The 223,911-nt window shown below is 65.8% G+C and carries 212 protein-coding genes and 7 pseudogenes (2 of these 219 cut by a window edge); 108 read left to right on the top strand and 111 right to left on the bottom strand.

All coding sequences use genetic code 11. From position 1 onward, the window contains the following. The 14 genes from KHO27_RS09405 to KHO27_RS09340 form a co-directional block, all read right to left on the bottom strand. A protein-coding gene (locus KHO27_RS09405) for a tRNA-dependent cyclodipeptide synthase (protein ID WP_102682019.1) crosses the window boundary here: on the bottom strand, nucleotides 1-710 show its 5' portion. 40 nt of this gene lie to the left of the window's left edge; 710 of the gene's 750 nt are visible here — the first part of the coding sequence; its start codon is at nucleotides 708-710; its stop codon lies off the left edge, out of view. A 5-nt stretch (nucleotides 711-715) separates the two neighbouring features. Next, the gene (locus KHO27_RS09400) at nucleotides 716-1,492 is read right to left on the bottom strand and encodes a 2OG-Fe(II) oxygenase (protein ID WP_046857791.1); all 777 of its coding nucleotides are present in this window, start codon (nucleotides 1,490-1,492) and stop codon (nucleotides 716-718) included. A 234-nt stretch (nucleotides 1,493-1,726) separates the two neighbouring features. Beyond that, a complete protein-coding gene (locus tag KHO27_RS09395) occupies nucleotides 1,727-2,677 on the bottom strand; it encodes an aliphatic sulfonate ABC transporter substrate-binding protein (RefSeq protein WP_214501661.1) in 951 nt (316 codons plus the stop codon). Further along, nucleotides 2,677-5,127, bottom strand: a complete 2,451-nt coding sequence (locus tag KHO27_RS09390; protein WP_110703372.1) for a TonB-dependent receptor plug domain-containing protein — start codon at nucleotides 5,125-5,127, stop codon at nucleotides 2,677-2,679. Before KHO27_RS09390 ends, KHO27_RS09395 begins: the two co-directional genes overlap by 1 nt. A 56-nt stretch (nucleotides 5,128-5,183) precedes the next feature. Then, entirely contained in the window at nucleotides 5,184-5,678 is a 495-nt protein-coding gene (locus KHO27_RS09385) for a RidA family protein (RefSeq protein WP_110703370.1), read from the bottom strand. A 75-nt stretch (nucleotides 5,679-5,753) separates the two neighbouring features. Next, nucleotides 5,754-7,328: a flavin monoamine oxidase family protein gene (locus KHO27_RS09380; protein WP_110703367.1), complete on the bottom strand. Its 1,575-nt coding sequence runs from the start codon at nucleotides 7,326-7,328 to the stop codon at nucleotides 5,754-5,756. A gap of 185 nt (nucleotides 7,329-7,513) precedes the next feature. After that, complete coding sequence (locus KHO27_RS09375; protein WP_111532864.1) at nucleotides 7,514-8,740, bottom strand: dipeptidase; 1,227 nt, start codon at nucleotides 8,738-8,740, stop codon at nucleotides 7,514-7,516. Between the two features lie 45 nt (nucleotides 8,741-8,785). Next, a complete protein-coding gene (locus tag KHO27_RS09370; protein ID WP_214501660.1) occupies nucleotides 8,786-9,742 on the bottom strand; it encodes an ABC transporter substrate-binding protein in 957 nt (318 codons plus the stop codon). Nucleotides 9,743-9,757: 15 nt separating this feature from the next. Continuing rightward, a complete protein-coding gene (locus tag KHO27_RS09365) occupies nucleotides 9,758-10,576 on the bottom strand; it encodes a class II aldolase/adducin family protein (protein WP_110703361.1) in 819 nt (272 codons plus the stop codon). Next, entirely contained in the window at nucleotides 10,573-11,517 is a 945-nt protein-coding gene (locus tag KHO27_RS09360; RefSeq protein WP_214501659.1) for an NAD(P)-dependent oxidoreductase, read from the bottom strand. The genes KHO27_RS09365 and KHO27_RS09360 overlap by 4 nt, the downstream gene beginning before the upstream one ends. Beyond that, nucleotides 11,514-12,704, bottom strand: a complete 1,191-nt coding sequence (locus tag KHO27_RS09355) for an acyl-CoA dehydrogenase family protein (protein WP_110703355.1) — start codon at nucleotides 12,702-12,704, stop codon at nucleotides 11,514-11,516. The genes KHO27_RS09360 and KHO27_RS09355 overlap by 4 nt, the downstream gene beginning before the upstream one ends. After that, nucleotides 12,701-13,462, bottom strand: coding sequence for an ABC transporter ATP-binding protein (locus KHO27_RS09350; RefSeq protein ID WP_110703351.1), 762 nt, complete (start codon nucleotides 13,460-13,462; stop codon nucleotides 12,701-12,703). Before KHO27_RS09350 ends, KHO27_RS09355 begins: the two co-directional genes overlap by 4 nt. Before the next feature lie 2 nt (nucleotides 13,463-13,464). Further along, on the bottom strand, nucleotides 13,465-14,289 hold the full coding sequence (locus KHO27_RS09345; protein ID WP_110703348.1) for an ABC transporter permease: 825 nt from the start codon (nucleotides 14,287-14,289) through the stop codon (nucleotides 13,465-13,467). Between the two features lie 235 nt (nucleotides 14,290-14,524). Beyond that, nucleotides 14,525-15,421, bottom strand: a complete 897-nt coding sequence (locus KHO27_RS09340; RefSeq protein WP_102682030.1) for a LysR family transcriptional regulator — start codon at nucleotides 15,419-15,421, stop codon at nucleotides 14,525-14,527. 110 nt (nucleotides 15,422-15,531) lie between these two features. Here KHO27_RS09340 and KHO27_RS09335 point away from each other — a divergent pair, with 110 nt between their 5' ends. Together KHO27_RS09335 and KHO27_RS09330 are read left to right on the top strand one after the other, a co-directional pair. Next, nucleotides 15,532-16,134 (top strand): cysteine dioxygenase family protein, encoded by a 603-nt coding sequence (locus tag KHO27_RS09335; protein WP_110703345.1) that lies wholly within the window; start codon nucleotides 15,532-15,534, stop codon nucleotides 16,132-16,134. Then, the gene (locus KHO27_RS09330; protein ID WP_214501658.1) at nucleotides 16,131-17,714 is read left to right on the top strand and encodes a rhodanese-related sulfurtransferase; all 1,584 of its coding nucleotides are present in this window, start codon (nucleotides 16,131-16,133) and stop codon (nucleotides 17,712-17,714) included. The genes KHO27_RS09335 and KHO27_RS09330 overlap by 4 nt, the downstream gene beginning before the upstream one ends. Nucleotides 17,715-17,762: 48 nt before the next feature. Here KHO27_RS09330 and paaX read toward each other — a convergent pair whose 3' ends face one another. Then, nucleotides 17,763-18,686, bottom strand: coding sequence for a phenylacetic acid degradation operon negative regulatory protein PaaX (paaX, locus tag KHO27_RS09325; RefSeq protein WP_111532870.1), 924 nt, complete (start codon nucleotides 18,684-18,686; stop codon nucleotides 17,763-17,765). Between the two features lie 59 nt (nucleotides 18,687-18,745). Continuing rightward, the gene (paaY, locus tag KHO27_RS09320) at nucleotides 18,746-19,345 is read right to left on the bottom strand and encodes a phenylacetic acid degradation protein PaaY (RefSeq protein ID WP_110703336.1); all 600 of its coding nucleotides are present in this window, start codon (nucleotides 19,343-19,345) and stop codon (nucleotides 18,746-18,748) included. A 340-nt stretch (nucleotides 19,346-19,685) separates the two neighbouring features. Here paaY and paaF point away from each other — a divergent pair, with 340 nt between their 5' ends. The 16 genes and pseudogenes from paaF (at nucleotide 19,686) to KHO27_RS09240 (ending at nucleotide 35,606) form a co-directional block, all read left to right on the top strand. Next, the gene (gene paaF, locus KHO27_RS09315) at nucleotides 19,686-20,459 is read left to right on the top strand and encodes a 2,3-dehydroadipyl-CoA hydratase PaaF (RefSeq protein ID WP_110703333.1); all 774 of its coding nucleotides are present in this window, start codon (nucleotides 19,686-19,688) and stop codon (nucleotides 20,457-20,459) included. Nucleotides 20,460-20,490: 31 nt separating this feature from the next. Beyond that, complete coding sequence (paaG, locus tag KHO27_RS09310) at nucleotides 20,491-21,285, top strand: 2-(1,2-epoxy-1,2-dihydrophenyl)acetyl-CoA isomerase PaaG (RefSeq protein ID WP_102682036.1); 795 nt, start codon at nucleotides 20,491-20,493, stop codon at nucleotides 21,283-21,285. Nucleotides 21,286-21,287: 2 nt separating this feature from the next. Next, the gene (paaH, locus tag KHO27_RS09305) at nucleotides 21,288-22,805 is read left to right on the top strand and encodes a 3-hydroxyacyl-CoA dehydrogenase PaaH (RefSeq protein WP_214501657.1); all 1,518 of its coding nucleotides are present in this window, start codon (nucleotides 21,288-21,290) and stop codon (nucleotides 22,803-22,805) included. Then, nucleotides 22,798-23,247 (top strand): hydroxyphenylacetyl-CoA thioesterase PaaI, encoded by a 450-nt coding sequence (paaI, locus tag KHO27_RS09300; protein ID WP_110703327.1) that lies wholly within the window; start codon nucleotides 22,798-22,800, stop codon nucleotides 23,245-23,247. Before paaH ends, paaI begins: the two co-directional genes overlap by 8 nt. Beyond that, nucleotides 23,240-24,460 carry a 3-oxoadipyl-CoA thiolase gene (gene pcaF, locus KHO27_RS09295; RefSeq protein ID WP_111532872.1) on the top strand — a complete coding sequence of 407 codons (1,221 nt, stop codon included), beginning with the start codon at nucleotides 23,240-23,242 and terminating at the stop codon, nucleotides 24,458-24,460. The genes paaI and pcaF overlap by 8 nt, the downstream gene beginning before the upstream one ends. A 94-nt stretch (nucleotides 24,461-24,554) precedes the next feature. Continuing rightward, nucleotides 24,555-25,874 (top strand): phenylacetate--CoA ligase PaaK, encoded by a 1,320-nt coding sequence (paaK, locus tag KHO27_RS09290; protein ID WP_111532890.1) that lies wholly within the window; start codon nucleotides 24,555-24,557, stop codon nucleotides 25,872-25,874. Between the two features lie 215 nt (nucleotides 25,875-26,089). Further along, nucleotides 26,090-27,079, top strand: a complete 990-nt coding sequence (gene paaA / locus KHO27_RS09285) for a 1,2-phenylacetyl-CoA epoxidase subunit PaaA (protein WP_214501656.1) — start codon at nucleotides 26,090-26,092, stop codon at nucleotides 27,077-27,079. Between the two features lie 26 nt (nucleotides 27,080-27,105). Beyond that, on the top strand, nucleotides 27,106-27,387 hold the full coding sequence (gene paaB, locus KHO27_RS09280; protein WP_023631078.1) for a 1,2-phenylacetyl-CoA epoxidase subunit PaaB: 282 nt from the start codon (nucleotides 27,106-27,108) through the stop codon (nucleotides 27,385-27,387). Between the two features lie 8 nt (nucleotides 27,388-27,395). Further along, a complete protein-coding gene (gene paaC, locus KHO27_RS09275; RefSeq protein ID WP_110703318.1) occupies nucleotides 27,396-28,154 on the top strand; it encodes a 1,2-phenylacetyl-CoA epoxidase subunit PaaC in 759 nt (252 codons plus the stop codon). Then, entirely contained in the window at nucleotides 28,141-28,665 is a 525-nt protein-coding gene (gene paaD / locus KHO27_RS09270; protein ID WP_110703315.1) for a 1,2-phenylacetyl-CoA epoxidase subunit PaaD, read from the top strand. The genes paaC and paaD overlap by 14 nt, the downstream gene beginning before the upstream one ends. 15 nt (nucleotides 28,666-28,680) lie before the next feature. Then, complete coding sequence (paaE, locus tag KHO27_RS09265) at nucleotides 28,681-29,757, top strand: 1,2-phenylacetyl-CoA epoxidase subunit PaaE (RefSeq protein WP_111532873.1); 1,077 nt, start codon at nucleotides 28,681-28,683, stop codon at nucleotides 29,755-29,757. Nucleotides 29,758-29,884: 127 nt separating this feature from the next. Then, nucleotides 29,885-30,193, top strand: a complete 309-nt coding sequence (locus tag KHO27_RS09260) for a DUF485 domain-containing protein (protein ID WP_110703309.1) — start codon at nucleotides 29,885-29,887, stop codon at nucleotides 30,191-30,193. Beyond that, nucleotides 30,184-31,752, top strand: a pseudogene (locus KHO27_RS09255) (cation acetate symporter); the annotation flags it as partial. The gene KHO27_RS09260 and the pseudogene KHO27_RS09255, both read left to right, overlap by 10 nt. Nucleotides 31,753-31,787: 35 nt before the next feature. Further along, nucleotides 31,788-33,020 (top strand): OprD family porin, encoded by a 1,233-nt coding sequence (locus KHO27_RS09250; RefSeq protein WP_110703306.1) that lies wholly within the window; start codon nucleotides 31,788-31,790, stop codon nucleotides 33,018-33,020. A 24-nt stretch (nucleotides 33,021-33,044) separates the two neighbouring features. Next, the gene (gene paaZ / locus KHO27_RS09245) at nucleotides 33,045-35,093 is read left to right on the top strand and encodes a phenylacetic acid degradation bifunctional protein PaaZ (protein ID WP_214501655.1); all 2,049 of its coding nucleotides are present in this window, start codon (nucleotides 33,045-33,047) and stop codon (nucleotides 35,091-35,093) included. Between the two features lie 201 nt (nucleotides 35,094-35,294). Continuing rightward, on the top strand, nucleotides 35,295-35,606 hold the full coding sequence (locus KHO27_RS09240) for a hypothetical protein (RefSeq protein ID WP_102682048.1): 312 nt from the start codon (nucleotides 35,295-35,297) through the stop codon (nucleotides 35,604-35,606). A gap of 17 nt (nucleotides 35,607-35,623) precedes the next feature. Here KHO27_RS09240 and KHO27_RS09235 read toward each other — a convergent pair whose 3' ends face one another. After that, complete coding sequence (locus KHO27_RS09235) at nucleotides 35,624-37,243, bottom strand: ATP-binding response regulator (protein ID WP_214501654.1); 1,620 nt, start codon at nucleotides 37,241-37,243, stop codon at nucleotides 35,624-35,626. 106 nt (nucleotides 37,244-37,349) lie between these two features. On the opposite strand from KHO27_RS09235, the gene KHO27_RS09230 reads away from it, so the two are divergent. Beyond that, nucleotides 37,350-37,964, top strand: a complete 615-nt coding sequence (locus tag KHO27_RS09230) for a LuxR C-terminal-related transcriptional regulator (RefSeq protein ID WP_110703297.1) — start codon at nucleotides 37,350-37,352, stop codon at nucleotides 37,962-37,964. A 147-nt stretch (nucleotides 37,965-38,111) separates the two neighbouring features. Continuing rightward, nucleotides 38,112-38,279, top strand: coding sequence for a hypothetical protein (locus tag KHO27_RS09225; RefSeq protein WP_156177584.1), 168 nt, complete (start codon nucleotides 38,112-38,114; stop codon nucleotides 38,277-38,279). A 79-nt stretch (nucleotides 38,280-38,358) separates the two neighbouring features. On the opposite strand, the pseudogene KHO27_RS09220 reads toward KHO27_RS09225, so the two are convergent. Continuing rightward, nucleotides 38,359-38,577 (bottom strand): annotated as a pseudogene (locus KHO27_RS09220) (DUF6555 family protein); the annotation flags it as partial. A gap of 102 nt (nucleotides 38,578-38,679) precedes the next feature. Continuing rightward, complete coding sequence (locus KHO27_RS09215; RefSeq protein ID WP_111532876.1) at nucleotides 38,680-38,889, bottom strand: con-10 family general stress protein; 210 nt, start codon at nucleotides 38,887-38,889, stop codon at nucleotides 38,680-38,682. Nucleotides 38,890-39,213: 324 nt separating this feature from the next. Here KHO27_RS09215 and KHO27_RS09210 point away from each other — a divergent pair, with 324 nt between their 5' ends. Beyond that, on the top strand, nucleotides 39,214-43,344 hold the full coding sequence (locus KHO27_RS09210; protein WP_214501653.1) for a CheR family methyltransferase: 4,131 nt from the start codon (nucleotides 39,214-39,216) through the stop codon (nucleotides 43,342-43,344). A 46-nt stretch (nucleotides 43,345-43,390) separates the two neighbouring features. Here KHO27_RS09210 and KHO27_RS09205 read toward each other — a convergent pair whose 3' ends face one another. Genes KHO27_RS09205 through KHO27_RS26320 form a run of 3 tightly spaced genes read right to left on the bottom strand, consistent with a single transcriptional unit; the run spans nucleotide 43,391 to nucleotide 44,500 of the window. Further along, nucleotides 43,391-43,942, bottom strand: a complete 552-nt coding sequence (locus tag KHO27_RS09205) for an ATP-dependent Clp protease proteolytic subunit (RefSeq protein WP_110703288.1) — start codon at nucleotides 43,940-43,942, stop codon at nucleotides 43,391-43,393. 14 nt (nucleotides 43,943-43,956) lie between these two features. Beyond that, on the bottom strand, nucleotides 43,957-44,352 hold the full coding sequence (locus tag KHO27_RS09200) for a low affinity iron permease family protein (RefSeq protein WP_102682053.1): 396 nt from the start codon (nucleotides 44,350-44,352) through the stop codon (nucleotides 43,957-43,959). Nucleotides 44,353-44,365: 13 nt separating this feature from the next. Then, complete coding sequence (locus KHO27_RS26320; RefSeq protein ID WP_256591440.1) at nucleotides 44,366-44,500, bottom strand: hypothetical protein; 135 nt, start codon at nucleotides 44,498-44,500, stop codon at nucleotides 44,366-44,368. A gap of 157 nt (nucleotides 44,501-44,657) precedes the next feature. Here KHO27_RS26320 and KHO27_RS09195 point away from each other — a divergent pair, with 157 nt between their 5' ends. From KHO27_RS09195 to KHO27_RS09175, 5 genes are read left to right on the top strand one after another with little or no spacing between them, the layout of a single operon-like run. After that, nucleotides 44,658-45,575, top strand: a complete 918-nt coding sequence (locus KHO27_RS09195; RefSeq protein ID WP_110703285.1) for a DUF72 domain-containing protein — start codon at nucleotides 44,658-44,660, stop codon at nucleotides 45,573-45,575. Next, nucleotides 45,572-46,345 carry an endonuclease/exonuclease/phosphatase family protein gene (locus KHO27_RS09190; protein ID WP_110703282.1) on the top strand — a complete coding sequence of 258 codons (774 nt, stop codon included), beginning with the start codon at nucleotides 45,572-45,574 and terminating at the stop codon, nucleotides 46,343-46,345. The genes KHO27_RS09195 and KHO27_RS09190 overlap by 4 nt, the downstream gene beginning before the upstream one ends. Next, complete coding sequence (gene clsB, locus KHO27_RS09185; protein WP_214501652.1) at nucleotides 46,342-47,544, top strand: cardiolipin synthase ClsB; 1,203 nt, start codon at nucleotides 46,342-46,344, stop codon at nucleotides 47,542-47,544. Before KHO27_RS09190 ends, clsB begins: the two co-directional genes overlap by 4 nt. Continuing rightward, nucleotides 47,544-48,503 (top strand): lysylphosphatidylglycerol synthase domain-containing protein, encoded by a 960-nt coding sequence (locus KHO27_RS09180; RefSeq protein ID WP_110703277.1) that lies wholly within the window; start codon nucleotides 47,544-47,546, stop codon nucleotides 48,501-48,503. The genes clsB and KHO27_RS09180 overlap by 1 nt, the downstream gene beginning before the upstream one ends. 27 nt (nucleotides 48,504-48,530) lie before the next feature. Beyond that, complete coding sequence (locus tag KHO27_RS09175; RefSeq protein WP_102682058.1) at nucleotides 48,531-48,959, top strand: hypothetical protein; 429 nt, start codon at nucleotides 48,531-48,533, stop codon at nucleotides 48,957-48,959. A 316-nt stretch (nucleotides 48,960-49,275) separates the two neighbouring features. On the opposite strand, the gene KHO27_RS09170 is transcribed toward KHO27_RS09175, so the two are convergent. From KHO27_RS09170 to KHO27_RS09160, 3 genes are all read right to left on the bottom strand, one after another. Further along, nucleotides 49,276-50,577 (bottom strand): IS4-like element ISPpu8 family transposase, encoded by a 1,302-nt coding sequence (locus KHO27_RS09170; RefSeq protein ID WP_214500505.1) that lies wholly within the window; start codon nucleotides 50,575-50,577, stop codon nucleotides 49,276-49,278. A gap of 698 nt (nucleotides 50,578-51,275) precedes the next feature. Then, entirely contained in the window at nucleotides 51,276-51,506 is a 231-nt protein-coding gene (locus tag KHO27_RS09165) for a metallothionein (protein WP_081941252.1), read from the bottom strand. After that, entirely contained in the window at nucleotides 51,506-51,967 is a 462-nt protein-coding gene (locus KHO27_RS09160; protein ID WP_110704305.1) for a phosphotransferase system, HPr-related protein, read from the bottom strand. Before KHO27_RS09160 ends, KHO27_RS09165 begins: the two co-directional genes overlap by 1 nt. A gap of 157 nt (nucleotides 51,968-52,124) precedes the next feature. Between KHO27_RS09160 and ligD the strand changes: the two genes are divergently transcribed. The 5 genes from ligD to KHO27_RS09135 are packed head-to-tail and all read left to right on the top strand — an operon-like array spanning nucleotide 52,125 to nucleotide 57,677. Then, nucleotides 52,125-54,596, top strand: a complete 2,472-nt coding sequence (gene ligD, locus KHO27_RS09155; RefSeq protein ID WP_214501651.1) for a DNA ligase D — start codon at nucleotides 52,125-52,127, stop codon at nucleotides 54,594-54,596. A gap of 19 nt (nucleotides 54,597-54,615) precedes the next feature. After that, nucleotides 54,616-55,656, top strand: a complete 1,041-nt coding sequence (locus KHO27_RS09150; RefSeq protein ID WP_110704300.1) for an acyl-CoA dehydrogenase family protein — start codon at nucleotides 54,616-54,618, stop codon at nucleotides 55,654-55,656. Beyond that, nucleotides 55,653-56,408: a PIG-L deacetylase family protein gene (locus KHO27_RS09145; protein WP_110704299.1), complete on the top strand. Its 756-nt coding sequence runs from the start codon at nucleotides 55,653-55,655 to the stop codon at nucleotides 56,406-56,408. Before KHO27_RS09150 ends, KHO27_RS09145 begins: the two co-directional genes overlap by 4 nt. Before the next feature lie 10 nt (nucleotides 56,409-56,418). Then, on the top strand, nucleotides 56,419-57,018 hold the full coding sequence (locus KHO27_RS09140; protein ID WP_110704297.1) for a class I SAM-dependent methyltransferase: 600 nt from the start codon (nucleotides 56,419-56,421) through the stop codon (nucleotides 57,016-57,018). Further along, a complete protein-coding gene (locus KHO27_RS09135) occupies nucleotides 57,015-57,677 on the top strand; it encodes a glycosyltransferase (protein ID WP_038706113.1) in 663 nt (220 codons plus the stop codon). The genes KHO27_RS09140 and KHO27_RS09135 overlap by 4 nt, the downstream gene beginning before the upstream one ends. Nucleotides 57,678-57,690: 13 nt before the next feature. Here the strand turns inward: KHO27_RS09135 and ku are convergent, their stop codons facing one another. The 8 genes and pseudogenes from ku to KHO27_RS26540 form a co-directional block, all read right to left on the bottom strand. Beyond that, on the bottom strand, nucleotides 57,691-58,527 hold the full coding sequence (ku, locus tag KHO27_RS09130) for a non-homologous end joining protein Ku (RefSeq protein ID WP_214501650.1): 837 nt from the start codon (nucleotides 58,525-58,527) through the stop codon (nucleotides 57,691-57,693). 9 nt (nucleotides 58,528-58,536) lie between these two features. After that, nucleotides 58,537-58,674 (bottom strand): PSPA7_2676 family Cys-rich small protein, encoded by a 138-nt coding sequence (locus tag KHO27_RS09125; protein WP_173862482.1) that lies wholly within the window; start codon nucleotides 58,672-58,674, stop codon nucleotides 58,537-58,539. Nucleotides 58,675-58,755: 81 nt separating this feature from the next. Next, nucleotides 58,756-59,661, bottom strand: coding sequence for an SDR family oxidoreductase (locus KHO27_RS09120; protein ID WP_111532327.1), 906 nt, complete (start codon nucleotides 59,659-59,661; stop codon nucleotides 58,756-58,758). Nucleotides 59,662-59,804: 143 nt separating this feature from the next. Next, complete coding sequence (locus KHO27_RS09115) at nucleotides 59,805-60,929, bottom strand: carboxylate-amine ligase (protein WP_111532328.1); 1,125 nt, start codon at nucleotides 60,927-60,929, stop codon at nucleotides 59,805-59,807. A gap of 4 nt (nucleotides 60,930-60,933) precedes the next feature. Further along, the gene (locus tag KHO27_RS09110; protein WP_110704289.1) at nucleotides 60,934-61,890 is read right to left on the bottom strand and encodes a methyltransferase; all 957 of its coding nucleotides are present in this window, start codon (nucleotides 61,888-61,890) and stop codon (nucleotides 60,934-60,936) included. Then, the gene (locus KHO27_RS09105) at nucleotides 61,890-63,224 is read right to left on the bottom strand and encodes an iron-containing redox enzyme family protein (RefSeq protein WP_214501649.1); all 1,335 of its coding nucleotides are present in this window, start codon (nucleotides 63,222-63,224) and stop codon (nucleotides 61,890-61,892) included. The genes KHO27_RS09110 and KHO27_RS09105 overlap by 1 nt, the downstream gene beginning before the upstream one ends. Before the next feature lie 15 nt (nucleotides 63,225-63,239). Next, entirely contained in the window at nucleotides 63,240-63,419 is a 180-nt protein-coding gene (locus KHO27_RS09100) for a hypothetical protein (protein ID WP_110704285.1), read from the bottom strand. A gap of 59 nt (nucleotides 63,420-63,478) precedes the next feature. Beyond that, nucleotides 63,479-63,601: pseudogene (locus KHO27_RS26540) on the bottom strand (con-10 family general stress protein); the annotation flags it as partial. 339 nt (nucleotides 63,602-63,940) lie between these two features. Between KHO27_RS26540 and KHO27_RS09090 the strand changes: the two are divergent. Next, nucleotides 63,941-65,149 (top strand): multidrug effflux MFS transporter, encoded by a 1,209-nt coding sequence (locus tag KHO27_RS09090; RefSeq protein ID WP_214501648.1) that lies wholly within the window; start codon nucleotides 63,941-63,943, stop codon nucleotides 65,147-65,149. A gap of 5 nt (nucleotides 65,150-65,154) precedes the next feature. After that, a complete protein-coding gene (locus tag KHO27_RS09085) occupies nucleotides 65,155-65,751 on the top strand; it encodes a TetR/AcrR family transcriptional regulator (RefSeq protein WP_214501647.1) in 597 nt (198 codons plus the stop codon). A gap of 119 nt (nucleotides 65,752-65,870) precedes the next feature. On the opposite strand, the gene hpaR is transcribed toward KHO27_RS09085, so the two are convergent. Beyond that, the gene (gene hpaR, locus KHO27_RS09080) at nucleotides 65,871-66,293 is read right to left on the bottom strand and encodes a homoprotocatechuate degradation operon regulator HpaR (protein WP_023632900.1); all 423 of its coding nucleotides are present in this window, start codon (nucleotides 66,291-66,293) and stop codon (nucleotides 65,871-65,873) included. A 169-nt stretch (nucleotides 66,294-66,462) separates the two neighbouring features. Then, nucleotides 66,463-67,365, bottom strand: a complete 903-nt coding sequence (gene hpaA / locus KHO27_RS09075; protein ID WP_102685341.1) for a 4-hydroxyphenylacetate catabolism regulatory protein HpaA — start codon at nucleotides 67,363-67,365, stop codon at nucleotides 66,463-66,465. A 163-nt stretch (nucleotides 67,366-67,528) separates the two neighbouring features. On the opposite strand from hpaA, the gene KHO27_RS09070 reads away from it, so the two are divergent. The 8 genes from KHO27_RS09070 (at nucleotide 67,529) to KHO27_RS09035 (ending at nucleotide 74,639) form a co-directional block, all read left to right on the top strand. Beyond that, on the top strand, nucleotides 67,529-68,203 hold the full coding sequence (locus tag KHO27_RS09070; RefSeq protein ID WP_111532331.1) for a fumarylacetoacetate hydrolase family protein: 675 nt from the start codon (nucleotides 67,529-67,531) through the stop codon (nucleotides 68,201-68,203). After that, on the top strand, nucleotides 68,200-68,979 hold the full coding sequence (locus KHO27_RS09065; protein ID WP_110704279.1) for a fumarylacetoacetate hydrolase family protein: 780 nt from the start codon (nucleotides 68,200-68,202) through the stop codon (nucleotides 68,977-68,979). The genes KHO27_RS09070 and KHO27_RS09065 overlap by 4 nt, the downstream gene beginning before the upstream one ends. Continuing rightward, a complete protein-coding gene (hpaE, locus tag KHO27_RS09060; protein ID WP_111532333.1) occupies nucleotides 68,976-70,436 on the top strand; it encodes a 5-carboxymethyl-2-hydroxymuconate semialdehyde dehydrogenase in 1,461 nt (486 codons plus the stop codon). Before KHO27_RS09065 ends, hpaE begins: the two co-directional genes overlap by 4 nt. 141 nt (nucleotides 70,437-70,577) lie before the next feature. Next, nucleotides 70,578-71,501 (top strand): 3,4-dihydroxyphenylacetate 2,3-dioxygenase, encoded by a 924-nt coding sequence (gene hpaD / locus KHO27_RS09055; protein ID WP_110704275.1) that lies wholly within the window; start codon nucleotides 70,578-70,580, stop codon nucleotides 71,499-71,501. Between the two features lie 11 nt (nucleotides 71,502-71,512). Beyond that, nucleotides 71,513-71,923: a 5-carboxymethyl-2-hydroxymuconate Delta-isomerase gene (locus tag KHO27_RS09050; RefSeq protein ID WP_102685125.1), complete on the top strand. Its 411-nt coding sequence runs from the start codon at nucleotides 71,513-71,515 to the stop codon at nucleotides 71,921-71,923. A 7-nt stretch (nucleotides 71,924-71,930) separates the two neighbouring features. Beyond that, nucleotides 71,931-72,734 (top strand): 2-oxo-hept-4-ene-1,7-dioate hydratase, encoded by an 804-nt coding sequence (gene hpaH, locus KHO27_RS09045; protein WP_214501646.1) that lies wholly within the window; start codon nucleotides 71,931-71,933, stop codon nucleotides 72,732-72,734. A gap of 9 nt (nucleotides 72,735-72,743) precedes the next feature. Beyond that, complete coding sequence (gene hpaI / locus KHO27_RS09040; RefSeq protein WP_110704271.1) at nucleotides 72,744-73,544, top strand: 4-hydroxy-2-oxoheptanedioate aldolase; 801 nt, start codon at nucleotides 72,744-72,746, stop codon at nucleotides 73,542-73,544. Nucleotides 73,545-73,679: 135 nt separating this feature from the next. Then, complete coding sequence (locus tag KHO27_RS09035; RefSeq protein WP_110704269.1) at nucleotides 73,680-74,639, top strand: ribonuclease Z; 960 nt, start codon at nucleotides 73,680-73,682, stop codon at nucleotides 74,637-74,639. Between the two features lie 152 nt (nucleotides 74,640-74,791). Here the strand turns inward: KHO27_RS09035 and KHO27_RS09030 are convergent, their stop codons facing one another. From KHO27_RS09030 to KHO27_RS09020, 3 genes are read right to left on the bottom strand one after another with little or no spacing between them, the layout of a single operon-like run. Continuing rightward, the gene (locus KHO27_RS09030) at nucleotides 74,792-76,360 is read right to left on the bottom strand and encodes a sensor domain-containing diguanylate cyclase (RefSeq protein ID WP_110704267.1); all 1,569 of its coding nucleotides are present in this window, start codon (nucleotides 76,358-76,360) and stop codon (nucleotides 74,792-74,794) included. A 43-nt stretch (nucleotides 76,361-76,403) separates the two neighbouring features. After that, nucleotides 76,404-77,198, bottom strand: a complete 795-nt coding sequence (gene xth / locus KHO27_RS09025) for an exodeoxyribonuclease III (protein ID WP_110704265.1) — start codon at nucleotides 77,196-77,198, stop codon at nucleotides 76,404-76,406. Further along, nucleotides 77,195-77,437, bottom strand: coding sequence for a hypothetical protein (locus KHO27_RS09020; protein WP_102685119.1), 243 nt, complete (start codon nucleotides 77,435-77,437; stop codon nucleotides 77,195-77,197). Before KHO27_RS09020 ends, xth begins: the two co-directional genes overlap by 4 nt. Before the next feature lie 144 nt (nucleotides 77,438-77,581). Between KHO27_RS09020 and KHO27_RS09015 the strand changes: the two genes are divergently transcribed. After that, nucleotides 77,582-78,082 (top strand): DUF4142 domain-containing protein, encoded by a 501-nt coding sequence (locus KHO27_RS09015; RefSeq protein WP_023631357.1) that lies wholly within the window; start codon nucleotides 77,582-77,584, stop codon nucleotides 78,080-78,082. A gap of 28 nt (nucleotides 78,083-78,110) precedes the next feature. Next, a complete protein-coding gene (locus KHO27_RS09010; RefSeq protein ID WP_102685118.1) occupies nucleotides 78,111-78,362 on the top strand; it encodes a hypothetical protein in 252 nt (83 codons plus the stop codon). 48 nt (nucleotides 78,363-78,410) lie between these two features. Here the strand turns inward: KHO27_RS09010 and KHO27_RS09005 are convergent, their stop codons facing one another. Continuing rightward, entirely contained in the window at nucleotides 78,411-79,289 is an 879-nt protein-coding gene (locus KHO27_RS09005) for a LysR family transcriptional regulator (RefSeq protein ID WP_102685117.1), read from the bottom strand. A 104-nt stretch (nucleotides 79,290-79,393) separates the two neighbouring features. Between KHO27_RS09005 and KHO27_RS09000 the strand changes: the two genes are divergently transcribed. Next, nucleotides 79,394-80,368: a polysaccharide deacetylase family protein gene (locus KHO27_RS09000; RefSeq protein ID WP_214501645.1), complete on the top strand. Its 975-nt coding sequence runs from the start codon at nucleotides 79,394-79,396 to the stop codon at nucleotides 80,366-80,368. 118 nt (nucleotides 80,369-80,486) lie between these two features. On the opposite strand, the gene KHO27_RS08995 is transcribed toward KHO27_RS09000, so the two are convergent. Then, a complete protein-coding gene (locus KHO27_RS08995) occupies nucleotides 80,487-81,041 on the bottom strand; it encodes an ester cyclase (RefSeq protein ID WP_110704254.1) in 555 nt (184 codons plus the stop codon). A gap of 129 nt (nucleotides 81,042-81,170) precedes the next feature. Between KHO27_RS08995 and KHO27_RS08990 the strand changes: the two genes are divergently transcribed. After that, nucleotides 81,171-81,554 (top strand): winged helix-turn-helix transcriptional regulator, encoded by a 384-nt coding sequence (locus tag KHO27_RS08990; RefSeq protein ID WP_110704252.1) that lies wholly within the window; start codon nucleotides 81,171-81,173, stop codon nucleotides 81,552-81,554. Nucleotide 81,555: 1 nt separating this feature from the next. Here the strand turns inward: KHO27_RS08990 and KHO27_RS08985 are convergent, their stop codons facing one another. The 22 genes from KHO27_RS08985 to KHO27_RS08880 all read right to left on the bottom strand — a co-directional run bounded on the left by KHO27_RS08985 (nucleotide 81,556) and on the right by KHO27_RS08880 (nucleotide 99,432). After that, nucleotides 81,556-81,738: a DUF6021 family protein gene (locus KHO27_RS08985; RefSeq protein WP_110704250.1), complete on the bottom strand. Its 183-nt coding sequence runs from the start codon at nucleotides 81,736-81,738 to the stop codon at nucleotides 81,556-81,558. A gap of 108 nt (nucleotides 81,739-81,846) precedes the next feature. After that, nucleotides 81,847-83,181 carry a hypothetical protein gene (locus KHO27_RS08980; RefSeq protein ID WP_214501644.1) on the bottom strand — a complete coding sequence of 445 codons (1,335 nt, stop codon included), beginning with the start codon at nucleotides 83,179-83,181 and terminating at the stop codon, nucleotides 81,847-81,849. Nucleotides 83,182-83,373: 192 nt separating this feature from the next. Further along, nucleotides 83,374-84,225, bottom strand: a complete 852-nt coding sequence (locus tag KHO27_RS08975; protein ID WP_110704246.1) for a CsgG/HfaB family protein — start codon at nucleotides 84,223-84,225, stop codon at nucleotides 83,374-83,376. Between the two features lie 32 nt (nucleotides 84,226-84,257). Beyond that, on the bottom strand, nucleotides 84,258-84,677 hold the full coding sequence (locus KHO27_RS08970) for a curli assembly protein CsgF (protein WP_110704244.1): 420 nt from the start codon (nucleotides 84,675-84,677) through the stop codon (nucleotides 84,258-84,260). Continuing rightward, on the bottom strand, nucleotides 84,674-85,069 hold the full coding sequence (csgE, locus tag KHO27_RS08965) for a curli production assembly/transport protein CsgE (protein ID WP_102685112.1): 396 nt from the start codon (nucleotides 85,067-85,069) through the stop codon (nucleotides 84,674-84,676). The genes KHO27_RS08970 and csgE overlap by 4 nt, the downstream gene beginning before the upstream one ends. Next, nucleotides 85,066-85,587, bottom strand: coding sequence for a type II secretion system GspH family protein (locus KHO27_RS08960; RefSeq protein ID WP_214501643.1), 522 nt, complete (start codon nucleotides 85,585-85,587; stop codon nucleotides 85,066-85,068). The genes csgE and KHO27_RS08960 overlap by 4 nt, the downstream gene beginning before the upstream one ends. Beyond that, entirely contained in the window at nucleotides 85,562-85,936 is a 375-nt protein-coding gene (locus KHO27_RS08955) for a type II secretion system protein (RefSeq protein WP_102685110.1), read from the bottom strand. The genes KHO27_RS08960 and KHO27_RS08955 overlap by 26 nt, the downstream gene beginning before the upstream one ends. 5 nt (nucleotides 85,937-85,941) lie before the next feature. Continuing rightward, on the bottom strand, nucleotides 85,942-86,415 hold the full coding sequence (locus KHO27_RS08950) for a type II secretion system protein (protein WP_110704240.1): 474 nt from the start codon (nucleotides 86,413-86,415) through the stop codon (nucleotides 85,942-85,944). Further along, complete coding sequence (locus tag KHO27_RS08945; RefSeq protein WP_046855690.1) at nucleotides 86,412-88,289, bottom strand: secretin GspD/PilQ domain-containing protein; 1,878 nt, start codon at nucleotides 88,287-88,289, stop codon at nucleotides 86,412-86,414. Before KHO27_RS08945 ends, KHO27_RS08950 begins: the two co-directional genes overlap by 4 nt. Then, nucleotides 88,286-88,789 carry a hypothetical protein gene (locus KHO27_RS08940; protein ID WP_102685108.1) on the bottom strand — a complete coding sequence of 168 codons (504 nt, stop codon included), beginning with the start codon at nucleotides 88,787-88,789 and terminating at the stop codon, nucleotides 88,286-88,288. Before KHO27_RS08940 ends, KHO27_RS08945 begins: the two co-directional genes overlap by 4 nt. Then, nucleotides 88,789-89,340, bottom strand: coding sequence for a GspMb/PilO family protein (locus KHO27_RS08935; protein WP_046855692.1), 552 nt, complete (start codon nucleotides 89,338-89,340; stop codon nucleotides 88,789-88,791). The genes KHO27_RS08940 and KHO27_RS08935 overlap by 1 nt, the downstream gene beginning before the upstream one ends. Further along, nucleotides 89,327-89,869, bottom strand: coding sequence for a pilus assembly protein (locus KHO27_RS08930; protein WP_110704238.1), 543 nt, complete (start codon nucleotides 89,867-89,869; stop codon nucleotides 89,327-89,329). Before KHO27_RS08930 ends, KHO27_RS08935 begins: the two co-directional genes overlap by 14 nt. 1 nt (nucleotide 89,870) lies before the next feature. Then, entirely contained in the window at nucleotides 89,871-90,653 is a 783-nt protein-coding gene (locus KHO27_RS08925; protein ID WP_214501642.1) for a hypothetical protein, read from the bottom strand. Next, nucleotides 90,634-92,322, bottom strand: coding sequence for a GspE/PulE family protein (locus tag KHO27_RS08920; RefSeq protein WP_214501641.1), 1,689 nt, complete (start codon nucleotides 92,320-92,322; stop codon nucleotides 90,634-90,636). The genes KHO27_RS08925 and KHO27_RS08920 overlap by 20 nt, the downstream gene beginning before the upstream one ends. Nucleotides 92,323-92,376: 54 nt before the next feature. After that, nucleotides 92,377-92,910, bottom strand: a complete 534-nt coding sequence (locus tag KHO27_RS08915; RefSeq protein WP_214501640.1) for a response regulator — start codon at nucleotides 92,908-92,910, stop codon at nucleotides 92,377-92,379. A 238-nt stretch (nucleotides 92,911-93,148) separates the two neighbouring features. Further along, the gene (locus KHO27_RS08910) at nucleotides 93,149-93,790 is read right to left on the bottom strand and encodes a SurA N-terminal domain-containing protein (protein WP_214501639.1); all 642 of its coding nucleotides are present in this window, start codon (nucleotides 93,788-93,790) and stop codon (nucleotides 93,149-93,151) included. Nucleotides 93,791-93,809: 19 nt separating this feature from the next. Next, the gene (locus tag KHO27_RS08905; protein ID WP_434729428.1) at nucleotides 93,810-95,291 is read right to left on the bottom strand and encodes a cytochrome c/ABC transporter substrate-binding protein; all 1,482 of its coding nucleotides are present in this window, start codon (nucleotides 95,289-95,291) and stop codon (nucleotides 93,810-93,812) included. A gap of 34 nt (nucleotides 95,292-95,325) precedes the next feature. Continuing rightward, entirely contained in the window at nucleotides 95,326-95,982 is a 657-nt protein-coding gene (locus KHO27_RS08900) for an SCO family protein (protein ID WP_110704228.1), read from the bottom strand. Beyond that, complete coding sequence (locus KHO27_RS08895) at nucleotides 95,979-96,632, bottom strand: SCO family protein (RefSeq protein ID WP_111532340.1); 654 nt, start codon at nucleotides 96,630-96,632, stop codon at nucleotides 95,979-95,981. The genes KHO27_RS08900 and KHO27_RS08895 overlap by 4 nt, the downstream gene beginning before the upstream one ends. Next, nucleotides 96,629-98,608 carry a cytochrome D1 domain-containing protein gene (locus KHO27_RS08890; protein ID WP_111532459.1) on the bottom strand — a complete coding sequence of 660 codons (1,980 nt, stop codon included), beginning with the start codon at nucleotides 98,606-98,608 and terminating at the stop codon, nucleotides 96,629-96,631. Before KHO27_RS08890 ends, KHO27_RS08895 begins: the two co-directional genes overlap by 4 nt. 193 nt (nucleotides 98,609-98,801) lie before the next feature. Continuing rightward, nucleotides 98,802-99,071 carry a DUF3077 domain-containing protein gene (locus KHO27_RS08885; protein WP_214501637.1) on the bottom strand — a complete coding sequence of 90 codons (270 nt, stop codon included), beginning with the start codon at nucleotides 99,069-99,071 and terminating at the stop codon, nucleotides 98,802-98,804. A gap of 127 nt (nucleotides 99,072-99,198) precedes the next feature. After that, nucleotides 99,199-99,432, bottom strand: coding sequence for a hypothetical protein (locus KHO27_RS08880; RefSeq protein WP_214501636.1), 234 nt, complete (start codon nucleotides 99,430-99,432; stop codon nucleotides 99,199-99,201). Nucleotides 99,433-99,953: 521 nt separating this feature from the next. Here KHO27_RS08880 and KHO27_RS08875 point away from each other — a divergent pair. Beyond that, nucleotides 99,954-100,187, top strand: a pseudogene (locus KHO27_RS08875) (MurR/RpiR family transcriptional regulator); the annotation flags it as partial. A 127-nt stretch (nucleotides 100,188-100,314) separates the two neighbouring features. Here KHO27_RS08875 and katB read toward each other — a convergent pair. The 3 genes from katB to KHO27_RS08860 form a co-directional block, all read right to left on the bottom strand. After that, nucleotides 100,315-101,856, bottom strand: a complete 1,542-nt coding sequence (gene katB, locus KHO27_RS08870) for a catalase KatB (protein WP_214501635.1) — start codon at nucleotides 101,854-101,856, stop codon at nucleotides 100,315-100,317. Between the two features lie 164 nt (nucleotides 101,857-102,020). Next, nucleotides 102,021-102,434: an alternative ribosome rescue aminoacyl-tRNA hydrolase ArfB gene (gene arfB, locus KHO27_RS08865; RefSeq protein WP_110699183.1), complete on the bottom strand. Its 414-nt coding sequence runs from the start codon at nucleotides 102,432-102,434 to the stop codon at nucleotides 102,021-102,023. 46 nt (nucleotides 102,435-102,480) lie between these two features. Beyond that, on the bottom strand, nucleotides 102,481-103,707 hold the full coding sequence (locus KHO27_RS08860) for an NADH:flavin oxidoreductase/NADH oxidase family protein (protein ID WP_111532342.1): 1,227 nt from the start codon (nucleotides 103,705-103,707) through the stop codon (nucleotides 102,481-102,483). A gap of 197 nt (nucleotides 103,708-103,904) precedes the next feature. On the opposite strand from KHO27_RS08860, the gene KHO27_RS08855 reads away from it, so the two are divergent. Beyond that, nucleotides 103,905-104,855: an acetoacetate decarboxylase (ADC) gene (locus KHO27_RS08855; protein ID WP_371926830.1), complete on the top strand. Its 951-nt coding sequence runs from the start codon at nucleotides 103,905-103,907 to the stop codon at nucleotides 104,853-104,855. Between the two features lie 32 nt (nucleotides 104,856-104,887). Here the strand turns inward: KHO27_RS08855 and KHO27_RS08850 are convergent, their stop codons facing one another. Continuing rightward, entirely contained in the window at nucleotides 104,888-105,325 is a 438-nt protein-coding gene (locus KHO27_RS08850; protein ID WP_110699187.1) for a MerR family transcriptional regulator, read from the bottom strand. Between the two features lie 122 nt (nucleotides 105,326-105,447). On the opposite strand from KHO27_RS08850, the gene KHO27_RS08845 reads away from it, so the two are divergent. Then, a complete protein-coding gene (locus KHO27_RS08845) occupies nucleotides 105,448-106,278 on the top strand; it encodes an alpha/beta fold hydrolase (RefSeq protein WP_110699189.1) in 831 nt (276 codons plus the stop codon). Between the two features lie 16 nt (nucleotides 106,279-106,294). Here KHO27_RS08845 and KHO27_RS08840 read toward each other — a convergent pair whose 3' ends face one another. Continuing rightward, nucleotides 106,295-106,444, bottom strand: a complete 150-nt coding sequence (locus KHO27_RS08840; RefSeq protein ID WP_178082014.1) for a hypothetical protein — start codon at nucleotides 106,442-106,444, stop codon at nucleotides 106,295-106,297. Nucleotides 106,445-106,453: 9 nt separating this feature from the next. After that, a complete protein-coding gene (locus tag KHO27_RS08835) occupies nucleotides 106,454-106,687 on the bottom strand; it encodes a PLD nuclease N-terminal domain-containing protein (RefSeq protein ID WP_214501634.1) in 234 nt (77 codons plus the stop codon). A gap of 186 nt (nucleotides 106,688-106,873) precedes the next feature. Here KHO27_RS08835 and KHO27_RS08830 point away from each other — a divergent pair, with 186 nt between their 5' ends. Beyond that, nucleotides 106,874-107,377 carry a CinA family protein gene (locus KHO27_RS08830; protein ID WP_214501633.1) on the top strand — a complete coding sequence of 168 codons (504 nt, stop codon included), beginning with the start codon at nucleotides 106,874-106,876 and terminating at the stop codon, nucleotides 107,375-107,377. After that, nucleotides 107,378-107,671, top strand: a pseudogene (locus KHO27_RS08825) (DUF421 domain-containing protein); the annotation flags it as partial. A 24-nt stretch (nucleotides 107,672-107,695) separates the two neighbouring features. Here the strand turns inward: KHO27_RS08825 and KHO27_RS08820 are convergent. After that, a complete protein-coding gene (locus KHO27_RS08820) occupies nucleotides 107,696-108,160 on the bottom strand; it encodes a PA2171 family ribosome-binding persister protein (protein WP_110699193.1) in 465 nt (154 codons plus the stop codon). Between the two features lie 173 nt (nucleotides 108,161-108,333). Here KHO27_RS08820 and KHO27_RS08815 point away from each other — a divergent pair, with 173 nt between their 5' ends. The 7 genes from KHO27_RS08815 to KHO27_RS08785 all read left to right on the top strand — a co-directional run bounded on the left by KHO27_RS08815 (nucleotide 108,334) and on the right by KHO27_RS08785 (nucleotide 117,888). Beyond that, on the top strand, nucleotides 108,334-109,344 hold the full coding sequence (locus KHO27_RS08815; protein WP_214501632.1) for a ligase-associated DNA damage response exonuclease: 1,011 nt from the start codon (nucleotides 108,334-108,336) through the stop codon (nucleotides 109,342-109,344). After that, nucleotides 109,344-110,999: an ATP-dependent DNA ligase gene (locus KHO27_RS08810; protein WP_214501631.1), complete on the top strand. Its 1,656-nt coding sequence runs from the start codon at nucleotides 109,344-109,346 to the stop codon at nucleotides 110,997-110,999. Before KHO27_RS08815 ends, KHO27_RS08810 begins: the two co-directional genes overlap by 1 nt. Then, nucleotides 110,999-113,593: a ligase-associated DNA damage response DEXH box helicase gene (locus tag KHO27_RS08805; RefSeq protein WP_214501630.1), complete on the top strand. Its 2,595-nt coding sequence runs from the start codon at nucleotides 110,999-111,001 to the stop codon at nucleotides 113,591-113,593. Before KHO27_RS08810 ends, KHO27_RS08805 begins: the two co-directional genes overlap by 1 nt. A 4-nt stretch (nucleotides 113,594-113,597) precedes the next feature. Then, nucleotides 113,598-114,278: a ligase-associated DNA damage response endonuclease PdeM gene (pdeM, locus tag KHO27_RS08800; protein WP_214501629.1), complete on the top strand. Its 681-nt coding sequence runs from the start codon at nucleotides 113,598-113,600 to the stop codon at nucleotides 114,276-114,278. 364 nt (nucleotides 114,279-114,642) lie between these two features. Continuing rightward, entirely contained in the window at nucleotides 114,643-115,800 is a 1,158-nt protein-coding gene (cprA, locus tag KHO27_RS08795; protein ID WP_214501628.1) for a cationic peptide resistance protein CprA, read from the top strand. Between the two features lie 392 nt (nucleotides 115,801-116,192). After that, on the top strand, nucleotides 116,193-117,491 hold the full coding sequence (locus KHO27_RS08790) for an NAD(P)/FAD-dependent oxidoreductase (protein ID WP_214501627.1): 1,299 nt from the start codon (nucleotides 116,193-116,195) through the stop codon (nucleotides 117,489-117,491). A 31-nt stretch (nucleotides 117,492-117,522) separates the two neighbouring features. Beyond that, a complete protein-coding gene (locus KHO27_RS08785; protein WP_214501626.1) occupies nucleotides 117,523-117,888 on the top strand; it encodes a cupin domain-containing protein in 366 nt (121 codons plus the stop codon). Nucleotides 117,889-117,973: 85 nt separating this feature from the next. On the opposite strand, the gene feaR is transcribed toward KHO27_RS08785, so the two are convergent. From feaR to KHO27_RS08760, 5 genes and pseudogenes are all read right to left on the bottom strand, one after another. Continuing rightward, on the bottom strand, nucleotides 117,974-118,939 hold the full coding sequence (gene feaR / locus KHO27_RS08780; RefSeq protein ID WP_214501625.1) for a transcriptional regulator FeaR: 966 nt from the start codon (nucleotides 118,937-118,939) through the stop codon (nucleotides 117,974-117,976). Nucleotides 118,940-119,112: 173 nt separating this feature from the next. Continuing rightward, a complete protein-coding gene (locus tag KHO27_RS08775; RefSeq protein ID WP_214501624.1) occupies nucleotides 119,113-119,676 on the bottom strand; it encodes a DUF3156 family protein in 564 nt (187 codons plus the stop codon). Then, nucleotides 119,657-121,156, bottom strand: a complete 1,500-nt coding sequence (locus KHO27_RS08770; RefSeq protein WP_214501623.1) for an APC family permease — start codon at nucleotides 121,154-121,156, stop codon at nucleotides 119,657-119,659. Before KHO27_RS08770 ends, KHO27_RS08775 begins: the two co-directional genes overlap by 20 nt. A gap of 254 nt (nucleotides 121,157-121,410) precedes the next feature. Next, nucleotides 121,411-121,920: pseudogene (locus tag KHO27_RS08765) on the bottom strand (flavin reductase family protein); the annotation flags it as partial. Between the two features lie 74 nt (nucleotides 121,921-121,994). Then, nucleotides 121,995-123,164 (bottom strand): p-hydroxyphenylacetate 3-hydroxylase oxygenase component, encoded by a 1,170-nt coding sequence (locus KHO27_RS08760; RefSeq protein WP_214501622.1) that lies wholly within the window; start codon nucleotides 123,162-123,164, stop codon nucleotides 121,995-121,997. Between the two features lie 283 nt (nucleotides 123,165-123,447). Here KHO27_RS08760 and KHO27_RS08755 point away from each other — a divergent pair, with 283 nt between their 5' ends. The 5 genes and pseudogenes from KHO27_RS08755 (at nucleotide 123,448) to KHO27_RS08735 (ending at nucleotide 128,321) form a co-directional block, all read left to right on the top strand. Then, complete coding sequence (locus tag KHO27_RS08755; protein ID WP_214501621.1) at nucleotides 123,448-124,935, top strand: aldehyde dehydrogenase family protein; 1,488 nt, start codon at nucleotides 123,448-123,450, stop codon at nucleotides 124,933-124,935. A gap of 128 nt (nucleotides 124,936-125,063) precedes the next feature. Beyond that, the gene (locus KHO27_RS08750; protein WP_214501620.1) at nucleotides 125,064-125,882 is read left to right on the top strand and encodes a molybdenum cofactor biosynthesis F family protein; all 819 of its coding nucleotides are present in this window, start codon (nucleotides 125,064-125,066) and stop codon (nucleotides 125,880-125,882) included. Continuing rightward, nucleotides 125,879-126,337 carry an SDR family oxidoreductase gene (locus tag KHO27_RS08745; protein WP_250888431.1) on the top strand — a complete coding sequence of 153 codons (459 nt, stop codon included), beginning with the start codon at nucleotides 125,879-125,881 and terminating at the stop codon, nucleotides 126,335-126,337. The genes KHO27_RS08750 and KHO27_RS08745 overlap by 4 nt, the downstream gene beginning before the upstream one ends. Then, nucleotides 126,298-126,866: pseudogene (locus KHO27_RS08740) on the top strand (SDR family oxidoreductase); the annotation flags it as partial. The gene KHO27_RS08745 and the pseudogene KHO27_RS08740, both read left to right, overlap by 40 nt. 168 nt (nucleotides 126,867-127,034) lie before the next feature. Next, complete coding sequence (locus KHO27_RS08735; RefSeq protein WP_250888456.1) at nucleotides 127,035-128,321, top strand: alginate export family protein; 1,287 nt, start codon at nucleotides 127,035-127,037, stop codon at nucleotides 128,319-128,321. A 78-nt stretch (nucleotides 128,322-128,399) separates the two neighbouring features. On the opposite strand, the gene KHO27_RS08730 is transcribed toward KHO27_RS08735, so the two are convergent. Continuing rightward, entirely contained in the window at nucleotides 128,400-129,278 is an 879-nt protein-coding gene (locus tag KHO27_RS08730) for a Dyp-type peroxidase (RefSeq protein WP_046855724.1), read from the bottom strand. Nucleotides 129,279-129,450: 172 nt separating this feature from the next. Here KHO27_RS08730 and KHO27_RS08725 point away from each other — a divergent pair, with 172 nt between their 5' ends. Continuing rightward, a complete protein-coding gene (locus KHO27_RS08725) occupies nucleotides 129,451-130,341 on the top strand; it encodes a bile acid:sodium symporter family protein (protein ID WP_110699219.1) in 891 nt (296 codons plus the stop codon). Nucleotides 130,342-130,457: 116 nt separating this feature from the next. On the opposite strand, the gene gntR is transcribed toward KHO27_RS08725, so the two are convergent. Beyond that, nucleotides 130,458-131,477 (bottom strand): HTH-type transcriptional regulator GntR, encoded by a 1,020-nt coding sequence (gene gntR / locus KHO27_RS08720; RefSeq protein WP_214501618.1) that lies wholly within the window; start codon nucleotides 131,475-131,477, stop codon nucleotides 130,458-130,460. A gap of 207 nt (nucleotides 131,478-131,684) precedes the next feature. On the opposite strand from gntR, the gene KHO27_RS08715 reads away from it, so the two are divergent. From KHO27_RS08715 to KHO27_RS08705, 3 genes are all read left to right on the top strand, one after another. Next, the gene (locus KHO27_RS08715; RefSeq protein ID WP_102685267.1) at nucleotides 131,685-132,224 is read left to right on the top strand and encodes a gluconokinase; all 540 of its coding nucleotides are present in this window, start codon (nucleotides 131,685-131,687) and stop codon (nucleotides 132,222-132,224) included. Nucleotides 132,225-132,338: 114 nt separating this feature from the next. Continuing rightward, nucleotides 132,339-133,691 carry a GntP family permease gene (locus tag KHO27_RS08710; protein WP_038706074.1) on the top strand — a complete coding sequence of 451 codons (1,353 nt, stop codon included), beginning with the start codon at nucleotides 132,339-132,341 and terminating at the stop codon, nucleotides 133,689-133,691. Between the two features lie 108 nt (nucleotides 133,692-133,799). Then, a complete protein-coding gene (locus KHO27_RS08705) occupies nucleotides 133,800-134,099 on the top strand; it encodes a hypothetical protein (RefSeq protein WP_110699221.1) in 300 nt (99 codons plus the stop codon). A gap of 139 nt (nucleotides 134,100-134,238) precedes the next feature. On the opposite strand, the gene KHO27_RS08700 is transcribed toward KHO27_RS08705, so the two are convergent. From KHO27_RS08700 to KHO27_RS08685, 4 genes are all read right to left on the bottom strand, one after another. Beyond that, the gene (locus KHO27_RS08700; RefSeq protein WP_214501617.1) at nucleotides 134,239-135,666 is read right to left on the bottom strand and encodes a sigma-54-dependent transcriptional regulator; all 1,428 of its coding nucleotides are present in this window, start codon (nucleotides 135,664-135,666) and stop codon (nucleotides 134,239-134,241) included. After that, nucleotides 135,635-137,128, bottom strand: coding sequence for a sensor histidine kinase (locus tag KHO27_RS08695; protein WP_110699225.1), 1,494 nt, complete (start codon nucleotides 137,126-137,128; stop codon nucleotides 135,635-135,637). Before KHO27_RS08695 ends, KHO27_RS08700 begins: the two co-directional genes overlap by 32 nt. A 293-nt stretch (nucleotides 137,129-137,421) precedes the next feature. Next, nucleotides 137,422-138,867: an ATP-binding protein gene (locus KHO27_RS08690; protein ID WP_110699227.1), complete on the bottom strand. Its 1,446-nt coding sequence runs from the start codon at nucleotides 138,865-138,867 to the stop codon at nucleotides 137,422-137,424. A 150-nt stretch (nucleotides 138,868-139,017) separates the two neighbouring features. Continuing rightward, nucleotides 139,018-139,617, bottom strand: a complete 600-nt coding sequence (locus KHO27_RS08685) for a lytic transglycosylase domain-containing protein (protein ID WP_110699229.1) — start codon at nucleotides 139,615-139,617, stop codon at nucleotides 139,018-139,020. 186 nt (nucleotides 139,618-139,803) lie between these two features. On the opposite strand from KHO27_RS08685, the gene gspG reads away from it, so the two are divergent. Continuing rightward, entirely contained in the window at nucleotides 139,804-140,229 is a 426-nt protein-coding gene (gspG, locus tag KHO27_RS08680; RefSeq protein ID WP_038706070.1) for a type II secretion system major pseudopilin GspG, read from the top strand. Nucleotides 140,230-140,240: 11 nt separating this feature from the next. Continuing rightward, the gene (locus KHO27_RS08675; protein WP_110699231.1) at nucleotides 140,241-141,419 is read left to right on the top strand and encodes a type II secretion system F family protein; all 1,179 of its coding nucleotides are present in this window, start codon (nucleotides 140,241-140,243) and stop codon (nucleotides 141,417-141,419) included. Nucleotides 141,420-141,442: 23 nt separating this feature from the next. Here KHO27_RS08675 and KHO27_RS08670 read toward each other — a convergent pair whose 3' ends face one another. Next, a complete protein-coding gene (locus KHO27_RS08670) occupies nucleotides 141,443-142,357 on the bottom strand; it encodes a site-specific integrase (RefSeq protein ID WP_110699233.1) in 915 nt (304 codons plus the stop codon). Nucleotides 142,358-142,570: 213 nt separating this feature from the next. Between KHO27_RS08670 and KHO27_RS08665 the strand changes: the two genes are divergently transcribed. Together KHO27_RS08665 and KHO27_RS08660 are read left to right on the top strand one after the other, a co-directional pair. Continuing rightward, nucleotides 142,571-143,752, top strand: coding sequence for an NnrS family protein (locus KHO27_RS08665; protein WP_214501616.1), 1,182 nt, complete (start codon nucleotides 142,571-142,573; stop codon nucleotides 143,750-143,752). A gap of 69 nt (nucleotides 143,753-143,821) precedes the next feature. Beyond that, nucleotides 143,822-144,478: a DUF1345 domain-containing protein gene (locus KHO27_RS08660; RefSeq protein ID WP_102683921.1), complete on the top strand. Its 657-nt coding sequence runs from the start codon at nucleotides 143,822-143,824 to the stop codon at nucleotides 144,476-144,478. Here the strand turns inward: KHO27_RS08660 and KHO27_RS08655 are convergent. Continuing rightward, nucleotides 144,395-145,624, bottom strand: coding sequence for a pyridoxal phosphate-dependent aminotransferase (locus KHO27_RS08655; protein ID WP_214501615.1), 1,230 nt, complete (start codon nucleotides 145,622-145,624; stop codon nucleotides 144,395-144,397). The two genes, KHO27_RS08660 and KHO27_RS08655, sit on opposite strands and share 84 nt — an antisense overlap. A 291-nt stretch (nucleotides 145,625-145,915) precedes the next feature. Here KHO27_RS08655 and KHO27_RS08650 point away from each other — a divergent pair, with 291 nt between their 5' ends. Further along, nucleotides 145,916-146,179 (top strand): DUF1652 domain-containing protein, encoded by a 264-nt coding sequence (locus KHO27_RS08650; protein WP_110699237.1) that lies wholly within the window; start codon nucleotides 145,916-145,918, stop codon nucleotides 146,177-146,179. On the opposite strand, the gene KHO27_RS08645 is transcribed toward KHO27_RS08650, so the two are convergent. After that, on the bottom strand, nucleotides 146,176-148,263 hold the full coding sequence (locus tag KHO27_RS08645) for a putative bifunctional diguanylate cyclase/phosphodiesterase (RefSeq protein WP_110699239.1): 2,088 nt from the start codon (nucleotides 148,261-148,263) through the stop codon (nucleotides 146,176-146,178). The two genes, KHO27_RS08650 and KHO27_RS08645, sit on opposite strands and share 4 nt — an antisense overlap. A 320-nt stretch (nucleotides 148,264-148,583) precedes the next feature. Here KHO27_RS08645 and KHO27_RS08640 point away from each other — a divergent pair, with 320 nt between their 5' ends. After that, on the top strand, nucleotides 148,584-148,865 hold the full coding sequence (locus KHO27_RS08640; RefSeq protein WP_046855739.1) for a hypothetical protein: 282 nt from the start codon (nucleotides 148,584-148,586) through the stop codon (nucleotides 148,863-148,865). Between the two features lies 1 nt (nucleotide 148,866). Here KHO27_RS08640 and KHO27_RS08635 read toward each other — a convergent pair whose 3' ends face one another. From KHO27_RS08635 to KHO27_RS08595, 9 genes are all read right to left on the bottom strand, one after another. After that, nucleotides 148,867-149,547 (bottom strand): alpha/beta hydrolase, encoded by a 681-nt coding sequence (locus tag KHO27_RS08635; protein WP_110699241.1) that lies wholly within the window; start codon nucleotides 149,545-149,547, stop codon nucleotides 148,867-148,869. Between the two features lie 116 nt (nucleotides 149,548-149,663). Next, nucleotides 149,664-150,473, bottom strand: a complete 810-nt coding sequence (locus KHO27_RS08630; protein ID WP_110699243.1) for a substrate-binding periplasmic protein — start codon at nucleotides 150,471-150,473, stop codon at nucleotides 149,664-149,666. A gap of 136 nt (nucleotides 150,474-150,609) precedes the next feature. After that, nucleotides 150,610-152,094: an efflux transporter outer membrane subunit gene (locus KHO27_RS08625; RefSeq protein WP_110699245.1), complete on the bottom strand. Its 1,485-nt coding sequence runs from the start codon at nucleotides 152,092-152,094 to the stop codon at nucleotides 150,610-150,612. Next, on the bottom strand, nucleotides 152,091-155,201 hold the full coding sequence (locus tag KHO27_RS08620; RefSeq protein WP_214501614.1) for a multidrug efflux RND transporter permease subunit: 3,111 nt from the start codon (nucleotides 155,199-155,201) through the stop codon (nucleotides 152,091-152,093). The genes KHO27_RS08625 and KHO27_RS08620 overlap by 4 nt, the downstream gene beginning before the upstream one ends. Beyond that, a complete protein-coding gene (locus tag KHO27_RS08615) occupies nucleotides 155,198-158,296 on the bottom strand; it encodes an MdtB/MuxB family multidrug efflux RND transporter permease subunit (protein ID WP_214501613.1) in 3,099 nt (1,032 codons plus the stop codon). Before KHO27_RS08615 ends, KHO27_RS08620 begins: the two co-directional genes overlap by 4 nt. After that, entirely contained in the window at nucleotides 158,293-159,573 is a 1,281-nt protein-coding gene (locus tag KHO27_RS08610; RefSeq protein ID WP_110699251.1) for an MdtA/MuxA family multidrug efflux RND transporter periplasmic adaptor subunit, read from the bottom strand. Before KHO27_RS08610 ends, KHO27_RS08615 begins: the two co-directional genes overlap by 4 nt. A 202-nt stretch (nucleotides 159,574-159,775) precedes the next feature. Next, entirely contained in the window at nucleotides 159,776-160,276 is a 501-nt protein-coding gene (gene tpx, locus KHO27_RS08605; RefSeq protein WP_028692156.1) for a thiol peroxidase, read from the bottom strand. Between the two features lie 165 nt (nucleotides 160,277-160,441). Further along, nucleotides 160,442-161,722, bottom strand: a complete 1,281-nt coding sequence (locus KHO27_RS08600) for a serine/threonine transporter (RefSeq protein ID WP_110699253.1) — start codon at nucleotides 161,720-161,722, stop codon at nucleotides 160,442-160,444. A gap of 304 nt (nucleotides 161,723-162,026) precedes the next feature. Continuing rightward, the gene (locus tag KHO27_RS08595; RefSeq protein WP_110699255.1) at nucleotides 162,027-163,223 is read right to left on the bottom strand and encodes an amino acid aminotransferase; all 1,197 of its coding nucleotides are present in this window, start codon (nucleotides 163,221-163,223) and stop codon (nucleotides 162,027-162,029) included. 231 nt (nucleotides 163,224-163,454) lie between these two features. On the opposite strand from KHO27_RS08595, the gene KHO27_RS08590 reads away from it, so the two are divergent. Beyond that, nucleotides 163,455-164,510: a tetratricopeptide repeat protein gene (locus KHO27_RS08590; RefSeq protein ID WP_214501612.1), complete on the top strand. Its 1,056-nt coding sequence runs from the start codon at nucleotides 163,455-163,457 to the stop codon at nucleotides 164,508-164,510. 9 nt (nucleotides 164,511-164,519) lie between these two features. Here the strand turns inward: KHO27_RS08590 and KHO27_RS08585 are convergent, their stop codons facing one another. Together KHO27_RS08585 and KHO27_RS08580 are read right to left on the bottom strand one after the other, a co-directional pair. Next, on the bottom strand, nucleotides 164,520-166,499 hold the full coding sequence (locus KHO27_RS08585) for an ATP-binding protein (RefSeq protein ID WP_110699259.1): 1,980 nt from the start codon (nucleotides 166,497-166,499) through the stop codon (nucleotides 164,520-164,522). 73 nt (nucleotides 166,500-166,572) lie between these two features. After that, nucleotides 166,573-167,022 carry a nucleoside deaminase gene (locus tag KHO27_RS08580; RefSeq protein WP_110699261.1) on the bottom strand — a complete coding sequence of 150 codons (450 nt, stop codon included), beginning with the start codon at nucleotides 167,020-167,022 and terminating at the stop codon, nucleotides 166,573-166,575. 145 nt (nucleotides 167,023-167,167) lie between these two features. On the opposite strand from KHO27_RS08580, the gene KHO27_RS08575 reads away from it, so the two are divergent. Beyond that, nucleotides 167,168-167,857 carry a type 1 glutamine amidotransferase domain-containing protein gene (locus KHO27_RS08575; RefSeq protein WP_110699263.1) on the top strand — a complete coding sequence of 230 codons (690 nt, stop codon included), beginning with the start codon at nucleotides 167,168-167,170 and terminating at the stop codon, nucleotides 167,855-167,857. Between the two features lie 90 nt (nucleotides 167,858-167,947). Here the strand turns inward: KHO27_RS08575 and hppD are convergent, their stop codons facing one another. Then, on the bottom strand, nucleotides 167,948-169,024 hold the full coding sequence (hppD, locus tag KHO27_RS08570; RefSeq protein WP_214501611.1) for a 4-hydroxyphenylpyruvate dioxygenase: 1,077 nt from the start codon (nucleotides 169,022-169,024) through the stop codon (nucleotides 167,948-167,950). 312 nt (nucleotides 169,025-169,336) lie between these two features. Between hppD and KHO27_RS08565 the strand changes: the two genes are divergently transcribed. Continuing rightward, the gene (locus KHO27_RS08565) at nucleotides 169,337-170,923 is read left to right on the top strand and encodes an EAL domain-containing protein (protein ID WP_110699267.1); all 1,587 of its coding nucleotides are present in this window, start codon (nucleotides 169,337-169,339) and stop codon (nucleotides 170,921-170,923) included. 34 nt (nucleotides 170,924-170,957) lie between these two features. Then, nucleotides 170,958-171,845, top strand: a complete 888-nt coding sequence (gene rarD, locus KHO27_RS08560; protein ID WP_110699269.1) for an EamA family transporter RarD — start codon at nucleotides 170,958-170,960, stop codon at nucleotides 171,843-171,845. Here rarD and KHO27_RS08555 read toward each other — a convergent pair. Both KHO27_RS08555 and KHO27_RS08550 read right to left on the bottom strand, forming a co-directional pair. Continuing rightward, nucleotides 171,808-173,379 carry a TerC family protein gene (locus KHO27_RS08555; protein WP_110699271.1) on the bottom strand — a complete coding sequence of 524 codons (1,572 nt, stop codon included), beginning with the start codon at nucleotides 173,377-173,379 and terminating at the stop codon, nucleotides 171,808-171,810. The two genes, rarD and KHO27_RS08555, sit on opposite strands and share 38 nt — an antisense overlap. Nucleotides 173,380-173,587: 208 nt before the next feature. Then, a complete protein-coding gene (locus KHO27_RS08550; protein WP_110699273.1) occupies nucleotides 173,588-174,349 on the bottom strand; it encodes a methyltransferase domain-containing protein in 762 nt (253 codons plus the stop codon). 125 nt (nucleotides 174,350-174,474) lie between these two features. Between KHO27_RS08550 and KHO27_RS08545 the strand changes: the two genes are divergently transcribed. The 3 genes from KHO27_RS08545 to KHO27_RS08535 all read left to right on the top strand — a co-directional run bounded on the left by KHO27_RS08545 (nucleotide 174,475) and on the right by KHO27_RS08535 (nucleotide 177,146). Further along, the gene (locus tag KHO27_RS08545; protein WP_110699275.1) at nucleotides 174,475-175,140 is read left to right on the top strand and encodes a class I SAM-dependent methyltransferase; all 666 of its coding nucleotides are present in this window, start codon (nucleotides 174,475-174,477) and stop codon (nucleotides 175,138-175,140) included. Nucleotides 175,141-175,437: 297 nt separating this feature from the next. Further along, nucleotides 175,438-176,742 (top strand): MFS transporter, encoded by a 1,305-nt coding sequence (locus KHO27_RS08540; RefSeq protein ID WP_110699277.1) that lies wholly within the window; start codon nucleotides 175,438-175,440, stop codon nucleotides 176,740-176,742. Between the two features lie 92 nt (nucleotides 176,743-176,834). Then, the gene (locus tag KHO27_RS08535) at nucleotides 176,835-177,146 is read left to right on the top strand and encodes a hypothetical protein (RefSeq protein ID WP_214501610.1); all 312 of its coding nucleotides are present in this window, start codon (nucleotides 176,835-176,837) and stop codon (nucleotides 177,144-177,146) included. Nucleotides 177,147-177,165: 19 nt separating this feature from the next. Here KHO27_RS08535 and KHO27_RS08530 read toward each other — a convergent pair whose 3' ends face one another. Further along, on the bottom strand, nucleotides 177,166-178,098 hold the full coding sequence (locus KHO27_RS08530) for a LysR family transcriptional regulator (RefSeq protein WP_046855759.1): 933 nt from the start codon (nucleotides 178,096-178,098) through the stop codon (nucleotides 177,166-177,168). 116 nt (nucleotides 178,099-178,214) lie between these two features. Between KHO27_RS08530 and KHO27_RS08525 the strand changes: the two genes are divergently transcribed. Then, complete coding sequence (locus KHO27_RS08525; RefSeq protein ID WP_046855760.1) at nucleotides 178,215-178,460, top strand: DUF2790 domain-containing protein; 246 nt, start codon at nucleotides 178,215-178,217, stop codon at nucleotides 178,458-178,460. Nucleotides 178,461-178,560: 100 nt separating this feature from the next. Beyond that, nucleotides 178,561-179,856, top strand: a complete 1,296-nt coding sequence (locus KHO27_RS08520) for an MFS transporter (RefSeq protein WP_214501609.1) — start codon at nucleotides 178,561-178,563, stop codon at nucleotides 179,854-179,856. Between the two features lie 6 nt (nucleotides 179,857-179,862). Here the strand turns inward: KHO27_RS08520 and KHO27_RS08515 are convergent, their stop codons facing one another. After that, nucleotides 179,863-180,558: a tRNA (adenine(22)-N(1))-methyltransferase gene (locus tag KHO27_RS08515; protein ID WP_284731302.1), complete on the bottom strand. Its 696-nt coding sequence runs from the start codon at nucleotides 180,556-180,558 to the stop codon at nucleotides 179,863-179,865. A gap of 168 nt (nucleotides 180,559-180,726) precedes the next feature. Between KHO27_RS08515 and KHO27_RS08510 the strand changes: the two genes are divergently transcribed. Then, nucleotides 180,727-181,107, top strand: coding sequence for a RidA family protein (locus tag KHO27_RS08510; RefSeq protein ID WP_046855763.1), 381 nt, complete (start codon nucleotides 180,727-180,729; stop codon nucleotides 181,105-181,107). Nucleotides 181,108-181,158: 51 nt separating this feature from the next. On the opposite strand, the gene KHO27_RS08505 is transcribed toward KHO27_RS08510, so the two are convergent. After that, complete coding sequence (locus KHO27_RS08505) at nucleotides 181,159-181,995, bottom strand: RHS repeat-associated core domain-containing protein (RefSeq protein ID WP_214501608.1); 837 nt, start codon at nucleotides 181,993-181,995, stop codon at nucleotides 181,159-181,161. A 181-nt stretch (nucleotides 181,996-182,176) separates the two neighbouring features. On the opposite strand from KHO27_RS08505, the gene KHO27_RS08500 reads away from it, so the two are divergent. Together KHO27_RS08500 and KHO27_RS08495 are read left to right on the top strand one after the other, a co-directional pair. Beyond that, the gene (locus KHO27_RS08500; protein ID WP_214501607.1) at nucleotides 182,177-184,177 is read left to right on the top strand and encodes a peptidase U32 family protein; all 2,001 of its coding nucleotides are present in this window, start codon (nucleotides 182,177-182,179) and stop codon (nucleotides 184,175-184,177) included. 83 nt (nucleotides 184,178-184,260) lie between these two features. Further along, nucleotides 184,261-185,151 carry a universal stress protein gene (locus KHO27_RS08495; protein WP_214501606.1) on the top strand — a complete coding sequence of 297 codons (891 nt, stop codon included), beginning with the start codon at nucleotides 184,261-184,263 and terminating at the stop codon, nucleotides 185,149-185,151. 73 nt (nucleotides 185,152-185,224) lie between these two features. Here the strand turns inward: KHO27_RS08495 and KHO27_RS08490 are convergent, their stop codons facing one another. From KHO27_RS08490 to ptrR, 3 genes are all read right to left on the bottom strand, one after another. Next, a complete protein-coding gene (locus KHO27_RS08490; protein WP_110699289.1) occupies nucleotides 185,225-185,746 on the bottom strand; it encodes an acyloxyacyl hydrolase in 522 nt (173 codons plus the stop codon). Nucleotides 185,747-186,036: 290 nt separating this feature from the next. Beyond that, complete coding sequence (locus tag KHO27_RS08485) at nucleotides 186,037-186,480, bottom strand: carboxypeptidase regulatory-like domain-containing protein (protein ID WP_198754581.1); 444 nt, start codon at nucleotides 186,478-186,480, stop codon at nucleotides 186,037-186,039. Nucleotides 186,481-186,579: 99 nt separating this feature from the next. Further along, nucleotides 186,580-187,455 carry a putrescine utilization regulator PtrR gene (gene ptrR, locus KHO27_RS08480; protein WP_111532461.1) on the bottom strand — a complete coding sequence of 292 codons (876 nt, stop codon included), beginning with the start codon at nucleotides 187,453-187,455 and terminating at the stop codon, nucleotides 186,580-186,582. Between the two features lie 105 nt (nucleotides 187,456-187,560). On the opposite strand from ptrR, the gene KHO27_RS08475 reads away from it, so the two are divergent. Both KHO27_RS08475 and panB read left to right on the top strand, forming a co-directional pair. Continuing rightward, nucleotides 187,561-188,946, top strand: a complete 1,386-nt coding sequence (locus tag KHO27_RS08475; protein ID WP_214501605.1) for an aldehyde dehydrogenase family protein — start codon at nucleotides 187,561-187,563, stop codon at nucleotides 188,944-188,946. 167 nt (nucleotides 188,947-189,113) lie between these two features. After that, the gene (panB, locus tag KHO27_RS08470) at nucleotides 189,114-189,929 is read left to right on the top strand and encodes a 3-methyl-2-oxobutanoate hydroxymethyltransferase (RefSeq protein ID WP_110699296.1); all 816 of its coding nucleotides are present in this window, start codon (nucleotides 189,114-189,116) and stop codon (nucleotides 189,927-189,929) included. Here the strand turns inward: panB and KHO27_RS08465 are convergent. Together KHO27_RS08465 and KHO27_RS08460 are read right to left on the bottom strand one after the other, a co-directional pair. Beyond that, nucleotides 189,917-191,320 carry an aminotransferase-like domain-containing protein gene (locus KHO27_RS08465; RefSeq protein WP_110699298.1) on the bottom strand — a complete coding sequence of 468 codons (1,404 nt, stop codon included), beginning with the start codon at nucleotides 191,318-191,320 and terminating at the stop codon, nucleotides 189,917-189,919. The genes panB and KHO27_RS08465 overlap by 13 nt on opposite strands. 348 nt (nucleotides 191,321-191,668) lie before the next feature. Next, nucleotides 191,669-192,568, bottom strand: a complete 900-nt coding sequence (locus KHO27_RS08460) for a helix-turn-helix domain-containing protein (RefSeq protein WP_110699300.1) — start codon at nucleotides 192,566-192,568, stop codon at nucleotides 191,669-191,671. Nucleotides 192,569-192,732: 164 nt separating this feature from the next. Between KHO27_RS08460 and KHO27_RS08455 the strand changes: the two genes are divergently transcribed. From KHO27_RS08455 to KHO27_RS08445, 3 genes are all read left to right on the top strand, one after another. After that, entirely contained in the window at nucleotides 192,733-194,091 is a 1,359-nt protein-coding gene (locus tag KHO27_RS08455) for a glutamine synthetase family protein (protein ID WP_214501604.1), read from the top strand. A 128-nt stretch (nucleotides 194,092-194,219) separates the two neighbouring features. Then, complete coding sequence (locus KHO27_RS08450) at nucleotides 194,220-195,308, top strand: polyamine ABC transporter substrate-binding protein (protein WP_023631637.1); 1,089 nt, start codon at nucleotides 194,220-194,222, stop codon at nucleotides 195,306-195,308. A 13-nt stretch (nucleotides 195,309-195,321) separates the two neighbouring features. Then, the gene (locus KHO27_RS08445; protein WP_110699303.1) at nucleotides 195,322-196,617 is read left to right on the top strand and encodes an NAD(P)/FAD-dependent oxidoreductase; all 1,296 of its coding nucleotides are present in this window, start codon (nucleotides 195,322-195,324) and stop codon (nucleotides 196,615-196,617) included. Nucleotides 196,618-196,627: 10 nt separating this feature from the next. Here the strand turns inward: KHO27_RS08445 and KHO27_RS08440 are convergent, their stop codons facing one another. Both KHO27_RS08440 and KHO27_RS08435 read right to left on the bottom strand, forming a co-directional pair. After that, a complete protein-coding gene (locus KHO27_RS08440; protein WP_046855774.1) occupies nucleotides 196,628-196,933 on the bottom strand; it encodes a helix-turn-helix domain-containing protein in 306 nt (101 codons plus the stop codon). Next, nucleotides 196,914-197,297, bottom strand: coding sequence for a type II toxin-antitoxin system RelE/ParE family toxin (locus KHO27_RS08435; RefSeq protein ID WP_178082016.1), 384 nt, complete (start codon nucleotides 197,295-197,297; stop codon nucleotides 196,914-196,916). Before KHO27_RS08435 ends, KHO27_RS08440 begins: the two co-directional genes overlap by 20 nt. Nucleotides 197,298-197,475: 178 nt before the next feature. On the opposite strand from KHO27_RS08435, the gene KHO27_RS08430 reads away from it, so the two are divergent. From KHO27_RS08430 to KHO27_RS08420, 3 genes are all read left to right on the top strand, one after another. Then, nucleotides 197,476-198,153 carry a DUF3313 domain-containing protein gene (locus KHO27_RS08430; RefSeq protein WP_110699305.1) on the top strand — a complete coding sequence of 226 codons (678 nt, stop codon included), beginning with the start codon at nucleotides 197,476-197,478 and terminating at the stop codon, nucleotides 198,151-198,153. 263 nt (nucleotides 198,154-198,416) lie between these two features. Continuing rightward, a complete protein-coding gene (locus KHO27_RS08425; RefSeq protein WP_214501603.1) occupies nucleotides 198,417-199,010 on the top strand; it encodes a DUF1842 domain-containing protein in 594 nt (197 codons plus the stop codon). 19 nt (nucleotides 199,011-199,029) lie between these two features. Further along, nucleotides 199,030-199,485, top strand: coding sequence for a DUF1842 domain-containing protein (locus tag KHO27_RS08420; protein ID WP_214501602.1), 456 nt, complete (start codon nucleotides 199,030-199,032; stop codon nucleotides 199,483-199,485). A gap of 70 nt (nucleotides 199,486-199,555) precedes the next feature. Here KHO27_RS08420 and KHO27_RS08415 read toward each other — a convergent pair whose 3' ends face one another. Together KHO27_RS08415 and KHO27_RS08410 are read right to left on the bottom strand one after the other, a co-directional pair. Then, nucleotides 199,556-200,863: a serine/threonine transporter gene (locus KHO27_RS08415; RefSeq protein ID WP_110699309.1), complete on the bottom strand. Its 1,308-nt coding sequence runs from the start codon at nucleotides 200,861-200,863 to the stop codon at nucleotides 199,556-199,558. 90 nt (nucleotides 200,864-200,953) lie between these two features. Further along, on the bottom strand, nucleotides 200,954-202,330 hold the full coding sequence (locus KHO27_RS08410) for an L-serine ammonia-lyase (RefSeq protein WP_111532365.1): 1,377 nt from the start codon (nucleotides 202,328-202,330) through the stop codon (nucleotides 200,954-200,956). 146 nt (nucleotides 202,331-202,476) lie between these two features. Here KHO27_RS08410 and KHO27_RS08405 point away from each other — a divergent pair, with 146 nt between their 5' ends. Beyond that, nucleotides 202,477-203,424, top strand: a complete 948-nt coding sequence (locus tag KHO27_RS08405) for a LysR substrate-binding domain-containing protein (RefSeq protein WP_110699313.1) — start codon at nucleotides 202,477-202,479, stop codon at nucleotides 203,422-203,424. Here the strand turns inward: KHO27_RS08405 and KHO27_RS08400 are convergent. Further along, complete coding sequence (locus tag KHO27_RS08400; protein WP_214501601.1) at nucleotides 203,413-204,075, bottom strand: RHS repeat-associated core domain-containing protein; 663 nt, start codon at nucleotides 204,073-204,075, stop codon at nucleotides 203,413-203,415. The genes KHO27_RS08405 and KHO27_RS08400 overlap by 12 nt on opposite strands. 214 nt (nucleotides 204,076-204,289) lie before the next feature. On the opposite strand from KHO27_RS08400, the gene KHO27_RS08395 reads away from it, so the two are divergent. Continuing rightward, complete coding sequence (locus KHO27_RS08395; protein WP_250888429.1) at nucleotides 204,290-206,524, top strand: TonB-dependent receptor; 2,235 nt, start codon at nucleotides 204,290-204,292, stop codon at nucleotides 206,522-206,524. A gap of 2 nt (nucleotides 206,525-206,526) precedes the next feature. On the opposite strand, the gene KHO27_RS08390 is transcribed toward KHO27_RS08395, so the two are convergent. Continuing rightward, the gene (locus tag KHO27_RS08390; protein WP_214501600.1) at nucleotides 206,527-208,236 is read right to left on the bottom strand and encodes a sulfatase-like hydrolase/transferase; all 1,710 of its coding nucleotides are present in this window, start codon (nucleotides 208,234-208,236) and stop codon (nucleotides 206,527-206,529) included. Between the two features lie 384 nt (nucleotides 208,237-208,620). On the opposite strand from KHO27_RS08390, the gene KHO27_RS08385 reads away from it, so the two are divergent. The 14 genes in view from KHO27_RS08385 to KHO27_RS08320 are tightly spaced (at most 34 nt apart) and all read left to right on the top strand, a layout consistent with a single transcriptional unit that may run on beyond the window. Beyond that, nucleotides 208,621-209,970: a UDP-glucose dehydrogenase family protein gene (locus KHO27_RS08385; protein WP_214501599.1), complete on the top strand. Its 1,350-nt coding sequence runs from the start codon at nucleotides 208,621-208,623 to the stop codon at nucleotides 209,968-209,970. Beyond that, complete coding sequence (locus KHO27_RS08380; RefSeq protein ID WP_110699324.1) at nucleotides 209,967-211,031, top strand: NAD-dependent epimerase; 1,065 nt, start codon at nucleotides 209,967-209,969, stop codon at nucleotides 211,029-211,031. The genes KHO27_RS08385 and KHO27_RS08380 overlap by 4 nt, the downstream gene beginning before the upstream one ends. Next, nucleotides 211,028-211,774, top strand: coding sequence for a sugar transferase (locus KHO27_RS08375; protein ID WP_214501598.1), 747 nt, complete (start codon nucleotides 211,028-211,030; stop codon nucleotides 211,772-211,774). The genes KHO27_RS08380 and KHO27_RS08375 overlap by 4 nt, the downstream gene beginning before the upstream one ends. Before the next feature lies 1 nt (nucleotide 211,775). After that, on the top strand, nucleotides 211,776-212,423 hold the full coding sequence (locus tag KHO27_RS08370; protein WP_102682284.1) for a CpsD/CapB family tyrosine-protein kinase: 648 nt from the start codon (nucleotides 211,776-211,778) through the stop codon (nucleotides 212,421-212,423). 22 nt (nucleotides 212,424-212,445) lie between these two features. Then, nucleotides 212,446-213,465 (top strand): polysaccharide biosynthesis/export family protein, encoded by a 1,020-nt coding sequence (locus tag KHO27_RS08365; protein WP_102682285.1) that lies wholly within the window; start codon nucleotides 212,446-212,448, stop codon nucleotides 213,463-213,465. Nucleotides 213,466-213,479: 14 nt separating this feature from the next. After that, entirely contained in the window at nucleotides 213,480-215,054 is a 1,575-nt protein-coding gene (locus tag KHO27_RS08360; RefSeq protein WP_110699326.1) for a GumC family protein, read from the top strand. After that, nucleotides 215,051-216,157 carry a glycosyltransferase family 4 protein gene (locus KHO27_RS08355; RefSeq protein ID WP_250888428.1) on the top strand — a complete coding sequence of 369 codons (1,107 nt, stop codon included), beginning with the start codon at nucleotides 215,051-215,053 and terminating at the stop codon, nucleotides 216,155-216,157. The genes KHO27_RS08360 and KHO27_RS08355 overlap by 4 nt, the downstream gene beginning before the upstream one ends. Beyond that, the gene (locus KHO27_RS08350; protein WP_110699328.1) at nucleotides 216,154-217,524 is read left to right on the top strand and encodes an O-antigen ligase family protein; all 1,371 of its coding nucleotides are present in this window, start codon (nucleotides 216,154-216,156) and stop codon (nucleotides 217,522-217,524) included. The genes KHO27_RS08355 and KHO27_RS08350 overlap by 4 nt, the downstream gene beginning before the upstream one ends. Then, on the top strand, nucleotides 217,521-218,486 hold the full coding sequence (locus tag KHO27_RS08345) for a glycosyltransferase family 2 protein (protein WP_110699330.1): 966 nt from the start codon (nucleotides 217,521-217,523) through the stop codon (nucleotides 218,484-218,486). Before KHO27_RS08350 ends, KHO27_RS08345 begins: the two co-directional genes overlap by 4 nt. After that, the gene (locus tag KHO27_RS08340; protein ID WP_214501597.1) at nucleotides 218,479-219,615 is read left to right on the top strand and encodes a glycosyltransferase; all 1,137 of its coding nucleotides are present in this window, start codon (nucleotides 218,479-218,481) and stop codon (nucleotides 219,613-219,615) included. Before KHO27_RS08345 ends, KHO27_RS08340 begins: the two co-directional genes overlap by 8 nt. 9 nt (nucleotides 219,616-219,624) lie before the next feature. Then, a complete protein-coding gene (locus KHO27_RS08335; RefSeq protein ID WP_111532370.1) occupies nucleotides 219,625-220,632 on the top strand; it encodes a polysaccharide deacetylase family protein in 1,008 nt (335 codons plus the stop codon). After that, nucleotides 220,632-221,936, top strand: coding sequence for an oligosaccharide flippase family protein (locus KHO27_RS08330; RefSeq protein WP_214501596.1), 1,305 nt, complete (start codon nucleotides 220,632-220,634; stop codon nucleotides 221,934-221,936). Before KHO27_RS08335 ends, KHO27_RS08330 begins: the two co-directional genes overlap by 1 nt. Next, complete coding sequence (locus tag KHO27_RS08325; protein WP_214501595.1) at nucleotides 221,933-223,843, top strand: hypothetical protein; 1,911 nt, start codon at nucleotides 221,933-221,935, stop codon at nucleotides 223,841-223,843. The genes KHO27_RS08330 and KHO27_RS08325 overlap by 4 nt, the downstream gene beginning before the upstream one ends. A 34-nt stretch (nucleotides 223,844-223,877) precedes the next feature. Continuing rightward, nucleotides 223,878-223,911, top strand: partial view of a GNAT family N-acetyltransferase gene (locus tag KHO27_RS08320; RefSeq protein ID WP_110699338.1) — the 5' portion only. Its footprint extends 656 nt past the window's final position; the window shows 34 of its 690 coding nt (coding positions 1-34); its start codon is at nucleotides 223,878-223,880; its stop codon lies off the right edge, out of view.

Below are 223,911 nucleotides of genomic sequence, written 5' to 3'. Positions count from 1 at the left end.
ACCCCTGGCAGGGTGAAGGGAATCGGAATGCCGCGTTTCTTGAACTTCAGCGGCAGCCAGTGCACGCGATCTGGCGCGTGAGGCTCGACCAGCAGGCGCCGGGCGGTCGCCATGGCGTCGGTCATCTGCTGCGGGTAGATCACGTAGTCGAACCCCTGCTCGGCCCACTGCGGCAGGATGATCGGCACTTCCTCGAGGATGTACTCGCGGCACTGGGCGGCGGCGCGCTCCAGGTCCGCCTCGGGGTCACGCAAGCGCAGACGCTCGATGAACACGCCGATGGTCGCTTCGATGGCGCCGCGCAGGTCCTCGCTTTCACGATAAAGCTGGTTCACCTGCTGGCGCAGCTCGGCGTAACGGTCCGAGGCCAGCTCCTGGTTCCAGCGGCTGATGCTTACCGGCGCCTCCAATCCGGCCAGGTACTTGCGGTTGCGCGCCAGCCACGCGTCACCATCGCGAATCGACGCCGACAGCGCCTCGCCCGGCGACTTGCCATGCTTGTTGTGGCGCTGCAAGGTGTCGGCCACCACCACCTTCACCTGGCTGAAGCCGGATTTGTTGATCAGGTGCACGGTGGAGCTGAGTTTCTGCTCCTCGTGGTATTCCTGGCCCACGCTGACTGCCAGCACGCAGCGCTTGCCGGTGAAGTCCAGCGCTTCGCCGCCCTTGTTGAAATAGGCTTTGAGGTTGATCGCTTCCACATTGCTCATGTTGCTTAGCTCCAGTAGGCCAAAGGCTGGTCGTCGCCGAAATAACCGATGAATACGCCGAGGGTGACCCGGGTGCTGGTGGCCGAGGGACGCACCGCGTGGATCAACCGCGGGTTGAGAAAAATCAGGTCACCCGCCTCGGGCTTGACCACCAGGTCCGGTGGCGGCAGCAGGTGGCGCTCGATACCGTAGGCGCGCTGGCCACGCAGGCGTTCGTACTCGGCCTCGTCGGGGTGCAGGTTCCAGATCTCCAGCTCGCCGCCGTCCTCGGGGATCTGCAGGTAGATGTTGGTCGACAGCTGGGTGAGCAGCCGCGGCTGGTGGTCGGCCGGGGCATTGCGGGCCAGGTCGTCGGTATGCGGCGTGAGGTCGACGTTGTTGCCCTGGAAGCGGGCGATGCCGACGAAGCACTTGCGCCCGTTCACATCCAGCAGCCGCGCCCCTTTGGGCCAGACCTCGTCGAGCAGCAGGCGCAAATGGTCGATGGGCGATGCCAGCGGGCCGAAGGCGCTGCGGATCTTGCGAATATTGGCGATGGCCTGGCCGTGGTACTCGGCGCGACTGGCCTCGTCCCTGATCTCGATGTAGGCCTTGCCCAGGCGCACGAACTCGGTCTGCTCGCTGAAGGCACCACGCAGCTCGTGATGACTCAGGCGCTCCAGGGCCAGGGCCACGGTATCGGCGGGTGCGAAGCCTTTGATCAGGATGCCCAGTGTGCGGGCGTGAATCACATCGTCTAACTGTGCGGCGGTCAATTCCTCGACCGTGGTAATCGTCAGCATGAACACTCCCTCGCCTATTCCTGAACGGTTTGACTGCACCTGTGATTGGCGGCTAACCGGCGACTTCCGATGGTCGCCAGGCCATCTTCAACAAGCGGCAAGCACTTGTGAAATATCGTTTTTCTCTAGCCTCAAAACTTTTTTCAAAATATTACTGAACAACTTCAGCCATTATCAGCAATGCGCATGAACATTATAAAAATTACAACTTAAGTTACGCGCAGCGGACAACTTTCACTGAACTTCCGGTGCTTCATTGAACTGCTCGTCCACCTGTTGTTTGGCAACGAAGCCCGGGGTGATCACTCCCTCGTCCTGGTACAGCCGGGCGGTGTCGGCCAAGTCCCTGACCAGCGCGTCGTCCACCGCGACCCTGCGTGGCTGTGAAAAGCGGTTCGAGCGTAGGTGCACCTCCAGCGGCAGCCCGCTCTGGCGGGCCTGGATCGCCGAAAACTGCTCGACATGGGCGTTGGCCCAGTCCCAGGCGCGGCCAACCCGGCGCAGGAAATCCCGCAGTTGCGCCGGCTTGTCGCGGATCGCCGCAGGGTTGGCCACCAGCAGCATGTTGCCGGCGAACAAGCCTTCGCCGCTGACCAGCACCCGCGTGCCGCCTTCGAGCTGGACCATGCTGGTGTACGGGTCCCAGGTGGCCCAGGCGTCGGCGCCGCCGTTGGCCAGCAGGCTGCGCGACTCGCCTGGTTGGAGAAACACGAACGTGGCGTCGCGGCCGCTGTGGCCAGTGGCGCGCAACGCTGCCAGCGCCAGGTAGTGGCCGATGGAGCCACGGGTGGTGGTGATGCGCCGGCCCACCAGCGATGTCGCGTCGCTCAGCGGCGACGCTTCGGGCACGACGATCGCCACCGCCGTGGGCGTCACCTGCAGGCGCACCGCCCCGACGGTCTTGAGCCCGGCGCCGGCCGCAGTGGCGAACACGAACGGCGCGGTGCCCAGGGTGCCGATATCCACCGCGCCGGCCGCCAGGGCCTCGGCGGTGGGTGCGGCGGCGCCGAAGGCGGCGAACTCCAGGGGGTACGGTACATCGTCGAGCTCGCCGGCGGCCTGCAGCAGCACCTGCAGCGAGTTCTTCTGGCTGGAGACGCGCAGTGTTTCGTCTGCGTGAACGCCCCCCAGCACCAGGCACAGCAACCCCGTCAGCATGTGACGCCCACTGAATAAATGACTCATCAGAACGCCAGGCTCACGCGGCCGTAGTAGTAACCCCCACCCAGTCCATAGGGCGAGAACATCCCGTACTCGTAGGTCCCGGCCCAGGGCACGATGCCGATCTTGTCCGGGTACTTGTCGAACAGATTGTTGGCCCCCAGCGCCACCGTGATGTTCTGGGTGAGGTCGTAGGCCACGTCGATGTCGGTGATCCACTTGGCGCTGTAGGTGCGGTCGTTGGCCGGGATGTTCGAGCCTTCGGTGTACTCGCCGTAGCGGGTCAGGGTCAGGTTCACCGTCCAGTCGTCGACCTTGTAGTTGCTGTTGAGGATCCACTTGTCCTTGGGCGTGGCCTTGGTCAGGTCGATCTGCTGTTGGCGGTCGAACAGCACGTACCCTGCGCCGAGGCTCGACAGGCTCGCCGGGGTGTCGGCCAGGTCACGGATGATGGTCTTGTTGCGGTTGTAGGCCAGGCTCCAGCGCACGGTGCCGTACTCGGCGAGCGGCTGGCGGTACTCGGCCACCAGGTCGACGCCTTTGGTGCGGGTGTCCGCGGCGTTGGCGAAGTACTGCCCGGACAAGTCAGGCGACAGGCCGTTGGCCACCAGGATTTGCGACACCGCGGGCCCGGTGAGCACGCCGGTCTGCAGGATGCGGTCGTCGATGTCGATCAGGTAGAAGTCGGCAGTCAGGCGCAGGCGCTCGGTGGGCTCGGCGGTGAAGCCCAGGCTGTAGTTGCGCGACTTCTCCGGTTCCAGGGTCTGGGCGCCGAGGGCGATGGCCTCTGGCGAGCCGGGGCGCATCTGCTTGGTGCGTGCGGTACTGGTGCTGCCGCCGGCGCCAAAGATCGTCACCGAGCTGGTCGAAGAGAACACGTTCTGCGCCAGCGACGGCGCACGGAAACCATTGCTCACCGCCGCGCGCACCGCATAACCCGGGGCGAACTCGTAGCGGGTGGTGAACTTGCCGCTGACGGTCTCGCCGACCTCCTGGTTGTAGCGCTCGTAGCGCAGGGCGAAGGCGCTGTACCACTGCGGGGTGAGGTTGAGGCCAAAGTCGACGTAGGCCGCACCGCTATGGCGGATCATCTGCCCGGCATCCTCCGGCGTGGTGCCGTTGACCGAGAACAGGCCTGGGTCCGGACGCCGTCCGGCCAACGGGCCGCTTGGGATGACGTAGTCGCCATAGTTGTAGGAATTGGGTTCGCCCTCGGTGAGTTGATACTTCTCCCAGCGGTACTCGACGCCGAACGAGGTTTCCAGCGGGCTGCTCCAGCCAATGTCCAGGGCCCGACTGAAGTCCAGGTTGGTGGTCCACTGGTCGAAGATCTCGTCGGTCAGGTGAAAGCGGCGCTGGCTCAGCAACGGGTCGTTGGACAGGTTGAGGTTGTTGTCGGTGTACAGCTTGGCCTTGTCGCGGCCATAGGTGGTCGACAGGTCCCAATCCCACTCGGCGGCCAGGCCCTTGAGACCGGCGAGCAACTGGTAGTCGGTCTCCTCCACTTCGCGGGTGGCCTGGCCGCCCTTCGGATAAGGCGGGTTGGCCAGCCAGTTGGTGGCGGTGATGTCGGTGGGCGCGCGGTGGCCGAGGACCTTCTTGCCGTCGCGGTAGCTGAGGGTGGAGAACGAGTACAGCTTCAGTTCCTCGCCCAGGGGCAGTTCCAGGTTGTAGGCGCCGCTGTAGGTGCGGTCGCGGCCCAGGCCGTATTCCTCGCCCCAGCCGTGGCGTTCGCTCAGGCGCGGGTCGGGCTGGCCGTTGGCCAGGGTGGTGAAGTTGCCACGCACGGCGCCGGCGCGGTCGTAGGGTTCCTGTACCTTGGCGTCGAACGACAGGTTGAGAAAACCACCGTCGCCCAGGTCGAAGCCGGCGTTGGCCGCCTCATGGCCGCTGGTGCCGTCCCCGGCATAGTACTGGCCGACGGAGCTGTCGGAGGTAATGCCCTCGGCGTCCTGCTTGAGGATGATGTTGATCACCCCGGCGATGGCGTCGGAGCCGTACTGCGCCGCCGCGCCGTCGCGCAGCACCTCGATGCGCTCGATCGCCGCGGTGGGAATCAGGTCCAGGTCCACCGGTACCGCAGCCGTGCCGACCCGCGCGTTGTTGTTGATCATCGCCGTATTGTGCCGGCGCTTGCCGTTGACCAGGATCAGCACCTGGTCGCCGCCCAGGCCGCGCATGCTGATGCCGCGTACCAGGAAGGCGGTGCCGCCACCGTTGATGGTCGGCGCGTTGAACGAGGGCAGCAGGCGCGTGAGCATGTCCTTGAGGCCGTTCTGGCCGCTGGTGCGCAGTTGTTCGCCGGAGATCACATCCACCGGCACCGGGCTGTCGGTCACGGTACGCTGCTGGCTGCCGCGCACGCCGGTCACCACCACGGTAGACAGCGCCGGGTCTTCGGCGGCGATAGCCTCGCCGGCCAGGCTCAGGGCCAGGGCGGTGGCCACAGGGGAAAGCTTGAAGGTCTTGGGCATCTGCGGATATTCCTTGTGGCGGCCATGACCCGGCCGCCGCTCTCGGGTTCGGGGGCTCAACGGGCCTTGGCGGCGACCGCCTCGACTTCGATCAGGGCGCCGGGCAATACCAGCCCGGCCACCTGCACCGTGGTGCGGGTCGGTTTCAACGGCTGGCGCTCACTGCCGAAGAACTGGCGAAAGCCGCGCTGCAGGCCGTCGAAATCCATGCGCCCCTGCAATTGCGGGTCGCCGACCAGGTACACCCGTAACTGCACCACATCGCCCAGGCCGAGGCCGCGCGGCGCCAGGGCGGCTTCGACCTTGCGCAGCACCGCCACGGTCTGCGCCTCGGTGTCGCCATTGGCGCGCAGCTCATCCTTGGGCGCCTTGGGGTCGGCCGGGTCGGGCAGGATCCCCGAGACGAAGGTCAGCGCCGTGCCCGGCGGCAGGGTCGCCGACTGCAGGATCGGCGAGTTGGGATAGGTCGAGGGGACGCGCTCGATATCGGCGGCCTGGCTGGCCGCCGCGAACAGGACCCCCAACCCCAGAAGGGCGTGCTTGAAAGGCATGGCGAAGCTCCACTGATGTGTAGGCGCCAGCCTCGGAGGTCCGCTACCTGGCAGATGGTTTTCGGTGTGTATTGCTCAGGCGATCTGCCGGCCCTGCGCGGTCCCCTGAGCACGCTCGCACAGGTTGCGCACCACCCGCCGGGCAGCGCCGGCGGCGGTCTCCTGCCAGATGCCGATGCCGCTGTGGGCCAGCGCGTCGCTGGTCAGGTGCACCCGCCCCTGGGCTTGGTTGAGCAGATCGTAGTCGGCGTCGGCCAGCGGGTGGCTGATCCACGGCCCGAGGCTGTGGGGTATGCGCCCCCAGTCCACCACCAACGGCTTGCGCAGTTCGTGGCCGTGACCGGGGTGCAGCAGCTCCACGGCCTGGCGCGACAGGGCGATCTGCTCGGCGACCGACTTGTCGGCGAACTGGCGGGCAGTCTCGCCGTTGTTGTAGGCGGCGACGAGAATGCCCTCGGCCTGGTTGAAGCCACCGCTGGGGTACCACAGGCCGGAAGACGCCTGATTGATGAACGACAGGCCGCCGTAGATCTGGTAGTCGGTCTCCCAGAACCGGCGGGACTGCCAGGCCACCTTGTTGGCATGGCCGAATTGCACGGCGGCGATCGCCTGGCGCACCTGGGCGCTGAAGTTGCTGTCGAGCTTCGCCAGCAACGGAAGCGGCAAGGCGATCACCGCATAGTCGCTGGTGATGCGCTGTGGCTTACCCTGCTGCTGGTAACCGATCTCCACCCGATCCTCGAAATTGCGGATCGAGCCCACCTCGGCCCCCAGGCGCAGAACATCCTGCAGGTGGCGCTGGAAGGCCAGGGGAATACGGTCCATGCCGCCCACCGGCTGGAACATGGTCGGCGAGAACTCCGGGTACTCATCGATCATCAGTGCCGTGCCCAGGGCCGGGTTGAGCAAGGTGCGCAGGGGCAGCGGGTCGTTGCGCAGGGCTTGCTGGTCGCCGGCCCCGGGCCAGACCTTGTAGCCCGAGCGCGCCGAGCCCAGGTACTCGAGTTTCTCCGACAGGTCGCCCCAGGTGCGCAGGAAGCCCAGCAGGTTGCGCCGGTCGTCCAGGCTCAGTTCCTGGTCCAGGGCCTGGCGGTCGACGGCCTTGGCCAGCAGTTCGGCCAGGTGCCCACGGCTGTCGTTGACCGCCTGGCGGATCTGCATCGGCGGCTGGTCGAGGTCGGGACGCACCAGGGCGTTGCGGCTGGTGTTGACCAGCACCTCAAGCGCCACTCCCAGCTCGCGGCAATAGCCGAGCATCAACTTGTGGTGGCTGGGCAGTCGGCCGGGGCCGGCGTTGAGGTAGAAACCCTCGTCGAACGCGACGGTCTGCACGCTGCCATCGGTGAACGCGACTCGATCCCCCCGGCGCACGGTCCAGTTGCGCCCACCTACCCGTTCGCGGGCTTCCAGCAGGGTGACGGCGAAACCGGCCTTGCGCAGCTCGTAGGCCGCCACCAGGCCGCCGATGCCAGCGCCGACCACGGTGACAGTGGCGCCCTGCCCTACACGGGCCAGTGGCAACGCGGCGTAGTTCTCCTGGCTGGCCCGTGCCGACCCCGACGTGCCAAACAGGCCCAGTGCCGCCGTGGCAGCCTGCAGGCCACCGACCACACCGATACGGGCAATGAGCTGTCGTCTGGTCAATGGCATCGCGGGCACTCTCCCTGGTCCACGGTTATCGCTTTCAGTTATGGCTTGATGTTATCAAGCTACGAAAACGCTCTATGTGGAGCCATCCTAGAGAGCGGGATGGGTTAAGAGAAATACATTTTGAGCATATGCAAATATTAAAATGTGTAATGTCTCAAGCTTTGCATTCTGCACAAAACGCATAATTATTTTGAAACACCTGAGCTCGCGGCAGCAGCGGCCTGCGCCTCTTCCATCACTCGCAACAGGTTCCCTCCCCAGATATCCGCGAGGTCCTGCTCGCTGTACCCCGCTGCCAGCAACCGCGCGGTGATCTCCGGCAAATCGCTGACATCGCGCAGCCCTGCCACCCCGCCGCCGCCATCCCAATCCGCGCCGATGCCGACATGCCGTGGCCCGACTACGTCAAGGATGTGCAGCAGATGCGCCATGAAGTCGTCCAGGCTGGTTGCCGGCAACGGATACCGGGCCTCGACCTCGCGTATGCGCCGGGCCAGGTCCGCTACCTGCGCAGGCGGCAGGCTGGCCGCCAGGCGGAACTCCCGGTACAGCGGTGCCAGGGCCTTGTCCCGGGCGGGATTCGGCGCACGCGGCACCAGGTCGCTGGCGTAGGTGTTGACCTGCACCACCCCGCCCCCAGCAGCAAGCTGGCGCAAACGTGCGTCATCGAGATTGCGCGGATGCGGGCCGATGGCCCGGGCGCCGGAATGCGAGGCGATCACCGGGGCACGGGACAACGCCAACACCTGATCGAACACCGCATCGGAGGTATGGGACACATCGATCAGGATCCCCAGGCGGTTGGCTGCCTGCACCAACTCGCGGCCGGCCGGGCTCAGCCCATGCCAATGCGGCAAGGCAGTGGCCGAATCGGCGAAATCGTTATTCTGCGCATGCACCAGGCCCAGCATGCGCAAGCCCAGGCGGTGGTAGGTGGCCAGCCGGCCGGGGTCGGCCGCCAGCGGTTCGGCGTTTTCCATGCTGATCAGCACCACCCGCCGCCCTGAGGCAACGATCGCCGGCACCTCCTGCGCCCGCGTGGCCAGGGCGAACGCGTCCGGCCGGACGGCGACCATGTCGCGGATGCGGGTGATGACCGCCAAGCCATGTTCGCTGGCCAGGGTGCGTCCCTCGGGCGTGAGCGGACCCTGGGGGGTGAAGATGGCGAAGAATCCGCCGTCCAGGCCACCGTCGCGCATGCGCGGCAGGTCGACCTGGGACAGATCGTCGGCATAGCGGTGGCGCTGCCCGATGTCCCAGCCAGGCCGGGCCAGTTGCATGGGCGTGTCCAGGTGGCTGTCGAGCACGATCAGGCGCTCATGCAGGGCGCGGGTCGAGGGCGCGACATCGGCCAGCGCGGTGCTGCAGGCCAGTGCCAGCGGCAACCAGGCGTATCGAGTTGAGCTAGGCATGGAAGTCCTTTTCACCAGGCACGGCCCTGCGGGAGGCCGCATGAATCACTCTGTCCAGCTGAAACTGCGATCCCACAACGGCGCCACGTCCAGGCGCTGGGGCAGTACGCCGGCGGCGTGGAAGGTGTCGGCCACGTCCTGCTGCGACCGCACCGCGGCATCGTCCACCGCCTGCAGCACCCGCGGCCCGCTCTGGGCCTTGTACTGGGCAATGAACACTTCCCGGGGGATGCCCAGCACCTGCTCGCATCGCGCCGCCCACGCCTCGGGGTGGTGCTGCACCCATTGCCAGCTGCGGTACTCGCGGCGTACATAGTCCTCGATCGCCGCGCGCTTGAGCGGATCCTCGATTGCCCGCCGGTTGGCGGCGATCACGTAGTTGCCCGACAGGTAGCCCTGCCCGGTGCGCAGCACCCGCGCACCGCTGCGCAGCTCGGCCAGCTGGATGAAGTAGCCAAAGGTCACCCAGACATCCAGGTTGCCGTTCTGGAACGCGGCGAAGCCATCCTGGGGCGTCAGCGCCAGGGGCTGGATGTCCGCCAGGGTCAGGCCCTGGTCCTTGAGGGCGCGCAGCAGCAAGTAGTGCGACGATGTGGAGCGGATGTAACCGACCCGCTTGCCCGGCAGCTCGGTCAGCGATTGCATCGTCGACCCCCTGGGCACGATGAAGGCCTGGTTGTTGACATCACCGGTCAGCACGGCGATGAGCCTGACCGGCGCCTGGTTGCGGATACCGAAGATCGGCGGGATCTCGCTCATCGGCGCCAGGTCCAGGGTACCGCTGACCAGCGCCTCGAAACCGAGGTTGCCGCCATTGAACTCGGCGTATTTCACGCCATACGGTGGGCGCTCGATGCCGGCCTGTTCGAAGAAGGTCGGCGCGGCGCCCTTGTAGGTGGCCACGCCCAGGGTCAGCCCTTGCCAGTCGCGGGCAAAGACACCGGGCAGCGCGCAGGCGAGCCCGCCCAGGGCGCTGTACTGCAGAAAACGACGGCGATTCATGGCGCCTCCTTGCACTCAGTCGAGAAAGTCAGGTTCGTCGCGCAGCAGGCGGTCCCAATACGGCTGGAAGCTGAACCAGCCGCCGAACTCGGTACCGACCTGGCGCGCAGTGTGCCCGGCCACCGCCGCCGGGATCGGCCGGGGCGTGCCGGCGGCCTCGGCCAATAGTTGCGCGTGGGCGGCGTTGTCCAGGGCGATGAAGCGCCACACCGCCGCTTCCACTGTGCGCCCGACAGTCAGCAGCCCATGGTTCTGCAAGATCAGCGCGACCTTGTCCGGCCCCAGTGTGGCGGCGATGCGCGCGCCCTCGCTGGCCTCCAGCACCACCCCGGTGAAGTTGTCGAACAGCGCGTGCTTGCCATGAAAGGCGCAGGCGTCCTGGGTCAGCGGGTCGAGCAGGCGTCCCAGGCTCGACCAGGCCTTGCCGTACAACGAATGGGCATGGGCGGCGGCCACCACGTCCGGGCGCGCCTCGTGCAGCGCGGCGTGGATGGCAAAGGCGGCGAGGTTCAACGCGCCCTGCCCTTCGACGATCTCGCCCCGAGGATTCACCAACAGCAGGTCGCTGACGCGGATATGGCCGAAGTACACGCCCACCGGATTGACCCAGAAGTGATCGGGGAACTGGGGGTCGCGCACGGTGATATGGCCGGCGCCGCCCATGTCGAAACCATGCCGGGCGAACAGGCGGAACGAGCCGGCCAGGCGCTGCTTGCGCAGCAGGCGCTCGGCCTCGTGGGTCGGTTGCTGGGGCGGGTCCTGCCAGCGATGCACGGTGTGGCCGTCGCGGGGCAATGAATAGGCGGTGGGTAGGCGGCTCAGCCTGGCGCTCATGTGGTCTCTCCTTGGGCCAGCAGGTTCTCCAGCGGTCGTCCGCTGCGCAAATGTTCGAGGTTGCGCGCCAGCAGCGCGGCGAGGTTGCGGTACACCTGCGGCGTGTTGGCCGAGGTATGGGGGCTCAGCCGGACCTTGGGATGGCCGTACAGCCGGTGCCCGGCCGGCAACGGCTCGGGCTCGGTGACATCGAGGCTGGCCAGGGCCACCTGGCCGCTGTCCAGGGCATCGAGCAAGGCGTCCTGGTCCACCAGGCTGCCCCGGGCGATATTGATCAGGTGCAGACCGGGCTTGGCGTGGGCGAGGCTACGCCGATCGACGACATGCCGGGTCGACGGGTCGGCCGGTGCCGCCAGTACCAGGTGATCGGCGCGGGCGAACAGTTCCTCGACGCTGGCGGCGCCCCGTACGCCGGCCACCTCGAACGGCCTGGCCGAACGCCGCAGGGCGATCACCTCGATGTCCAGGGCCAGGGCCTTGCGCGCCAGCGCCTGGCCGATCCGCCCGAAACCGTAGATCGCCAAGGTGCTGCCGGCCAACGAGGCCAGCGGACGTGGCTGCCATTGCCCGGGCTCGTCGATCCACAGCTGCGGCAGTTGCTTGGCGGCGGCGAACATCGCCGCCAGGGCGAACTCGGCCAGGCTGTCCGCCGTCACCCCACGAGCACTGGCCACAGGCACCGGCTCGAGCAACCAACCGGGAAAGTAGTCGATGCCGGAGCTGACCAGTTGCACGAAACCGAGCCCGAACGGCCAGCCCGAGGGCGGCGCAACGGCATCACGCAGGCCAGGGTCGGGCGCGGCCAGCAGGACCCGAACATCGTCCGGCAGCCCATGGGGTACGCCCCTGGGCAGCACCAGGATTTCCACGCCTGGCACGGCGGCGGCCAGCAACGCGTTGAACCGCGCGTCCAGCTGACTGGCGATGCGCACGCCGCTCATGCCTGGCCGCCACGGCTGGGTAAGGCAAACGCCGCGCGGCCGGCGGCGCCGAGCACCGCGTCGTTCTGCGGGGTGTGGATACGGCTGCACAGCACATCGCGGTAATGCCGCTCTAGCGGGTTGCCCCGGGCCAGCGCCGGGTTGCCGATCGCTTCGACGGCCAATTCGACCGCGCTGATGGCCTGGGTGGTGACCAGGTACTTGACCTGGGTGGCCTCGCTCGCCGGGATGCGCCCTTCGGCGGCGGCGTCGAGCAGGACTCGGTTGGACAGCAGCAAGGCGTCGATGCGCCCCACCAGTTCCTGGAAACGCGGCAGGCTCGACAGCGGCGCGCCGAGATTGGCCGGAGTGCGCCCGGCCAGCCAGCCCACCAGCCAGTCGCGGGCGGCACGGGCGACGCCGTCGTAGATACTCGACAGCAACACGGCCAGCCACAGCACGCCGTTGTGATCGAGTTCGGACGGGCGTGGCTGGCGCGCCGGGAGGATATCCACGGCGTGCTCGGCGGGCACCAGTACATCGTCGAAGATCACGTCGTGGCTGCAGGTGGCACGCATGCCCAGGTGGTCCCAGGTTTCCTCGATGCGGATGCCCGGTGTGTCGCGATGCACCAGCCAGGTGCCGACCCGCGGCTCTTCCTCGTCGCTGCGCGCCCATACTGCCAGCCAGGTCAGGCCGGGGATGCCGGTGGAGTAGATCTTGCGCCCGCTGATCCGCCAGCCCTCGGCCACCCGCCGGGCGACGGTGCCCGGCAGGCCGCCCCGGGCCGGGGTGCCCAGTTCCGGCTCCACGCGCAGGGCGTTGACCAGCGCGCCGTCCGCCACCGCCTCGCGGGCCAGGCGCAGGCGCAGGTGTTCAGGCCAGGCCTGGTTCTGTTGCAGGCGCGCGTGCTGCAGGTACTGCATCACCAGCACCAGGGCGGTGGACGGCTCGCCCCGGGCCACGGCGGCGATCACCCGCCGGGCCTGGGCCAGCGTCGCTTCGCTGCCACCCAGGCGGCGCGGCACGGTCAGGGCCAGCAGGCCATGTTCATGCAGGCGCCGCAGGTTGGCGTGGGGGAAGCTGCCTTGGCGATCGTGCTCGGCGGCGCTGGCGGCGAATTCGTCGCTCAGGTGGGCCAGCAAGTCGGCGAAGGCCGGCGAATCGAGGTCGGCCGCCTTGGCGGCGGTATGCAGGTCGAGGCTCATCGTTGGGCGGTCCGTGCGAGGGTATGGGCATGGCTGGGCGCAGGCGCTTCGACGCCGAGCAGGGCCAGCAGGTGTTGGCGCAGCGCCTGGAAGCCACGGCTGGCCACCTCGCGGTGGCGCGGCAGGCGAATCGGGATCTGCTCGGCGATGCGCCCGGCGTCCAGCACCACGACCCGGTCGGCCAGCAGCAAGGCTTCGTCGACGTCGTGAGTGACCAGCAGCACCGATGGCTGATGGGTGCGCCACAGTTCGAGGATCAACTGGTGCATGCGCATGCGCGTCAAGGCGTCCAGCGCGGCAAACGGCTCGTCGAGCAGCAGCAATTGCGGCTCGCGCACCAGTGCCCGGGCCAGGGCCACGCGCTGGGCCTCGCCACCGGACAGGGTGCCCGGCCAGGCCTCGGTGCGGTGCGCCAGGCCTACTTCACGCAGCGCCGCCAGGGCACGCGCTTTTGGCTCGGCGCCCCTCAGGCCCAGGAGGACATTGCGCCAGGCCCGCTTCCAGGGCATCAGCCGCGGCTCCTGGAACACCGCCGCATGCACGCCGGGCACCTCCAGCGTGCCCGCCTCCACCCGGTCCAGGCCGGCCAGCGCTCGCAGCAAGGTGGTCTTGCCCGAGCCGCTGCGGCCGAGCAAGGCGACGAACTCGCCGGGCGCCAGGTCCAGGTCCAGGCCATCGAGCACCGTGTGGCCCTGGAACCTGCGCGTGAGCCCGCGCACCCGCACCGGCGGGCGCAGGCGTTGCAGTGCGACTTCCATGATCAGTTCCTTATGAAGGTGGGGCGCCAGGCCAGGGCCAGGCGTTCGAGCAAGCGCACGAGGGCATCGATGGACAGTCCGAGCACGCTGTAGACGATCAGGCAGATGACGATGACGTCGGTGCGCAGGAAATCGCGGGCGTCGTTGACCAGATAGCCCAGCCCGGCGCTGGCGTTGATCTGCTCGACCACCACCAGGCCCAGCCAGCTGATGCCGAAGGCGTAGCGCAGGCCGACAAAAAACGCCGGCAGCGCGCCGGGCAGGATCACGTGCCAGACCAGCCCCAGGCGCCCCAGGCCGAACAGCTGCCCGGCCTCCACCAGCTTGGGGTCGACGCCACGGATGCCGGAGAACAGGGTGAGGTACACCGGGAAGGTGGTGCCCAGGGCAATCAGGGCGATCTTGGGCGTTTCGCCCACGCCGAACCAGAGGATGAACAGCGGCACGATGGCCAGGAACGGCAAGGTGCGCAGCATCTGCACCGGCGAGTCGATGGCGAGTTCGCCACGCCGCGAAAGGCCTGCGAGCAGCGCCAGCAGCGTGCCCACGCTGACCCCGATGGCCAGGCCGCTCAGGGCACGCTTGAGGGATACCCACAAATGCCCGGCCAGCTCGCCGCTGACGATCATCTGCCAGAGGGTGTCGCCGATGGCGCTGGGCGCGGCGATGATTCGCGGCGGCAACAGGCCGCTGCGCGAGGCAAGTTCCCACGCCAGCAGCAACAGCAACGGGCTGATCAGCCGCAGGCCAAGGTTACGCCAACCCTGCCAGCGCAACAGGGTCAGCAGGGCCGTGGCGGGGACAAGTGTGTTGCTTTGCCGGGACATTCCATCTCCTCGCTCAAGGCCGATCCATTGATTGCTGGCCGCAGCGGGAGTGTCGATCAAGCCCGCCGGTGCCTGGCTTGATCCTTATGCTATCGATCTTAAAAAGTGCCGTGAAATTCGATCTGCTTCTAACCTAATATACAAATAATGCATTCAACAATTGCCAACATATGCAAAATATTAAATTTGCATAGGTGCTTCGGGGCTGCAACGCAGCCCCATTTCAGCCCGGCGCCTACGGTTGATTCGCCACCCGCTGCGCCACGGTCTCGCCAAACAACGCCACCGGCGCCTGCAGGTTGCCGAGAAAACGCGGATGGATCAGCCACAAGTCGATCACCGGCTTGAAATCACTCACCTGCACGATGTCCAGGCGCTCGCGGTGGCGGCTGTTGTCCAGCAACGGCCGTGGCACCAGGCCAAAGCCCAGGCCATTGGCGATCAAGCCCAGTTGCAACTCGGTACCGAAGGTTTCCAGGTTGATCCGCAGAGACAGCCCTTCGTCGTTCAACGCCCGCTGCAGACCGGCACGGAAACCACAGCCGTCGGGGTTGAGCACCCAGCCACGCTGGTAGCAGTCGGCAAGCTTGCAACTGCGCTTGCCCACCTCGCCGCGGGCAGCCACCACCACCAGGTCCATGCGCGCCAACGACCGACCGACGATGCCCTCGGGGAACACCTTGCCGGCCGGGAACAGCGCCGCCACCGCGTCCAGCTCGCCGTTCTCCATCTTGCCCAGCAGGTGGCTGCCCCAACCGGTGGCGACCTGGGTCTGCAGGTCGGGATACAGCGCCTTGAGCTGGCTGAGGGCGTCGAGCAACACCACGTCGCCGATGGTCTGCGGCACCCCCAGGCGCAAGGCGCCGCTGGGCAAGGCGTCGCTGAGCACCAGTTCGCGCAGCGCGTCCATCTCGCGCAGCACCGCCCGGCACTGCTCGTAGACGCGCATGCCCATGGGCGTGGGTTTCAATGGTTTGGTGTTGCGGTCCAGCAGGCTGACGCCGAGGGCTTCCTCGAAGTTCTGCACCCGACGGGTGATGGCCGGCTGGGTCAGGCGCAGCGATTCGGCCGCCTGGCTGATGGACTGGCTGCGGATGACGGCCACGAATGCATCGATATCATCTATCTTCATTCTTAATTCGCATAATAAATATGTGGAAAAATACGCAAAAAGAATAATACCTTTTTCCTCGCCACGGTAGCGCCCGGCGCTGCCTAACCTGACGGACATCGAGGGAACCCATGTCTCAAACGCCCAACCTTGGACGGCTACGCAGCTTCATCGGCGAGCTGGCCGACCTTCTCGCCCAGGCGCCGGACGAGCCGCGCCTGCTCGACCACGGCGCGCGGCTGCTGCGCGACCTGGTCAGTGTCGACGACTGGCTGCCGGACGACTACGCCCGGCCCAGCCCGGAGCGCTACCAGCAATACCTGCTGCACGCCGACTCCGGCCAGCGGTTCTCCATCGTCAGTTTCGTCTGGGGGCCGGGGCAGGAAACACCCGTACACGACCACCGCACCTGGGGGCTGATCGGCATGCTGCGCGGCAGCGAAATCAGCCAGGGCTATGCCCTGGCGCACGGAGCCCTGCAGGCGGAGGGCCCGGCCGAGCGGCTCGCGCCCGGCGAGGTGATCGCGGTGTCGCCGCGTATCGGCGACCTGCACCAGGTGCGCAATGCCCATGCCGACCGTACTTCCATCAGCATCCATGTCTACGGCGCCAACATCGGCGCCGTGCGGCGTGCGGTGTACAGCGCCGAGGGCGAAGAGAAGCCCTTCATTTCCGGCTATTCCAACAGCCACCTGCCCAACCTCTGGGATCTGTCGAAAGAGAACCGCGCATGAGCCAGGCCACCCGTCGTACTTTCCACGCTATCCGCGCCGCCCTCCTCGCCGGCCAGGAACTGGCCTTGCTCGATGTCCGCGAGGAAGACCCGTTCGCCCAGGCCCACCCGCTGTTCGCCGCCAATGTGCCGCTGTCGCGCCTGGAGCTGGAGATCTACGCCCGAGTGCCACGGCGCGACACGCCTATCACTGTCTACGACGACGGCGAAGGGCTGGCGTCGACCGCCGCCCAGCGCCTGCTCGCCCTGGGCTACACCGACGTGGCGCTGCTCGACGGCGGCCTGGCCGGTTGGCGAGAAGCAGGTGGCGAGTTGTTCCGCGACGTCAACGTGCCGAGCAAGGCCTTCGGCGAGCTGGTGGAGGCCGAGCGCCATACGCCGTCGCTGGCGGCCGAAGAGGTCAAGGCGCTGCTCGACGCCAACGCCGATGTGGTGGTGCTGGATGCCCGCCGCTTCGACGAGTACCAGACCATGAGCATCCCCGGCGGCATCAGCGTGCCCGGCGCCGAACTGGTGCTGCGCGTGGCGGAGCTGGCCCCCGATCCGAATACGCGGGTGATCGTCAATTGCGCCGGGCGCACCCGCAGCATCATCGGCACCCAGGCGCTGGTCAATGCCGGCGTCCCCAACCCGGTGGCGGCCCTGCGCAACGGCACCATCGGCTGGACTCTCGCTGGGCAAACCCTGGAGCAAGGCCAATCGCGCCGTTTCCGCGCAGTGACCGCCACCACCCGCGACAGCGCCGCGCAACGCGCCCGCCAGGTGGCCGACCGCGCCGGTGTGGCACGCATCGATCTGGCAGGCCTGCGCCAATGGCAGGCCGAAGCGCAGCGCACCACCTATCTGTTCGATGTTCGTACGCCCGAGGAGTTTGCCGTGGGCCACCTGCCCGGCGCCCGCTCCACGCCCGGTGGCCAACTGGTGCAGGAGACCGACCATGTCGCCAGCGTGCGCGGCGCGCGCCTGGTGCTGGTGGACGACGACGGCGTGCGCGCCAACATGAGCGCGTCGTGGCTGGCGCAGATGGGCTGGGCGGTGGCGGTGCTCGATGAGTTGTCCTCGGTCGACTTCAAGGAACCCGGTGCCTGGGTCGCGCCCGTGCCGGCGCCCCCCCAGGCCGAGACCATCAGCCCCGCCCTTCTCGCCGACTGGCTGTCAGAACCGGGTACCCAGGTGTTGGACTTCACCACCAGCGCCAACCATGTCAGGCAGCATATTCCTGGTGCGGTGTGGGCGCTGCGCAGTCAGCTGAAGAACGTGCTGGCGTCATTATCCGGAGCACGACACTTCGTCCTGACCTGCGGCTCGAGCCAACTGGCGCGCTATGCCGCGCCGGAGGTGGCGGCCCTGAGCGGCAAGCCGGTGTTCGTGCTCGAGGGCGGCAACAGCGCCTGGAGCGCCGCCGGGTTGCCGACCGAACAAGGCGAGCAGCGCCTGGGCGCGCCGCGCATCGATCGTTATCGGCGGCCCTACGAGGGTACGGATAACCCGCGCGAAGCGATGCAGGGGTATCTGGATTGGGAGTTCGGATTGGTGGATCAGCTGGGGCGTGACGCAACCCATGGGTTCTTTGTCATCTGACAATCTGCACGCCCTCTTCGCACAAGAGGGCTTGCCCGCTCCTTTCACTCAGCCAAGTCCGCCGAAACGTCGATAGTAACTCTCGTTGGCATCCGGCAACGGCCCATCCGCCGTTTCCAGCGCGCTGGCCAGATACTCCTCCGCCCTGCCCTGCACCAGCCGGTACAAGTTGCGGCACAGCTGCCGCGCCGCGCGCCCTTCCCAATCCCCCGGCAACAGCTCGTCCGGCAACTGCGGATCACGCAGCAGCAGGCGGCGGTATTCGTGGATCAGCAGCGTGCGCGCCAGGAAGCAGTCCTGCGGGCTTGGCGCGTCCAGGTCCTTCATCGCCTGCCATAACGGGCGGAACAGGCGGATGAACTCGCTGTAGTGCTGGCCCAGTTCCTCGATGTTCCAACTTTCCCGCACCTGGGCGCGCAGGGCCTTGGAGGCCAGCACTTCCTGGGCGTGGGTTTCGAAGACGATGCAGTCGTCCTCGGCATCCTGCTCGCGCAGGGTGGCGGCCAGGTCGGCACGGTCGGTGCGCGGGCAGCCCAGCAGGTTCACGCCCATGACGCCGAAGCCTTGCCACTCGAGCTCTTCACGCACGGCCTTGCGTTTGGTGGCGTCGAGCTGGGCCAGGAGCACCAGGGTCCAGGCGCCGTTCCAGGCCGGCAGGCTGGCGCTGTAGACGCGCTTGAAGGCTTTTTCGAAGCGCCGCCGGCCGGTGCCGGTGAGGCTGTAGTAGCTACGCCGGCCGACCTTTTCGGCGGTCAGCCAGCCTTCCTTGGTCAGGCGGAATATCGAGGTGCGGATCAGCCGCTCGTTGATGCCCATCGGCTCCAGCAGGTTGATCAGGCTGCCCAGCCAGACCGTGCCGCCATGGGGTTCGATGGCATCGCCGTAGAGGGTGATGATCAGGGAGCTGGCGCGGATCGGCGTCTGCTCCTGGAAACGGGTAATCAGGTGATTCAGGGGGGCAAGGCTGCTCATGGGGGAACGAGGCGCGGCTAAAGCCTCGACTATACCTGCCTGCCGCGACCGCGCAAGGCTCATGCACCGCCCTCGGCCTTGGGCCTGAAGCCGGAGTCGCCCATGCGCGGGCGGTCCTGCTCCGGCGCGGTCAATGGCGGGCATTCCACCAGCGCGCTCAGGCAACGCCGGGCGAGGCGGTGGTACTCGGCGGTACCGCGCTGCTTCCAGGCCAGTTCCTGGTCGCTGAGCGGGCGCTTGGCCACGGCCGGCGCGCCGACCACCAGGTGTTGCTGCGGGCATTCGAAGCCGGCCTTGACGAAGGCCGTGGCGGCGACGATGCAGCGCGGGGCGATATGCGCGGCGTCCATGACCACCGCGTTCATGCCGACCAGGGCATCCTCGCCGATCCGGCAGCCATGCAGCACGGCGCCATGGCCGATATGGCCGTTGCGCTCGACCACCGTGTCGCCGCCGGGAAAACCGTGCATCACGCAGGTGTCCTGCAGGTTGGCGCCCTCCTCCAGGATGATTCGCCCGAAATCGCCGCGCAGCGAGGCCAAGGGGCCGATGTAGCAGTTTGCGCCGACCAGCACGTCGCCGATCAGCACGGCGCTTGGGTGTACGTAGGCGCTGGGGTGGACCACGGGGGTGAGGCCGTCGAGGCGGTAGCAGGGCATGGGTCTGGCTCTCGATATGATTCAGAAGACTTATCGATCCTGTATCAGATCAAATCACTTAGTCAATGCCTTGCTGGTGTATCGCTTTCTTCACCAAGCTTCAGACCTGTGCAGACTTCATCGTGGGGAAATCCCGCTCCCACCGAGTGATAGTAAGAGCGAGGCTGCGTGGGAGCGGGCTTGCCCCGCGATAGCGCCGTCGCCTCAAATACAGATACGCAATTACAATTTCTATGTTGATTTTATGTATCGCATTGAACATATACTTGCCCCAGCACCACGAACAACTCCAAGAAAAGCCGGCCCAAGCCGGCGCCGAACGTGCAGCCCGAGGTATCCCATGCCAAGCAACCTCATCGTGCAGGCCCCGGCGGACGGTGTCCGTCTGATCACCCTGCACCGCCCGCAAGCCCTGAACGCCCTGAACACAGCGCTGCTGGAAGAGCTGGCCGCAGAACTGCATGCCGCCGACCAGGACCCGCAGATCCGTGCCGTGGTCATTACCGGCAGCCGCAAGGCCTTCGCCGCCGGCGCCGATATCAACGAAATGGCCCAGCGCGACCTGGTCGGCATCCTCGAAGACCCGCGGGTGGCCCACTGGCAACGCATCACCGGCTTCGCCAAACCTCTGATCGCCGCCGTCAACGGCTTCGCCCTCGGCGGCGGCTGCGAACTGGTGATGTGCGCCGATATCGTCATCGCCGGCAGCGACGCCCGTTTCGGCCAGCCGGAAATCAACCTCGGCATCCTTCCCGGGGCTGGCGGCACCCAGCGCCTGCTGCGCGCCGTGGGCAAGCCGCTGGCCATGCAGATGGTCCTGGGCGGTGAGGCCATCGGCGCCCGCCATGCCCTGCAGGCCGGCCTGGTCAGTGAAGTCACCGAGCCCGAACTCGCCGTCGAGCGCGCCCTGCAGGTGGCCGTCGCCATCGCCGCCAAGGCGCCGCTGGCGGTGCGCCTGGCCAAGGAGGCGCTGCTCAAGGCCCAGGACATGGACCTGGCGAGCGGCCTGCGCTTCGAGCGCCACGCCTTCACCCTGCTGGCCGGCACCGCCGACCGCAACGAAGGCATCCGCGCCTTCCAGGAAAAACGCCCGGCCCGATTCCAAGGGCTGTAAGCCTTCCACCGACTGACGGAGCGAGCCAGTCATGTCTTTCCAGCACATCCTGTTTTCCATCGGCGACGACGGCGTTGCCCTCCTCTCGCTCAACCGGCCCGAGCAGCTCAACAGCTTCAACACCGCGATGCACCTGGAGGTGCGCGAGGCCTTGAAGCAGGTACGCCACAGCGACCACGCCCGCGTGCTGCTGCTGACCGGCGAAGGCCGTGGCTTCTGCGCAGGCCAGGACCTGGCCGACCGCAATGTCGCGCCCGGCGCCGAGCTGCCTGACCTCGGCCAATCCATCGAACAGTTCTACAACCCGCTGGTGCGCAGCTTGCGCGACCTGCCGCTGCCGGTGATCTGCGCGGTCAACGGCGTGGCCGCCGGTGCCGGGGCCAACCTGCCACTGGCCTGCGACCTGGTGCTGGCGGCACGCTCGGCGAGCTTCATCCAGGCGTTCTGCAAGATTGGCCTGGTGCCGGATTCCGGCGGCACCTGGTTGCTGCCCAGACTGGTCGGCATGGCCCGGGCCAAGGCGCTGGCCCTGCTGGGCGAGCGCCTGAGCGCCGAGCAGGCCGAGCAATGGGGGCTGATCCACCGGGTGGTGGACGATGCCGCGCTGCGCGACGAAGCACTCGGCCTGGCCCGTCACCTGGCAGCCCAGCCCACCTACGGCCTGGCCTTGATCAAGCGTGCCCTCAACCAGAGTTTCGACAACCGCTTCGATGAACAGCTGGAACTGGAGCGCGACCTCCAGCGCCTGGCCGGGCGCAGCGAGGATTACCGCGAGGGCGTCAGCGCCTTCATGAACAAACGCACGCCTGTGTTCAAGGGGCGCTGACCATGGCCGCACTCGACAACGACGCCCTGGTGGCAGTGATCGGTGCAGGCGCCATGGGTGCCGGCATCGCCCAGGTGGCGGCCCAGGCCGGTCATCCCGTGCGCCTCTACGATACGCGCCCCGGCGCAGCCGAGCAGGCGATCGAAGGCATCGATCGCCTGCTCGGCCGGCAGGTGGAAAAAGGCAAGCTTGCGCCTGACAGCCGCAGCGCGATCCGCGACCGACTGCAACCGGTGGACAGCCTCGACGCCCTGGCCAAGGCCCATCTGGTGATCGAAGCCATCGTCGAACAACTGCCAGTCAAACAGGACCTGCTGCGTCGGCTTGAAGCCCTGTGCGCCACGGACTGCATCCTGGCCAGCAACACTTCTTCGCTGTCGATCACCAGCCTCGCCGCCGGGCTCAAGCACCCGGAGCGGGTCATTGGCATGCACTTCTTCAACCCGGCGCCCTTGATGGCGCTGGTGGAGATCGTCTCCGGGCTGGCCACTGCGCCGAGCCTGGCGGCCACGCTTTACGACACCGCCCGGGCCTGGGGCAAGCAAACGGTGCATGCCCGTTCGACGCCGGGCTTTATCGTCAACCGCGTGGCCCGACCCTTCTATGCCGAAAGCCTGCGCCTGCTGCAGGAGGGCGCCGCCGACTGCGCCACCCTCGATGCCGTGCTGCGCGACGCCGGGGGGTTTCGCATGGGCGCCTTTGAACTGACCGACCTGATCGGTCATGACGTCAACTACGCGGTGACCTGCTCGGTGTTCGAAGCCTTCTATGGCGATTTCCGCTTCCAGCCGTCGCTGGTGCAGAAAGAGCTGGTCGACGCCGGGCGCCTCGGGCGCAAGAGCGGCCAGGGCTTTTATAGCTACGCCGAGGGTGCCGAACGGCTACAGCCCGCGACATTGAGCAGCCAGACGCCTGTAGAGCGCTGCACGGTTGAAGGCGACCTGGGTGCCCTGCAGCCCCTGGTCGAGCGCTTGCGCGCCAACGGTGTCGGCGTCACCGAGCGCGCCGGCGCCGGCCTGCTCCGCGTGGGAGATGCCACCCTGGCGCTGTCCGATGGCCGCCTGGCCAGCCAGCGCGCCCGCGAGGACGGCTTGCGCAACCTGGTGCTGCTGGACCTGGCCCTGGACTACGCCAGCGCCACGCGCCTGGCCATCAGCCACAGTGCCGAATGCAGCGCCGAGGCCCTGGACCAGGCCGTCGCCCTGCTTGCCCGGGCTGGCCTGAGCGCCTGCCCGGTCGCCGACCTGCCCGGCCTGGTGGTGCTGCGCACCGTGGCCATGCTCGCCAACGAAGCCGCCGACGCCGTACTGCAAGGAGTAGGCACTCCCGGTGACATCGACCTGGCCATGCGCGCCGGGGTCAACTACCCGCGCGGGCCGCTGGCCTGGGCCGACGACCTGGGCATCGGCTACACCCTGAACGTGCTCGACAACCTGCAACGCAGCTACGGCGAGGAACGTTACCGACCGTCCCTGTTGCTGCGCCGCACCCACGCCGAAGGAGGTCGCCTGCATGGCTGATCAGTCCGCACACACTTTGGCCCGCGCCTGCGCCGAGGCCATGTTCGGCCGTGACGCCGCCAGCCAGGGCCTGGGCATCGAGCTGCTCGAAGCCGGCCCCGGCAGCGCCCGCCTGGGCATGACCGTGCGAGCCGACATGATCCAGGGCCACGGCACCTGCCATGGCGGCTACCTGTTCGCCCTGGCCGATTCGGCCTTCGCCTTCGCCTGCAACAGCTACGATGAAGCAGCCGTGGCCCTGGGTTGCAGCATCGACTATGTGGCCCCCGCGCGGCTCGGCGACCGCCTGCAGGCCAGCGCCAGCGAACAAAGCCGCAAAGGCCGCACCGGCAACTACGACGTGCGCATCGAGAACCAGCAGGGCGAACTGATCGCCCTGTTCCACGGCAAATCCTACAAAGTGCGCGGCACCGTGCTGTCGCCGGAGACTTCAAATGACTGACGCCAGCCTGCCCCACGCGCTGATCATCGATGCCGTGCGCACCCCCATCGGCCGCTACGGCGGCGCCCTGTCGAGCGTGCGCCCCGACGACCTTGCCGCGGTGCCGATCAAGGCGCTGATGGCGCGCCACCCCGGGCTAGACTGGGCGGCGCTGGACGATGTGATCCTCGGTTGCGCCAACCAGGCCGGCGAAGACAACCGCAACGTCGCGCGCATGGCCGGCCTGCTGGCCGGGCTGCCGATCGAGGTGCCCGGCACCACGATCAACCGCCTGTGCGGCTCGGGCCTGGACGCCATCGGCAACGCTGCCCGCGCCCTGCGCTGCGGCGAAGCCGGGCTGATGCTGGCCGGCGGCGTCGAGTCGATGTCGCGCGCACCCTTCGTCATGGGCAAGTCGGAACAGCCCTTTGGCCGCAACGCGCAGCTGTTCGACACCACCATCGGCTGGCGCTTCGTCAACCCGTCGATGCAGGCGCAATACGGCATCGATTCGATGCCCGAAACCGCTGAGAACGTCGCCGAGCGCTTCGACATCTCCCGCGAAGACCAGGATGCCTTCGCCCTGCGCAGCCAGCTCAAGGCCGCCGCCGCCCAGGCCAATGGCCGCCTGGCCCAGGAGATCGTCACGGTGGAGATCCCGCAGCGCAAAGGCCCGCCCAAACGCGTCGAGCACGATGAACATCCACGAGGCGACACCACCCTGGAACAACTGGCGCGCCTGGGCACGCCGTTCCGTGAGGGCGGCAGCGTCACCGCCGGCAATGCCTCGGGCGTCAATGACGGCGCCTGCGCCCTGCTGCTGGCCAGCCCACGGGCCGCGCAACGCCACGGCCTCAAGGCCCGTGGCCGGGTGCTTGGCCTGGCGGTGGCGGGCGTCGAGCCACGCCTCATGGGTATCGGCCCGGTGCCGGCGACTCACAAGGTACTGGAGCTGACCGGCCTGGCGCTGGCCGACATGGACGTGATCGAGCTCAACGAAGCCTTTGCCGCCCAGGGCCTGGCCGTGCTGCGCGAGCTGGGCCTGGCCGACGACGATCCGCGGGTCAATCCCAACGGCGGCGCCATCGCCCTGGGCCACCCGCTGGGCATGAGCGGCGCACGCCTGGTCACCACCGCCCTGCACCAGCTGGAGCTGACCGGCGGCCGTTACGCCCTGTGCACCATGTGCATCGGCGTCGGCCAGGGCATCGCCCTGGTGATCGAACGCCTCTGATCAGCCGCCAGAGACGCCAAGCGACGCGGGCAGTATGCTGCCTGCCATGACACTCAGGGCCCCGGCCCACGACAAGAACAACTCGAGTGAAACCATGAATCTCTACCACGATGCCGACCGCGCCCTGCTCGACCCGATGGAAACCGCCAGCCTCGACGCACTGCGCCAGCACCAGCTGGAGCGCCTGCGCTGGAGCCTGAACCACGCCTACGCCAAGGTGCCGCTGTACCGCCAGCGCTTCGACGCCTGCGGCGCCCATCCCGACGACCTGAAATCGCTGGAGGACCTTGCCCGCTTCCCCTTCACCGGCAAGAACGACCTGCGCGACAACTACCCCTATGGCATGTTCGCCGTGCCCCAGGATCAGGTGGTGCGCCTGCACGCCTCCAGCGGCACCACCGGCAAGCCGACGGTAGTCGGCTACACCCAGAACGACATCGACACCTGGGCCAACGTGGTGGCGCGCTCGATTCGCGCCGCCGGCGGGCGCCGCGGCGACAAGGTGCATGTCTCCTACGGCTACGGCCTGTTCACCGGCGGCCTGGGCGCGCACTACGGCGCCGAGCGCCTGGGCTGCACGGTGATCCCCATGTCCGGCGGCCAGACCGAGAAACAGGTGCAGCTGATCCGCGACTTCCAGCCGGACATCATCATGGTTACCCCCTCGTACATGCTCAACCTCGCCGACGAGATCGAGCGCCAGGGCATCGACCCGCACGACCTCAAGCTGCGCCTGGGCATCTTCGGCGCCGAACCCTGGACCGATGAACTGCGCCGCGCCATCGAGCAGCGCCTGGGCATCGACGCCCTGGACATCTACGGGCTGTCGGAAATCATGGGCCCGGGCGTGGCCATGGAGTGCATCGAGACCAAGGATGGCCCGACCATCTGGGAAGACCATTTCTACCCCGAGATCATCGACCCGGTCACAGGCCAGGTGCTGCCGGACGGCCAGCTCGGCGAGCTGGTGTTCACCTCGCTGAGCAAGGAGGCGTTGCCGATGGTGCGCTACCGTACCCGCGACCTCACCCGCCTGCTGCCGGGCACGGCGCGGCCGATGCGGCGCATCGGCAAGATCACCGGGCGCAGCGACGACATGCTGATCATCCGCGGGGTCAATGTGTTTCCGACGCAGATCGAGGAACAAGTACTCAAGATCAAACAGCTTTCAGAGATGTATGAGATTCACCTGTATCGCAATGGCAATCTCGACAGCGTCGAGGTGCATGTTGAACTGCGCAGCGACAGCCAGTACCTCGACGAGGGCCAGCGCAAGCAGGTGGTGGGTGAACTGGCGAAGCAGATCAAGACCTACATCGGCATCAGCACGCAGATCCAGCTGCAGCCGTGCGGCACGCTGAAACGCTCGGAAGGCAAGGCCTGTCACGTGTATGACAAGCGGCTGGCCAGCTGACCGATAGCGCTTCCTGGAAAGCCCCGGCCAAGTTCCGGGGCTTTTTTTCGCCTGGCCGAACGTTATCGCGGGGCAAGCCCGCTGCCACGCCCGGCCAACTCATGCGAAAGCGATACACAAATCTTATTTGATACATCAAATACTGTTTGATGTTGTGTTTTGTATCGCTTATAAATAACCCACGCCCCAAGCAGCCCATCAGCGGGAGCCCGACCATGTACGCACAGCTCGTAGAAACCGGCGTCAAACGCCTGAAGACCCTCGAAGAGATGTCGCCCGAAGAGCGCGCCTTCCAGGAGAAGATCGACGCCGAGATCAAGATCGAAGCCAAGAACTGGATGCCCGAGGCCTACCGCCAGACGCTCATCCGCCAGATTTCCCAGCACGCCCATTCCGAGATCGTCGGCATGCTCCCGGAAGGCAACTGGGTCACTCGCGCCCCCTCGCTCAAGCGCAAGCTGCAGTTGATGGCCAAGATCCAGGACGAGGCCGGCCACGGCCTGTACCTGTACAGCGCCATGGAAACCCTTGGCGCCGACCGCGACGAAGAGATCGCCAAGCTGCACAGCGGCAAGGCCAAGTACTCGAGCATCTTCAACTACCCGACCCTGAGCTGGGCCGACATGGGCGCGGTGGGCTGGCTGGTGGACGGCGCGGCGATCGTCAACCAGGTGGTGCTGCAGCGCACCTCCTACGGCCCCTACTCCCGCGCCATGATCCGTATCTGCAAGGAAGAAAGCTTCCACCAGCGCCAGGGTTACGAACTGCTGCTGACCATGATGCGCCACGGCACCCAGGCGCAGAAGGACATGGTCCAGGACGCCATCGACCGCCTGTGGTGGCCAGCGCTGATGATGTTCGGCCCCAGCGACGAACATTCGCCCAACAGCGCCCAGTCCATGGCCTGGAAGATCAAGCGCCAGAGCAACGACGAACTGCGCCAGCGCTTCATCGACCAGACCGTGCCACAGCTGGAACTGCTCGGCTGCACCGCTCCCGACCCTGAGCTCAAGTGGAACGCCGAGCGTGGCCATTACGACTTCGGCCAGATCCAGTGGGAGGAGTTCTACGAGGTGCTCAAAGGCAACGGCCCGTGCAACCAGGAGCGCGTCGCCACCCGCCGCAAGGCCATCGAAGACGGCGCCTGGGTACGCGAGGCCGCGGTGGCCTATGCGCGCAAGCAACACAACAAGAACGCCGCCTGAAGCGGCCATCGATGCGGAGATCGAGCATGTCTGACTGGACCCTCTACGAAGTATTCGTGCGCAGCAAGCACGGCCTGAACCACAAGCACGTCGGCAGCGTGCACGCCGCCGACGCCGCCATGGCCATCGAGAACGCCCGCGAGCTGTACACCCGCCGCAGCGAAGGCGTGAGCCTGTGGGTGGTGCCCTCGGCGCTGATCACCGCCTCTTCGCCCGACGAGAAGGACCCGCTGTTCGCCCCGGCGGACGACAAGGTCTACCGCCATGCCAGCTTCTACGAGCTGCCCGCCGAAGTCGGACACATGTGAGGCCCGCCATGCACAAGCAAGCACTCATCCAATACCTGCTGCTGCTCGGCGACAGCGCCCTGGTCCAGGGCCAGCGCCTGTGCGAGTGGTGCGGCAAGGCGCCGGCGCTGGAAGAAGAACTGGCGCTGATGAACGTCGGCCTCGACCTGGTGGGCCAGGCGCGCAACTGGCTGGACTACGCCGCCGAACTGCTGGACGACGGCCGCGACGCCGATGCCCTGGCGTTCCGTCGCGACGAGCGCGCCTACCGCAACCTGCTGCTGGTCGAGCAACCCAACGGCGACTACGCCGTGACCCTGCTCAAGCAGTGCCTGTACGACGCCTGGCACCACGCCACGCTTGAAGCGCTCAGCGCCTCGCGCGATGAACGTATCGCCGGCATCGCCGCCAAGGCCCTGAAAGAAGTCACCTATCACCTGCGCCGCTCCGGCGAGTGGGTGCAGCGCCTGGGGGGGGGCACGGAAGAAAGCCGTCGGCGCATGCTCGAAGCCATCCCGACACTGTGGCGCTTCACGGTCGAACTGAGCGTGGCCAACGACGGTGAAGTCCAGCTGGCCAAAGCCGGTATCGGCGCCGACCCGGCGCAGATCGCCCAGCATTGGCTGAACACCGTCACGGCCATCTTCGCCTCGGTAGATCTGCCCCTGCCCAAGGCCGCCAGCCACTTCTACCTGGACGGGCGCAAGGGCCTGCACACCGAACACCTCGGCCTGCTGCTGGCTGAAATGCAGTTTCTGCCGCGAGCCTACCCCGATGCGACCTGGTGAGCTGATCGCCGGCGACCGCGGCGCCAGGGACTTGCGCGACGGCGACCTGAGCCGGGCCTGGGCGGTGCTGGCCGAGGTGATGGACCCGGAAGTACCGGTGGTCAGCGTGGTCGACCTGGGTGTCGTGCGCGACCTCGACTGGCGCGCCGGCCACCTGCACCTGGTGGTCACCCCGACCTACTCCGGCTGCCCGGCCACCGAGGTGATCGAGAGTGACATTCGCCAGGCCCTGGAACAGGCCGGCTTCGCGGAGCCTGCGCTGGAGCGTCGTCTCACCCCGGCGTGGAGCACCGACTGGATCAGTGCGCAAGGCCGTGAGCGGCTGCGCGCCTACGGTATCGCCCCACCCGAGGGCCGCGCCAACCTGCGTGGGGCGGCACCCAGCGTGTGTTGCCCGCAGTGCGGCAGCGCCGATACCGAACTGCTCAGCCAGTTCGGTTCCACCGCCTGCAAGGCCCTCTACCGCTGCCGCGCCTGCCTGGAACCGTTCGACTATTTCAAATGCCTTTGAGCCGTGGAGAACGCCATGAGCCCGTTTCACAGCCTGACCATCAAGCAAGTACGCCAGGAAACCCGCGACGCCGTGTCCATTGCCTTTGACGTGCCCGCACACTTGCAAGAAGATTTCCGCTTCACCCAGGGCCAGTACCTGGTCATGCGTACCCAGCTCGATGACGAGGAAGTGCGCCGTTCCTATTCGATCTGCAGCGCGGTGCAGGATGGCGAGCTGCGCGTGGCGGTCAAGCGCGTGCCCGGCGGACGCTTCTCGGCCTTTGCCAACGAAGTGCTCAAGGCCGGCCAGCAACTGGAAGTGATGCCGCCGTCGGGCAACTTCTTCGTACCGTTGGATCCGACGCGCCAGGGCAACTACCTGGGCGTGGCCGCCGGCAGCGGCATCACTCCGATCCTGTCGCTGGTCGCCACCACGCTGGCCACTGAACCAGACAGCCGCTTCACCTTGCTGTACGGCAACCGCGCCAGCAACAGCGCGTTGTTCCGCGACCGCCTCGAGGACCTGAAGAACCTGTACCTCGACCGCCTCAACCTGATCTTCGTGTTCAGCCGCGAGCAACAGGACGTCGACCTTTACAACGGCCGCATCGACGCCGACAAGTGCGGCCAGCTGTTCTCCCGCTGGCTCGACGTGAGCTCACTCGATGCCGCCTTCATCTGCGGCCCCCAGGCCATGACCGAAACCGTGCGCGACAGCCTGCAGGCCAACGGCATGGACAAGGCGCGCATCCACTATGAACTGTTCGCCGCCGCCGGCAGCGAAGCCCGCCGCGAGGCCCGTGAAGCGGCCCGCGAGCTGGATTCGGCGGTCAGCCAGGTGACCGTGATCAGCGATGGCCGCGCCCTGGCCTTCGACCTGCCGCGCAACACCCGCAGCGTGCTCGAGGCCGGCAACGCCATCGGCGCCGATCTGCCGTACTCGTGCAAGGCCGGGGTGTGCTCGACCTGCAAGTGCAAGGTGATCGAGGGCGAGGTGGAGATGGACAGCAACCATGCCCTGGAAGACTACGAAGTGGCCGCCGGATATGTGCTGTCGTGCCAGACCTACCCGCTGAGCGACAAGGTGGTGCTCGACTTCGATCAGCTTTGAACCCCATCGCGGGGCAAGCCCGCTCCCACGGAGGTGAAACCCGTGGGAGCGGGCTTGCCCCGCGATCTCCCCAAGCAACGCCCGCGTGACCTGAAAAACAATTACAACAGCCAGAGAGAACGCTCCCATGACACCCGAACACCTCGAAACCATCAGCAACCACCCCGCCTTCATGCAACTGATCAAGCGTAAACGCCGCCTCAACGGCTCACTGACCCTGACCATGCTCGCCGCCTACTACGGCTTCGTCCTGCTGGTGGCCTTCGCCCCAGGCGTGCTCGGCCAGTCCCTCAGCGGCGGGGTAACCAGCGTCGGCATGCTGGTGGGAGTGCTCATGGTGCTGCTGTCCTTCGCCCTCACCGGCATCTACATGCACCGCGCCAACCGCGTCATCGACCCGCTCAACGAAGTGGTCAAGCAGGAGTGCGCGCGATGAACTGGACCGCCATCTCGATGTTCCTGGTGTTCGTCTGCTTCACCTTGCTGGTGACTCGCTGGGCCGCCCTGCGCACCCGCTCGGCCAGCGACTTCTATACCGCCGGCGGCGGCCTCACCGGCATGCAGAACGGCCTGGCGATCGCCGGCGACATGATCAGCGCCGCGTCCTTCCTGGGCATCTCGGCGATGATGTTCATGAACGGCTACGACGGCCTGCTGTATGCCCTGGGCGTGCTGGCCGGCTGGCCGATCATCCTGTTCCTGATCGCGGAACGCCTGCGCAACCTGGGCAAGTACACCTTCGCCGACGTCGTCTCCTACCGCCTGGCCCAGGCTCCGGTGCGCCTGACCTCGGCCTTCGGCACCCTGGCCGTGGCGCTGATGTACCTGGTGGCGCAGATGGTCGGCGCCGGCAAGCTGATCGAGCTGCTGTTCGGCATCAGCTACCTGTACGCGGTGATGCTGGTGGGTGCGCTGATGGTGCTGTACGTCACCTTCGGCGGCATGCTCGCCACCACCTGGGTGCAGATCATCAAGGCGGTGATGCTGCTCTGCGGCACGACCTTCATGGCATTCATGGTGCTCAGGCATTTCGGCTTCAGCACCGAGGCGATGTTCGCCAGCGCCGTGGCCGTGCACGCCAAGGGCCAGGCGATCATGGCGCCGGGCGCGCTGCTGTCCAACCCGGTGGACGCCATTTCCCTGGGCCTGGGCATGATGTTCGGCACTGCCGGCCTGCCGCATATCCTCATGCGCTTCTTCACCGTCAGCGACGCCAAGGAAGCGCGCAAGAGCGTGTTCTACGCCACCGGTTTCATCGGCTACTTCTATTTGCTGCTGATCGTCATCGGCTTCGGCGCCATCGTCATGGTCGGCACCGAGCCGTCCTACCGCGACGCCACGGGGGCGATCATCGGCGGCGGTAACATGGTCGCGGTGCACCTGGCCCAGGCGGTGGGCGGCAACCTGTTCCTCGGTTTCATCTCGGCGGTGGCCTTCGCCACCATCCTCGCCGTGGTCGCGGGCCTGGCGCTGTCCGGCGCCTCGGCGGTGTCCCACGACCTGTATGCCTGCGTGGTGCGCAAGGGCCAGGCCAGCGAGCAGGAAGAGATGCGCGTGTCGCGCCTGGCCACCCTGGGGATCGGCCTGTTCGCGGTGCTGCTGGGGCTGCTGTTCGAGTCGCAGAACATCGCCTTCCTCTCCGGCCTGGTGTTGGCGGTGGCCGCCTCGGTCAACTTCCCGGTGCTGCTGCTCTCGATGTTCTGGAAGGGCCTGACCACCCGTGGCGCCGTGGGCGGCAGCCTGGCCGGGCTGGTCTCGGCGATCGTGCTGGTGGTGCTGGGGCCGGCGGTGTGGGTCAACGTGCTGCACAACGAACGGGCGCTGTTCCCCTACAGCAACCCGGCGCTGTTCTCCATGTCGCTGGCCTTCCTCGCGGCCTGGGCCTTCTCGGTTACCGACGGTTCGGAACAAGCGCGCGAAGAGCGTGGGCGCTACCTGGCCCAGTTCATCCGCTCCATGACCGGTATCGGCGCCGCCGGTGCCAGCAAGCACTGACCTCAAGAACAATAACAATGTCGGGTACAACAACAATGAACCGCACGCACCTCAAGTCAGCCGCCTGGCTGGCCACCCTCGCCCTGCCCTTGCCGGCCATGGCGGACTTTATCGCTGACAGTCACGCCCGCCTCGAACTGCGCAACCACTACCTCAACCGCGACTTCCGCCAGGGCAACGCCCCGCAGAGCAAGGCCGAGGAATGGGGCCAGGGCTTCACCGCCCGCTTCGAATCGGGTTTCACCGAAGGGCCGGTTGGTGTCGGGGTGGACGCCATGGGCCAGCTGGGCATCAAGCTCGACTCCAGCCGCGACCGACGCAACACCGGCCTGCTGCCCTACGGGCCGAACAGCCTGGAGCCGGTGGATGACTACAGCGAGCTGGGCCTGACCGCCAAGCTGCGCGTGTCCAGGAGCACCCTGCGCCTGGGCACCCTGCAGCCGATCCTGCCGGTGGTGGTGTACAACGACACCCGCCTGCTGGCCTCGACCTTCCAGGGCGGCCTGCTGACCAGCCAGGAGCTGGACGGCCTGACCTTCAACGGCGGCCGCCTGACCAAGGCCAACCTGCGCGACTCGTCCGGGCGCGATGATATCGGCTACGGCGCCGCCAGCAGCGACCACTTCGACTTCGGCGGCGGCAGCTACGCCATCACCCCGCAGGCCAGCGTCAGCTACTACTACGCCAAGCTCGAGGACATCTACCGCCAGCAATATGTGGGTTTTGTGCATACCCAACCCTTGGCCGAGGGCGTCAGCCTGCGCAGCGACCTGCGCTACTTCGACAGCCGCGGCGACGGCGCCGAGCGCGCGGGCAAGATCGACAACCGCAACTTCAACGCCATGTTCACCCTGGGCGTGAAGGCCCACAAGTTCACCGCCACCTGGCAGCAGATGTCCGGCGACAGCGCCTTCCCGTTCCTCAACGGCGGCGACCCGTACACCGTCAACCTGGTCACCTACAACACCTTCACCCGGGCCGGGCTCGACTCCTGGCAGCTGCGCTACGACTACGACTTCGTGGCCATGGGCATCCCCGGGCTGAGCTTCATGACCCGCTACACCGACGGCCGCCACGCCGAAACCGCCACGCTCAGCAATGGCCGCGAGCGCGAACGCGACACCGACATCACCTACGTGATCCAGAGCGGCCCGTTCAAGGACGTCAGCCTGCGCTGGCGCAACGTCACCTTCCGTTCCGGCAATGGCCTGACCAATGCCGTGGACGAAAACCGCCTGATCATCGGCTACACCCTGGCGCTCTGGTAAGCGCGCCCTTCAAAGGAGAACAGCATGTCCGCCGCCCCTACCCTGCAAAGCTTCATCGCCGGCCGCTGGATCGGCCAGCACGGCGCCCAGGCCCTGCGTAGCGCCCTCGACGGTCACGTCCTGGCCTACAGCCACGAGGAACGCCCGGACTTCGCCGAGGCCGTGGACTTTGCCCGCGCCCAGGGCCTGAAGCAGCTACTGACCATGGATTTCCAGCAGCGCGCCGCCCGCCTCAAGGCCCTGGCGCTGTACCTGGCCGAGCGCAAGGAGCAGCTCTACGCCCTGTCCCATCACAGCGGCGCCACCCGCACCGACAGCTGGATCGACATCGAAGGCGGCAACGCCACGCTGTTCGCCTATTCGAGCATGGGCCGCCGCGAGCTGCCGTCGGGCAACCTGGTGCATGAAGGTCCGGCGATCCCCCTGGGCAAGCAAGGCCATTTCGCCGGCAGCCATATCCTGGTGCCGCGTGCGGGCGTGGCCGTGCATATCAACGCCTTCAACTTCCCGATCTGGGGGATGCTGGAGAAATTCGCCCCGACCTTCCTGGCCGGCATGCCGTGCATCGTCAAGCCTGCCACGTCCACCAGCTACCTGACCGAGGCCGTGGTACGCCTGATGAACGAGTCGGGCCTGCTGCCGGCCGGCAGCCTGCAACTGGTGATCGGCAGCACCGGTGACCTGCTCGAGCGCCTGCAGGGGCAGGACGTGGTGACTTTCACCGGCTCCGCCGACACCGCAGCCAAGCTGCGCGTCACCCCGAACCTGATCCGCAACTCGGTGCCCTTCACCGCCGAGGCCGACTCGCTGAACTGCGCCATCCTTGGCCCGGACGTGAGCCCTGACAGCGAGGAGTTCGAGCTGTACATCAAGGAAGTGGCGCGGGAAATGACCACCAAGGCCGGGCAGAAATGCACGGCGATCCGCCGCGCCATCGTCCCGGCCAGGCACATCGACGCGGTGGCCACTCGTCTGCGCGAACGCCTGCGCAAGGTGGTGGTCGGCGATCCTTCGGTGGAAGGCGTGCGCATGGGGGCGCTGGCCTCCCACGACCAGCAGCGTGATGTCACCGAGCGCGTGCGCCAGTTGCTGGCCACCTGCGAGCAGTTGCTGGGCGCCAGTGACGGTTTCACCCCGGTCGGCGATGGCGTGGCCGAGGGGGCGTTCTTCGCCCCGACCCTGCTGCTGGCCCGTGACCCGCATGCCGAGGGAGGTGCCCATGATATCGAGGCGTTCGGCCCGGTCAGCACGCTGATGGCCTACGACGACCTCGACGAAGCCTTGGCCCTGGCCGCCCGCGGCAAGGGAAGCCTGGTGGCGAGCCTGGTCACCGCCGACCGCGGCGTGGCGGCCAGGGCCATCCCGGTGGCGGCGGCCTGGCACGGGCGGCTGCTGGTACTCGACAGCGAGGCGGCCAAGGAGTCCACCGGGCATGGTTCGCCATTGCCGCAGCTCAAGCACGGCGGCCCCGGCCGTGCCGGCGGCGGCGAGGAACTGGGCGGCCTGCGCGCGGTGAAGCACTACCTGCAACGCGCCGCGGTGCAAGGTTCGCCGAGCATGCTGATGGCAGTGACCGGCGAGTACGTGCGCGGCGCCGAGGTGATCGAAACCGAAGTACACCCGTTCCGCCGCCATTTCGACGACCTGCGCATCGGCGAGTCGCTGCTGACCCACCGGCGCACAGTGACCGAGTCCGACCTGGTCAACTTCGGCTGCCTGTCGGGCGATCACTTCTACATGCACTTCGACGAGATCGCCGCCAAACAGTCGCAGTTCGGTAAGCGCATCGCCCACGGCTACTTCGTGCTGTCGGCGGCCGCCGGGTTGTTCGTCAGCCCCGGCGAAGGGCCGGTGCTGGCCAACTACGGGCTGGACACGCTGCGCTTCATCACCCCGGTGGGCATCGGCGACACCATCCAGGCGCGCCTGACCTGCAAGCGCAAGATCGACCAGGGCAAGACCAGCCCTCAGGGGCAGGCGCAAGGCGTGGTGGCCTGGGATGTGGAAGTGACCAACCAGTTGGGTGAGCTGGTGGCCAGTTATGACATTCTGACCTTGGTGCTCAAGCGCTGACTGCGAGTGGGCGGCGAGATGCCTGCATGCAGTCAGATGGCAGGCATCCCGCAACCCAATCAAGGCAAAATGCCACCTCGCACATCCGCCCTACATCGCGCAACGTTTCCCTGGCGCTATAGTCGGTCCAGCGTCCCGCCGCCAGCCCCCTTCCTGGCGGCGCGGGCGCCGTACCGAGAACAATGCCAAGGAAGCAACGCGATGATCCTCAAGTCCTTCCCCTTCAAGTCCCTCGTCCTGCTCAGCGCCCTTGCCGCCGTGGCCGGCTGCCAGACCGCCAGTCCCAGTGCCGACACCCTCAAGCAACGCACCGAGGTCACCCTGGGCGTGCCCGTGAGCAAGGTCAGCAACCTGCGCAGCGACTCCAACACCACCTACTTCACCGCCAGCACCAGCAAGGGCCAGTACGACTGCCAGGTGCCCAGCGGCGGCCTGGTGGCCGTGGCCGGCATGGGTATCTACACGCCATCCCCCACCTGCTGGAAAGAAGGCCAGGCGCCGGTCTTCCAGTGAGGGTCGACGGCGCCGGCCTAGGCGACCGGCGCCGCCACGCTCTCACGCAAACCGCGCAGCGCCGCACGCAGCTCCGCCGGGCGCACCGGCTTGGCCAGTACCGCGATACCTCGTGCCTGCAGGGCGCCCTGCAGCTTGTCGATATCATGGCCGGTCATGATCAGCGCCGGCACTTCGGCGCCGCGTTGCGCGCGCAACTGGTCGATGCAGTCGATGCCGGTGGCCTGCGGGCCCAGGTCGTAGTCGGCAACGATCACATCACAGTCACTGGCCAGGCCAAAGGGCGAGCTCTCGGCCTGTACCTCGCAACCCCAGCGTTGCAGCAGGGCACTGGTGGCCTGCAGGACGTTGTGGTCATCCTCCACCAGGCACACCCGCAAACCGGTGAGCATGCCGGCCTGCACCGCCTGGTCGGCAACGACCCGTGGCACTTGTACCGGCACCTTGGGCAACCCTTGCAAGGTCAGCGTGGTGCCATGCCCCTGGCGCGAGCGCAGGCTGACAGTCAAACCCATCAGTTGCCCCAGGCGCTTGACGATGGCCAGCCCCAGGCCGACGCCCTCGACGTCCTTGTCACGTGCCTCGCGCACCCGGTAGAACTCCTCGAACACGTGGCCCTGGTGCTCTTCGGCAATGCCCCGGCCCTGGTCGCAGACGACGATGGCCAGACCCTCGCCGCGTGGCCGCACGCCGATCAGCAACGGGCGCCCGGCGGCATACTTGAAGCTGTTGGACAGCACGTTCTGCACCATGGTCGCGAGCATCCCCGGGTCGGCGCGTGTCCAGTGGCGGCTGGGCACCTGGCGCATCTCGACCCCGGCCCAGCGCGCCGCCTCGCTGTTCTGGCGCAGCAACTCGCGCAGGAAGCCGTCCACGGCGAAGGTTTCCCACTTGGGCTGCACCCGGCCGTTGTCCAGGGTGTACAGGTCGAGGATCGAACGGAACAACTGCGAAACGTTGAGCAGCGAGCGATCAATGCTGTCCACCAGGCGCCGCTCCTCCTCGCCCAGCCGCGCTTCGCGCAGGCAGGCGGTGAACAGGCCGATGGAGTGGATCGGCTGGCGCAGGTCGTGACTGGCCTGGGCCAGGAAGCGCGATTTCTCGCGGGTCGCCGCCTCGGCCAGGGCCGTGGCCTTGCGCGTGCGCTCCAGCAGCAGGTGGGCATAGAACGGAATCAGGGTGCTGGTGGTCAGCAGCATCGGCAGCAGGAACGGCTGTTCCTGCCAATAGGGGGTCAGTTGCCACACCACAACCAGCGCGGCCAGGGCCAGCACGGTGGCGATGGCCAGGTAGCGCGAGCCGAAGCGCATGCCGTTGCCCAGGTTGATCCAGACCATCACTGCATACAGCGGCAGTGCGGTTTCACCGCCAACCACCAGGCCGAAACTGGTGCCGGTGTAATCGCCCAGCATGCCGAAGATGCGCCGCGCCGGGTAGTGTCCCGGCCAACGCTTGATCGCCTGGCGCATGCCGATCGACACCACCACGAACCCCGCGTAGTAGAGCAGCACCGGCAGGTAGGTGGCGGGCGAGCGGCCCGGCAGGAAACCCAGCAACGCCACGTAGGTGATCGCACAAGAGGCGACGATGATGCGCAGGTTGGCCTGGTCCAGCTCGTTGTTCTTCTCGAACTTCATGGGTAACGTCCTTGTGCGCCAGTCGGCATTTGCGGCACGCTGCGTGGGAAAAAACCGCAGGTGACTGCTAAATTAGCATGTGTCGGCTGACAGGGAGTTCCACGACGTGAGTTGCCGCATCATCGTGGCGGATGACCATCCGCTGTTCAGGGAGGCCATGGTCAACACCGTACGGCGCATCCTGCCCGAGGCGCGCCTGGAGGAAGCTGGCAGCCTCGCTGACGTGCTCAGGCTGGCCGCCATGGGCGAGACGCCCGACACCCTGATCCTCGACCTGCGCTTCCCCGGCCTCACCTGCATCGGCCGCCTCGCCGAACTGCGCCGCCAATTGCAGCGTACCACGCTGATCGTTGTATCGATGGTCGACGACCCGCAGGTGATCTGCGAAGTCATGGCCGCCGGCGTCGATGGCTTCATCGGCAAGAGCGTCAGCCCCGAAGCCATCGGCGCGGCCATCCTCGCCATTCGCGACGGCGAAGTGGTGGTGGACTACGCGCCCAGCGGGTTGCTGCCGCAACTGGATGCCCCCAGCGAGGTGGAACAGCTCACCCACCGCCAGCAGGACGTACTGCGCCTGATCGCCCAGGGCAAGACCAACAAGGAGATCGCCCGGGCACTGGACATATCGCCATTCACCGTGCGCATCCATGTGTCGTCGCTGCTCAAGACCCTCAATGTGCCGACCCGCACGGCCGCCGCGGTGAAGTATTCCGGAAACTGAGCGACCGCTGGTCGGCGCACCGTTAAATGCAATCGACCCTTCAAGCGCTTTGCAACCTCCCAATCCATGAGGGTGGCGATGTTCACTCCTGTGTTCGGCCTGCCCGAGCGTGGGCCGTTTTTTTCACGCTGAGGAGAGGATGACGACATGAGCACGAAACACTGGATGGGCGGTGGCGATGTGCAGAGCGACTGGCCGGAACTCGAGCCAGACCGCCGCAACGATCAGGCCGACGACCCGGATGCCGACCCGAACCTGACCGAGGAAGAGAACCGCCCCGGGGTACCGGCCAGCGATCCGGAGTCAGGCGCCTGAGTGTGCATGGCAGTGAAGGAGCGGGTCAGGCCCGCTCTTTCACTGAAGTCTATTGCCTGCCCAGGTCCACGCCGGTTCACACCCGCCAGCGCACATCGGTTATCCCATGCCGTTCGGCCATGGGCCGACTGACTTTCTTGATGCGCTCGCGTCCGAACTTCGGAATGATCCCCAAACCCGCGTCGCAACTCGCCCAATGCCAGGCCTCGGCATTGTCCATGTGTTCCTGGCGGATGATGAAACGCCGTGGCTGACCGTGCAGCAGGTATTCGATGGTAAACAGCTGGGGACTTGGCATTGACGCAGGCCCTCCTCTTCTCCATGGATGACTTTCTGACAGATCACGTCGTTCCATGAAAATTCAAAAAATTCCCACAACAGCAAGGGAGGGCCCGCAAGGTCACGAACCGCTGGTGCTCCCGTGGCTGTTGCGGCCACCCTTGCGGCCGGCCTCGGAGGCGCGGGCGCGGTCATTGGCGAAGTTGCCGCCAGAGTTGCGGCCACCCTTCTGGCCCGCCCGCGAGGCCCTTTCACGATCGTTGGCGAAGTTGCCGGGATTGGTCTGCTGGGTGCCGCCGCGTTGTCCGGTCTGATCCTGGTCACGAGCCATGACGTTTCTCCTTTACGCTGGGTTGGACGTGCCGCGCGAAGATGCCGTGCACTTAATTACGAACAGGAGCGCAGGCCAACGGCTCATTTGTTGTACCGGGGTTCTGACCGACGGCACTTATCCGCCTGGCCTAGGGTCACAGCTCTGACTACTGACGGTGGACGAAAGAGACGCCCCCATGCCCCTTGCTTGCCGACCGCTTACCCCCGTATACCGGCCCTTGCTCGGCGCCAACCGCTCGTCGCCGGGATGAACAGCAGCCTATAATCTGCGCCCAGTGCCCGACCAAGCGGGCCATTTCCAGGTCCGTACAAGGCTGATGCCATGAAGTCCTCCAGCAAAACGTCCCTCGCCTCGCCGCACAATCCGGCACTCAGCCCGAGCCACCTGGATTTCCCCGTGGTCGGCATCGGCGCCTCGGCCGGCGGCCTGGAAGCAATTCGCACCTTCTTCCGCCACACGCCGCAGGACTGCGACATGGCGTTCGTGGTGGTGCTGCACCTGTCGCCGGACCACCAGAGCCAGGCCGACCGGATCATCCAGGCGGTGACCGGCATGCCTGTGCGCCAGGTCAGCGAACCGGTACCGATCGAGCGCAACCATGTGTATGTGATTTCGCCGGCCAATCGCCTGTCGACCAACGACGGTTACCTGCGCGTCAGCCCGGCCAAGCGCAGCCGTGGCGACCATGTAGCCATCGACCTGTTCTTCCGCGACCTGGCCGATGTGCACAAGGACCATGCGTTCTGCGTGGTGCTGTCGGGCACCGGCAGCGACGGCGCGGTGGGGCTGTCGCGGATCAAGGAACAGGGCGGCGTGACCCTGGTACAAGCCCCCGAGGACGCCGAATACCCCGAGATGCCCCGGGCGGCGCTGGCCACCGGCATGGTCGACCTGGTGCTGCCGGTGGCCGAGATGCCCGCCCGCCTGGTCGAGCTGTGGCGCACCGCCCGCCAGGTGAAGTTGCCGCGCATCGACGACGACAGCCTGCCGCCCGCGCTGGGCGAGCGCGAAGGCGACCCGGCAGCGTGCGACCCGTTGCTCGACGAAATCCTGTTGTCGCTGCAGGACAACACCGGCCACGACTTCAGCCATTACAAGCGCGCCACCGTGCTGCGCCGCCTGGAGCGGCGCCTGCACGTCACCGGCCAGACCGACCTGGCCGGCTACCGCGACTACCTGCAATGCCACCCGGACGAATCACGGGCGTTGCTGGCCGACATGCTCATCGGCGTGACCAATTTCTTCCGCGACCGCGAGGCCTTCGAGGCCCTGCAGCGCCATGTGATGCCCGGCCTGGTAAACCGCGAAGGCAACGAAGAGCCGGCCCGCGAGGTACGCGTGTGGTCCGCTGGCTGCTCGACCGGCGAGGAGGCCTACAGCCTGGCCATGCTGGTGAGCGAACAGCTGGCGATCGAACGACGCAGCGCCCAGGTACAGATCTTCGCCACCGACCTTGACGACCGCGCCATCGGTATCGGTCGCGGCGGGCAGTATCCGGACGCCATCGCCACCGATGTGTCGCCGGCCCGGCTGCGCCAGTTCTTCCTCAAGGAGGACCAGCATTACCGGGTGCGCAAGGAAATCCGCGAAAAAGTCCTGTTCGCCCGTCACAACCTGCTGTCCGACCCGCCGTTCTCGCAACTGGACCTGATCGTCTGCCGCAACCTGCTGATCTACCTCGACCGGGATGTGCAGCGCGACATCCTGCGCCTGTTCCACTTCGCGCTGCGCCCGGGCGGCTATCTGTTCCTAGGCAGCTCCGAGTCCGCCGACCTGGCGGCCGACCTGTTCGTTGCCGTGGACAAGCGAAACCGTATCTTCCGTGCCCGTGAAGTGGCGGCCGCGCGGCATTCGGCGCGCCTGCAAGCCCCCGAACCTGCGCTCGCCCCGGCGCCGGCCCGGGCACGCGCCGCCCGCAAGCTGTCCTATGCCGAAATCCATCACCGCGCCCTCGCCCGCTGCACGCCGCCGAGCCTGGTGGTCGATACCGAGGGCAATATCCTGCACATGAGCGAGGGCGTGGGGCGCTATCTGCGCCATGCCGGCGGCGAGCTCAGCCACAACCTGCTCAACCTGGTCCTCACGCCGCTGCGTCCGGCCCTGCGCAGCACCTTGCTGCAGGCCCAGGGCAGCGGCCAGGCTGTAACGTCGCGCACAGTTGCCCTCGACCTCGACGAGCATACCGAAGGGGTACGCATCCTGGTCCAGCCGCACCAGGACGAACCCAGTGGCAGCGAGTGCCTGCTGGTGGTCTTCCAGAGCGGCGAAGCCGACAACGCGATCACCCGGGCACCTGCCGTCGAACAGACCGAAGGGATGCTGTTGGGCAACCTGGAGCGCGAACTGCACCGCACGCGCCTGCAGTTGCAGGAAACCATCGAGCAGTCGGAGTTTTCCAGCCAGGAGCTGACCGCCTCCAACGAAGAGATGCAGGCGATCAACGAGGAGCTGCGCTCGGCCAGCGAAGAGCTGGAAACCAGCAAGGAAGAGCTGCAGTCGATCAACGAAGAACTGCTGACGGTCAACTACGAACTCAAGACCAAGGTCGAGGAAACCGACAAGGTCAACGACTACCTGAGCAACCTCATCGCGTCCACCGACATCGCCACGGTGTTCGTCGACCGTAACCTGTGCATCCGCTGGTTCACTCCACGCGCCACCGATATCTTCAGCATGCTGCCGGTGGACACCGGGCGCTCGCTGCTCGACATCACCCACCGCCTCGATTATCCGGGCCTGGCCGACGACGCCCGGGCCGTGGTCGAGCGCGAGACCACCATCGAGCGCGAAGTGGTCGGCCACAACCAGCACTGGTACCTGGCCCGCCTGCTGCCGTATCGGGCCAGCGAGCGCAACGTCGACGGCACCGTGCTGACCTTCATCGACATCAGCCAGAGCCGCGCCGCCGAGGAACGCCTGCGTCAGGGCGAGGAGCGCATGCGCCTGGTCGCCGAGAGCACCCACGACTTCGCCATCATCCTCCTCGACGAGCAAGGCCTGATCACCGACTGGAACACCGGCGCCGCGCTGATCTTCGGCTATGGCAAGGACGAAGTGCTCGGTCACCATTACCAGCTGATCTTCACCGAGCAGGACCGGGCGAGCGGCGTGCCCGAGCGCGAGCTGCGCAGCGCCCGCCTGCACGGTCGCGGCCAGGACGAGCGCTGGCATGTGCGCAAGGACGGCAGTCGCTTCTATTGCAGCGGCGAAGTGTCACGGCTCAAGGGCAGCAGCCTGCGCGGCTACGTCAAGATTGCCCGCGACCTCACCGGGCACAAGCGCCTGCACGACGAGCAAAGCAAGCAGCTGGCCGAATCGCAGAACACCAGCCACATGAAGGACGAGTTCTTCGCGGTCATGTCCCATGAGCTCAAGCACCCGCTCAACCTGATCCAGCTGAATGCCGAAATCCTCCGTCGCTCCCCGTCGGTGAAGAGCAACGGTGTCGCCAGCAAGGCGGTCGGCACCATCTGCGACGCGGTCTCCAGCCAGGCGCGGATCATCGATGACCTGCTCGATGTGGCGCGTATCCGCACCGGCAAGCTCAAGCTCAAGACCCAGGTGCTCGACCTGTGCGCGGTGCTGCAGGCCATCCAGGCCGTGCTGGCCAACGAGCAGCACGCCTGCGAGGTGCGCCTGGCGCTGCCCGCCGACGGCGCCCCGGTGTATGTCGAGGCCGACAGCACCCGGCTCGAGCAGATCGTCTGGAACCTGCTCAACAATGCGCTGAAATTCAGCCCTGCCGGCAGCGAGATCCGCCTGGCGCTGGCCCGCCACGGCAACCAGGCGCGCCTGGAGGTGATCGACCAGGGTATCGGCCTGACCGACGAAAGCCTGGAAAGCGTCTTTGACCTGTTTTCCCAAGCCGCGCCACAGGCCTCCGGCAACCACCGCGACGGGCTCGGTATCGGCCTGTCGCTGGTGCGCCAGCTGGTGGAAGCGCATGGCGGCACGGTCAGCGCGACGTCCGCCGGCCTGGGTTGCGGCGCCACCTTTACGGTGTGCCTGCCGTTGTCCGACCCCGGGCAGCAGGCCCTGCCGGATACCAGCGACGACAACATCGAGGGCCGCTTGAACGGCGTCAGAGTTTTGCTGGTGGACGACTCGGTGGAAATCCTCGAGGTGATGCAGCAACTGCTGGAGATGGAAAGCGCCGAAGTCGAAGCCTACAGCGACCCACAGGCCGCACTCGAGGCGGCCGCCCATGGCCGCTATGACATCATCCTGTCCGATATCGGCATGCCGGTCATGAACGGCCACGCCCTGATCAAGGCGCTGCGGGGCCTGGAGCACCTGCGCTACACCCCGGCCATCGCCCTGACCGGCTACGGGGCCAGCGCCGACCAGTACCGCTCGCGCCAGTCGGGCTTCGACCGGCACCTGAACAAGCCGGTGGGCTACGACGAGCTGATCGAGGCGATCGAGGGTCTGAGCGGCTCGCTACCCTACTGACGCGCCACCCGCCCCGGCCTGCCTGTGACCGGGGCGCCGTCGCGCCTCAGGCATGGACGCTCCACTGTACGGCAGCGGCCTCGATCGGCAGTTCGTCCACGGCCTGGATCATCCCGCTGTCGAGCGCTTCCTGGGGCCCCAGTATTCGCGGATAGGCCATCAGGTAGCGCGTCACATCGAGCCGCTCGCTCGCACCCTCGGTGCGCTCGGCGACAATCTGTGCATACAGGCGCAGGTCATAGTCCAGGCTCATCGCGTACTCGGCCATCCGTGCATGGTCCACCGAGCCATGCAGGGTCCAGTGGAACGGGTGGAACAGGAACTTGCTGTAGGCGCAGGCGGTACGGTGGCTGCCGGCCAGGAATAGGATGTTGCCCATCGATTCGACCGTGCCCAGGTTGTGGGTGTGCACCGGCACTGGCAGTGAGCGCAGGAAGTTGTACAGGGTGAAACCGTAGCTGCATTCGCCGCCCATGGTGGCGATGTTGATCTGCAGCACCTCTGCGCCCTGCTGCAACGCTTTGGAACAGGTGTTGATGAGGTTGCCGCAGGTGGCGGAATTGATCGGGCCGGTGTAGTGGATGATGTGTCTGGCCATGCCGTCCTCCAGGGTCAGTCAGGGGTGTCCTTGGCCGGTGCATCGTTGCCCGGCGCCGCTTGGTCGTGCTCGCCCAGTTGCTGGTACTGCTTGCGCAGCGCATGCAGTTCGGCCGGCCCCATGTCCTCGAGGTCGAGCAGGGCCTTGTGTGCCCGCTGGGTGGTGCGCAGCAGTTCGTCGACCTTGATGTGCAGTTCGTCGTTGTCGCGGTTCTGGGTGTTCTGGATCAGGAACACCATGAGGAAGGTGATGATGGTGGTCGAGGTGTTGATCACCAGTTGCCAAGTGTCGTTGAAATCGAACAGCGGTCCGCTCACGCCCCAAAGGATGATCAGCAGCAATGCCACGGCAAAAGTCAGTGGACGTCCGCTGCGGTTGGCCAGCCATTGGGCGAAACGATCGAATTTCATGGCTAGCGCTCCTTCAGGCCGGCTGCCGGGTTTCTCCGGGCAGGCCCTCGATGTCAGGGTCGTCAGGGAGAACCTCGGGTTCTTCGTCGTCTGCCTCGGTCGGTGCTGGCGGCGCCTGCACTTCCCCCGGTTCTGTCTCGCTGTTCATCGGCGTTGCCTCCATTGGCTGCTTCCCTTTGTGGTGGAGGGCCGCATGGTAGGCAAAGTTCCGGGTTTTGCGTCACTGGCCACTCGTCATTCCTGGTGAACCCTGACGCCGCGATGCCGGTCGCTAGTCAAGAGTGCACGAACGAAAGGGAGCCCTCGTGAGCGAGATCCGCATTGGTATTTCCGGTTGGCGCTATGGCCCATGGCGCAAGGACTTCTACCCCAAGGGTCTGCGCCAGGACGATGAGCTGGCATTCGCCTCTCGGGCGGTGAACAGCATCGAGATCAATGGCTCGTTCTACGCGTTGCAGACCCCCGAGCGCTACCGCCAGTGGCGCGATGAAACACCGGAAGGCTTCGTCTTCTCGGTCAAGGCGCCGCGCTACATCACCCATGTGCGACGACTGCGCGACATCGACGAGCCGCTGGCCAACTTCTTTGCCTCGGGGCCATTGCTGCTGGGCGACAAGCTGGGGCCGTTCCTCTGGCAGTTTCCCCCAAGCATGAAGTTCGACGCCGAGCGCTTCAGCGCTTTCCTCGCCCTGCTACCGCGCGACCGCAAGGCCGCGCGCGCCTGTGCCCGGCAGGCCGCCGAGCGCCTGCAGGACAACGGCGGTAGCGCCATCCGCGGCAATGCGCGCTTGCGCCATGCCGTGGAAATCCGCCACCCGAGCTTCCTCTGCGACACCTTCATCAACCTGCTGCGCAAGCACAAGGTCGCGCTGGTGGTCGCCGACAGCGCCGGCAAATGGCCCTGTGTCGAGGAAGTCACGGCCGATTTCGTCTACCTGCGCCTGCACGGCGATGTCGAGCTCTACAGCAGCGGCTACACCGCCAGCGCCCTGCGCCGCTGGCGCCTGCGCATCCAGGCCTGGGCCGCGGGCGGCCAGCCGGAGGATGCCCAGCGCGTCATCCGTCGCGCCCCGGTCAAGCGAGCCTCCCGGGACGTGTATTGCTACTTCGACAACGATCAGAAGGTGCATGCCCCCTACGATGCGCGTCGCCTGCTGGGCAAGCTTGGCCTGGACGGCGAACTGGTGACCGAGCCCGGCGTCGAGCCGCAGGAGTCACTATGAACGGCACCCTGCCCGCCCCCGACCGCATCATCGACAAGGTCACGGCCGTGCACCGCCTGACGGTGCTGACCCTCAACGTGCACAAGGGTTTCACCCTGTTCAACCGCCGCTTCATCCTGCCGGAGCTGCGCGAGGCGGTACGCGCCACCGGCGCCGACCTGGTGTTCCTGCAGGAAGTGCATGGCAGCCACCAACGGCATGCCGAGCGCCATCCGGCCTGGCCGCAGACCCCGCAGTACGAATTTCTTGCCGACAGCATGTGGCCGCAGTTCGCCTACGGACGTAATGCGGTCTACCCCCATGGCGACCATGGCAACGCGCTGCTGTCCAAGTTCCCGATCCGCGCTTATGACAACCTTGACGTGTCGATTCACGGCAATGAAGAGCGCGGCTTGTTGCACTGCCAGCTTGAAGTGCCCGGTCATGAGCAGGTGCACGCGATCTGTGTGCACCTGGGCCTGCGCGAGGACCACCGCCAGCGTCAGGTCGACCTGCTGCTGACCTTGCTCGAGCGCCTGCCACCGGACGACCCGGTCATTGTCGCCGGTGACTTCAACGACTGGCGGCTGAAGGCCGATGCGCGGCTGTCGGTGTCGCTGGTCGAAGCCTTCGGCAGGCCGGCGCGCAGCTTTCCCGCGCGCCTGCCGCTGCTGCGCCTGGACCGCATCTACCTGCGCAATGCCCAGGCGTGCGAGGCACGGGTGTTGTCCAGGTACCCGTGGTCCCACCTTTCCGACCATGCCCCGCTGGTAGCGCAGGTGACGCTATGAAGCAGGCCTGGAGCGATGGCAACCACGTCGAACTGCTGATCAATGGCGAGCAGTACTACCCGCGCGTATTCGAGGCGATGGCCCAGGCACGGCAGGAAATCCTCCTGGAAACGTTCATCATCTACGACGACAAGGTCGGCCAGCCGCTGCGCCTGGCGCTTATCGACGCGGCGCGGCGTGGCGTGCGGGTGGAGGTGGCGGTTGACGGCTACGGCACCGCCGACCTGCCTGACGGGTTCATTGCCTCGATGACCGAGGCCGGGGTGCGCTTCCATGCATTCGACCCGCAACCGCGCCTGGCCGGCATGCGCACCAACCTGTTCCGGCGTCTGCACCGCAAGATCCTGGTGATCGACGGCCAGCGCGCGTTCATTGGCGGTATCAACTACAGTGCCGATCATCTCGGCGACTTCGGCCCGCAGGCCAAGCAGGACTACGCCGTGGAAGTCACAGGCCCGGTAGTGGCCCAGGTGCACGCCTCCAGCTGCCGGATGCTCGCCCCCGTGCTGGGTGACCCAAGCGCGGTCGTGCCGGGCGGTGACGTCGCAGGTTCGGCCAGCGCCGTACTGGTGGAACGCGACAACCGCCGCCATCGCACCGACATCGAGGCGTGCTACCTGCAAGTCTTCCGTGAAGCTCGGCAACGCATCGTCGTCGCCAACGCCTATTTCTTCCCCGGCTACCGCTTGCTGCGCGAGCTGCGCAACGCTGCCCGGCGCGGCGTTGCGGTGACCCTGATCCTCCAGGGCCAACCGGACATGCGTTGGGTACGCGCGCTGTCGCGCCTGCTATACAACTACCTGCTGCGCGACAATGTGCAGATCCATGAGTACTGCCAGCGTCCGTTGCACGGCAAGGTGGCGCTGGTGGACGACGAATGGTCCACCGTGGGTTCGAGCAATCTCGACCCGCTGAGCCTGTCGTTCAACCTCGAAGCCAACCTGATGATCCGCGACCGCGCCTTCAACGATGGCCTGTACCGGCACCTGAGCGAACTGACCGCCGCGCACTGCAAGCGCGTGACCCTGGAGCGCATGGTGCGTGGCTATTGGTGGCGCGCGCCGTTGATCTTCCTGGGCTTCCACATCACCCGCTACTTCCCGCGCATCGCCGGCTGGTTCCCCGCGCACCGGCAGCGCCTGCAGTCGCTGCAGGCGGACAACGAAGCGCCGGCGGACTTCAACGGGGGCAAGACCTGATGGCCAAGCCACGCTGGCAGACCTGGGGCATGCGCCTGCTCACCCTGCTGTTCCTGGTGCTGATCCCGGTGCTGCTGTTCACCCTGGCACGCAACCTGGACTGGAACGAGGTGCGCCAGTCGCTGCTGGCCTACCGGCCCTCGACCCTGGCCCTGGGGCTGTTGCTGGCCCTGTGCAGCTACCTGGTGTTCGCCAGCTACGACCTGCTCGCCCGCGCCTACACCGACCACCGCTTGCCGGCCCGCCAGGTGCTGCCGGTGGCGTTCGTCTGCTATGCGTTCAACCTCAACTTCACCACCTGGGTTGGCGGCGTGGCCCTGCGCTACCGCCTGTACAGCCGGCTGGGCCTGGACACCGCGACGATCACCCGCATCCTCACCCTGGGACTGTTGACCAACTGGATGGGCTATCTGCTGCTAGCCGGCACGGTGTTCGCCCTGGGCCTGGTGAAGTTGCCGGCAAGCTGGGCAGTGGGGGCCGGCGGCTTGCGCCTGATCGGTGTGCTGATGGTGGCGGTCGCGGCGAGCTATCTGCTCGCCTGTGCTTTTGCCAAGCGACGCACATGGCATCTGCGCGGACATGAAGTGACCCTGCCGAGCCTGCGCCTGGCATTGTGCCAAGTGGCGCTGGGCGCGAGCAACTGGGCGTTGATGGCGGCGCTGATCCACCTGTTGCTGCCGCCGGAGCTGTTCTATCCGTCGGTACTGGGGGTGTTGCTGATCAGTTGCGTGGCGGGGGTGGTGGCGCATATTCCTGCCGGGCTGGGGGTGCTGGAGGCGGTGTTCCTTGCCCTGCTGCACGGACAATTGGGCCAGGGCACGCTGGTGGCCGCACTGCTGGGGTATCGGACGCTGTACTACCTGATCCCGCTGTTGCTGGCGGTGATCACCTACCTGATTCTGGAGAAGCGCGCCAAGGCCCTGCGCCGACAGGCCGGGCCAGCCCTGGACAAGCGCTGAGGGCCCCACGGGCCCGGGAGGTTCGTCATGCGGTTCATTGTGTGTGTGGCATTGTTGGGCTGCCTGCTCAGCGGGCAGGTGCTGGCCGAGGGTTGCGACGTGGTCACCCGCTCGTCCAGCGAGGCGGTCAAGCCGGTACAGCAGCATACCTGCTACAGCTACGGCAACATGCCTGCCGAAGCGATTGCCTGGTCGTGCAGCAACGAGAGCAAGGAGATGCTCAACAGCCAGAAACGCAAGGTCGAGCGTTGCGCCGATGGCAGCGTGGGCAGCTGCATCGCCCCGCTGACCCAGGAAACCCTGGCCAATCCTGATGCCGCAGGGCGCGGCGAGCCCTCGACCCGGCCGGCCGTGCCCAAGGATGCGCGGATTATCACCTACTACTACGACACCCCAAGCCTGGGGCAGGCGCGCAGTGATTGCGAACGCAGCAATGGGATCTGGCAGACCCATTGACGCGAACGCGTGGGCCGTTGCCGTTGCCGATCAGAAGTCTACCCCGAAGCCCACTAGCGACAGCTGCGCCAGTGCAGGCGCCGCCCGTAACTTCGCGACTTCAGGAGGCCGAACGCAGGTCTTGCGGAGGGAGGTGACGGGCATGGATGCCCGTCAAGCGCTGCGCCCCAGGATGGGGCGTTCAGCGCGGTCCTCCCGGGAGCAAGGCCGGAGTGAGGGGACCCGGAGCGAAGCGGAGGGCCGGATGAATGGAGCGCACGGTTTTTGGTTCCTTTTTGCCACGACAAAAAGGAACTCGCCGTAAAGGCCATCCCTTTCAAGGTCTTTTGGTTTTGGCGGCCTTGATGACCCGATCCGTCGAAACATGAGCATGTACAGCGGTCCCTTGCACCCAGGCCTTCGCTTTGGGCACCTTGGGGCCTCGTGGGCTTTTCGCAACCTGTCTGGGCTGGATGTTTCTGGCCAGCTCCAGCAGGCGCTGAGCCAGGTTTTCCATCGGAACAACGGGCATGTACTCGGATGGCAGGGCAATCTGCATGCCTTCGTAACCCCCTCTGATCTGCACCGCCAAGTGATAGATCGAGGCTTCCCAATTCTCGGGCAAGGCATCGCGGTGAGCCTGTTCAACACTTCGCTTGAGCAAGGCCAGAACGTTGTATGCCAGCACGGCAGTGGTGAATCCAAGCAAGGCGGCTCGCGGACTGCCGAGGGTTTCAATTTCACTTTCCAGAATTGCTTCCAACCGCTGGAACATCCCTTCAATGCTCCAGCGGCGCCGATAGAAGTCTGCGATCTGTTGCGCACTGATGCTCTCGGGCAGGTTGCTCCAGAACATCAAGCTGTTATCACCTGAGTCGTTTGGTGAATGAAGCGTTAACTCGACACGTCGCCAGCGGTGCCCGCCTTTTACTTCGATGGATTGCTCGCGCACAGTGCCTGTGGCGACGGGCATCGGTGCTTGCCACTCACCTTCCTGGATCAAGCGTGGATGCTTGGCCTGCTGGCGAATGACAAATGATGTATTCACCTGTTCGCACGCCTCCATTACAGGCAGCGTGCAGTAGAGACGGTCAGCGATCCAAACCTGATTGGTCTTTGCTTCAGCCAGCAACGGCAAAACACAAACTCGTTCGCTTGCGTAGGCGTCCTCGCACGGCTGGAGGTCAATTACCTGATCCAGGTCGGGGTCGTAAACCACCACCGAAAACCCGGGGCGAGCCGCTCCGCGCTCTTGGCGCAGCGCGCCAAGACGCTTTTCGGTAGAGGCCAAGTGGCTGCCATCGACCACCCGAACTTGCCAATCAGGAAGCATGGCTGAGCAGCCCAACTCATGGATTGTCGGCGCCAAGCGCTGCGCGCAGCCTGTCACCAGAGCACGCAACAGGGCAGGTTCGGTTCGACTGATCTTGTCGTACAGAGCTGCCAGGCTGACGGGAAGGTCGTCCAGTTGTCTTGCCGCAGCATGCAGCGATGGCTTCAAGCCCAATGAAACAAGCGACATCAACTTGATAATGGTCGAGAACAGCAGCTCGCGAGAATACTGCCGTTGGCGGTGCTCCTCGAAAACCTGATCGACCCACTCCGGCGCAATGGCCTGCTCCAAGGCAAGTTTGGCCATTACGCTGGCGGGTGCTTTTTTCTCGAATCGCGCTAGTACATCAGCCCACATCGCTCGGGTCTTCCTGACTGGATTTCAGCGAATTCTACCGAAGACCTTGAAAGGGATGGCCGTAAAGGCGAAAAGGTGACTGTGCGTCGACATCGCAAATGAATGCACTTACAACTATAAAAACCGATACCGACTGACTTTGACTTTGACTTTGACTTTGACTTTGACTTTGACTTTGACTTTGAGATTAAACAATGTGTGTTTTGAAAGTTATATGCGCATTCATTTTCGACGGTGACGCATAATCACCTTTCCGCCCTTACGGCGGGTCCCTTTTTGAAGGATCAAAAAGGGACCAAAAAATCCTCGCTCCATTCATCCGGCCCCTACGCTTCGCTCCGGGGTCCCCTCACTCCGGCCTTGCTCCCGGGAGGACCGCGCTGAACGCCCCATCCTGGGGCGCAGCGCTTGACGGGCATCCATGCCCGTCACCTCCCTCCGCAAGACCTCCGTTCGGCCTCCTGAAGTCGCAATTTGTGTTGCCTGAACTATCGCGCACTTAGAAGCAAGAGCAAGAGCAAGAGCAAGAGCAAGAGCAAGAGCAAGAGCAAGAATTGAAGGCTTTAGTGTGGTGAAGGTATGTAATTGTAGTGGCCAGCAGCCCTATCGTCGAATTAATTAATGACAGGGCTGCTGTATATTGAATATCAAGGTGAAATAGGATCGCTCGCCGGAAAAGTCTCATCCAACGCGTTATCGACATTACTCTCTTTCGGCTGACTCACCTCCCCACATTTGCAATCCCCCATGCGACAAGGCTCACCATTACGGTGCCCCGTCGCACACGCTTCGCAGCAGTACGCCTTGCCATCCTGGACCACGGCATTGGCATCCACGGTGCAGGAACAGTGGTTGCAGGAACAACGTTGCTCGTTCATCAGCGTTCTCTCCGCTCGTCTTCAGGGGTGAGCTCGTCGGTCCATGGCTCGCCGTCCAACGGCGCCGAGCGGGCCAGTTCGGCCTCGTCCAGGCCGATGCCGCCACCGATCTCGTGCGCCTCGACATGACGCAGGGTCTGATCCGCCGGGCCGCCTGCCGTACCCGGCTCATGCGGATCGCGCGCACCGGTCTCGTCCAGCAGCGTGTCAGGGCTCAGGTCGTCGAGGGTGACATTGTCCTCGTGCAGGCTGTCACTCAGCGCCTCGCCACCGGTCATGCCACTTTCGGCAACGCGTCTGGGTGGATACTCCTCTTCCACCTCCCGCGCCGGTCGTTCGTCGCCAATCCGGCCCTGGCGCTCATCGCGGCGCTCGCTGAAATCCAGTTCATGGACACTGCCCATGCGGTCTTGCGTGTCGTCGATCTCGACTGCCGGTTTAGGGTCTCTGGGAATGGGCATGATCGCTCTCCGATTTGTGGGCTCATTCGGTCGACTCCCCCTGCCAGTCAATGATTCAGAGTTTCTGCAGGCAGCACCTGCCCACGCTTTTTTTGAACTCCGCCCAGCCCCCTCGCCTCCCAACCTAGAGACCCCGCGAACCGTTTCGGAGCCCGCCATGGCCAAGCCCCTGCTGGAGTACCAGCGCAAGCGCGACTTCAACGCCACGCCCGAGCCTGCCGGCAAGCGCGGCCGCACGGGCAAGGCCCATGCCTTGCAGTTCTGCATCCAGAAACACGACGCCAGCCACCTGCACTACGACTTTCGCCTGGAACTCGATGGCACCCTGAAAAGCTGGGCCATTCCCAAGGGCCCCTCGCTCGACCCCAAGGTCCGCCGCCTGGCGGTGCATGTGGAGGATCACCCGCTGGACTACGCCGACTTCGAAGGCAATATCCCCGAAGGCCACTACGGCGCCGGTGACGTGATCGTCTGGGATCGCGGTATCTGGGAGCCCGAGGGCGATCCACGCCAGGCCTACGCCAAGGGCAAGCTGCGCTTTCGTCTGCAGGGCGAGAAACTGTCGGGCGTCTGGAACCTGTTCCGCACCCACCTGGCCGGCAAGAAGGAGCAGTGGATGCTGGTCAAGTCCCACGATGGCCAGGCCCGCAGCGAAACCGACTACAGCATTGTCGAAGCCTTGCCGGACAGTGTGCTGAGCGACCGTACACTGCTGCCGCGCCAGCCGGCGAAAACAGCCACTGCCAACAAACGCAAGGCCAAGGCCAACCCCGTCGCCCTGCCGGACAAGCTCCAGCCGCAACTCGCCACCCTGGTCGATTCGCCGCCCAGCGGTGACTGGCACTACGAAGTCAAGTTCGACGGCTACCGCATCCTCGCCCGCATCGAAGGCGAGGATGTGCGCCTGTTCACCCGCAATGGCCACGACTGGAGTGCGAAGATGCCGCGTCAGGTCGAGGCCTTGAAAGCGCTAGGGCTTGATTCGGCCTGGCTCGATGGCGAGATGGTGGTGGTCGACGAACAGGGTGTGGCCGACTTCCAGGCTTTGCAGAACGCCTTCGACACCGAGCACGACGAACGCATCACCTATTACCTGTTCGACCTGCCGTACCTGGGTGGCGAGGACCTTCGCCCGCTACCCCTGCAGGCGCGACGTGCCACCCTGGCCCGACTGCTGGAAAGCACGCCGTCGGACCTCCTCAAGTTCTCCGCCGACTTCACCGAGCCTGTCGACTCGCTGCTCGACAGCGCCTGCCGCCTCAAGCTCGAAGGCCTGATCGGCAAGCGCGCCGACAGCCCCTACGTGGGCCGGCGCAGCGGTGATTGGGTCAAGCTCAAGTGCAAGCAGCGCCAGGAGTTCGTGATCGTCGGCTACACCGACCCCAAAGGCAGCCGCAACGCCTTCGGTGCCCTGCTGCTAGCCCTGCACGACACCGACAGCGGCCAGCTGCGCTATGCCGGCAAGGTCGGCACCGGATTCAGCGCCACCACGCTGGACAGCCTGCATGCGCGCCTCAAACCCCTGGAAGTCGACAAGCCGGCCTTGCCCAAGCCGCCCCGCGGCGCCGACACCCGTGGCGTGCACTGGCTCAAGCCGCAACTGCTGGCCGAAGTCGCCTACGCCCAGATGACCCGCGAAGGCATCGTGCGCCACTCGGTGTTCCACGGCCTGCGCGACGACAAACCCGCCACCGCCATCGACCTGGAGCGAGCCATGCCCGCCAAGCGCGCCGCGCAGCCACCCGCCGAGCCCCACGGCAGCCTGCGCCTGACCCACCCCGACCGCGTGGTCGACGCCAGCACCGGCACCACCAAGCGCCAGGTCGCCGAGTACTACGCCCAGGTCGCCGACTGGCTGCTGCCGCAGCTCAAGGACCGTCCCGTGGCGCTGGTGCGCGCACCGGACGGACTGGGTGGCGAACTGTTCTTCCAGAAGAATGCCGGCCAGCTGCACATCCCGGCTGTGCGCAGCTACAGCAAGGCGCAGGCCGGCCAGGCGGCGATGGTGCTCAACCGCGCCGACAGCCTGTTGGGCGCGGTGCAGATGAACATGCTCGAACTGCACACCTGGAATGCCACCGACAAGGATTTCGACAAGCCCGATCGCTTCGTCCTCGACCTCGACCCCGATCCGGCACTGCCCTGGAAAGCCATGCTCGAAGCGACCCAACTGACCCTCACCCTGCTCGATGAGCTGGGCCTGAAGGTGTTCCTCAAGACCAGTGGCGGCAAGGGCATGCACCTGGTGGTGCCGCTGACCCGCCGCGCCGGTTGGGACGAGGTGAAGGACTTCAGCCATGCCCTCGTCGAGCATATGGCGGGCCTGTTCCCGGATCGGCTCAGCGCCGTCTCCGGGCCCCGTAACCGGGTCGGGCGGATCTTCATCGACTACCTGCGCAACGGCAAGGGCGCCACCACGGTCGCGGCGTATTCGCTGCGTGCCCGCGAGGGGCTGCCGGTGTCGGTGCCGATCTGGCGCGAAGAGCTGACCCAGCTCAAAGGCGCCAACCAGTGGCACGTCGGCAATCTGCAGGCGCGGCTGGCCGAGGTGGACGACCCTTGGGCGGACATGGCCAAGACCCGGCAGTCCATCACCGTGCGCATGCGCAAACAGCTGGGCATCGACTGAGGCCAAGGGGAACGTATTCATGAGCATCATCCAGGACTTCGACCTGACCAACCTCGACCGCCTGCTGCGCCGCTTCGGCGCCCGACCGCAGGCCATCGACCTCGACACCTTGCTGCCGGAGCTGCTGCAGGCCATGCAGGCCGACCACCTCGACCTGTTGCCCCTGCCCGGCCAGGGCCAGACCCTCAAGCGCTGGCAGACGCTCGCGCGGGTAGCCGGTTGCGACCTGACCCTGGCCAAGCTCTATGAAGGCCATACCGATGCCTTGGCGATCCTGGCCGAATGCGGTGCCGCCCACCACGCCCAGGACGGGATCTGGGGCGTGTGGGCCGCAGAGCCGCCGGATGCCCGTGCCCGTATCGTCGAGCGGCACGACGGGCAGGTACGTCTGCAAGGGCGCAAGGCCTGGTGCTCGGGCGCGCTGCAGATCGACCGGGCACTGATAACTGCATGGGAGAATGACCAGCCGCAGCTGGTGGCCATCGAGTTGTCGCACCCCAGCCAGCGCATCCAGGCCGACCAGTGGCAGGCGGTGGGCATGGCCACCACCACCAGCGTCAGCATCGAATTCGACGACACGCCCGGGCTGGCCGTCGGCCTGCCCGGCCAGTACCTGGCACGTCCTGGTTTCTGGCATGGCGGCGCCGGCATCGCCGCGTGCTGGTACGGCGCGGCCGAGGCACTGGCCGACTACCTGCGCGAGCATTGCCGCATGCCTCGGCCCGATCCGCACGCCGATGCCCATCTGGGAGCGGTGGATGCTGCCTTGTACGGCGCCCGCGCCGCGCTTCGCGAATGCGCCGCCTGGATCGACCAGCAGCCCCATGCCGACGCCAGCTTCGAAGTGCGCCGCGCCCGCGCCCAGGTCGAACAGGCGGTCGAGCAGGTGATCCGCCATGTCGGCAGGGCGCTGGGTGCCACGCCCTTCTGTCGCAGCAGTCATTTCGCCCGGCTCAGCGCCGACCTGCCGGTCTACCTGCGCCAGAGCCATGCCGAACGCGACCTGGCCGAACTGGGCAGGCAAGTGACCGGCATGCCGGCGGGAGCCTGGCAGCTATGAGCGAGAACCGTATCCAGTCGGCTGCCGGCACCCCTTGGCGCGACTGGCAGCAATCCGCGCACCTGGCCCGCGCCAAGTGGCTCAAGCCCGAACAGGTCTGTCCGTCCGGCCGGCGCCTGGTGTTGCTGGCCCCCCACCCGGACGATGAAATCCTCATGGCCGGCGGACTGCTGGCCGGTTTCCACGGGCGCGAGCAGGACCTAGTGCTGATTTCCGCCACCAACGGCGAAGGCAGCCATCCCCATTCCGCCCACTGGACCGAGCACCGTCTGCGCCACCAGCGCCCCCAGGAAAGCCGGCACGCCCTGCAACAGCTTGATCTGGACCTCAACCGCCTGGACTGGCGGCGCCTGAACCTCAAGGACGGCGCCCTGCCCCGCGATGAAGCTTTCCTGGCCAACTACCTGGAGCAACTGCTCGAACCGGACGACCTGCTGCTGACCACCTGGCGCGGTGACGGCCACTGCGACCACGAGGCGGCCGGCCGCGCTGCTGCCCAGGCGGCCCAGGCACGCCGGGTACAACTGGCCGAGGTCCCGGTGTGGGCGTGGCATTGGGCCACGCCCGATGACCCGCGCCTGCCCTGGCCCCAGGCCCATCGGGTACAGCTCGACGACACCCGCCTGGCGCGCAAACGCCAGGCCTTGGCCGCCCACGCCAGCCAGTTGCAGCCAGACGGGGAGCATCCTCCGGTGCTGCCCGTCACCCTGCAGACCTGCCTGTTGCAGCCTTTCGAACTGGTCTTCCTGTAATGGAGTCGCCATGAGCCTCGACGCGCAGTATTTCGCCGACCTGTATGCCGGCAACGACGATCCCTGGGCCTTTCGCACCCGCTGGTACGAACGTCGCAAGCGCGACCTGGCGATGGCCAGCCTGCCCAGCCAGTGGTACGGCCGGGTGTTCGAGCCGGCCTGCGCCAACGGCGAGCTGAGCGTGCTGCTGGCCGAGCGCTGCGCCAGCCTGCTGTGCCAGGACATCGACGCCACTGCCGTCAGGCTGGCCCGGCAACGCCTGGCAGGGGTCGATCATGCCCGCGTCGAACAGGGGCACCTGCCGGGCGATTGGCCGGGCGGGCAGTTCGACCTGGTCGTGCTCAGCGAGATCGGCTACTACCTCGACCCCACCGACTGGTTGCAGGTGATTGAACAGTCCGTGGCCTGCCTGGCTGGCGACGGCGGATTGCTGGCCTGCCACTGGCGCCATCCGATTGCCGGCTGCCCCCAGGACGGCGGCCAAGTGCACGCCCTGCTGGCCAGGCACCTGCCGCTGTATCCGCAGTTGCGCCATGAGGAGGCGGACTTCCTGCTCGAGTACTGGTCGTGCCAGCCCCGGGTGGTCGACCTGGACGAGACTTGCCCATGATCGCGGTGATCATTCCCGCCCATAACGAGGCCCGGCGCCTCGGACACTGCCTGAAGGCCGTGCGGGTGGCAGCTGCGCGGGCCGAAGCCGCGGGCCTGGAGGTCGAGGTGCTGGTGGTGCTCGATCGCTGTACCGATGCCAGCGCGCGCATCGCCAGGCGCCATGGCGTGCACACGCTGGCGCTGGAGGCCGGCAATGTCGGCATTGCCCGGCGCCTGGGGGCGGCGTGGATGATCGAGCGCGGCGCCCAGTGGCTGGCATTCACCGATGCCGACAGCCGCGTGCCTGGCCACTGGCTGCTGTCGCAGCTGCAATGGCATGCCGACGCGGTGTGCGGCACAGTGCATATCGAGCGCTGGCAACCCTGGCAGGGTGCCGCCTTGCGCCAGCTTTACCACAGCCGCTACCAGGCAACGGAAGGCCACCGGCATATACACGGTGCCAACCTTGGGGTGTGCGCCAAGGCCTATGCCAAGGTCGGCGGTTTCCAGCCGCTGCCGGCCCACGAGGATGTGCAACTGGTACTGGCACTGGAAGCCATCGGCGCGCAGATTGTCTGGACCGCCAGGCACAGCGTGGCGACCAGCAGCCGTCGGGACAGCCGGGCGCGGCAGGGATTCGGCGATTACCTCAGCGGATTGGAAGGCCAGATCCCGTAGACCGGCGCTCGGATCACGATGCCTTGCGTGGGCGCTTGGCCGCAGGCTTCTTCGCCTTGCTCTTGCCACCCAGGCTGCGCTTGAGCAGCTCGGTAAGGTCGATGATGTCCGCGCCCTTCTCCGCCCTGGCGCCCTCGCCTTTCTCCACTGTCTCGATCTTGCCCTTGCTGGCCTTCTCCTCCACCAGGTCGAGGATGGTCTGGCGGAACGCGTCGTGGTAGTCATCGGGCTTCCACGGCCCGCTCATGTCCTCGACCAGGCGTTTGGCCATGTCCAGCTCGCGCTTGTCGACCTTGCTGTCGGTCACGCTCTTGTCCAGTTCCAGTGTCTCCAGGCCCCGCACTTCCTCCGGCCAGCGCAAGGTGATCATCACCAGCGCCTCGTCGAGCGGGCGCAGCAGCGCCAAGTGCTGGCGGGTGTGCAGCACCACCGTGGCCAGGGCCACCTTGCCGGTGCTGGCCAGAGTCTCGCGCAGCAACGCGTAGACCTTGCCGCCCCGGCGGTCCGGGCTCAGGTAATACGGCGTGTCGACCTGTTGCAGGGGGATTTCCCCGGCTTCGACGAACGAGAAGATATCGATGGTCTGGGTCGCCTCTGGCCGGGCCTTGCGGATTTCCTCCTCGCTGATCACCACGTAGCGGCCCTTCTCGTACTCCACGCCCTTGACGATGTTTTCCTTGTCGATTTCCTTGCCGGTGACCTTGTTCACCCGCTTGTAGCCAACTGGCTCCATGCTGCGCTTGTCCAGCCAGTCGAAATCCACCCGCTCGCTGCGCACCGCGGTGTTGAGGGACACCGGGATGTGCACCAGACCGAAACTGATCGCGCCTTTCCAGATCGCCCTGGCCATGGTTGGCTCCTAAGTGTTCGGGGTCAGGCCGGGCTGGCTGTAACGCAGCGCACCGCAGCGTTCGCAGCAGTGGCATTGCAGCCCGGCGACTTCATGGAACAACAGGCTGCGCCATTGGCAGCCACGCAGCAGGCAGACGAGTTTCATCAGCCACCTCCTTGGCCCACATCGACGGGGCGCTTACAAGGACTGACTGCGCGGCGCGCGGAAGGTTTATTCGGCTTTGCCCTACGGCAGCGGATTGCCCCCGGTGACGCCGAAAATCTCGCCGGTGATGTAGCTCGATTCCTGGCTGGCCAGCAGCACGTACAACGGCGCGCACTCGGCGGGCTGGCCCGGGCGTTTCATCGGCGTGTGCCCGCCGAAGTCGGGGATCTTCTCCGGTGGCTGCCCGCCACTGGGCTGCAGCACGGTCCAGATCGGCCCGGGGGCCACCGCGTTGACCCGGATGCCGCGCTCGATCACCTGCTTGGCCAGGGCCTTGGTGAAGGCGACGATGGCGGCCTTGGTGGTGGCATAGTCGAGCAACGTGGCCGATGGTTGGTAGGACTGTATCGACGCGGTGTTGATGATGGTCGCCCCGGCCGGCATCAGCGGCACGGCGGCCTGACACAGCCAGAACAGCGCGTAGACGTTGGTCTTCAGCGTATGGTCGAACTGCTCGTGGGTGATCTGCCCGATATCCTTGCGTGCTTCCTGCTTGCCGGCGACATTCACCAGGATGTCGAGACCGCCGAGCCGTTCGTGGGCCTGGTCGACCAGCTGGCCGCAGAAGCGCGGATCCTTCAGGTCGCCGGGCAACGCCACGGCCTTGCGCCCCTCGGCCTCGATAAGCTGCACCACTTCGCGGGCGTCGCGCTCCTCGGTCGGCAAATAATTGAGGGCGATGTCGGCGCCCTCCCGGGCGAAAGCAATGGCCACGGCCCGGCCGATACCCGAATCGGCGCCGGTGATCAGGGCGCGCCGGCCGGCCAGACGGCCGAAGCCCTTGTAGGTGGTTTCGCCGTGGTCGGGCTTGGGTTGCATGTGCGCATCCAGGCCTGGGGCCGGTTGATGCTGGGCGGGGAATGGCGGATGCGGATATTGGGTCAGGGGGTTCTGCAGGGTGAACTGGTCCTGGGGCTTGCGGGGCATCGGCTGGACTCCTTCGGGTAATGGCTGGGTAAGGTCTGGCGCGGGGCAAGCCCGCATACAGGTGCTGTTCGTCACGTGGAAGCGGTCTGGCACCGTACGAGGACCACACAAGTTTCGAGGCAACCGGCTGATGGATGGTTTGCTCAAGCTGGGCCCGGCGCCGACAGATGGTCGTCCATCACCTGCCTGAGCACGTTGCGCATTGCCAAACGCTCATCCAGGCCTTGCTCGCGGGCCAACCCATAGGCCTGGCGCTGGCGATCGGCACTGCTGCCGTCGCGCAGAATGCGCCGGGCGTGCAGGAAAGAACGCTCGGCATCGGCAGTGTCGGCCGGGCATTGCGTCTGTAACTGCGTCAGCCAGACTTCGGCATTCACCGGCTGCTGGTCATGAACACCAATGAAGGTGGCAAGACGGCCATGACGCATGGCGCGCCAGTAGTTCTCCTGGGTGATCCAGCGCATTTCACGGCTGGCGGCGCCAGCGTGCCGCCGCAGCGCATGCTCGACGAGATGGCGAAACAGGCCGGCGATGGCCAAGGCTTCCTCCAGCCGCGGACAGCCGTCGCAGATGCGCAATTCGACGGTCGGAAAACGCCGCGAAGGTCTGATCGCCCACCAGAAGTCGCCGTCCTCGGCCAACGTGCCGCTGCGTTGCAACAGCGCGCGATAACGCTCGTAGGCGCTCCAGTCCGGCAGCGGTTCCGGCAGGCCCATGTGCGGCCACTCTCCGCACACCACGCGGCGGTAGCTCATGTAGCCGGTGTCCTGGCCGCACCAGTAGGGAGATGAGGTGCTGAGCGACAACAGCAAGGGCAGCCAGCACAGGACCCGGTTGATCACCTGCATGCGATCCAGGCCCGGTGGCACCCCGACATGCACGTGCAGGCCGTTCAACAGGCTGCGCCGGGCCACCAGCCGGTAGTCGTCGAACAACTGCCGAAAGTGCGGCGTTGCGCGTGGATGCTGGCGCAGCCAGTGGGCGCTGGGGTGGCTTGCCGCACAGTACAGACCAGCCCCCTCGGCGGCCAGCGCCTGGCTCAGGCGCTGGCGTTGCTCGGTAAAGAAGGTGCGGGCCTGGTGCAGCGTCTCGAACACCGGCGAGGCCAGCTCGATCTGGCTGCGGAACATCTCTTCGGCGAAACACGGCCCCAGCACCTCACGGCACAGACGGATCAGTGCCGTCGACGGCGAGGACAGCACCCGGCCACTGTCCAGCGCCACCAGCAGGTACTCCTCCTCGATGCCGAACGTGCAGGGCCGCCCCATGCGTTCATCCGCCGCGACGGGTGACGGTCAGGGCCACGGCGGCAATGCGCTCGACCTGTTCATAGCCGGGCTCGAGCAACTGCTCGCCGAACACGTCCGGATCCAGCTCCCGGTAGTGCCAGCTCAAGTCAGGGCCGGCCAGGCGCAGGCGGACCGCTTCGAGCAACGCATCGCGCCCTTCGACGATCGCCACCCCGGTGTACAGCAGCAATGTGCCGCCCGGTGTCAGGCGCTCACAGGCCTGTTCGACGATACGCAGCGACAGGTCGGCGCCGAGCGCCCCGCCGCCGTGGCGGTAGACGCGCTGGCTGGCATCGAGCATATAGGGCGGGTTGGCGACGATCAGGTCGAAGGTGCCGGTGATGCCCGTGAGCAGGTCGCTGGGCTCGACCGACACATTGGCCAGCCCGGCCAGGGCGGCGTTGACGGCGGTGTAGCGCAGCGCCAGCGGATTGATGTCCAGCGCGCTGACCTGCGCATGGCGTGCGGCCCGGGCAATCAGCAAAGCGCCGATGCCGCTGCCGCAGCCGATATCGACGGCGTGCTGCACGCGCCGGGGGCTGCGCCGCAGGTGATCCTCGATCAACTGGGCGAAGCGGTAGCTGTCCGGCCCGAAGAACACCGCGTCGCTGCTCTCCGTCGGCCAGGCCGAATGCACCAGCAACAGGTCATCCAGGCTCGACCAGCGCACTCGGCTGCGCCACAGCTCGCCGTGCGCCTCCAGCACGCCGGCCGTGCCCAGTTGTTCCAGCTCGTCGGCACTGATCAGCGAAGCCGGGAACGGCCGGCTCCAGCCGAATACATCTCGCAGCGTGCACGCGCGCTGGGCCTGAGGTCGGGCATTGACCCGCGCCTGGGTCGCCGGGGTGACGCAGGTGAAACGGTAGCCGTCGGCATGCAGCCTGCGGCCCAGTTGCAACAAAGCCTCGTCGGCACGGATTTGCTTCTGGTCAAGTTGCATCACCGCGGCCCTCCCTGGAACAGCCCGGTGGCAGCGATGTAGTCGCGTGTGGCACGCAGGCCCGTGGGTTCTGCGTGCCGGTTACCGGCCATGGCCTCGATCAGCGTGGCGATCTCCGAGGCTTGGGCCCGGCCGGGCGCCTCCGCCTGCAGGGCCAACGCCTGCTCCCACTGCCCGGGCGGCACACGGCGAGGCCCGGCCCCTTGCCAGCTACCGGCGATCCAGTCATGCCACAGCTGTTTCTCGTAGGCGCTGAACACGCCGAACATTGCCGCGCCGGGGCCGTCGATCAGTGACCAGAAGCGGCTCTGCATCGGGTCGCTGTCACGCTTGATCCAGCCCTGGGCTTGCAGGGCCTCCAGGAACCCGGCCATCGCCCCCGGCTCGGCAAGCCACTGGTTGATGGTCCGCCCTTGCAGGCGGCAGCGATCGGAATGCATGAACTGGCCGAACACGCGCTTGCGCTCCAGCGCGGCGAGCAGTTCGCCCTGCAGGTCGAAGCTGGCGATCAGCGAAGGTGTGTCGAGGCCCAGGTCGTTGAGCCGGTAGCCGTGCCTGACACGCGCATAGAAATCTTCATCGCCCGCTGGCGCCAACATCCGCAGGCTCTCCAGCGAACGCCGGGCATGGCCGCTGGCGGCGTTGTCGATGGTCACGTGCAACTGGAAGTAGTGGGCGTCGATACCCAACTCGGCCAGCTCATGGGTGGTGACCAGCAGGTGCAGCGGTGGCTGCTCATATCCCAGGTTGTAGCCGATCACCTCGGGCAGGAAGCGCTCGCAGTGCTGGCCGAGGGCCAATTGCACGGTGCCTTGCATGAATCGCGAAGGCTCAAGTGGCAGCCCTTGCAAGCACCCCAGGCGGCTGAGCAGACGCTGGTAGATCAGCACATGGTTGCAGCGTGGGTCGCCGTCGCCCAGTTCTTCGAGAAAAGTGCGGATCAATCCGTGGTAACGAGGGTCGCGCCAGTGCCGCAGGGTACCGTGCAGCCAGGCGCCGTCGACCGCCTTGGTCGGCGCGACCTGCTGCAGGAACCACAAGGCTTGGGCGCGGGTGGCGAAATAGCGCCGGGGCGCTCCTTCACGCCGCTGCCGCAGGTAATGCGCATGGTCGTGGGCGACCTGGGCGGCATGGTGTTCGGCCCATTGGGGCAACAGGTGCGGCTCCTCCGGCAGGTCGTCTTCCCTGGTACGAACACGGCGCAGTTGTGTTTCCAGCCAGTCCTCGGCGGTGGCATCGCGTCCCGCCAGCAACGCCTGGTAGCGATGCGCTACCTCATCAGTCATGTCGTGCCTGGCTTGCGAACGCACGCCGTCACGGATCATCGCCACCATGCCGGTCACCTCGCGTTATGGATTCTGGGGCTTGGTTTCGGGGGACGGGTTGCTGGTCGGGGAATCGGGTTGCTGCATCTGCAGCGAGGGCTTGCTCGGGTCGGCGTCTTTCGCCGGATGGTCATTGTCGCGGTCGAAGCAGCCAGCCAGCAGGCCCAGGCTACCCAACAGGCAAATCAGAGGTGCGATACGCATGGGAACCTCCTGGTGGGGTGTGCGCGGTGCCAGGCGAACCCGGCACCGCGTGCCCTCACTTACGAGCGGCCGCCCTTGTGGCCGGACTCGCTCTGGCGATTGCCGCCGCCGGAGCTCTGCCCGCCCTTGCGACCGGCTTCGGACGCTTTTTCGCGGTCATTGGCGAAATTGCCTGGGTTCTTCGTTCCACCCTGGCTGCCGGTCTTGTTGGCGTCCTGCTTGTTGGTGTCCTGGCGACCGGTCATGTTGCTGTCTTTGTTGGCCATGGTTGCAAAAACCTCGTGTGGCTAAGGGTTGCACGGCGAGGTGCCGTACATGGATTGGGAGTACGGCGATAAAGAGGGATTCGGATTATTCCGAGCGGATCGGACCGGTGGCGCTAAACAAGCGGCGACGGTGTATTTGGGGCGCAAGCGGATCCCCGGTGGGCAGACATTGCGTTGACCCCCGGCAGATATCTGGCATACTTCGCCAACCTACCGGTCGGTAGGTTACTATTTTGCTTGCACGGACTTTCGCTCATGCCCGCTTCACATTTCCGCTTCGCCGCCTCCCTCGCCCTGATCGGCGCTCTTGGCCCGTCTGCCATCGACATGTACCTGGCCAGCCTGCCGGAGATGGCCCGCGACTTCGCCACCGGCTATACCCAGGTTCAGCTGACGCTGACCGTGTTCCTGCTGGCCATGGGCGCCGGGCAACTGCTGTTCGGGCCACTGGTGGATGCCTTGGGGCGGCGTCGCCCGCTGCTCGCCGGCCTGCTGGTGTTCTGCATCGCCTCCCTGGCCGCGGCGGCCGCGCCGTCGCTGGACGCGCTGCTGGTGGCGCGCCTGGTGCAGGGCCTGGCCAGCGCGCTGACGTTGGTGGTGATCATGAGCATGGTCCGCGACAGCGCCGATGGCGCACGGGCGGCACAGATCTTCGCCCTGCTGATGACCATCGAGGGTCTGGCGCCGATCCTCGCCCCGGCCCTGGGCGGAGTGATCGACGCGGCCTATGGCTGGCGGGCAATCATGCTGGTGCTGGCCGGCCTCGGCCTGCTGACCCTGGTCAATTCGGCCATGACGCTCGATGAAACCCTGCCGCCGGCGCATCGGGTGCGCCTGGCACCGGCGACGGTATGGCGTACCTACGTCCGCATCGCCGCCGACGGCGCTTTCCTGCGCCCGGCCCTGGCCCTGTCGGCGGTGTTCTTCTTCCTGTTCGCCTACATCGCCGGCTCGGCCTATGTGTACCAGCAGCACTTCGGCCTCTCCAGCACGCACTTCGGCCTGCTGTTCGGCGGCTGCGGCGTTGCCATCCTGCTCGGCGCGGCGCTGTCCGGCTATTGCGTCAGCCGGCACGGCGTGGCCCAGGTGGCCGGGTGGGGGGCGCTGTGCATGGGGGCCGGCGCAGCACTGGCGGTGATTGCCGGCCTGTCTGGCGCAGGCCTGCCGCTGCTGCTGGCGGGCGTGGTGCTGGCGCTGTTCGGCCTGGGGGTTTGCGAGGCCACCTTGATGGCCCTGGCGATGTCATCGCAGCAGCGCGATGTCGGCTCGACGGCGGCCCTGCTCGGCGCGCTGCAACTGGTGATCTCGTCCAGCGCCACGCCCCTGGCCGGGCACCTGGCCACCCTGGGCCCGCTGGCCTGGGCCTGGTTACTGGCGGCGGCGGCCGTGGTCATCGTCGGTTTGACCCGCGCCGCCGTGGCAAAGACAATCAGCGCCTCGTCCTGCAGCGTCAACCCGGAGTGACCGCCTTGAAAGCCCTGACCCCATCCGCCGCGCGTATCTGCGAGCATGCCGTGGAGCATTTCGCCGAGCACGGCTACGACGGCTCGTCGCTGAACGAGATCGCCGCCCTGGCAGGCATGCGCAAAGCCTCGCTGTACGCCCACTTCGCCAACAAGGACGCGTTATTCGTGTGCGCCTTCGAACGGGCCCTGGCCGACGAAACCGCCTACGTCGAGGCGGGCTTCGGCCATGAAGCGGCAGGCCGCGAGGCGCCGGGGCACTGGCATCCGCTGCACCTGGCCGAGCGCTACGCGGCGTCGGCCAACCTGCGCTTCGTGCTGCGCAGTGCATTCCTGCCGCCGGCACCGGTCCGCTCGATCGTCACCAGCGGCTTCGAGGCGTACCTGGAGCGGATCCGCCTGGGCTTCTGCCAGGCCCTGCTCGACCGGCATGCCTGGGCCCGCAGTGATGGCAACAAGCTGGAGCTGTATGGCGATGCCTACCTGGGGATCATCGACAGCCTGCATGTGGAGCTGCTGTACGCGCCCCCGGCGGTTTATGCGCGGCGGGCAGCGTCGTTGCTGAAAATTCTCGATGATTCGCTGCAATTGGCTGGACAGTAAACCATGGGGTTGCTGTGCAACCCCTCGCCGGCAAGCCGGCTCCCACAATGTCCGCGCCAACTGCCAACCCTGTGGGAGCCGGCTTGCCGGCGATGGGCCGCACAGCGGCCCCCTTGATTTCAGGGCCTGACCTTCTTCAGCTCGTTCAACAACCCCATCAACTGCTCCAGCTTGTCCGCGCCGAACTGGCGCTGGATTTCTTGGTAGTTGCGCTCCATCTCCTCGCTCATCGCCAGGAACGCCTGCTGCCCGCGCACGGTCAGGCTGATGAAGATGCGCCGCTGGTCTTCCGGCGACTTGCGCCGCGCCACCAGGCCGTCGCGCTCCAGGCGCTTGAGCACGCCGCTCATGCTCGGCTTGAGGATGCAGGCCTGGTCGGCCAGCTGGTGGCTTTCCAGCTCGCCCTGCTGGCGCAGGATACGGATCACCCGCCATTGCTGCTCGGTCAGGTCGTGGGCATTCAGGGCCGGGCGGAAGAACGCCATGGTCGCTTCGCGGGCCTGCAGCAGGGTCAAGGTCAGGGAGGGTCTTGGTTGGGTCATCAGGATCAAGGGCTGTTTTATTAAGATATTAATAAAGTGAAATACATTTTCACCCGGGCTGTCCAGCCCTGTGAAAAGTACCAGCGTTCCTGGCAATCACCCATTCCCGCGATGCCTTCCCCGTAGCACGATCTGCCGACAGCCCACCGCCCGGACCCGTCGCCGCATGTCAACGCAACCCCGCCTGGCGCTGGCGGTACTCACCCGGCGTCATCTGCGCATGGCGCTGGAAGAAGCGGCTGAAGTACGCCGGGTCCTTGAACCCCAGGCGGTAGCAGATCTCGTTGGCCGAGCCGCCGGTGTACAGCAGCAAGCGCCGCGCCTCCTGCATCAGCCGCTCGAACACCAGGCGCTTGGACGGCAGGTCGGCCATGCGCCGGCATACGTCGTTCAGGCGCGCCTCGGTCACGCCCAGGGCCGCCGCGTAGGCCGGCAGGGTCCAGTGGTCGAGGTAGTGGCGCTCGATCAGTTCGTTGAAACGGTGGAACAGCTGCAGGTCCTCGTGCCGCGCGGGCGTGGCCTCCAGCGAATTGGCGCACAGGCGCAACAGGCTGATCATCACCAGGCGGGCCAGGTCCTGCACGGCGGTGCCCTGCCCGGCCTGGCCATGGCCCAGTTCGCCGCCCAGCAGGTCGAACAGCTGCTCCAGGCGCTGCACCTCCTCGGCCGCCGCCCCCCGCAGATGACCGAGCGCGACACATGCCGGCTGCAGGCGTGGGCCAAGCGCAAGCCCAGGCTCGGCCTGCAGCAGTTGCCAGACCAGTTGCTGGCGCACGGTCAGCACATGGCCGTCGGCATCGGGCTCGGTGACGAAAGCATGGGGAATGGTGGGTGGGGTGAGGAAGAACATCGGACCGGACTCGTGGTAACGCTGCTCGTCCAGGTACACCCGCACGCTGCCGGTCTTCACGTAGTGCACCTGGAAGAAACGGTCGTGCCGGTGCACCGGCATGTTGCGGCCGAAGAATCCGGCCAGGTTGCCCAGCCGGTCGTAATGCACCTCGCTGTCGCTGTAGCGCTGGTCGTAGACCTGACCGATGTTGATGTTGGGGATCGGCTGTCGTTCTTTCATTGTTGTTCTCGCAGCGGTGAAACGCGCCGGGGGGAAATCATCCTAGCACCACCGACCAGCGGCGAATGCCTTGACGATCGTTAACATATTAAATATAACGTTAACACATTAACAAAAACACCAAGAAGCGTCCCGTCCGCTTCGCCCACCGCAGGAGAAATGCATGAGCCGTGCCTTGCACGAGGTCGCCAGCGGCAGCCTGTTCGGCGTCGCCCTTAACTACCAGGGCCTGCTGCAACAGCATCTGGCGTCCTTCCACGAAGCGCCGTACCAGCAACCGCCGGTCAAGCCGGTGCTGTTCATCAAGACGCCCAACACCCGCAACGGTCACGCCCAGCCAGTGACCTACCCCTCGGCAGTCGAACGCCTGCAAGCGGGCCCTGCACTGGGCGTGGTCATCGGCAAGGACGCCAGTCGCGTCAGCCTGGACAACGCCCTGGACCACGTGGCGGGCTACACCATCGTCAACGAGTTCAGCCTGCCCGAAGACAGTTACTACCGCCCGGCGGTCAAGGCCAAATGCCGCGACGGTTTCTGCCCGCTCGGCCCGCAACTGGTGCCGCCCACGCAGGTCGGCAACCCCGACGCGCTGGGCATTCGCCTGTGGGTCAACGGTGAGCTGCGCCAGCAGAACAACACCGCCAACTGCGTGCGCGGCGTGGCCCGGCTGATCGCCGAGATCAGCGAGTTCATGACCCTGCATGCCGGCGACGTGCTGATCACCGGCACCCCGGAAGGCCGTGTCGATGTGCTGCCCGGCGACCAGGTGACGGTCGAGATCGACGGCCTCGGCCAGCTGACCAACCCCATCGTCGCCGAACAAGGACTCGTCCCATGAAGCACGCCCGTATCCAGTTCGACGGCCAGGTCCACGCGGTCACCGTCGAAAACGACCAGCGACTGCGCCTGGCCGATGGCCGTGTGGTCGACGCCGACCAGGTCACCTGGCTGCCGCCGGCCAGCGGTAGCATGTTCGCCCTGGGCCTGAACTACGCCGACCATGCCGCCGAGCTGGCCTTCACCCCGCCCACCGAACCGCTGGCCTTCGTCAAGTCGCCCGGCACCTACACCGGGCACAACCAGGTCAGCTGGCGCCCGGACAACGTCAAGTACATGCACTACGAGTGCGAACTGGTGGCGGTGATCGGCAAGCCGGCGCGCAACGTCAAGCGTGAGGATGCCCTCGACTACCTGGCCGGCTACACGGTGTGCAACGACTACGCCATCCGCGACTACCTGGAGAACTACTACCGCCCCAACCTGCGGGTGAAGAACCGTGACGCCACCACCCCGGTAGGCCCGTGGATCGTCGACGCCGCCGATGTGCCGGATCCGTCGAACCTGACCCTGCGCACCTGGATCAACGGCGAGCTGAAACAGCAAGGCACCACGGCCGACATGATCTTCGACATCCCCTACCTGATCGAATACTTCTCCAGCTTCATGACCCTGCAACCCGGCGACATGATCGCCACCGGCACCCCGGAAGGCCTGGCCGACGTGGTCCCGGGCGACGAGGTGGTGGTGGAAGTGGAAGGCGTCGGCCGCCTGGTCAACCGGATCGTCAGCGAAGCCGAGTTCTTCGCCCGCAACGCACAAGAGGCAACAGCATGATCAAGCACTGGATCGATGGCCGCGAAGTCGAGAGCCGCGACACCTTCGTCAACTACAACCCGGCCACCGGCGAGGCCATCGGCGAAGTCGCCAGCGGCGGCGCCGAGGAAGTCGCCCTGGCCGTGGCCGCGGCCAAGCAAGCCTTCCCGAAATGGGCCAATACACCGGCCAAGGAGCGCGCGCGCCTGATGCGCCGCCTGGGTGAGCTGATCGAGCAGAACGTGCCGCAGCTGGCCGAACTGGAAACCCTGGACACCGGCCTGCCGATCCACCAGACGCGCAACGTGCTGATCCCCCGCGCCTCGCACAATTTCGACTTCTTCGCCGAGGTGTGCACACGTATGGACGGCCACAGCTACCCGGTGGACGACCAGATGCTCAACTACACGCTCTACCAGCCGGTTGGAGTGTGCGCGCTGGTGTCGCCCTGGAACGTGCCGTTCATGACCTCCACCTGGAAGACCGCGCCGTGCCTGGCGCTGGGCAATACCGCGGTGCTGAAGATGAGCGAACTGTCGCCGCTGACCGCCAATGAGCTGGGGCGCCTGGCGGTCGAGGCCGGCATCCCCAATGGCGTGCTCAACGTCATCCAGGGCTACGGCGCCACCGCCGGCGATGCCCTGGTGCGTCACCCGGACGTGCGCGCCATCTCCTTCACCGGCGGCACCGCCACCGGCCGGAAGATCATGCAGACGGCCGGCCTGAAAAAGTACTCGATGGAACTGGGCGGCAAATCGCCGGTACTGATCTTCGAGGACGCCGACCTCGAGCGTGCGCTGGACGCTGCCTTGTTCACCATTTTCTCGCTCAACGGCGAGCGCTGCACCGCCGGCAGCCGCATCTTCATCCAGGAGAGCGTGTACCCGCAGTTCGTCGCCGAGTTCGCCGCCCGTGCCAAGCGCCTCATCGTCGGTGACCCGACCGACCCGAAGACCCAGGTCGGCTCGATGATCACCCAGCAGCACTACGACAAGGTCACCGGCTACATCCGCATCGGCCTGGAAGAAGGCGCGCGCCTGCTGGCCGGTGGCCTGGAACGCCCGGCCGGATTGCCGGCGCACCTGGCCAAGGGGCAGTTCATCCAGCCGACGGTGTTCGCCGATGTGAACAACAAGATGCGCATCGCCCAGGAAGAGATCTTCGGCCCGGTGGTGTGCCTGATCCCGTTCAAGGACGAGGCCGAGGCGCTGCAACTGGCCAACGACACCGAGTACGGCCTGGCCTCGTACATCTGGACCCAGGACATCGGCAAGGCCCACCGCCTGGCCCGTGGCATCGAGGCCGGGATGGTGTTCATCAACAGCCAGAACGTGCGCGACCTGCGCCAGCCGTTCGGCGGTGTCAAGGGCTCGGGCACCGGCCGCGAAGGCGGGCAATACAGCTTCGAGGTCTTCGCCGAGATCAAGAACGTGTGTATATCCATGGGTAGCCATCACATTCCGCGCTGGGGGGTGTAACGCGGGGCTGCTGAGCAGCCCATCGCCGGCAAGCCGGCTCCCACAGGGATCACCGCACACTGTAGGAGCCGGCTTGCCGGCGAAACGAGGGCGAAGCCCTCGCCATGGATACATAACAACAACTCGTTACCGGAGACTCCCATGGGCACACTCGCTCTCGCCGCCAAGATCACCCACGTGCCGTCGATGTACCTGTCCGAACTGCCCGGCCCGCGCCAGGGCTTTCGCCAGGCGGCCATCGACGGCCACCTCGAGATCGGCCGGCGCTGCCGCGAACTGGGCGTCGACACCCTCGTCGTGTTCGACACCCACTGGCTGGTCAACGCCAACTACCACATCAACTGCGCCGCGCACTTCGAAGGCCTGTACACCAGCAACGAACTGCCGCACTTCATCGCCAACATGAACTACGGCTTCCCCGGCAACCCCGAGCTGGGACGCATCCTCGCCGACGAGTGCAATCGCCTGGGCGTGGAAACCATGGCCCACGACGCCACCACGCTGGCGCCTGAGTACGGCACCCTGGTGCCGATGCGCTACATGAACACCGACCAGTACTTCAAGGTGATCTCGGTCTCGGCGCTGTGCACCTCGCACTACCTCAACGACAGCGCGCGCCTGGGCTGGGCCATGCGCAAGGCGGTCGAGGAACACTACGACGGCACCGTGGCCTTCCTGGCCAGCGGCTCGCTGTCGCACCGTTTCGCCCAGAACGGCCAGGCCCCGGACTTTGCCACCAAGGTCTGGAGCCCGTTCCTGGAAACCCTCGACCACCGCGTGGTGCGCCTGTGGCAGGACGGCGACTGGGCCGATTTCTGCGCAATGCTGCCCGAGTACGCGGTCAAGGGCCACGGCGAAGGCTTCATGCACGACACCGCCATGTTGCTCGGCGCGCTCGGCTGGTCGAAATACGACGGCAAGGCCGAGGTGGTGACGCCGTACTTCGGTTCCTCCGGCACCGGCCAGATCAACGCGATCTTCCCGGTCACCCCGCAGGATGGCTGCGCGATCCCTGCCGCCCAGGCCTCGAACCGGGCCGGCGTCACCTCCACAAGCCGCCTGTAAGGAGCATCACCATGCCCCATCTGGTCCTGCTCTACAGCCCGGATATCGAAGCCGACGCCGATATGCCAGGCCTATGCCGCGCGCTGGCCGACTGCATGCTCGCCCAGCGCGACGAACACCATCGCCAGGTGTTCCCCACCGGCGGCACCCGTGTGCTGGCCTACCCCGCCGCCCATGCGGCAATCGCCGATGGCCGCGGTGCCTACGGTTTCGTCTACGCCAACCTGCGCATGGGCGCTGGCCGCAGCGCCGCGGTGCACCAGCAGGTCGGTGACGCGCTGCTGGCGGTGTTGCGCCGGCACCTGGACGCGCTGCTGGAACGTCGCCCGGTCGGCGTGACCCTGCAGATCGACGAAAGCCAGGCCCAGGTTTACGACGCCAAGCACAGCAGCCTGCACCCTCTGTTCACCCGCCAGCCCTGAGGTCTCCATGCTCGACGCCCGCATCATCCAGCAAGCCGCCGCCCGCCTCGACCAGGCCGAACGCACCCGCGAACAGGTCGGCCAGTTTTCCCTGGAACATCCCTCGATCGGCATCGAGGACGCCTACGCCATCCAGCGTGCCTGGGTGGCGCAGAAGATCAAGGATGGCCGCAAGCTGGTCGGCCACAAGATCGGCCTCACCTCCCGGGCCATGCAGGTCTCCTCGAACATCACCGAGCCAGACTACGGCGCGCTGCTCGACGACATGCTGTGCGAGGAAGGCAGCGACATTCCCTTCGAGCGTTTCATCGTGCCCCGGGTCGAGGTGGAACTGGCGTTCATCCTCGGCAAGCCGCTCAAGGGGCCGAACGTGACCCTGTTCGAGGTGCTCGACGCCACCGAGTGGGTGATCCCGGCGCTGGAGATCATCGATGCGCGCATCCAGCAGGTCGACCCGCTCAGCGGCGCCACCCGCAAGGTCTTCGACACCATCTCCGACAACGCCGCCAACGCTGGCGTGGTGATGGGCGGGCGCGCCGTGCGCCCGGGCGATATCGACCTGCGCAAGGTCCCGGCGGTGCTGTACCGCAACGGCGTGATCGAGGAATCCGGCGTGTCGGCGGCGGTGCTCAACCACCCCGCCAAGGGCGTGGCCTGGCTGGCCAACAAGCTGGCGGCACATGACGTGAGCCTGGAAGCCGGCCAGCTCATTCTCGGCGGCTCGTTCACCCGCCCGGTGGCCGCCCGTCCCGGCGACACCTTTCACGTCGACTACGACCAGCTTGGCTCGATCGCCTGCCGTTTCGTCTGAGGAGCGCCCATGGACATGCCCATCAACACCTTCAAGCAACGCCTGCGCGACGGCCAGGCTCAGATCGGCCTGTGGCTCGGCCTGGCCGATCCATATTGCGCGGAGCTGGCGGCCAACGCCGGCTTCGACTGGCTGCTGCTCGACGGCGAGCATGCGCCCAACGACCTGCGCAGCCTGCTCGGCCAGTTGCAGGCGGTGGCGCCCTACCCGGCCCAGCCCATCGTGCGCCCGGTGATCGGCGATACCGCGCTGATCAAGCAGTTGCTCGATATCGGCGTGCAGACCCTGCTGGTGCCCATGGTCGAAAGCGCAGAGCAGGCACGTCAGCTGGTGCGGGCAATGCGCTACCCGCCCCACGGCGTGCGCGGTGTCGGCAGCGCGCTGGCGCGGGCGTCGCGCTGGAACAGCATCCCCGGCTACCTGGACCAGGCCGACGAGCAGATGTGCCTGCTGCTGCAGGTGGAAAACCGCGAAGGGCTGGCCAACCTCGACGCGATCTGTGCCGTCGAAGGTGTCGACGGCGTGTTCATCGGCCCCGCCGACCTCAGCGCCGCCATGGGCCAGCGGGGCAATCCGGGGCATCCTGAGGTCCAGGCGGCCATCGAGGATGCCATCGTGCGCATCGCGCGGGCCGGCAAGGCGGCAGGTATTCTCAGCGCCGACGCGACGCTGGCCCGACGTTACATCGAACTGGGCGCGGCGTTCGTCGCGGTGGGGGTCGACACCACGGTGCTGATGCGCGGCTTGCAGGGGCTGGCGGGCACGTTCAAGGCAGGGGCCGCCGCCATCGCCCAGGGCGGTGTCTACTAGCCTGGCCTTGTAGCGCGTAAGCTCGATGTTGGGGCGATCCGGTGAAGCACTGCTGGCCCGCCCGGCAGCACCATGCTAGCCTCCGCGCGCCCCGCCCTGCGGGGTCGCGACAACGTCGAATCAAGGAGTCAGGCAATGGACCTGCAGTTTCTGGGCACCTCCTCCGGGGTGCCCACCAAGGCCCGCAACGTCAGCGCGACCGCGGTCATCGAGGCCACCGGCAGCGGTTGGTTCCTGGTCGATTGCGGCGAAGGCACCCAGCATCAGCTGCTGCACAGCCCGCTGTCGGTGCGCGACCTGCGCGCCATCTTCATCACCCATGTACACGGCGACCATTGCTTCGGCCTGCCGGGGCTGCTGGCCAGCGCCGGCATGTCAGGGCGCAAGGAGCCACTGGTGCTGGTCCTGCCGGTCGACCTGCACCCCTGGGTCCGGCAGAGCCTGGAGGTCAGCGACACCTACCTGCCCTTCGAGTTGCAGATGCAGGCGCTGGAGACCTTTGGTGGCTTGAGCCACGGTAACATCCAGGTCGGCGTGGTCGAGCTGTCGCACCGGGTACCCTCCTACGGCTTCGTGTTCGAGGAGCGCGACCCGCAACCGCACCTGGACACCGAGCGCCTGCGCGCCGACGGCATCCCCGCCGGGCCGCTGTGGGGGCAGATCGCCCGTGGCCGAACGGTCGAGCACGAAGGTCGCCAGATCGACCCGCAGGCCTACCTGCAACCGACGCGCCCGGCGCAACGCATCATCGTCTGTGGTGACAACGACCGCCCCGAATTGTTGAGCGAACTGGCCGCCAACGTTGACGTCCTGGTCCACGAAGCCACCTTCACCCAACCGTTGGTCGAACGCACCCAGGCCAGCTTCGGCCACAGCACCGCCGCTGCGGTGGCGCGCTTCGGCGAGATGGTGGGGGTGAAGAACCTGGTGCTGACGCACTTCAGCGCCCGCTACCAGTCGGGCGGTGGGCGCGGCGGTTCCATCGAGGAGGTACGCGATGAGGCGCTGGCGCACTTCAAGGGGCACCTGACCCTGGCCCGGGACCTGGCGCGTTACCGGGTTGACCGTGACGGGGTGCTGGTCGAGGTGGAATAGCGCCGGCCGGGGACCTATCGTGGGAGCGGGCTTGCCCCGCGATGAGGCCTTACCAGGCACCTTCATTGCCTGATCGGACGCTATCGCGGGGCAAGCCCGCTCCCACGACAGACCGCGCAACGCTGGTGATACTTGGGCCGTATCCTTGGATTTCAATGCGCCGGATGCTGCTCCACACTGGCCGCCAGGCAGTAGCGATCACGCCCCTGCCGCTTGGCCTGGTAGAGCGCCGCGTCGGCCGCCGCCATCAGGTTTTCCGGGGTCACCGTCGCCAACGTCGGCGCACCCACCGCAATTCCGGCGCTGGCCGTGACATGGCCGAACGGACTGCCACCGTGCTCGATGGCCTGCCGGCGCAGCAACTGCAGGATCTCCTGCACGATCTGGCTGGCCCCCGCGGCATCGGTATCGGGCAGCAGCAAGGTAAACTCTTCGCCACCATAACGCACCGCCAGGTCGCCCGGGCGTTTCAGCGCCTGGCGCAACAGCTCGCCGAAGCGGCGCAGGCACTGGTCGCCGGCCGGATGCCCGTAGCGGTCGTTGTAGGACTTGAAGCAGTCCAGGTCGAGCATCACCAGGGCCAGGGCATAGCCCTGTCGCCGCGCCCGGCGTATCTCCGGTTCCAGCACCGCATCCAGCCGCCTGCGGTTGCCCAGCCCGGTCAAGCTGTCGGTCAAGGCCAGCGCCTTTAGGGTCTGGTGGGCCTGGTGCAGGGCACGCTCGATGGCGATGCGCTCGCGCAACTGGCGCAGGACGATCCAGCCGAACCCAGCCAGGCCGATCAATACCAGGACCAGCACCGCCACCGACTTGAGCATGTCGTGGCGCCACGGCGCGATGATCGACTCGCGCGACAAGCCCGCCTCCACCACCAGGGGGTAACTGCCCAGTGAACGGAAGGCATACAGGCGTGGCGTGCCGTCTACCACCGCCACCGCCTCGGCCACCCCCTCGCTGGCATAGGGCAGGTAAAGACGGAAGATCTCGCTGCTGGCCAGGCTGCGGCCGATCACCTGCTCGACGAACGGCCGACGCACGAGGATGGTGCCGTCGCGCTTGGCCAGCACCAGGGCGCCGCGCTCGTCGATCTTGAAGTCGCCGTAGTAGCGCACGAACCAGTCGACTTTGATCGTCCCCAGCAACACCCCGGCAAAGCTGCCGTCGGCATTGTCCAGGCGCCGCGAGATGGGGATGATCAGGTCGCCCGTGGAGCGGCTGCGCACCACCGTGCCGATACGCACCTGGCGGTCGGGATGGGTGCGGTGATAGATGAAATAATCTCGGTCGGCATTGTTGGCACCCGCTGGCACGTCATCCTTGTCGGTGACGATCCAGCCGCCGTCGGGGCCATAGACGAACAGGCCATGCAGTTGCGGCATGATCTGCGCCTGCTGCTTGAGCAACGCGTGCAGGCGCGGGCGGTCGACATGGGCGAAGCCATCGCCCTCCAGGCGCTCGGCCAAGGCCGCGGTGATCGCGTCCACCTGGCGGATGGCATCCTCGGCATGCTGGGCGGTGGCCCGGGCCAGGTTGCTGACCGCGTTTTCGGCATTGGTGAACACCTGCCGGTAGTCGCGCCAGATCCGCCAGCCTTCGACCAGCACGAAAACCAGCATCACCACCGCCATGAAACTGAGCATCAGGCGGAACAGCGACACGGCGCGCCCCTCGCCCGTCACCGGGAAGAGGCCGTCCTCGGTCTGTTTCCTGACTGCGCGCATTGAAGTCCCTTGTCATCGACCCTTGGCCGCCAATGACTATAGTTCAGCGCCGCTTGCGTGTGCCGAGGCTGATCCACACCGGCGCGTGGTCGCTGGCGTGCGCCTCGTTGCGCACCCAGGCGTCGACCCCGGCGTCCTTCAGGTAAGGCGCCAGGGCCGGGTTGAGCAGCAGGTGGTCGATGCGCAGCCCGGCGTTGCGCGGCCAGTGGTTACGGAAATAGTCCCAGAAGGTGTAGACCCGCTCGTGCGGGTACAACTGCCGCAACGCATCGCTCCAGCCCTGCTCCAGCAAACGCTGGTAGCATGCGCGTGACTCGGGCTGCAGCAGCGCGTCCTTGAGCCACGATTTCGGGTTGTAGATGTCCTGGTCGGTGGGCACCACGTTGAAGTCCCCCGCCAGCAACACAGGGTGATCGGCGCCGCGCAGCGTGTCGGCATGGGCGATCAGGCATTCGAACCAGCGCAACTTGTACGCAAACTTCGGGCCCGGTTGCGGGTTGCCGTTGGGCAGGTACAGGCAGGCCACCTGCACGCCGTGCACCGCCGCCTCGATATAACGGCTCTGGCCGTCATCCTCCATGCCCGGCAAGCCGCGGCGCACCTCCAGGGGCTGGCTGCCGCGGGCGAGGATGGCGACCCCGTTCCATGACGCCTGGCCGAAGTGCAGGCAGCCGTAGCCGGCAGCCTCGATGGCCTCACCGGGAAACTGCGCGTCGCTGGCCTTGAGTTCCTGCAGGCAGACGATGTCGGGCTGCTCACGCGCCAGCCAGGCCAGCAGGTTGTCGAGCCGGCTGCGGATGCCGTTGACATTGAACGTGGCTATCTTCAGCGCTTTCATGCGTCGGGGTCGTCCACGCGGGCCTGCACCGCGTCTTGCAGTGCCCCCAGGTGGGCCTGGTCGGCCAGCTCCTTGAGCTTGAGCCAGTCGTCCCAGTCGATCGCGCCATCATCGCGCAGCGCCTCGGCCGTGCGCAGCAATTCATGGTGATAGGCGTCGGGCGATTCGCGCCGATAGCTGGCATCGTCGTACTGGGCGTACCAGGCCTCGAGTTCGGGAATGCTGCGTTCGATGCTCATGATCGGGTTCCTCTGCACCTTTGAAGGTGTGAGCCTTGCTTGTCATCATCGGTTCAAAGCGCGCAGAAAAATTAAACCTTTGCCCGCCGCCGGCCCTCAACCGTACGCGACACTGACGTCGCGCCAACGGATAAGGAGTCACAGATGAGCAATCTGTTCCTCAAGCGGGTCGGGTTTTCCATGGTGCTGGGCATGGCGTCGCTACAGGCCATGGCCGCCTCGTCGGACGACTTCGTCGACGCCGCCACCGAGGCCGGCATCGCCGAGGTGGTGACCGGCAAGCTGGCGCTGGACAAGAGCAAGGACCCGCAAATCAAGACCTTCGCCCAGCAGATGGTCACCGATCACACCCAGGCCAACCAGAAGCTCGGCGACATCGCCCGCAAACTCGACATCAGCGTGCCCGATGAAGCGGCACTGACCGACAAGGTCAAGAAGATGATCCTGGAGTGGCGTGACGAGTCGTTCGACCGCTCCTATGTCAACAACCAGGTCGAGGCCCACGAGAAAGCCGTGGAACTGTTCAGGAAGGAGGCCGCCTCGTCCGACAAGGCCGAGCTCAAGGCTTTCGCCGGCGAGACCCTGCCCAAGCTCGAAGAGCACTTGAAGCATGCCAAGGAACTACAGGCCAAGCACGGCCAGTAACCCGCCCCACTGAAAAAGCGAGGCTCCCATGAGCAATGATGCACTGCGTTCGGAAGTCCTGACCCGCCTGTTGCACGCCCACCCACAAGGGCTGGGCAAGGAAGTGCTGGACAACTACCGCGGCGAGAAAGCCGTGGCCGGCATGCTCAAGACCCTGCAGGAGCAAGGCTTGATCCATGATGGCAGCGTGAATGTCGAATCCGGACACGCGCTCAGCGTCAACTACCCGATCAAGCTGTCGTCCGCCGGTGTCGAGGCCGCCAGGCAAGCCGAAGGCTGATGCTGGTCCGCCCTGTGGCAATGGTTCGGCCAACTGCCACAGGGCGGGCTAGCGCAGGCCTTCGATGATTGCCTCCATCAACGCCCGCACCCGCCGTGGCTGCACCCGCGTCGGCGCGTAGACGATCTGCAGCGCCACCTGCCCGGCGCTGAAGTCCTCCAGCACTTCGACCAATCGGCCATTGTCGAGGTCGTCGCGCACATCGCGAAGCGATTTCAGGCACAGCCCGTGCCCATCCAGCGCCCAGCGGCGCACCTGCTCGCCGCTGTTGGCAACCCGCCGGCCGCGCACGCCGACCGGGTAAGCCGCGCCGTCCAGGCGAAATGGCCAGACCCGTTCGGCGTGGATACCGAAACGCATGACGATGCAATCGTGGTGGGCCAGGTCGTCCGGGTGCAGTGGCGTGCCGTGGCGATGCAAGTAGTCGGGCGCGGCGCACACCACCCGGCGGTTGTCGCCCAGGGGCCGTGCGCGCAGGGAACTGTCGGCCAGGGTGCCGTAGCGGATGGCGAAGTCGATGCCCTGCCCCACCAGGTCGACGTAGCCATCGGTCAGGTCCAGGTCGATCGAGACTTGCGGATGCTCGGCCAGGAAACGGTCGAGCAGCGGCACGATGCAGTGCTGGCCAAGGTCCACCGGCGCGCTCAGGCGCACCAACCCGGAGATCTTCTGCTGGCCGTCTCTGAGACGGCTTTCCAGCTCGTCGGCCTCGGCCAGCAGGCGCCGTGCGCCCTCGGCGAGTTGCCGGCCGGCGTCGGTGAGGCTCAGCGAACGGGTGCTGCGGGTCAGCAGCGCCACCCCGTAGTGTGCCTCCAGCGCCGCCAGGCGCTCGGACACCGTGGCCGGTGACAACCCGCGCTCGCGGCCTGCCGCCGACAGGCTGCCTTTTTCGATGATGGTCAGGAACAACGCCAGGTTATCCAGCATGCTTTTCGATTTTTCCGAAATATGATTTTGACTTTCGCCTGATTATTGGTGATTTCCTCGCTAATTACACTGCCCGGCATCGACACCCGTACAGGAGCAACCCGATGACCAGCAGAAGAGATTTCATGAAAGGCACCCTCGCCGGCGGCATCGCCGTGGCGGCGGGCGCGGTACTGGCGAAAGAGCCAGGCGGCAGCACCGGGGCGCCGCCCGATAGCGCCGAGGGCAAGGGGTTCTGGCCCAATGGCGCGCAACTGGTGATTTCCGTGTCGTTGCAATTCGAGTCCGGTGGCCAGCCGGAACACGCCGAAAGCCCCTTCCCGCCCCTGGATTCGCGCTACCCCGACACCATCGCCCCCAGCTGGTACCGCTATGGCCCGCTGGAAGGCGTGCCGCGCCTGCTCGCGCTGTTCGACCGGCATGGCATCAAGGTCACTTCGCACATGGTCGGCAAGGCTGTGGAGGCTTACCCGGAGCTGGCGGCCGAGGTGGTCAGGCGCGGCCACGAAGCCGCCGGCCACGGCCTGCACTGGGCACCGCAGTACAGCCTGACGCCGGCAGAGGAGCGTCGCCAGTACGAGCTGGCCAGCACCATCATCGAGCGCGTCACCGGCCAACGCCCGGTAGGTTTCAACGCGTTCTGGATGCGTCACTCCCGCGAAACGTTGAACATCCTCCAGGACCTCGGCTTTCTCTACCACATCGACGACCTGGCCCGCGACGAACCCTCGATCATCCCGGTGCGCGGCAAGCCTTTCGCGGTAGTGCCCTACACCCTGCGCAACAACGACATCGGTCGTATTGCCGGGTCCACGGCGATGACCGGCGCCGCGCTGTTGCAGGAGCTCAAGGACGAGTTCGACGTGCTTTATGCCGAAGGCCGCCAACGACGCCGGCTGATGTCACTGTCGGCGCATGACCGCATCGGCGGCACACCTACCGTGGTGCGCGCGCTGGACCAGTTCTTCACCTATGCCCGCGGCCATGCCGGCGTGGCGTTCATGCGCAAGGACGAGATTGCCCGTTGGGCCTTGGCCCAGGCCGATACGCCGGTCAATCCGCCACGTGTGTTCGACTGACTGACCGGGGGCGCTTCGCGCCCTTTCGCCGGCAAGCCGGCTCCCACACCGACCGCGCAAATGTCACGCCGTGCACTGTACCTGTGGGAGCGGTCTTGCCGGCGATGGGGCCAGTTGTTCAACGCTCAACCAACCCCGCCTGCCGCATGAACGCAAGGTTGTCCTCGAGATGCCAGTCCTCGGCGATCCGGCCCTCGGCGACACGGTAGATATCCATGGCAATAAAATCGATGGCCTGGCCCTGCCCCTGGTGGTTGCCCAGCTTGCCGCTGAAGTGTCCGGTGAAACGCAGCGCCGCGGTGACCCGGTCACCTGCAACGATCATCTGCAGCACCTCGCAGCGCAGGTCCGGCACCGCTGCGCGGAATGCCCTGGAAGCGCTCAATGGCCCTTCCACGCCCTGTGGCCGTCCCGGTGGCAGGGTGTTGTCGCGAAAGTCGCTGGCCAGCGCGGCGCGGGCCATGGCCTCGTCGCCGGTGTTCCAGAAGGTGTCGTAGCGGCGGGCGGCGAGGATCTGCTGCTCCAACTGGGCCTTGGGCAGGCTCCGGTCCACGACCAGGGTGGCCGGAGTCACCAGCTCGCCGGCATTGCCCGGATTGGCCGCCGCGCTCAGCAGCAACAGGGTGATCCAGCGGCCAGCACGCAGCGCCGAAGCCTTGGGTTCGGTGTTCATCTCAGTTTCCTTCAGTGCGTTCAACGGGTGGGTATGGCGCGGCCGCGAACCATGGATAAAAGCCTAACCAGTCCCGCCCAGTCGCTCAAGAAGGCACTTTTCACTCACCTGATTACCTTGGAGTAACCCATGGCCCATTACCGCGAATGCCCCGCCTACGACGTATTCGCCCCGAATTGCCCGGCCCGCCTGGTGCTCGATCGCCTCGCCGACAAATGGGTGCTGTTGCTCATCGACCGCCTCAGCGCCGGCGAGCGGGTGCGTTTCAACCAGTTGCACAGGGATATCGTCGGCGTCTCGCAGAAGGTGCTGTCGCAAACCCTGAAGCGGCTCGAACGCGACGGCCTGGTGGAGCGCCAGGTGTATCCGACCGTGCCGCCCACCGTCGAATACGCCCTCACCGAGCTGGGCGCGACACTGGGCGGCACGGTGGAGCGGCTGGCGCAGTGGGCGGAGTCGAACATGCCGGCGATCATTCAGGCCCGGCAGCAATACGACGCCCGCCCTGGCTGACTCAACCGTCCTTCTCGATGTCCCTGGGTGGCTTCGCCGGGCCTTGCGGGTCTACCTGCGGGTCATCGAGGTCGGGCGAGTCAGGATCGAATCCCAGGTCGTCGGGGTCGTTGGCGTGCTCCGAGGAGTGCGGTCCCTGGTCGGTCGGTACGTTGTTGCGGCGAGGATGGCGTGGGTCTGACATGGTGGTTTCTCCGTCGTGTATGCAACAGAGAAACCACCAGCAACATAAAGTTTGATCCAGATGCTTGAGAGCGATTGCCCGATGACGATGTCAGCCGGGACAACGCGCTTATTTCTCCGGCAACTTGCGCACCACCAGGTTATCGAGCAGCAACAGGCTGCCTGGCTCTTCGGTATCGACGCTGAGCGTGATCACCTCCGGCCCGTCGATGATCAACTCCTGAGTCCCGTAATGCATCTCGCCCGGACCGTGTTCGGAAAGCTCGACGTACTCTTCGCCAATCGCCGTCTGCACCCCACACCAGCTATTGCAGCCCCAGGAGAAACTCACCAGACGACGCCCAGCGCCGGTCAGGACAAACTGGGTGGTGGTGTCCACTTCCAGGTGCTTGCCGCTGATCTGCCCCTTGCTGGCCTCGTGCGGTTCTTTGCTGATACCGCGGTTGTGTCGCTCTAGCGAGAACGTCACACCGTTGGAGCTGACCTCGGCAGATTGGCCCACGGCAAGGTTTTCAAAGTCGATCGAAGGCGTGGGAGTCGGATGGCCTACTGCCTGGTCCTGCGGCTCATAATCGAACGCCACGCTACCCGCCTTGTCCGCAGGAAACGCCACCCGTACCACAGGTATCAGCTGCTGGTACATCTGTGCGTAGCGGATCTGGTCGAACTGCGCCTTGGCCAATGCGTCTTGCTGGCCTTCGACATAGAAGAACGAATGCAACGGCAGCTCGCCGCCCTGGTCCCTGCGCCACACCGGCAACAGCACCTCGTTGTTCACGCGCCAGAGCGCCTCGGGCATGCCGGCGCGCGCCTGGATGGCGGTCTGGAATGACTTTGCCGCCGCGCCACGCGCATCGCGCAGATCCCATCCGCAGACCCGGAAGTTGCCCGCCTGGGGGTACTTTTCCAGCCACTGCCGGGCAGTGTCGACACCCAGGGTCTGGCAGGTGTCGGTGGTCTGCTCGTAACCCCTGATAGGGCCGCATCCCTGCAATGTTGGACGCTGGTTGGTGTTGGCATTGATGGGAAAGGTGCACCGCACGTTCAAAGCCGCGATCTTGCCTGGTGGAGCGGCCTGGGGCGGATAGAGGATGAATCCGTTCCGATTACCGAAGGGGCTGCCAAAGTTGTTGTCCCGCCGAATCCACGAGAACGCGACACTGCCGCTGTTGATCTGGCTGTCAGTCGGCTCCCAGGGCAGGAAGCCGACGCTGCTGGAGGTGGTACGTAGGGCAATGCCGCTGCACAGATAGCCGGGCTTTTGCGCGCCACCGCAGTCATCGGTGACGCTGTCGTACCAGCGCCGCAGCTCGACGACTGCCTGCTCGCCCCGGCTGTCGAGCGCCGCCGAGGCGGCACTGGGCGATAGAGGGGGGCTCGTCGGGCCGGGCACTGCCATACAGCCGGCAATGAGGGGTAGCAACAGACAAAGCAATTTTCTCATGGCACACCTCGGTTGCTTCTCCAATGGATGAATCCTGCGTGCAGAGGATTTATCCATTGGAGGAGAAACCGCGCCACTGGCAAAAATGGCAGGTCAACTACAGCGTGTACGCTTGGCCTGAGGCCCATTGCGAGAGGTTCTGCCCTGCTCTGAGCGGCAACCAAGAATGTTGCATCTGATGATTTGATGCCCTCACTGCTGCTGATACTGACTCAGGTATTTGTCCAGCACCGCCTTGTCCCCCGCCCCGTCCCCGGCCACCTGCCACAGCCGCCGCTCGATGCCCTGGGCCAGCAGGTGGCCCACCGCGGCTTCGATGGCCGACAACACGCACAGCTGCGCCGGCTCGTTGGTGGTGTAGCCGACCTCGGCTTCGAGCAGCTTCTTGAACTCGATGAACTTGAACACCCCGGCGTTCTGCCCGACCGAGTAGATGGTCTTGCTGGTCATCACGTTGGCCAGTACCTGCCCGGTGCGCACGTCCACCGCCCGCAGGTTGACCGTGACCTGGTCGACCCGGTACTCGCGGGACAGGCCGATGCCCAGGTAGCGGGCGCCCTCGCCGCCGCTGCGCACGTTGGTGTCGTAGGCGATGATGCCGCCCTCGAGCATCAGGTTGGCCGCCTGCAACGGCGGCAGTTCGCCCTGGATGTTCTCGGCGACGTCAGGCTTCTTCTGCGAGGCACGGATGATCTTGCGCTCGGTCAGCAGGTTCTGCAGGCCCTCGCGCTCGAGCACCACGAACCAGCCACTGGCGTTGAGGGCGTCCATCAGCATGCTCGCCGCCCCCTGGGTGACACTGGTGGAGAACGAGCTGGCCGGAGTCGGCTTGTACTGCCCGGTCTGGTCGCGGAAGCCGTATACCACCGCCATCAGCCGGCCACGGGGCCGGGGCATGTTGACCAGGTCGTAGTAGGTCGAGGCCCGCGGTGTCAGCGTCGGAGTCTCAGGGTCTTGTTCGGCGGGCATCGGCTCGCGCAGGCCGCAACCTTGCAGGCTAGCCAGGGCGGTGAGGATCAGCAGTGTGCTCAGCAGGCGTTTCATGGCGTTCTCTCCCCAGTAAAGACCCGTCCCTCTCAGGGGTTCAGGCCGCTGACCTCGATGATCGAGACTTCCCCGGTGGCCCGGTCGGTGACCTTGATGCTCAGCGCCCCGGAATCGTCGATCACGTCGATCAGGAAGGCGTCGGTGGACATGCTGCCGGTGTTGCCGTTGCTGATGTTGTCCAGCAACTGCCCGAGCAGGCGCGACTCGAGCTGGTTGCTGAAGCGTTCCAGGGCCGAGGTGCCGGCGAATGCCGAGCTGCGGTCCTTGAGGTCGGGATCGTCGTAGTCGTTCTGCGCCTGGGCGTTGTTCAACAGCCAGGCGCCATTGATCGGATTGCCGCCGAAGGACGGGTTGACCGGGGTGTACACCAGCTCGGTGGCCAGGGCCGGGCCACCGAGGCCGGCGGCCAGCAGGCAGGCGGCGATGCGTCGTGCTAGGTGGTTGCTCATAGCTCGTCCCTCTCCAGATCGGTTGTGTCCTGCAGCAGCCGTTGCAATTTGCGCTGGATGATCTGCTGCCTGACCAGGTCGGCGGCCGCGATGGCCTCGTCGTTCAATTGCGTGGTGTTGGGCGGCAGGAAGCGCCTGTACAGCACCTCGCGTTCGTACTCCACCGTCACCAGGCTGCCCCAGCGGGCATCCGGGCGTTCGCGCACCACCAGGTTGAAATCCAGCCGGCTGGTGGCGCGCAGCCGGTCGCTGAAGGCGTGATAGAAGTCGTGGCCGATGTGCGAGATGGTGTTGTCGACGATGAAACCCATCATCTCGTCCTCGGCCCCGGCCTGCGCCTGGCCATGCAACAGGGCCAGGCACAGGCAGACCCGCGCGGCCAGGCGTTTCATGGCGCCTTTCCCAGGCCGGCATGTGGACGGGCGCCTGCGGCGCTTTCGGCGAAGGCCTGCTCGGCGACGAACTGCCAGTCGCTGTAGTGCTCCAGCCCCTCGAAGGCACTCCACTGGGCGTCGAAACCGCTGCGCTTGAGCGGCGCGGCGTCGGAGCGGCTGTACACCCCGGTGATGCGGCCATCGACCGCGCGCAACAGGCCCCATTCTTCGCCGCCACCGACAGGGTCCGGGTAGAGCCGACGCAGGTGGCGCTGCGGCGACGGGAAACGGTTGTCTTCCACCAGCTCCCCAAGGTCCTGCGGATACTGGGCCAGGCCCGGCGAGGCGCGGTAGTAGCTGCGCAGGGCCTGGGCGTACTGGCCGCCCACCCACAGCAGCTGGCGCTCGTGCTCGCGCTGCTGGCTGGTGGCCCACAGGGTGCCGGTGGCCGCCAGGGCCATGCTGCTGACGGCGATCAGCAGCAGCACGCCCAGGTAGGTGAAGCCGGCTTCACCATTCGGCATAGAGGCTGCCATCGCGCGCCCTCCCGGTTGCTCCGCTCTTGATGTCGGCCACCGCGCCGGAAACGCCCTCGGGCGGCGGCACCAGCTGCCAGGCATCGCGCCGTTCGGTGATCGGATCGACCGGGGTGTTGCGCAGGTAGCGCTGCTCCACCAACTGGTCGATCGAATCGGGGTAGTGCCCGGTGTCGCCGTAGTAGTGATCCAGGGCCTCGCGCAGCACCGCCAGGCTCTGGCGCAAGGTGGCCTCGCGGGAGGCCTCCAGGCTGTTGAAGTAGCGCGGCATGGCGATGGTCATCAGGGTGGCGATGATCGCCATCACCACCAGCAGCTCGATGAGGGTGAAGCCTCTGCTCGCTTTCATCGCCGTCACCATTGCCCGTAGGGCACGTTGTTCAGGCCCTTGCCGCTGGCCTTGGAATACACGTCGAACACATCCTCGCCCTCACGCGGGCTGTCGGCCGCGCTGTCGTAGGCGCGCAGGCCCCAGCCACCCAGGTCGTCATCCTTGGCGGCGCGCAGCGGGTCGTGGGGGATGCGACGCAGGAAGTAGAACTTCGCACCCTTGGCACTGCGCACATCGCGCACGCCGTCCACCAGCACCTGCAGGTTCGGCGGATAACCGCTGGCGTTCAGGCGCTTCTCGATATAGCCGGCGTCGAAGGCGCGCTTGTAGGCGTCGATGGCGTCGCGGATCTGGTACAGCGCCTCGCGCAACTGCTGCTCCTTGCCCCGGCGTACCACCGTCTCGGTCAGGGGCGCGGCCATGCTGGCGAGCAAGCCGAGCAGCGCCAGGGTCAGCACCACTTCGATCAGGCTGAAACCCTGCTGGCGGCGTGTCATGGCCGTGGCCTCGCGGCGGCAGGCACCACGGCCATCTGCCCCTCTACCAGCGGCGCCGCGGCCGGCTCGTCAGCCGGGGCGTCGGCGGGCAGTGCGCTGGCCGGCGCCGGTTGCGCCAGTTGGCGCACCTGCAGGGCCGATTCTGTGCCAGTGGCGAACTCCATGTCAGACGGGCTCTGGTACGGCAGGTTGCGCACGATGCGCGGGGTGATCGCCAGCACCAGTTCGGACTTGCTCATGTCGTCCTTGTTGCTGCCGAACAGCCGGCCCAGGCCGGGAATATCGCCCAGCCCCGGGATCTTGTTGCCGCTGGCGTTGTGATCGTTGCGCACCAGGCCGGCCAGTACCTGGGTCTCGCCATCGTGCAGGCGCAGGCTGGTCTGGGCGTTGCGGGTATCGACCTGGACCGGAATGGTGCCCTGGCGCGTGGCCTCCAGGGGCGTGGCGTTGCTCACTTCCAGGGCCACCTTGATCGCCACCTCGTTGTTCAGGTGCACGGTGGGCTGCACTTCGAGCTTGAGGCCGACATCCAGGTAGGTGACGCTTTCGGTGATCACCGGGCCTTGGGTCGAGGGCACCGAGGTGGCGCTGATGATCGGCACCCGCTGACCGATGTGGATGCGCGCCTGTTCGCGGTTGCTGACCCGGATCACGGGGCTTGCCAGGGTGTTGATGTCCTTGTCCTGGGCATTGATCTTGGCCTGCGGCGCCGGCGAGATGCTGATGCGGCTGGAGTCGATGCCGCGCAGCTGGTCGAGCACGCTCACCGACTTGCCGTCGCTGGTCAGCACGCCGAAGGTGTTGGGCCATTGCAGGCCGAGGTCGAGGATGCGCGAAGTGGCCACTTCCATCACCTCCACTTCCAGCACCACCTCGGGGTTGGACTGGTCCTGGGACTGCAGCAGCTTCTCGGCCATGCGCACGGCGTCGGGGGTGTCGCGCATGGTCAGGGTGTTGAGGCGCTCGTCGACGAACACGTCGCGGGTCTTGAGCATGGTCTTGACCATGTTCAGCGCGGTGTTGGCGTCGATGCTGGTCAGGTAGAAGGTGCGCATGACCAGTTCCTGGTAGTCCTTGGTCTTCTGCGGCGAGTCCGGGTAGAGCAGCAAGGTGTTGTCGTTGACGATCTTCTGGCGCAGCTGGTTCTGCTCCAGCAGCAGGGCCACGGCATCCTCGATGCGCACCTCGCGCACGAAGATGGTGGCCTTCATGTCCGGGCGCAGGTCCTTGTCGAAGATGAAGTTGATCCCGGCGACCTGGGCCAGCACCTCGAAGATGGTCTTCAGGTCGGCATCGCGAAACTCCAGGGTGACCGGGCGCTCCAGCTTGCTGCGCAGTTGCGGGTAAGGCGTGGCGGTACGGGCCTGGACGTTCTCGATGTCGCTGCGCAGCATCTGGCCCTTCTGGTTCTGCGGGTCGAGGCGCAGCACCTCGCGCATGTAGCGCTCGGCGCCGAACAGATCACCCTGGCGCAACGCCGCCTGGCCAAGGGCGACACGGTCGTCGAGGGTGCGGATCAGCTCCAGCTGACGGATGCCCTCCTGGGCGCGGCGGTTGTTGGCCTCGATGGTCAGCACCCGACCGTAGCCCATGCGCGCGCCGGCGAAGTCGTGGCGCACGCGGTCGCTGTCGGCCTGGGTCAACAGTGCCTCGACCGCGGCCTGGCGGCCGTGGGCCAGGGCGATGTTCAGCTCGGTGTCGCGCGGATCTTCGCGCAGGGCTTCTTCCAGGCGAGCGATGCCGGCCTCGTACTGGCCTTCCTTGATCAGTTCCTGGCTGTCCTTGCGCGCGGCGCTCGAGCCGCATCCGGCGATGGCCACGCACAGGGCCAGGAGCACGAACGGCGCAGGCTTGCACAACTTCGACGGTTTCATGGTGCGCTCCCGACAGACAGGGTCTGTGGCTGATGCAGTGGCAGGTAGACCAGGCTCAGCTCGGTGGCCGAGACGCGGTCCAGACGGTAGGTGTCGTCGATCACATCGCCCTGGCGCACGACGTAGAGCTTTTCGCCGCTCTGCAGGAAGATCTGCAGGTCGTCGCGCTCCCCCATGCGACCGATGAACCGAAACGGCAGCGTCGGGGCGGTAGGTGCGGCAGGTTCCGGGGTGGTGACCACGGGTTGTTCGGTGACGGTGGCCAGGGCCTGGGGTGGGGTCCATTGCTGGCTGGGGAACAGGTCGCGTGAAGGGCTTTTGGCTTCATCGCGGGGCAAGCCCGCTGCCACGTTCGTGGGTGTCGCTTGGGGGCGGGTTTGCTCCGCGACAGGGCCTGCCAGCTCATCCTCCACCACGCCGAACCAGCGCCCCGGCGCCCAGGCCAGCGCCGCGCTCAACCCCAGGAACCCGGCCCACATCACCGCACGCTGAGTGTTCATCACGACCTCGACAGGTAAAGGGTCATGCGCACACGGCCGGTCAGTTCCCGGTCACCGATCCGCTTGCGTTGCAGTTCCAGGTCTTCCAGCACCAGCGTCGGCAACTGGCCGAGCAGCGCCTTGAGGAAGCCACGGATCTGCGGGTAGCTGCCGCGCACCGGCAGGACGATCTGGTAGCGCGCCAGTTGGGTCTTCGGGTCCACGCCCAGGGCGTACTCGCCCCGGGCCAGGCTGATGCGCTCGGCACTGGCCAGGTGGTACAGGCGCTCGATCAGCTCGCTGGCCTGGGGCTGGCCGGGCAACTGCTGGCGCAGGTCGTCCAGCGCCTGCTGCTCGGGCTTGGCCTGCACCTTGAGCTCGCCACGCGCCAGGCGCTGCACCTGGGCACTGGCATCGGCCTCGCTGGCACGCAGTTCGCGCACTGCCTGCCACTGGGGCAGCACCCCGGCCAGGGCGACCGCCAGGGCCAAGCCGCCGACCAGCACCGCAGCCAGCCCTGCCCGGCCCAGGCGCCGCAGCGCTTCATGGACGATCAGGCTACGGACGCGCATGGCCGGTCTCCCAGGTGGCGGTGAGGTTGAAGCGCACCGGATGCTCGACCTGCCCGGCCACCACCTCGTGGTTGAGCAGCGACACGTCCGACAGCTCGGCGCTGCGCTCCAGGCGCTGGTGGTACTGCAGCATGGCCTCGAGGTTGCGCGCCTCGGCACTGATGCGTACCTGGCCCTTGCGGGCATCGGGGGTCAGGCTGAGCAGCGCCACGTCTTCCTGCGGCATCGCCTCGAGCATGGCGAACAGCTGCTGCCATGGCCGCTGCAACTGCTGCGAGACGCTGCGCATCTGCGCCAGGCGCTCGGCCTGCTCGCGGATCACCGCGCTGCTCTGCCCCGCGGCGGTGGCCGGGCGTCGGCCAAGCTTGAGTTCGAGTTGGTGCACGCGGCCTTCCAGGTGCACCTGCTCGCTCACCAGTTGCTGCTGGGCCAGCACCAGCACGGCCAGCACGGCGCCGCCCAGGGCCAGCAACGACCAGGCCAGGGGGCTGCTGTGGCGGGGTTGGAATTCCAGGTCGAGGCGGCGCATGTCAGGCCACCGCCCGCCACATGGCGCACAACGGATCGGCTTCGGCGCTGGCGGCGCACAGCTGCACCGCGGCCAGTTGCGAGGCTGCCGTGCGCCCCGGTGCGTGCAGGTACACCCGAGGCAACTGCTCGCCATACAGTTCGCAGGTACGCTCGATCAGCGCCTGCAGGGCCTGGTCGTTGTCGGCGCAGCCCTGGGCCAGCACCTGCTGCCAGGCACCGCCTGAAGCCAGCAGCAGCACGCTGCGGCGCGGCTCGGCCAGCACGAAGAGGAAGTCGCCTTGGGCCAGTTGCGCCGAGCAGCGGTTGTAGGCGGCCATCAGGTACGGCTGCACCGAGCGCAGGCTCAGGCGGCTTTCCCGCCCCAGTGCCTGCAGGCCCTGGAGCAGCGCCTCGGGCAGCGCCGTGGCGATGCGCGCGGCGCCGGCCGGCTCCGGCGAAAGAACGATGCGCCAGTCGTCCAGAGGCTGCCCGTAAAGGTTCTCGAAGCAGGCCCGGGCATAGGCCTCGAATTCGCGCGGGGTACCGATGGCATCGCTCCAGGGCACCAGGCAGAAGCGGCTGTAGCGGGCCGAGAGCAGCACGCGCAACTGCGCGCCGCGTGCCGGATGCTCACCCAGCAGCCCGGCCAGGGCCTGGAGTGCCGGGGCCCAGGTCGGCTGGGCGGCGTCGCAGGCAAACGCGCGGCTGCCCAGCCATTGATGCTGCCGGCCGTGCCATTGGCCCAGGCCGACACCCTCGGCGCCCAGCACCGCGCAATACCGATCAGGCGATAAATGTGACACGGTTGATCTCCTCGAGTGTGGTACGGCCATCGCGGACCAGGTCCACGGCCGAAGCGCGCAGCAGGCGCAGGCCGCGTTGGCAGGCCAGCTGCTTGATCTGCGAGAGCGGGCGACGTTCGACGATCATCTGCCGCAGGTCGTCGTCCAGGTGCAACAGTTCGGCAATCGCGCTGCGCCCGCGGTAGCCGCTGCCACGGCACTGGCCGCAGCCCTGGGCGCGCACGAAGCGCCAGCCGGCCACCGCATCACGGGTCAGGCCCGAGGCGGCCAGCAAGTCGTCGTCCGGGTCGCAGGCCTGCGCGCAGTGCGGGCAGGCCAGGCGCACCAGGCGCTGGGCCAGCACGGCATTGAGCGCCGAGACGAAGCTGTAGGGGTCGACCTGCATCTGGCTGAAGCGGCCGATCACGTCGAACACGTTGTTGGCGTGGATGGTGGTGAACACCAGGTGCCCGGTCAGCGCCGACTGCACGGCAATCTGCGCGGTGTCCGGGTCGCGGATCTCGCCGACCAGGATCTTGTCCGGGTCGTGGCGCAGGATCGAGCGCAGGCCGCGGGCGAAGGTCAGGCCCTTCTTCTCGTTGACCGGGATCTGCAGCACGCCGGGCAGCTGGTACTCGACCGGATCCTCGATGGTGATGATCTTGTCCATGCCATGGTTGATCTCGCTGAGCATGGCGTAGAGGGTGGTGGTCTTGCCGCTGCCGGTGGGGCCGGTGACCAGGATCATGCCGTAGGGCTCGGCGGCCAGCCGGCGCAGGGCCTGCAAGGTCTGCGCCTCGAACCCCAGGGCCTGCAGCTGCACGCCGCTGACCTGGTCGGACAGGTCCTGCTTGTCCAGCACCCGCAGCACCGCGTCCTCGCCGAAGATGCTGGGCATGATCGAGACGCGGAAATCGATCTGCCGCTCGCCGATGGCCACCTTGAAGCGACCGTCCTGGGGCACGCGCTTCTCGCCGATGTCCAGCTCGGCCATTACCTTGATCCGCGAGATCACCTGCTCGGCGAAGGCGCTGCCGCTGGCCTTGCCGGCACCGTTGAGCACGCCGTCGATGCGGTACTTGATGGTCAGGCCCTGGCCGGTCATCCCTAGGTGGATGTCGCTGGCGTGCAGCTTGAGCGCGTCGTACAGGGTGGAGTTGACCAGCTTGACCACGCGGCTCTGGTCTTCGCTGATGCTGGTCAGCGACAGGCGCTGCAGCGGGTCGGCCTCGCTGCCGGGTTCAGCCTCGTGGCCGAGGGCCTCGACAGCGTGGAAGCTTTCCTCGTGGCGGGCCAGGAACGCGGCAAGGTCGGCGGCGTGGGCCAGGTACAGCGGCGCGCCCTGCAGGCAGTCGTCGATCCAGGCCAGGCGGGCGCTGTCGAAGGGGTCGGCGAACACACCGACCCGCTCGCCCTCGTGTTCGACCAGGGCGAATTCGTGTTTCAGGCACTGCGCCAGGCTGACCCGGTCGAAGGCCGGAGCGCAGGCGAACAGGGCCTCGGTGGCGAGCACCGGGTAATGCAGGGTGATGGCCAGGCGCTGGGTGAAGGTGGCCGGGGTGTCGCTGGACAGGTGTTCCAGGCAGGCCAGAAGACGCTCTTGGCCGGCTTGCTGGCGGGCCTGGGCCAGGAGTTCGCGGGGGTAGCCCCGCGATGGGTCCAGTGGGTCTTTATCGAATGCCTGGGACATGGCCTGCGACTCCGCTCAGGGGCGGCGCCGCGGGCCTGGAGGCCTTGGGCGCCGCTATTCCCCGGTGAGCAGTTGTTCGTCGTCAGGTTTGGCAGGCTTGTCGCCATTGCGTCGGCGGTCGGCCAGGACCCAGCTGCCATCGTACAACTGCAAGGGGAACGACTCGTTCCTGTTCTGGCGTCGTTCGACGTACCCTTCGGCCGGCTGGTCGGTGCTTCTGCGCTGGCGCTCGATGCCCATCAGGTCGAAGACGGCGCGGGCCAGTTCCATCAGCGGGAACGGCTTGAACAGGACATGGGTCACGCCCAGTTCGGCGGCCCGCTCACGGACCTCGGCGGTCGGGTGGGCGGTGATCAGCACGAAATGGCATTGCCTGTTCCTGCGCACGGTCTCCAGGACCTGAAACCCCTCCATGTCGGGCAAGCGGTAATCCAGCACGATCACGTCCGGTGCCTGTCTCTCGGCCTCTTCGATACCCGTGGTACCGTCGTGGGCGAGATGGACCTCCAGGCCTTGCGCCTGCAGATAGGCTTGCAGGTTCTTCGCAAGGGTCTGTTCGTCATCGACTACCAATACTCTGTTCACCAAGGTCCACTCCCATGAACTGCCCGGTCTCCCGGTCTGCGAAGTGCGGCCTTGTAGAGGCTTGAGCATGCTTCGTGCCAGGCATCAAAATTCACTGCTTACCGCTTTCAAGTCGCTGATATCGTTGAAGCTTGTCGGTCACCCCAGACCTTTGCGGCTGGCCGTTCCCCATATCCGGGGAAGATGATGGCATATTGCCCTGAAGGGTTTCCCCAACTATGGGGAAAGCCCTGCAGGCCCCTCAGTCGACGCGCTCCACTGTAGCGGAATCACGCAAACGTTGGCGTACGGCTTGCCGGGCCTGGGCCTGGAGTTGCGCGACGAGCGCGTCCCCGGCCAGGCGCAGGCCGTGTTCTGGTAGGACAGAAGTATTATCACTTTGGTTCTGCATTCCTTGCAGTCTTTGCCAGTTGGCCTGATGGAAGGCCGCAACTTCGGCGCTGCTGGGTTCTTCGATCGCGCTCAGCCGGGCGAAAACCTGCTGGGCGGCCATCTCATGTCGAGTGTAGTCAGCGAAGCCTGCCCGATCGAAGCCGGCTTGCGCCAGGCGCTGCTCGAACACCGCGGGGCTGCCGAAGGCCGCCTCAACCTCGCTGACCCGCGCCGTCACCTGCGCATCGCTGATGTCTATGCCCTGGCGCTGGGCCTCCTGCCAGAGCAGTTCCTTGTCGATCAGTTCATCCAGGGCCTGCGCGCGCAGGCGCTGGTAAAGATTGGGGTTGCGGATGCTCGCCACCGCCCGCCCCTGGGCCTGGAGGTATTCGCTGAAGTAGCGCTCTAGGCGCAACACCCCGATCTCCACGCCATTGACCCGCGCCGCCGGGGTGTCGGCGTGGCTGGCCAGGGCGAGCAGCGACAACAGGCACGCAATCAGGGTGCGCATGGTGATCTTCTCCTGAATCTCAAGGGCTATCCGGCATCGCTCGGTACGGTGCCACTTCAATGAAACCAGGGCCCGGCAGGCTTACCTCCACCACATGGGCACCTGTCATGCCCTGGCGGCGTCCGGGGCCGAAACCCAGCAAAGGCGTGAGGCCGGTATCGATGTCATGCAACTGCTCCAGGGCGACCAGCAACTGCTCACGGCTGGCGTCGCGCCCGATCTGCTTCAAGGCTTCGACCAACAACTGCCAGGCGCACAGGGTAGTGACCTGCAACGATGCCTGGCGCGGCTCCAGCCCCTGGCGCAACTGCACCCCGGCAAGGGTCGCCCGGCCTTGCGCGGTCCAGTCGCCGGGTACGAAGGGATAGGCCAGCAGCACGCGCTGCGACCAGGACGGCGCCAACCCCGGCACGGCACCAGCCACCTGGCCCGACGCGGCGAACAGGTAAGGGTTGCGCCCGCTTGCTTGCAGGCTCGACGCCAGCGCGGTGAACGCCTGGGCGTGGCCGAGGAAGAGGATACCCTCGCCGTCCGGGGCCTGGCCCATGAACGCAAGGGGCGGCGCGGTAGCGACCCCCAGTTGAAGCAAACGCTGCTGCAGCACCTGCGCCGCACCGGCCTGCTCTGCGCCGGCATACACCACCCGCAAGGCAGCGGGCGCCAGGCCAAGGGCATCACGGGCATGCAGCGCCACGCTGAGCAATTGCGCGGGCACGCCCGGCAAGGGATCGAACACCTGCGCACTGCCACCGCTACGCGGCGTGGCACCGATCAGGGGCAGGCCGGCCTGCTCCAGCTGGCGGCTGTCGAGCAGTGGTGCGAGGGGCGCGACCAGGGCGAACACCCGTTCTCGTTGCGTCAGCGTGTCCAGTGCCTGTGCGGTGCTGGCCGGGTCCTGCCCGGGGTCCAGCGCGACCAGTTGCAGGCGTCGCCCATGGATGCCTCCCTGTTGGTTCAACTGCGCGACACCATCCTCCAGCACTGCCCGCACTGTCCGCCCGGCCTCGGACAGCGGGCCCTGCTCGGGCAGCAAGGTGCCCAGGCGCAAGGTGCCCTCCTCCACGCCGGGGTCACGGTCTTCACCCAGGCGCTTGAGGTAGGCGGTGAGATTGCGTTGGTCGGCCAGGCTCAGGTCGAAGCGTGGCATCGCCGGGTCGAGGCGATTGCCGGCGGGGTCGGTGCCGCTGCGGATGACCCGCGCCAGGCTGGCATCGGTGTAGGCCGGGTAGCGCCGGTTGTTGGCCTCGCGATTGCCGGAGCCAAGGGCCAGGCGTTGCCAGTCCAGGCTCGGCGGGCGCACTCCGCCTTCGCTGCGGCCGCGCCCGTCGTTGCCATGGCAACCAGCACAGGGCAGCACGCTGGCCGGCACGCGCATGCCCCCGGGGCCGACCCGGGCCAGCAACTGGGCGTCGCTGCTGGAGACGCCTTCGCGGTAGAGGCGTTTGCCGGCGAGCTCCTGCTCGCTCAGTTGCACTGCCCCGCACAGGCACCACCACAACATGAGCAGGACCCACTTGGCAGCGGCGGCCATGATGTCAGCGCCCCGCCAACGGCTGTGCCAGCAGTTGCATGCGCTGGGCGATCGCTGCAGGCGGCGCGTCCGGGCGGATCTTACTCCAGCGCTTGCCTGCCACGTCACCGGCAATCAACTGCGTCGAGTGCTGCTCGGGGCTGGGCAGGAACTGGCCCAACCGCCCCAGCACCAGGTCGACGCTGGCCTTGTCGCCGGTCAGGAACAGCCAGTTCGGACCATCCACCCCCTGCTTCTGCGCAAACGCCTTGAGTACCTCTGGCGTGTCGTTCAGAGGATCGCTGCTCAGCGACACGAACGTCACCTGCGCCGCCAGTGCCGGGCCCATGGCCTCGCGCACCTCGCGCAATTTGCGGGTGATCAGCGGGCAGGCATCGTTGCAGTGGGTGAAGATCACGTTGAGCATCACCACCTTGTCCTTGAGCACATCGCTGTAGAAACGCAGCTCGCGGCCGTCCTGGTCCTTGAGCACGGTGTCGGTGAACCAGGTCTGCGCATCGCGGGTGCCACCGCCGCTGGTCATGGTCTGCGGCGCCGGTTGTGGCGTCGGCGCGTGGCCCTCGTGGGCGAACGCCACCGAGGCGAGGATCCACAGGCAGGCGCCGAGCACCAGCCAGTCAAGGCTGCGCATGCTGGCATGGCGGGAGGTGTGGGCGCTCATGGCTGTACCTCCTGGCCGGCGATGGCGGTGCTCTTGGCGTGCACGCGACGCGCGCTCAGGCGGTTGACCTCGCCGATCAGCACATTGGGGTCGGTGAAGCCGTAGTAGCGCGTCCAGTGCCCGCTGCGCCCATCACCCACCAGGATCAACGGCGGGTGCTCGCTGAGGTTGGCGCTGAAGCTGCCCAGCCCCTTGAGCGTTTCGCTGATGGCATAGGGTGAACCGGTCAGCCAGCTCCACCCCGGCCCGTGCTGGAATGCCCGGGCGTAACCGGCCAGGCGCCTGGAATCGTCACGCTGTGGATCGACGCTGATCGATACCAGTCGAATCTCCTCACCCACCCGCCCACCCAACTGCTGCTGGACCTTGCTCATGATCGACGACACCACCGGGCACACCGTGGTGCAGCTGGTGTAGATGAACCCCATGACCACCAGGTGATCGCCCACCAGGTCCTTCTCCAGGCGCACCGGCATGCCGTCCTGGTCGAGCAGCGCCACATCGGCGAAGCGCACGCTGGCTTTCTCCTGGTGAGCGGCCGGCGGTTGCTCGGGCGTGCCGCCGTGATCGTGGCCGGCGTGGGCCAGCGCCAGGTTGCTGGCCAGCAGCAGGCTCAGGCCCAGCAGTTTTCCACCATGCAGACGATTCATCGCACACTCCTGGGTTCCCCTTGGGAAGCGGTGGGCGCCTCGGCGGCCGGCAGGACGCGCAGGCTAGTGTAGTTTTCTTCGGTGAAGGCACGCCCGAGGCTCGGCGACTGTACGTGCAGGTACCAGGCGCCGGCCTCGGCCAGCTCCAGCGGCGCCTGGTAGAGCCCCTCGCCCACTTCGACCAGTGCCACGTTGCGTGGCAGCGACGAAGGCGCCAGGAAGTAGCGCAAGCTCAGGTCGCCAAGCCCCAGGCGCGGCTTGCCGTCCTCGCCGACAATGCGCACCCGGGCCTGGTACGGGGTGTGCTGCAGCAGCGGCTGGTCGGTGCCGATGAACTCGGCGTGGGCACGCTTGGGCACGCCCGACTGCGGCAACGCCGCGACCTCGGTGCTGAAGCAGTGGATGATCTGCGGCTGGTTGAGCAGGAACGCCACGTCGAAGGTGCCGGCGGCCGGCAGCTTGACCGTCGAGCCGTACACGCCGGGCGCCAGCTCGCGCAGACTACGGTCGATGACCCGCGCGGCGCGGGCCTGGTGGCCGCGGTTGTTGTAGCCCGACATCGGCGCGTTCATGCCCTCGGCGTAGAAGTAGGTGGTGTTGTCCACCGGGTTGACCACGAACACCGCATTGTCGTCGCGGGAAATGCTCACCCCCTGGGCCAACGGCAGGTCGCCGGCCTGGCGCGGCGCCGCCGGGCCGGCCTCGAAGCCCTGGACGATCGGTTCGCGCCCCTGCCCGAGGCTTGCCAGGTTGATCATGCTCACCTTCGGCGAAGCCAGCCCACGCACGTAGGCGTAGGCCTTGGTGAAGGTCAGCTGGTACGGCTCGGCGGCCACCGGTATCCGATGGAGCAACTGGTCGGTACTGGCATCGATCACCAGCGCCTGGTTCTCCAGGGTGTTGAGCACCACGCCATAACGACCATCCTGGCTGAAGCGCATCGGCCCCAGGCCCTGCTCGGCCTTGACCGTGTGGCGCAGGGTGTGGCTGCGGGCGTCGATCACCCGCACCGTGCCCTCCTGGCCATCGACCACGTACACTGCCTGCGACAATGGCGAGTAAGCCACCGACAACGGATGCGGGCCGACTTCGAGGGTCTTCACCAGGCGCATCTGGGCGGTGTCGATGACGCTCAGGGTGCCGCCGTCGCGGTTGCTGACGAAGGCAAAGCGCGAATCGGCGCTGAAGGCGATCTCGTGGTGGCCGGAGCCGGTGACGAACGACTTGAGCTTGGCCCGGCTGGGCACGTCGATCACCGTCACCCCGCCCTTGGCCGGGTCATGGCTGTTGTTGCCCACCCACAGCAGGCGCTGGTCGGGTTGCAGCGCCACCCGCAGCGGCTGCTCGCCGGCCTCCAGGGTGGCCACGCGGGTGAAGGTCTCGGTGTCGATCAACGCCACCTGGTTGCGTTCGGGCATGGACACGAACACCTGCTTGTCATCGCCGGTGGCCACCCAGTCCATGGGCCGCCCCGGAAGGTCGATGCGCGCCAGCGTGCTGGTGACCCCGCCCACCGACACGGTCGGGTCGATCACCGTCAGGCTGGCGTCCTTGTTCAACACCAGCAGGAAGTAGCTGTTCAGATCGAGCAAAGGACGAGCGCCGATGCTGCTTTTGAGAAACAACGCCACGCGCGCCTTGCAACTGCTGTCGCGGTCGCCAACCGGTGCCGACTGCGCGGGGTCGAGCCAGGCGCCGGGGGCCATGCCCGACAGCGGCTGGCCGCTGGTCTGGTCGCTGACCTTGAAGCGGATATTGGCAAAGTCGCCCTCACGCAGCTCACCGCCGCTGAGAGGGCGCGCCTCGAACTCAACGGTGACGCCATCGCGGCTGAGCGTGTGCAGGGCCTGGGGATCGGCGGCCTCCTGCAGCAGTTCGCGGGGGTCGCACCAGAGCTTTTCGTAGGCCACGCCGAGGCCGATCAGCGCGGTGCCCAGCAGCAAGCCCAGGTATGCAGGGCGCAGCTTGCGGTTCATGCCGGCACGCATGGGGTAGCGCCTTCGAGGGGAATGGTCATGCTGCACCTCCACAGGACTCACGGGTTCTGTGGAGGGTGGAAGCAAGCGTTATGCCATCAATAAAATTGTTTTGAATCAGAGTGTTGGTGAAACAAGTGGAAGGTATTGGGGAGGCTGCCCCAAACACGGGGGCGCTTTGCGCCCGCCGCTTTCAGTCCTGATGCGCCAAACCCAGTTCGGCATCGTCCATCAACGCCTTGGCCAAGGCGCTGAGATAATGAGCGGCCCAGACCATGCGCGGGTCGCTCTCCATCACCCCGACCAGGGTGAGGTGACGTACGCAGTCCATCAGTTCCGATGACTGTTCGCGGGCGTGCTGGCACGGAATGCCGGGCTCAATGCAGAACAGGGGCTGGGTGTTGTTTTCGCCTTGGTAGAAGCGGGTCTTGCCGGCGGTGGTATGGGGGGCTTCTGGCGACATGGGGATCTTCTTGAAAAGGGCTTTGCTGGGGGCGGCCCTATCGCGGGGCAAGCCCGCTTGAGTTCCAGCTGAGTTCAAAGCGTGGGAGCAGGCTTGCCCCGCGATGGGCCGGCCCGGCAACTCACACTCAGCGCAGGGTTGGCGGCTGCGTGGTCATCTGTAACTGCGCCAATGCCGAATCCAGCAGCGTGCGCACTACCTCCATCTCATACAGCGCGGCCAGTACCAGCATCGAACCGGGAGACCGGGAGATGAGTGCGACGGATTGTTGGGCGACGGCCAGGGCACAGAGCACGTGTTCGGTGGTCTGGACCAGTGTGTCTTCAAGGAAGGTGGGTGGGTCGGGGACGATCTTGAGCATAAACAGTTCCTGATGTGGGCAACCATTAACGCTGCTGTCAAACAGATGGTGGCAGCTGTACGTAGGTTGACAGACCGGAGGAACTGAAAAGACCGGCGCACGCGAGCGTGCCCTACGCACAGCCACCCTTGTAGGGAAAACCATGTGCTTTCAGTTCATCGCAGCCTGTCAAAGCTGCGTCGCTGATGTGCAGCGACCCGGCGAGACTAGATGCCCTTGGAATGAAAAAAAAGCGGGCGGAGTATGTTTGGGAAATGGCCTGCAAGGAAGCGGTTAAGTCTGATGTTTCAGGGTGGCAACGACCGCGTCAGGGCAGCCAGGTGTAGACGACAGTCTCGAGAGCGCTGCGAGGGTTACGGCGAACACCTGGTGACCACTACACGTTCACTGGCTCCGGACAATCAGATTACGTACCACGTAGTATGTAATTATTCCTGGTTCACCACTGACGAATACATACGCAGGACCCAAGCCCCACCAACACTCATCCGCCGCACACACACCATTCACCGATCAGCCGCGCAGACGCCGACTCACCCGCCTCGCCGCTGGCGCCCATGGCCCACCATGTGTTGTACGCGCCCGCCGATCATCCGGTGCTGACCAGCTCCAACATCGCCGTGCTGGCATTGATCGAAGGGTTGGTGGCCGGGGTCATGGCGCGCAACAAGGAGGCAGTGAAACTGGCCACGGAGCTGACCGAAAGCGTGATGTCGTATCTGCATGTGCCGGGTGACAAGCTCACCAGAAAATAAGACGCGCCGGACAACATGGTCGTCGTGCGGGAACGGATTTACCGGTGGTCGCGGCGATCCGGCTGCCCCGATGAATCCGTTCCCGCAGGTTCATGTCATGTCAATGGATCTGGGCAGCAGTGGCCGCTCAGTCCTGCAGCTTCGCCGCCAACTGCCGGACCCGCTCGAGGTCGGCCTTGGCCACCTTGGCCAGGCCGGTGCCGTAGTCCGCATCCGCCTTGTAGAAGAACGACAGCATGATGTAGCGGCTCTCCTCATCTGCGGTCGCCAGGGCCTGGCCGAGGCTGTTGATCAGGTCGGTCTGGTCCTTCTTGCCGTAGGAGCGGAACAGCTCGCCCGCCTGCTTGAAGTTCTGCTCGCGCTGAATCCTCGCCTGCTGGGTGCTGCCGCTCAGCGGGGTCTGCACATAACGGGCGTCGGCCTGCTCATCACGCAGCTGGCGACGGCTCGGCTGGTAGTTCACGCCGCTGTCGGTGTGCCCGGCGTTCATCGCGCCATCCTGGTTGACGGTGTTGACCTCGGCACGCGGGCGGTTCACCGGCAGGCTCAGGCCATTGGCGCCAACCCGGTACATCTGGGTATCGGCGTAGGCGAACAACCGTCCCTGGAGCAGGCGGTCCTCGGACGGTTCGATACCCGGTACCAGGTTCGACGGCGCCATGGCCACCTGCTCGGTCTCCTGGAAGAAGTTGTCGACGTTACGGTCGAGCACCATCTGGCCAATCTTGCGCTCCGGCACGTCGGGCCAGATCTTGGTCGCGTCCAGCGGGTCGAAGTCGAACTTGGCCAACTCCTCGGGCTTGAGCACCTGGATGTACAGGTCCCATTTCGGCAGCTTGCCCTGGTTGATCGCGCTGACCAGATCGTGGGTCATGTGGCTGTAGTCGCGGCCCTGGACCTGGGCGACCTGTTTCGGGTCGAGGTTCTTCTGCCCTTGCAGGCTCTTCCAGTGGAACTTCACGTAGTGCACCTGGCCCTTGGCGTTGACCAGCTTGTAGGCGTGCACGCTGTTGCCGTCCATCTCACGGTAACTGGCCGGCGTGCCTTCGTTGGAGTACAGCAGGGTCAGGGTGCGGGTAGCTTCCGGTACATGGGAGAAGAAATCGAAGCGACGCGAGTCGTCATCGAGGTTGCTCCGTGGGTCGGGCTTGAAGGCGTGAACCATGTCCGGGAACTTGATCGCGTCGCGGATGAAGAAGGTCGGGAAGTTGTTGCCGACCAGATCCCAGTTGCCGTCGGCGGTGTAGAACTTGGTGGCGAAGCCGCGCGGGTCACGCAGGGTTTCCGGCGAGTGATTGCCGTGCACCACCGAGGAGAAGCGCACGAACACCGGGGTCTTCTCGCCGGGGCGGAACACCTTGGCCATGCTCAGGTCGCTGATGTCGGCACTGGCGGTGAACTGGCCATGGGCGCCGGTGCCACGTGCGTGCACCACGCGCTCGGGGATGCGTTCACGGTCGAAACGCTGCAGCTTCTGCAGCAGTTGCACGTCCTGTAGCAGCACCGAGCCGTTGGGGCCGGCAGTCTGCGAGTTCTGGTTGTCGCCCACCGGCGCGCCGTTATCACGGGTCAGGGTCGCGGCCTGCACGGACAGTGACAGCAGACTGGCGGCGAGACTGCTCACCACCAGCAGGCGACCGGGTTGGAACAGCTTGAGCAAAGGGATCATGGGGTACTCCTAAAGGTTCTTTCAGGCGTCTTGATGCGCCTCGAAAAGGGTAAGTAGCCCGTGACCGATCCCTAAATTGATCCTGCTCATCAGTGCAATTGGTAATTTCAATCCTGTTTTTTATTCATGAATGCTACAGGCAGGCATAGGTGGCCTGGCCAAGCTCAGAAGTCCACCTTGCCGCGCCCCGCCTTGATCGTGCCGCGCTTGGACTTCGAGTCGAGGCGGCGGGTCTTTGAACCGAGGGTTGGCTTGGTCGGCCGGCGCTTCTTCTCGACCTTGCCGGCGCCGATGATCAGTTCGGCCAGACGCTCCAGGGCGTCGATGCGGTTCTGTTCCTGGGTGCGGAACTGCTGGGCCTTGATGATCAGCACGCCGTCAGCAGTGATGCGGCTGTCACGCAATGCCAGCAGTCGCTCCTTGTAGAAGGCGGGCAGCGACGAGGCCGCGATGTCGAAGCGCAGGTGCACGGCGCTGGAGACCTTGTTGACGTTCTGGCCGCCGGCGCCCTGCGCGCGAATATAGCTCAGCTCGATCTCGGCATCCGGTACCTGCACGTTGTTGGAGATGGTCAGCATGGTGTGCCTCTTGTGATAGCCCGGCCATTATCACATCTCCTTGGCTTCACTGCCGCGCCATGTGCCGCCGATATTGCCTGGCCCGGGCGGCGTCGCTCCATTGCTGGCGCAGCAGCGCCCACCAGGGCGCCACCTGCGGATCGGGCGCCTTGGCTTCGCTCAGCCTGCGCAACTGGAACTTGACCATCGCCATATTGCCCAGCGAGGCCAACGCCTTGTTCTTCCAGGTGATCGGGCGCAGTTCCGGCACCGCCTCCTCCCCCGCTTGCCAGTCACGGGGCAAGGCCGGCGCGATGGCCAGCGCGGTACCGATACCGACCATCTCGACCCCGCTGTGCACCACCTGCTCGGCGACCGGTCGGCGGCGGATGCCGCCGGTGACCATCACCGGCATCTTCGCCACCGTGCGGATGTCCCGGGCGAAGTCGAGGAAGTACGCCTCCCGCGCCAGCGTGCGGCCATCCCTGGCCTGGCCCTGCATCGCCGGGGCTTCGTAGCTGCCACCGGACAACTCCACCAGGTCGACCGCCAGCTCATTGAGCAGGGCCACCACCTGCCGCGCATCGTCTGCGCTGAAGCCGCCGCGCTGGAAGTCCGCCGAGTTGAGCTTGACGGCCACGGCGAAGCCGGGGGACACCACTGCACGCACCGCCTTGACCACCTCGAGCAGCAGTCGCGCGCGATTTTCCAAGGCGCCGCCCCACTGGTCGGTACGCTGGTTGCTCAGGGGCGAAAGGAACTGGCTGAGCAGGTAGCCATGGGCCGCGTGGATTTCCACCCCACTGAAACCCGCCTGCTCCCCCAGCCGCGCGGTGTTGGCAAAACGGCGGATCACATCTTCGATTACTTCGTGGGTCATCGCCCGCGGGGTGGAAAAATGCCTGGACATGCTGCCCAGGTCCAGCGCCACCGCCGACGGGCCCCAGGTTTCCTGGCCCAGGCTCGCAGGCATCTGCCGGCCGGGGTGGTTGATCTGCAACCAGAACTGCGCACCCTTCGAGCGGCCGATGGCGGCCCACTGGCGAAAACGCGCCAGGTGCCGGTCATCCTCCAGCACCACGCCGCCGGGGCCGGTCATGGCGCGTTTGTCGACCATGACGTTGCCGCTGATGAGCAGGCCGGCGCCACCCTGCGCCCAAGCCTTGTACAAGCGCATCAGTCGGTCGGAGGGCGCATGGTTGGCGTCGGCCATGTTTTCTTCCATGGCGGCCTTGGCAATGCGGTTGGGGATGACCGCGCCATTGGGCAGGGTCAGGGGGGAGAACACGTCCATCGGCAATACCTCAACAAGTAGGTGCCGCAGACGTTAGCTTTAAAGTCAACTTTAAGGTCAAGCCCTGAACCGGCAAAAATTTCGCCATTGACTCTCAAGTTGGGTTGAACGTTAGGGTGATCACGCAGCCCCGACATCATCTACCCTGGAGATACAGCACCGTGAAACTCGGAACCGCCACCGCCCTGGCCGGCGCCCTGCTGATACCCGTCACCCACGCCGCCAATGGCCTCCCTGAGCACGCCACCACAACGCAGATCGACATCGCCGGGCACCCGGTACCCGTGCTCAAGGGCGGGCTGTACGACCGTTACCGCTCCAACCCGCCGCTGCCAGTGATCCAGGCCGAGGCGCCGGACATTGACCTGAGCTGGTTCAAGGGCCTGGAGAAGACTCGGGTCGACATGGGTTTCGAGTCGTACTCGCCAAACTTCTACTACCGCAACAGCCGTGTCACCGCCGTCTACACCGCCGATCTCGAACGCCTGCGGGCGTTGATACCCGCCGCGGTGCTGGAACAGGTGCAGCCCCTGCAGGTATGGCCTGGGCGCGGCCTGGTGGCGTTCACCGCCTACACCTACGACTATTGCGACAACGACAGCTACAACGAGGTGGCCGTGTCGATCATTACCAACAGGCCCGGCAAGGCGAACCTCGGGCCCTTCTCTCTGGTCGGGCAGTCGATGGCCAAGGATTTCTGGGGCTATGTGCTCAAGCTGCCGGTCAACACCGAGCTTGCACGGGTGCGCGGCGTGGTGGGCTACAACCTGCCCAAGTGGCTGACCGGGATCGACCGGCGCGAGGACGCCCAGGCGGTAACCTACACCATCGGCGATGCGCGAAGCGGCGAGGTGGACGTGGTGTTCAGGGCCAGGAAGCTCGACGGGTTGTCCCACGAGCCAGACCTTGTGACCAACAGTTTCACCAACCTCGACCACCAGAGCCGGTTGGCCTACGGCTACGCCACCTCGCGGCAGGTCAGCCATGCATCCAGCATGAAGGCTGATTCAGTGGAACTGGTGCTGGGTGATGGCGAACTGTCGCGCTATATCCGTGATCTGCAGCTGGGGCGGATGGTCAAGTACGAGTATGTGCCCGAGTTCCAGAGCGCGCTGTATGCGCCCAAGCCATTGGCGGCGCTTGACTGAAACGATGCAGGCCCCCTGTGGCAGCGGCGCTGCTACAGGTCCGCGACCCGCGCGTGTTCCTGGGCCATTTCCTCACGCAGCCGCTCCAGCACCCGCTGCGAATTGTCCACGCACTGCATGCCTTCGGGCTTGCTCTCGATTCCTTCGATCACCAGCAACAACTGCGCCTTGTTGCGTGCCAGGCGCGCCTGCAGGCGTTCGATTTCCTCGACCTTGCGCCTGAGCCCACCGAGCAGTTCATCGTGCTGCCAGCCCTTGGCCTTGGCCGGCAGCAACTGGCGGATCTCCTCCAGCGAGAACCCGGCAGCCTGGGCGTTGGTGATCATCTCCAGCACCCATACGGCATCGGCGTCGTAGTCGCGATAGCCATTGGCCTTGCGCTCGACCGAGCTGATCAGCCCACTGGCCTCGTAGAAGCGGATACGCGACGGGGCCAGGCCCGTGAGCTTGGCCAGCTCTCCTATTCTCATGCAGCACCTTTGCAATTGCATTGACCTTGAAGTGCACTTTAATCCTAGAGTTGTCCGGTGGCCAGTGAACGCTCACTTGCCCGCCTTCACTAGCTCCTCACCCAAGAATCAGGAGACGCGAAATGGCATACGTCACAACCCCGGAAGGACTCGAGATCTTCTACAAGGACTGGGGCCCGCGGGACGCCCAGGTGATCTTCTTCCATCACGGCTGGCCGCTCAGCGCCGACGACTGGGACGCGCAACTGCTGTTCTTCGTCGCCGAAGGCTACCGCGTGGTCGCCCATGACCGCCGTGGCCATGGCCGTTCGAGCCAGGTCTGGGACGGCCACGACATGGACCACTACGCCGACGACGTGGCGGCGGTGGTCAAGCACCTGGGTGTCGAGGGGGCGATTCATGTCGGGCACTCCACCGGCGGTGGCGAGGTGATCCACTACATGGCCCGCCATCCCGAGGACAAGGTGCCCAAGGCCGCCATTATCGCCGCCGTGCCGCCGCTGATGGTGCAGACCGCCAGCAACCCCGGTGGCCTGCCCAAGTCGGTGTTCGACGACCTTCAGGCCCAGCTCAAGGCCAACCGCGCGCAGTTCTACCACGATATCCCGGCGGGGCCGTTCTACGGCTACAACCGTCCCGGCGCCAAGGCGGACCAGGGCGTGATCCTCAACTGGTGGCGCCAGGGCATGATGGGCGGCGCCCAGGCGCACTACGACGGCATCGTCGCGTTCTCCCAGACTGATTTCACCGAGTCCCTTAAAAAGGTGACGGTGCCGGTGCTGGTCATGCATGGCGACGACGACCAGATCGTGCCTTACGACAATTCGGGGCCACTGTCGGCCAAGTTGCTGCCCAAGGGCACCCTGAAGACCTACAAGGGCTACCCCCATGGCATGCCCACCACCCACGCCGATGTGATCAACCAGGACCTGCTCACCTTCTTCCGTAGCTGACAGGCCGGGCCGGCGCTCAGCCCTGGCGCCGGCCCTTGCCGCGCGCGGCCTTCTGCGCCGTCGAGTCATGCCGGGTGCCGGTGGAGCCGTCTGGCCGATGGGCGTCGTTGTCGCGCTCGGCTTCGCCCGCAGGTACGCGCGGGCGACGATCATCCTGCTGTTTCATGCGTTTCTCCTAGCCTTTGCTGTGTTCGGGTGAAGTCGGTCCCGTGCCACGCTTGATGCCTCGCGGCCCGGCGACACCCCAGATGGCCAGCCCGACCACGGGGAACACCACCAGCAGCAGCGACCACAAGACCTTCACGCCATCGGACTTGTCGCTGCGAAACACGCTGACGATCGCCCACAGGTCGACCAGCAAGATGATCGCCAACACGGCGATCCAGAAGTACGTCACGGGGTCACTCATGACCTACCCTCCTCTTCCAGGCGCCTGTCCGAGATGGACACGACAACCTTGAACAGAGGAAGCCCCGGACGTCGGCAAAGTTCAGCGCGGATCCTGTGCACGGGATGAACGGGCGCCGCGCAGTGGCGCTGAACCAAACCACAGGCGCGAGCGTCCATCGCTCAACAGACCCGTGAGTTGACTACGATGCGACAGGACCCGGTGCGCGCCGCCCTCGACTACCTCAAGCAGCATCACCTGTTGCTGACCACCGCTGAGTCCTGCACCGCCGGTGCCATGGTCGCGTTGCTGGCCGAGGAGCCCGGCACCGGCGAGGTGCTGGAGAGCGGCTACGTGGTCTACTCTCCCGAGGCCAAGCAGCGGCTGCTCGGGGTCGATCCGCAGACCATCGAACGATTCGGCTTGACCAGCGAGGCAGTGGCCTGGGAAATGGCTCGCGGCGCCCTGCGCGATAGCCAGGCCAGTGTCGCCATCGCCACCACCGGAGTCGCCGGCCCCTCCCCCGAAGCCGGCGTACCCCCGGGCACTCTGTGTTTCGCCTGGGCCTTCGCCGGCGAACCGCTGGCGGTGTTCACCTGCACCCAGCGCTTCTTTGGCGAACGCCCCGAGGTGATGCGCCAGGCCGCGCTGTTCGGCCTTGCCCGGCTGGCCCATTACCACCAACGCTGGCTGCGCGGCGAGCGCGCCTGAGATGACTTTTCGTTTACCAACGCCATGCTGGTAATCGCCACGCTCATCGTGCTCGACGTCGGTCTGTCACTGGCCAAGCTCAACTCGCGGCGCCTGGCCAGGCTGCTCGACGGTCACGCGACCCTGGTTGTCGAGCATGGTCGCTTCCTCCATGGCCGCATGCGTCGGGCGCGCCTGCCCGAAGACGACATCCTCGAATCGGCCAGGGACAGCCAAGGCATCGAACGGGTCGAGCAGATCAATTTTGCCATCGTCGAGCGCAACGGCAAGGTCTCGATCATCCGTCAGGAGTGAACCCTGCCGCCGGCTGACGCCGCTTCAGGCCGCGGATTGCGCGGCCCCGAGCAGCTTCTTCTGCGCCTGCATGGCTTGCCCCATGTCTTCCAGCGCCTGTTTACCGAGCAATTTCCTCGCGGTCGGGAACAGCTCGCCCTCCTCTTCCTCGATATGGTGCTCGAGCAATTCCTTCATCACCTTGACCCGCCCTGCGAACTCGACGGTGTCGGTGGCGGTACCCAGCAGGTCGGGCAGGACCAGCGAATCGACCGTGCGGTGCTCCTCCTTGGCCTCGTGGTACATCTTTGCCTCCTCTCGGCCCCCGGCCTGCTTGATGGCCGGATAGAGGATGCGCTCTTCGAGCTCGGTGTGGATCTTCAGCTCCTGCTCGATACGCGCCAGCAACTCGCCACGTTTCTTTACCGCGCGCTCGGTGGTGGCCGCCAGCTCGTCGAGCAGCTTCTTCACGTGCTTGTGGTCTTGCTCCAGCAATTCGATGGCATTCATGGCAGACCTCGTCGGTTATCGAGAATGGGCATTGCCTCCGGTTGAGCCACGCCCGCCCGAGGTGTTCGACAGAGACGATGAACGGTGGCAGCACGTGCATTGCCTGCAACGAACTATGAACCTGATGCGCCTGCCGACGCTCTGAGCTGTTAACCCCCAGGCCAAGGTGAGCCATGGAGCTGATCGTCGCGCGCCCCGAAGGGCTGTATTGCCCACCCGGTGATTTCTACATCGACCCCTGGCGGCCGGTCGATCGGGCAGTGATCACCCACGCTCACGGTGACCATGCCCGGCGCGGCAATCGCCACTACCTCGCCGCGGCGCCCGGCGCCGGGATACTGCGCGCGCGGCTGGGCGAGGACATCGACCTGCAGACCCTGCCCTATGGCACGCCGCTTGCGCACCACGGCGTGACCCTGAGCTTTCACCCCGCCGGCCATGTGCTCGGCTCGGCCCAGGTGCGCCTGGCATACCGCGGCGAGGTGTGGGTCGCCTCTGGCGACTACAAGGTCGAGCCAGACGGCACCTGCGAAGCCTTCGAACCGGTGCACTGCCACACCTTCATCAGCGAATCGACCTTCGGCCTGCCAATCTACCGTTGGCAAGCCCAGGCCTGCATTTTCGCCGACATCGACGCATGGTGGCGCGCCAATGCCGCCGCCGGGCGTCCGAGCGTGCTGTTCGCCTACGCCTTCGGCAAGGCCCAGCGGATTCTCCACGGCATCGATGCCAACATTGGCCCGGTGCTGGTGCACGGCGCGGTGGAGCCGCTGAACCAGGTCTACCGCGCCGCCGGTGTGCGCCTGCCGGAAACTCTGCCCGCCACGGCGACCAGCAAGGGCGACCCATTGCTGCGCCAGGCGCTGATCCTCGCCCCGCCCTCGGCGGGGGGCAGCACCTGGATGCGCCGCTTCGGCGACTACAGCGATGCCTTTGCCAGCGGCTGGATGCTGCTGCGCGGGGCGCGCCGTCGGCGCGGCGTCGACCGGGGCTTCGTGCTCTCCGACCACGCCGACTGGCCTGGCCTGCTCTGGGCCATCGAGCAGAGCGGCGCCGAGCGGGTGATGGTCACTCACGGCCAGGTCAACGTGCTGGTTCGCTACCTGACCGAGCGCGGCCTGGATGCCCGAGCCTTCCAGACCGAGTACGGCGAGGAAGACGACAGCCTGGAGCCGACTACCTGATGAGAGCCTTCGCCGAACTCTACGCCCGGCTCGACGCCACTACCTCGAGCAATGCCAAGCTCGCCGCGCTGCAAGACTACCTGGCTGCCGCGCCACCTGCCGATGCCGCGTGGGCGGTGTACTTCCTCGCTGGCGGGCGCCCCCGCCAGGTGGTGCCGACCCGTGTGCTGCGCGACCTGGCGATTCGCCTGTGCGGCCTGCCCGAGTGGTTGTTCGAGGAGAGCTACCAGGCCGTCGGCGACTTCGCCGAAACCCTTTCGCTGTTGCTGCCAGAGTCCACCCAGGTCGCGGATGAAAGTTTGCAGTGGTGGCTGGAGCAACTGCTGCCGCTGCGCGGCCTGCCCCCCGAGGAACTCGCGCCGCGCTTGCAGGCGCTGTGGGCGCGGCTCGACCGGCAAAGCCTGATGGTCAGTCTCAAGCTGCTCACCGGTGGCTTTCGCGTCGGCGTCTCGAAACTGCTGGTGACCCGCGCCCTGGCCGCGTTGGCCGGGGTCGACGCCAAGCGTGTCGCGCAGCGCATGGTCGGCTACACCGACCTTGCGCACCAGCCGACGCCCCAGCGCTACCTGGCGTTGATCGCCCAGGAGTCCGCCGAGGAACATGCCCAGCGCGGTGGCCAGCCCTACCCGTTCTTCTTGGCGCACCCGCTACAGGAGCCGCTCGAGCGTTTCGACGCGGTGCTCGGCCCGCCCCAGGAGTGGCTGGTGGAATGGAAGTGGGACGGCATCCGCGCCCAACTGGTGAAACGCGATGGGTGTGCCTGGCTGTGGTCGCGGGGCGAGGAGCTGATCACCGAGCGCTTCCCCGAGCTCGCCCGCCTGGCCGCCGCCCTGCCAGACGGCACCGTGCTCGATGGTGAGCTGGTGATCTGGAAGGCGCCATCCGACAGCGGCGAACAGACATTCGGCGTCCAGCCGTTCGCCCTGCTGCAACAACGCATCGGGCGCAAGACCTTGGGCAAGAGGCTGCTGGACGAGTTGCCGGCGGCGCTGCTGGCCTACGACCTGCTGGAGTGGCAAGGCGAAGACTGGCGCAGCCGCAGCCAGGACCAGCGTCGGGAACAGCTCGAGGCGCTGGTCGATAGCATCGGCGATGCCCGCCTGCGCCTGTCGCCGCGCGTGACCGGCGACGACTGGCAGGCGCTCGCCCGCCAGCGCGAGGCCTCGCGCCAGCTGGGTGTCGAGGGCATGATGCTCAAGCGCCGCGACTCGCTGTACGGCGTGGGTCGTACCCGTGACCTGGGCCTGTGGTGGAAATGGAAGATCGACCCGTTCAGCATCGATGCGGTGCTGATCTATGCCCAGCGCGGCCATGGCCGGCGCGCCAGCCTGTACAGCGACTACACCTTCGCGGTATGGGACGACAGCGCGCCGGGCGAACGGGTGCTGGTGCCCTTCGCCAAGGCCTACTCCGGCCTCACCGACGAAGAGATGCGCAAGGTCGACGCCATCGTGCGCAGGACCACGGTGGACAAGTTCGGCCCGGTACGCAGCGTCACGCCGACCCTGGTATTCGAACTGGGCTTCGAAGGCATCGCCCTGTCCAAGCGCCACAAGAGCGGCATCGCGGTGCGTTTCCCACGCATGTTGCGCTGGCGCACCGACAAGACCATCGAACAGGCTGACACGCTGGCCACCTTGCAGGGGCTGCTGTGATGGTCAAGCGCCGCCAGCCTTCCAGCCGCTGGTTCGCCGAGCGCGGCTGGAAGCCGTTCAGCTTCCAGAAGGCCGTCTGGCAAGCCGTGGCCGACGGCGAGTCGGGGCTGCTGCACGCCGCCACCGGCGCCGGCAAGACCTATGCGGTGTGGTTCGCCGCGCTGGATCGTTTCGCCGGGCAGTGTACCTCCCTGCCCTCGTCAGCAGGTCGCGGCAAGCCTGCCATGGCGCCGCTGACCGTGCTGTGGATCACCCCCATGCGTGCCCTGGCCACCGATACGGCCAGGGCGCTGCAGGCCCCCCTGGATGACCTGGGGATCGCCTGGAGCATCGGCCTGCGCACCGGTGACACCGGCAGCGCCGAACGCGCCCGCCAGGCACGGCGCCTGCCCAGCGCCCTGGTCACCACACCGGAAAGCCTGACCCTGTTGTTGACCCAGGCCAATGCACGCGAGGCGTTCGCCGGCCTGCGCATGCTGGTGGTGGACGAATGGCACGAGTTGCTCGGCAACAAACGGGGCGTGCAGTTGCAACTGGCCCTCGCCCGCCTGCGCTGCTGGCAGCCGTCGCTTATGGTCTGGGCGCTTTCGGCCACGCTGGGCAACCTGGAGCATGCCCGGCAAGTGCTGATGCCGGCGGGCCGCCTGGTGCAGGGGCATGACGCCAAGGACCTGCGCATCGACACCTTGCTGCCGGCCGCCATCGAACGCTTCCCTTGGGCCGGACACCTGGGCCTGCGCATGCTCGGGCAAGTCGTCGACCAACTGGAGGGCAGCGCCACCACGCTGGTGTTCACCAACACCCGCTCGCAGGCGGAGACCTGGTACCAGGCACTGCTGCAGGCGCGGCCCGACTGGGCCGGGCTGCTGGCACTGCACCATGGCTCGCTGTCACGTGAGGTGCGCGACTGGGTGGAGCTGACCTTGAAGAAAGGCCAGCTGAAGGCGGTGGTGTGCACCTCAAGCCTGGACCTTGGCGTGGACTTCCTGCCCGTGGAGCGCGTGCTGCAGGTCGGTTCGGCCAAGGGGGTGGCACGCCTGATGCAGCGCGCCGGGCGCTCCGGCCACGCCCCGGGCCGGCCCTCGCGTGCCACGCTGGTACCGACTCACAGCCTGGAGCTGCTGGAGGCGGCGGCGGCACGCAGGGCGGTGGCCCAGGGCAAGGTCGAGGCGCGCCAGGCCCCCGAGCGGCCACTGGATGTGCTGGTCCAGCACTTGGTGAGCATGGCCCTCGGCGATGGCTTTGAGGCCCAGGACATGCTCGCCGAAGTGCGCAGCGCCTGGTCGTACCGCGACCTGAGCGACACGCAATGGGCATGGGCCCTGGCGTTCATCCGCCACGGCGGTCTCTCGCTCACGGCCTACCCCGATTTCCGCCGCGCCGAGCCGGACGCCGAAGGCCGCTGGCGGGTGCCCGACGCACGCCTGGCACGCCGTCACCGCATGAGCATCGGCACCCTGGTCAGCGATGCCAGCCTGACCGTGAAGTTCTGGGCCCGCGGCGGCAGCGGATCGCTGGGCAGCGTCGAGGAAGGCTTCATCGCCCGCCTACGCCCAGGCGACCACTTCCTGTTCGCGGGCCGCACGCTTGAGCTGGTGGAAGTGCGCGACATGACCGTCTACGTGCGCCGCGCCAGCGACCGCAAGGCCGCCATCCCGCGCTGGAACGGCGGGCGCATGCCGCTCTCGGGCGAACTGGCCGAGGCGATGCTGGCCGAACTGGACGCGGCGGACCAGGGTGTCTTCCAAGGCCCGGAAATGCGCCTGCTGCGCCCGTTGCTGGAGGTGCAGAAAGCCTGGTCGGCGCTGCCTGGCAAAAACGTCCTGCTGGCCGAGACCCTGAAGTCCCGCGAGGGCTGGCACCTGTTTCTCTATCCCTTCGCCGGGCGCTCGGTGCACCTGGGCCTGGCCAGCCTGCTGGCTTGGCGCCTGGCCCGGGATACACCGCTGAGTTTCTCCATCGCGGTCAACGACTACGGCCTGGAGCTGCTATGCGCCAGCGCCATCGACTATGCCGGCGCCCTGACCCCGGCGCTGTTCGACAGCCATGACTTGCTACCCGAGGTGCTTGCCAGCCTCAATGCCGGCGAACTGGCGCGCCGGCGCTTTCGCGAGATCGCCCGGATCGCCGGGCTGGTGTTCACGGGCTACCCCGGTGCACCGAAGAGCGCGCGCCAGTTGCAGGCCTCCAGCGGGCTGTACTTCGATGTGTTCAGGCAGCACGACCCGGACAACCTGCTGCTGACCCAGGCCCGCCAGGAGGTGCTGAGCCAGGAACTGGATGTGCAACGCCTGCGCCAGACCCTGCAGCGCTTGCAGCCTCTGCCGCTGCAACTGCGGACCATCAGGCGCGCCACACCGTTCGCCTTTCCGCTGATGGTCGAGCGCTTTCGCGAGAGCCTCAGCTCGGAAAAACTCGCCGACCGGATCCGGCGCATGGTCAGCGACCTGGAGCAGGCCGCAGGTGCCGGGGCACAGGAGCCTGCGGCGTTGACCACGCTGATGGTCGAGGATGACACGTGTGAACCTGGCCGCGCGCGCAAGGCCAGGCGCAGCAAGGACGGCCGGCCACGCCCGGCCAGGCAGCGGTCCTGAGGCCATGGCCAGCACCCATCTTTCGCACATCACCGTACAGGTGGCCGGCACCGAACTCTGTCTGATGGCGGAAAAAGCCCTGTGGTGGCCAGAGCGGCGGACCCTGCTGATCGCCGACCTGCATCTGGGCAAGGCAGCCGGCTACCGGGCACTGGGCCAGCCAGTGCCCAGTGGCACCACCGCCTGCAACCTGCAACGCCTGGATGCCCTGCTGCAGCGCTTTGCCTGCCAGCACCTGGTATTTCTCGGCGATTTCCTGCACAGCGCCAAAGGCAGAACCCCGCAAACCCTGGCAGCGCTTGCCGAGTGGCGCGCCCGCCATTCGGCGCTGCCTATCACCCTGGTGCGCGGCAACCATGACCGACAGGCCGGTGATCCACCGGCCGGGCTGGGCATCGAGGTGGTGGCCGAGCCGCTGCCGCTCGGCCCGTTCGCCCTGCACCACGAGCCCTGCGCGCACCCACAGCGGCATGTACTGGCGGGCCATGTGCATCCGGCGTACCGCCTGCGCGGCCGTGGCCGCCAACAAGTGCGCCTGCCCTGCTTCCTGGTCGGCGAGCACCTGACCTTGTTGCCGTCGTTCGGCAGCTTCACCGGCGCGATGACGCTGCAGCCGGGAACGGGTCAGCGGGTCTATGTCATCGGTGATGGAGGGATCTGGGAAGTGCCCGAACAATTGAAGTGATAAAAAAATTAACCGTGTGCAATTTAAATATATTTACACATTCGATACAGCTGCTTACACCTGCTCATAGCCCATTAAAATTGTTTCACCAAAAACCTGCATAACTGCGCCAACAGTTAATTGAAATAACCATCGCCCCGCCAGACAATGGCTCGCCGCCCTGCTCTTCGCCGCTATCTGCCTGCGCGGTGCAGGGCCATGATTCCCAAACGACGCGCTTACCGAGGTGATATCGGCTCGCGCCATGTTTATCAAAAACCCAATAGCTCCGGACTTGAATTAGTCGCACGAGCAAACTTTTCACGTAACTTTCCCACCCATTCCAAAGAATGAAGCACTGGCAAATTACTTGCCGAGGAAACCTATGAACACCCCCGCCATTCATACGCCCACCCTCCCGTGTCCAGCCCAGGAGCGTATTCTGCTGACCGGTGCCACAGGTTTTCTCGGTGGCGCCGTCGCCGCCCAGATGATCGCCGAAGGGCATGCCGAGGCCCTGTGCTTCCTCGTTCGCGCCGAGAACCCGGCGCAGGGCCTGCAACGCCTGCGCCACAACCTGCGCCAGCACGGTGTCGACGACAGCCAGAGCCAGGCCCTGAGCGAAGCGCAGATCCTCTGCGGCGACTTCCTCGACACCGCCTGGCTGGCTCGCGAGACCCCGCGCCTGATGCAGGTCGACCGGGTGATCAACTGCGCCGCCGTGGCCTCGTTCTCGAAGAACCCCAATATCTGGCCGGTAAACGTCGAGGGCACCTACGCCTTTGCCCAGGTGCTGAGCCGCTCAAGCCGTCTCAAGCGTTTCCTCCACGTCGGCACCGCCATGTGCTGCGGCCCACAGCGCGAGTCACCGATCAGCGAATCGTGGGAGTTTCCCGAGGCCGCGCAGCAACTGGTGGACTACACCGCCTCGAAGGCGGAGATCGAACGGCGCATGCGTGAAGAGCTGCCCAGCCTGCCGCTGGTGGTGGCGCGGCCATCCATCGTGGTCGGCCACCGCAGCCTCGGCTGCCAGGCCTCGGGCAGCATCTTCTGGGTGTTCCGCATGGGCTTCGCCCTGGAAAGCTTCACCTGCGGCCTGGACGAGCAGATCGACGTGATCCCGGTGGACTACTGCGCCGAAGCGCTGATCGGCCTGGCGCTCAAGCCCCGCCTGGGTCATGACCTCTACCATATCTCCGCCGGCCATCATTCGGCCTGCACCTTCGCCGAGATCGACCAGGCCTTCGCCTTGGCCAATGGCGCGGAGCCGGTGGGCGAGCGCTATCGCAAGGTCGAGGCGGACGACCTCAAATCGCTCGCCAGCCATTTCGAAACCCGCATCGGCCCGGCCAACCCACGGCTGGTGCTGCGTGCACTGCGCCTGTACAGCGGCTTTGCCGACCTGAACTACCTGTTCGACAACAGCCGCCTGCTGGAAGAAGGCATTGCCATGCCGCCACGCTTTACCGACTACCTGGACGTTTGTGTCAGGTCGTCCAGCGGTGTGAGCATCGCCACGCAGATGCAGTGGGATTTCAAGTAATAAGCGTCACAGGGGCTGCTACGCAGCCTATCGCCGGCAAGCCGGTTCCCACAGGGACCGCGCAATTAGTAAGGCCTGCGCTGTATCTGTGGGAGCCGGCTTACCGGCGATGGGCCGCAAAGCGGCCCCTATCGCTAAACTGACTGGCGTTAGCCACAGAGGTTGATTTACTTAACATATTCATGAGGCGCATGATCACCACTTCTCCCGTGGAGGTCATGCTGCCGCCGTATGCCTACGGTGTTGGACGCGATGGACAACTTGGCAGCCTGAAGCAAAACCCTGGCAGTCCCAGGCAAGACACCTACCTGTCGTTAGGTGCTCAATACCTGTAACCGCCAGCGCTTGTGCAAGCCCTGCTTTCCAACAATTCCAACTGTCCAGGCTGCGCCATGATCAACATCGAAACGCCGACGTACTACACCGCCACCAAGAAGTACAACCTCAGCTTCCCCACCCTGGAAAGCGACATCGAAGCCGATGTCGTAGTGATCGGCGGCGGCTTCTCGGGCATCAACACCGCCCTGGAACTGGCCGAGCAAGGTATCACCAATGTCGTCGTGCTCGAGGCCCGCTACCTGGGCTTCGGCGGCACCGGACGCAACGGCGGGCAGATCATGGCCGGCATCGGCCACGACCTGGAGAAGATCAAGAGCAGCGTGGGCGACAAAGGCCTGCGCGAGATCTTCGAGATCAGCGAGCTGGGCGCCGGCATCATCAAGGCGCGCATCGCCCGCTACCAGATCGACGCCGACTTCTGCCACGGCTACGGCTACATGGGCTTCAACGCCCGCCAGGAAAAGACCCTGCGCGCCTGGGAGAAGGACTTCAAGGCCATCAACGGCAGGGACGAGATCCGCTTCCTCGGCGGTTCGGAGGTCAGGCAGATCATCGGCTCCGATGCCTACAGCAGCGCCTTGCTGCACGTGGGCGGGGGCCACGTGCACTCACTAAACCTACTGCTTGGCGAGGCCCAGGCCCTGGTCGGCCATGGTGCTCGGATCTTCGAGCACAGCCCGGCCCTGGAAGTGCACTACGGCGAGCGCATCACCGTGCGCACCGGGCGCGGCTCGGTCAAGGCCAGCAAGCTGCTGTGGGCCTGCGACAGCTTCCTCAACAAGCTCGAACCCGAACTGCATGCGCGCACCGTCAACACCTATGCCTTCCAGTTGATGACCGAGCCACTATCGGACGAGCTCATCCAGCGCATCAGCCCGATCCGCGGCGCCTACAGCGATATCCGCCCGGTGATCGACTACTACCGCGTCACTCGCGAGAACCGCCTGCTGTTCGGTGCCGCCACGCCGTTCGTGGAGCATATTCCCAAGGACCTCAAGGCCTGGAACCGCAACCTGATGCTGAAGATCTTCCCCTACCTCAAGGACGTGCGCATCGACCTGGCCTGGGGCGGACCGATGGCCACCAGCGCCAACTTGTTCCCGCAGATCGGCACACTGAGCAACCGCCCCAACGCCTTCTACGTGCAGGGCTACTCGGGATTCGGCGTCACCCCTAGCCACATCATCTGCAAGATCCTCGCCGAAGGCATGAGCGAAGGCTCGGCCCGCTACGACCTGATCAGTTCGGTCAAGCATGCGCGCATCCTCGGCAAGGACCATATCCGCCCGCTGCTGCTGACCGCCGGCAAGACCGTGCATCAGCTGTCGGGCTTCTTCAACGGCCGCCGTTGATTCTTTTTGAACAAAAACCAGGAGAACCACCATGACCCTCACCGCCGTCCGCCAGGGTGTGCAGCTGTCCGAACTCGACGCCTGGGGCACCGTTGCCGACCTCGGCTCGACCATCCTCGAAGGCGAGGTCAAGTGCTACGGCAAGATGACCCACGGCGCCCCGACCGACCCGGTCAGCAGCGCCTACTTCGGCACCACCCAGGGCAAGTTCCGCATGGTCTATCCGTTCAGCGAGCAGTCGGTGATCGTGACCGGCGAGATTCAGCTGACCGATGAATCCACCGGGCAGGTGACGCGCTACAAAGCGGGTGATGCCTGGTTCGTGACCAAGGGCACGCCGGTGCTGTGGGAGGTGCTGAGTGAGACCTTTGTGAAGCATTACCTTGCGCTAGCCTGATTACATCCTCGCGACCGCTTCGCCGGCAAGCCGGCTTCCACAGAGGACGCATAGCCCTGTGGAAGCCGGCTTGCCGGCGATGCTTTTAGCGCCCTGCCGTCAACGCCATGGCCCTGAAATCCTTCGGCGACTGCTCGAACTGCTTCTTGAACGCCCGGCTGAAATGCGCCGAGTCGGTGAAGCCCCACTTGTAGGCGATCGAGGTAATCGACTCGCGCTTGAGGAACGGGTTGGACAGATCATCGGCGCTGCGCTTGAGCCGCGAGCGCTGGATGTAGCGGCACACGCTGTCACCCTCCTCCTCGAACAACCGGTACAGGTGGCGTACCGAAATGCTCAGGCGCTCGGCCAGGTTTGCCGGGGTCAACCCCGGCTGGCCCAGCGACTCGTCGATGACCTTCTGCACATAGCCCCGCAGGCTGACGCCACCGAGCCCGGCCAGCGAGCCGGGGTTGTCATCAGCGTGCTCGAAGCCCGGCTCCAGCAGAGCGATGAACGCCGCCTGCAGCGCCTCGCCCTGGGTTGCCCCGGCCTCGTCGCCTTCACGGCACAGCTGGTCCATCAGCAGATGCAGCATGCGCCCGCAGGCGTTGGTCGAGGAGATCTTGCCGAAGGTCGCGCCCTGCCTCTTGAGATGCTTGCGCACCTGCTCGCGGGACAGTGACAGCGAGACATGCTCGATCAGGCCGAACGGGGTGATCTCGCACGGCCCCACCGAGTCCATCAACAGCAGCTCGCCTGGCGACAGCTGGATGCTCGCGCCACCCTGGGTGATCTGCGAGTAGCCCATGCGCTGGCTGACCAGGAAGCAGTGCTGGTCATCGTCGCGGTCGGGGTTGTCGCCCAGGCGGCGGATATTGCCGGCATTGGTGCGCAGGTTGGCAAGGGCCAGGCCGGCGCGATTGAAGGTGGCGATCTCGCCGATGAACAGCGAGCGATTGAAAGCAAGTTCGGTCTGGAACCGGCCGCAGACTTTCTGCATGGCTGAGGTCCAGCGCTCCAGCCCGTCATGGGCCGGGCTTGCGCTGTGCACTGGAGCGGGCTGGGGCATGGCGACCTCCACAGCAACGGTTGTTGTTATGGAGGCAATTGTTAACATGTTATCAATAAAGGCACAACCGTCATCTCTTGTAGGAGCGGTTTCAGCCGCGATGCAGATATCGCGGTGCCCGGCACCCGCTTTGCGGGTGATCGCGGCTAAAGCCGCTCAGAGATGAGTTGTAGTCAGAGGTCGCGCAGGGCGCACGCCAGCGCGTCGAACGCCAGCCAGAGATGGTGGCGCTGTTCGGTTGAGAGGGGGATGTAGCGACGCAAGGCCGGCATCCGGTTGACCACTTCGCTGGCGCCCATGTGCTCCAGGATCACCTGCCACTGGCCGTCGCGGCATTCGATGGCCAGGCGCTGGAAGTCCAGGGGCATCAGGCTGGCCTGCAGCGTTGCGAGGCGCGCCTCGAGCGCCTCGAACAATAGCGGGTCGCCGCCCCGCAGGCGGCAGCCCAGTCCGCTGCGCCGCAGCATACCGGTGTGGTGCAGTTCGGCGCGAAGCGTGCCCTGGCCACTGGCTGGCACGCGCAGGATGAACTCGCACATGACCAGATGCATCAACAGGTGGCTTTCGGTGCGCTCACGCACCTCGATACGCGGACCATCCTTGCGGTAGGCGAAGGATGCCGCGGCTGGCAAATCCGCCAATCCGAGATTGCGCCCCAGACGCGCCAGGGTAGCCCCGGGCCGATACCCGGCCGGAGCACGTGGCCCGCTCAGGCGCTCAAGCCAGCTTGCCGGCATGGCGCACCTGCTCGCTATGAGGTTGACCAGGCTCGGCGGCGAACTCCTTCTCCAGCACATCCTCGACCCTGGCCGGCCGGAACGGGTTGACCTTCTGCACGCACAACGTCCAGAACAGCGCGTAGACGGCGGTGGCGCCAAGCATCACGGCGAACGGCACATAGACATCGGCCGGGTTCATGCCCGGCGGGGTGATGAACCACATGCCCAGCAGGATGCCGATGCTGGAGACGATCTGCGGCAGCGGGAACAGCGGCGAGCGATAGGCCCGCGGCAGGTCCGGGCGACGGATGCGCAGGATCACCACCGACAGGGTCACCAGCAGGTACGCGGTACTCCAGGCGCATACCGCCGCCAGCACCAGGTGCAGGATGTTGTCGGTGTTGCCGCCCAGGTACCAGGCATGCAGGCACGGGATCAGCGCCACCACCAGGATGCACAGCAGCGGGGTCTTGAAGCGCGGGTGCAGGTAGGTGAACACCTTGGGCAATGCCCCATCCACGGCCATGCCGTAGAGAATCCGCGGCACCCCGGCCATCAGCGTGTTGATGGTGGCGGCGCCGGCGAAGAGGAAGCCGATGCCCAGCCACACCGGGCCGATATCGCCCATCACCTGCTCGGCGAAACGCGGGATGGCCATGGGGGTGTCCAGCAGGTGCACGCCGCTTGCTGCATCGAGCACCACGTTTTCCACCTGGCGCTTCATCGCCGCGCCGTAGATGAACATGCAACTGGCCACGCCGAACAACCCCAGCGCCATGGCCTTGGGCATTACCCAGGCCGACCGGCGCAGCTCCGGGGCCAAGGGAGTGACGAATTCGCAACCGACGAACATGAACATGGCCATGCCCACCAGCGACAGGATGGTCATCAGGTCGGTGCCGACCAGCGACACGCCGAACGGCCCTTCCAGCTCGACGGCGGGCGCTGCGATCAGGCCGAGCACGCCGAACACCATCAGCGTGGTCCACATGCCGAAGGTCAGCACCACCTCGGCGCGGCCGAAGGCGCTTACGCCAAAGGCGTTGAGCACGCCGAACACCAGCACGAAGCCCACCCCCAGCAGCCAGGAACCACCGGCCGATTCGGCCAGGGTATTGAGGTGTTCGAAGTTCACCAGGGCCATGACCCCGGAAAGGATGGTCTCGGCGGTGCCAGCGAACACATGCACGATCAGGTACGCCGACAGGGTACCGGTGATGGCGAAAAATCGGCCCAGGCCGCAGTTGATGTAGTCGTAGACGGAGCCGGTGGTGGGCAGGATCGCCGCCGCCTCGGCGAAGGTGGTCGATTGCGCCAGCATCATCACTGCGGCGATCAGCATGGCCACGGCGAAGGCGCTGCCGCCGATACCGAAGCCCATGGTCGCGGTGAGGATCACCGGGCTGGCCATGATCAGGCCGATGGTGCTGGCAAGCGCGGTGGGGAAGCCGACGCTGCCGCGGTTCAGGTGCTCGGTGAGCTTATTATTGGTTGTCATGGGTGGGCCCTGGGTGGACGAGAGAAAGATGACCGCTTACCCGGCGCGCCGCAAGTGCTGGCATGCACCGGGACTTCCCCACCACTTTGCGGCCTCCACCCAGGCAGGTCTTGCCACTGCCTGCCGCCGACCTTGATCCGTGTTGCCAGGTGCCAGACGATAGCCTTGCAGCGCTCTTGAGATAGAGCGCCGCGCGGGCGGCGCTCGATCTCACAGGCACTGCAACACTGGCGTCGAACACCTCGACGCAGTTACCCCTGCGCGCATCGATCCATCAGCTCATGCGGCAGGACCCTGGAATAGGCGCCTTGGTGATAGAGCAGCGGCGCCCCCCCGAGGTCGTCGAAGGCTAGCACCCGGCCAATGAGAATCCAGTGATCACCGCCGTCGATCTGCTGGAACTTCTCGCAGCGAAAACGCGCCGCGCAGCCTGGCAGCAAGGGCGCGCCGCCTTCGCCGGTCTCGTGCTCAATACCGGCGAAGCGGTCTTCGCTGGGGCGGGCGAAGGTGTTGGACAGGTCGATCTGGTCGGCCGCCAGCACATTGACGGCGAAGTGCCTGGCAGCCTCGAACACCGCATGGCTGCTGGAGCGCTTGTCGATGCTCCAGAGCACCAGCGGCGGTTCGAGGGATACCGAGTTGAAGCTGTTGGCGGTGACCCCGACCTTGCGCCCCGCAGGGTCGGTGGCAGTGATCACGGTAACGCCGGTGGCGAAGTTGCCCAGGGCGCGGCGGAAGGCGCGGCTATCGAAGGGAATGGACATGCAAGGCTCCATCATTGTTATTGGTCTGGCTGGGGCGCTCTCACATTGCTCCAGCCATGTTCATCGGTTGAAGCTCAGGTCATCGCCGGATCCGGCTCCAGCCCCATCAGCTCGCGCCCCAGGATCTGCGCGCAGACGTCATAGTCGGTATAGGCGTGCGCCCCGGTCATGTGCGCATCGCGGAACAGCCGCTGCAGCTCGTTGCCGTCAAACCAGGCGCCACCGCCGGCCGCCTCCATCAGCCGATCCACGGCCTGGATGCACAGCTTGACCGCATAGCCCTGGTTGGTACGCCAGTAGGCCAGCTCCGTGCGCGTCGGGTACTGGCGGCGGGCGCTGTATTCGGCGATCTGCTCCCAGCTCTTTTCCAGCAGCGCGCGCGCCGCAGCGACCTGATGGGTGGACTCGGCCAGGCGCATCAGCGCCGGGGTGGCCGCGCCGACGGCGGCGCCGGTGTAGGCGCGCACGCGGTTGCGGGTCTTGTCCTTGAACGCCTCGAGCATGCGTTCGGCGATGCCCAGGCTGACCGTGGAGAAGCCGCTGGCAAAATACGGCCGGTACGGGTTGAAGTAGATCGCGCTGTCCGGATACAGCCCGAAGCCCGCCGAGTGGCCCTCCATCATGTCCCGGGCCTTCTGGATGCGATGTTCGGGCACGAAGGCGCGCTCGACGATCAGCGTGCGGCTGCCACTGGCGCGCATGCCGGCGGCGAACCAGTCGTCGCGGATCTGGTAGTCGCTGCGCGGCAGCACGGCGAAGCAGTAGTCCTGGCCACCTTCGGGGTTGGTCCGGCGAAAGCCCATGATCGCCCACTCGGCATGATCGCAGCCGCTGCTCCAGCCCATCTCGCCACTGAACAGCACGCCGCCCTCGACCTCTTCGGTACGCCCGAACGGGGCGATGCTGCTACTGGCGGTGGCGTCCGGATCGTGGCCCCAGATCTCGTCCTGCAGGCGTGCCGGGAACATCGCCAACTGGTGGCTGTGGGTGCACAGCAGGCTCATCGCCCAGGCAGTGCTGGCACAGGCGCCGGCCAGCGCGGCGATGCATTCGGCGAACTGCGGCAGGCTGATCTCCAGGCCGCCGTAATGCCTGGGCAGGAAAGCCTTGTGCAGGCCGATGGCCTTGAGCGCGGCGATGTTCTCGGCGGGCACGCTGCGCTTTTGCTCGGCCTGGTCGGCGCGGGCGGCGATGGCCGGCAACAGGGGTTTGAGGTCTTCAAGCAGGGAATTTGGCTTTTTCATGGTCTGGCTCATTGTTATTGGACCCTGGCGAGCGCTGCCTGAAATGCGCGACTCGCTGATGAATGCCGGGTCAGTATGGGAGCCGTGGCCGAGGCCGAAAATGCAACTTCCGCACCTCGGATTGCACTTTTCATGGGGTTGGCAGGCTGAGTCATGGTGGCTGGCATGGGCAGACAAGAACGCCCGTTTGCCGCGCTTTAACCTGAGCAAATCGGGCCGCTGCGGCCCATCGCGGGGCAGTCCACTGCCACGAAGTCCTCGGCAACCCACCCGGAGTCCTGCCATGAGCGATATCCCCCTCCTCCCCAGCGTGAGCGCCTTCCTCGCCCGTGACCACGGCCTGTACATCCACGGCAAAACGGTCGCCAGCCAATCCAGCGCCCGCATCACCGTGTACAACCCGGCCAACGGCGAAGCCATCGCCCAGGTCGCCGACGCCAACCCGGCCGATATCGAGCGCGCCGTCGCATCGTCCCGCCAGGGATTTGCCAGCTGGTCGCGCACCCGCCCCGCCGCCCGCGCCGCGGTGCTGTTGCGCCTGGCCGACCTGCTGGAGGCCAACCGCGAGGAGCTGGCCCAGCTGGAAACCCTGCAATCGGGCAAGCTGATCGGCATCGCCCGCGCCTTCGAGGTGGAGCAGGCCGCGCACTTCCTGCGCTATTACGCCGGCTGGGCCACCAAGATCACCGGCCAGACCATCACCCCGTCGCTGCCCTCCTTCGCCGGGGAGCGCTACAGCGCCTTTACCCTGCGCGAGCCGGTGGGCGTGGTGGTGGGCATCGTGCCATGGAACTTCGCCACCATGATCGCCCTGTGGAAGCTGGCCTCGGCCCTGACCACCGGCTGCAGCATCGTGCTCAAGCCCAGCGAGTTCACCCCGCTGACCCTGCTGCGCATCGCCGAACTGGCCAGCGAGGCCGGCCTGCCACCGGGAGCCCTCAACGTGCTGACCGGTGGTGGCCTGGTGGGCAAGGCGCTGGTCGAACATCCCGGCACCGACAAGGTGTCGTTCACCGGCTCCGTGCCCACCGGCATCGCCGTCGGCCAGGCGGCCATGGGCGCCCGGCTGACCCGGGCGACCCTGGAACTGGGCGGCAAGAACGCCGTGGCGTTCCTGCCCGATGTCGCCGTCGACAAGGCGGTGGACGGCATCATCGAGGCCGGTTTCCTGCATTCCGGGCAGATCTGCGCCGCCGGCGAGCGCTTCTACGTGCATCGCTCACGCCTTGACCCGTTGCTCGACGCGCTGTCCCAGCGCCTGGGCCAACTGAAGATAGGCTCGCCCCTGGACGAAGCCACCCAGTTCGGCCCTGTAGCCAACAAGCCGCACCAGCAGAAGCTCGGCGAGCTGTTCGCCACCGCCCGCTCCGAGGGTAACCGCATCGTCCATGGCGGCCGCCTCGGCGAAGGCCCGGGATGCTTCGTCGAGCCCACTGTCATTCTCGCCAACAGCGCGGGCGACACTCTGCTCAACCAGGAAACCTTCGGCCCGGTGGCGACCTTTCTGCCCTATGACCACGAGGACGAACTGATCCACCTGATGAACGCCTCGCCCTACGGCCTGAGCGCGAGCCTGTGGACCAACGACCTGGGCAAGGCCATGCGCCTGATCCCGGAAATCCAGGCCGGCACCCTGTGGGTCAACATGCACACCCTGCTCGACCCGGCGGTGCCGTTCGGCGGCATCAAGGCCTCGGGTATCGGCCGCGAGTTCGGCTCGGCCTTCATCGACGACTTCACCGAACTGAAGTCGGTGATGATCCGCTACTGACCATGACCAGCGCCAACCACGACCTGGGCCACTACTGCCTATAGGCCTTCAGTCAGCAGGTGCCGGCGTCGCTGGCGGCGTTCTACCGCGTAAATGCCGGGCAGCATCCCAACACAGGAGTCAACGACATGCCGAAGCAAACCGACTGGATCACCGTGGGCGCCCTTGCCGAAGGCTTCGCACCTGAGGCCTTCATCCTGCCGCAACTGGCCGATCTGTCCGGGCGCTCGCTCACCCTGCACTTCGCCAATGGCTGGATCATCGAGCACCGCTTCGATAGCGAGCGCCTGCACTGGCACGCGGCGGACGGCCACAGCAGCGGCAGCGCCGACTACCGAGCCACTTCGGTGCGCCCCGGTATCTACCTGGTCGACTTCATCAAGCACGAGGCCGGCCAGGCCTGGTCGGTGTCACTGGTGCTCGACACCTTTGCGCAGGCCTTCACCGCCGTGCTCGGCCGCCTGCCCGACCAGGCCCGCACCCAGCGCGGCCTGTACGCCCTGGCCCTGGCCGGCGAAGCACTGACCGGCGTCGAAGCCAGCTTCCTGCACGGCAGCCTCGACCACCCCTGGCAGGCCGGTGCCTGCCCCCACGCGCCGACCACCGAACTGGTGGGCCTGCGCAACCACTACCGCTACAGCCCCACCGAGGAATACGAGCACGTCTACCTGAATGCCGACTACTACAGCTGGCAATGCCTGAAGGGTGTCGAGCAAGGCCTGTGCGACACCGACCGGGCGTACTACTACAAGATCGCCGAGCAGCTGTACCTGTTCGTCTGGTGCGAGAAGATCGTGCCCACCCTGGGCCTGGTGATGATCGACCTGACGCGGCACCGCAGCGACGGCAAGATCTTCGGCTACCAGGGCGGCGGCTTCGATGCGCTGGCCAACTTCCCGGTGTCATCCCATTGCCGAGTGCTCAACCGCACGGAGCATGCGCAGTGAACCGCAGCGTGCTGGTCACCGGGGCCGGCAGCGGCATCGGAGAAGCCTGCGCCCTGCGCCTGGCCCGCCAGGGCTGGCAGGTGGCACTGGTGGGCCGCCGCCGTGAGGCGCTGGAGCGCGTCGCGCGGCAGTGCGATGGCCTGGTGCTGGCCGGCGATGCCGCGGACAGTGCCAACTGGACGGGGTTCATCGAGCAGGTACGCGCGCGCTTCGACGGCCTCGACGCGGTTATTGCCTGCGCCGGCGGCCACGGCCTGGGCGCCTCCGAGCAGACCAGCGACAGCGCCTGGCGCGAGGCTCTGCGCAGCAACCTCGACAGCGCCTTCCACACCGCCCGGGCGTGCCTGCCGTTGCTGCGCGAGCGGCGTGGCAGCCTGGTGCTGCGGTCCTGGGTCACGAAATGCGGGAGGAAACGCTGGACCTGGCCGACCCCGTTGCGATCGACACCTTGCTAGCCAAGCTGGAACGCCTGGATGTTCTGGTGCACAACGCCGCGTACTTCCCGCTTACCACGTTCGCCGAGATCGACCCGGCGCTGCTGCAACGGACCCTGGCGGTGAACCTGGGGGCGTTGTTCTGGCTCACCCAAGGCGCCTTGCCGCTGTTCCGCCGCCAAGGTGGCGGCTGCGTGCTGGCCACCTCCTCGGTGACCGGCCCGCGGGTGGCCTATCCGGGCCTGAGCCATTACGCCGCGTCCAAGGCCGGGGTCAACGGCTTCATCCGCAACGCCGCACTGGAACTGGCGCAGTTCAATGCAACGGCGTGGAACCGGGGATGGTGCGCACCCCGGCCATGGGCAACCTCGGCGATACCGGGCTGAACGCCCGGATCGCCGCCGGCGTGCCCTTGGGACGACTGGGAGAACCCACCGATATCGCTGCCGCGATGCTGTTCCTGGCCTCCGACGCCGCCCGCTACATCACCGGCCAGACCCTTGTGGTCGACGGCGGTGCCACCCTGCCGGAGACCGCCGCGAGCCTGTGATGGCGGCGACATGCAAGAGCGCTGGCAGCCACGGGCAAGACCACCGCCAGCGTTCCACGCGCTAATAGCCCGTCGCCTTCCGACACTGCCTCCACAACAACGCGGCACTCAAGACCGCACACAAAAAACGAGGATCGATCCATGCGTCTCACTCCACGTCGCACCGCAATGGCCACGGCACTGACCCTGCTGGTCCATGGCCAGGCCAGCCCGGCCTACGAGCTGTACGCTGACGACGACAGCCACCTGAACGCCGATCTGCTCGCGGTCTGGGGCATGTTCAACAGCCGCCACAACTACGACGGCACCCCCGGTGGCTCGACCTGGCGCGAAGGTTTCATCAAGTACGGCCTCAGCGGCGACCAGGGCCTGGCCGGCAACGGCAGCCTGTATGGCGCCCTCAACTGGGTCAGCTCAGGCGCCTGGGGCGACGGCGACGCCGGCGGCAACCAGGACGGCTCCGAACGCACCACCAAGATCGAGGACGCCTACCTGGGCTGGCGCTCGGGCGACCTGTTCCCGTTGCTGGGCAAGGATGGCGTGGACCTGTCCGGCGGCCGCCAGGTGATCCGCCTGGGCAGCGGCTTCCTGATCAACGACGACGGTCCCAACCTCGGCAAGGGCCCGGCCGACGGCCAGCTCAACCGTGGCGGCGGCTTCTATCTGGGCGCGCGCCACGCCTTCGACCGCACTGCGGTGCTGCGCCTGGGCGGCCAGGAGGGGCTGCATGGCAGGGTGCTGTGGCTCAAGTCCGACAACCGCGCCCAGGCCGAAACCGAGCTGGCGGCCGGCACCCTGGACTACACCCACGACCTGGGTACCCTGGGCCTGACCTATATCCACGGCATCAACGTGGCCGACCAGTGGGCCAGCGAGTTCCAGAAGGCCCGCGAAGGCATGGATGTATACAGCGTGCGGGGCGAAGGCAGTGCGGGCCTGGCAAACACTCGGCTGGCCTTCGAATATGCCTGGCAGGACAAGCGCGGGGGGAATGAGACGGCCTGGTACGGCGAAGCGGCCTACACCTTCGCCGACACCCCTTGGGCGCCGCAGCTGACCTACCGCTACACCCGCTACTCCGCAGGCTGGGACCTGCTGTTCACAGGGCTTTCCAGCGGCTATGGCACCTGGATCCAGGGCGAGGTCGCCGGCAACTACGCCGGGCCATTCAACACCAACAGCGGCATCCACCATGTCGGCCTGAAGGCCACGCCACGGGACAATCTGACCCTCGGCGCGCTGTTCTTCGACTTCGACACGGTGCGTAGCCGCGACACCTTGAACCTCGATGCGCAGGAGCTGGACCTGTATGTGGAATGGGCGGTCAACGAGCACCTGATCGTCACCCCGCTGCTGGGGTTGTTCAAGCCGCGCAAGGATGAAAGCAATGGCGGCAACCAGGTGGGCAGCGGGACCAACGTCTACAGCCAACTGACGGTGGCGGTGCCGTTCTGAGTCATCGCGGGGCAAGCCCACGCCGACGGGCATCAGGCCCGAGGCGTGGAAGCAGGCTTGCCCCGCGATGAGGGCCTGTCAGCCCAGCAACAGGCGCAGGTCTGCGCCCTGCTCACCCAGCGGCGGGCACCAGTAATAGCCGCCGCTCAGCGGCCGGCTGAAGCGGTACAGGCCATCGACCACGCCATCCTCCAGCCCGCTCATGCGCCGCAGCTGCACCTCGAAGGCGTCCAGCGAGAAGCCCAGGGCGACGAACGCCAGGCCCGCGCCACGTTCATCGGTCCAGGCCACCGAGCGCCGCACCACGAACGCCTCGGGCGCGAAGCTCTCCTGGGCGGTGCGCTTGACGTGGGCGGATTCGGGCGCGTCGTCGAGCTCTTCGTTGTCGCTCAGGCGGCGACCGATGATGTTGTCCTGCTCGGCCTGGGGCAGCGACTTGAAGTAACCCAGGTCGTGCTTCCACAGCTGGAAGGCGGCGAAGCTCGAACCCGACAGGCCGGGGATGTCGCCCGGCACGATGGCGGCGGCAACGGCGTCTGCGTCCACTGGGTTCTCGGTACCATCTTCGTAGCCGGTCAGGTCATGGCCGCCGCGGTGCAGGAAGCCGTCGACGCTGTCGACCAGGCGCAGGGCCGGCGCCAGCGCCTGCTGCAAGGCCTGGGCGCGCAGGAACAGCTCGCCGCGCTCGGCACCGCGCAGCCACAGCCACAGGGCGTGCTGGGTCGCCGGGTTCTCCACCACCGCGTCCAGTTGCGGGAAACTGCGCAAGCCCGGCACCTCACGGCCCAGGGCCTTGGCCAGCGGAGCGCCGACGGCCAGGATCAGGCTGTGGCCATCGACCTGCGGCAACAGCTGGTCCAGTGCGGCGGGCAGCGCCTCCAGGGAATCGAGGGCAAAGAACAGGTGACGGGCGTGGGCCGGCACCGGGGTGGCAAGCAGACCTTGCTGGAACGGCATGACGGGCTAATCCTCGGCAAAAGCGCGAATGCTACTGCCACAGGCCCGGCATCGCAACGCGACATGGCGTCACCAGGCCAGTAACAAACGGTTACCAAGATCGTCCAGACACGATAGCTATCATTGCGCACCCACCTATACTCCTCGGGATCCTTCGCCCGAGAGACCGCCGATGACCGCCTCCCCCTTGCTCACCGCCCTCCTGCCGCTGGCCCTGGGCATCATCATGCTCGGCCTGGGCCTGTCGCTGACCCTCGCCGACTTCGCCCGGGTGGTGAAGTACCCCAAGCCGGTGGTGATCGGCCTGGCCTGCCAGATCCTGCTGCTGCCGCTGGTGTGCTTCCTGATCGCCAACGGCCTTGGCCTCGAGTCGGCGCTGGCGGTGGGCCTGATGCTGCTGGCAGCCTCGCCCGGCGGCACCACGGCCAACCTGTTCAGCCACCTGGCCCACGGCGATGTGGCGCTGAACATCACCCTCACTGCGGTCAACTCGCTGATCGCCATCCTCACCATGCCGCTGCTGGTGAACCTGTCGCTGATGTGGTTCATGGCATCGGACCAGGCCATCCCCCTGCAATTCGCCAAGGTCATGCAGGTGTTCGCCATCGTCCTGCTGCCGGTGGCCCTGGGCATGCTGATCCGTCACTGGGCGCCGCGCTTCGCCGCGCGCATGCAGAAGCCGATGAAGATCGTCGCGGCGCTGTTCCTGGCCTTCACCATCGTCCTGGCCCTGGCCAAGGACTGGCAGACCGTGGTCGAGTACGCGCCGATCGTCGGTGGCGCCGCGTTGCTGTTCAACCTGCTCAGCCTTGGCGTGGGTTACTGGGTGCCACGCCTGTTGAACATCCCGAAACGCCAGGCGATCGCCATCGGCATGGAGATCGGCATCCACAACGGCACTCTGGCCATCGCGCTGGCCCTGAGCCCGTCGCTGCTGAACAACGCGACCATGGCGGTGCCGGCGGCGATCTACAGCCTGATCATGTTCTTCACCGCGGCTGGGTTCGGCTGGTGGGTCAGCCGCGGGCAAGCACTGGAGAACGTGGCAGAGCAGCCATCGTGAGATAGACGAATCCCAGGGACATGGCCAGAGCCTTGATCGTTATTGTTCAAGCCGGGTCAGGTCCATGGGTGGGGATATCCGCATCCGTCTTGTGCAGGCAGAGCGCCTGTGGCCGTTCAGGAACTCTCCCGCACCATCAGCTCGAAGCCCAGGTCCTGCTGACCGGTAGCCACCCGCTTGCCATCGAGCAACGCCAGCAGCGCCTGCGCCGCGCCGCGCCCGACCGCCGCGCGCGGGGTGCGGATCGAGGTCAGGCGCGGGACCATGTGCGCCGAGGCCGGCAGGTCGTTGAAACCGACCATCGCCACCCGGCGCGGCACTTCGATGCCTTCGCGCAGGGCCTGCAGCACCGCGCCCTGGGCCAGGTCGTCGTTGCAGAAGAAGATACCGTCGACATCCGGCGCCTGGGCCAGCAGGCGGCTGAACAGCGTGCCGCCCAGGCCGATGGACGAGGGTTGCGGGTCCAGCACTTCAAGCTCGGGGGCTTGCAGACCGGCCTCGGCGAGGGCCTGACGGAAGCCTTCGGCGCGCTGCATCACCCGAGGGTCGAGCTGCGCGGCGATGAACCCCAGGCGTCGGCGGCCACGCTCGATCAGGTGCCGCGCCGCAGCGCGCCCGGCCGCGTGCTGGGAGAACCCTACCGACAAGGCATCGCCCTCGCCGCCCAGCTCCATCATGTGCACGCACGGTACTTGGCTCGCGGCCAGCATCTGCCGCGAGGCCTCGCTGCGCTCGAAGCCGGTGAGCAGCACGCCGCACGGCTGGTAGGCCAGGTAGTTGCGGATCAGGTTCTCTTCCTCGGCGACATCGTAGTGATAGTTGCCAATGAGCACTTCCAGGCCACGGGGGCGCATCACCTCGTGAATGGCCTCGAGGGTGTCGATGAACAGTTGATTGGACAATGAGGGGATCAACACCACCACCGACTGGCTGCGCGCCGACGCCAAGGCACGGGCGGCCGGGTTGGCGACATAGCCTAGGCTCGACGCCGCGGCCATGACCTTCTGCGCCAGCTCCGGCGCGACCGTGCTGACGCCCCGCAGGGCGCGGGAGGCGGTGATGGGGGAAACCCCGGAAAGCCTGGCGACTTCCGCCAGGGTGGGACGACCGGTAGTACGCGAGCCAGTACGGGACATGAGTATTGTAATTTTACTGCTTGCAGGAATGGGGAACGGTCACTAAGGTAGCGCTGTCTCTGGATGCAGGCAATGCAATCTTGGTAGCAGGCATGCGTTCAGCGTCCATACTGCCAAAGACAAGATCAATAACACCCGGGAGGGTGGCGCATGGTGTTCGGCTCGTCCCGACCGAGACAGCGCTATCTCACCCAGCAGGAGGTACAGATGAACCCTTCCCTGTCCGCGATCGTGGTCATGGGCGTGGCCGGCTGCGGTAAAAGCAGCGTCGGCGCTGCCATTGCCACCCGCAGCGGCGGCCGCCTGATCGAAGGCGATGCCTTCCACCCCGCCGCCAACATCGCCAAGATGAGCGCCGGCATTCCCCTGAACGACGATGACCGTGCCGGTTGGCTGGTACGCCTGGGCGAGGAGCTGCAGGCCACCCTCGCCGCCGGTGAACGCCCGATCCTCACCTGCTCGGCCCTCAAGCGCCGCTATCGGGACACCCTGCGCCTGGCCGTGCCCGAGTTGTGCTTCGTGTTCCTCGAGCTGACCCCGCAGGAAGCCGAGAAACGCGTACTGGCCCGCCCCGGTCACTTCATGCCGGCCAGCCTGATCGACAGCCAGTTCGCAGCGCTCGAGCCGCCGCACGCAGAGCCCCTGACCCTGGCCCTGGACGCCACCCGCCCGCTGCCCACGCTGGCCGAGGACGTGCATCAGTGGCTAAAGCCTTGCGGTGAGCAGGCGCTGGCGCGGACTGCCTGACCCGGCGGTTTTTCCGGCTCACCAAAGACAGCGCTGTCTCCAGGCCTCTCAAGGCTGATTACCGCAAGACACGCGATACCAAAACAACAACGAAAAGACCGAGGTTCACGAACCATGTTCGGACTGGCTACCGATACCTTCCTGCTACTCGACGCGCTGGTCACCATCGTCGGGCTCATCCTGCTGATCACCCATTTCAAGGTCCATCCCTTCGTCGCCCTCACCATAGCCGCGGGCTTTCTCGGCCTGACCTCCGGCATGCCGGTGGCCAAGGTGATGAAGTCGTTCCAGGACGGCTTCGGCGGCGTGCTCGGCTTCGTCGGCATCGTCCTGGCCCTGGGCACCATGCTCGGCAAGCTGATGGCCGACTCCGGCGGCGCGGACCAGATCGCCCAGACCCTGATCCGCGCCTTCGGCAAGCAGAAGGTGCACTGGGCGATGATGTTCGCCGCCTTCCTGGTGGGCATCCCGCTGTTCTTCGAGATCGGCTTCGTGCTGCTGATCCCGCTGGTGTTCATCGTCGCCCGCCGCTCCGGCGTGTCGCTGGTGAAGATCGGCATCCCGCTGCTGGCAGGCCTTTCGGTGGTGCACGGCCTGGTACCGCCGCACCCGGGCCCGCTGCTGGCGATCGGCATTTTCCACGCTGACATCGGCAAGACCATCTTCTATGGCCTGCTGGTGGCCCTGCCCACGGCGGTGATTGCCGGCCCCCTGTTCGGTAATTTCATTTCGCGCTACATCCCGGGCAACCCCTCCCAGGAGCTGATGGACCAGATCGCCCGCGAGTCGAACCAGCAGAACCTGCCCAGCTTCAGCGTGACCCTGATCACCGTGCTGCTGCCGGTGGTGCTGATGCTGCTCAAGACCTTCGCCGACGTGGTGCTACCGGCCGAGCACATCGTGCGTCAGTGGATGGACCTGATCGGCCACCCGATCACCGCCCTGCTCGCCGCACTGCTGCTGGCCTTCTACACCTTCGGTTCGGCCCGTGGCTTCAACCGCCAGCAGATCATGAAGATGCTCGACCAGAGCCTGGCCCCCACCGCCGCCATCGTGCTGATCGTCGGTGCTGGCGGTGGCTTCAAGCAGATGCTGGTCGACACCGGCGTGGGCAACGTGATCGGGCAGATGGCGGTGCAGGCCGAGATTTCGCCGATCATGCTGGCCTGGCTGGTGGCAGCGGTGATCCGCATCGCCACCGGCTCCGCCACGGTGGCCACCATCACCGGCGCCGGCATCGTCGCCCCGGTGATCGACCTGGTGCCGGGCGTCAACCGCGAACTGCTGGTGCTGGCCACCGGCGCCGGCTCGCTGATCCTGTCCCACGTCAACGACGCCGGCTTCTGGCTGGTCAAGCAGTACTTCAACATGACCGTGGCCGAGACGTTCAAGACCTGGAGCATGATGGAAACCATCCTCTCGGTGGTCGGCATCATCTTCATCATGCTGCTGTCGATGGTGGTGTGACCGTTGGTCGCCGTGATGGCACCTTGCTGATGGGGCCATGGCCCATATGAGAACGAGGCCCTGCGCAGGCGGGGCCGACTTCTTGTCATCGCAAAGGAGCTTGCCCGCATGAACCGTTCCTTCCTGCTTGCCGCCCTGCTCGCCTCGCCCCTGGCCTTCGCCGCCGGTACCGGCGCCACCTACCCTGACGACCCGCACAATCCGGCGCCCAAGCCCGGCGTGGACAGCACCCTCAACCCGATCGAAAAGCCCATGCCACGGGATACCGACCCGCGGATCAAAGGCAATGACCCGGACAGCCCGCCAGCCGAGCAGAACGATGATCGTGATCTGCCGGGGATGGGGGACAGCGGCTCGGAGGGGATGGGGCGTGATGGCGCAGGGTCAGGCAACGGCGGCAAGCCCTGAGCTTTGTGGAAGCGGGCTTTACTCAGCGCTGTAGCAAAATCCTGGCCTGGCAGCCAGTCAAGCCCATCGTCGGTTTGCCGGCGATGGGCTGCATGGCAGCCCCAAAGACGCGAAACTGACAGGCCATTAGCATGCCCGCTCACCACTGCCGCTTGTCCGGCCGGGTCAACCCGAGTTTCTCGATCTTGTAGCGCAGCATGTCCCTCGACAATCCCAGCAACCGTGCCGACTTGGTAACGTTCCAGTCGGTGCGGTCCAGGGTACGACAGACCATATCGCGCTCCATGTCCGGCAAGCTTGCCGCTGCCGGGGGCTCGTGGCGCGGCGCCTCGAATGCCAGCACCTGCGCCGGCTGTGCCAGCGGTTCGTCGACCAGGGTCATGCACAGGTTCAGCTGGTGGGCGCCGATCACTTCGCTGGGCGCCAGCAACACCGTCTGCTCGAGCATGTTGCGCAGTTCGCGCACATTGCCCGGCCAGCTGTAACCCAGCATCAGCGCCTCGGCCTCGGCCGAGAAGCGCAGGTTGGGCTTGCCATAGCGCCGCCCGTGGTGGGCCAGGAAGTGCCGGGCCAGGCGCAGGATGTCCTGGCCACGGGCAAACAGGCGCGGCACCTTGAGGGCGATGATGCGCAGGCGGAAGAACAGGTCGCGGCGGAACTTGCCCTGCTGGACCATCCGCTCCAGGTTGCAGTTGGTGGCGCTGATCACCCGCAGGTCGACCTTGCGCTCCTTGACCGCGCCGATGCGGCGGATGGTGCGGTCCTCCAGCAGTTTGAGCAGCTTGGCCTGCAGCACCAGGTCCATCTCGCCGATCTCGTCGAGGAACAGGGTGCCGCCGTCAGCCGCCTCGACCAGGCCCACGCGACGCTCCTTGGCATCGGTGAACGCGCCTTTTTCGTGGCCGAACAGTTCGGCCTCCAGCAGGTTGGCGGGAATCGAGGCGCAGTTGAACTCGATGAACGGCCCCTTGGCCCGGCTGCCGTCGAAATGCAGGGCGCGCGCCACCAGCTCCTTGCCGGTACCGGTCTCGCCCTCGACCAACACTGGCGGCAGGTCGCCGCTGGCCATGCGCCGTTCGGCATCGAGCAGCTGCTGCAAGGTGTGCTTGAGCTCTAGCATGGCCGGCGACTCGCCGATCAATGCCTGCAAACCGGACTTCTGCGCCTCCCGTTCCTGGTAGAACGACAGCGTGCGCTCCATGCGTTCGGCGGCCAGGGCCTTGTCCAGCATCAGCTTGAGCTCGGCCAGCACTACCGGCTTGGTGAGGTAGTGGAACGCGCCCTCCTTCATGGCCAGCACGGCGTCTTCGACGTTGCCGTAGCCGGTCATCATGATCACTTTGAGCTCCGGCGCCTGGGCTACCAGCGAGCGCAACAGGTCGTGGCCGCTCATGCCGGGCAGCGAATTGTCGGTCAGCACGGCGTCAGGCCGGGCGCGCTTGATCTGCTCCAGCGCCAGTTCCGCGTTGTGGCACACCGTGACCTCGAACCCTTTGAGGCTCAGGTAGGTGCGAATGTTGTCGGCAAGGATTTCATCATCCTCGACCACCAGGATGCTGTGCTCCATGGTCCTCTCCCGCTGCAATATTGAAAGTCAGGCTGACGCGGGTTCCTTCCTCTTCGCGGCTGGTCAGTTCGACCGCGCCGCCAAAGCGTTCCATGATCCTTTTGACCAGGGCCAGGCCAACACCCAGGCCGCCTTGTTTGGTGGTGAAGAACGGCTTGAACACCATGCGCCGCTGCTGCTCGCTCATGCCCTTCCCGGTATCGCTGAGCTGCAGTTGCGCCTGCTGCCCCTCCAGCTGGCGCACCTCGGCGCGCAGCTCGCCGCCTTGGGGCATGGCCTCCAGGGCGTTGGCAAACAGGCTGTTTAGGATCTGCGTCAGTTGCAACGGTTGGCTGGCCACCCATTGCGTCGCAGGCCCGACGAAGGCGAAGCGCACGTTGTTGCGCTCGATCTGCGGAGCGAAGGCCTGCCGCGCATCCTCGACGGCCGCCACCAGGTCGACCGACTCGGCTTCGTCGCTGGTCGGGCGCAGCGATACCAGCAAGTCGCGGACCCAGCGCGACATGCGATCGACCTGGGTGATGATGTCACCGATGTTCTTCTGCGCCGCCGGGCTGGCGATGTCCTGGGCCAGTTCTGCGCTGGAGCGGATATTGGCCAATGGGTTGCGCAAACTGTGAGCCACCGCCGAGGACATCTCGCCCAGGGCCACATAGGTCTCGCTGGCCACCAGGCGGTCTTGCTGGTGATGCAGCAGGCTGGCGGCGCGGCGCACGATCCAGAACAGGCCGAAGTAGATCAACGCCCCTCCGACCAGGGTGGAAGCCCAGATCAGCACATAACCGCGATGGATGCGCCGCACCAGGTCATGCGGCTCCTTGTAGATCTCGACCATCGCCAGCACCTGCTCGCCCTGGCTGTCGAACAGCGGGATGTAGTTCTCGATGAACAGGTGCCGGGGCTCGCGCTGGAACTTCTGCTCTTCGCGGTCCTCGTCGGCCTTGTGATAGCTGGCCGACACCGACTTGCGCGAGCGGAAGGCGCGTTCCAGATCGTCATCTTCATCGATGCGCTTGCCGATCAGGTGCGGGTTGGTCGACCACACCACCGTGCGGTCGCGGGCATAGACATTGGCCAGCAAGGTGTCGGGCAGGTGCTCGACGTGGTCGAGGAACTCCACCCGGGTCGACTCGGCCAACTGCGGAGTGAACTGCAGGTGCTGCTGGTCGAGGCGCGGATCGAGCAACTCGCCCATGGTGATGCCCGGCGGCAGCTGCGAGTGCCGCACCTCGGCCTGGGCCATGGCCTGGATGAACTGGGCGGTGAGCATGGCATCGCGCTCGACGCTGTCGCGCACCACGAAACGTGTCGACACATAGCCCAATCCACCGGCCACCGAGGCGATGATCAGCAGGCTGACCAGCGAGAACCAGCGCAGCAGGTTGAACTCGTGCAGCGGCGTTGCCAACCCGCTGGCGGGAGGCGCGGCCTTGTCGGGGGCACCGTTTTCGAGCGTCTGCATCGCGTCGTTCCCACCTGAACGCCGATGAGGTTCACCGGCATGCTGCTCTGCTACCGGTGGTAGCAAAGTGATTCCATCGAACCTTTGCTGAAGGTGTCAGCGCAGGCTTGCGAGAGGTCTAGCAAAAAACCAGCCAGCAACTTGAATTTATGATTTTTCTTTATAAATCATTATGTTGAAGATCATTATTAATCTTGCTTGTTGGATAATTCCCCACTTTTGGGTAACGGTCACCCATTTTTGATAATTTCCTTATAAATCAGTGTATTGGACTCAATATCTATAGCTTAAGGTTAAGTTGATGCCACCCGAAAATTCAGCAGTACCCGGGTCCCTGCCCCCTCACGACTGCTCAACCGCACCGAGCCGCCGAAGCGCTCCATGATCCTTTTCACCAGCATCAGCCCCACGCCCACGCCGCCTTGCTTGGTAGTGAAGAATGGCCGGAAGGCCATGCGCTGCTGTTGCTCGTTCATGCCCTTGCCGGTATCCGAGAGCCGCAGGCTCAGATTACGCCGATCATTGCGCACCACTTCAACACGCAGCTCGCCACCGGCCTCCATCGACTCCAGGGCGTTGGCGATCAGGCTGCTGAAGATTTGCCCGAGCAGCGCCGGCTGGCCCAGCACCTGCACGCTTGGCAGCTCAGGCAGCAGCAACCGCACGCCGCCGCGCTCCAGCGCGTGGGCAAACGCCTGCAAGCTGTCGCGCAGGCTCTGGGCTACATCCACCGCCACGGCTTCATCGCCAAGCGGGCGCAGCGATTGCAGCAGCTCACGCACCCACTGCGACATGCGGTCGACCTGGCTGATGATGTCGCTGATGTTCTTCTGCGCCGGGCCATCGTCGAAGGCCTGGGCCAGCTCGGCGCTGGAGCGGATGCTGGCCAGCGGGTTGCGCAGGCTGTGGGCCACCGCCGACGACACCTCGCCCAGGGCCACGAAGGTTTCGTTGCCGATCAGCCGCTTCTGCTGCACCGCCACCAGCCGGGCGGCGCGGCGCATGATGCCGTACAGACCGACATACACCAGGCCGGCACCCGCGGCGATGGCCAGCCAGATCAGCAGCAGGCCGTGCTCGATACGCACGATCAGATCATGGGGTTCCTTGTAGATCTCGACCATCGCCATGACGTTTTCGCCGTCGGCGTCGAACAAGGGGATGTAGTTCTCGATGAATAGCTGCTCGGGCGGGGTGACGAACTTCTGCTCGCTGCGCGCCTGCTCGAAGTTGTGGTAGCTGGCCGACACCCGCATCTTGTACTCGAATGCCCGGTCGAGGTCGTCGTCCGATTCGATCAGCTTGCCGATCAGCGCCGGGTTGCTCGACCAGATCACCGTGCGATCAGGGGCGTAGATGTTGGCCAGGAGCATGTCCGGCAGGTGCGCGATATGGTCGAGGAACTCGCCACGGGCCCGGCGCCGGGCCTCAGGGTCGACATCGGGCAAGGCATGGTCGGTGCGCGGATCAAGCAGCTCACCCATGGTCCGCACGTTGGGAATCGAGACATGGCGCACTTCGGCGTCGGCGATGGAGGTGATGAACTGGGCGGTGAGCAAGGCATCGCGCTCGACGCTCTCGTCAATGATGAAGCGGCTTGAGATCAGGCCCAGGCCAACCCCCACCGACAGGATGATCGCCAGGCTGACCCAGGCGTACCAGCGCAGCAGGTCGAACGGCTTGCGCGCCTGGCCGATTTCGGCGGGCAGCAATGTGTCGGGACGGGGGGCGAGGTCCATGGCGGGCTCCGCGGCTGGGCACCTCTACAGGTTATAGCCCAGAGTTGGGGAAAGCATGGGTGAGGTGAGGCTATTGAGCGCGTGAGGGCCGCCAGGTGCTCACCGCAACCCTTACAGGCGCTGCAAGGATCACGGAGAACACCTCGCCGCTCAAAGCGGCGCATCCCCAGCCAGCCCGCGCAGCAGGCGATAGTCGCGCAACACATTCGGCACGTAGCGCAGGGTCTCGGCGAACGGCGGCACCACCCGTCCACGGCTGAGAACCGCCTCAGGCCCCGCGTTGTAGGCCGCCACGGCCAACGTGATGTCGTTGTCGAACAGCGTGAGCATGCGCTTGAGGTAGCGCGCCCCTCCCTGCACGTTGGCCTGTGGATCGAGTACATCCTTGACGCCCATCTCTTTCGCCGTGTCCGGCATCAGTTGCATCAACCCCGCCGCGCCCTTGGCCGAGCGCGCCTTGGGGTTGTAGCCGGACTCGGCCTTGATCAACGCGTGCAGCAACGCCGGGGGCACACCGTGGGCCAACGCCGCGGCCGCCACCAGGTCGGCGTAGGGTCGCCCGGTGATCAGTTGCGCATTGACCGGCCCGCCCGCTGTCGGGCGTTCGCTGATGACCCGGTCGTAATGCCGGCCCGGCCGGTGCACGTTGGACAGCACGAAGCCGCCCTTGCCATCGCTCGAGACATAGATGTCGGCCTGGGCGGCGAATGCCATCAGCCCCGCCACCAACCCCAGGATCAGTCCTCGCATGTCGTTCGCCTCCCGCCGCAAATAACCCAAGCGTGGCCCCCGATGTGGGGGAGATGCCCCGTTAACCCGGGCTTTTCGACTGCGACGCAAGCCGCGTGCCGCCTGCTGCGGCCCATGGCGCAAGGGCCCGAAGCAGACGTGCACGGCTGTTGCATGGCAGGGGTAAATGCACCGGAGGGTTTCACCATGCAACGCAGCATCCGTACCCAACGCGGCTTCACCCTGCTCGAACTGTTGGTGGTGCTGGTGGTGCTGGGCCTGTTGGCCGGCATCGTCGCGCCCAAGTACTTCAGCCAGCTGGGCCGCTCCGAGGCCAAGGTGGCCCGGGCGCAGATCGAGGGGCTGGGCAAGGCACTGGACCTCTATCGCCTGGAGGTAGGCCACTACCCCAGCAGCGAGCAGGGCCTGCAGGCCCTGGTGGTCGCGCCAGGTGGCGAAGCGCGCTGGTCGGGCCCCTACCTGCAGAAGGCCGTGCCACAGGACCCTTGGGGCCGCCCCTACATCTACAAGCAGCCCGGCGAGAACGGCGGCGAGTACGACCTGCTGTCGATGGGCAAGGACGGCCAACCCGGTGGTGACGGCGAAAACGCCGAGATCACCAGTTGGCAATGAGGGCCCCGGCCATGCGCTATCAGCTCAAGGCCCTGGGAAGCCAGGGCGTGGTGCAATTGCAGGTGGAGGCCGAGGACAGCGACCAGGCCCGGCGCCAGGCCGAGGACCAGGGGCTGCGCGTGCTCAGCGTGCGCAGCCAGGGCCTGGCCCTGCGACGACGCGTGGCGGCGTTCGATCTGATGCTGTTCAGCCAGGAGCTGACCACCTTGCTCGGCGCCGGCCTGCCGCTGATCGACGCCCTCGAGAGCCTGGCCGAGAAAGCCCCGGGCGGCGCCACGCGCAAGACCTTGGAGCAACTGGTGCGCCAACTCTATGAGGGGCGCTCGCTGTCCCAGGCCCTGGCCCTGCAGCCGCGGGTGTTCCCCACCCTGTACGTGGCCCTGGTGCAGTCCAGCGAACGCACCGGCGCATTGGGCGACGCCCTCACCCGCTACATCAGCTATCGCCAGCGGTTGGATCTGGTCCGCCAGAAGCTGGTCGGTGCCTCGGTCTACCCGCTGCTGCTGTTGCTGGTGGGCGGCGGCGTGGTGCTGTTCCTGCTGGGGTACGTGGTGCCCCGCTTCAGCCTGGTGTTCGAGGGCATGGGCAGCGAACTGCCGTGGCTGTCGCGGGTGCTGATGCAGATCGGTCTGTTCCTGCATGCCCAGCAACTACCCCTGGGGCTGGGCACGTTTGTCGGCGTCGGCACCCTGGTCGCCCTGCGTCGCCACCCGGCCGTGCGCCGTGGCGCCGGCCGCCTGCTGCGCCGACTGCCCGCGCTGCACCAGCGCCTGATGATGTATGAGCTGGCGCGCTTCTACCGGTCACTGGGGATTTTGCTGCAAGGGGGCATCCCCATCCTCACCGCACTGGGCATGGCCCGCGGCCTGCTGGGCAGCACCGCGGCCGAGGGCCTGGAGCAGGCCAGTCAACGGGTCGCCGAGGGCCTGCCGTTATCCGATGCGCTGCAGGCCGGCCAGCTGGTGACCCCCGTCTCGCTACGCCTGCTGCGCGCCGGCGAACAATCGGGCAACCTGGGTGAGATGCTTGAGCGTTGTGCCGACTTCCACGACCAGGAGATCGGGCGCTGGGTAGAGTGGTTCGTGAAATTGTTCGAGCCGTTGTTGATGACCTTTATCGGCCTGCTGATCGGGCTGATCGTGATTCTGATGTACATGCCAATTTTCGAGCTGGCATCGAGCATTCACTGATGCTCGCAAGAAAATGCAGCGGTTCAGTAGTCGAACCGCTCCACCGCCCTGCGCCGCTCGTTGTCGTCCCGTCGGTCATACCCGGCCGTGGTCTGGATATTGGCGTGGTGCGCCAGCTTCTGCGCGATCGACAGGTCGTGCTCCTCGATCACCCGGGTGATGAATGCCCGGCGAAAATCATGCGGCATGATCTTCGCCCCCACCTGCGCCCCGCGCTGGCGGGCGATGTAGTAGATCGCGTGCTTGGTGATGCGCGCGCGGGTGATGTGGCTGCCACGGCGGATGCGATTGAACAGGAAACTGTCGTCGCGCTCGCCGGCCGGCAGGTGCTGGCGGCGCAGGTCGAGCCAGGCCTGCAGCTTGTCGAAGGCCCAGGCCGGGGCGTACTTGACCAGCTGACGGTTGCCCTTGGCCAGCACTTGCACGCTGCGCTCCTGGAAATCCACCTGGTCAAGGTTCACATCGACCGATTCCGATTTGCGCATCCCGGTGCCGTAGAGCAACGCCAGGATGGCCGCGTCACGCACACCCTGAGGACGCGGGTCGGCGGCGCACACGTCCATCAGCTCGCGGATCAGGCTGCGCCGCAGGTTGCGTCCCGGCGGCAGGCGGCTACCGCCCGCTGGCTTGACCTCGCGGATCATCAACAACTGTTCGTGCTCGATCAAACCCTGGCGCCAGGCCTCGTTCATCACTCCACGCACGGCATTGACGTACAACGACGACGTGTTGGGCGCATAGCCATCGGCGCGCAGCGCAGCGACCAGGGCGATCACATGGCCGGGTTCCAGGCGGTGCCAGGGCACCTCGGCGATATCGCAGTCGGCAAACCCCAGGCGGTCGGCGGCGTCCTGCAGGATGTAGCGCATGGTCAGCTGGCTGGACGGGGCCAACCGGGCGAGGTACTGCAGCAGCGGATTGCGCAGGAGGTCGGTCACAACGGGGATCCTGTAGCAAGCCGCCCTGGCGATCGAGGCAAGGCGGCGCAAAGCGAGTCATTTCAACCATGACAAAGGTCAAAATGACAACATAGAAATGGGGTCATAATGACTGCAAAAGTGCCATCACCTTGATATTCAAGGCTTTTGAACGCTGGCATGGTTCGTGATGGTACCCCATTCAACCGTTTCGATCGAACCAAGGTCCTCGCCATGCTCGTCCAGCCGATCACCACCCGCCCCCGTCAGGCCCTCTGGGCCCTGGGTTTTCGACCCTTCTTCCTCGGCGGCAGTCTGTTCGCCCTGGTTGCCCTGCTGCTGTGGGCCGGCGTGCTGGTCGGCGCTTACGCGCTCGAGCCGGCCGGCGGCATGCTCGCCTGGCACCGCCACGAAATGCTGTTTGGCTTCGCTGTGGCCATCGTTGCTGGCTTCCTGCTCACGGCGGTGCAGAACTGGAGTGGCATCCCGGGTCTCAGTGGCCGACCGCTGCAGGGGCTGTTCCTGCTCTGGCTGCTGGGCCGGGCAAGTTGGTTCCTGCCCTTGCCCGCCTGGCTACTGGTGCTGATGGAGGGCGCGTTCCTGCCCCTGGTGGCGCTGGCCCTGGCGCGGCCGATCATCCAGCGTCGGCTGCGCAACAACTACCCCATCATCGGCCTGGTATTGCTCATCGCGGCTTGCCAGTGGCTGACCCTTGCAGGCTGGCTGCGCGACGACCCGCTGTGGCAACGGCGAGGCGTGCTGGCCGGGCTGTGGCTGGTGGCGGCGATGATGAGCGTGATCGGCGGCCGGGTCATCCCGTTCTTCACCCGCCGCGGCCTGGGCAACATGAGCCCGGCACCGGCCCGGCCCTGGCTGGACCGCGCCTGCCTGCTGGGCAGCGTGGCGCTGCCGCTGACCTATGTGCTGGGGCTCAACGATGCATCACACCCCCTGATGGCCGTGCTGTTCGCCGCCCTGGCCGTGCTGCATGGTATACGCCTGGTACTGTGGCACGACCGTGGTCTGTGGCATGTGCCGTTACTGTGGTCGCTGCACCTGGCCTATGCCTGGCTGATTCCCGCCTGCCTGGGGTTGGCGCTGTGGCATGCCGGGGTGCCGATCAACCCTAGCCTGGCCGCCCATGCGCTGACGGTCGGCGCCATGACCGGGCTGATCGTGGCGATGATGGCGCGGGTCAGCCTGGGGCATACCGGGCGCCCTCTTCAGGTACCCCGCAGCATGAGTTGGGCATTCGCGCTGATCCAGCTGGCGGCACTGGCCCGCGTGATCGTGGCGCCGTTCACGCCGCTGGGGCTGGGGTTGTCGGTATTGTTCGGCAGCGCGGCGCTGCTGCTGTTCCTCTGGCACTACCTGCCGATCCTGTTGCGTGCGCGGGTGGACGGCATGCCGGGCTAGCGGGCTTGCCCCGCGACAGGGCCGCATCTGGTCTACAGTTGAAGTCACGTTCAACCGCCAAGGGACCGCATGGCCTTCCACCACCTCACCCGCACTCACCCACGTCTGAGTATCGCCACCCTGGCCGGCCTGCTCGGCGGCTGGCTGATCCCCGCCGGCGATACCGTGCAGCATATCCTCGTCGGCTGGAACATCGGCGTCTGGCTTTACCTGGCCATGGTCCTGTGGCTGAGCCTGCGGGCCAATGCCGAGCGGGTGCGCAAGGTCGCCCGCATCGAAGATGAAAACGCCGGCCTGGTACTGATCACCGTGTGCGTCTCGGCCATCGCCAGCCTGGCGGCTGTCACCCTGCAACTGGTGTCCAGCCGCGGCCTGGAAGGCAGTGCCCTGGCCTTGCACTACCTGTACACCGGGCTGACGGTGGCTGGTTCCTGGTTGTTGATCGGCTGCATCTTCAGCCTGCACTATGCCCGGCTGTTCTACACCGGTGACCGCCATGAGCCCCCGCTGCGCTTTGCCGATGGCGAGCGCAACCCGGACTACTGGGACTTTCACTACTTCTCGTTCACCATCAATGTCGCCGTGCAGACCTCCGACATCGGCGTCGGCGGACGGGCCATGCGTCGGGTGGTGCTGGCCCATTCACTGGTAGGCTTCGTGTTCAATACGGCGATCCTGGGCTTCACCATCAATATCGCGGCCGGGCTGCTCGGCCAGGGCGCGTGAAGCACAGTTGCGGATGCGCTGGCATACCTGTGCCAGCACCTGCGCCTCGAGCACCAATCCCAGCCGCACATGCCCTGCTGCGCTGGGCCCGAAACCATCACCCGGCAACAGTGCCACGCCCTCTTCGCTCAACAGACGCTGGGCGAACGCCTGGGCGCTGAGCCCGGTGCCACGTATATCGAGCATCACGAACATGCCCCCGGCAGGCTGATGCGCATGGATGCCGGGGCAATCCTCAAGCGAAGCGCACACCCGGTCGCGCCGCGCCCGGTACACCTCGCGCATGCGCAGCACCTCATCTCCAGCCTGATCCAGAGCCACGCAGGCCGCCTGCATGACGAACTCCGGCAGGCCGAACAGCATGCTCATCACCAGGTTGCCGAGGTGCCGGGCGAACTGCGGCGGCCCGATCACCCAGCCGACGCGCCAGCCACTCATGGCGTGGGACTTGGACAGGCTGCCGATCGACACGCAGCGCTCGGCCATGCCCGGCAAGCCCAGCGGATTCGATGCCTCGCCGTCGTACAGCAGTGACTGGTAGACATCGTCGCAGATCAGCCACAGGTCGTGTTCCTGGCACAAGCGCGCCAAGCACTTCAGATCGGCCAGGCCGATTGCCGCCCCCGTGGGGTTGTGCGGGCTGTTGAGCAGAAGCCCGCGAGTACGCGGCGTGATCGCCCGGGCCACGGCCGATGGGTCCAGGCGGAACCCCTGCTCCGGCCGCACCGGCACCTGCACGGCGCGCGCGGCGCAGGCACCGAATACCGTGTGGTAGGTGACGTACATGGGCTCGGCGACGATCACCTCGTCATCGGCCTCGAACAGGCACTGGAAGGTCGCGAACAGCCCGCACTGAGCCCCGGCGGTCACCACCACCCGCTCGGCGTCAATGGCCTGCTGGCTGTGGCGCGCCACCGCCTGGCGCAGGGCGAGGCTGCCGCGCACATCGCTGTAATGGGTTTCGCCCCGACGCAGGCTGGCAATGGCGGCCTCGACCACCGGGGCTGGCGTGTCGAAGTCTGGATCGCCCACCGACAGCAGGAAGATCTCGCGCCCCTGGCGGCGCTGCTCAAGGGCCTGGTAGTGAATATCCCAGGCCGCGGCTGCGTGACCGGCGATGCGTTGGGTGAGCGTGGAATACCGCATGACTGTCTCCCTGTCTGCCGGCCGGCACCGCTGGTCCGAAAAGCGCTGACGGTAAACATAGCAGAGCGCTGCTGGCTGCCAGGCGCAGGCCCGCGGGGAAAACGTTTGCCTGGCCCTACGCGCCCACCGTTCATCGTGACAGGACTGTGACCGCCGTCATGCATTAGTACATCTGCCATATTTTCCAGCGAATACTGCCATGGCAGGTGCTAAGGTTAGAGTCCTGACGGCCAGGACGGCCCAGGCTGTTACCGCTTTGCAATCACCACGTTCACGAACAAGGAGGCTGGCATGAACAAGATGACGTTCCCCAACGCCTGCCAGGTGATGCGTTGGCATTTTCATCCGTTGGGTTTCGAAGCCAGCATGGATGCCCCGCGCAGCATGGTCGCCCGGCTGTTCGACCGTGCCACCGGCGAAACCCTGCTGGCCATTGCCGGCATCCCCTGCGCAACCATCATGCACGCCGCCGATGTCGAGCGCATCATCGAGGCCGTGGAGGCCGAGATGGAAACCTTCGACCTGCTTGCCAGCCCTTTGCGCAGCGTGGTCTAGCCTACCTGGGCCTGGCGTGCCTTGAGCGCCTGGAGCCCTGCCATGAACTGCTCCGGCGGCACCGGCTGGCCGAGCAGATAACCCTGCAGCGAATCGCAACCCAGGCGGGTGAGGAAGTCCTGCTGGCGGTCGGTTTCCACGCCTTCGGCGACAATGCGCAGACCCAGTGCCTGGCCCAGGGCGACGATGGCCGAGACGATCGCCGCATCATCGCTGTCCTGCTCCAGGTCCCGCACAAAACCACGGTCGATCTTCAGTTCGTTGGCCGGCAGGCGCTTGAGGTACATCAGGCTTGAGTAGCCGGTGCCGAAATCATCAATGGACAGGTCCACGCCCATGTCCGACAGGCGCTGCAGTACGTGCAGGCTGGCGTCGGCGTCGCGCATGGCGGTGGTCTCGGTGATTTCCAGGGTCAGGCGATTGGCTGGCAGGTCATTTACATCCAGCGCCCTCGCCACACTGTCGACCAGCCCGGCGTGGCAGAACTGAATGGCCGACAGGTTGACCGCGATCCGCCACCCTTCATTACCTTGATCCAGCCACTGGCGCATCTGCCGGCAGGCTTCACCCAGCACCCACTCGCCGATCGGGATGATCAGCCCGGTCTTTTCCGCCAGGCCGATGAAACGGTCCGGCAGCATCAACCCATGTTGCGGGTGCTCCCAGCGCAGCAAGGCCTCGGCACCAATGGGCAGGCGCTGCACGGCGTCGAACTTGGGCTGGTAGTGCAGGCGGAACTGGCCGTGCTCCAGGGCCGTGCGCAGGTCCTGCAGCAGTTGCAGCTGCTGGCGCGCGTTACTGTTCATGGACGCATCGAAGAAGCTGTAGCCGTTCTTGCCGGCGCTCTTGGCGTGGTACATGGCGGCGTCGGCGTTGCGCAGCAGTTCGTGCTGGTCCAGGCCATTGCCGGGATACAGCACGATGCCCAAGCTCGCCGACAGCTGCAGGTCGTGTTCGGCCACACGGAACGGCCTGGCCATCAGGTTGACCTGCTTGGCCGCGACATTCATGGCGTCGTCCGGCTCGTCCAGCTCCACCAGCAGCACGAATTCGTCGCCGCCGATGCGCGCCAGGGTGTCCTGGCTGTGCAGGTGGCCGCGCAAACGCGCCGCCACTGCCTTGAGCAGCAGGTCGCCAACATGGTGGCCGAAGGCATCGTTGACGGGCTTGAAGCCGTCGAGGTCGATAAACATCAGCGCGAAGCAGCCGCCCTGCTCCGCCACGCGGCCGACGGCCTGGTCGATACGGTCGGCCAGCAGCGTGCGGTTGGGCAGCCCGGTCAGGGTGTCATGCAGGGCCAGCTGGGTCAGTTCCTGGTTGGCCAGGGTCAGCGAGCGCGCCAATTCCGCCGTGCGCGCCTCCAGCCGAGCGTCAAGCACCGAAGTCAGCAAGGCCACCGCCAGCACTGCCAGGGTGGTGATCAGCACCAGGTAATCCAGGCCGTCGCCCGCGAGCCCCGTGGCCAGTGCGCCGCAGAAGCTGCCCGCCGGGAAGTTGGCCGCCGCCATGCCGGTGTAGTGCATGCCGACGATGGCGACCCCCATCACCACCGCCGCCACGCCACGGATCTGCCGTACGTAGGGCGTGTGCTGGCGCAGACGGAAGGCTATCCATAGCGCCGCCGCAGAAGCGCCCACCGCAATGGCCAGGGAGGCGCTGAACAGCGTCGGGTCGTAGTCGATGCCCGGCTGCATGCGCAGTGCGGCCATGCCCATGTAGTGCATGCAGGCGATGCCGGTGCCCATGATCAAGGCACCGAAGGCCAGTTGCAGCCACGGTAGTTTAGGCTGGCTCACCAGCCACAGGGCGAAGCCCGACGAAGCCACCGCGATCAACAGCGACAGGCCAGTCAGCGCAGTGTCGTAACCCAGCTCGATGGGCAGGCTGAACGCCAGCATGCCGATGAAGTGCATCGACCAGATGCCAATCCCCATGGCCAATGCCCCGCCGCCCATCCACAGGTACACCGCCCTGCCCTTGGCCGTGGCGATACGCCCGGTCAGGTCCAGGGCCGTGTAAGAGGCAAGGATGGCCACGCACAGCGAGATCAATACCAGCGAGGAGGAGTAGCTACCGATCAGCATTCGCACGTCCAGGAACGAACCGGGGAGGCCCGGGAAAAGCCGATGATTGTACTCAAGCTTTGCTGAAACGCACGGGGTTTTCGCGCTTCTCGATGGATCCAAAAGCCGCTCGCAAACCCCGCAGTGAAGGGGTTAGAGCCTTTGCGCGAGTAGCTGAAGGCATATTGCCACTTGTCGTTTGCTTCTGCTCATGGCGTTGATCGCGGGCAAACCCATTGATCAGGCATCTCCTGCAGATCCCTGACCATGAGAAACACCAAGCCAAGCGAAGCGACTCCGGCTAAGCTCAACACACCACCACGCCGTTCCCGGAGCCTGCAATGGCCACCCTGCCCAGGCATGCAGTGCCGCTCGCCCTGCTCGCCATCACCCTGTCCTTTTCGACCGGTTGTTCGAACAAGCACGCCAGCACCCGCTACGCCGCCCAAGGCTCCAACTGCTATGCCAAGGCGCTGCCCAGCAGCGGCGAAGGTGGCCTGGCATTCGGTCCGACACTGGCCATGGCGAGCAGGAAGTCGCTGGACAGTTGCATGCGCTATGCCGGCAGGTCCGGGGGCACGCCTCGGACCTGCCAGGTCGTCGTGGCCAAGTGCAAGAGCTGAACTACCCTAACGCTTCTTCGATCAGCGCGGCCACCTCACCTGCCCGCGAAGCCAGTGACGCGTGGCTGGCATCCAAGGTAATGACTTTGCGCGCCTGCAGGCGCGCGGCCATCATTTGCTGATTGAGCGGGGCGATCATGTGGTCCTGGCTGGAAATCTGATACCACGAGGGCCTGTGCTTCCAGGCCGGGTCGCTGATGGTGTCACCGAAGGTACTCGCCAGCGGCGCCTTCTGCGTCACCGCCATGACCCATGCCTCATCCACCGACAGATCCTGGCAAAAGCTTTCGTGGAACTTGTCGGCCTTGATCCACAGATAGCCATCGCTGTCCGGCGCAAGGTTCGCTACCGCGATGGGTGGATGCTGCTGTGTCAGCCCACCAGGGCTTTCACCCGCGTCTGGGGCAAAGGCCGCGATAAAGACCAGGCCCTTCACGTTCGCGGCGTTGCCGGCCTCGGTGATTACCGCCCCACCGTAAGAGTGCCCTACCAGCAGCACCTCGCCTGGCGCCTGCGCCACCATCTTGCGGGTGCGCTCGGCATCGTCGGCCAAGGACGTCAGAGGCAGCTCCACGGCGCGCACGTCTTTGATGCCCTTGCGCGCCAGCTCGACGATCACCTTTCCCCAGTGGGCGGCCCCGCCCCAAAAACCGTGTACAAGCACGACAGTAGGCTGGCTCATGAGAATACCTTCGCGAGAAAACAAGGATGGGGTTTCGCCACATCAGCATAGGCCCAAGAGAACGTGGCCTTAGATCAAAGGCATCGGACAGGGTGCCGACTAATGACGCAATCGCTTCACTTGCCGGCCTGCTGACGCTGCCAGCGCTCCAGGTTCTCGGCCACCAGTTGCTCGGGCAAGGGCCCCGCCACCAGCTCCCGCATCTTGCGCGCCAGCGCTTCGCGCAGCGCCGGCTGGTTGCAACCCGACTTGTGCGATAGCGCCAGGTACAGCCCTTCGCTGGACACCGGCGGCTCAAGTACCTCCAGTTCCTTTTCCTTGCCCAGCGCGCGCGCCAGGGCCATGCCGGGGTACTGCTCGAAGATCACGTAGTCGCTGCGCTTGAGCAGCAGCTTCTGGAAGGCCTGGGTAACGCTGGGCACCGCTTCGAGGTCGAGCTGCGCCCGGGCGTAGTCGTCGAATGCCTGGCCATGGCTGTTGTTGACCAGCGTCCCGCCACGTCGCCCTTTCAGGTCGGACCAGTCGCTGTAGGCGAAGCCTTCACCCTTGCGCACCCAGACCACGCTGGAATTGAACAGGAATGGCGGGCTGATGAAGTCGGTCAGCAGTTCGCGCGCCTGGGTGCGAAAGTAGCCGGCCAGCATGTCGATGCGCCCGCTGCTCACTTCTTCCTGCGCCCTGGACCACGGCCCGACATACATCACATCCACCACCAGGCCGAGGTCCTTGGCCACCTGCTTCAGCAAGTCGGCATTGGCGCCGATCAGTTGCGCGGGGTTATGCGGGTCGCGCCAGAGATAAGGTGGGTACTCCGGGTTGCCGGTGGCGGTGAGGTGCTGGCAGTTGTCCGCGGCAAAGCCGCGCAGTGGAACCACGGCCAGCAGGCACGACAACCACACAGACAGGCCCAGACAACGTCCGCTCATGGCGCTCCTCGTGCAATGGATTACGCCACCGACGATGTGGCCTTACACAGTTTGCACGAGAAATGGCCGAACGCCACGTGCCATGTGGCGAACTGTGATGCGGTACAGCGTCACGGGCAAAGTCGCCAACAGCAGGTCACTGCTCGGCCAACTCCGTCCGGGCATCCCAGCCACCGCCCAGCGCCGCGATCAACTGCACGCTCGCCACCAGCCGCCCCTGCAACAGCGTCAACACGCTGCGTTCACTGCTCAGCGCCGTGGTCTGCACGTTCACCACGTCCAGGTAACCGATCAACCCGGCCTTGTACTGGTTCTCGGTCAAGCGCAACGACTCCCGCGCCGCCTCGAGCGCTTCCTGCCGGACAACGGCTTCGTCGCCGTACACCTTGAGCTGCACCAGGTAGTTCTCCACCTCCTTGAAGCCATCCAGCACCGTCTGCCGGTACTGCGCCACGGTCTGGTCGTACACCGCCACGGTGCGGTCCACCTCGGCGCTGCGCTTGCCGGCATCGAACAGCGTCAACGCCAACTGCGGGCCGACGGACCAGTAGCGGTTGGGCAGCTCGATCCAGTTGTTGAAACTGCTACTGGAGTACCCGCCATTCATGCTCAGGGACAGGTCGGGGAAGTACGCTGCCCGGGAGACGCCGATATTGGAGTTGGCCGCCATGACCTTGCGCTCGGCCGAGGCGATGTCGGGCCTGCGCTCGAGCAACTGCGACGGTAGCGACACCGGCACCTGCGGCAACGCCGGAATGTCGCGGGTCGCCGCCAGGGCGAAGTCGGCCGGTGCCTTGCCCATCAACACGGCAATGGCGTTCTCGTACTGCGCGCGCTGCCAGGCCAGGTCGATCAGGTCGGCCTGGGTGCTCTTGAGCTGGGTACGCGCCTGGGCTACGGCATCCGGCCCGGCAACCCCGGCGCGGTACTGGTTCTCGTTCATCTTCAACGACCGCTCATAGGCCGCTACCGTGGCCTCGAGCAAGCGTTTCTGCGCGTCGATCACCCGCAGTTGCAGGTAGTTCTGCACCAGTTCGGACTGCTGGCTCAGGCGAATGGCCGCCATATCGGCGAGGCTGGCCTCGGCACTGGCCTCGTTGGCGTTCATGGCTTCACGCAGCTTGCCCCACAGGTCGATCTCCCAGCTCACGCCGAGTTGCGCGTTGTAGGTGTTGCGGATGCCGCTGCTGTTGTTCGACAGGCTCGAGCTGGAGCTCCCGGTGCCCTGGGCCGAACGGTTCTTGCCAGCGGTGAGGTTCAACGAGGGGAACAGCGCGGCGCGGCTGCTGCGCACCAGTGCCTGGGCCTGGCGGTACTGCGCCTCGTACTGCGCCACCGTCTGGTTGCTGCGGTTGAGCTCTTCCACCAGGGCATCGAGCTGTTTGTCGCCATACAGCTCCCACCACGCCCCGCGGGCGATGGCATCGGACGGGTTGGCCTGGGTCCAGCCCTGGGCCTGCTTGAACTGCGCCGGGGTGCTGATCTCCGGACGGTGATAGTCCGGGCTCAAGGTACAAGCGCTGAGCATGGCCACGCACAACCCGGCGCTGACCAGGCGCGAGCCACGCCCTTGGGTCAGCAGCCTGAGGGCACGATGGATTCGGGTGTGGGCAAAGTTCATAGCGGGGTATCCAGGGCAGCGTCGGTGCGCACGCCGCGCCAGCGGTTGAACCGGTGGCGCAGGCGATCGAGGTACAGGTAGACCACAGGCGTGGTGTAGAGGGTGAGGATCTGGCTGAAGACCAGGCCGCCGATGATGGTCAGGCCCAGCGGCTGGCGCATCTCGGCGCCCTCGGCGCGGCTGAGCAGCAGCGGCAGCGCGCCGAGGATCGCGGCCAGGGTGGTCATCAGGATCGGCCGCAGGCGCAGCAGGCAGGCACGGCGGATCGACTCCTCCGGCGACAGGCCTTCATGGCGCTCCAACTGCAGGGCCAGGTCGATCATCAGGATGGCGTTCTTCTTCACCACGCCGATCAGCAGAAATAGCCCCAGCAGCGAGATCAGGCTGAATTCGCCACCGGTCAGGTACAGCGCCAGCAAGGCGCCGACCCCGGCCGAGGGCAGTGTGGAAAGGATCGTCAGCGGGTGGATGTAGCTCTCGTAGAGGATGCCCAGCACCAGGTACACCAGCACCAGGGCACCGAGGATCATGAACGGTTGGCCTTCGGCGGTCTTGGTGAAGGCGTCGGCATCGCCACCGAGCTTGGCGATCACCGATTCGGGCAGGCCAAGCTTGGTCACCGCCCGCTCCAGCGCGGCCAGGGCCTGGTCGGGGCTGTAGCCTTCGGCGACATCGAACGAGATATCTTCGGAGGCGAACTGCCCTTCGTGGCTGACGCGGTCGTTGGCCAGGCTGTTCTCGTAGCGGGCGAAGGTGGACAGCGGCACCCGGGCGCCGTCGGCGGTGATCACCTGCACCTGCTCCAGGGTGCTCGGGTCCCAGGCGTATTTCGGGTTGATCTCCAGCACCACCTGGTACTGGTTGAGGCTGTCGTAGATGGTCGAGATCTGCCGCTGGCTGTAGGCGTTGTTGAGCACCGCGGTGACCATGTCCATGTCGATGCCCAGGCGCTTGGCCTGGTCACGGTCGACCACCAGGGTCACCTGCTGGGTGCCGGCGCCGTCGTGGGCGTCGATGGCGGTCAGCTCGGGCAACTTGCGCAGTTCGGCGGTGACCTTGGGGAACCACTCGCGCAAAGCAGCCAGGTCGCCGCTCTGCAGGGTGTAGAGGTACTGCGAGGTGGTCTGGTCGCGGCCGCCGCCACCGAGTTGCAGGTCCTGGTCGGCCATCAGGTACAGGCGCCCGCCGGGGATCTTCGGCAGGTCCTTGCGCAGACGATCGATGACCTTCTGCGCGTTTTCCTTGCGCTCGGCGATCGGCTTCAGGCGCACCAGCACGAAGGCGTTGTTGGTACCGCTGTTGCCGCCGATGAAGCCGGCGACACTTTCCACCGCCGGGTCCGCGAGCAGGGCGCGGCGGTAGATTTCCATCTTCGGCTGCATCACGGTGAACGACAGGCCGTCGTCGCCGCGGATGAAGCCTTGCAGCTGGCCGGTGTCCTGCTGCGGCATCAGGGTCTTGGGTACCACCACGTACAACGCGATGTTGAGCACGATGGTGGCCAGCAGGCTGAGCAGGGTCAGGCGCCTGTGGCGCAGCGCCCAGCCCAGGCTCCGGTCGTAGCTGGCGACCATGCGCTGGTGGATACGGTCGCTCCAGCGTTGCAGGCGGGTCTGCTGCTGCGGGCCATGGACCTTGAGCCAGCGCGAGCAGAGCATCGGCGTCAGCGTCAGCGACACCACCAGCGAGACGATGATCGCCGCCGCCAGGGTGATCGAGAACTCCTTGAACAACCCGCGCACGATCCCGCCCATGAACAGGATGGAGACGAACACCGCCACCAGCGAGACGTTCATCGACAGCAGGGTGAAACCGACCTCCTGCGCGCCCTTGTAGGCGGCCCGCATCGGGCTCTCGCCCTTCTCGATATGCCGGGAGATGTTCTCCAGCACCACGATGGCATCGTCCACCACCAGGCCGGTGGCAAGGATCAGCGCCATCAGCGACAGGTTGTTCAGCGAAAATCCGCACAGGTACATGACCGCGAAGGTGCCCACCAGCGACACTGGCACCGCCAGGCTCGGAATCAGCGAGGCGCGGAAGTTGCCGAGGAACAGGTAGACCACCAGGATCACCAGCACCACGGCGATCAGCAAGGTGTGCTCGGCCTCCTTCAGGGTGGCCTTGATCACCGGCGAGCGGTCCATGGCCACGTTGAGCTTGACGCTGGCCGGCAGCAGCGACTGCAACGCCGGCAGCTCGGCCTTGATCTGCTCGACGGTCTGGATGATGTTGGCGTTGGTCTGGCGGTTGACCACCAGCAGCACCGCGCTCTCGTCGTTGAAGAAGCCGCTGTTGTAGCGGTTCTCCACGCCATCGCTGACCTTGGCCACGTCCGACAGGCGCAGGATCGAGCCATTCTGCTGGCGGATGACGATGGGTTTGTAGTCCTCGGCCTGCTCCAGCTGGTCGTTGGCGCGTACCTGCCAGTTACGTTCGCTGTCCTCGACGAAGCCCATGGGCCGGCGCTGGTTGGCATTGGCCACGGCGGTGCGCACATCGTCCAGGGACAGGCCGTACTGGTTGAGCAACTGCGGCTCGAGCTCGATGCGCACCGCCGGCAGCGAACTGCCGCCGATCTGCACTTCCCCAACCCCGCTGACCTGCGACAGGCTCTGGGACAGGATGGTGTCGGCCAGGTCGTACAGCTTGCCCTTGGACAGCACCTGCGAGGTCAGTGACAGCACCATGATCGGCGCTTGGGACGGGTTGATCTTCTTGTAGGTGGGCATGCTGCGCATGCCGCTGGGCAGCAGGTTGCGAGTGGCGTTGATCGCTGCCTGTACCTCGCGTGCCGCGCCATCGATGTCGCGGCCCAGCTCGAAGCCGATGATCACCCGGGTCGAGCCCTGGTTGGAACTGCTGGTCAGGGTAGTGACGCCGGCAATGGCGCCGAGCTTGCGCTCCAGCGGCGTGGCCACGGTGGACGCCATGACCTCGGGGCTGGCCCCAGGCAGGCTGGCCTGCACCACGATCACCGGGAAATCCATCTGCGGCAGTGGCGACACCGGCAGCAGGCCGAAACTCACTCCGCCCAGCAGCATGATCGCCAGGCTCAGCAGCATGGTGGCCACTGGCCGGCGGATGAAGGGTCCTGACAGGTTCATGCTTCGGCCTGCCGCGCATCGTCAACCGGGCGCCAGCGACGTGCCAGGCGGTCAAAGTACAAGTAGATGACCGGCGTGGTGAATAGGGTCAGCACCTGACTCACCAACAGGCCGCCGACCATCACCAGACCTAGCGGCTGGCGCAGCTCGGCGCCGGAACCAGTGGCGAGCATCAGCGGCACCGCGCCGAACAGCGCAGCCAGGGTGGTCATCAGGATCGGCCGGAAGCGCAGCAGCGCAGCCTGGTAGATCGCATCATTCGGGCTCATGCCCTGATGACGCTCGGCCTCGAGGGCGAAGTCGATCATCATGATCGCGTTCTTCTTGACGATGCCGATCAGCAGGATGATGCCGATAATGGCGATCATGCCCAGGTCGTTGCCGCTCAGCAGCAGCGCAAGCAACGCCCCTACCGCCGCCGAAGGCAACGTCGAGAGGATGGTCACCGGGTGGATGTAGCTCTCGTAGAGCACGCCGAGCACGATGTACATGGTCACCACGGCGGCAAGGATCAGCAGCAAGGTACTCGAAAGCGAGGCCTGGAACGCCTCGGCGGCGCCCTGGAAACGGGTCTGCACGCCGATCGGCATGCCGATGTCCTGCTGCACCTGCTCGATCACCTTGACCGCCTCGCCCAGGGACGCGCCATGGGCCAGGTTGAACGACATCATCACCGCCGGGAACTGGCCGATGTGCGAGATGGCCAGCTGGGCCTGGCGCTGCTCGATGCGCGCCAGGGCCGACAGGCGCACCTGGCCGCCGTCGGCGGCCTTGACGTGGACCGCTTCCAGGGCCTGCGGGCCGAGGCTGGCCGCGGTCTGCGACTGCAGCACCACGCGGTACTGGCTGGCCTGGGTGTAGATGGTCGAGATCTGCCGCTGGCCGAAGGCGTCGTACAGGGCGTTGGTGATCTGCGCCACGGTGATGCCGAGGCGGCTGGCCATGTCGCGGTCGATCACCAGGTACACCTGCAGGCCCTTGTCCTGCAGATCGCTGGCCACGTCCTGCAGCTCCGGGCGGTCCTTCAGTGCCTGCACCAGCTTGCCGCTCCACTCGGCGAGCATGTCGGCATCCGGCGAGCTGAGGCTGAACTGGTACTGGGTGCGGCTGACCCGATCCTCGATGCTCAGGTCCTGCACCGGCTGCATGAACAGGCGGATGCCGACCAGCTTGTCGAGCTGCGGCTGCAACCGACTGATCACCTCGGCTGCCGTCACGTCGCGCTCGCCATGGGGCTTGAGGTTGATCAGCAGGCGGCCGCTGTTGAGGGTGGCGTTGTCACCATCCACACCGATGTACGAAGACAGGCTCTGCACTGCCGGGTCCTGCAGGATTACCTCGGTCAGGGCCTGCTGGCGTTGACTCATGGCGGCGAACGAAGTCGACTGCGGCGCCTCGGAAATACCCTGGATCACCCCGGTGTCCTGGGCCGGGAAGAAGCCCTTGGGCACCATCAGGTAGAGCACAACGGTCAGCGCCAGGGTTGCCACGGCCACCAGCAGCGTCAACGGCTGGCGCTTGAGCACCCAGGTCAGGGCACTGGCGTAGTGCTTGATCAGCCAGTCGATCCAGGCGCCGCTGGCACGGTAGAAGCGGCCCTGCTGCTCCTCCTTGGGCTCGCGCTTGAGCAGCCGGGCGCACATCATCGGCGTCAAGGTCAGCGACACCACCAGGGAAATCAGGATGGCCACCGCCAGGGTGATGGCGAACTCGCGGAACAGCCGCCCGACCACGTCGGCCATGAACAGCAGCGGGATCAATACCGCGATCAGCGAGAAGGTCAGCGAGATCAGGGTGAAACCGATCTGTTTCGCGCCCTTGAGCGCGGCCTGCAGCGGTGTCTCGCCCTCTTCTATGTGCCGGGAGATGTTCTCCAGCATGACAATGGCATCGTCCACCACGAAACCGGTGGCGATGGTCAGGGCCATCAGCGTGAGATTATTGACCGAGAAGCCGGCCAGGTACATCACCCCGAAGGTGCCGATCAGCGACAGCGGCACGGCGATCGACGGGATGATCGTGGCCGAGACCCGGCGCAGGAACAGGAAGGTCACCATCACCACCAGGGCAATGGCGAACAGCAACTCGTGCTGCACGTCGCGCACGGCGGCGCGGATGGTCTGGGTACGGTCGGTGAGGACGCTGACGTCCAGGCCCGCCGGCAGGTTGTCGGTGATCGACGGCAGCAGTTCCTTGATCCGGTCGACTACCTCGATGACGTTGGCGCCGGGCTGGCGCTGGATGTTCAGCAGCACCGCCTCGTTCTGGTTGGCCCAGGCGGCCAGGCGCTCGTTCTCGGCGCCGTCGACGATCTCGGCGACGTCCTTCAGGCGCAGCGGCGCGCCATTGTTGTACTTGAGGATGAGGTTGGCGTATTCGGCCGGCGAGCGCAGCTGGTCGTTGGCGTCGAGCATCGACACCCGGGTCGGGCCGTCGAAGTTGCCTTTGGGCTGGTTGACGTTGGAGGCGCCGATCAGGGTGCGCACGTCGTCCAGGTTGAGGCCGTTGGCCGCCAGGGCGTCGACGTTGACCTTGATCCGCACCGCCTGGCGCTGGCCACCGGCGATACTGACCATGCCGACGCCGCTGATCTGCGCGATTTTCTGCGCCACGCGGGTATCGACCAGGTCGTTGAGCTTGGGCAGCGGCATGGTCTTGGAGGAAATGGCCAGGGTCAGCACCGGTGTGTCGGCCGGGTTGACCTTGTTGTACACCGGCGGCGCCGGCAGGTCGCTGGGCAGCAGGTTGCTGGCGGCGTTGATCGCGGCCTGTACCTGCTGTTCGGCGACATCCATGTTCATGTCGAGGTTGAAGCGCAGGGTCAGCACTGAGGCGCCGCCGGAGCTGGTCGAGGCCATCTGCTCGAGGCCCGGCATCTGCCCGAACTGACGCTCCAGAGGTGCGGTGACGGCGCTGGTCATGACCTGGGGGCTGGCGCCGGGGTACAGGGTCATGACGCGGATGGTCGGGTAATCGACCTGGGGCAAGGCCGCCACCGGCAGCAGTTTGTAGGCGATCAGGCCGGCCAGGACGATGGCCAGCATGCTCAGCGTGGTGGCGACCGGCCGCAGGATGAACAGGCGCGAGAGGTTCATGCGCCCGCCTTGGAGCCTGGTTCACCGGCCTGCGCCGAGCCCTTGGCGCCCTGCCCCTGCAGATGCTGGCCGGGGGTGGTCGGCACTTGCGAGCTGTCTTCGACCACCTCGACCTTGGAGCCTTCGCGCAGGCGGTCGGTGCCTTCCAGCACCAGGCGGTCACCGGCGGCCAGGCCCTCGACGATCACACTGTTCTCACCATCGCTGGCACCGACCTTGAGCGGGCGGATGTTGATCGTGCTCTCGGCGTTGACCACATAGGCGAAGGTGCCGTCATTGCCGAACTGGATGGCCGCGGCCGGGGCCAGTACCACCTGCTTCAGGGTGTCGGCCAGCAGGCGCACATTGACGAACTGGTTGGGGAACAGGGCATGGTCGGCGTTCTGGAAGGTGCCCTTGAACTTCAGGGTGCCGGTGGCGGTGTCGATCTGGTTGTCGAGGCTGCCCAGCACGCCGGTGGACTGCAGCTTCTGATCGCCACGATCCCAGGCTTCCACCGGCAGGCTGGCGCCACTGCGGTAGCGGGCGAGCACGGTGTCGAGCTGGGTTTCCGGCAACGTGAAGGCGACACTGATCGGCTCGGTCTGGGTGATGACCACCAGCGCCGTGGTGTCGTTGGCGGCGACCAGGTTGCCCACGTCCAGCTGGCGCAGGCCCAGGCGACCGCTGATCGGCGCACGGATCTGGGTGAACTCCAGGTTCAGGCGCGCGTCGTTGACCTGCGCCTGGTTGGTCTTGACCAGCCCTTGGAATTGCCCGACCTGTGCCTCGGCGGTGTCCAGGGTCTGCTTGGCGATGCTGTCTTCGGCATACAGGCCTTTATAACGAGCCAGGTCGACCTGGGCGTTCTTCAGTTGAGCCTGGTTCTGCGCCAAGGTGCCTTCGGCCTGCTGCAGGGCGATACGGTAGCTGCGCGGGTCGATCTCGGCGAGCAGGTCGCCGGCCTTGACCTGCTGGCCCTCCTTGAAATGAATCTTCACCAGCTCGCCAGCCACCCGGCTGCGCACATTGACCGTGTTGGTCGCGGTCACGGTGCCAAGGGCCTTGTAGTACAGCGGGAAGTCACCCACCCGCGCAGGCTCGACGCGCACCGGCACCGCTTCGGTGGAGGCGCCGAAACCCGGCCGCCCACCCATGCCTTTGCCCGGGCGATGCCCTTCACCCTCTTTATGGGCGGTCGTTGCGGGCCACAGCCACCAGGCCAGCAGGGCCACCAGCAGCAGGATCAGCAGGCCGAACAGCCAGCGACGAGGAGAACGGGAATTGGAGGCTTGCATGGGTCGAACGAACCTTGTTCAGAGAATGACGGCGTGGAGAGCGTGAACGATAAGCACTGGCATCGTTTTAGCAAAGGGGCTTTACCAGTGCTTTACCTTCGGCTGACGTTGGCAAAGGCGTGAACTTTAAATGAAAACGGCCTGGAACAGGGTCCAGGCCGTTACCGGGTGTTACCTGGTTCGCCGGCAAGCCGGCGAACACTTACTTCAAGACAGCCAGCGCCGCCTCGTAGTTCGGCTCGTCGGCGATTTCGCCCACCAGCTCGCTGTGCAGCACCTTGTCGTTTTCGTCAAGCACCACCACGGCGCGGGCGGCCAGGCCGGCCAGCGGACCATCGGCGATGGCCACGCCGTAGTTTTCCAGGAACTCGCGGCCACGCAGGGTCGACAGGTTCTTCACGTTCTCCAGGCCTTCAGCACCGCAGAAGCGCGCCTGGGCGAACGGCAGGTCGGCGGAGATGCACAGCACCACGGTGTTGGCCACGTCATTGGCCTGGGCGTTGAACTTGCGCACCGAGGTGGCGCAGGTCGGGGTGTCGACGCTTGGGAAGATATTCAACACCTTGCGCTTGCCGGCAAAGTCGGCAAGCGACTTGTTCGACAGATCGCCAGCGACCAGGGAGAAGGCAGGTGCCGCGGCGCCTTGCTTCGGCAGTTCACCGCTGACCTGAACCGGGTTGCCTTTGAGAGTCACTTGAGCCATGGCGGAAATCCTTATGCGGGGGTTTGAAAAGGATCCAGAGTTAACCATGAAGCAGCGCAAGTGCCTATGGGCAAAGATGAAATTGTCCTACGTTCGGGCGATTCCTGTAGACAAACGCCCGGGCGACTGGCGTCGGCCCGGGCGCTTTTCCTACATGGCGAGCATTCAGGCCAGCAGGCCGTACACCACCGAGGTCAAGGCCACCAGGCCGACCACCACCACGAACACGTTGGACAGCGCACCACTGTACTTGCGCATCGACGGCACGCGGCGGATGGCGTACATCGGCATCAGGAACAGCAGTACCGCAATGATCGGACCGCCGAGGGATTCGATCATGCCCAGGATGCTCGGGTTGAGCGTGGCGACGATCCAGCACACCACCAGCATCAGCGCGGCGACGATGCGGTCCAGGGCCTTGGCGCCCGGGCGCATGCCGGTCTTGACGATCATGCCCTTGAGGCCTTCGCTGGCACCGATGTAGTGGCCCAGGAACGACTTGGCGATGGCGATGAAGGCGATCAGCGGCGCGGCGAAGGCGATGGCCGGCTGCTCGAAGTGGTTGGCCAGGTAGGACAGGATCGACAGGTTCTGCGCCTTGGCTTCAGCCAACTGGGCGCTGCTCAAGGTCAGCACGCAGCTGAACACGAAGAACAGCACCATCAGTACCATCAGCAGATGGGCACCGCGCAGGATCTGGCCGCTGCGCTCGTCGGCGTGCTCGGCGTAGCGGCGCTTCTGATCAACGGCAAAGGCCGAGATGATCGGCGAATGGTTGAACGAGAACACCATCACCGGAATGGCCAGCCACACGGTGTGCAGGAAGGCCGAGCCGGACGGCACCTGGGTGGCGGTGTCGAGGATACCGCCGGTCCAGTGCGGCACCAGGTACAGGGCCAGCAGCGCCAGGGCGACGATGAACGGATACACCAGCAGGCTCATGACCTTGACCGTGGCCTGTTCGCCGCAGCGCACGATGGCCAGCAGGCCGAGGATCAGCACGAACGACAGGATCGCCCGCGGCGGCGGCGCGATATGCAGCTGGTGCTCCATGAAGCTGCTGACGGTGTTGGTCAGCGCCACGCTGTAGATCAGCAGGATCGGGAAGATGGCGAAGAAGTACAGGACGGTGATCAGCGCGCCGGCGGTGATGCCGAAATGCTCCTCGACCACGTCGGTGATATCGCCGCCCTTGCTGCCCGAGAGTACGAAACGGGTCAGCCCGCGGTGGGCGAAGTAGGTCATGGGGAAGGCCAGCAAGGCCAGGACCAGTAGCGGCCAGAAACCGCCAAGGCCGGCGTTGATGGGCAGGAACAGGGTTCCGGCGCCGATGGCCGTGCCGAACAGGCCCAGCATCCAGGTGGTGTCTTGACGCGACCAACTGCCAAGGGTGGCGGGGGTCGATTCTACAAAGCGTTGTTCAACGCTTGGGGCCTGCTCATTCATTCCGGGTGACGCTCCACTCGCAAGACTGCAACAGGCTGAGAATGGCGAAATAGACGATTCGCCCAACTCAACCGGGGAAGAGGGGCGCGATTGTGCATGCAAAGGTTGCACTTGGGGAACCCCCGCCCGAGGGACGGTTGCACTTGTCTTTACAAGCAGGTTGTGCTGGATGGGGCTACGCAGCTCTTTCGCCGCGGTTTGTCGCCACCGCAAGCCGGCCCTCAGAGGGGCTCAAAGAGGCAATGCAGGCGATAAGGGTGGGAGCCGGCACCGGCGAAAGGGCCGCAAAGCGGCCCCAGGCAGGTTACCGCTGAACGGCGGCAAACGCCTCGGCCACCTGGCGCAGGTTGGCCGGGCGCAGGCCGGACATGCACACCCGGCCGCTGTCGATCAGGTAGACGCCGAATTCGTCACGCAGACGGCGCACCTGTTCGACGCTGAAGCCGGTATAGCTGAACATGCCGCGCTGGCGCAGGAAGAACTGGAAGTCCTGACCTGGCAGCAGCTCGCCGAGCAGGTCGACCAGGCCCTGGCGCATGTCGAGGATACGCTTGCGCATCACCTCCACTTCCGCAGCCCATTGCGCGTTGAGCGCGGCGTCACCCAGCACGCCGGCCACCAACTGGGCGCCGAAAGCGGGCGGGCTGGAGTAGTTGCGGCGCACGGTGGCCTTGAGCTGGCCAAGCACGCTGGAAGCGGTGGCGGCATCGTCGCAGACCACCGACAAGCCTCCTACCCGCTCGCCGTACAGCGAGAAGATCTTCGAGAACGAGTTGCTGACCAGGCAAGGTACGCCGGCACGGGCCATTTCGCGGATCGCATAGGCGTCTTCGACCAGCCCTTCGCCAAAGCCCTGGTAGGCGATATCGAGGAACGGGATCAACTGGCGCGCCTTGACCACTTCGACCACCTGTTGCCACTGCTGCTGGTCCAGGTCAACGCCGGTGGGGTTGTGGCAGCACGGATGCAGCAGGACCACGCTGTTCTGCGGCAAGGCCTGCAGGCTGGCCAGCATGCCGGCGAAGTCGACTCCACGGGTGTCCGGGTCGAAGTACGGGTAGGTGTGCACCTTGAAGCCTGCACCTTCGAAGATTGCCCGGTGGTTGTCCCAGGTCGGGTTGCTCACCCATACCTCGGAGCCTGGGAAGTAGCGCTTGAGGAAGTCGGCACCGACTTTCAGCGCGCCGGAGCCGCCGACGGTCTGCACGGTGGCCACGCGGCCAGCGGCGACGGCCGGGTGCTCGGCGCCGAACAGCAACGCCTGGATCGCCTGGCGGTAAGCGGCCAGGCCTTCCATCGGCAGGTACAACGAGGCTTCATGGGGCTGGCCGGCCAGGCGTTTCTCCACCTCGGCCACCGCCGCCAGCTGCGGCACCACGCCGGCTTCGTCGTAGTACAGGCCGATACTCAGGTTGACCTTGGCGGCGCGCGGGTCGGCCTTGAAGGTTTCCATCAGCGAGAGGATCGGGTCGCCGGCATAGGCATCGACATGTTTGAACACAGCGTGCAGCTCCTTGGAGATCAGGACAGTTCAGGAAAGGCTCAGGCGAGGATACCCGCAGAGCGCCACGAGGAACATCACCGATGTGCAAGGAGACCCTGCAGGTGTGCAAGACCGAACCCGCAGCACACGGTTTTTGCGACGCGGCATGGCCCCAGGATCGCACCCTGGTCGTTGCATTTGCCACCTGCCTGCCCCAAGCTCTGCCGTACTGCCACCCCGGACCGCGAGATGCCCAGACGTCGCCCTCCCCTGATCGCCCTGCTGCTGTTACTCGTGCTGCCCGCGTCGATCGGTTACCTGTGGCGTGACCGCCAACCCGCACCGCCCAGCCTGCCGCCCCACAGCTACGCCAAGGCCCTGCGCCAGGCACACGATGGCCTGCCGGGCGCCGCGCGCGTGCTGTACCAGCAGTTGCAGCGTGACGACCTGCCGCCCATCCGCCGCGCCGCGCTGCATGCCGAACTACCCAACTACCCCTCGCCACAGGCGTTGAAACTGGCCAGCCAGGACCTCGAGCACGCCGACCCATTGGTACGCCGCGCCGCCATCACCAGCATCCGCCGGCTGCTGCCGGCCGCCCAGCGCAGCCTGGTGCTGGGCCCATTGCTGGAAGATGACGAGCAAAGCGTGCGCTTCGCCGCGGTGGACGCCCTGCTAGGTCTCGACCCCGACGCCATCGGCCTGTACTTCGGCCCCTTGCAGGATACCCTGGAGCAGTACGAGCAGACCCTGGAACAACAGCCCGACGACGCCGCCGCCCAGCTGCACCTGGCCCGGCTATACATGCATGAACAAGCCTACGAGGCAGCCTCCAGGGCCCTGCGGCGCAGCCTGGCCGTCACCCCTGAAGGCCTGGACGCCCTGGCCACCCAGGTCCGCCTGCTGGAGCAACAGGGCCAGCACGACGCCTCCCGCGAGGTGCTCGCCAAGGCCCTGGCGCTACGCCCGGACTCCGCGTTCCTGCAATACGAACTGGGCCTGTGGCTGACCCGCCATGAGCAGCAGGAATACGCCCTGCTCGCCCTCTCGCGGGCTGTCGAGCTGGAGCCGGAAAACAACGATTATCGCTACACCTTGGCCATCACCCTGCACCAGTTGGAACAACTCGATGCCGCGCAAAAGCAGTTGGAGACCGTGCTCAACCGCCAGCCGGCCAATCGCCGGGTGCGGGTACTGCTGATCGAGTACTGGAAGGAAACCGGCCAACTGCAGAATGTCCAGGTACTGCTCGCCGAGCTGGAACGGCAGAACCCGGACGACCCTTTCCTGCAGCAGGGGCTGTGATCACCGGCCTCAGGCCTGCAGCATGTGCTGAATCTGCACCACCAGCTTCTGCAGCGAGAACGGCTTGAACATCAATGCCGTGCCCGGCTGGTCGAGCAGGGCCTGCTCCACCGGATCGGCGGTGAAGCCAGTGATGAACAGGATCTTCTGCTCGGGCTCGATCATGCGCAGCGCCTTGGCCACCTGGCGGCCGCTGAAGCCCCCCGGCAGACCGATATCGGTGATCACCAGATCAAACGGCCCTGCATGCCTGAACTGCCCCAGCGCGCTGTTGGCATCGGGCACATCACACACCTCGAAGCCGCAATCGACCAGCGCCTCCTTCATCAGGCCGCGCAGGTTTTCTTCATCATCGACCAGCAACAACCGTTCACCCCGGACCTGTCGCGGCAGTACATCCCGAGCAGGTCTCTCCGGCAACATCCCCTGGTAGCGCGGAAACATCATCACGACCCGGGCACCTTGGTCGATCGTCGACTCGATCCACATCTGACCGCCCGACTGCTGCACGAAGCCATGCACCATGGGCAGCCCCAGGCCCACCCCCTGCCCCAGGGACTTGGTGGTGAAGAACGGTTCAAATACCCTTGCCAGGTCCTCGCGACTCATGCCTTGGCCGTCGTCCTCGATCTGCAGCGTGACATAGTCCCCCGGCGGCAAGGCTGCCTCCCCCTCGCTGGGCATCGCCAGTCGTTCGTTGGCAGTGCGGATCGTCAGGTTGCCCTTGCCCAGGCAGGCATCGCGGGCGTTGCTGCACAGATGCAAAAGGGCGTTACGTAACGTATCCGGGTCGACCTGCAATGGCCAGGGCGCCACATCCAGCTGCATGTTCAGGCACATCTCGGCGCCCAGGGTCTGGCGCAGCATCGGCTCCGCGTCCTGCAGCAGGTGGTTGATGTTCAGTGGGTTGGGTGACAAGGGTTGGCTACGGGCAAAGGCCAGCAGGTTCTGGGTCAGGCCGATGGCTCGCTGGGCGCATTCGCGGGCCATCCGCACATAATCGTCCACGCGCTCCATCCGCCCTTGGGCGAGGCGTCGTTCGAGCAGTTCCAGGCTGCTGCCGACGCCGGACAATACGTTGTTCATTTCGTGCGCCAGCCCCCCCGCCACCTTTACAACGCCCTCCATGCGCTGGCTGTCACGCACCGCCGCCTCGGCCAGGCGCTGGACCGCATTGCGGTCCTCGGTGATGTCCCTCCCCACCAGTGTCGGCAATGCCTGGTTGGCGCTGCCAGTCCAGCGGAACCAGCAGTAATGGCCGTCGCTATGGCGAACCCGCCCCTCGAAGGGCGGCGCGGTGCGGCCCTGTACAAGCGCCATCAGCGCCAGCTGCGCTTCGGTACGGTCCGCGGGATGGAACAGCTCGGGCAGAGCCACTTGCAACTGCGTTGCCTCCCCCCAGCCCAGAAGCCGATGCCAGGCAGGGTTGGCTGTGCGTACGCTTAGATCGGCCTCAAGCATCAGCATCACATCAGGCGACAACTGCCAGGTATGATCTGGATCGGCCAGGTACTGCGTCAGGCGGGCTTCGAACGACTGCGCCAGCTCGCGCCATTCGTGGCTGGCCCCGACACTGCCAGTGGTCTCGATCAGCGCGTGGAGGAACCCGGCAACCACACCCTGATCGTCGCGGATGGGCGAAAAGCAGCCAGTGACCCACGCCGTCGCAGCGTTACCCTCTCTATGCACCGACAATGGGGCGTCCTCGATCAGACTACCCTGCCCCTGCAACACCTTGAAGACGGTTGCCCCCATGCTCTCCCAGGAATGCTCCCAGAGCGCGTCGAAGGCACGTCCCTGATGGTCGACAACGCCGCCCAGCAGGGCCTGGTAGGCGTCGTTGTGTATGACTGTCAGGGCGGGCCCCCAGACCAACGCACAGGGAAACGGTGACATCAATACCATGTCGACGGCGATGCGCAGGGTGGGCGGCCAGGAGGTCAACGCCCCCAACGGCGTCGCGCTCCAGTCAAAGCCGGCGATGGGCATGCCCTCCTCGACCAGAGAGGATGATGGCGGTGCCAGATGAATGACCTGGACCTCTGCGCCCCGGGCGGTCAGGTCAGTGGCCAATATCTTCGTTCCACAGTTCTGGGTTGGCTTCGATGAACTGGCGCATCAGCGCCTTGCAGGTTTCATCGTCATGCACCTCCAGACGCACGCCCCGGTCGCCGAGCAACTGTTCTTCGCCCATGAAAGTGAAGTTCTCGCCTATAATCACATGCTTGATGCCATACAGCAGGATTGCGCCACTGCACATGGCACAGGGCGACAAGGTGGTATAGAGGGTGGCCTGCTGGTAAACCCGGGCCGGCTGTCGGCCGGCATTTTCCAATGCATCCATTTCACCATGCAGGATGGCGCTGCCCTGCTGCACGCGGCGATTGTGGCCACGGCCGATGATCCTGCCCTCGTGCACCAGTACCGAGCCGATCGGAATGCCGCCTTCCTCGAGCCCCTTGCGGGCCTCGTCGATGGCGGCTTGCATAAATCTGGAAGTGTCCTGTTCCATGGCGTCTCCCGGTAGTGCGTCCACTTTTGCAGCAGCCTAGCACAGCGCCCGTGCCCATGGCGCATTGCGTGGCGGGGGCTATGCTCAAATGGCTTTTGATCTTGCTGGCCAAACGTTTTCCCATGGATTCGACGGGCATGCGCACATGAACAAGAAGCTCCTGGTCGTGCTGACCAATACCGCCAAGTATCCCGATATCAAGCGCGCCACAGGATTGTGGCTGGGCGAGGCCGTGCACTTTGTCGACGCAGTGCAAAAAGCGGGTTTTACCGTCGACTATGTCAGCCCGGCGGGCGGCTATGTACCGATCGACCCGCACAGCCTGCAGATGGCGCCTGACCTGGACTGGCAATGGTACAACGACAAAGCGTTCATGAACCGCCTTGGCGCCACCTTGAGCCCTGGCCAGGTCAAGGCCGACCAGTACAGCGCGATCTACTACACCGGTGGCCACGGGGTGATGTGGGACTTTCCCGACAATCAGCCATTGCAGGAGCTGGCACGGCGCATCCATGAGCACGGCGGCGCGGTCGCCGCGGTGTGCCATGGGGTGGTGGGCCTGCTCAATATCAAGCTCAGCGACAACAGCTTGCTGCTCAAGGGGCGCAAGGTTACCGGCTTTTCCAATACCGAGGAAAAACTGGCTGAGCTGGACAAGGTGGTGCCGTTCCTCACCGAGAACGAACTGGTCGCTCGCGGTGGCGAGTACAGCAAGGCAGACGACCCGTGGGCGGCTTATGTGGTGGAGGACGGCAGCTTGATCACCGGACAGAATCCGGCTTCCAGCACCGAGGTAGCCCAGGCGGTGATCGGCTACCTGAGCAGGCAGCAGTAAACGTTCGCCACAATGCAGCGCGGGGCAAGCCCGCTCCCGTCACCTTCCGGCGCGGGAGCGGGCTTGCCCCGCGAGTGTGTGCTCGACCGATTACTCGACGCTCAACACGCCACGACGCACCTGGTCACGCTCGATCGACTCGAACAGCGCCTTGAAGTTGCCTTCACCGAAGCCGTCATCCCCCTTGCGCTGGATGAACTCGAAGAACACCGGGCCCAGCAGGGTCTCCGAGAAGATCTGCAGCAGCAGGCGTTTGTCGCCGGCCTCGGAGGCACCGTCCAGCAAGATGCCGCGGGTCTGCAGCTGGTCGACCGGCTCGCCATGCCCTGGCAGGCGCTCCTCGAGCATCTCGTAGTAGGTCTGCGGCGGCGCGGTCATGAAGCGCATGCCGAAGCCCTTCAGCGCATCCCACGTCTTGAGCAGGTCGTCGGTGAGGAAGGCGACATGCTGGATGCCCTCGCCGTTGAACTGCATCAGGAACTCTTCGATCTGCCCCGCCCCTTTGGACGATTCCTCGTTGAGCGGGATGCGGATCATGCCGTCCGGCGCGGTCATGGCCTTGGAGGTCAGGCCGGTGTACTCGCCCTTGATGTCGAAGTAACGGATTTCGCGGAAGTTGAACAGTTTCTCGTAGAAGCCGGCCCAGTAGGCCATGCGCCCGCGATAGACGTTATGGGTAAGGTGGTCGATGATCTTCAGGCCCGCACCGACCGGGTTGCGATCCACGCCTTCGATGAACTTGAAGTCGATGTCGTAGATCGAACTGCCCTCTTCGTAGCGGTCGATCAGGTACAGGGGCGCGCCGCCAATACCCTTGATCGCCGGCAGGCGCAGTTCCATCGGGCCGGTCTCGATTTCCACCGGCTGGGCACCCAACTCCAGGGCTCGGGCGTAGGCTTCATGAGCGTTGCGAACGCGGAAGGCCATGCCGCATACCGATGGACCATGCTCGGCAGCGAAGTACGAGGCAATGCTATTGGGCTCATTGTTCAGGATCAGGTTGATGCCACCCTGGCGATACAGGTGCACATCCTTGGAGCGGTGGGTAGCCACCTTGGTGAAACCGAGAATCTGGAATACCGGCTCCAGCACGCCGGGGGTCGGCGAGGCGAGCTCGATGAATTCGAAGCCTTCCAGGCCCATCGGGTTTTCGAAGATATCTGCCATGTTCTTTTCCTCATCTGCAGCGAAAAACGGTTGATTACAGGCTTTCGATGTGGAGATGGCGTGGTGGTGAGCACGGGATCCCGCGCACGCTGCGGGCCAGGAAGTCACCAATGATCAGCTTGAACCCATGGTATGTCATATGGACCCATTCTCGGCGGGCTTGATTCCCCGGGAGGCGGAGAACCTTATTGTTGTATTCGTAAACCGATTCTACATTGCGTAAATTTGTTTGTCGCGCTTTAGTTCGCAGGTTGCTCCGACAAACGGCTATTCTCTGCATCACCTACCACCTCGCAGAAGGTTCACCTGCGCATGCCCTTGACCACCAAACGCCCTGCTCGCTGGAGCTGGCGCGCGCTGCTGCCCTGGCTGATCGGTGTCTTGCCGCTACTGTGCGGGCTGGTGGTGATGCGCTGGCAGATCGACCAGGAGCTGGATGCCGACAGTCGTGTCACGGCTCGCGAAGTGGTGGTCCATATAGAGGCGGTACTCGACAGCTTGTCCAGCACGACACACCACCTGCTGCCCAAGGCCGGCCAGCCCTGCGAACAGGCGCAATTGGCGTTGCGCATAGAAGTCACGCGCAATGCTTTCGTGCGCTCCACCAACCTGTTCGATCGTGACACCCTGTATTGCACCTCGTTGTTTGGTGATTTCGACGAACCGGTCGACGCCAGCAACTACACCGACGGTCAATTGTGGCTGATGGACGGCAACTCCGTCACACCAGGCCAACCGCTGCTGGCCTACCGCGCCAGCCAGGGCGACAAGGGGGCGATCGCCACGGTCGATGGCCGCCACCTGCTCACGGCCCTGCGCCTGATCGGTAAAGACGGCCAGTTGCAAGTGCAGGTCGGCAACCACTGGATGGGCGCCGACGGCCGGGTGCGGGCCGGCACGCCGCCAGTTGCAGCCAGCGCGCCGGTGACGTTCTCTTCCACACACTACCCGTTCAGCGTGCACGGCGGCTTTGGCCCCGACAAGCCCGGCGAGCTGATGCGTTCACGCTATCCTGCGCTGTTGAGTCTGCTGCTGGTGCTTGGGGCGGCGGCCGGTAGCGCCTGTCGCTGGCAGATCCGCCGCGCCAGTTCGCCCCGTGCCGAACTGTCCAGGGCATTGGAGGCCGGCGAGTTCCTGCCGTACTTCCAGCCGGTGGTGCGCAAGGACGACTACCGTTGGGCCGGGGTCGAGGTGCTGATGCGCTGGCAGCACCCCCGCGAAGGGCTGGTGCGCCCCGACCTGTTCATCCCCTACGCCGAGCACAGCGGCCAGATCGTCGCCATGACCCGCGGCTTGATGCTGCACACGGCCCAGGCCCTGGCACCGCATGCGGCGTTGCTCGAGGACGGTTTTCACATCGGCATCAACATCACCGCCGACCACTGTCGCGACCTGGGCCTGCTCGACGACTGCCAGACCTTCCTCCAGCACTTCCCGCCCGGGCGGGTGGTACTGACCCTGGAGTTGACCGAGCGCAAGCTGATCGAACCGACTCCGGTCACCCTTGACCTGTTCGAGAAATTGCACGCCATGGGCGTGATGATCGCCCTGGACGACTTCGGCACCGGCCAATCCAGCCTCAATTACCTGCGCCAGTTCAACGTCGACTACCTGAAGATCGACCAGAGCTTCGTCGCGATGATCGGCGGTGACGCCCTGTCGCAACACATTCTCGATACCATCATCGAGCTGTCGGCCAAGCTGGACCTGGGCATCGTCGCCGAGGGCGTGGAAACCGAGGTGCAGCGCGACTACCTGGCGCGCCATGGCGTGGACTTCCAGCAGGGTTACCTGTTCGCCCGCCCGATGCCCGCCAGCGAGCTGCTGCTGGCCCTGGCCGCCCGCCCGGGCAGCCCGCAGTTGCCGCAAGGCGGTACCCCTGAGATCATGCGCGGCTGATCCACCCGCTCACTTCCCGTTTTCCGAGGCATTCGTGTCAAAAGGCATTATTTCGTCGGTCATGGCGTCCTGTCTGTTCGCCGTGATGTATTTCTATACCTCCTTCCTCAAGCCCCTGGACGGCGAGGAGATCTTCGGCTGGCGGACCCTGCTGACCCTGCCCTGCCTGACGCTGTTCATGCTGGCATCCAGGGACTGGAAGCGAGTCGGCGAGCTGCTCGGGCGGGTGCGTCGCACGCCGCTGCTGTTGCTCGGCATGGTCGGCACCTCGTGGTTGATGGGCGTGCAGTTGTGGCTGTTCCTCTGGGCGCCGCTGCACGGGCGCAGCCTGGAGGTATCGATGGGCTACTTCCTGTTGCCGCTGGCCATGGTGCTGACCGGGCGCGTGGTCTATGGCGAGCGCCTGTCGCGCCTGCAGAAGGTCGCGGTGAGCTTTGCCGCGCTGGGGGTTGGCCACGAGCTGTACCAGCACGGCAGTTTTGCCTGGGAAACCCTGCTGGTGATGATTGGCTACCCGATCTACTTCGTCCTGCGGCGGCGTTGCCGCACCGACCACCTGGGCGGCCTGTGGTGCGACATGTGCTTGTTACTACCCTGGGCCTTGTACTTCGTCATCCAGGGCCCGCTGTCGGCAACCGATCTGGCCGAGCATCCAGGCCTGTACGGCCTGATCCCACTGCTCGGGGCGATCAGCGCCTGCGCCCTGATCGCCTACGTGCTGGCCAGCCGCCTGCTGCCGTTCAGCCTATTCGGCCTGCTCAGCTACGTCGAGCCGGTGTTGCTGGTAGGCGTGGCCCTGCTACTGGGCGAGACCATCGGCCCCGACCAGTGGCTGACCTACCTGCCGATCTGGGCCGCAGTGCTGGTACTGGTGCTCGAGGGCTTCAAGCACCTGCTGCGCCAGCGTCGGCGTTCGGTGTAAGGCGTACCTGGCGGACCCGGCGCTCCTCCACCGCCACCACGGTCATGGTCCAGCCATTCCAGGCCAGGTGATCACCCACCACCGGCAAGCGGTCCAGCAAGCTCATCACCAAGCCCGCCAGGGTCTGGTAGTCCTCGGTGGCACGGGCGGCAAAGCCGGTGCGCGCCTGGACCTGGGCCAGGTTCAAGGCACCGCTGACCACAAAACCGTCCGCCTCCTCGATCACACCTGGCCCCTCCACCTCGCTTGCGTCCGGAAGTTCGCCGGCAATCGACTCGAGAATATCGGTCATGGTCAACACACCGGTAAAGTCACCGAACTCGTTGACTACGAAGGCGATGTGCGTCGACTGCCCGCGCATCTGCTCCAAGGCGTTAAGGATGCTGAAGCTCTCCAGCAGGTTCAGCGGCGCACGGGCCAGGGCTTCCAGGTCGGGCTGGCTGCCGGACAGCAGTTCCTTGAGCAGCTCCTTCTTGTGCACGAAGCCCAGCGGTTCCTCGATGCGACCGTCACGGATCAGCGGCAGGCGCGAGTACGGCGAGTTGACCAGCGCCTGGGTGATGGTTTCGGCCGGCTGCGACAGGTCGATGGCATCGACCTTGGCCCGTGCCGTCATCACCGTGCGGATCGGCCGCTCGGCCAGGTTCAGCACACCACTGATCATTACCCGCTCACGGCGGTCGAACACCACCTGTTCTTCGCCCCCCTCGACCAGGTCGGCGATTTCCTCGCCCACCTCGTCAGCCTCCACCCGGCGCCCGCCCATCAGGCGCAGCACGGCATGTGCGGTACGCTCACGCAGCGGCCGGTGCTGCTGCACGCTGCGCTTGCGGCGGGCACGGGCCAACTGGTTGAACAACTCGATCAGCAACGAGAAGCCAATGGCCGCGTACAGGTAGCCTTTGGGGATATGGAAGCCCAGGCCTTCGGCAGTAAGGCTGAAGCCGATCATCATCAGGAAGCCCAGGCACAGCATGATCACTGTTGGGTGGGCGTTGACGAAACGGGTCAGCGGTTTACTGGCGACGATCATGATGCCGATGGAGAAGATCACCGCGATCATCATCACCGACAAATGTTCGACCATGCCCACGGCCGTGATCACCGCATCCAGTGAGAACACCGCATCCAGCACGACGATCTGCGCCACGATCGGCCAGAACGCGGCATGGCGGGTCCCGCCGCCGCTTTGGGCAACATGGCCCTCGAGGCGTTCGTGCAGTTCCATGGTGGCCTTGAACAACAGGAACACACCACCGAACAGCATGATCAGGTCACGGCCGGAGAAGGTCTTGCCGAACACCTCGATCAGCGGCGCGGTTAGGGTCACCATCCACGAGATGCTGGCCAGCAGGCCAAGACGCATGATCAGCGCCAACGACAGGCCGATCACCCGTGCGCGGTCGCGCTGGTGCGGCGGCAGCTTGTCGGCAAGGATGGCGATGAACACCAGGTTGTCGATACCCAGCACCAGCTCGAGGACGATAAGCGTCAACAGGCCCAGCCAGGCCGTGGGGTCGGCTAGCCATTCCATTAGCGGGTACTCACAGGGGATGCGTCACGAGGACGAGGGAGGGAAGGCCGGGACGGCCAGGGACTGGGGGGCTCCGCGAAGGTGCTCATAGGGACCTTGATAACAATTAGGGACGAGGATCCTACAATCGAAGCAGAATTTTCTGATAGCGCAAAACTATTACAAAAGCTGTACCACTCAACAACCACTGACGCCTCACGCAAGGTCACTACATGATTGAACGCTTGCGCGCGCAAATACCGAAGGCGACATCGCCGATGTAGATATCCCGCGACCGTCGCCGCTCGGCATCCAACCGCGCCTGCAATGTGTCGATGCCCACCTGCCGCGCCGTGGCCACACCATGGACGATGATCCGCGGCAGGCAAGCGCGGATGATCTCGCCCAGCGGATAGGCGTTGTCGGGCGTCTGCACCAGGCATTCGGCACGCAGGTCCTCGACCATCAGCCCCGCCTCGCTGAACACACGGTGCAGGTTGAAGCCGATCTGCAGGTCCGCTCCCTCATGGGCAAGCATGCGCCTCAACCATTGCTGGGCCTTGTGGTGCAACGGGAATGACGCCTGGCTGGCCGGGGCCAGGCTGCCATCGTGCTCCTGGAAGATCATCAGCCCGCCAGGTAGCAGGGGCCGGACCAACGCGCGCAACACCTTCACCGGGTCCGCCTGGTACATCAACACCCGTCGCCCGACAATGGCGTCAAACAACCCCAGTGTTGCGGGCAGCGCACATAGTTCGGCAGCCACGAACTCAGGTACCGCCGCCCCTTTGCGGCTTCCACGCTGGCGCGCGATCTCCAGGGCAGCCGCCGCCCGGTCGATACCCACCACCGCGCCGTCGTCGCCTACCAGGCCGGCCAGCAGCCAGCTCACGTCGCCACTGCCGCAACCGACATCGAGCACGCGCATGCCGGGGCCGATTCCCGCATCAACCAGCAAGCGCGTGGTGAAATCCGCTTTAGCAAGTGCCATGCCATGCTCCTTCCCAGAGGCGCCAGTGTGCAGAGCAAAGGGGCACGCGCACAAGACTGGCCTAGACTAGTATTTGCAAAGCACCATACTAGAGCCACCCGCCACCCTAGGCCCCGAGCACTACCATGGTCACCGACCCACTGCTGGACAGTTGGCACTACAACGCCCAGGCCTGGATCGAGGCCGTACGCTCCGGCGCCATCGAGTCCCGCCGCCAGGTCACCGACCAGGCGGTACTCCTGGCCGTGCTCGGTCGCCAGCCTGATCGGGTGCTGGATCTGGGCTGCGGTGAGGGTTGGCTGCTCCGTGCCCTGGCCGCAAGGGGCATCGATGCGGTCGGGGTAGATGGCGATGCGACCCTGGTCGCCGCCGCACGGGAAGCAGGGTCGGCGCAGGTCCACCTGGCCAGCTATGAACAGGTGATCGCAGGCGTGCCGGACATCGGCCACGATCATGACCTGATCTGCGCCAACTTCGCCCTGCTGCAGCAAGACATCATTCCCCTGCTTACGGCCATGCGAGATCTGCTGCGGCCCGCCGGCACGCTGCTGATCCAGACCCTGCACCCCTGGACGGCAGCCGCCGGCTACTACCAGGATGGCTGGCGCGAGGAGTCATTCGTCGGCTTCGCCGGCGACTGGCGCCCGATGCCATGGTACTTCCGCACCCTCGGCAGCTGGCTGAAGGCACTGGAGCTGGCGGGCTTCAACCTGGTCGAACTGCAGGAGCCGCAACATCCGCAGAGCCAGGTGCCGCAATCGCTGCTGCTGATCGCGCGCAAGGCAGCCTGACCCCTGCGGCCTCTCGTCGCAGCCTTTTCCCTCTTGGCAAATCCTGTACAGGCCTTAAAATCCCGCCTCCTTTTCGCCCGTCGCCCCAACCGGTGGCAAGCCCCCGCAAAGACCGCGTCCGTGCCTCACACATCGCGCATGTGCCACAGGCTCAACCGCCCCGCCCGGCCTTCACCCAACAGGCCTCGCGGTTGACTCTTGCCAAGCTCGCATCCCGCCCAGGCCGCACTGTACGTCGCTGTTCGGCACGTGCAGCCGAAAAGGCGCATCTGAGCTCTTTCCAACCTTGAGGTAACTATGTCTGTGCGTTTGCTGGCGATGGCGCTGGCACCCCTGCTCGGCCTGTTCATCATTGCCCTGGGCAATGGCGTGCTGTCTTCCCTGACCACCCTGCGCCTTGGCGCCGCCGGCGAGTCGGCGACCATGATCGGCGTGGTGTCCTCGGCCTACTTCATCGGCCTGACCCTGGGCGCGATCTTCAACGACCGGCTGATCCTGCGCATCGGTCACATCCGCGCCTACAGCAGCTTCGCTGCCTTGATCGGCGCAACCATCCTGCTCCAGGGCTTGTTCTACGACACCACCTGGTGGTTCGTGCTGCGGCTGATCAACGGCTGGGCGGCGGTCGGCGTGTTCCTGGTGATCGAGAGCTGGCTGCTGCTGGCCGGTGACGCGAAGATCCGAGGGCGCCTGCTGGCGCTGTACATGATCGCCTTCTATGGCGCCGGGGTGATCGCCCAGGCCGCCCTGGGCGAGGTTACCGGGTGGGGCGAGACCGCGCCGTTCATGGTCGCCGGCATGCTCGCCACACTGTCGGTGCTGCCGATCGTGATCCTGCCACGGGTATCGCCGCTGCTGGATCAGGTCGAGCCGCTCAAGCCCCGGCAGCTGCTGGGCGTGGCGCCGACCGGGCTGGTCGGCTGTTTCGGCTCGGGGGTCGCTATCGCCGGGATCTACGCCTTGCTACCGCTGTACCTGCAACGCATCGGCCTGGACGTTGGCGAGATCGGCGACATGATGGCCTGGGTGATCCTCGGCGCCATGCTGTTGCAATACCCAGTCGGGCGCTGGTCCGACCGCAAGGACCGCCAGGACGTGCTGATCGCCCTGGCCGCCCTGTGCACCGTGCTGTCGCTGCTGTTCGTGCTGCTGCCAGCCGACACCGTGCTGCTGCCAGCCTTGCTGTTCCTGCTCGGTGGCGGTGTGTTCGCGCTGTACCCGGTGGCCGTCAGCAGCGCCGCCGACCGCGCCCCGGCCGACGCGTTGGTGCCGATGATCCAGGGGCTGCTGCTGATCAACTCGCTGGGCTCGGCCATGGCCCCGCTGGCCATTTCGCCGATGATGACCGCCTACGGCGAAGTCGGCCTGTTCTGGGCCTTCGCCGTGATCAACCTGGCCATGGTCGGCTTCTTCTTATGGCGTCGCGGCAAGCGCCCGGCACCGGAGCACCCGGCGCCGTTCGCGCCCACAGCGACCTTCTCGCCAACCGGCGCGGAACTGCGGGTGACCGAAGACCTGATGCACGCGGCGCAGGAGCATCCGACGCTGGAGGCGATGGATGCCATGCCCGGCCAACAGGCGCCTCGTCCTGACGCCCACTGACGCCTGATGCCAAGGACCGCCCGTCGCTTGACGGGCACCTTGGAGCCATCGTGGCAGCCCAACCATGACAGTCATCCGACAGGAGATTCATCATGGTCAATCCACGTCCCCTCGCCTTGCTGCTGGCCCTGATGCTGGGCAGCACCGCCCCCCTCGCCCTCGCGGCCACCGACATGAACGGGAGCGGCACGCACAAAGAGCACACTTCCGAGCAAGGCAAGACCGCCGGTGAAGGCAGCAGCGTAAATACCCCGGGCAGTAGCAACGACAATGACAGCAGTGACACCGGGACTAATTCCGATGCTGCCGACGGCGCTGCCGGTGGCTCCAACAACACGGGGGAAGCCACCGGCAGCGGCGCCGGGGCCTCTGGTGGCAGCGCCGAGGATCAGGACAGCCGGTGACCCGCGAAACGCGCGGATTTCAGCGCCAGTACCGGGGCTCGTCCACCACTCGCTGGTGCTCGGCGAACAACAACGGCAGCTGCTCCTTGAGAAAGTCCAGCCAGGTACGCACCTTGGCGTCCAAGTAATGCCGTGACGGATAGATCGCATAGATCTCGCGCTGGCGCAGCCGATGCGGCGCCAGCAACCGGCACAGGCGCCCTTCCTGCATGGCCTGGCTCGCCGAGTAGTACGGCAGCAAGCCCACCCCCATGCCCAGCTCGGTGGCCTTGAGCATGGCGTCTGCGACGTTGGTGAGGAAGGTGTCCTGAGGCACGATCACGCAATTGTCGGGGTGGCCTTCGAACGACCAGTCCTCCTCGAACAGCGGGTCGACGGTGCGCAGGCAGACGTGCCCGTGCAAGTCCTCGGGGCGCTCGGGTACGCCGTGGCGGGCAAGGTAATCCGGGGAGGCGCACAGGATGCTGTGGATGCTGCCCAGCGGGATGGCAATCAGCTGCGAGTCCGGCAGCCCCTGGCCGATGGTGATCACCACGTCGTGCCCCTCGGCCAGCGGGTCGGGGTTGCGCTGCGACAGGGTCAGCTCCATTACCACTTCCGGGCAGGTCGCGTTGTAGCGCGCCACCAGCGGCATCATCAACAGCCCCAGGCCATGGGTGCAGTGAAAGCGCAGGCGGCCACGGGGCGTGAGGTGGGCGCCACGGGCCTCGTCCACGGCCTCTTCGGTGAGCAGCATGATCTGCCGGGTGCGCTCGAGAAAGCGCTCGCCCGCCTCGCTCATGCGCAGGCGCCGGGTGGTGCGGTGCAGCAGGCGGGTCTGCAACTGGTTCTCGAGCTCGGCGACGATCCGCGACACCTGCGCGGCGGAAATATCCAAGGCCTGGGCCGCCCCGGCGAAACTGCCGCACTCCACTACCCGGGCGAAGGTTCGCATCGCATGCAGCATGTCCATGGGCGGGCACCCTCATTCATACATGAAAGGCAGGAATCTATCACGGGATAGCCCATTTATTGTGAAACACAAATGAATGGATCATTAGCTATCCGCAAAAATATGAGGTACCTGTCATGAAACGTTCGATTGCCCTGCTCGCCCTCAGCGCCACCCTCGCCTCGTTCGGCGCCTTTGCCGACAACAGCCCCAGCACCTACGAATACGGCATGCCGCTGGACATCGCCAAGGTCATTTCGATTACTCCGGCCAGCAACGACGCCGATTGCCAGGTCGGTACCGCGCACATGGTCTACGTCGACCACCAGGGCCAGACCCGCGAAGTCGACTACCGCCAGATGGGCAACTGCTCGCAGCTGTAACCCCATGGCAAAAATACCAGCCATCTTGCTGAAAGTGCATTTGCCCGCCTGACGCGGCGCCGCATGATCTGCCGGGACAACAACAAGAACGTCCCGGACCATGAATACGCTCGATACCCCCGCCGCCGCGCCGGCACATGCTACGTACGCCCGCATCACCTGGCGGCTGATGCCGCTGCTGCTGGTGTGCTACCTGTTCGCCCACCTGGACCGCATCAACATCGGCTTCGCCAAGATGCAGATGAGCGCCGACCTGGGCTTTTCCGATACCGTCTACGGCCTGGGCGCCGGCCTGTTCTTCATCGCCTACGCGCTGTTTGGCGTGCCCAGCAACCTGGCCCTGGAGCGGGTCGGCCCGCGACGCTGGATCGCCACCCTGATGGTGACCTGGGGGCTGTTGTCCACCGCCATGATGTGGGTGCAGGACGCAGCCGGCTTCTATGCCTTGCGCTTTCTCCTGGGAGTGGCCGAGGCCGGTTTCTTCCCCGGCATCCTCGTAGTCCTCAATCGCTGGTATCCGGCCCGGCGCCGCGCCCACGTCACGGCATTGTTCGCCATCGCCGTGCCCTTGGCCGGAGTGATCGGCGGGCCGTTGTCCGGTGGCATCCTGCAGGCGTTTCACGATCAGGGCGGCATGAGGGGCTGGCAGTGGATGTTCCTGATCGAGGGGCTGCCGGTGGTGCTGCTCGGGCTGGTGGTGCTCAAGGCCCTGCCGGACAACTTCGAGCAGGTGGCTTGGCTCACCGCCGATCAGAAGCGTGCAATGCGCGAGGAAATGGCCCGCGAGGAGCGGCACAAGCCGATCGACTCGATGCGCGGGCTGCTGGGCGACGCCCATGTCTGGTTGCTGGTGGCGATCTATTTCGCGGTGATGCTGGCGGTCAACACCCTGGCCTTCTGGATGCCCAGCCTGATCCACGGCGCCGGCATCGGCAGTGATGGCCAGGTCGGCCTGCTCAGCGCCATCCCTTATCTGGCCGGTTGTCTGTTCATGCTCGGCTGCGGACGCTCGTCCGACCGTCACCGCGAACGCCGCTGGCACCTGTGCGGGCCGTTGCTGATGGCCGCCGCCGGCATCGCCCTGGCCGGATGGGCGCCGGACGACGCCTTGCTGGTGATGAGTGGGCTGGTGGTCGCGGGTATGGGCGCCAGCGCGGCGCTGCCGATGTTCTGGCAACTGCCGCCGGCCTTCCTGGCGGGCGGCGCCCAGGCCGCCGGTATCGCCATGATCAGCTCGTTCGGCAGTATCGCCTCGTTCGCCGCGCCTTACCTGATCGGCTGGATGCGCGACAGCACCGCCAGCCCTGGCCTGGCCTTGCAGGTACTGGCCGTGGCCATCGTGCTAGGTGCCGCGCTGGTGATGAAAGTGCCAGCCGGCGTGGTCAACCCAAAGTGAGGTGCTTCACGCCAGCAACTGGGTAATCCACTGCGCCTGACGGGTAATGTCGCGCACCTTGTCCTCGGGCACCGGCTGGCGCGCCCGGGCGAAGTTGGCCAGGGTCTGGTGTTTCTGGCGCAGCATGCGTTGCCACTTGAACAGGAACGCCGGGCTGCGCGCCTGCATCAGCAGCGGGCCGAAGTACAGCTGCTCGGCGCTATAGCTGACCGACTCGGCACGTTCGGCGACGATGATTTCGTAGTCGAAACGGTTTTCCCGCAGTACTTCCTCGCAGACGATCCGATAGCCGTTGTCCATCAACCACTGGCGCAGCGCCTGTTCACCGCCGTTGGGTTGCAGGACCAACCGCTCATGTCCGCCCAGGTGCTGCTTGCCGGCCTCGAGGATGTCGCGAATGGTCTCGCCACCCATGCCGCAGATACTGACTGCGGTGATGCCATCATGTGGCTCGATGGCTGCCAGGCCACTGGCATGGCGCACGGTGATGCGGTCTTCCAGGCCGTTGTCGCGCACGGTGCGCTGCGCGGCCTGGTACGGCGTCAGCGCCACTTCACCGGCCACGGCCGCGACAATCGCGCCCCGACGCGCCAGCGCCACCGGCAGGTAGCCATGGTCCGAGCCGATATCGGCCAGTCGCGCACCCGCCGGCACATGGGCTGCCACGCGCTCCAGGCGCATGGACAATGTGTGTTCGTTCAACGCAAGCCTCTTTTCACGACCAGGGCCCGACGCCTGTGGCCGGGTGGGGCGCGATTCTGCCGGTCCCGGCCAGGTATTTCAAATGCCCTCGACCGACCGCTCTGCCTCGACCTGCCCTGCACGCTCGCGTAGGCTTGGCGGTTTCCTTCCGTTGCAAGGCGAAAACCCATGGCACACAGCGACATCATCTACACCCCCGACCCGGACGCCGACTCGATCTCCTCGGACGTTGCCGAATACAACGGCATCCTGGTCAGCACCCAGATTCCCGTGCAGGCCGACGGCAGCCTCGAGCTGGGCGATATCACCACCCAGTGCGAGTGCACCCTGCAGGCTTTGAAAGTTGCCCTGGAGCGTGCCGGCAGCTCGATGGACCGGGTGTTGCACCTGACCATCTACCTGACCGACATGGCCGATCGGGCGGCGTTCAACGAGGTGTACCAGCGGTTCTTCAAAAAGCCGTGGCCGGTGCGTGCGGCGGTGGGCGTGGCTTCGCTGGCGTTCGAGGGGATGCGTGTGGAAGTGACGGCGATGGCGGCCAAGGGCTGAGATCTGCTCATGGGCCGCCTATGGCGCGGCCCCATGACGATTGTTGCCTCTTCAACCGTTACCATCTCCCGAGCGCAGCGTAAGAGCAGTTTCCTCGACAACGTTAACTGCCACTTGAGTCATGGCTGGCGATTGTGCTAGAGCCCTATGCTCTTGGTACATATCGTTGATATCAACCTGCAACGCCTTTGCCTTGGCGCCAAAATTGACCTCTTGGCTAGATGAGAGCATGTCAGAAATCTTGGAAATCGAAGCGGCACCGACGACCGCGCCAAGCAGGCCCAACTCCGTAGCCCAATGACCACCGCCCTCCTCCGTGGCGCCTAGATATAGGCCTGCCCCCCATCCAACAACAGCTGAAGTTGTACTAGTCAGCGCTCCAACAACATGGGTAGCCCTCTGCATGAATGTCACAGGTTGACCCGCCAGCCCTTTAAGCTGGTTGTCTATCAGTATTTTCCGATTTTCCGAGTAGACGGACATGTCCCATAACTGTTTGAAATGATGGGGTGCCTCGTTCGCACCAGCCGTGCCTACTGCAGAGGCCGCCGTGGCCAGGAGTGATCTGACAAAAGTCCTCTCAGTACCCCGGGAATCATGGAAGTTGATCGGATCACCCTGACAGTACGCAAAAGCATTGATCCCCCCCGCCCCAAACGGACTCAACCGATCAGGCGAGTTGAACCGCATCAGCAATGGATTGAAGGTCCGATACCCGTTGCCCAGGTGATAATGGCCCGTCAACGAATCGCGGGGCTGGCCGCAATAGGCCAACAGAGCCCCGCGCTTATCGGAAACGGCCCCATACGGCGCATAAGCCCTGGGCAGGCTGGAGCTCCCCAGCACTGATCGCTGCTGGTCGATCACGGCCAAACGGCTGGAAGTCATCTCACAACCTCTTGCAGAAAGATATTGGACCCGACGCTAACACCACCGCGCCGCATACATAACTGACAAAAATACCAGGCCTTCTATCACCGTTTGGGCAAGTTCATCGGTTATGGATGCCCCCGCCCCGTTTCACCGCTACAATGCCCGCCTTACCGTGACAGCCCGAACCTATAACGACATGTCCCTTCCAAAGCACCACCTGGAACTGCTCAGCCCTGCCCGTGACGTGAGCATCGCCCGCGAGGCGATCCTGCACGGCGCCGACGCCATCTACATCGGCGGCCCGAGCTTCGGCGCACGCCACAACGCCTGCAACGAAGTCAGCGAAATCGCCGAGCTGGTCGAGTTCGCCCGGCGCTACCATGCCCGCGTGTTCACCACCATCAATACCATCCTCCACGACAACGAACTGGAGCCAGCACGCAAGCTGATCCACCAGCTGTACGACGCCGGTGTCGACGCGCTGATCGTGCAGGACCTGGGGGTGATGGAGCTGGATATCCCGCCGATCGAGCTGCATGCCAGCACCCAGACAGATATCCGCACCCTGGAGCGGGCCAAGTTCCTCGACCAGGCCGGCTTCTCCCAGCTGGTGCTGGCCCGCGAGCTCAACCTGCAACAGATCCGCAGCATCGCAGCAGAGACCGACGCGGCCATCGAGTTCTTCATCCATGGCGCGCTGTGCGTGGCTTTCTCCGGCCAATGCAACATCTCCCACGCCCAGACCGGGCGCAGTGCGAATCGCGGCGACTGCTCCCAGGCCTGCCGCCTGCCATACACCCTCAAGGACGACCAGGGCCGCGTGGTAGCCTTCGAAAAGCACCTGCTGTCGATGAAGGACAACAACCAGACCGCCAACCTGCGCGACCTGGTCGATGCCGGCGTGCGCTCGTTCAAGATCGAGGGCCGTTACAAGGACATGGGCTATGTGAAGAACATCACCGCCCACTACCGCAAGGAGCTCGACGCCATCCTCGAGGACCGCCCCGAACTGGCTCGCGCCTCCAGTGGCCGCACCGAGCACTTCTTCGTGCCGGATCCGGACAAGACCTTCCACCGCGGCAGCACCGACTACTTCGTCAGCGACCGCAAGATCGACATCGGCGCCTTCGACTCCCCAACCTTCACTGGCCTGCCGGTGGGCGTAGTCGAGAAAGTCGGCAAGCGCGACCTGCTGGTGACCACCGAGGTGCCGCTGACCAACGGCGACGGCCTCAATGTGCTGGTCAAGCGTGAGGTGGTGGGTTTCCGCGCCAACATCGCCGAACTCAAGAGCGAATCCGAGGAAGACGGCCAGAAGCGCTACCGCTACCGCGTCGAGCCCAACGAGATGCCCGAGGGCCTGTACAAGCTACGCCCCAACCATCCGCTGTCGCGCAACCTCGACCACAACTGGCAGCAGGCGCTGCAGCGTACGTCGTCTGAACGCCGAGTGGCTGTCGAATGGCATGCAGTGCTGCGTGAGCAGCGCCTGATGCTGACCCTCAGCAGCGAGGAAGGCGTCAGCGTGCAGGTCGCCCTGGACGGCCCGTTCGGCGCCGCCAACAAGCCGGAACAGGCGCTCGACCAGCTGCACGACCTGCTCGGCCAGTTGGGCACCACGATGTACCACGCCGATGCCATCGAGCTCGATGCGCCCCAGGCGTTCTTCATTCCCAACTCGCAGCTCAAGGCCCTGCGCCGTGAGGCCATCGAGGCGCTGACCGCAGCACGGGTCAAGGCCCACCCGCGTGGCGGGCGCAAGGCCGAGACCACGCCACCGCCGGTGTACCCCGAGTCGCACCTGTCGTTCCTGGCCAACGTCTACAACCAGAAGGCCCGCGACTTCTACCACCGCCACGGCGTGCAGTTGATCGACGCGGCCTACGAGGCTCATGAAGAACACGGCGAGGTGCCGGTGATGATCACCAAGCACTGCCTGCGCTTCTCCTTCAACCTGTGCCCCAAGCAGGCCAAGGGCGTGACCGGCGTGCGCACCAAGGTGGCGCCGATGCAGCTGATCCAGGGCGATGAAGTGCTTACCCTGAAGTTCGACTGCAAGCCTTGCGAGATGCATGTTATCGGCAAGATGAAGAGCCATATCATCGACCTGCCGACACCAGGCAGCGCGGTGGCCCAGGTGGTCGGGCACATCAGCCCCGAAGACCTGCTCAAGACCATCCCGCGCGCGCCGCACTGAGGCATGACCCGTCGTCGCTCCAACAGACTTCACCGGCGGCGGGTCTAGACTGAACAGGGGGCTGCCACACGTGGAGGTGTGAGATGAGCCAGTTCAAGCGATTGTTGGTCATGCTCGGCCCGCAGATGCGTCACACGCCTGCCCTGCAGCGCGCAGCGGCATTGGCCGAGTCCAGCGGGGCACTGCTGGATCTCAACGTCTTCGTCGACGATGTCGACACCTTTGGCTTGATGAGCGACAGCCGCGAACGCGAGCGACTGCTCGACGACAATCGCCAGTGGCTGGCCGACGAGGCCGAGCAACTGCGCAATGCCGGCCTGGATGTCTCAACCGAACTGCTGCTGACCCGTGACCCACTGGGCAGCGTGCTTGAGCAGGTCGAGCGGCTAGGCTGCGACCTACTGGTCAAGGACGTGCAGCACGAACCCATCCTCAAGCGCCTGCTGGTCACCCCGCTGGACTGGCAACTGCTCAAGGACAGCCCGGTGGCGGTGCACCTGGTCAGCGACATCCGCCTGCCCCTGCCCCGACAGATCGCCGCCGCTGTCGATCTCAACAGCCATGGCGCCGGCGAGCACCTGGACGACGCGGTGATCCGCAGCGCCCACGCCCTGGCCCTGCAGTGCAACGCCGAACTGCACCTGTTGCATGTGTGCGATGCGGCCAGGACCCATATCGCCGACTTCGGCGCCGGTACCGTGACCATGCCCGGCTTCGATACCAGCGTGCGCACGGCCCAGCGCACGGCATTCAACCGTCTGGGCGATCACTACCAGATCGACCTCGAACGCCGCCACTTCCTCGAAGGGCCGGCAGTCAAGGCGATCACCCAATACATCGCCGCGCACCGGGTAGATGTGATCGTCATGGGCAATCACCGACACGATGCGTTGCAGGCGTTTCTCGGCGGCACCACGGCGCATGTGCTGGAGCATCCGCTGTGTAATGTGCTGGCGATCAAGGCGGTGCGCTGAATGCCATCGAGGGGCAAGGCCACTCCCGCAGTGCGGGAGCAGACCTGCCCCTCGATCGGTAGCTTGCGTGGACTCAGAACGCCTTGCTGTAGAACAGCGAGTACGACTCGATCCCGTCGTTAGGCTGCTTCAGCCCGGCATTGGAGTAGTGCATGGCGCGGATGCCGACCTTCTGCTCCGCCGGCAGTTTCAGGCCGAAACCGATCCTGTCCTCGAAGTTCACCGACGAGCCCAGGCGCTGGTCGCCCACGTCGGTCTTGGAGAACGCCGCCAGGCCGATACCCGCCTCGATGAAGGGGGTGTAGGTAAAGCCACTGAATTCATAGACGAACACCGGGCTGATCGACAGCGAGTGGGCCCCACTGGCCTCGCCGCCTTCCCAGTAGGTGTAGGCCGCATCCCAGTATCCGGTCAGATGACCGGTGTCGCTTTCAAGCCATTTCTTGTCCCAGTCGAAGGACAGGCCGATGCGGTAGGTCATGTCGCCCTGGCCAGTAGCACCCACGGCAGCGGACACCTGCGCAGCCTGGGCCAGGTTAACGCCGGCGAACGCCAGCACTGCAGCAGCCAACGTTGTGGCGAGACGGGTTTTCATCAATGACTTTCTCCTGATGGTCTTCACGGGCAGGGCCGCGAAATGCGCGTCCCTGCGTCAATGGAGGCTACGCCCCTCGTTCTTCCTGCATTGGCAACCCCAGACTATGTAAGGTTACAAGCGGTAATACTTCTTTGATTATTGCCAGAATGTACTGATAGTGGGAAGTGATTTGCCACTATTGGCTAAAGGACATTGGGTGCTCGCCATTGGTTCAGTCGTATTCCGCTTCCTCGTGTTCACCCAGCAATCGGCGCTGCCTGTGCGTCGCTCGCCCCGCGACAGGAAACTTACCGCCAGTTGAGATCAACCCGCGCCGGCGCCTTGCCGTCCACCGTCACCTGCTGCTGCACCGTCTGGCCCTCGGCATTGCCGACCACGCGGTAGTGCCCTGGGGGCAATTGCACGAAGATCAACGGACCGACGTCCTGCAACGTCAGTACCGACTGGCCCTGGGCCGATTGGATATCCACCGCGGCACCACTCTGGAACTTGCCTTCGGCACCGGTCGAGAGGGTGATGTGCAGGTCGTAGCCGGGTGTGCGGCGCAGTGCATCGGCTTCATCCTGGCCGATACCGCCCTGCAGGTAACGGATGCCGTTCTGTTCCTGGGGCTGCAATTGCACGCCCTGCGGATCGATAGGGGTATTCAGGTCGGTGGCCGCTGCAAGGTTCCAAGGCATGGCCAATGCCAGCAACAGCGCGGCGCAAAGGCCGTAATGGTGAGTGCGCATGGTGCATTCCTCCCTGGTGGGATGGTCTACACAATTTGGAGGGTTTTCCGGGACTCGGGTTCGCCCGTTGACGCACCGTTAGTCCGCGAGGCGTTGCCCTCAAGACAAGGGCAGCTCACGACGCTCCTCCAGCAACTTGATGAACATGCTCAAGCTGCGCGACACCGTCCCCCGTCGCCACACTAGCCAGGTCTTCAAGTAGCGAAAATCCTCGGCCATCGGCCAGGCGCTGACCGTGCTGCACCCCGGCATGTTTTCGAGCATGCTGCGCGGCATCATCGCCAGGCCTGCGCCTGCGCTGACACAGGCGAGCATGCCATGGTACGACTCCATCTCGTGGATCTTGCCCGGCACCGCCTGGTCATGGACGAACCAGCTTTCGAAATGGTGGCGGTACGAGCAGTTGGCGCGAAAAGCGTAGATGCTTGAGCCGTTGACGTCCCGGGCACGGGTCACGGGCGGGTGGTTGAGCGGTGCGATGACCATCATCTCTTCCTCGAACACCGGCATGCCTTCCAGCGTCGGGTGCAGCACCGGTCCATCGACGAAAGCCGCCACCAGGCGCCCGGACAACACCCCTTCGAGCATGGTCCCCGACGGCCCGGTGGACAGGTCCAGGTCGACCTTCGGGTAGCGCTGGTTGTAGGCCGCCAGCAAGGCCGGGATGCGCACCGCGGCGGTGCTTTCCAGCGAACCCAGGGCAAAAGTGCCCTGGGGGTCCTCCCCCGCCACGGTCAGCCGCGCCTCGTGTACCAGATCGAGGATGCGCCGGGTGTACTCGAGGAAGTTCCAGCCGGCCGGCGACAGGCGCAGGCGGCTCTTCTCACGGATGAACAGCTCGACGCCCAGGTCCTCCTCAAGCTGCTTGATACGGGTGGTCAGGTTCGACGGCACCCGATGGATCTGCTGGGCGGCGGCGCTGATGCTGCCGTGCTCGGCCACGGCCTTGAACATCTCGAGTTGCACCAGGTCCACAGTCATTCTCCAAACGTGAATGTTTCGCTCATTATTATTCAGTTTTCATTAAAGCGCGCCACCACTAGTCTGCGCTCACCCCATCAGAACAATGAGAGCCCTGCCATGAGCGAGATCAGCAGCCTGACCCACGCCATCTCCGTCGACCCCTACAGCGGCGAACGGATCGGCCATTACGCCTTCGACACCGACGCCGCACTGGACGCGGCGCTGCAACGCGCCAAGGCCGGCTACAGCCAGTGGCGCAAAGTGTCGCTGGGCCAGCGCAGCGAGTACCTGGTCGCGCTCGGGCAGGCCCTGCAGGCCAACGCCGAGGCCTTCGCGCAGATGATCGCCCGCGAGATCGGCAAGCCGATCAGCCAGGCCCGCGGTGAAGTCAGCAAGTGTGTCGGCCTGTGCCAGTGGTACGCCGAACACGGCCCGGCCATGCTCGCGCCGGAGCCGACCCAGATCGAAAAGGCCCGTATCGAATACCGCCCGCTTGGCCCGATCCTCGCCGTGATGCCGTGGAACTTCCCAGTCTGGCAGGTGCTGCGCGGCGCGGTGCCGGCGCTGCTGGCGGGCAACACCTACGTGCTCAAGCACGCGCCCAACGTGATGGGCAGCGCCTACCTGCTGGCCGACCTGTTCAAACGCGCCGGCCTGCCTGAGGGCGTGTTCGAAGTGCTCAATGTCACCCCAGAGGGCGTCACCCGCGCCATCAACGACCCGCGCATCGCCGCCATCACCCTGACCGGCAGCGTGCGCGCCGGCATGGCCATCGGTGCGCAAGCCGGTGCGGCGCTGAAGAAGTGCGTGCTGGAGCTGGGCGGCTCCGATCCGTTCATCGTACTGGCCGATGCCGACCTTGATGCCGCGGTGAAGGCCGCCGTGATCGGCCGCTACCAGAACACCGGCCAGGTCTGCGCCGCGGCCAAGCGCCTGATTGTCGAAGAAAGCATTGTCGAGGCGTTCACCCACAAGTTCGTCGAGGCCACCCGTGCGCTGACCGTCGGCAATCCGCTGGACGACGCCACCTACATCGGCCCGATGGCCCGCTACGACCTGCGCGATGAACTCGACGGCCAGGTCCAGGCGACCCTCGCCGAAGGCGCCATCCTGCTGCTGGGGGGCAAGAAGGTCGAGGGCGCGGCCAACTTCTACGAGCCGACGGTATTCGCCAACGTCACCCCGGACATGACCGCATTCAAACAGGAGCTGTTCGGGCCGGTGGCGGCGATCATCAGCGCCCGCGACGCCGACCACGCCGTGGCGCTGGCCAACGACAGCGAATTCGGCTTGGCCGCGACCATCTACACCGCCGACTATGCCTTGGCCGAGCGCATGACCGCTGCGCTGGACACCGGCGGCGTGTTCATCAACGGCTACTGCGCATCCGACCCCCGCGTGGCGTTCGGTGGCGTGAAGAAAAGTGGCTTTGGCCGTGAGCTGTCACACTTCGGCGTGCGCGAGTTCACCAATGCCCAGACGGTGTGGCTGGATCGCAACTGATCCCCGCGCCCCGATACCACCGCTGCGGGAGCGGCTCCAGCCGCCCCGCACCTGACGTTGCCGCCTGGCCATGCGCAACTGGGCTGCAAATCGGCCCGATCCTGTATCTTGAATCCCCTTCCCATACACGAATAATCGAGCACCTCCCTAGCGAACCGGAGGTACCCATGAGCCTGCAACCCGACACCCGTCGCCTGACCGTCCCTGAACTGGCCGCCATGAAGGGCCGGCAGAAGATCGTCGCCCTCACCGCCTACAGCACGCCGATCGCTCGCCTGATCGACCCGTTGATGGACTTCATCCTGGTGGGCGACTCGACCGCCATGGTCGCCTATGGACGGCGCTCAACCTTGGCCATGCGGCTGGACGAAACCATCAGCCACACCCGTGCCGTGGTCGACTGCACCCAGCACGCCTGCGTGATCGCCGACATGCCTTTCGGCAGTTACCAGGAGTCCCCTGAACAGGCACTGCGCAGCTGCGCCAGGGTGCTGGCCGAAACCGGATGCGACGCGGTGAAGCTGGAAAGCAACCGCATACTGGCCGCCACGGTGGCGTTTCTGGTCGAGCGGGGTATTCCGGTGATGGCCCACGTCGGCTTGATGCCGCAGTTCGTCAATGTCCTGGGCGGCTACAAGGCACAAGGGCTGACCGAGGAAAGCGCCGCCACCATCCATGCCGATGCGCGCGCCAACCTGGCCGCCGGCGCCTTCAGCCTGCTGCTCGAGGGCGTGGCCGAGCCACTGGCCCGACGTATCAGCGAAGAAAGTCGGCAGCCTTGCATCGGTATCGGCGCCTCCCCGGCCTGCGATGGCCAGATCCTGGTCACCGAGGATCTGCTCGGGCTGAGCGGGCCGCGCAAGGCGAAGTTCGTCAAGCAGTACGCCGACGTGGCGACAGTCATCCGCTTAGCCTGCGCCCGCTATGCCAATGAAGTGCGTCAGGGTGAATTCCCTGAACGCGAGCATTGCTACGGCAGCTGAGGTGCCTGACGGATCGCCCGGGCCAACTTGACCAGCGCAGCTTCGATGTCCAGCTGCCAATCGACGGTAAAGCTCAGCCGCAGATGGTCGCGCCAGAACCCGGCCTGGCTGAACAACGCCCCCGGCACGATCACCACGCCCTGATCCAGCAACTGCTTGCACACGGCCTGCATGTCTACCGGGCGCACCGCCTGCAGCCAGAACGTGGCGCCCGCCACGGGCATCGTCAGGCGCAGGCAGTCAGCGGCGTGACGCTCAAGCAACTGCGCCATGCGCTGACGGCTGCGTGCCAGGTGCCGGATCAGCTGGCCCTGGTGCCGGGCCAGGCTTCCGGTACTCAGCAATCGGGCAACGGCCTGTTGCCGATAGCTCGGCAGGCGAAAACCCTGGGCAAGAAAGGCTTGGGCCAGGCTCGACGCCGCGCCACGGCACAACAGGTAACCGAACGGTGCCTCCGCGCCGATGCACTTGTCGAAACCGGCCAGCACCAGCAAACGTTCCGGGTCGGCATGGTCACGGTATCGCTGGCCCGCCGCAGCCTCGCACAGCGCGCCATAACTGTCGTTTTCGATCAGCCACGCCTGGTGCTCGGCCAGCAAGGCGCACAGATGCTGCTTATCCTGGATCGGCATCGCGCCGCCCTGGGGTATGTTGACGGTCGAGGACAGTACCGCCGCCCTGATCGGCTTTTCGCTGAATACTCGCGCCACGGCCTGCAGATCGAAACGACCGTCCGCGCCAAGTGGTGCCTCGACGATCTGCATCCCCGCCGCCTGCAGCAGCCGCAGGACCAGCCAGGAGCAAGGCGACTCGACCAGTACCCAGGCGCCCCGTGGCAACAGTGTGCGCAGCGCAAGCTCGAACACGCTGCGCCAATCGGCGCCGACGAACACTTGGTCGGCCTGCCAGTGATCATCCACGCCGCGGCTGTAGCAGCGGGCCAGGGCCTCGCGCAGCGCCGGTTCGCCAAAAGGTGCGAATGGTGGTGCGTCGGCACGGGGCAGCTGGCGCAGCAACTCGCGCTCGACACTCAGCAACGGTCCCTCCAGGGACGCCAGCATGGTCGGTGAGTCGCTGCTCAGGGCCAGCATCCCCGGTTGCCGGGCGCTGGCATACAGACGGTCGATCAGGCTGAGCGCAGGCGGCAGCCGCGACGAGGCTGCCCCGGCCACGCTGAAGTAACCGACCTTGGGGCGTGCCTGGATCCGCCCCTGGGCTTCGAGCAGGGCGAATGCCTGTTTGCTGGACGACAGCGAGACGTTCAAGTGCCGGGCAACATCGCGCAGCGAGGGCAACCGATGCGCCAGCTCCGGTGCGCGGGCGTCGAGCCAGGCGCTCAGGTAGCGGTGGACTTTCTGGTAGGTGAAACGGGGCGTCTGCGCGGTGTCCATACCGGTCCTCCGAAAAACTGCGGCAGGCACACTAGGCTCTGTATGAAAAGCCTTGATACTCGGTGATGCTGCGTTGAAAACAGCCTCGGAATGCTCATTTACAACCCGTAAAGTCGAGCGCGACTCCGACCGTTCCTCGGCTGTTTTCGCCTTGCCTGACCTTCGTCTCAAGACTTTTCATACAGACCCTAGCAAGCTTTGCCGCACTGTCCTAGGCTCTGCACCAAATGTATCTGCACTCGCCCATACTGCGTTGAAGCGGGGCTCGGTCATGTACGCCAGTACATTCCGCTTCCTCACCCCGTTTCGCCTTGTCTGGCCTTCGCGCAGACACATTTGCTACAGACCCTAGCTTGCCCGCCGCCGCTTGAGCGTTTCGCTCGGCAGTTCGCGAAACAGCTGCCGGTAACTTTCGGAAAACCGTCCCAGGTGCCAGAACGACCAGCGCATCGCCACTTCGGCCACGGTCGCGTCACCCGCCAGCAGATCGCGCCGCGCGCCGTTTAGGCGACGCAGGCGCAACCAATGCGCCGGTGGCAGGTTGGTGAAACCCTTGAAGGCTTGCTGCAATTGACGCACGGAAACCCCGGCGACCTTGGCCAGTTGCAGCAGGTTTAGGGTTTCGTCGGGGCAGTCGGCGGCCCACTCGCTGACCCGGCGCATGATCGCCCGCTCCTCATCGCGCCGCCCCAGCGCCTCGCCCTGCAGGCGCTGGCCGGCGTTGTCGAGGATGAACAGGCAGTCCTCCAGCAACTGCTCGCCCAGCGCCCCGCCCTCCAGCGGGCAATCGGCCTGCCCCAGTTGCGTGAGCGTGGCGCTCAGCCAGTTGCCGAACAAAGCGTTCTGCTGGCAGGTCAGCGGCACCATGAACAGACCGCGCAGGCGTTCCAGGTCGAGGCCGTGGCTGGCCAAAAACGGCTGCTCGAACACCACCGCCACTTCCTGATAGTTCTCCGGGGTGATCCAGATATTGCGGCTGTCTTCATTGAGCAAATAGAGGCTGTTTTCACTGCGGTCGAAGCAGAACGCCAGGGCGCCGCTGGGCGCGCGAAAGAACTGCTCGACCCGGGTGTTCAGGCGCTCCTCGTAGACCTCCACGCCATCGAGGCCCAGCCAGCGCAGCTGGCCGTTGAAATGCCCGGGCGACATCTGCCGGTATTGCTGCTGCCAGCCAGGGGTGACGCGGGTCTGTTCGGTCACATCGGTGGTGCGGTAATCCTGGACCTGCAAGGCGGTTGGCGTTGTCACGCGCTGTCCTAGTTGCACTCTTTTGGTGCATTCGTTGCCGAAGAAAGTGGATAGATCGCCTTGGTGGGCAGCGACCAAGATAGTCCTCAGCGTCACCTGTGGGAAGTGCCCCTCGGCACTGAACGCCTTGCGTCCCACCACAACTACCCAACCAAGAGGTTTGTATGAACGCCCCCTTCGATCAGCTGTCCACCTGGCTGAAAGAACACCGAATCACCGAAGTCGAATGCGTGATCAGCGACCTGACCGGCATCGCCCGCGGCAAGATCGCCCCGACCGCCAAGTTCCTCCACGAGCGCGGCATGCGCCTGCCCGAGAGCGTGCTGCTGCAGACCGTCACCGGCGACTATGTCGACGACGACATCTACTACAGCCTGCTCGACGCCGCCGACATCGACATGGTCTGCCGCCCCGACCCCACGGCGGTGTACCAGATCCCCTGGGCCATCGAACCGACCGCGATCGTCATCCACGACACCTTCGACAAACAAGGCAACCCCATCGAGCTGTCGCCGCGCAACGTACTCAAGAAGGTGCTCAAGCTGTACGCCGACAAGGGCTGGCAGCCGATCGTCGCGCCGGAGATGGAGTTCTACCTCACCCAGCGCTGCGAGGACCCGGACCTGCCGCTGCAGGTGCCGCTGGGCCGCTCGGGCCGCGCCGAAAGTGGCCGTCAGTCGTTTTCCATCGATGCCGCCAACGAATTCGACCCGCTGTTCGAGGACGTCTACGACTGGTGCGAAATCCAGGGCCTGGACCTCGACACGCTGATCCATGAAGACGGCCCGGCGCAGATGGAGATCAACTTCCGCCACGGCGACGCCCTGGACCTGGCCGACCAGATCACCGTATTCAAGCGCACGATGCGCGAGGCGGCGCTCAAGCACAACGTCACCGCCACCTTCATGGCCAAGCCGATCACCGATGAACCGGGCAGCGCCATGCACCTGCACCAGAGCGTGGTCGACATCGCCACTGGCAAGCCGATCTTCGCCAATGACGACGGCAGCATGAGCGAGCTGTTCCTGCACCATATCGGCGGCCTGCAGAAGTACATCCCCAAGGTGTTGCCGATGTTCGCGCCGAACGTCAACTCGTTCCGCCGCTTCCTGCCTGACACCTCGGCGCCGGTGAACGTCGAATGGGGTGAGGAAAACCGTACCGCCGGCCTGCGCGTGCCAACGTCGAGCCCCGAAGCGATGCGCGTGGAGAACCGCCTGCCGGGCGCCGACGCCAACCCCTACCTGGCCATCGCCGCGAGCCTGCTGTGCGGTTACATCGGCATGGTCGAGAAACTCGAACCCAGCGCCCCGGTACAGGGCCGCGCCTATGAGCGGCGCAACCTGCGCCTGCCGATCACCATCGAGGACGCGCTGCAGCACATGGAAGACTGCGAAAAGGTGCAGCAGTACCTCGGCCAGCAGTTCGTCCAGGGCTACGTCGCGGTCAAGCGTGCCGAGCATGAAAACTTCAAGCGCGTGATCAGTTCGTGGGAGCGCGAGTTCCTGCTGTTGAGCGTCTGATCCGCTTTCTGGCAGGCCAGATCCCACGGCAGAACCAAGATGCCTGTGGGAGCCGGCTTGCCGGCGATGGGCTGCAAAGCAGCCCCTACACCACCGAACTCGAAGAACAAGACCAACGAGGTGTCGACATGCGTCATCCGCAAGCTTTGATCCCCGCAACCTTCGCCCTGCTGTTCGGCGCGGCCGTCCAGGCCCAGCCTACGGTGAGCGTCTACAACTGGACCGACTACATCGGTGACACCACCCTGGCCGACTTCCAGGCCAGCAGCGGGATCAAGGTGGTCTATGACGTGTTCGACTCCAACGAAACCCTGGAGGGCAAGCTGCTGGCCGGGCGCACCGGCTACGACGTGGTCGTGCCCTCCAACCATTTCCTCGCGCGCCAGGCTCAGGCCGGCGCGTTCCTGCCGCTGGACCGCAGCAAGCTGCCGAACTGGCGGCACCTGGACCCGAAACTGCTCAAGCAACTGGAGCAGAACGACCCGGGCAACCAGTACGCCGTACCGTACCTCTGGGGCACCAACGGCATCGGCTACAACGTCGACAAGGTCAAGGCGGTGCTGGGCATCGACAGGATCGACTCCTGGGCCGTACTGTTCGAAGCCGAGAACCTGAAGAAGCTCAAGCAGTGCGGCGTGGCGTTCATGGACTCGCCCGACGAGCTCTACCCCGCCATGCTCAACTACCTGGGCATGAACCCGCGCAGCGAGAAGGCCGATGACTACAAGAAGGCCGAGGCCCGCCTGCTGGAGCTGCGCCCGTACATCACCTACTTCCATTCCTCCAAGTACGTTTCGGACTTGGCCAATGGTGATGTCTGCATCGCCTTCGGCTACTCCGGCGACGTACTGCAGGCCGCGCACCGCGCCGAAGAGGCCGGCAACGGCGTCAAGGTCGCCTACAGCATTCCCAAGGAAGGCAGCAACCTGTGGTTCGACCTGCTGGCCATCCCCAAGGACGCCAAGAACCCCGAGCAGGCCCTGGCCTTCATCAACTACCTGCTCGACCCCAAGGTGATCGCCAAGGTCAGTGCCACGGTCGGCTATGCCAACGCCAACCCCGACGCCAAGGCCGACATGGACCCGGCGCTGGTCGACAACCCCGAGATCTACCCGCCGCAGGAGGTGCTGGACAAACTGTATGTCTCGTCCATGCAGAGCCCGCCGATCCTGCGGCAGATGACCCGCTCCTGGAGCAAGATCAAGTCCAACCGCTGAGCCGAGCACACCCATGCCTCACATGACTGAACACACTGCCTCCTACTACGCCGCCTCGGCGCGCCAGGCGGCGACCTACCCCGTGCTCGACCAGGACCTGCAGGCCGATGTCTGCGTGGTCGGCGGTGGCCTGACCGGGGTCAATGCGGCCCTGGAGCTGGCCGAACGCGGCCTCTCGGTGATCCTGCTGGAGGCCCGCCGCATCGGTTGGGGCGCCAGCGGGCGCAATGGCGGGCAACTGATCCGCGGCATCGGCCATGACGTCTCGGGCTTTGCCCGGCACGTCGGCCAGGACGGCGTACGTTACCTCAAGCAGGCCGGGATCGATTCGGTGGCCCTGGTCGCCCGCCGTATCGCGCAATATGGCATCGACTGCGACCTGCGCTGGGGGTTCTGCGAGCTGGCCAACACCCCCGCCCAGTTCGCCGCATTCGAGGACGAGCAACGCGACCTCGCCACACTGGGCTACCCGCATGAGACCCGCCTGGTCGGCCCCGAGCGCATGCACGAGATCGTCGCCAGCGACCTGTACGCCGGCGGCCTGGTCGACATGGGCTCGGGCCATCTGCACCCGCTCGACCTGGTCCAGGGCGAAGCCCACGCCGCTCATGGCCTGGGGGTGCGCATCTTCGAGCAAAGCCCGGTACTGCGCATCGAACATGGCAGTACGGTGATCCTGCACACCGCCCGCGGCAAGGTGCGCGCGCAGAGCCTGGTACTCGGCTGCAACGCCCACCTCGACGAACTGGAGCCACGCTTGAGTGGCAAGGTGCTGCCGGCCGGCAGCTACGTGGTGGCGACCGAGCCACTGCCTGAAGGCCTGGCGCGTACGCTGATCCCGCAGCAGATGGCGCTGTGCGACCAGAAAGTGGGCCTGGACTACTACCGCCTGACCGCCGACAACCGCCTGCTGTTTGGCGGTGCTTGCCACTATTCCGGGCGCGACCCCAAGGACATCGGCGCCTACATGCGGCCCAAGGTACTCAAGGTGTTCCCGCAACTGGCCGAGGTGCGCCTGGACTACCAGTGGGGCGGCATGATCGGCATCACCGCCAACCGCTTCCCCCAGGTAGGCCGGCTCAGCCAACACCCCAACGTGTTCTATGCCCAGGGCTACTCCGGGCATGGTTTGAACGTCACCCACTGGACAGCGAAACTGCTCGCCGAAGCCATTGCCACCGAGCAAAGCCATGGCTTCGATGTGTTCCGCGCGGTGCCGCACTTGACCTTCCCCGGCGGCAAGGCACTGCGCTCGCCGCTGCTGGCACTGGGGATGCTATGGTATCGCTTGCGCGAGGCGCTGGGCTGACGACCCACCGTCAAAGGATGGCCTGCAGCCCCTTGTCGGCAATGATATTCAGCAGCTTCAAGGCCGGCCCGGCCGGGCGTGTTTCGCCCTGCTCCCATTTGCGTACTGTCGATGCGCTGGTGTGCAGGTGCAGGGCGAACACCGGCTGGCTGAAGTTAAGGGCTTCACGCAGGTGGCGGATGTCCTGGGCAGTGAACGCTCGCACCGGAGCCGGGCAGATCGCCTCGAAGTCCCTCAGCGTAACCTTGCCGACAGCGCCTGCCTGCTCCAGAGCCGACAGGTCGGCACGCAATGACTCAATGAGTTTGCTGGTCACAATGGACCTCCATCAATACTCCGCAGCCCAATGCCTTGGCCAGAGCGCGGGGTGACAATTCCAGAAAAACCTTGCCGGTAAACTGCAGGGCCTTTTGCTCGGCCGGCGTGACATTGGCCAGGTCGCTTTTGGCGAATCCATGCAGGAACACATATCGATCGCCTATACGAGCCGTCAGGAGCATCCGATAACCACCCCGCTTACCACTGCACAGGCCTGCAATACGCTGCTTGAACAACAGACCGCCAAGACTCGCATCAACCAGCCCGCTCCGCATTTCCGCAACTGCCCGGCAGAGCAGGTGGTCCGGCAAGCACTCCCTGGCTTGCCAGCGGGCAAACTCCCTACGCTTGTAGACATCCATGATCGGCACCCGAAACATACCCGTAAAGGGCACACTTTTCCACTATCAGTGATGAATGGATAGTCAGCTCAATCAGGTTGGTCGGTGGGAAACGGCAATCGTCGGCACCCGAACGCTGGCCTTCGGCCCACCACCTGCTAGCGTTGTTCTGGCCCCTTCCCTCATGGACCTTGTCATCATGAAGCACCTGCCTCGCACCACCCTGCTGTGCGCTGCTCTGCTGGCCCTGGTTGCCTGCTCCAGCAACCGTGTCGACCCCAAGGACTATTCCGGGTTTCTCAAGGACTACAGCCGCCTGAAGCCGGCCGAAAGCGTCTCCGGCGCGCCGGTGATGCGCTGGATCGACCCGGACGTGAAGGCCAGCCAGTACACCAAGGTGTTCATCGAACCGAGCCAGTTCTACCCCAAGCCGCAACCGACCAACGTGATCTCGGCGCAGACCCTGCAAGAGATCACCCGCTACTTCAACGAAGCGATGCGCCGCGAACTCGGCAGTGTGCTCACCCTGGTCAAGGAGCCCGGGCCGAATACCATCGTTGTGCGCCCGGCGATCACCGCGGTCTCCACCAGCACCGAGGGCCTCAAGCCCTATGAAGTGATCCCCATCGCCTTGGTCGCCGCGGCTGTCAACACCGCCGCCGGTGGCCGCGACCAGGCCGTGGACATCGCCGTGGAGGCGGCCTTCCTCGATGGCACCAGCCAGAACGTGCTGGCCCAGGTGGTGCGCAAGGGCAGTGGCAAGGACCTGGAGAACGACACCACGCAGCTGACCCTGAACGACGTCAAGCCGGTGCTCGACGGCTGGGCCAGCGACATGCGCCGCAGCTTCGTGGCCCTGCAGCAGAAAGCGAAGTAAGTGACCATTCGGTCAATGCGCGACCACTCGTCGGACGTACTGTAAAAAGGCCATCACTGCCTGGCCGGCCTGCTTAACTCAAGCGGGCTGCCAGGCAGGCGGCACCGCGTACCAGGGATGGCTGCACAAGCCGGCTGCCAACAGCCGCTCGCACCGGGCAAGCCTGTTCTCCCCGCCCGGTCTCCCACTTCCTCCGCCTCTTCGCCCGCCTGCGCCAGTCGTGGTTATCGGTATGTCATTCATCGAATGCAATGGAGGCAATCATGTCTGAATCGCTGCTCGCACCGTCGGAAGGTCTTTTCCCGGTGTCCTACCTCATTGGTACCAACGCGCCAGGTGCCCCGCGCCTGCAAGTCGACCTGCTGGTCTACACGCCAGACCGCAGCGTCAACGGCCACGCGCTGATCACCCAGACCACCAACCCACCGCTGGAGCTGGCGCTGGATGTCTGGGGCACCTACAGCTACCTCACCGTGCAGCCGCCAAGCGAAGGCAAGATCCTGCTGACGGTACGTGGCAACCATGGCGGACCACACGCCAACTCGCCGGAGCAGTTCGAACTGCGTGCGCTGCTCGACCAGGACTGGCAGAAAGGTACGGCCAGCTACCGCTACAACAACGGCCAGCGCTGGATCGAAGTGGACAACGTACCTGTCGTGCTGGAGCTCAAGCGCATCCAGACGCTGGCGAACGTCGACCTGACCACCGAACTGCACAACGCCACCCTGGAGGCAGTGATCGCCACCGGTGATGTCGCGCAACTCAAGCATCTGGCCAGCGGTGCCGTGGGCAAAGCCCTGGACCAAGCTCTTGCCTCGACCAAAAGCCCGGCCGCCAAGGCCGCCAAGAAAGCCTGAGCAGACAAGGAGAATCAGCATGTCCTTCGGACTTTTTCATACCCGCCTGAACGTCAGCAACGGGCTGCTCGGCGCACCGATCCTGACCCTCGACCTGCTGGTGAATACCGTGCAGAAGAAGGTCACCGGCAGGGCTTCCATCATCCAGACCACGCATCCGGTTCAGGTGTTCCACGCCAAGGTGTGGGGCGGCTACAGCGAGCTGCCGTTCGCGCCCGCGGGTAGCCCGTCGATCGTCCTGCATCTGGATGGCAGCCCTAGCGGCCCGCTCAGCCAGATTGCCCAGACCTTCCACCTGCAGGGTCTGCTCGACCAGGGCTGGAATGTCGGCACTGCCAGCTACCGCTACTTCATCAACAGCCATTGGGTCGACCAGCATGGCCGCGTGCGCAAGGCGCCGGACATCACCCACCAGGATCAACCGCGACCAGCGGAGCGCCTGAAGGCCGCGATCAGGCACCTGGAAAGCGTCTGACCTGAGCGGTCCGCGGGGCAAGTCCTCCCCACGCTTTCACGTGGGAGCGGGCTTGCCCCGCGTTCATTGGTCAGGCCATGAAGCTGTAGGCGATCGCCGACAGCGTGATCAAGCCGATCAGCACCACGAACACATTCGACAGCTTGCCCGAGTACTGGCGCAACGCCGGCACCTTCTGTACCGCGTACATCGGCATCAGGAACAGCAGGCAGGCGATCACCGGCCCACCAAGGCTCTCGATCAGCCCGAGGATGCTTGGGTTGAGGGTGGCCACCGCCCAGCAGGTCACCAGCATGAACAACGCGGTGGCGCGCTCCAGGCGCTTGGCCGGCCATGTCTTGCCGCGCCCGCGCAGGCTCTTGACGATCATGCCCTGGAAGCCTTCGCTGGCTCCGATGTAGTGGCCGAGGAAGGACTTGGTGATAGCCACCAGCGCGATCAGTGGCGCGACGAAGGCGATCACCGGGGTCTGGAAGTGGTTGGCCAGGTACGACAGGATCGAGATGTTCTGCGCCTTGGCCGCGGCCAGGTCCGCCGGGCTCAGGGCCAGCACGCAGCTGAAGCAGAAGAACATCACCGTCAGCACCATCATCACATGGGCCGTGGCCAGGGTCCGGCCACTCTTGCGGTCGGCATCATTGCCATATCGGTGCTTCTGGTCGACGGCGAAGGCCGAGATGATCGGCGAATGGTTGAACGAGAACACCATCACCGGAATCGCCAGCCATAGAGTCAGCAGCAGCTTCGAGGCGCTGATGCCCTCGTTGGCCTGGGCGAAGAAGGCGCCGTTCCAGTTGGGGATCAGGCTCAGCGCCAGCAGCAGCAACGAGGCGACGAAGGGATACACCAGCACGCTCATGGCCTTGACGATGATCTGCTGGCCGCAGCGCACCACGATCATCAAGCCGCAGATCAGCAGCAACGCCAACAGTGCTCGGGGCGGCGCACCGATGTGCAGTTGGTGCTCGAAGAAGCTGGTCAGGGTATTGGTCAATGCCACGCTGTAGACCAGCAGGATCGGGAAGATGGCGAAGAAGTACAGCAAGGTGATGAGCTTGCCGGCGCCCACGCCGAAATGCTCCTCCACCACTTCGGTGATGTCCTCGTTGCCGCCTTTGCGCCCGGACAGCACGAAGCGTGTCAGGGCGCGGTGGGCGAAGAAGGTCATGGGGAAGGCCAGCAATGCCAGGATCAGCAACGGCCAGAAGCCCCCGACCCCGGCGTTGATCGGCAGGAACAGGGTGCCGGCGCCGATCGCCGTGCCATACAGGCCCAGGGCCCAGGTGGTGTCGTGGCGGTTCCAGGTGGTCGAGCCACTGGCCGCAGCCGGGGCAGCCGAATCCGCACGAACGCTCGTGGTGCTTTGTACATCAGTCATGGGTATCGCCTTGTAGTTGTTTTTGTCGCAGGTACAGCGGGTGTTGCAGATTCAATCAGGTTTGCGGGGCACTTCGCGGGAGCCTGTTTCTCAGCACTCGACGAACGCGACGGCCAGGCCGCCGCGGGAGGTTTCCTTGTAGTTGGCGTGCATGTCCGCGCCGGTATCGCGCATGGTGCGGATCACCCGGTCGAGGGAGATGAAATGCTCGCCGTCGCCACGCAAGGCCATCTGCACGGCGTTGATGGCCTTCACCGCGGCAATCGCATTGCGCTCGATGCATGGGATCTGCACCAGGCCACCCACGGGGTCGCAGGTCAGCCCGAGGTTGTGCTCCAGCGCGATCTCGGCGGCGTTTTCCAGCTGCGGCGGGGTCGCGCCAAGCACCTCGGCGAGCCCTGCGGCAGCCATCGAGCAGGCCGAGCCCACTTCACCCTGGCAACCGACTTCGGCGCCGGAAATCGAAGCGTTCTTCTTGCACAGAATGCCCACTGCGGCCGCCGCCAGGAGAAACGCCACCACATCGTCGTCACAGGCGCCGGGATTGAACTTCATGTAGTAGTGCAGCACCGCCGGGATGATGCCGGCGGCGCCGTTGGTGGGCGCGGTGACCATGCGCCCGCCGGCGGCGTTCTCTTCGTTCACCGCCAGGGCGAACAGGTTGACCCACTCCATGGCGCTGAGGGTCGAGCCGATCACGTTCGGCTTGCCGACCTCCTGCAAGCTGCGGTGCAGGCGCGCCGCCCGGCGCTTGACCTTGAGCCCACCCGGCAGGATGCCTTCGTTGCGCAGGCCGTTGTCGACGCATTCGCCCATCGCCGCCCAGATCTTCAACAGGCCTTCGCGGACCTCGCTTTCCGGACGCCAGGCGCACTCGTTGGCCAGCATCAGCTGGCTGACGCTGAGATTGTGGGCCTTGCACAGGGCCAGCAGTTCGGCACCGCTGGAAAATTCGTAAGGCAGCTCGACCAGGCCTTCGTCGCTCGAAGGCGCATCGATTTCAGCTTGTTCGACGATGAAGCCTCCGCCCACCGAATAGTAGGTCTGGCTGAACTGGCTGCCCTGCCCGTCGAAGCTTGCCAGGGTCATTGCATTAGGATGGTAGGCCAGGCTCTCGTCCAACAGGCGCATGTCGCGGCTGTACTGGAAGTCGATCGGATGACTGCCGTCGAGCATCAGGCAGTGCTCCTGCATCAGCTGGTCGATACGCGGCTCGATGCTGTGCGGGTCGATCCGGTCCGGCCACTGGCCCATCAGCCCCAACAGGCAGGCACGGTCGGTGGCGTGCCCGACCCCCGTGGCCGACAGCGAGCCATAAAGGCGTACCTCGACCCGGCGAACCTCGGCCAGCAAGCCGCGCTCGCGCAGAGCCTGGGCAAAGGTCGCCGCGGCGCGCATGGGGCCGACGGTGTGGGAGCTGGATGGGCCGATGCCAATCTTGAAAAGGTCGAAAACACTGATAGCCATGCTAATGCCTGACCGTGACGGCGATCTGCGACACGCCACGGCTCTCCGGAAAATTTGAGCGGTATTGCCAAGTTGCGCGATACTGCCGCGCTCAGGCCAGCTTGACCAACGAAACTTCCTACACAAGCCTTTAGCAGGACTAAACAATGAAAGGCCCACTCAATGGCCAGGTGTTCGTCTGGCTGCACGTGTTCTCCTGTGCGGCGCGACATCTGTCGTTCACCCGCTGCGCCGAAGAGCTGCACATCACTCCCGGAGCGGTCAGCCAGCAGATGCGCCAGCTCGAGGAGCGCCTGGGCTTTCGCCTGTTCCTGCGCCGTGCTCGCGGCGTCGAGTTGTCCGCCGAAGGCCAGCGCCTGGCGCAGACCGTGGCCGAAGCCTACGGCAGCATCGAGGCCGAGCTGCTGCGCCTGGACGCCGGCGAGATCCGCGGTACCTTGCGCCTGCGCTCGATCCCCTCGTTCCTGGCCAAGTGGCTGACCCCGCGCCTGCCGCGTTTCCAGCAACGCTATCCGGACATTGAGCTGCGCCTGGTGGCCGAGGACAGTAACCAGGCGCTGCACCCGGAAGACTTCGACCTGGCCATCGATCTCAACGATGGCAGCTATCCGGGCATGCTCTCCACGCCTCTGCTCGACGAGCAGATCTTCCCGGTGTGCTCGCCTGCCCTGCTGCGCGGCCGCCCGCCCCTGCACGGCCCGGCCGGCCTGGCCCACTACCCGCTGCTGCATGACATCACCGCCTGGCGCGGCAGCTCGGAATACGCCGAGTGGGAGTTCTACCTCGACGGCATCGGTGCCGGCGGGCTGGACGTACGCCGCGGACATACCTTCAACCGCAACCACCTGACCATCGAGGCCGCCATCGCCGGGGTCGGCGTGGCCATCGCCCGGCGCACCCTGCTCAACGACGAACTGGAACGCGGCGCGCTGATCGTGCCGTTCGGGGTGCCGATTGCCAACCACAAGCGTTATGTGCTGCTGTATCCACCGGGCGGATTGAGCCAACCTGGGGCGCGGGCGGTACATGACTGGTTGGTGGAGGAGGCGCAGAGCTTTCGCACGCTGCATCCACTCCAGCTTTCAGTCGAATAACAGCTCGCGGCGGACCCCCTCCATCCGCACTATCGGCGACTCGGACTTTTCCGGAGTTTCGAGCAGCAGCGGCCCTACTAATGGAGAGAAGACAGCATCGTCTTCAACCCAACGCTTGTAATAGAAGCTGCCCAGACCATAGGCCGTTACCGCCAGAGCGATGCCAGCGCTAAAATCTGCCAACCCTCGCCCCACATCGACAGTAACATGGGGCATTTGCAGTAATTCCCCGGCGATCATCCCCCACTTGGCGGCACGCTTGATCATTTTTGCTGGACCTTTGCCGGTCAGGGCATCCTTGCCAGTCGATGCGATCAGGAAAACCATCTTGGCGGCTTTCTTGAGACTGACCTCACCACTTGGGTCCAGGCGGTTGACCGGATCACCCAAGCAATAGGCATAAGTATTGATCCCCCCCTTGCCAAAAGGGCTCTGCTGATCCGGACTGGTGAAGCGCATGAGGTTCGGATCGTAGGCTCGCCGACCATTCCCCAGCAAGTAGAAGTCTGTACTGCGGTCCCATAGTTGCCCGGTGAACGCCAACAACGGCCCATCGATCCACTGGCTGGCCCCAAACGGAGTAAACGCCCTGGTTTGCTCGACGCCAGACGTCGAGTTGTTCGAATCACACTTCACCAGTTCGTTGGTCATCTCTTGACTTCCCGGATAATCGAGCCAAGTCGATAGCGGGCTCCTCGGAGGCGAGCCGAATTTTCTAGAGGCTAGCTACATCTCGATGCACATGCACCTAACAGTTTTAACAGTGACAAATTTTATTGAATATCATTTGCATTGAGGTTTTTCCCTTCTGATTCGGAATCCTAGTGAATGCCTTCACTCACTTGCGAATCGAAAGGACTCCAGCATGTCGCAACAACGTGTCAGCCCGGCGCAGCAGTCGGCTGTGCCTCACTTCGACTTCAATCGCACTTTCGCCGCTGTGCATATGACCTTGCTGCTCGGCTTGGGCGGTACCGCCATGGGCGTAACTGCGGCGCAGACTGAGGAAGTGGAAAAGCCCCACCACGGCCAGCCCACCGGCAGCCTGGAACTGTCCGAAACCATGGTCGAAGGCAGCCGCGACGCCCCCAGTGCGTTGCCGCCGGTCTACGCCGGTGGCCAGGTGGCCTCGGGTGGCCGGGTCGGGCTGCTGGGCAACAAGGACTTCATGGAGACGCCGTTCAGCACCATCAGCTACACCGAGAAATACATCGAGGACACCCAGGCCCAGACCATCACCGACGTGATCGCCGCGACCGACCCGTCGGTGTTCAGCAATGGCCTCAAGGGCACCTACAGCGAGAACTACTCGATCCGCGGCTTCAACTCCAACATCAGCGACGTGAGCATCGGCGGCCTGTACGGCATGGCGCCCTACTACCGGATCTCGCCGGAGATGTTCGAGCGCATCGAGGTGCTCAAGGGCCCGTCCGCCCTGCTCAACGGCATGCCGCCTGGCGGTTCGGTGGCCGGCAGCATCAACCTGGTGCCCAAGCGCGCGGGCGCCGAACCGCTGACACGGATCACCGGCACCTACATGTCGGACGCACAGTTCGGCGGGCACCTGGACGTCGGCCGTCGCTTCGGCGAGGAGCAACAGTTCGGCGTGCGCTTCAACAGCGTCTACCGCGACGGCGACACCGCCACCGACCACCAGCGCATGAAGGCCGAGCTCAATGCCCTGGGCCTGGACTGGCGTGGCGAGCGCGCGCGCCTGTCGGCCGACCTGTACGAAAGCGAGGACCGGGTCAGGGGCCAGAACCGCGGCATCGGCCTGGCCGCAGGCGTGCCGGTGCCCAGGCCGCCGAAGTCCGAGACCTTGCTCAACCCGGACTGGGGTTTCGTACAGACCCGCGACAAGGGCGTGATCGTGCGCGGCGAATATGACCTCAACGACAACCTCATGGCCTATGCCTCAGCCGGCACCAGCAAGACCGACTACAAGTACAGCGGCACCATGCTCGCAGAAGTGCTCAACACCGCTGGCGACTTCGAGACGCGCATGGGCCAGTTGAAGATCGACCTGGAGAAGACCTCGGGCGAAGCCGGCCTGCGTGGCCATTTCGACACCTTCGGCGTCGGCCACCAGTGGTCGCTCAATGCCACGCACTACTCGGACAAGCAGCGCGACTATGGCCGGCGCAACGTTCCGGGTGCCGAGTGGATCACCAACATCTACCACCCGGTCTGGGGCCCGGAGGCCGCCAGGAGCTACCCCGCCATCGCCCACACCGAGTCACGCCTGAGCAGCTACGGCCTGGCCGACACCCTGTCGTTCTTCGACGAGCGTGTGCAGCTCACCCTGGGCGTGCGCCGCCAGCAGGTGCTGACCGACAGCTTCAACGTCGACACCGGCGCGCAAACCAGTCGCTACAACGAAAGCGCCACCACCCCGGCCGCAGCGGTGCTGATCAAGGTCACCGACGAAGTGTCGCTGTACGCCAACTACATCGAAGGCCTGAGCAAAGGCGCCGTCGCCCCGCTTACCGCGCCCAACGCCGGCCAGGTGTTCGCCCCGTACAAGTCCAAGCAGAAGGAGGTCGGTATCAAGCTCGACCTCGGCGACTTCGCCCACACCCTCAGCCTGTACCAGATAGAGCGCCCCAGCAGCTTCACCAACCCGGTAACCAAAGTGTTCTCCTTCGGTGGCGAGCAACGTAACCGCGGGCTCGAGTGGAGCTTCTTCGGCACACCGGTGGCCGATGTGCGCCTGATGGGCGGCGTGGCCCGTCTCGATCCCAAGGTGACCAAGGCCGAGAACCCCGCCGAGCAAGGCAAGACCGCCACCGGTCAGCCAAAACTGCAGGGCAAGCTGGGCGTGGAATGGGATACCCCGGTGCTCGAAGGCCTGACCCTGACCGCCAACGCCACGGCCGTCTCGAAGCAGTACATCAGCGACGACAACAGCCAGTCGATTCCCGGCTACACCCTCTACGACGTCGGTGCCCGCTACCGGCTGCAGGTGGCCGACCACCCGGTGACCTTGCGCGGCACGGTAGAGAACGTGACAAACAAGGCCTACTGGGGCATGCCGCTGCTCACCAGCCTGGGGCTGGGCGCGCCACGCACCGTGCAGCTGTCCGCCAGCATCGACTTCTGACGTCAGTCAGCCTTGCCTAGCGGCATCGGTTGCCCCGCCAGGACACTGGCGGGGGTGACTACCTGGCCCAGGTCGATATGACGGAAATCCGGCTTGGCCCCCAGCCGCGCATTGAAACGCACGTTGAAGGTGAACGGGTCGTCGGTCGGCATGTCCAGCGACTGCCCGTAGAGCGCGCTGACCGCCTTGTCGTCGTAGCCCATCAGCTTGAGCATTGTGGGGAACACGTTGTAGTGGCTGGAGGCGTTACGGTTCACCGCCAGGTTGCCTTCCCAATCCAGTGTCCTGAGGCCCTGCCCCTGGATCACTACCAGCGGCACCAGGCCCTCCTCGGGCACCGGGTCGCTGTCGCAATGAGTGTTCAGCCCCGGGTTACCGCGTTCATGCAGGTCCTGGCCATGGTCGGAGGTGTACAGCACCACGGCCTGGCTGAGGTCGGCCTCGGCGAATAGCCGGCGGAAGAACTCACCGACGCTCCACAGCACGGTGTTCTGGTAGGCATTGCGGTACAGCACCCAGTCCTGCGGGCGGCCATCGAAACCGTCGCGGGTGCCAGTGTCGGCAATATCGACGTAGTGGCCCCGGGGCAACGCGGGCTGGTATTTGAGGAAGTCGTCTGGATATTTGTCGTGCACCGGGAAGTGGGCGCCGACCTTGTTCACCACGATCAGGTGCGGCTTGCCATCCTTGAGCAGCGCCACCAGCCGCTCCAGCGCCGCCATGTCGCGCTGCACCACGGGGGTGTCGTCGAACTGGATGAACTGGTCGATATCGCGCTTCTCGGTTTCGGTCATCAGGTTCTGCAGGTTGCCGCCGGTGCGCTGGCCGTCGATGTAGACCGTCTCCAGGCCCGCACGCTTGGCGTACTGCCAGATCGACGGCTGGGTCGAGTTGATGCGCAGGTAGTCGGCGCGGGTGCCGCCATAGCGCAGGGTGACATTGGTGTCGGCGCTGCAGTTGGCAATGGACGCGGCGTAACCGAAATTGACGATTTGCACGCCGGGTTGGGCCTGGGCCAGATGGCTGGTGACCCCGGCCGGGGTGTTCAGGTCCAGGTAGTTGCCCGAGATGCTCTCGTCGATCAGCAGCACGATGTCCCGCGCCATCGCCGGGCCTGATTGGGCAAGGGTCACGGGCTGACGTGGCCCGACATGGTCGTGCAAGGTCTCGTAGGTGAACAGGCTCAGGTAGGCCAGCGGCGTGTACATCACCGGCAGCCCGCGGGCGCCCTCGCCGGCCCGCACAAACAGGATGGCGACCAGCGCCAGCAACCCCAGCAGCGGTGCCAACGGTGGCAACAGGCGCGGCAACTTCGGCGTCGGCCCAGGATGCAGGCCGATGCCCAGCAGCAACAGCAGCGCCCGTGCCGCAGCGAGGGTTATGGCGTAATGATATTGCTGCAGCGCCTCCTGGACGAAACCGCCGGCGTAGACCATGGACACGAAGGCGCTATAGGTCAGGTACGAATCGGTGATGCGGTTATAAGCGTCGAGAAAGATCGCGCTGACCGTGAACATCAGGGCCAGCGCCCAGCGCAGCCCCCCCGCACGCGTGAACGCCGTCAGCACAAGCGCCACTGCCAATACCGCAAACATACCCAGGTAAAGGACCAGCGGCACGCCAATACCCAAGGCTTCTATGCGCTCACGGTAATAGCCATGAAAACTGGCCAGGTAAACCAGCAGCAGCAAAAGCTTGACCCATCCGCGCATGTTTCGGCCACTCCGGTCATGGAATTCTTCTCAAACCGTAGCACCTGTGAAACAAACCACAACGCAAAAAAGTCAAATTTCCGACGACATACCGACACCGGAATCTGGCACAGGCCGCAAGCTATTGTTGATTATCTCTATCGTCCGCAGCCCGCTTATTTCGCTGCATTGCACCGTTCATCGGCTCGCCGAACGGCCAATTGCCACTAGCTATGTTCGCTAACACACGGATTGGAAACGGGTTGGTGGCAGAAGGCCCGTTGCGTTGGACTCTGTAAATGCGACGAAACATGCCATTGCTTTGACGCAATTCCACCGGGCTGAGCTATACCCAATTCACATCACTGTTTCATCTCCCTTACTCATCCATTCGAGGCACCGCGCATGGACGTGAGCGTTTTTGGCACCGGTTATGTCGGACTGGTACAGGCAGCAGCACTGGCGGACGTAGGTCACCGGGTACTGTGCGTGGATGTCGATACCCACAAGATCAACCAGTTACGCCAGGGTGTGCCGCCGATCAGCGAGCCGGGCCTGTCGGACTTGCTCGAGGACAACATCAAGGAAGGTCGCCTGCTGTTCAGCACCCAGGCCAGCGACGCCGTCAGCCATGCCGAGCTGATCTTCATCGCCGTGGGCACCCCGCCCGACGAGGACGGTTCGGCCGACCTGACCCATGTGCTCAACGTCACCCGGCAGATCGCCGGGCTGATGGAGACCGACCATACCCTGATCATCAAGTCCACCGTGCCGGTGGGCACCGCCGACCAGGTCATGGCCCTGGCCCGCGACGAGTTGCAGCGCCTGGGCAAGGGTCAGTTGCAAGTACGCGTGGTGTCCAACCCCGAGTTTCTCAAGGAAGGCAGTGCCCTGGCGGACTGCATGCGCCCCGACCGCATCATCGTCGGCACCCTCGACGAGGTCGCCCATGACCAGCTGGCCGAACTGTACGCGCCGTTCTGCCGCAACCACGAAAAACTGATGTTCATGGACAACCGCAGCGCCGAACTGACCAAGTACGCCGCCAACGCCATGCTCGCCACCCGCATCAGCTTCATGAACGAGCTGGCCAACCTCAGCGAACACCTGGGCGCCGATATCGAGGCGGTACGCCGCGGCATCGGTTCCGACCCGCGCATCGGCTACCACTTCATCTACCCCGGCTGCGGCTTTGGCGGTTCGTGCTTCCCCAAGGACATCAAGGCCCTGCTGCACACCGCCGCGCACAGCGGCATGCCGCTGCGCCTGCTGCAGAGTGTCAGCGAGGTCAACGACCAGCAGCGGCGCATCCTCTTCGCCAAGCTCAAGCAGCGCCTCGACGGCCTGGCGGGCAAGTCCATCGCCCTGTGGGGGCTTGCCTTCAAACCCAACACCGACGACATGCGCGAAGCGCCCAGCCGCTACCTGATGGAAGCGCTGTGGGCCGAAGGCGCCACGGTGCGCGCCTATGACCCCGAAGCCATGGACGAATGCCGGCGCCTGTACGGCTACCGCGACGACCTGCAACTGTGCGCCACCCGCGACGACACCTTGCAGGACGCCGACGCCCTGGTGATCTGCACCGAGTGGAAAAACTTCCGAGTAGTGGACTTCTCGATGCTGGCCAGCAAGCTGCGCGCGCGGGTGATCGTCGATGGCCGCAACCTGTACAACCCTGAACAGGTGGCGGCCCACGGCCTGCACTACAGCGGCATCGGCCTGCGCCAGGTCAGCCCGCAGGCGGATGCGCCATGAAAGTGCTGGTCACCGGCGCGGCCGGTTTCATCGGCGCCCATACCTGCCGCCAGCTGTTGCTCGAGGGGCATCAGGTGGTGGGGCTGGACAACTTCAACGACTACTACGAGCCGTCGCTCAAGCATGCCCGCGTGCACTGGGTACGCCAGACAGCGGGCGATTTCCCGCTGCACTGCCTGGACCTGGGCGACCGCGACGGCATGGCCCGGCTGTTCGCCAGCGAACGTCCGGACGTGGTCGTGCACCTGGCCGCCCAGGCCGGTGTGCGCTACTCGCTGCAGAACCCGCAGGCTTACCTGGACAGCAACCTGGCCGGTTTCCTCAACGTGCTCGAAGGCTGCCGCCGGCATCCGGTCCAGCACCTGCTGTACGCCTCGTCCAGTTCGGTGTACGGCGCCAATCAGCAAACGCCGTATCGGGTCGAAGACGCCGTAGACCACCCGCTGTCGCTGTATGCCGCCACCAAGAAGGCCAACGAGGCCATGGCCCACAGCTACAGCCACCTGTACGGCATTCCCTGCAGCGGCCTGCGCTTCTTTACCGTGTATGGCCCCTGGGGCCGCCCGGACATGTCGCCGATGCAGTTCGCCCGGGCGATCAGCGAAGGCAGGCCGATCCAGCTGTTCAACCATGGCCGCCACCAGCGCGATTTCACCTATATCGACGACATCGTCGAGAGCCTGGTGCGGCTGATCCCCCTGCCCCCGGTCGCCGACCCGCAGTGGAATGCGCTAACCCCGGATCCGGCCAGCAGCCACGCGCCGTGGCGGCTGTACAACATCGGCGGGCAGCGTCCGGTGGAGCTGCTCGACTACCTGGCGCTGCTGGAGAAACACCTGCAGCGCAACGCGGTGATCGAACTGCTGCCGCTGCAACCAGGCGATGTCCTGGCCACCTGCGCCGATGCCAGCGCCCTGGCCAGGGTCACCGGATTCACCCCACAGATAGGCCTCGATGAGGGGCTCAGGCGCTTCGTCGCCTGGTTCAAGAGCTACTACTCGCCCGCCGCCAGCGAAGCGGCGCCCACGGGTGAGCAGCCAGATCAACGGAGGGCGGTATGACAGGACAACCCAAGAGCGCACAACTGCAGGCGCTGTACCAGGACAAACGCATGGACCCGGCGCACCGGCAGCGCATTGATGCCGCCATCCACATGCAGGGCCGCGGCTGGATCACCGGCCGCGTCGGTGGTCGCCCCTGGACCCTTTCGCGCACCAACCGCGTGCTGTCCTGCCTGGCCGCGCTGACCTTGCTGCTGCTGCTGTCGCCGCTGTTCCTGGTGCTGGCGCTGCTGATCAAGCAGTCCAGTCCAGGCCCGGTGTTCTTCGTGCAGAAGCGCACCGGCTACCGCGGCCGCGCCTTCGGCATGTTCAAGTTCCGCACGATGGTGGCGAACGCCGAGGCGTTGAAGGATTCGGTGCGCCACCTGAACAAGCACGGCGCCGATGCCATCGACTTCAAGATCGACAAGGATCCGCGCATCACCTCGGTCGGCGGCTGGTTGCGCAGAAGCAGCCTGGACGAGCTGCCCAACCTGATCAACGTGGTCACCGGCGATATGCGCCTGGTCGGCCCGCGCCCCACTTCATTCAACGCCTACCGCTACCGCGACAACCACCTGGCGCGGCTGTCGATCTACCCGGGCATGACCGGCCTGTGGCAGATCTCCGGGCGCAGCAACATCGACTTCGACCAACGGGTGGAGCTGGACCTGAGTTACATCAACGAACAGAGCCTGATGCTGGACCTGAAGATCCTGCTCAAGACCCCGTTCAAAGTCTTCACTGGCCACGGAGCAAGCTGAGATGGACGGTTCATCCTCAAGAAGCCTGACGATCGCTACCCCAAGCGAGACCAACCTGACCGCCACCGTGCTCGACCTCGACCAGCGCACCCTGCTGCTGACCGCGGCCAACACCGGCAGCGGCACCAGCACCAGCGCCCTGGCCTTCGCCAGCCAGCTGGCCCTCATGAGTGCGGGCAACGTGCTGCTGATCGATGCCAGCCTCAGCCCCGGCGGCCTCAGCCAACAGCTTGGCCTGGCCAAGCTGCGCGGCTACAGCGACCTGCTGTTCAACCAGGACACCCCGCCGCTGGCCCAGGACTGCATCGTGCGCCTGTCCGACCAGCCGTTCGACGTGCTCCCGGTGGGCACCTGGAAGCGCGGCCGCGACCGCCTCGACCACGAGCAATTGCGCGTACTGCTGAACCAGCTGAGCAACCAGTACCGTTTCGTGGTGATCGACGGCGAAGCCATCTACGCCAGCGCCGACAGCCTGGTGATCGGTACCTTGGTCGACGGCGTGATCCTGGTCGTGTGCGCCGAGGAGACCCGCTGGGAGGTGGCCCAGGCCGCCAGCCAGCGCCTGACCCAGGCCGGCGCGCGATTGATCGGCAGCGTGTTCAACAAGCGCAAGTACTACATGCCCAAGTGGCTGTACGAAAATCTCTGAGAGGCCGCACAGGATGAACGCCATGAGATATCCCTCGATTGCCCTGTGCGTACTGGCCCTGGCCGGCTGCGCCAGCCAGGAAAACCGCGAGATGCCGGTGCAGATCCTCACCGCGCCTCCCGCCGAAAGCCAGGCCACCGAAGTCGCCCGCCGCGAACAGGTGCTACGCCCGCAGGACGTGCTGGAAGTGATTTTCCATGTCAGCAACCGCTCGGCCGGGGCCTACCGGATCCAGTCCGGCGACACCCTGGACCTGAACTTCATGGCCGCCAGCGGCCTGAACGGCAACCAGCTGGTGCAGCCCGACGGCACCATCACCCTGCCCAGCACCAACGCCGCGGTGCGCGTCGAGGGCATGACCCCCGGCGAAGCCGAGAGCGCCATCCGCCAGGCCTACCAGGACAAGCGGGTGTTCAAGCCCAACCGTGACCAGGTCACCGTACGGGTGGTGAGCCCGATGACCGACGAGGTCAACCTGAAGAACGCCCTCAGCCACCCCGGCACCGGCATGAGCCGCGACATCACCGTGGGCAACGACGGCCGCGCCACCTTCCCGGAAATCGGCTCGGTACCGCTGCAAGGCATGACCGTCAACCAGCTGCGCGACTACCTCAACGAGCGCTACGCCACGTTGCCAGGGCGCATGAGCGTGGATGTGCTGCTCAAGTCCACCGCCGCCAACGAGATCTACGTGCTCGGCGAAGTCGGCCAGCCCGGCGCCTTCCAGATCCGCCGCCCGATCTCCGTGCTCGAGGCGCTGACCCTGGCCCGCGGCCCCACCCTCAAGGCCAAGCTCGGTTCGGTGGTGATCATGCGTCGCGAGGGCAACACCGTGCATGCGGTCAACTACGACGTCGACCAGGCACTCTCCGGCGGCAGCCAGAAACTCGCCTACCTGCAGCCCGAAGACATGCTCTACGTGCCCAAGACCAAGCTGGCCAGCGCCGCCGAGCTATCCCGGCAACTGGCCGACGTGGTGCTGTTCCAGGGCTTCGGCTTCAGCTTCAGCTACCGCGTCGACAATAAAGAAAGCGACGACTGACCGGGGGACGGACCATGACCACGCAACCGAAAGAAAACTACGTACATGAGTTCTTCCGCATCTTCTTCGCCAACCGCCAGTTGGTGAAACGGGTGTTCCTGGTGTTCGCGGTGATCGCCGTGCTGTTGCCGCTGGTACTCAAGCAGAGCTACGACATCACCGCCGAAGTCATCGTGCAGTCCAAGAAGCTCTCGCAGAGCGACACCACCTCGGCGCTCAGCCAGCAGGCCGACCAGTTCATCCCGCCGTCGCTGGCCGACATGGAGACCGAGAGCAACATCCTGCGCTCGCCAACCCTGATCCGCCAGACCATCGGCGAGCTGCGCAAGGAAGGCCACTATCCGGACGAGCCCGGCCTGCTGCGGCGCACCGTGCTCGACCCGCTGCGTCACACGGTGATCGAGCCCCTGCACCGGCTGTTCGGCAACACCGTGGCGGACGATCGCGACACCCAGCTCGACACCCTCACCGACCAGGCGGTCAAGGACCTCAAGGTCGAGACCCTGCCCGGCTCCAACGTGATTTCCATCACCTACAGCGCCAATGACGCGAAGCTGGGCACGCTGTTCGTCAGCCGCCTGCTGGAGAACTTCCTGGCCAACCGCCAGGATCTGCAGTCCAATGAACTGCCGGAAGCCTTCTACGAGCAGAAGAAGCTGCACTACCAGGCCCGCCTGGGCGACCTGGAAAGCCAGCGCCTGGGCCTGCTCACCGCCATCGGCTCGTCGGATCCGAAGGAGGAGATCACCTTCCGCCTCAACGCCATCAACACCGAAGAGCAGGCGCTCAACCTGCAACGTGACCGCCAGTTGCAGAACCAGAAGTGGCTGGACTACCTGCAGAGCAGCCTGGCCGCGGCCAACAAGGCGAAGATGGCCGACTACGCCTTCCCCTACACCTTCACCACCACGGTCGACAACGTCGCCTTCGAAGACCGCGAGATCAAGCAGCTCGGCGAGCAGCTGACCACCCAGCTGGCCCGCTACAACGGTGACGCCACGGTGTTCCAGCCAGGCTCCGACCAGATGGTCATGGCCCGCCAGCAGATCGCCCAGTTGCGCGCGCAGTTCCTCAAGATCGTCGAGAACCGCATCCGTGAACGCCAGCAGGACCTGGCCGTGACCCAGCAGGTGATCGAGCAGAAGACCCAGCGCATCGCCGACTACAGCAAGCGCATCCTCCAGTTGCGCGAGACCCAGAGCAAGACCCGCCAGCTGGACACCGAGATCGATGCCCTGCACAAGGCCTTCTCCACCTACGCCCAGCGCTACGAGGAAAGCCGTGGCCAGGGCCTGCTCGATGGCAGCCAGTCCAACGCGCGCATCCTCAGCGCCCCCTACGAGCCCACCGCGGCGAGCTTCCCGAAACCCGGCCTGATCATTCCATTCGGCCTGGTCACCGGCCTGCTGCTGGCGATTGCCGTGGTCTACGTCAGGGAGTTCTTCGACCACCGCTTCAAGCATCCGGCGCAGATCAGCCACGAGCTGGGCCTGCCGGTACTGCTGGTGATCAACGACCAGTCCCCGGCGCTGCCCAACCCGCACAAGAGCTGGTCGCTGCCACGCCTGTGGCACTGGGTGCGCAATTGAACGCCGCGCTGCACGCCGGCCGGCCGATCCTGCACCTGCTGAGCAGCGGCGGGTTCTACGGCGCCGAGCGCATGCTCCTGGACCACTGCCAGGCCACCCCCGGCCAGCATCGGGTGCTGTTCCTCGATGCCCCGGCGGACCTGGTGGCGCGCTTTCGCGAGGCGGGTGTCGAGTGCGATACCTGCCACGGCCTGGGAGCGGTGCTCAAGGTGCTCGGCGCGCAGCGCGGCGAACGTCCACTGGTCAACAGTCATAACTTCAAGGGCCAGCTGTTCGGCTGGATCGGCGCCACGCTGTGGCGCCTGCCGATGGTCAGCACCCAGCATGGCTTTACCCCGCGCAGCCGCAAACAGCGTTTCTACACCTGGCTGAGCCTGCAGTTGTGCCGCACGCCGACAGTGGACACGGTGGTGTGCGTGGCCGAGAGCATTGCCCGTATCCATCGCGATGCCGGGGTGCCAGCGGCCAAGCTGCAGGTGATTCCAAATGGGCTGCCCGAGATTTGTGAAACGCAGGCAAAGGATGGCCTGGGAGCGGCACAGCCAGGCGGCGCCCCCTGGCTAGCCGCCTACGTTGGCCGGCTGTCCAGCGAAAAAGGCCCCGACCTGTTCCTCGACACGTTGATCCCGGTGTGTCAACGCCAACCGCGGGTCCACGCCGTGATGCTTGGCGAAGGCCCTGAACGCGATGCCTTGCAACAGCGCATCGACGCTGCCGGTCTGGGCGAGCGCATCACCCTGCCGGGCTTCCAGCGCGACATGCGCGGCTGGATGAAACGCCTGGATGCCCTGGTCATCAGCTCGCGCACCGAAGGCACGCCGATGATCCTGCTGGAAGCCATGCAGGATGGCGTGCCGGTGGTGGCCTTCGGTGTTGGCGGCATCCCCGACGTCATCGAGCACGGCCACAACGGCCTGCTCGCCCGTCCCTTGGCCACGACCGAACTGGGCGAGCATCTCGAAGCGCTGCTGCAAGACCCCGAGCAGGCCGACGAACTGGTTGCCCGGGCTCGCCAGACTCAACGTCAACGCTACCACCTGCCAACCCTGGCACAACGCTGGGCCCAGGTGTATCGAGGCACGGCCGAGGAGGTTGTCGCATGATCATTCCCCTGTCGCTGGTGGCCCTGGTGGCCTTGCTGAGCCTGGGTCTCTTGGCCAGCCCCTACCCGTTCCTGGCGCCCGGCGGCGTGATCGGCCTGGCCGGCGTGCTGGTGCTGTACCGCAAACCGGCCTGGGGCCTGCTGGCGATCGCCACCCTGGTGCCGCTGGAGGGGCTGCTCAAGGACGGCCTGGTGTCCGGCGCCAAGCTGGTGGGCATCGGCCTGGTGCTGATCCTCAGCCTGCAACTGGCAGTGCGCCAACTTCCCGGCGAGCGCCTGCGCAGCAATCAATGGCGCCTGCTGCTGCCGTTCATGGCCCTTTACCTGCTGAGCCTGTGGGCCAGCGACGACGTGGCCCTGTCGGGCGGGCACCTGCGTGAGCTGCTGGTGGGCCTGGTGGTGTTCGTCATTACCTTGCTGGTCGGTCGCGACCTCAACCTGCCGCTGCTGGCGCGGCTGGTCACCGTCAGCGTGTGCGTAACCTGCCTGTTCGCAATCTTCTCCAGCAAATACCAGGAGCAGGGCCGCGCCTCGGCCATGCTCGACCCCAACGCCTTCGCCCTGCTGATCACCATCGCCATGCCCTTGGGGCTGTGGCTGGCGATCAAGGCGCGGCAGATCCCGGTCAAGCTGTTCTGGGCCGGTTGCTGCCTGTTGCTGCTGGTGGGCATGACCAAGACCGAATCGCGCTCGGGGCTGGTGGTATTGCTGATCAGCCTGGGCATCGTGCTGCACAACTACCGCGAACAGCTGACGCGCATCCGCCCGCGCCACCTGGGCTTCGCCATGCTTGGCCTGGCCATTGTCCTACCCTTGGGCGTGGCCTTGATGCCCGCCGGCTACGCCGAGCGCATCCAGTCGCTGATGCTGCTCAAGTCCGGGGTCAACGCCCACCAGGACGAATCGCTGGGCCGGCGCGCCTCCTACCTGGTGGTGGGCAAGGAGATGATCAGCCACAGCCCGCTGCTCGGCACCGGGCCCGGCACCTTCCCGCTGCATTACGCCGACACGGGCTTCTCCAAGGCCTTCGCCCCGGTCAACAGCAAGACCACCGACCTCTACCGCCGAGCTCACAACACCTACCTGGAGCTGTTCAGCGAGGTCGGCCTGCCGGCGGGCCTGCTGTTCGTCGGCATGATTGCCCTGGCCCTGCGCAACTTCTGGCAGGCCCGCGCCGCCTTCCGCGCGGCCGGCGACCCGGACCGCGCCGACCTGATGACCCACCTGACCATGAGCATGCTCGCCATCGGCCTGTTCCTGATGTTCCTCAGCGCCCCGAGCCACAAGTACCTGTGGCTGATGCTGGCGCTGTCCAGCGTGCTGCTTGGCCAGGCGCGTGAACAGCAGCCCGTGGAGGTGGCCCGATGAGCCGGGTGAGTATCATCATCCCGATGTTCAACGAAGCCCGCCATATCGGCCGCACCCTCGATGCCGCCCGGCGCTCGGCCAGCGCAGCCGGGCTGGCCTGCGAACTGATCGTGGTGGACAACGGCTCCAGTGACGACGGCCCGGCGATCGCCCGCGCCCACGGTGCCCAGGTGCTGAGCCTGCCGGGCGTGGCCATCGGCGCCCTGCGCAATGCCGGCGTGAACGCCAGTCAAGGCGACTGGCTGGCCTTCCTCGATGCCGACATCGAGGTCCCGGAACACTGGCTGGACCTGCTGCTGGACCTGCAACGCCGAGGCGAAGGCGATGTCTTCGCCCTAGACTGCGACACCCCGCGCCATGCGCCCTGGTTCGCCCAGGCCTGGCAACGGCGAACCCTGCGCACCGGGCAGACAGTGCAGGACTGCACCTGGCTGCCCACCCCCAACTTGTTGATGCGGCGCCACTGGTTCGAGCAGGTCGGCGGTTTCGATGAGCGCCTGCGCACCGGCGAGGACAAGGACTTCACCCTGCGCCTGCATGAAGCCGGCGCACGCCTTCGCGTGCTGCGCCAGCCCGCGGTACTGCACTGGGGCTACGAGGCCAACTGGCGCGAGTGGCTGGGCAAGGAGATGTGGCGCCAGGGCAGCCACCTGCAATTGCTGCGCAGCCATGGCGTGAGCCTGCGCCTGCTGCGTTTTCCGATGCTCTCGGTGGGCGCCTGGGTGCTGGATGCCGTTGCCCTGTCGGCGCTGCTCGACGGCTTCCCTCATGTCGCGCTGTTCTTCCTGCTGGTCAGCGCCCTGCCCGCACTGTTCCTCAGCCTGCGCCAGAGCCGCAGACACCGCGACCCGCTGCTCACGCTGCAACTCTGGGGCCTGCACTGGCTGCGCCTGCACCTGGCCGGCGCGGCCTTCATCCTCAGCCTGTTCAACCGCACCGCAAGGAGGCCCGCCCGTGGCTGAGTTCATTTTCTGGCTATGCCTGCTGCTGCCGTTGTACGCCTGGGTCGGCTACCCGCTGCTGCTGACCCTGGCTGCGCCGTTCTTCGCCCGTCGCACCGCCATGCCGTTGCCCGCGCAACGGGTCAGTGTGGTGATCGCCGCGCACAACGAAGAGCGGCATATCGAAGCCAAGCTTGCCAGCGTGCTCGGCCAGGACTACGCAGCCGCGGAGCTGCAGGTGGTGGTGGCCAGCGACGGCTCCAGCGACCGCACCGTGGCCTTGGCCCGTGGCCTGGGCGACCTCCGGGTGCAGGTGCTGGACCTGCCACGCCTGGGCAAGGCCGGTGCGTTGAACAGTGCCGTGCAGGTGTGCACGGGCGACCTGCTGGTGTTCACCGACGCCGATAACCAGTGGTCGGCCGACACCCTCGGCCTGCTGCTCGCCCCCTTCGCCGACGCGCAGGTCGGCGGCACTGCAGGGCATATGATCATTCCCGACCCGGGCAAGGGCCTGAGCATCGGCGACAGCCTGTACCGCCACTACGAAGCCTGGGTGCGCAAGGTAGAGAACCGCACCGGCTGCATGGTCTCGGCCGACGGCGCCCTGCTGGCCCTGCGCCGGGGGCTGTACCAGCCAATCCCGAAACAGGTCAACGACGACTTCTTCATCAGCACCTGCGCACCGGCCGCAGGCCTGCGCATCGTCTATGTGCCCGAGGCGGTGGTGCTCGATCAGGGCGTCGACGAGGCCGACAAGCAGTTCCGCCGCCGCCAGCGCGTCACCGTCGGTGGCCTGCTGAGCCTGGCCGCCCGCCGCGAGCTGCTTAATCCTGCGCGCCACGGCCTGTACGCCATCGCCCTGATCAGCCACAAGCTGATCCGCCGCCTGGCCCCGGTACTGCTGCTGCCGCTGTTGCTGGCCAACCTGTGGCTGGCCGCCGAGCCCGGTTTCTACCGCCTGACCCTGGCCCTGCAACTGCTCGGCTACGCCGCCGCCATCGCCGGCCTGCTCGACGCCCGCCGGCGCTTGCCCCGCCCGTTCCGCCTGGCCGCCTTCGTGCTGGTCACACTCGCCGGCATGAGCGTGGGCCTATGGCAGTTCCTGCGCGGGCACAGCTACAGCCAATGGAACCCCGACCAGAATCGATGAGCGACGGACATGCCGATCAAGACCCACATCAAGCAGGCCAGCGGCTGGTTCTATTTCAACTCGCCACGCGGACGCGCCGAGCTGCGTGGCGCCGGGGTGATCCTCATGCTGCACCGGGTGCTGGCCGATGACGCCAGCGCCGCGCTGCCCCACCGCAACGAGCTGTGCGTCGGCCCGCGGGCCTTCGAGGGCTTGCTGCGCTGGCTGCCCCGGCATTTCGATTGCGTCAGCCTCATGGACCTGCTGCAGAGCCACGAGGAACCCCGCGCCGACTGCCGCCCCAAGGTAGCCCTGACCTTCGACGACGGCTGGCGCGACAACGCCGTCAACGCCTTCCCGCTGCTGCAGCGTCACCAGGTGCCGGCGAGCATCTTCCTGTCCACCGACTACATCGGCAGCCGCCAGCGCTTCTGGTGGGAAAGCGTCGGCGAGACACTGTGGGGCAGCCATGGCGAAGAGGCCCGGCGGCAACTGATCGAACGCCTGCGCAAACTCGGCCGACCGTTGCCGGCGGCCTACTTCATGCACGACCACAGCAAGGCCCGCAGCCTGGTGCTGGCGCGCTACCTGCAGACCCTCAAGAGCCTGAGCCCCCAGGCCCTGCACGTGTTGACCGACGCCTGCCCGACAGAGTCGCTGCCCCAGGCCATGGACTGGCAGCAGGTGCGCGCCCTGGAGGACTCAGGCCTGGTGCGTTTCGGCCCGCATGGCGCCAGCCATGCCCTGCTGCCCTACCTGGACGACCATCGCCTCAACGAAGAACTGACCCGCAGCCATGCGGCACTCAACCAAGGCTGCCGCGCACCGCTGCCGGTGTACTGCTACCCCAACGGCGACCACGACGAGCGCGTGCGTGCCCAGGTCGCCGCGCATCGCTACCCCTACGCCCTGAGCACCCGCCCGGGCATCTGCCAGGGGCATGACGATCCGCTGGCCCTGCCGCGCATCGGCGTCAGCCAGCGCAATGCCAGCCGGCCCTCGCTGCTGGCCTGGCGCATCAGTCGTGGAGAACGCTGATGAACCGCAACAGCTACCTGCGCCACCTGGCGCTGAGCATGGGCACCAAGCTTGCGATGATCGCCCTGCGCCTGCTGCGCAACGTGCTGCTGGCGCGCATCCTCGGGCCGAGCGAGCGCGGCCTGTTCGCCCTGCTCAGTACCCTGCCCGACCTGATCAGCGCCGCCACCAGCGGCGGCCTGAACAGCGCGGTCGGCTACCAGGCGGCCAAGCAGCGCGACATGGGCCTGCTGCTGACCCAGGTGCTGGTCTACGGTTGCCTGCTGGCCGGCGTGCTGACCCTGGCCTGCGTATTCCTGGTGCGCGAGTTCGGTGCCGACCTGGAAGTCACCGTGCAACTGGGCCTGCTGGCCTGGCTGTTGCTGCTGGCGGTACCGATGACCGTGCTCAAGAGCGGCCTGCTGACCCTGCACAACGCCAGCGGCGGCGTCGGCGCCTTCAACGCCCTGCGCCTGACCGAGTCGCTGGCGCCGCTGCTGCTGTTCCTCGGGCTGTTCTGGATGTGGCGAGACGAGGCGCTGGAAGCGGCGCTGATCAGCTGGCTGTGCGGCATCGCCCTGGTCCTGGCGCTGGGTCTGTGGTGGCTGCGCCGCCAGTACCCGCTGGCGCTGCGCTGGGACCGCAGTGGCCAGCGTGAGTTGCTCAGCTACAGCGCCAAGAGCCACCCCGACCTGTTGTTCCAGCAGTTGATCCTGCGCTCGGACTACCTGTTCATCGGCGCGCTGCTCGGCAGCACCGCCCTGGGCCACTACGCCATGGCCAGCGCCGCCGCCGAACTGCTGCTGATCGTCCCCGAGGCGGTGACCACACCGCTGATGAAGCGCCTGCTGCAGCAGGATGCCGGCATGGAGCGCATCACTCCCCTGGCCCTGCGCCTGACCGCCACGGTGATGCTCGGCGCCTGCCTGGGCATGGCGCTGATCGGCCACTGGCTGATCGTCACCTTGTTCGGCGCCGATTACACCCCGGCCTACCCGGCCCTGCTGGCGTTGCTGCCGGGCCTGCTGGGACTGTGCTATGCCAGCATCCTGCGCCTGGACCTGCTAGGCAAGAACCGTCCCGGCACGGTGTCGTTGATGATGGGCGCTGGTGCCGCGCTGAACCTGGTGCTCAACATCTTCCTCATTCCGGCCTGGGGTATCGTCGGCGCGGCCGCGGCTTCGTCCATCGCCTACCTGGCGGTCACCGTGGCGATGCTGGTGCTGTACTGCCGCCTCAGCGGCGTGCCGCTGGGCCAGACCCTGATCATCCTGCCCGCCGACCTGGCGCCGCTGCGCCAGATGCTGCAGCGGAGGGCGGCATGAAGGCCGCCTTGCTGTGTGGCGCGCTCTTGGCGCAGGGCGTGTTCGCCGCGCCGGTGCAGTGGGCGGATATCCGCGACGGCAGCCTGTACCTGCTCCCCGACCGCGCCGACGAACTGCGTATCCAGTGGAAGCCCGCCTGGCAGGCCGATGCCAACGCCGAGCGTCTGTACCTGCTGGACGGCCAGGGCCGCCTGGCCGGCAATCGGCGGATCGAAGCCGCGCAGGTGCGCGGCGAGCAACGCTGGCCGTTGGCGGCGGGCGGCGGCGCTTATCGCCTGGAGGTGCCCGGCTACAGCTTCCGTGACTATCGCATCCAGCACGACAACAGCACCCGCGCGCTGTTCGCCCCGGCAAAGGTGCACTTCAGCGCTGAAGTCGGGCCAGGCGTTACCCTGTATTTCCGGGTCAAGGCCGGCGAGCAGGCGGTATTGGCCGGCAAGCACCACGGCGGCGTGCATGGCCTGTTCGCCGAACGCCTGAGCGATGGCCGGCGCATTCAGCTACCACTCAAGCCCTACCGTGCCTACTGGCGCTTCGATCAACAGGCGCTGCCCGCCAGCGGCCGTGACGAGATCTGGCGACTGGGCCTGCAGGGCAGCGGCAAGGCGGCGTTCTGGCTCGACGGCAGCGCCAACCTGTTCGCCCAGCGCGCCGCCGACCTGGGCGAGCTGCCACAACTGCCGGGCCAGGTAACCCTTGCCTTGGGTGACAAGGTCCTCGGCCCCACCCCACGGCTGGGCGTCGCCCTGCCCTACGTGCTGCCACCAGCCTCGAGCTTCGCCGCGCTGGATGCCCTGCGCCCCCAGGCCGCCGGCTTCTACAGCTTCGTCGACGTACTGCAACGCCAGCCGGACTTCGAAAACGCCTGGCGCAAGCTCTACCAGCAGCGCTTCGGCATTCTCCAGGACATCACCCTGCTGGCCGGCAGCGCCCGGGTCGCCGACCTGCGCAGCGACCGTACCAGCACGGACGGGCTGGACGCCTGGCTCGAGGCGACCAAGGCCCTGGGCGGCAAGGGCACTCACTACCTGGCCTTCGCCGACGAGCCGAATCTCAACTACCGCGACTACGCCAGCTACCGCGATTTCTTCCAGGCCATGGCCAAACGCGTGCGCGAGTATCCCGGTGCCCACGAGGCCGGCGTGCGCATCGCCATGCCGGCCTCCTCGCGCCTGCTCGGCGGGCCTTTTACCGACGACGGCAAGCAGCGCCGCGGCATCGACTGGGCGCGGCGCCTGCTGGCCGAGCAAGGCCCGCAGATCGACGCCCTGGCCTGGCACGAATGGATGGTCCGCGACCTGCTCGCCACCCGCAGCTACCGCGACAGCGTGCGCCAGGCTGCCGCGCTGGTGGGCCTGGATGGCCAAGGCCGGCCGCGCAAGGCGCTGCTGCTGGACCAGACCAACCTGTCCAGCGGCTCGAGCCTGAGCCCCTACGAGCAGAACACCCACTACGCCGGCTTGTGGTGGGCCTCGGTGGTGATCAACGCCGCCAGTGACGGCCTGCTCGACATGCTCAACTGGTTCCATGTCGCCGACGAGCCCGAATGGCCCAAGGGCATGCTGCGCGATGCCGGCGGCCAGCGCTACGAACTCAAGCCGGTAGGCCTGGCCCAGCAGTTCATCCAGCGCCACTGGCTGGACCAGGTGCTGGCCCTGGACAACGACGCCTTCGAGGTCGACGCCCTGGCCATGGCCCGCCAGCACCAGCGCAGCCTGCTGGGGGTGAACAAGGCCGAGCGCCTGCAGCAGGTGGCGCTGACCCTCGGCGGCTGCCCCAGCGGCCAGCTCGAACTGTTCGGCCCCGACAACCAGAGCCGCCGCGCCAGCTTCAGCTGCACCGATGGGCAGATCCATTTTCAACTGCCAGGGCAGACCGTATTCGCCCTGACCTGGAGCGCGTCATGAGACGCACCTCGATCAGCCATGCCCAGGAGGCACGATGACTGCATTCACCAAGATCCAGGACCGCATCA

Origin of the sequence: Pseudomonas sp. RC3H12 (genome assembly GCF_018596375.1) — a bacterium.
Classification (GTDB): domain Bacteria; phylum Pseudomonadota; class Gammaproteobacteria; order Pseudomonadales; family Pseudomonadaceae; genus Aquipseudomonas.
The sequence above is the reverse complement of the archived record's forward strand: the minus strand, read 5'-3'. Positions and strand labels throughout refer to the sequence as shown.

Coding starts and splice junctions, on each gene's coding strand:
- KHO27_RS09400 (WP_046857791.1), bottom strand. CDS start 1,492: ATGCTGACGATTACCACGGTCGAGGAATTGACCGCCGCACAGTTAGAC.
- KHO27_RS09395 (WP_214501661.1), bottom strand. CDS start 2,677: ATGAGTCATTTATTCAGTGGGCGTCACATGCTGACGGGGTTGCTGTGC.
- KHO27_RS09390 (WP_110703372.1), bottom strand. CDS start 5,127: ATGCCCAAGACCTTCAAGCTTTCCCCTGTGGCCACCGCCCTGGCCCTG.
- KHO27_RS09385 (WP_110703370.1), bottom strand. CDS start 5,678: ATGCCTTTCAAGCACGCCCTTCTGGGGTTGGGGGTCCTGTTCGCGGCG.
- KHO27_RS09380 (WP_110703367.1), bottom strand. CDS start 7,328: ATGCCATTGACCAGACGACAGCTCATTGCCCGTATCGGTGTGGTCGGT.
- KHO27_RS09375 (WP_111532864.1), bottom strand. CDS start 8,740: ATGCCTAGCTCAACTCGATACGCCTGGTTGCCGCTGGCACTGGCCTGC.
- KHO27_RS09370 (WP_214501660.1), bottom strand. CDS start 9,742: ATGAATCGCCGTCGTTTTCTGCAGTACAGCGCCCTGGGCGGGCTCGCC.
- KHO27_RS09365 (WP_110703361.1), bottom strand. CDS start 10,576: ATGAGCGCCAGGCTGAGCCGCCTACCCACCGCCTATTCATTGCCCCGC.
- KHO27_RS09360 (WP_214501659.1), bottom strand. CDS start 11,517: ATGAGCGGCGTGCGCATCGCCAGTCAGCTGGACGCGCGGTTCAACGCG.
- KHO27_RS09355 (WP_110703355.1), bottom strand. CDS start 12,704: ATGAGCCTCGACCTGCATACCGCCGCCAAGGCGGCCGACCTCGATTCG.
- KHO27_RS09350 (WP_110703351.1), bottom strand. CDS start 13,462: ATGGAAGTCGCACTGCAACGCCTGCGCCCGCCGGTGCGGGTGCGCGGG.
- KHO27_RS09345 (WP_110703348.1), bottom strand. CDS start 14,289: ATGTCCCGGCAAAGCAACACACTTGTCCCCGCCACGGCCCTGCTGACC.
- KHO27_RS09340 (WP_102682030.1), bottom strand. CDS start 15,421: ATGAAGATAGATGATATCGATGCATTCGTGGCCGTCATCCGCAGCCAG.
- KHO27_RS09335 (WP_110703345.1), top strand. CDS start 15,532: ATGTCTCAAACGCCCAACCTTGGACGGCTACGCAGCTTCATCGGCGAG.
- KHO27_RS09330 (WP_214501658.1), top strand. CDS start 16,131: ATGAGCCAGGCCACCCGTCGTACTTTCCACGCTATCCGCGCCGCCCTC.
- paaX (WP_111532870.1), bottom strand. CDS start 18,686: ATGAGCAGCCTTGCCCCCCTGAATCACCTGATTACCCGTTTCCAGGAG.
- paaY (WP_110703336.1), bottom strand. CDS start 19,345: ATGCCCTGCTACCGCCTCGACGGCCTCACCCCCGTGGTCCACCCCAGC.
- paaF (WP_110703333.1), top strand. CDS start 19,686: ATGCCAAGCAACCTCATCGTGCAGGCCCCGGCGGACGGTGTCCGTCTG.
- paaG (WP_102682036.1), top strand. CDS start 20,491: ATGTCTTTCCAGCACATCCTGTTTTCCATCGGCGACGACGGCGTTGCC.
- paaH (WP_214501657.1), top strand. CDS start 21,288: ATGGCCGCACTCGACAACGACGCCCTGGTGGCAGTGATCGGTGCAGGC.
- paaI (WP_110703327.1), top strand. CDS start 22,798: ATGGCTGATCAGTCCGCACACACTTTGGCCCGCGCCTGCGCCGAGGCC.
- pcaF (WP_111532872.1), top strand. CDS start 23,240: ATGACTGACGCCAGCCTGCCCCACGCGCTGATCATCGATGCCGTGCGC.
- paaK (WP_111532890.1), top strand. CDS start 24,555: ATGAATCTCTACCACGATGCCGACCGCGCCCTGCTCGACCCGATGGAA.
- paaA (WP_214501656.1), top strand. CDS start 26,090: ATGTACGCACAGCTCGTAGAAACCGGCGTCAAACGCCTGAAGACCCTC.
- paaB (WP_023631078.1), top strand. CDS start 27,106: ATGTCTGACTGGACCCTCTACGAAGTATTCGTGCGCAGCAAGCACGGC.
- paaC (WP_110703318.1), top strand. CDS start 27,396: ATGCACAAGCAAGCACTCATCCAATACCTGCTGCTGCTCGGCGACAGC.
- paaD (WP_110703315.1), top strand. CDS start 28,141: ATGCGACCTGGTGAGCTGATCGCCGGCGACCGCGGCGCCAGGGACTTG.
- paaE (WP_111532873.1), top strand. CDS start 28,681: ATGAGCCCGTTTCACAGCCTGACCATCAAGCAAGTACGCCAGGAAACC.
- KHO27_RS09260 (WP_110703309.1), top strand. CDS start 29,885: ATGACACCCGAACACCTCGAAACCATCAGCAACCACCCCGCCTTCATG.
- KHO27_RS09250 (WP_110703306.1), top strand. CDS start 31,788: ATGAACCGCACGCACCTCAAGTCAGCCGCCTGGCTGGCCACCCTCGCC.
- paaZ (WP_214501655.1), top strand. CDS start 33,045: ATGTCCGCCGCCCCTACCCTGCAAAGCTTCATCGCCGGCCGCTGGATC.
- KHO27_RS09240 (WP_102682048.1), top strand. CDS start 35,295: ATGATCCTCAAGTCCTTCCCCTTCAAGTCCCTCGTCCTGCTCAGCGCC.
- KHO27_RS09235 (WP_214501654.1), bottom strand. CDS start 37,243: ATGAAGTTCGAGAAGAACAACGAGCTGGACCAGGCCAACCTGCGCATC.
- KHO27_RS09225 (WP_156177584.1), top strand. CDS start 38,112: ATGAGCACGAAACACTGGATGGGCGGTGGCGATGTGCAGAGCGACTGG.
- KHO27_RS09215 (WP_111532876.1), bottom strand. CDS start 38,889: ATGGCTCGTGACCAGGATCAGACCGGACAACGCGGCGGCACCCAGCAG.
- KHO27_RS09210 (WP_214501653.1), top strand. CDS start 39,214: ATGAAGTCCTCCAGCAAAACGTCCCTCGCCTCGCCGCACAATCCGGCA.
- KHO27_RS09205 (WP_110703288.1), bottom strand. CDS start 43,942: ATGGCCAGACACATCATCCACTACACCGGCCCGATCAATTCCGCCACC.
- KHO27_RS09200 (WP_102682053.1), bottom strand. CDS start 44,352: ATGAAATTCGATCGTTTCGCCCAATGGCTGGCCAACCGCAGCGGACGT.
- KHO27_RS26320 (WP_256591440.1), bottom strand. CDS start 44,500: ATGAACAGCGAGACAGAACCGGGGGAAGTGCAGGCGCCGCCAGCACCG.
- KHO27_RS09190 (WP_110703282.1), top strand. CDS start 45,572: ATGAACGGCACCCTGCCCGCCCCCGACCGCATCATCGACAAGGTCACG.
- clsB (WP_214501652.1), top strand. CDS start 46,342: ATGAAGCAGGCCTGGAGCGATGGCAACCACGTCGAACTGCTGATCAAT.
- KHO27_RS09180 (WP_110703277.1), top strand. CDS start 47,544: ATGGCCAAGCCACGCTGGCAGACCTGGGGCATGCGCCTGCTCACCCTG.
- KHO27_RS09175 (WP_102682058.1), top strand. CDS start 48,531: ATGCGGTTCATTGTGTGTGTGGCATTGTTGGGCTGCCTGCTCAGCGGG.
- KHO27_RS09170 (WP_214500505.1), bottom strand. CDS start 50,577: ATGGCCAAACTTGCCTTGGAGCAGGCCATTGCGCCGGAGTGGGTCGAT.
- KHO27_RS09165 (WP_081941252.1), bottom strand. CDS start 51,506: ATGAACGAGCAACGTTGTTCCTGCAACCACTGTTCCTGCACCGTGGAT.
- KHO27_RS09160 (WP_110704305.1), bottom strand. CDS start 51,967: ATGCCCATTCCCAGAGACCCTAAACCGGCAGTCGAGATCGACGACACG.
- ligD (WP_214501651.1), top strand. CDS start 52,125: ATGGCCAAGCCCCTGCTGGAGTACCAGCGCAAGCGCGACTTCAACGCC.
- KHO27_RS09150 (WP_110704300.1), top strand. CDS start 54,616: ATGAGCATCATCCAGGACTTCGACCTGACCAACCTCGACCGCCTGCTG.
- KHO27_RS09145 (WP_110704299.1), top strand. CDS start 55,653: ATGAGCGAGAACCGTATCCAGTCGGCTGCCGGCACCCCTTGGCGCGAC.
- KHO27_RS09140 (WP_110704297.1), top strand. CDS start 56,419: ATGAGCCTCGACGCGCAGTATTTCGCCGACCTGTATGCCGGCAACGAC.
- KHO27_RS09135 (WP_038706113.1), top strand. CDS start 57,015: ATGATCGCGGTGATCATTCCCGCCCATAACGAGGCCCGGCGCCTCGGA.
- ku (WP_214501650.1), bottom strand. CDS start 58,527: ATGGCCAGGGCGATCTGGAAAGGCGCGATCAGTTTCGGTCTGGTGCAC.
- KHO27_RS09125 (WP_173862482.1), bottom strand. CDS start 58,674: ATGAAACTCGTCTGCCTGCTGCGTGGCTGCCAATGGCGCAGCCTGTTG.
- KHO27_RS09120 (WP_111532327.1), bottom strand. CDS start 59,661: ATGCCCCGCAAGCCCCAGGACCAGTTCACCCTGCAGAACCCCCTGACC.
- KHO27_RS09115 (WP_111532328.1), bottom strand. CDS start 60,929: ATGGGGCGGCCCTGCACGTTCGGCATCGAGGAGGAGTACCTGCTGGTG.
- KHO27_RS09110 (WP_110704289.1), bottom strand. CDS start 61,890: ATGCAACTTGACCAGAAGCAAATCCGTGCCGACGAGGCTTTGTTGCAA.
- KHO27_RS09105 (WP_214501649.1), bottom strand. CDS start 63,224: ATGGTGGCGATGATCCGTGACGGCGTGCGTTCGCAAGCCAGGCACGAC.
- KHO27_RS09100 (WP_110704285.1), bottom strand. CDS start 63,419: ATGCGTATCGCACCTCTGATTTGCCTGTTGGGTAGCCTGGGCCTGCTG.
- KHO27_RS09090 (WP_214501648.1), top strand. CDS start 63,941: ATGCCCGCTTCACATTTCCGCTTCGCCGCCTCCCTCGCCCTGATCGGC.
- hpaR (WP_023632900.1), bottom strand. CDS start 66,293: ATGACCCAACCAAGACCCTCCCTGACCTTGACCCTGCTGCAGGCCCGC.
- hpaA (WP_102685341.1), bottom strand. CDS start 67,365: ATGAAAGAACGACAGCCGATCCCCAACATCAACATCGGTCAGGTCTAC.
- KHO27_RS09070 (WP_111532331.1), top strand. CDS start 67,529: ATGAGCCGTGCCTTGCACGAGGTCGCCAGCGGCAGCCTGTTCGGCGTC.
- KHO27_RS09065 (WP_110704279.1), top strand. CDS start 68,200: ATGAAGCACGCCCGTATCCAGTTCGACGGCCAGGTCCACGCGGTCACC.
- hpaE (WP_111532333.1), top strand. CDS start 68,976: ATGATCAAGCACTGGATCGATGGCCGCGAAGTCGAGAGCCGCGACACC.
- hpaD (WP_110704275.1), top strand. CDS start 70,578: ATGGGCACACTCGCTCTCGCCGCCAAGATCACCCACGTGCCGTCGATG.
- KHO27_RS09050 (WP_102685125.1), top strand. CDS start 71,513: ATGCCCCATCTGGTCCTGCTCTACAGCCCGGATATCGAAGCCGACGCC.
- hpaH (WP_214501646.1), top strand. CDS start 71,931: ATGCTCGACGCCCGCATCATCCAGCAAGCCGCCGCCCGCCTCGACCAG.
- hpaI (WP_110704271.1), top strand. CDS start 72,744: ATGGACATGCCCATCAACACCTTCAAGCAACGCCTGCGCGACGGCCAG.
- KHO27_RS09035 (WP_110704269.1), top strand. CDS start 73,680: ATGGACCTGCAGTTTCTGGGCACCTCCTCCGGGGTGCCCACCAAGGCC.
- KHO27_RS09030 (WP_110704267.1), bottom strand. CDS start 76,360: ATGCGCGCAGTCAGGAAACAGACCGAGGACGGCCTCTTCCCGGTGACG.
- xth (WP_110704265.1), bottom strand. CDS start 77,198: ATGAAAGCGCTGAAGATAGCCACGTTCAATGTCAACGGCATCCGCAGC.
- KHO27_RS09020 (WP_102685119.1), bottom strand. CDS start 77,437: ATGAGCATCGAACGCAGCATTCCCGAACTCGAGGCCTGGTACGCCCAG.
- KHO27_RS09015 (WP_023631357.1), top strand. CDS start 77,582: ATGAGCAATCTGTTCCTCAAGCGGGTCGGGTTTTCCATGGTGCTGGGC.
- KHO27_RS09010 (WP_102685118.1), top strand. CDS start 78,111: ATGAGCAATGATGCACTGCGTTCGGAAGTCCTGACCCGCCTGTTGCAC.
- KHO27_RS09005 (WP_102685117.1), bottom strand. CDS start 79,289: ATGCTGGATAACCTGGCGTTGTTCCTGACCATCATCGAAAAAGGCAGC.
- KHO27_RS09000 (WP_214501645.1), top strand. CDS start 79,394: ATGACCAGCAGAAGAGATTTCATGAAAGGCACCCTCGCCGGCGGCATC.
- KHO27_RS08995 (WP_110704254.1), bottom strand. CDS start 81,041: ATGAACACCGAACCCAAGGCTTCGGCGCTGCGTGCTGGCCGCTGGATC.
- KHO27_RS08990 (WP_110704252.1), top strand. CDS start 81,171: ATGGCCCATTACCGCGAATGCCCCGCCTACGACGTATTCGCCCCGAAT.
- KHO27_RS08985 (WP_110704250.1), bottom strand. CDS start 81,738: ATGTCAGACCCACGCCATCCTCGCCGCAACAACGTACCGACCGACCAG.
- KHO27_RS08980 (WP_214501644.1), bottom strand. CDS start 83,181: ATGAGAAAATTGCTTTGTCTGTTGCTACCCCTCATTGCCGGCTGTATG.
- KHO27_RS08975 (WP_110704246.1), bottom strand. CDS start 84,225: ATGAAACGCCTGCTGAGCACACTGCTGATCCTCACCGCCCTGGCTAGC.
- KHO27_RS08970 (WP_110704244.1), bottom strand. CDS start 84,677: ATGAGCAACCACCTAGCACGACGCATCGCCGCCTGCCTGCTGGCCGCC.
- csgE (WP_102685112.1), bottom strand. CDS start 85,069: ATGAAACGCCTGGCCGCGCGGGTCTGCCTGTGCCTGGCCCTGTTGCAT.
- KHO27_RS08960 (WP_214501643.1), bottom strand. CDS start 85,587: ATGGCAGCCTCTATGCCGAATGGTGAAGCCGGCTTCACCTACCTGGGC.
- KHO27_RS08955 (WP_102685110.1), bottom strand. CDS start 85,936: ATGAAAGCGAGCAGAGGCTTCACCCTCATCGAGCTGCTGGTGGTGATG.
- KHO27_RS08950 (WP_110704240.1), bottom strand. CDS start 86,415: ATGACACGCCGCCAGCAGGGTTTCAGCCTGATCGAAGTGGTGCTGACC.
- KHO27_RS08945 (WP_046855690.1), bottom strand. CDS start 88,289: ATGAAACCGTCGAAGTTGTGCAAGCCTGCGCCGTTCGTGCTCCTGGCC.
- KHO27_RS08940 (WP_102685108.1), bottom strand. CDS start 88,789: ATGAACACTCAGCGTGCGGTGATGTGGGCCGGGTTCCTGGGGTTGAGC.
- KHO27_RS08935 (WP_046855692.1), bottom strand. CDS start 89,340: ATGCGCGTCCGTAGCCTGATCGTCCATGAAGCGCTGCGGCGCCTGGGC.
- KHO27_RS08930 (WP_110704238.1), bottom strand. CDS start 89,869: ATGCGCCGCCTCGACCTGGAATTCCAACCCCGCCACAGCAGCCCCCTG.
- KHO27_RS08920 (WP_214501641.1), bottom strand. CDS start 92,322: ATGTCCCAGGCATTCGATAAAGACCCACTGGACCCATCGCGGGGCTAC.
- KHO27_RS08910 (WP_214501639.1), bottom strand. CDS start 93,790: ATGCGCACCCTGATTGCGTGCCTGTTGTCGCTGCTCGCCCTGGCCAGC.
- KHO27_RS08905 (WP_434729428.1), bottom strand. CDS start 95,291: ATGTTGTGGTGGTGCCTGTGCGGGGCAGTGCAACTGAGCGAGCAGGAG.
- KHO27_RS08900 (WP_110704228.1), bottom strand. CDS start 95,982: ATGAGCGCCCACACCTCCCGCCATGCCAGCATGCGCAGCCTTGACTGG.
- KHO27_RS08895 (WP_111532340.1), bottom strand. CDS start 96,632: ATGAATCGTCTGCATGGTGGAAAACTGCTGGGCCTGAGCCTGCTGCTG.
- KHO27_RS08890 (WP_111532459.1), bottom strand. CDS start 98,608: ATGAACCGCAAGCTGCGCCCTGCATACCTGGGCTTGCTGCTGGGCACC.
- KHO27_RS08885 (WP_214501637.1), bottom strand. CDS start 99,071: ATGTCGCCAGAAGCCCCCCATACCACCGCCGGCAAGACCCGCTTCTAC.
- KHO27_RS08880 (WP_214501636.1), bottom strand. CDS start 99,432: ATGCTCAAGATCGTCCCCGACCCACCCACCTTCCTTGAAGACACACTG.
- katB (WP_214501635.1), bottom strand. CDS start 101,856: ATGATCCCTTTGCTCAAGCTGTTCCAACCCGGTCGCCTGCTGGTGGTG.
- arfB (WP_110699183.1), bottom strand. CDS start 102,434: ATGCTGACCATCTCCAACAACGTGCAGGTACCGGATGCCGAGATCGAG.
- KHO27_RS08860 (WP_111532342.1), bottom strand. CDS start 103,707: ATGGACGTGTTCTCCCCCCTGACCCTGCCCAATGGCGCGGTCATCCCC.
- KHO27_RS08850 (WP_110699187.1), bottom strand. CDS start 105,325: ATGAGAATAGGAGAGCTGGCCAAGCTCACGGGCCTGGCCCCGTCGCGT.
- KHO27_RS08845 (WP_110699189.1), top strand. CDS start 105,448: ATGGCATACGTCACAACCCCGGAAGGACTCGAGATCTTCTACAAGGAC.
- KHO27_RS08840 (WP_178082014.1), bottom strand. CDS start 106,444: ATGAAACAGCAGGATGATCGTCGCCCGCGCGTACCTGCGGGCGAAGCC.
- KHO27_RS08835 (WP_214501634.1), bottom strand. CDS start 106,687: ATGAGTGACCCCGTGACGTACTTCTGGATCGCCGTGTTGGCGATCATC.
- KHO27_RS08830 (WP_214501633.1), top strand. CDS start 106,874: ATGCGACAGGACCCGGTGCGCGCCGCCCTCGACTACCTCAAGCAGCAT.
- KHO27_RS08820 (WP_110699193.1), bottom strand. CDS start 108,160: ATGAATGCCATCGAATTGCTGGAGCAAGACCACAAGCACGTGAAGAAG.
- KHO27_RS08815 (WP_214501632.1), top strand. CDS start 108,334: ATGGAGCTGATCGTCGCGCGCCCCGAAGGGCTGTATTGCCCACCCGGT.
- KHO27_RS08810 (WP_214501631.1), top strand. CDS start 109,344: ATGAGAGCCTTCGCCGAACTCTACGCCCGGCTCGACGCCACTACCTCG.
- KHO27_RS08805 (WP_214501630.1), top strand. CDS start 110,999: ATGGTCAAGCGCCGCCAGCCTTCCAGCCGCTGGTTCGCCGAGCGCGGC.
- pdeM (WP_214501629.1), top strand. CDS start 113,598: ATGGCCAGCACCCATCTTTCGCACATCACCGTACAGGTGGCCGGCACC.
- cprA (WP_214501628.1), top strand. CDS start 114,643: ATGAACACCCCCGCCATTCATACGCCCACCCTCCCGTGTCCAGCCCAG.
- KHO27_RS08790 (WP_214501627.1), top strand. CDS start 116,193: ATGATCAACATCGAAACGCCGACGTACTACACCGCCACCAAGAAGTAC.
- KHO27_RS08785 (WP_214501626.1), top strand. CDS start 117,523: ATGACCCTCACCGCCGTCCGCCAGGGTGTGCAGCTGTCCGAACTCGAC.
- feaR (WP_214501625.1), bottom strand. CDS start 118,939: ATGCCCCAGCCCGCTCCAGTGCACAGCGCAAGCCCGGCCCATGACGGG.
- KHO27_RS08775 (WP_214501624.1), bottom strand. CDS start 119,676: ATGCCGGCAAGCTGGCTTGAGCGCCTGAGCGGGCCACGTGCTCCGGCC.
- KHO27_RS08770 (WP_214501623.1), bottom strand. CDS start 121,156: ATGACAACCAATAATAAGCTCACCGAGCACCTGAACCGCGGCAGCGTC.
- KHO27_RS08760 (WP_214501622.1), bottom strand. CDS start 123,164: ATGAAAAAGCCAAATTCCCTGCTTGAAGACCTCAAACCCCTGTTGCCG.
- KHO27_RS08755 (WP_214501621.1), top strand. CDS start 123,448: ATGAGCGATATCCCCCTCCTCCCCAGCGTGAGCGCCTTCCTCGCCCGT.
- KHO27_RS08750 (WP_214501620.1), top strand. CDS start 125,064: ATGCCGAAGCAAACCGACTGGATCACCGTGGGCGCCCTTGCCGAAGGC.
- KHO27_RS08735 (WP_250888456.1), top strand. CDS start 127,035: ATGGCCACGGCACTGACCCTGCTGGTCCATGGCCAGGCCAGCCCGGCC.
- KHO27_RS08730 (WP_046855724.1), bottom strand. CDS start 129,278: ATGCCGTTCCAGCAAGGTCTGCTTGCCACCCCGGTGCCGGCCCACGCC.
- KHO27_RS08725 (WP_110699219.1), top strand. CDS start 129,451: ATGACCGCCTCCCCCTTGCTCACCGCCCTCCTGCCGCTGGCCCTGGGC.
- gntR (WP_214501618.1), bottom strand. CDS start 131,477: ATGTCCCGTACTGGCTCGCGTACTACCGGTCGTCCCACCCTGGCGGAA.
- KHO27_RS08715 (WP_102685267.1), top strand. CDS start 131,685: ATGAACCCTTCCCTGTCCGCGATCGTGGTCATGGGCGTGGCCGGCTGC.
- KHO27_RS08710 (WP_038706074.1), top strand. CDS start 132,339: ATGTTCGGACTGGCTACCGATACCTTCCTGCTACTCGACGCGCTGGTC.
- KHO27_RS08705 (WP_110699221.1), top strand. CDS start 133,800: ATGAACCGTTCCTTCCTGCTTGCCGCCCTGCTCGCCTCGCCCCTGGCC.
- KHO27_RS08700 (WP_214501617.1), bottom strand. CDS start 135,666: ATGGAGCACAGCATCCTGGTGGTCGAGGATGATGAAATCCTTGCCGAC.
- KHO27_RS08695 (WP_110699225.1), bottom strand. CDS start 137,128: ATGCAGACGCTCGAAAACGGTGCCCCCGACAAGGCCGCGCCTCCCGCC.
- KHO27_RS08690 (WP_110699227.1), bottom strand. CDS start 138,867: ATGGACCTCGCCCCCCGTCCCGACACATTGCTGCCCGCCGAAATCGGC.
- KHO27_RS08685 (WP_110699229.1), bottom strand. CDS start 139,617: ATGCGAGGACTGATCCTGGGGTTGGTGGCGGGGCTGATGGCATTCGCC.
- gspG (WP_038706070.1), top strand. CDS start 139,804: ATGCAACGCAGCATCCGTACCCAACGCGGCTTCACCCTGCTCGAACTG.
- KHO27_RS08675 (WP_110699231.1), top strand. CDS start 140,241: ATGCGCTATCAGCTCAAGGCCCTGGGAAGCCAGGGCGTGGTGCAATTG.
- KHO27_RS08665 (WP_214501616.1), top strand. CDS start 142,571: ATGCTCGTCCAGCCGATCACCACCCGCCCCCGTCAGGCCCTCTGGGCC.
- KHO27_RS08660 (WP_102683921.1), top strand. CDS start 143,822: ATGGCCTTCCACCACCTCACCCGCACTCACCCACGTCTGAGTATCGCC.
- KHO27_RS08655 (WP_214501615.1), bottom strand. CDS start 145,624: ATGCGGTATTCCACGCTCACCCAACGCATCGCCGGTCACGCAGCCGCG.
- KHO27_RS08650 (WP_110699237.1), top strand. CDS start 145,916: ATGAACAAGATGACGTTCCCCAACGCCTGCCAGGTGATGCGTTGGCAT.
- KHO27_RS08645 (WP_110699239.1), bottom strand. CDS start 148,263: ATGCTGATCGGTAGCTACTCCTCCTCGCTGGTATTGATCTCGCTGTGC.
- KHO27_RS08640 (WP_046855739.1), top strand. CDS start 148,584: ATGGCCACCCTGCCCAGGCATGCAGTGCCGCTCGCCCTGCTCGCCATC.
- KHO27_RS08635 (WP_110699241.1), bottom strand. CDS start 149,547: ATGAGCCAGCCTACTGTCGTGCTTGTACACGGTTTTTGGGGCGGGGCC.
- KHO27_RS08630 (WP_110699243.1), bottom strand. CDS start 150,473: ATGAGCGGACGTTGTCTGGGCCTGTCTGTGTGGTTGTCGTGCCTGCTG.
- KHO27_RS08625 (WP_110699245.1), bottom strand. CDS start 152,094: ATGAACTTTGCCCACACCCGAATCCATCGTGCCCTCAGGCTGCTGACC.
- KHO27_RS08620 (WP_214501614.1), bottom strand. CDS start 155,201: ATGAACCTGTCAGGACCCTTCATCCGCCGGCCAGTGGCCACCATGCTG.
- KHO27_RS08615 (WP_214501613.1), bottom strand. CDS start 158,296: ATGAACCTCTCGCGCCTGTTCATCCTGCGGCCGGTCGCCACCACGCTG.
- KHO27_RS08610 (WP_110699251.1), bottom strand. CDS start 159,573: ATGCAAGCCTCCAATTCCCGTTCTCCTCGTCGCTGGCTGTTCGGCCTG.
- tpx (WP_028692156.1), bottom strand. CDS start 160,276: ATGGCTCAAGTGACTCTCAAAGGCAACCCGGTTCAGGTCAGCGGTGAA.
- KHO27_RS08600 (WP_110699253.1), bottom strand. CDS start 161,722: ATGAATGAGCAGGCCCCAAGCGTTGAACAACGCTTTGTAGAATCGACC.
- KHO27_RS08590 (WP_214501612.1), top strand. CDS start 163,455: ATGCCCAGACGTCGCCCTCCCCTGATCGCCCTGCTGCTGTTACTCGTG.
- KHO27_RS08585 (WP_110699259.1), bottom strand. CDS start 166,499: ATGCCCATCGCCGGCTTTGACTGGAGCGCGACGCCGTTGGGGGCGTTG.
- KHO27_RS08580 (WP_110699261.1), bottom strand. CDS start 167,022: ATGGAACAGGACACTTCCAGATTTATGCAAGCCGCCATCGACGAGGCC.
- KHO27_RS08575 (WP_110699263.1), top strand. CDS start 167,168: ATGAACAAGAAGCTCCTGGTCGTGCTGACCAATACCGCCAAGTATCCC.
- hppD (WP_214501611.1), bottom strand. CDS start 169,024: ATGGCAGATATCTTCGAAAACCCGATGGGCCTGGAAGGCTTCGAATTC.
- KHO27_RS08565 (WP_110699267.1), top strand. CDS start 169,337: ATGCCCTTGACCACCAAACGCCCTGCTCGCTGGAGCTGGCGCGCGCTG.
- KHO27_RS08555 (WP_110699271.1), bottom strand. CDS start 173,379: ATGGAATGGCTAGCCGACCCCACGGCCTGGCTGGGCCTGTTGACGCTT.
- KHO27_RS08550 (WP_110699273.1), bottom strand. CDS start 174,349: ATGGCACTTGCTAAAGCGGATTTCACCACGCGCTTGCTGGTTGATGCG.
- KHO27_RS08545 (WP_110699275.1), top strand. CDS start 174,475: ATGGTCACCGACCCACTGCTGGACAGTTGGCACTACAACGCCCAGGCC.
- KHO27_RS08540 (WP_110699277.1), top strand. CDS start 175,438: ATGTCTGTGCGTTTGCTGGCGATGGCGCTGGCACCCCTGCTCGGCCTG.
- KHO27_RS08535 (WP_214501610.1), top strand. CDS start 176,835: ATGGTCAATCCACGTCCCCTCGCCTTGCTGCTGGCCCTGATGCTGGGC.
- KHO27_RS08530 (WP_046855759.1), bottom strand. CDS start 178,098: ATGGACATGCTGCATGCGATGCGAACCTTCGCCCGGGTAGTGGAGTGC.
- KHO27_RS08525 (WP_046855760.1), top strand. CDS start 178,215: ATGAAACGTTCGATTGCCCTGCTCGCCCTCAGCGCCACCCTCGCCTCG.
- KHO27_RS08520 (WP_214501609.1), top strand. CDS start 178,561: ATGAATACGCTCGATACCCCCGCCGCCGCGCCGGCACATGCTACGTAC.
- KHO27_RS08510 (WP_046855763.1), top strand. CDS start 180,727: ATGGCACACAGCGACATCATCTACACCCCCGACCCGGACGCCGACTCG.
- KHO27_RS08505 (WP_214501608.1), bottom strand. CDS start 181,995: ATGACTTCCAGCCGTTTGGCCGTGATCGACCAGCAGCGATCAGTGCTG.
- KHO27_RS08500 (WP_214501607.1), top strand. CDS start 182,177: ATGTCCCTTCCAAAGCACCACCTGGAACTGCTCAGCCCTGCCCGTGAC.
- KHO27_RS08495 (WP_214501606.1), top strand. CDS start 184,261: ATGAGCCAGTTCAAGCGATTGTTGGTCATGCTCGGCCCGCAGATGCGT.
- KHO27_RS08490 (WP_110699289.1), bottom strand. CDS start 185,746: ATGAAAACCCGTCTCGCCACAACGTTGGCTGCTGCAGTGCTGGCGTTC.
- KHO27_RS08485 (WP_198754581.1), bottom strand. CDS start 186,480: ATGCGCACTCACCATTACGGCCTTTGCGCCGCGCTGTTGCTGGCATTG.
- KHO27_RS08475 (WP_214501605.1), top strand. CDS start 187,561: ATGAGCGAGATCAGCAGCCTGACCCACGCCATCTCCGTCGACCCCTAC.
- panB (WP_110699296.1), top strand. CDS start 189,114: ATGAGCCTGCAACCCGACACCCGTCGCCTGACCGTCCCTGAACTGGCC.
- KHO27_RS08465 (WP_110699298.1), bottom strand. CDS start 191,320: ATGGACACCGCGCAGACGCCCCGTTTCACCTACCAGAAAGTCCACCGC.
- KHO27_RS08455 (WP_214501604.1), top strand. CDS start 192,733: ATGAACGCCCCCTTCGATCAGCTGTCCACCTGGCTGAAAGAACACCGA.
- KHO27_RS08450 (WP_023631637.1), top strand. CDS start 194,220: ATGCGTCATCCGCAAGCTTTGATCCCCGCAACCTTCGCCCTGCTGTTC.
- KHO27_RS08445 (WP_110699303.1), top strand. CDS start 195,322: ATGCCTCACATGACTGAACACACTGCCTCCTACTACGCCGCCTCGGCG.
- KHO27_RS08435 (WP_178082016.1), bottom strand. CDS start 197,297: ATGGATGTCTACAAGCGTAGGGAGTTTGCCCGCTGGCAAGCCAGGGAG.
- KHO27_RS08430 (WP_110699305.1), top strand. CDS start 197,476: ATGAAGCACCTGCCTCGCACCACCCTGCTGTGCGCTGCTCTGCTGGCC.
- KHO27_RS08425 (WP_214501603.1), top strand. CDS start 198,417: ATGTCTGAATCGCTGCTCGCACCGTCGGAAGGTCTTTTCCCGGTGTCC.
- KHO27_RS08420 (WP_214501602.1), top strand. CDS start 199,030: ATGTCCTTCGGACTTTTTCATACCCGCCTGAACGTCAGCAACGGGCTG.
- KHO27_RS08415 (WP_110699309.1), bottom strand. CDS start 200,863: ATGACTGATGTACAAAGCACCACGAGCGTTCGTGCGGATTCGGCTGCC.
- KHO27_RS08410 (WP_111532365.1), bottom strand. CDS start 202,330: ATGGCTATCAGTGTTTTCGACCTTTTCAAGATTGGCATCGGCCCATCC.
- KHO27_RS08405 (WP_110699313.1), top strand. CDS start 202,477: ATGAAAGGCCCACTCAATGGCCAGGTGTTCGTCTGGCTGCACGTGTTC.
- KHO27_RS08400 (WP_214501601.1), bottom strand. CDS start 204,075: ATGACCAACGAACTGGTGAAGTGTGATTCGAACAACTCGACGTCTGGC.
- KHO27_RS08395 (WP_250888429.1), top strand. CDS start 204,290: ATGTCGCAACAACGTGTCAGCCCGGCGCAGCAGTCGGCTGTGCCTCAC.
- KHO27_RS08390 (WP_214501600.1), bottom strand. CDS start 208,236: ATGCGCGGATGGGTCAAGCTTTTGCTGCTGCTGGTTTACCTGGCCAGT.
- KHO27_RS08385 (WP_214501599.1), top strand. CDS start 208,621: ATGGACGTGAGCGTTTTTGGCACCGGTTATGTCGGACTGGTACAGGCA.
- KHO27_RS08380 (WP_110699324.1), top strand. CDS start 209,967: ATGAAAGTGCTGGTCACCGGCGCGGCCGGTTTCATCGGCGCCCATACC.
- KHO27_RS08375 (WP_214501598.1), top strand. CDS start 211,028: ATGACAGGACAACCCAAGAGCGCACAACTGCAGGCGCTGTACCAGGAC.
- KHO27_RS08370 (WP_102682284.1), top strand. CDS start 211,776: ATGGACGGTTCATCCTCAAGAAGCCTGACGATCGCTACCCCAAGCGAG.
- KHO27_RS08365 (WP_102682285.1), top strand. CDS start 212,446: ATGAGATATCCCTCGATTGCCCTGTGCGTACTGGCCCTGGCCGGCTGC.
- KHO27_RS08360 (WP_110699326.1), top strand. CDS start 213,480: ATGACCACGCAACCGAAAGAAAACTACGTACATGAGTTCTTCCGCATC.
- KHO27_RS08350 (WP_110699328.1), top strand. CDS start 216,154: ATGATCATTCCCCTGTCGCTGGTGGCCCTGGTGGCCTTGCTGAGCCTG.
- KHO27_RS08345 (WP_110699330.1), top strand. CDS start 217,521: ATGAGCCGGGTGAGTATCATCATCCCGATGTTCAACGAAGCCCGCCAT.
- KHO27_RS08335 (WP_111532370.1), top strand. CDS start 219,625: ATGCCGATCAAGACCCACATCAAGCAGGCCAGCGGCTGGTTCTATTTC.
- KHO27_RS08330 (WP_214501596.1), top strand. CDS start 220,632: ATGAACCGCAACAGCTACCTGCGCCACCTGGCGCTGAGCATGGGCACC.
- KHO27_RS08325 (WP_214501595.1), top strand. CDS start 221,933: ATGAAGGCCGCCTTGCTGTGTGGCGCGCTCTTGGCGCAGGGCGTGTTC.